The sequence below is a fragment of the Oceanobacillus sp. CFH 90083 genome (assembly GCF_009389585.1).
Classification (GTDB): domain Bacteria; phylum Bacillota; class Bacilli; order Bacillales; family Amphibacillaceae; genus Oceanobacillus.
Genome location: NZ_VIYG01000004.1, coordinates 230,687 through 395,437, shown reverse-complemented (window position 1 = coordinate 395,437; position 164,751 = coordinate 230,687). Strand labels below are relative to the sequence as shown.

Here is a 164,751-nt window from a genome sequence, read left to right as displayed (position 1 = left end):
TTCCTCCTTATTTGTTATTAACTACATCTTATCCCGTAATCATGACAGTACCATTGGAGCAAGATTAGAATTTCATGAGAAATAAATAGGAAAATAAAAAATCCGGATTTATCCGGATTTTCCAAACATATTATTTATTAATCATCTCTGTCAATTTCAATCATAACTACCTTTCCCGTATATGCATCAATCTCAATCGAAGCTTCATCTTCTCCATTAACAATTTCAATTTCATAGATATAAACACCGTCGTCCGAATCTAATTCCAAATCAGTTACTTCCCCCGGAAATTCTTTCAGAGCAATTTCCCTGACTTCTTCATGTGTTAGCATAGCATCATTTTCTGCCGTTTGATTATCTGATTTATCTTCTGCATTTTCTTCGGCAGGTTCTGGATCATCGGCTTCTGGATTTTCCTCTGCAGGATTTTCTTCCTTTTTCACTTCTTCTTGCTTTTCTTTATCTTCCTCTTGATTATTTGCTGTTTTCTCTATAGCTGTTAAATCAATCACCTGTCCCGTATCCCCGTTTAGCTTTAAGGAATACACACCTTGATCCTGTGTGACTTTCATCTGATACACCGGCTCACCGTTTTCAATACTCAGCTCCGGCTCCGAGTGCTGACCAGGATATTGAACATCGACAAGATCGATAATTTGCTCCGGTTTAAGTTCTGGGTTTGAAGTTGTAGCATTTGTTTGATATACCGTTAAACCAACGATACATAGAATTACCAGCGCACCAATCACCCAGATTATTTGCTTACGCACGTTATATCACCCCTTTTCCCTATAGTATAAGCGATATTTTTTATGAAAGCATGACAATTAGATTAGAAATTGATGAGAATGGGCTGTATTCCTTTATTTGAAAAGCTTTTAGAATGTCTTCATTGTACTTATTTATTACTAATGTTTTTTTGTATTTGCCAAATAAATGTTGATCCTTGACCAACTTCACTTTCCACAGTAATTTCTCCACCATGTGCTTCAATAATTTCTTTAGCAATAGCCAGCCCCAGACCAGTTCCACCTGTTTCCCGATTTCTCGCCCGGTCAACACGATAGAAACGGTCGAAAATCTTCTCCTGATCTTCAGAGGCAATGCCTTCTCCAAAATCCTTAAATCGGATAAAGCTCTTCTTCACATCCGAATACATCGATACAAGAACATCTCCTTCACTATATTTCAAAGCATTTTCAATTAATATATATGGAATTTGCTTTAATTGATCGATATTTCCAAAGGTTTCATAATTGCCTTCCTCTATATCAAACTGGATTCTCCGCTCGGGATATGCTTTTTGGAAGGTCTGAATAACTTGCTCTACTACTTCCTGTATATTTACTCCCTGCTTCTTGTTCTCGCTCTTATGCTTTGCTAATAAAAGCAGCTGCTCTACAAGATTTTGCATTCGATCTGCTTCGGAATCAATTGCACCTACAGATTCATCCAGCAATTCCGGCCGCTTCTTTCCTTGGCGTTCAATAAGCTGGGCATAGCTTTTTATAATCTGAATCGGGGTTTTTAATTCATGGGATGCATTAGATACAAAGGCTTCCTGCTTCTCAAAGTTTTCTTTTAAGGAATCGATCATCTCATTAAATGTGATTTCCATCTCATAAATTTCATCCTTAGAACGTTTTTCTACATTACTTTTTTGCCAGTTCTCGCCTTTGAAACGACTTTCTACATCAATCTTCTGCCAATTTTTATTATGGATATTCCGCCGCATCGTATCCTTTAACTTTTGAATTGGGGTTAACAGGAAGCGGCTCAGGGCAATACTAGCTATAATCGTTGGAATCAATATCACCGCACTGGAGAAAAAAAGAACATAGGTTAAGGTTTCCATTGTTTCATCTAAATAGACCAATTCATTGGCTACTTGTACGGTGACAATGTCTCCGTTTTCCCAGATGACCGGTTTTTCGATAATAGCAAAATTGCTTCCTGTATCGTTGTCCTGAACAATACGACTCGTTTCGGATGCTGTATAGTTTTTTTCCAAGTTCTGATATTGTTGTGACTTTGTTTGTATAGGAATTATATCAGCACCAGTTTCATCAATAATCCGGATCATTCCATTTGCCGGTAAATAAGCGCTTAGTAGGTCACTACGTGCTTCTTCTGAGATGGAATTACTCCTGGCAAGCCCCTCAACAAGCGCATCTGCCTGCACACTAAGCTGATCAATTTCTCCACTTGATGCCGTCCGGTAAAATAGAAAATAAATCGCCGTATGCGAAATAACAATTACCAAAAACATAAAGACAGATGAAAATAAGATAATTTTTTTACGTAATGTCATTGGCTTCCTTCCTTAATCGAATAGCCTACGCCGCGTATCGTTTGAATATACGCTTTATCATATCCTTTATCCACCTTTTGGCGCAGGTAGCGAATATAGACATCCACCACATTTGTTTCACCAATATAGTCAAATCCCCAGACCTTTTCAATTAACTGGTCGCGCGTAAGTACTCTATTTTTATTTTCCAATAAACAGACTAACAAATCATATTCTCTTGGGGTTAAATCGATCATATTGCCGGAGCGGGTAACTTCATGTGCTGCGGTATCTATTTGTAAATCTCCGGCCTGTAATGTCTCATCACTGGACGACCCGCTCTGAACAGTTTTCCGTAAATTCGCACGGATACGGGCCAATAATTCTTCAATTTGAAATGGCTTGGTAATATAATCATTCGCTCCAAGATCAAGGCCATTCACCTTGTCATACACTTCATCACGGGCTGTCAGTAAAATAACCGGCGTCTCATTCCCCTGTCTCCGGACTCTTCTTAACACTTCTAAACCGCTTAATTCAGGTATCATAATATCTAATAGAACAAGTCCCCAATCCTCTGCTTCGATATATTCGAGAGCTTGTTTACCATTTGCTGCAACAGTTGTTTCGTAGCCTTCATAATCTAATTCCAATTGTAAAACACGGCTGATTTTTTGTTCATCTTCTACAATTAGTATTCGCTCTGCCATTGGCCGTGCTCCTTTCCCTGATAAGATATAAATAATAGTACAAAAAACTGCCTCCAACAGCTGCTTGAACAATTACATTTGTGAATACTTCTACTTCATCATAAAGCAGAACTGTATATTCGTTCAATACCTTTTGGAGACAGTTTATGTCAATACATGGACTAAAATCATGCCGGCAGCGGCTTAGCCCAAATGCTGTTTTAAGAAATCTGTGACAGAATCCGGTGTTTTGGTATATGCACTATGCTGATGTGCTATTTTCTCACCATTTTGAAATAGAAGTACACTTGGAATGCCCATCACTTCATATTTTTCAGCTAATCCGGATACTTCATCACTATTTATTTCATACCAATCATAATTCTCAAATTCCTCCATTACTTCACCGATAAACATGTCCATCCGTTTACAATCTGGACACCAGTCTGCAAAGAATTTGATAATAACAGGTTTTTCACTCTGGATAATTTCCTGAAACGCAGCTTCTGTATGAATTGCTTGCATCATAATCTCTCCAATCCGTTTTTATTTATATTCTAATCTTCCTAAGGCAAGTGCTGCAATCAATCCGCCTATAAATAAAAGAACAGATACAATGATACTTCCCGCACCTTCAGGTATACCAGGAAATACAACAGTCACTGCACCGATAACAAATCCAATAATAATAGCATACGTAATAGTGAAATAATTTCTTAAAAAGTATGCAATTATTTTACTCATAACAATAAATCCAAGGGCAATTCCCAATCCGGTCACAATAATAATAGAGAATTGAAAATGATTGATTGCTGCAATGATGGTTGGATAGACCCCCAGGAGTAACATCATCATCGATCCGCTAATACCAGGGATAATCATTACACTGCTGCCGATAAAACCAGCAACAAATAATAAAATATATGTGCTCGTATCAATATCCTGAATAACATGCCCTTCATTTGGGTTTAAAATTCCTAATGCACTCACAATAATAATACCAACGATTAGCAGTAGATAATGCTTTGTTTGAAACCTCGCCTTTCCTTCAGCCTTTTGATATAAATATGGAATAACCCCAATTACTAGCCCTAAAAAGAAAAATTGCGTCTGAACCGGAAAATTTTCAAATAGCCAGCCGATGACTTTAGCAAATGAAAAAATAGCTGTAATCATACCGACTCCTAAAGGTATTAAAAAGACGAGATGTTTCTTCCAATCCTTACTAAAAAAACCGCCAATAGCTGCAATTAGCTGCTCATAAATTCCCAGCAATACAGCGATGGTTCCTCCGCTTATACCAGGAACAACCTCAATCGATCCCATAATAAAACCACGATATAAATTTTTCCACTCCATTTATCTTTTTCTCCTTCATCTTTCATCACTACCAAATCATTTTATCAAAAGTGGCTGGAAAAATATACTTTAGAAAAGCTTTCTTATTGGATTCATTTACAAATGATTCAAACAGTATGTCAAAAATAAAGAAACATCGCTGTATCAAAAGGCTTTTATCATGACGGTAGCTGACATATCCTTTATAATATTGGTATAGAATAAAACATGAACAGAAATACTGCAAAATAATCATGCCGTATTAGGCATAGCATTGTGTTCAAATTTTTAGGGGGAAGGAAGATGAAACGGTACTTAACATTAATTTTATTTGTCTTAAGTATTCTTATTATTTATATTGGGGCTAAATTACAGCTTTATTGGAGTGGTGTGGTTGCATGGGGGCTTGCTTTAGTTTGCCTTATTTTTGCTGTATACTACTCAAAGTATATTCCAAACGAAAAAGCCTCGAAAAAAAAGAAAGGAATATAATCATCTCCCCGTTATCCCATACAAAAACGAGGAGATTTTTTCATGTGTTCGTTTATTTTCTGTACACCTTTGTCCTTATTACCTTCTGCACCTCTTTAACAGATTTAAACACTTCCTTTGTCCCCACATAATACTGGTAATTCACTAACAGTGTGTGTTCAATAAAAGGAATAGAAATTAATTTAATTTTGCCCAGTCTCCTCTCCATCTTTTATGACATACTTATCCTATCAATCGTAGCATTAGATAGATGGATTTTTTTTGAAAAGTGCGTCATAATAAGGTGTAGCAAGTTTGTGAAAGCAGAATTGGGGGTAAAGTCCGCATGATTAAAAATGAAAAAGAAAAATATATGATTCACTGTCAAAATGAATATGATTCTTTACATCAAGTAATCGTTTCTCCACCGGATTATATGAAAATTACAACTGTTATTAATGAAACACAAGCGTACTATGCAAAAGAAAATATTAACATTAAAAAAGCAAGGACCCAGCATGACTTTTTTGTAAAAACGCTAAAAAATCATGGCACAGAGGTAATTTTTCTCCCAACAAAGCCTAACTTAAACGAACAAGTTTTTACACGGGATATTGGTTTTACCATCCATGACCAATTATTTACAGCAACTATGGAGCAGGATATTCGCAAAGAAGAAACAAACCTCTTGAAAAATTGGCTGGATAACGAACAACTGGACTACACTTCTTTTTCCGATACAACTATAGAAGGTGGAGATATGATTATTGATAACAATCATATTTGGATTGGTTTAAGTCAACGTACAAAGCAAACAGCTATCGACTATCTTCGTGCACAATTTCCTTATCTTGAGATAACAGCGATTCCATTACGGGAAGATATTCTTCATTTGGATTGTGTATTTAATATCTTAGAAGATAAGCATGCATTAATTTACCCGGATGGAATGAGTAAAGCCGCCTATAAAAAGATACAAGAACATTATACATTGATAGAAGTAACCAAAGAAGAACAATTCAAGATGGCACCGAATGTATTATCTGTTGGCAACAGGAAAGTAATCAGCCTCCCGGAAAATAAACGCGTAAATGATATATTGAAGGAGCTTGATTATCATATTATAGAAGTCCCTTTCTCCGAGATCATTAAATCTGGAGGTTCCTTCAGATGCTGTACCCTTCCTCTTTATCGGAGAAAATCATAAAAAAGCTGCCTATCAATAAAAATGATTCTACGATTCTACAGCCCATTAATTTGTGACAAAAAAACTTTGAGAGCCAATTTCTTCCCCCTTTGTTCGCTCTCAAAGTTTTTGTAAACGTGATGATCCGCTTAAAATCAGGAACTTCCAGCTCATCTTTCCAGCCTAAAATCATGCCGATTACTTCAAACATCTTTTTTCTTTTCTCAAAAAGGAGTATAATAAGTTAATATGGGTAAAAAAACCCCCACTGAATAACAGCTAAATTAATATTTTTAGAGAATTCCTTTTTGACAGCTGAGAAAGTATAAACTTTCTTACTGCAATAAGTGCAACGAATTTATTAGACCGAGTAATCGCAGGTCTCAACGAATTTATTAGACCGAGTAATCACAGTCCCAGGTCTCAACGGTTTTATTAAACTGAATAATCGCAGGTCCAACGCTTTTGATGGGGCGAGTAATAGAAAAAGCTCTTTGGAGGACGAGTAATCACAGTCTCAGCCTCAACGAAGATGCCCGATCCTGCTCCTTTCAGGCTTGGCTTGCCAAGTTTTCTTTGTAAGAGTTTACATACAAGAATTTTAGATTAGGAAGGTTTGTGACAATGATGAGGAAAGATACAAATCAAACAGATGTCATTTTAATCGGCGGTGGAATCATGAGTGCCACGATTGGTTCCTTATTAAAAACACTGCAGCCTGAATGGCAGATTAATGTTTTTGAAAAGCTTGGTCAGACAGCCCAGGAAAGCTCTGATGCATGGAATAATGCCGGGACAGGTCATGCTGCTCTATGCGAACTGAACTATACACCGGAACAGCCGGATGGCTCACTCGATATTACGAAAGCAGTAAAAATAAATGAACAATTCCAATTATCAAAGCAATACTGGTCTTATCTTGTTGAAAAAGGTGTGCTAAATAATCCAGGTGATTTTATTCAAAACGTACCACATTTAAGCTTTGTCGAAGGTGAAAAAAATGTGGAATTTCTAAAAAAACGTGTCGAAGCTTTGATAGAAAATCCGTTGTTTGAAGGTATGGAAATAACAGATGATAAAGAAATACTGAAGCAATGGATTCCCCTGATGATGGACGGACGCAACCAAGAAGAACCAATCGCTGCTTCAAAAATTGATTCTGGAACAGATATTAACTTTGGCAGTCTGACACATAAGCTCTTTGATCAACTGGAAGAGAAAGGAACAAGGCTTTACTTTAAACATGAGGTTGAATCAATTACCCGTACAAAGGATAATTTGTGGAAGGTTAAAGTAAAAAATCTTTTCAATGGCAGGATTTCTTATCATAAAGCAAAATTTGTATTTATCGGTGCTGGCGGCGGCAGTCTTCCATTATTACAGAAAACAAATATTCCAGAATCCAAACATATTGGCGGTTTTCCGGTGAGCGGATTATTTATGGTTTGCAATAATCCTGAGGTTGCCGAAAAACATCACGCGAAGGTTTATGGTAAAGCAAAGGTCGGAGCTCCACCGATGTCGGTGCCGCATTTAGATACACGCTTTATCAATGGAAAGCGTTCCTTACTATTTGGTCCGTTTGCAGGCTTTTCACCGAAATTTTTAAAAACTGGTTCAAACTTAGATTTATTTGGATCTATCAAGCCAAATAATTTAACCACAATGCTGGCAGCCGGTGCGAAAGAAATGGCGCTGACAAAATATCTTATTCAGCAGGTACTGCTCTCTGATGAAAAAAGAATGGAGGAACTGCGCGAATTCATCCCTAATGCGAAAGATGGAGAATGGGATATTGTCGTTGCCGGACAGCGTGTACAAGTTATTAAAGACACAGATACAGGCGGAAAAGGAACGTTGCAATTCGGTACAGAGGTTATCACTGCGGAAGATGGTTCCATCGCTGCTTTACTTGGGGCATCCCCTGGAGCCTCTGTTTCAGTCGATGTCATGCTTGATGTCCTGCAGCGCTGCTTCCCGCATCATTTCAAGAAATGGGAGCCAAAAATCAAAGAAATGATTCCATCGTATGGCGTTTCGTTATCGGAGCATCCTGATTTATTTGCTGATTTAAATAAGAAAGTAAATAAAATACTGCAATTGGATACGGAACAGGAAGCATTATTAAGCTAATAAAAAAGACTTTGATTCTTATAAGAATCGAAGTCTTTTCTTTTAAACACTTTTTTGCGGTGTCCAGGATACTGCATTTAATAGAAAAGATGACAGTTCCTCTTTATATTTTTCTATCTCCTCCCGGGAGTGTTGAAATAGGATTAAGCCTCTTGCTGTAGATTCAATTAACAATATCACAAATTCACTATAATAACTACTGCTAATATCTGCCTGGATTTCTCCATTCTTTTTAGCAGCCTCCAGATAGTTTGCAACAAGATCATATAAAGGTCGATAAATCACTTTCCATTTATCCACCTCTCCGCTTCTGGTAATACCAGCATAAACAATGGAAGGGATCGTTACATCCTCCTGATTCACTTCAAAAATTCGATCGATTGCCAACCGCAAATTATAATCCAGCCCTGCCTTCACGTTTCCATGCTCTGCAAGATATTGTGTATAATTAGAAATGATTTTCTGTGCTAAATCTGGAAGGACATCCATTTTACTATTATAATATAGATAAAACGTACCTTGAGCAATCCCGGCTTCCTTTACAATCTGGGACACACGCGTATCTTCCAAGCCTTTTTCTTTAAAAACACGATAGGCACTTTCTAAAATAAGTTCTTTTTTATTTGCTATTTTAGCCATTTCTCTGCCACCTTTTGAAAAAAATCATAAATGACTGATTGTCATTCATTTATATTTATGATACCATACTTTTAGGAAAAGTTGAATGCAAAGAATTAAATTTGCTGCCAAAAACCTGTATAGATAATCTATTTTTGAAAAGCCATACTATAAAGGCAGAGACTACTTGTCCTGTCAAAACATTTTGCAGCAGCTTTTTAACACATATATTTATTATCTATCCAAGAAAAGAGGAGAATTTTGTTGAAAAATGCTTTTAAAATTACAAAACAAGATATGAAAAATATCATTCGTGTTCCTTCTATTCTTATTTTGATTATTGGATTAGCCATCCTCCCTTCTTTTTATGCCTGGTTTAATATAAAAGCATCATGGGATCCTTATTCCAATACACAAGGAATCAAAATTGGCGTAGTCAGCGATGATGTTGGGACAGAGATAGAAGGCCGTTCCATTAATATGGGAGACGAGCTCGTCGAAAACTTAAAGGAGAATGACTCATTAGGATGGCAATTTGATGATTCTATAGAAGAAGCAGACGAAAAGGTTTATAAGGGAGATTATTTTGCAACAATCCATATTCCCGAAACCTTCTCTGAAGATGTTGTCAGTATACTTCAAGATGAGCCCAGAAGTGCAATTGTCCAATATAAGGTGAATGAAAAAGTCAATGCGATTGCGCCTAAAATGACCAGTGCCGGAGCAACACAAATCACAGAAACCATTAATGATGAATTTGTGCAAACAACAACGAAAACATTATTGGAAGAATTTAATAATGCAGGAATAGAGCTTGAACAAAACCTGCCTACGCTGCAAAAAATAAGAGATGCTGTTTACAATCTTCATGACCATATTGATGATATTGATGAAGCAGGTGACCTGATCGTTCAATTAGACGAAGATGAAGAGAATATTCAAAGCTATGCCGATAAATTGGACAGCCTGCAGGAGTATGAGGAAAACATCAGAGAAGGCGGCGATCAGATTCTGACTGCCCAATCTCATCTTGATGATATCAATCGTCTCGGTAATGCTGTGGTTGAATTAAATCAAGCCATGCCGGATATCGAAAATGCTTTAACCCGAATCAGCTCTATTCAGCAATATTTCCCTGCCATTAATCAGGGACTGGAGGATGCTTATGCAGCAAGTATTACTGCCGGTGATACGCTCAAAAATGTACAAGCGCGTATTCCCGAGATTAATAATCAAATTCATGATTATCAGAATCAGGTGAATCATGCACAGGATACTTTAGATGAAGCCGAAGAAACAACCGATCAAGTTACCGAGCTGATCAATAGTCAAATCAGCGATGCAGAGAAAATTATCAACGGACTCCCTTCTTTTGACGTTGATACAGGAGATTCAATAACACCTGATTTTGTGAATAATGTCAAGGATTCTGTTGGTGATTCTCAAAATGCATTGGAAAACCTTTTAGAGGAGCTCCGCAATCCTGAACAGCTGGAAACAAACGCATCCTTAGAAAAATTAAGCGGCTCTGCTGATGAAACTAAAAAGCAAGGCAGTGAACTTTTTGCCGGGCTCGAGGATATGCTTACTAAAATAGAAGAAGAGAATGTTACAGAGGAAGACGCAGATGCTTTAAATGAAGCAATAGCAAATTACAAGTCCTCTTTCGGTATTGTCAAAGAAGATTTGGCAAATGCTGAATTTGTTCCAAACGCATCACAAAATGAAGCGAATAATGAGTCTGCTGAAGAAGATACACAGCAAAGTAATGAAGAAACGGAAGCTGATGGAGAAACACAGCAGCGCGATCAAGAAATCGACCATATCATGAATGAGCTTCATGAAGATACGGTTCAAGCCTTTGATGACATCTCAACCGTATTAGATGAAAATATAAACCTTGCGATAAGTAATATCCAATCATTACCAACATTAGTGGCAATGAAAGAAAATCCAGACACAAAAGAATATGCAGAAGAACAAATTAAAATTGTTCAAGAAAGTATCGAAGGTCTTCAATCTTCTGTGACAAGCACGCAGAACTCACTTACTTTATTAGAAGCTCCTGAAAATAAAGAGGAATTGGAAAAAATCAAAGCTGTCCTTGAAGGAGACAATTCTAATCTGAGTGATGTCATTGATTTTCTGGAAAATGGTGATTTTGACCTTAGTCAGCTGGAAGATATCAAGGGTCAGGCTGTAAACAATCTGGAGACATTGCAATCCTTTAATAAAGATACACTGGAGCCATTTGTGAACAACGCTTTCACTACATTAGAAAACAAATTGCATGATGCAGACTCTAAATTAGATGCTGCATTAGATTACACTGCTTTAGCATCTGATTATTTATCGGAAGCAGCAACCGTTGTGAATGATTCACAGTATTATTTAAACCTTTTAAATGAGAATCTGCCATACTACGAAGAACAGTTCAGCGATGTCTCTGATACTGTCAATCAACACTTCCCTGAGTTTAAAAATGGTGTTGATATGGCAAGCTCCTTTTTCCAAAATGATATGCCGCATTTAGAAGATGAAGTAAATAATCTAGCTGGCTTTGTTACCAATGATATGGAGGGTTTAATTGAGCAATATAAGAATTTAAATTCTCTTGTTCAGGATAATTTACCGGAAGCACAGAAAGCTATTGCTGAGATGGCTGATTTTATCCGTGATGATTGGCCAGGATACAAGAAAGATATTCAAAATGCTTATGACCGGATTAAACAAATGGAAGACGATCAGATCATTGAAGAATTAATTGCTGCATTACAAAATGACCTGAGTGACGAAACAGAATATTTTTCCCGCCCCGTACAGCTGGATGAGGAAAAATTATTTCCCATTCCAAACTATGGATCAGCAAACACACCATTTTATACAGTGCTTGCACTTTGGGTCGGCGCATTATTGCTTTGTAATTTAATTACTACCGAACTAAAGGATAAAAATAGAGAAGAATTCAGTTTACGCGATATTTACCTGGGCCGGATGACGCTGTTTTTAATCGTTGCTGTTCTGCAGGCAGTCATTGTTTCCCTTGGTAATATCTTCATACTGCATGCTTATATGGCACACCCTGTTTACTTTACGCTCTTTAGTGTCCTGATTGCATTAGCGTTTATGATTATTGTGTATACGCTGGTTTCCTTATTTGGAAACGTCGGAAAAGCCGTTGCGATCATCTTTATGATCTTACAATTATCAGGCGGTGGAGGAATGTTCCCAATTCAAGTAGCACCTGCATTCTTCCAGGCAATTCATCCATTCCTGCCTTTTACGTATGCCATTGATATTCTGAGAGAAGCATCAGGAGGAATTGTTTGGTCTGTTGTGTTTAGCCGATTCGCCGTGCTCGCTGTTTTTCCGGCAATATTCATTTTATTAGGATATACATTCCGGCCATGGATTGCACCTCGTGTTCATAAAGCATATTTAAAAACGAAGAAAAGTAATATGGTTGATTAGTATGTCATCTGCCATATTGTAAAGAGTGCTGTTAACTACACTGATATACTGCTTTTACAAAATCAACTAACAGTCCGGCTAAATTAATGGCCGGACTGTTTTCTTTAGGTTATCGGATTTCTTTCTAACTAAAAGAGGATGTTCAAAAAAAGAATAGGCAGCCGCTAATATTTTCTGTAAAATGGTTCTTATCTATTCTTTTTAGGGTAATATGCTCTCAAGCAAAAAATGACAGCGGAGGTTTACAATGAAGTATTTCATCATGATTCTGCAAATCAGTATACTATTTCTTTTTAATTTTATCGGACAACTCATTCAAGACTACTTTTCCTTAAGTATTCCCGGCAGCCTCATTGGCATGCTGCTGCTTTTTAGTATGCTGATGTTAAAAATAATCCCACTAGAATCTATTCAAGGGGGCATTGATATTCTCTTAAGGGATATTCCTTTTTTCTTTATCCCTGTTTCCGTTGGTGTTATCCAATACTTAAGCTTTTTCTATGGAAAAGGGGCTTTCACAATTTTACTAGTTATCGTGAGTACATTTTTAGTTATCAGTATTAGCGGTATTGTAACGAATTTTATTTTAAAAAAAGAGGAGAAATCATATGAATAATGTTATTACCGGCATTATTGCTGTTGCAGCAACCTTTCTTCTCTACCGGGGATCCAAGAGAATATACATGTATAAGCCAAGTTCATTCACCTTACCTATTTTCTTATCTACATCCAGTATTGTTATCCTGATGCTATTAACAGGGATTTCTTATGAAACATATATGATTGGCGGCAGGTGGCTTGACTTTTTTCTTGGTCCAATTGTTGTTTCTCTTGCTGTCCCATTATACAGAGAGATTAAATTGATTAAGAAATACGCCGGAGCAATAACTATCGGGATATTTGCCGGCTCGCTGACAGGTGTTATTACAGGAATAGCGGGCGCTAAGCTATTCGGATTTGAAAGATGGGTATCCGAAACCATCGCATCCAAATCGGTCACAGCACCGATTGCTATCCGTATCACAGAAACAGCAGGCGGAAATATATCACTTACTGCTGTATTTGTAACGATTGCAGGAATCAGTGGAGCCATGTTTGGACCCGTCATTTTAAAAATGTGCCGCATCCATCATCCTGTTGCTAAGGGGCTCAGCATCGGAACTGCTTCCCATGCTATCGGAACAGCAAAAGTGCTGGAAAACAGCCAAATGGAAGGTGCTGTCAGTGCTTTATCCATGACGGTCAGTGCTGTCATTGTTTCTTTTCTTGCTCCGATTTTCTTATCGATTATGTAATACATTTGCTCTATATTTGAATTATTCGGTTTATTTATTCTCCTATGTTAAAATGTAAAAAACGTCATCTATTCTGAGAGGAGCGATATTTGATGCACTTCTTAGCGTTTCTTATTTTTAGTGGAATAGGCATTGTTCTGATGGTTATTTTATCAATATCCGGTTTATTACGTTATTTTAAGTCGTGAGTTTAGTAGGAAAGTAAAACGGATCAGGTTGAAATAATATAAATAAAAGCTGAGCAGATTTCAATTATAAAATCTGCTCAGCTTTTTATTTATTTCTTTTTCGCTGCTTTTTCGCGTTCATTTTTATTTAAGATTTTTTTACGAAGACGGATAGATTCTGGTGTAACTTCACAATATTCATCATCACTTAAATATTGCAATGCTTCTTCCAGAGACATGTTTCTTGTCTTGCGAATGGTTGATGTCTGATCTTTCGTTGCTGAACGCACGTTAGTCAAGTGTTTTTCCTTTGTAATATTAACAGTTAAGTCATTTTCACGGTTATGCTCTCCAACGATCATTCCAGCATAAACCTGTGTACCCGGAGTAACAAAGATAACACCGCGATCTTCTAAATTCATAATACCATACGTGGAAGCTTTTCCGTTTTCGAGTGCGACAAGCACACCTTCACGACGTCCGCCAACCTGTCCTTGGATAACTGGTTCATACGCTTCAAAAGTATGGTTAATGATTCCATAGCCGCGTGTTTGCGACATAAATTCCGTTGTATATCCCAACAGCCCACGGGAAGGCACTTTAAACTCAATACGAACTTGCCCATTTCCCTGGTTGACCATATCAAGCATTTCACCTTTACGTTCTCCTAAGGACTCCATCACAGCCCCTGTGTACTCTTCTGGAACATCTACTTGTACACGTTCCATCGGCTCACATTTTACACCATCGATTTCTTTGATGATTACTTCCGGTTTTGATAACTGAAGCTCATAGCCTTCACGGCGCATATTTTCAATAAGAATAGATAAGTGTAATTCTCCACGCCCGGAAACAGTCCAGGCATCTGGTGAGCTTGTTGGCTCTACCCGAAGACTTACATCGGTTTCTAATTCTTTTAATAAACGCTCCTCGATACGGCGGGAAGTAATATATTTTCCTTCCTTCCCTGCAAACGGACTATTATTTACAACAAACGTCATCTGTAACGTTGGTTCATCAATACGTAACCAGGGAAGTGGATCTGGGTGATCAGCCGGACATACAGTTTCACCGACATTCAAGTCCTCCATACCAGCTAAAGCTACAATATCTCCGGAAACAGCTTCCTGAATTTCAACCCGTTTTAATCCGATAAAACCAAATAGCTTGGAAACTCGGAAGGATTTTTGTGACCCGTCCTCTTTTAATACGACTACCTGCTGCCCCACTTTAATGGATCCGCGGACAACACGTCCTACCCCGATTCGGCCAACATAATCATTATAATCCAGTAAAGTTACTTGAAATTGTAACGGCTCTTCTTTTGTATCGGCTGGTGCAGGAATATGCTCCAGAATCGTATTGAAGACCGGGTCCATTGTTTCCTGCTGATCGTCCGGTTCTAAGCCGGATGTTCCATTTAATGCAGATGCATAAACAACCGGAAATTCTAACTGGTTATCGTCAGCCCCTAATTCAATGAACAGATCCAGTACTTCATCAACCACCTCTGCTGGTCTGGCATTAGGGCGATCCACTTTATTTAACACCACCATTGGTGTCAACTTCTGTTCTAAAGCTTTTTTTAATACGAACCTTGTTTGTGGCATCGTGCCTTCATAGGCGTCAACAACTAAGGCAACACCATCCACCATTTTCATAATACGCTCAACCTCACCGCCAAAGTCAGCGTGACCCGGTGTATCAAGAATATTAATTGTCGAATCTCCATATTTTACAGCTGTATTTTTAGCCAGGATCGTAATCCCGCGTTCACGTTCTATATCTCCAGAGTCCATCGCACGTTCATCTACGTGCTCATTGTCCCGAAAAGTCCCAGAATATTTTAATAGCTGATCCACTAATGTTGTTTTACCGTGGTCAACGTGTGCAATAATTGCGATATTACGAATATCATTTCTTAATTGCATAAATTGTACGCTCCTCTAACATGTCAAATGTAAAACCAATTTATTATATCATATAATGAAGAAATTTGTAAAATTGTTTTTCTTTACGAATTTTTAGCACACATCGATTACAAAAGATGGAAAAGAACTGACGAAAGTCCTTAATGCTTCTCACAAAAAGACCTCTTTCCCGCCTGACCAGGCACAGAAAGAAGTCTACTCATCTTCTTTACAGCTTTAATTTTTTATTCCCTTTTAGCTTATTCGTAACAGGAAGGCATATCGTAAACTTCGCTCCTCCCAGCTTCTTCGATTGGCCGGCGTAAATTTTTCCATTAGACTGTTCAATAATCGCACGGGCAATAGCCAGTCCTAATCCTGTTTCTCCATCCTTTCCTTTGATAAACCGATGGAATATCTTATCCATATCCTCTTCGGAAATCCCTTTTCCATCATCCTCAATATCAAAAAAGATATAATTTTTTTTCTTATACACATGGATAGCTATCTCTTCACGGGCATATCTGATAGCATTAAACACCACATTGGAAACAGCTCTGAGCAGCTTTTCTTCATCAGCATAAACCCTAATTGAACCGTCCACTCTCTGATGAAGCTCCAGATTATTTTCATTGACGATCGGCAATGCTTTACTCACCAATCCATCCACAAAAGCCTGTACATCAATTTCTGTTTCTTCATATACATCCGGCTGAGAGTCTAATTTGGCCAGTAAAATCATTTCATTGATAATTTTCTTTAGCCGGTTCACTTCTGTTACCATGACATCTAAGCCTTTTTCTGTATTCTTTTCATCAAAAATACCATCACGAATGCCTTCCGCATAGCCCTGAATAGTCATTAGCGGCGTCTTTAACTCATGACTCGCATTTTGAAAGAAGGTTTGCTGCGACTTCATATATTGCTCCAATGTCTGTGACATATCATAGACACTCTGCTCCACTTCTTTTATCTCTCCGCTGGCCCGTATACGCTTCATTTGATCAAACTGCCGGTTTTCGATCTTTTTCAATTCCTTCTTCAACAAGGATAATGGCGTCACTAATTTATTTGTCATATAATAGCTTAAAATCACTGCCGCCAAAGCTCCAATTAAAAATACCCATGCTAAGCGGAAGAAGAAATTTTGCTGTACAGCTCGTAAATCATTGATAGGTGTTAATAAAATCAGCTCCATCCCCGATTGCTCTGGAGAAAATATAATTCTTTGTGTTACAAAACGGTCATTTCCATGCTGCCATAGTGTTTCTTCATTATCCGCAAAATTATTTTCCTCAAAAAATTCATTTACAACAGCAATAGACATGGTTGAAAATAAAACAGTATCTAAATTCCTGTCATATAAAAAAAGCTGTAAATCCTGCTGCTGCAGGAAATCATCAATATTCCGATATTCACTTGCATCATCATAGCGTTCCGAAAGAAAACTAATGAGTAGTTCCCCCGTCTCTGCCAGCTGACGCTGTTCATCCTGTATGAGCACATCTAAAACCAGCGAGTAAATAACCAGACCCGCAGTTGTCATAATAACAAGCAGCAGTGCTGTAAATGCAGCATTTAGTTGTGATTGTAATTTCATTATTATGCTTCCTCATCTTTTCTCAAGCGATAGCCAAATCCCCATACCGTCTCAAGCGGAATATGCTCCATCTTTTTGCGAATGCGTTTCATTAAATCATCTACCGCACGATCACTGCCAAAATAGTCATCGCCCCACACCTTGATCAGCAATTCCTCTCGGGAAAAAGCACGGTTAGGATTCTCAGCCAGAAGAAGCAGCATATCATATTCTTTTGCAGTTGTTTCATATTCTATCCCTTCAAAGAATACTCTGCGTTCATTTTTATAAACAAGGAGCTGATCTACCTTTACCCTGTCATCTGCTTCTTTATTATCCAGTGCCTTGGGCTGTGCCCGCTTGAACAGCCTTTTGATACGGGCAATCAGTTCTCTCGGGCTGAATGGCTTTGTCAAATAATCGTCACTGCCAAGCTCTAACCCCAGAATTTTATCAATTTCCTCATCCTTTGCGGAAATAATAATGATGGGAACATCACTTTCATTACGAATTTTTCTGCAAAATTCATAACCATCCATCCCCGGGAGCATAATATCTAATACCCACATATCAGGCGGGTTATTTTCCCATAATGTCCAGCCGTCCTCTGCATTATCCAGAACGGTTATCTGATATCCTTCTTTTTTCAAATAGGCAACGACAATATCTTGTATGTTTTTATCATCTTCTACTAAACCAATATGATATGACATATGTTCTTCACCTCTCTCATACTGTATAAAATGATAGCTATTAAAGCAATCTATGGATGTCACACGAGGAAGCTTAACCAGCGGCTCTAACAACGTTTACCGCTATGAAGAGTATTTAAATTATCATTTTCATAATAAGCGTGTATTCCGGCAAACGGTAAGAGCTTTGTAAGCAACCTCTATTATAATCTTTCATTACTTTCTATTCTTACATGAATACCCCATTTCTGACAAACGGGATTCGAGATTACACAGTTTTTACACAATTATACCAAAGGATTACCCCTGCTCATCACTATAATAAAATTAAATCAAATAACTTGGAGGTGCTTTACAATGCGTAACAATGATTATGAAAATGAAAGTAATGAAAGTATATCAGATGACCTTGAAAAGAAAAATGAGCCTTTAGCTGATGAAGCATCGACAATTGATGAGAATAGATCAGAGCAAGATAGAACACCAGATGAACAACAAACAACATATGTTACTTCATCCGCAGCAAAGTCGCAGCAACCAAAAAAATCAAGAAGATGGTTCAGCGGATTTTTTAGCGGAGCTCTGGGAGGAATTATTTCTTCCGTACTTGTTATCCTGCTCTTAGGAAATCAATTGCTTCCAGCTTCTGACGGTATCTTAAGTTCATCAGAAGGAGAAAATGCAGCTCCTAGTTCTTCATCAGAATCTATTATCCCTACACTGGCTACTGATGATGCGGATGTTTCTGCTGATATTTCGGAGGTGTCTCAAGCTGTTGTCGGTGTTATCAATATGCAGCAGCAAAACTTATGGGAAGGCAGCCAGGAAGCCGGAACTGGATCAGGAATTATTTATAAGAAAGAAGACGGAAAAGCTTATGTTATCACGAATAACCATGTAGTAGAAGGAGCAGAACAGGTTCAAGTAGCTCTGGATGATGAGCACCATGTAGATGCAACCGTTCTGGGGACAGATGCTTTAACGGATTTAGCTGTGCTTGAAATTGATGGCGAGCATGTCGACACTGTAGCTAATTTAGGCTCCAGTGAAGATATTCAAGTAGGTGAAACGGTATTAGCAATTGGTAATCCGCTTGGAATGGACTTCAATAACAGTGTAACAAGAGGAATTATAAGTGGATTAAATCGTTCTGTGGAAGTAGATACAAATGGAGACGGCATCCCGGACTGGGTAACAGAAGTTCTGCAAACAGATGCAGCCATTAACCCCGGTAACAGCGGCGGAGCATTAGTGAACGCAGACGGTGATGTGATTGGAATTAACTCCATGAAAATCTCCCAAAGCCAAGTAGAAGGTATCGGCTTTGCCATTCCAATTGACGAGGCACTGCCAGTTGTTGAGAAATTGGAAACAGACGGTGAAGTTTCCCGTCCATTAATCGGTATTTCGACAGCACCATTAAGCCAGGTTCCGCCAGAATATCAGCAAGAAATTCAGCTTCCTGATGATATAGAAGGCGGTATGGTGATTGCCAATGTACAGCCAGGTTCTCCGGCAGACAATGCGAACCTGCAGCAATTTGATGTAATCACCAAAATAAATGGGAATCCTGTCACATCCATTATCGAGCTGCGAAAAGAGCTTTTTGACCAGGCTCAAGCCGGAGAGCATGTAGAAATCGAATTCGCACGTAATGGAGAACTACATTCCATTACACTGAAAATGGATGAATTGAAAGCAAATCAACTGGAGGAAAATCAATAAATGTATTACCTCACCCTATGCCAATAAATAATTCTGATAAGCGGCTTGCTGTAACTTCAGCAAGCCGCTTTTTCACATTAGAAAGAATAAAATTTAAAATACCAAATAGAAGGACACCCGCATCCCCTGTACCTAAGCAAATACAGGTTTTTCTTATACAGAAACAGACAATACATCACATGATGAATGATAAGACAATCAGTCAGCCCCTACCGATCACCCTAAAAATCGTATATAATGAACTACTAAGGCAGGATTTATATTATTGAATTATAATTTGGAAAGGAAGTGATTTTTTGATTTGCCCATCATGTAATCAAGAAACGGAGGAAGGAAAGTTTTGTACCAAATGTGGTTCACCGCTACGTCAGCAGGATGAACCGACGAATACATCGAAAGAAAATACATCAGAGACACATAACGAAGCATTTCAACAGGAAGGTGCATCAACAGCTGAAAAAAATTCAGAATCATCACAGGCGTTTAATGCAACTCTGGAGAAAGTGAAAACAGGATCCAATCAATATTGGAATTATTTTCTTACTCGGATTAAAAATCCTAATGCTGCTTTCAAAGACAATGAACAGCACTTGACAAATGCTATTGTTACAGCCATCATTCTGGCACTTGCTGCTACTTTATTTTTCTACGGACTTCTTAATACCTTATTTAATGATGCTGCCGGAATCTTCGGCGGAGATGAATCACTAAGCGATTATGTCCCGTTTTTCTCCACCATTCTAAAAGGAACACTTATATTTATTATCCTTTTCTTTGCTGGATTAATTGCGAACTTTATTACATTTAAACTTGTTAAACACCCTATTTCCTTTACACAGCAGTTCACTCGTTACACAGGTACGCTTGTGCCCTTTGCCGGTCTGTTCATAGCCCTGGCTCTTCTGGCATTTCTGGGGATTGTTAAAATTAATATAGCAAGTATGGGGGCATGGATAATGCAAATGGAATCAGGAGGGGTTGGAGATTTCCCATGGGGCTTATCCTTTGTTACACTGCTGTTTATCATTGTTATGTATGTTAATCCTGTCATTCATATGCTTTATACACTTATTCAAGAAAAAACGAAGCAGAGTTTTTACTTTACGATTATATCATTAGTCATTACCTTTGCTGTCATCGCCATTGTGAATAACCTGTTTATTATGGATATACTAATGAGCATATTGGAATCCATAGGCTGATACTTATTTTTCATATAAAATCTGGACGATGAACACTCCTGAACAGCATGGAGCCATCGTCCAGATTTTATTTTACAGTTAAATTACTGCTCTTCTTTATCCAATTCATCTTCATATGCTTCATGATTAGGTGTTACACCTGTATATTTCCCTTCCATATCTGCTGCTAAAAAATCTTCCACCTCTACCTCATCAGCGCTTTTTCCTCCATCCTCCGGCACTCCTGTACCGTCATGATAGTCGGGAGTATAGCTGGACGTTCCATATTGTTGTACATCCTCCCAGCTGTTTTCCCCGCCATCGTCCCTGCCTTTAAAGACCTCTTTGGGAGGTGTGTCTCCATGATAAGCCGGTTTCTTTGCATGCTTCACACAGCAATCAGCAGTTGGCAAAGCTTCTAAGCGTTCTGGATCAATATTTTCTCCGCATACCTTGCAAATACCATAAGTTCCCTCTTCCATCGCATGCAGAGAATTATTTATCTCTTCCAGCTCTGATTCCGCAAGCCGTTGTAAGGCACTGTCCTTCTCTCTTTCAAAGAGCTCTGTTCCTGTATCAGCTGGATGATTATCATAATTCGATAATTCACCGAGTACCTCCTGACTAAATTCATATCTTGCCTCTGTTTCCCGATTTATTTTTTCAATTAATTCCTCCTGCCTTGCAAGAATGCGCTTCTTCAGCTCACTTTTATTGATTGTCATTGTTCTCCTCCCCCTTTATATATTCATAAGCAAAATACTGTTTTATTGTGAAATCATTTTATACTATATGTATCCTGCATGATTCCATGCAAGGCAATCGTTGCCAGGTTAAATGAAAATGATTTTACGGCAGTTCCGGCACCTTGTTCGAAAAATAGTTGCGTTTCATAAATTTTCGTGACAAACTCAATGTAAAGCATCTATATAAGGGAGATGGATACAATGATAACAGCATCAACGACTACCATCGGCTTTATTGGTTTAGGCGTTATGGGGAAAAGCATGGTAAAAAATCTGATGGAAGCAGGCTACAGCTTAAATGTCTACACAAGAACAAAATCAAAAGCAGAAGAGTTATTAGACTTGGGAGCAGACTGGCATGATAGTCCGGCTGATTTAGCAAAAGTAAGTGATGTCATTATTACAATGGTTGGTTATCCGGAAGATGTTCAAAAAGTATATTTTGGAGATGGCGGTATTTTAAAAAATGCGCAAAAAGGCACCTATGTGGTTGATATGACTACATCCAAGCCCAGCTTAGCAATTGATATTTATGAAGAAGCAAAAAAACAAGGCTTAATCGCTTTGGATGCACCTGTTTCTGGTGGAGATATCGGTGCAAAGAATGGAACACTGGCAATTATGGCTGGCGGAGACAAGGAAGCATATCATGAAATGATGCCGATCTTTCATGTTTTAGGAGAAAGAATTGCCTTGCTTGGACCAGCTGCAGCGGGGCAGCATACGAAAATGGCAAATCAAATTGCTATCGCAACTAATATGATTGGCGTTTGCGAATCCATTATCTATGCAAGGAAAGCAGGCTTAGATGCAGAAGAAGTACTTGCAACTATTTCCACTGGAGCGGCTGCCAGCTTTTCCCTATCCAATTTAGGTAAAAGAATGCTCGAAAAAGACTATGAGCCAGGCTTTTATGTAAAACATTTTATCAAGGATATGGAAATAGCGTTAGAATCTGCTCATCATATAGGAATGCCGGCACCCGGGCTGGAATTAGCGTTAAATCTTTATAAAAAATTGGCGGACATGGGTGAAGCGGACAGTGGAACACAAGCATTGATTAAATTACTCGCATATGAGGCAGAGTTGACGCTTTAAAAGAATGTTCAATATTAATTAAGTATCATTCGATCATGTTCAACAGTTAAAAACCCCCGGATCTCTTATCCGGGGGTTTTTAAACTAGTTTATCTAGCCTATTATATCATTCGTATTCGAATTAAAGACGAACAACGTTTGCAGCTTGTGGGCCACGGTTGCCTTCTACGATTTCGAATTCAACATCTTGACCTTCTTCAAGTGTTTTGAATCCCTCAGCTTGAATTGCAGAGAAGTGTACAAATACGTCATCTCCGTCTTCACGCTCGATGAAACCAAAACCTTTTTCTGCATTAAACCATTTTACTTTACCAGTCATTATCATGACCTCCTTATACAAGAGATATGCAAAGTCATTGAAACCTAAATACTTTTACACCGTCTTGAAAAAGAGATCGTAAAGTATTCTTGTAACTCCAATTACCTTTTGCATGTATTATTTTAAACCCTTTCATAAAAAATTGCAAGCTAATATCAAAGAGTATTATCAAACAAAATTCGACGTTTTTCAACGGGAGAAGCGTTTTCAAAGGGGGGATATCTCCCCCCTTCTACAGAATCCATATTTTTTTATAATTACTAATAACAGGAATTACGAATACACATGCTGCAGTAAATGGAACATATCACAGGTTTTTGGATATTTTTTCAATTTGTATAAGCATGAATGAAACTCCCTTTAGATTATTTTTAAAGGGAGTTCAATAAATTAATGGAAATTTAAGGATGAAGAAATGGCAAAAGTTATTATAGGATATCCAGGCTGACTACAATTGCCAATAATAACTGAATCAACAGCTGAATATTTATCGCAATATCTGTATCTGTTGTTGTTACACTGACATTTTTTGATTTCTCAACAATCGTTTTCTGACGGTTGCTTTGTTTGGTTTTCATAACCTGCTCTAAATCCTGGAAAACAGCCTTTGCTTGATTCGAATCAGCCAATGTAATACTGAGCACAACAGCAATAGCTACTTCAATACCTACCTGCAGGCTGACTGCTGCTTGTGTATCTGTGGTTGTTACGTTAATTCCTTCAGAGTCTTTAATAATAATCCATTCTTCAGACGATTGCTTTGTTATACTCTTTTGTTTGGCATCCTGCTCTACTTCTGCTCGATCTTTTTGGTCGTCACAGTAATCTAATGCTCTCCACTCTTTTTTGTGCATCATGAGGTTTACACTCCTTTCTATATCATTCATTGGATTACAGAATATCAATCATGATTACCAGAGCAACAAGTAATTGTAAAAGCAGCTGAATATTTATCGCAATATCTGTGTCCGTTGTTGTAACCTTTGCATCTTTCGTATTGTAGATAAATATTTTCTGTTTATTTACTTGACTGGAAATGATTGTTTGCATTAATTCCTGTTCTACCTCTTCCCCATCCGCAGAGTCACCAATAGACAGACGAATAACAATTGCAATAGCTAATTGCAATGCCGCTTGCAATGATGCACCAATCTGGGTATCTGTAGAAGTTACTGTGATGTTACATGATTCTTTAACCCAAATAACTTCTGCAGATTCTTGCTCCATATATGAAAATTCATCCCCTTCCTGGACAACACTTGTATCACCAAAGAAATTGGAATTAAAACCATTTTCATAATAAGCTGGTGCTGATTGGTAATTATTTGTTTCATAACCGGATTCCTGAGAATCACACGCACAATCGTCTCCATATAAATCCTCATGGAAGCGATTCGTTCCTTCTGCTTTACTTCTGTAGACAGACATCAATTAACACTCCTTTCTTCAAGTTCTAAAATAATTTATGGTATTGATAACTATACTTCCTGTACACCTGCACAAAGAACACAGAAAATAGCAAAATAACCTAGTCTATTTTTTAGTGCATGTATAATAAAATAGCTTTACCGCAGCCTTATATTCTGTCACAAAAAATGTGAAGATATAGTGGGTTTTCTTCACATTTTCTATCGGATACTATTCTGATTTGGATTCATTTCTTTTCTGCTGAAATTCCTCCACCTGCTCTTTTAAATCGGCAACCATTTCTTTCAGCATCTCTCTCTGCTTTTCAGAAAGGTTATCCTTCACCTCTTCTGGTTTAACACCATTTTTACGGAAAATACTATCTACCATTACCTCGATTACTTTATTAGGCATCATTGGTTTTTTAGATGATTCACTCATCATTTCAACCTCCTTCCTTCATAGATACTTTATCTTATGGAAAAAAAGTTTATATTGACTATGCTCACGTCTAAGACATTCCAAATAAAGTGAAACTTTACTCAGAGGAGGTTTTTCGACGCACAAATGTTTTCGATGGGGCGAGTAATCGCAGCCCCAGCCCCAGTCCCAGGACGCCGCGTACTTAGTCTGCTTCCTCTCCCACTTAGAATTTCAGGTTCCCTCCATTCTTAAAGCAGGAGTCTTACGGCCAGTGACACTGCAATATTTGTGGACAAAATATGAGCATATGGTTAAAAACAAGTATCCGAAACAGCTGGAACAACATAAGAAAACGTGGTATAATAACCAATTGCAAGACGAAAAATGAATAAACACAGCCAAACTCATTTGTATCTTGCAAATATAAATGAACAGGTGGTAAACCAAATGGAAACAAAACAAGATTATCAAGTTTTGCTTTATTACAATTACGTGCATATTGAGGACCCGGAAGCTTTTGCCAAGGATCACCTTAAATATTGCAAAGAGCTTGGACTAAAAGGACGTATTTTAGTAGCTGAAGAAGGTATTAATGGGACTGTTTCAGGTACGGTAGAACAGACAAATGCCTACATGGAGCATATGCATGCCGATCCCCGCTTTGAAGATATGGTATTCAAGGTAGACGCTCATGATAAACATGCTTTCAAAAAAATGCATGTACGCCCAAGAAATGAATTAGTTACACTGCGTTTAGAAGATGACATAAACCCATTAGAAACAACTGGCAAGTATTTAGAGCCAAAAGAATTTTATAAAGCATTACAGGACGAAGATACTATTGTGTTGGATGCCCGCAATGATTATGAATATGATTTAGGACATTTCCGCGGAGCAATCCGTCCAGATATTAAGACATTCCGTGAACTACCAGATTGGGTTCAGGAAAACAAAGAAATGCTTGAAGATAAAAAAATTGTAACGTATTGCACAGGCGGTATCCGCTGTGAAAAATTCAGCGGCTGGTTAAAAGAAGAAGGTTTTGAAGATGTGAGTCAATTACATGGCGGTATTGTTTCTTACGGAAAGGATCCCGAAGTTCAAGGCGAATTATGGGATGGACAATTATACGTATTTGACGAACGTATCAGCGTTCCTGTTAACCGCAAAGAACATGTTATTATCGGAAAAGATTACTTTGACGGAAAGCCTTGTGAGCGTTATGTAAACTGTGCAAATCCGGAATGTAACAGACAAATACTTGCTTCTGAAGAGAATGAACATAAATATTTACGCGGGTGCAGCCATGAATGCCGTGTTACACCACGCAGCCTTTATGTAAAAGAACATGATTTATCTACAGAAGAAGTGAAAGCGCGTTTGGCAGCTATTGGTGAAACACTTCCAGAAACAACCACGGTTTAAATAAATAGAAATAAGAAACAGGCTGGAGCTCCAGCCTGTTTCTTATTTCTGATAGATAACCATCCATTCATCTCCTGATTTTTTCATCCCTGTACCAATATAACCGACCTCCATAAGCTTTGCTTGACCATCAATATCGTTTATATTCATTTCCTTCTGCTCTTGAGCCTGGACATCGCTTAATTCTAAATCATTACAATAAACGTAACGCAGCTTCCCACCATACTTTTCTTTCACCTTATAAATGTGCATTCCCAGTGCAAATTTATCCTTCATACTCGGAATATTCCCTGGAGCTACCGTAGCTAAAATATAACGAAACCTTGACACATCTAATTTCTCCATAATAAATTTGCCCATTTTCATTTGCAAATGATTCCCACGGTAATCCGGATGCACATTGGAAATCTCTGAATAGATTATTTCCGGATAATTTTCTTCTGTTAAACCAATATCCCTTCCTAACCCTTCTTCATCAGCGGCCGGATTTAGAAAAGCCCGAAAAGCAATCAGTTTCTCCTCGTGGAAAATACCGACCATCAGCGGCTCTCCTTCTAATATGGTACGAAATTCATTTTCAGCTAAGGTCGCTAGTCTTTTTTTATCCTCCAATGCTTTGTAAACAATCGTTTGCAATTCTAAAATATCGGGTAAATCAGTAGTAGTGAGATAGCGTAAATAAGCATTTTTCTCACTTGTTTTTATTGGAATATCTTTCATTATTTCAGTCACAAATAAACGTCCTTTCCTGCTATAATACAATTGGAATCATTTACATCTTATCATTTTTTGAGGTGGGGTAGTATGACAAATATCTATGATTTTTCAGTAAAAGAAATGAATGGTGAAGAGAAATCGCTGTCTGATTACAAAGAGAAGGTGTTGCTCATCGTAAACACTGCAAGCAAATGTGGCTTCACTCCTCAGTTTGAAGGCTTGCAAAAATTATATGAAAAGTATGAAGAGCAGGATTTTGAAATACTCGGTTTTCCATGCAATCAATTTGGCCATCAAGATCCGGGAGCAGACGAAGAAATTAAACAATTTTGTCAACAGAACTATGGTGTCACGTTTCAAATGTTTTCCAAAATTGATGTAAAAGGGAAAAATGCACATCCCTTATTTGATTTTTTAACGCGTGAACAAAAGGGGATACTAGGTGAACAAATTAAATGGAATTTTACGAAGTTCCTGATTGATAAGGACGGACAAGTGGTGAAACGATTTGGCCCGCAAAAGAATCCGGATATGATCGAACAGGATATCAAAGCACTTCTAAATAAATAAGAAACAAAAGCGCAAGAGATGCAGAAAACCTGACTTAGCTGAAGCCATGTTTATATCATCCCTGCGCTTTTGTTTTTAGAGTACTTTTTCTAAAAAGCTTTGTGCCCGTTCGGTACTCGGATTGGTGAAAAATGTATTTGGCTCTGTTTCTTCCAGCAGCACACCGTCATCCAAAAAGAGTATCTTATCTGCAACTTCCTTTGCAAAATTCATTTCATGTGTAACAATAACCATCGTCATGCCTGTCTCTGCCAGACCTTTCATAACGTCGAGAACCTCTTTGACCATTTCCGGATCCAGTGCAGAAGTCGGTTCATCAAAAAGCATAATTTCCGGCTCCATTGCCAGTGCTCTGGCAATGGCAACACGCTGCTTCTGACCGCCTGACAGACGATTGGGATATGCTGTTTCTTTATCTGTCATCCCCACTCTTGCCAGCAAGTTTTTGCCAATCTGCTCCGCTTCTTTTTTCGACATGCCTTTTACCTTCTGTGGTGCATACATCACATTTTCAAGAGCAGTCATATGGGGGAACAGATGAAAATGCTGAAACACCATTCCGATGCTCTTTCGTATTTCCATTTTGTTAACCCGTGGAGAAGTAATTTCCTCATCATTAATATATATCTGTCCGGAGGTTGGTTCCTCCAATAGATTAAGACAGCGCAGAAAGGTTGATTTGCCAGATCCGGAAGGCCCGATAATTGTAACAACCTCACCTTTTTCAACTGTTGTGCTAATTCCCTTTAACACTTCATTTTTACCGAATACTTTTGTGATATGATCTGCTTTAATCACTCTGTCTCATCCTCCGTTCAACATACCGTCCGGCCAAGGTCAGTATGGTAACCATAACCCAATAAATTACTCCTGCAAAAAAGAGCGGTTCAAAGTTTCTATAAATATCCGCACCAGCAATTTGTGCCCGGCGCATTAAATCCAGATAACCAATCGTAGATACTAATGCTGATTCCTTTGTTAACGTAATAAATTCATTCATTAGTGCCGGAAGAATATTTTTAAAAGCCTGTGGCAAAATAATATTTAACATCATAGCGCGATAAGGAACACCTAACGCTTTGGCAGCCTCCGTCTGTCCTTTGTCCACTGCCATAATACCGGCACGGATAATTTCAGATACATACGCAGCTGAATTTAATCCAAATGCTAAAACAGCAGATAAAAATGCAGATATATCATAACCTGTCAACTGCGGAACAGCTAAGTATATAATCATTAATTGTAAAATAAGCGGTGTACCGCGGAAGATCGATGTATACACATCAGCAAATACCTTCAGCGGCCAAAAGCCGGTTATTTTGAAAATTGCTAAAATAGTCCCCAATATAAACCCTGCCAAAATGGATACACTAACAAATTTTAATGTTGCACCTATTCCTTCCAGTATAAAAGGAATATAAGGCACGATTTGGGAAAAATCCAAATTCATGCCCTGTCACCTCATTTCTTTATCCTGTATTTTATTGAACAGATCCTGGTATCCATTCTTCTTTTAAACTGTCTAACGTACCATCTTCTTCAAATTTTTCTAAAACAGCGTTCACATCATCCACTAAGTCACTGCCTTTAGGGAATGCAATTGCCATACCAGAATCCAGAGTATTTGGATCTTCAAAGCCTGAGAATCCTTGGGAATCTATAAAGCCTTGGGCAACTTCTTTAGAAAAATACACAACGTCGATACGATTCGCATTCAGTTCTTGCGCTAAAATACCGGCATCATCTACTTTTTTCACTTCGATATCATACTCCTCCGCTAAAGCATCTGCTCCTTTTTCTTGAATAGAGCCGAGCTGTACACCAAGCGTTTTACCTTCAAGGTCTTCTAAAGATTCCATTGGCTTGTCTTTGGTAACAAACATTTGTCCTGAATCATTATAAACCCTCGAAAAGTCTACATTCTTTTTACGATCCTCACTTGCATTCATCCCTGATATTACCATGTCCACACGATCCGCCTGTAAGGAACCGATAAGACCTTCAAATTTCATATCTTCAATTTCTAATTGCATATCTAATTCTTCCGCAATAAGTTTAGCTAATTCAATATCAAATCCTTCAAATTCCCCTTGAGGATTTCGTGATTCATATGGAGGGAAATCAGCAGATGTTCCCATTTTTAATACGTCTTTATCTTTGCTTGCTGTTTCGGAATCATTATCATCTGATCCGCAAGCTGCTAATAATGCAGTAAATAATAATGTACCTAAAAGTAAAATTAGCTTTTTATTCATTAGACTGTTACCTCTTCTTTGTTTTTATTGAATTCTTCTTTCATTGCTTGGACTGCTTCTTCATTTGTCAATAAATCATAGCCTGTTTTTGCTAAAGAGAGTGCCCCTTCATATAAGGCCAAATGCCCATCATCTGTAATGGTCTGGTCAGCAAATTCTTTCGTATGCGCAATTAACCCTTCTTTATTTAATCCGATATACGGATGGATAGCCGGCACAACCTGGCTCACATTTCCCATATCAATCGATCCGTAAGATTCTTTTGCTCCAAGCACAGGCAATCTGCTGGTCTCCTTTAGATTCGCTGTAAATAAATCAGATAAAACGCTATTCGTTATCATATTGTCATAGCTTAATTCATAATTTGATATGTTTAATGCTGCTCCTGTCATTAATGCTGCTCCTTCAGCAATATGCTTTACCTTCTCGACTACCTCATTCAGATAAGGACGATTATTTGCCCGGACATAGAACTGGGCCACTGCTTTATCAGGAACTACATTTGCAGCATGGCCTCCCTCTGGAATAACGCCGTGAATACGGACATCTGATTTTACATGCTGTCTTAATGCGTTAATACCATTAAATAATTGGAGTACACCGTCTAATGCATTAATTCCTTTTTCCGGAGCTGCTGCAGCATGGGCTGTTTTTCCATGATACTCAAACTGGATCGCATCCATAGCCAACGATTCACCGCTTACCTGTGATGTATCACTTGGGTGTAAAATCATCGCAGCATCAATACCATCAAACACTCCCTGCTCGCTCATCGGAACTTTAGCTCCGTTTGTTTCTTCTGCCGGGGTGCCAAATACATGAACAGTTCCACCAATTTCATCGATGACTTTACTTAATACAACCCCCGCTCCAACACTCATCGTGCCAATTAAATTATGTCCGCAGCCGTGTCCTACACCTGGGAGTGCATCATATTCAGCCAAATATGCAATCTGAGGACCAGGCTTTCCACTTGAGTAGGTTGCTTTAAAAGCTGTATCACGATCAACAATACCTTTTTCTACTTCAAATTGATGTGCTGTTAAATAATCTGTTAACAGCTTCATAGATTCATATTCCTGATCTCCAAGCTCTGGATTTTCAAAAATAGTATCGCTTAAATTTGTTAAATCACTCATTACTTTATCTAATTCATTTTTTAAATTTGCTTTCATAATTTATTCCCTCACCGAATGTATATTTATTAATTAACATGTATATTTATACCACGTTTATGCATGCTTAGGCAATAGGCAAAATAAAAATTATGTTTTCAGATAATTAATCAGATATATATCGAAGCTTTATACCCTCAGCTATTCATCAGCTTTCGCTTTAAATACATAAAATCAGACTGAGCTTAAAACCCAGTCTGATTACTTTTTCAGTTATTAATATGCTCTGGCCCAGTAAACTAATTCTTTTGCTTCTTTACCGCAGCATACACATTTATCGGATACACTTTCCGGTTCAAATGGGATACAACGGGACGTTGCAGTTGTTTCTTCTTTAATCTTTTCTTCACAAGCAACATCTCCACACCACATTGCTTTGACAAATCCGCCTTTTTCGATTTCTGTTTTGAATTGATCCATGTCCTTCGCCGTATGTGTCATCTCTATCCGATGCTCCAAGGCACGCTTATAAAGATTTGCCTGTACTTCATCCAGCAATGCAGCAAGACGCTCTTCCACATCTGTTAAAGCAACGAATTCCTTTTCACCAGTATCACGGCGGACAAGAACAACCTGTTCTTTCTCAATATCCTTTGGTCCCATTTCGATACGAACTGGAATACCTTTCATTTCGTATTCATTAAATTTCCAGCCCGGCATTTTATCACTGCCGTCAATATCTACACGGGCAATTTTCGCTAACTGATCACGTAAAGCATATGCCTTATCCAGCACACCTTCTTTGTGCTGCGCAATCGGCACAATCATTGCCTGTGTTGGAGCAATTTTTGGCGGAACAACTAATCCGCGGTTATCCCCATGTACCATGATTAAAGCTCCCATAATACGCGTCGATAAGCCCCAGGAAGTTTGATGAACAAATTGACTTTTTCCATTTTCGTCCAGATACGTAATATCAAATGCTTCGGCAAAACCGGAACCAAAATGATGAGATGTACCAGACTGCAATGCTTTTCCATCATGCATCAATGCTTCAATAGTTAACGTGAATTTTGCACCTGCAAATTTTTCCTTATCTGTTTTCGTTCCCTTCAAAACAGGAATAGCTAAATAATCTTCAACAAGTTTTGCATAAATTTCAAGCATACGGTTTGTTTCCTCTGTTGCTTCTTCATCTGTTGCATGCGCTGTATGTCCTTCCTGCCAATGGAATTCGGAGGAACGCAGGAATGGACGGGTTGTTTTTTCCCAGCGAACCACATTGGACCATTGATTATACAGCTTTGGCAGATCACGATAAGAGTGAATATTATTTGAATAATAATCACAGAAAAGCACCTCAGAAGTTGGACGTACCGCAATACGTTCTGTTAATTCTTCGTCACCGCCATGGGTTACCCAGGCAACCTCAGGAGCAAAGCCTTCTACATGATCTTTTTCCTTTTGTAATAAGCTTTCTGGAATAAACAGTGGAAAGGCAACATTGGTATGGCCTGTTTCCTTAAACATATGATCTAATTCATTCTTAATATTTTCCCAAATTGCATAGCCATAAGGCTTGATAATCATTGTTCCACGTACTTGACCGTAGTCAACAAGCTCAGCCTGCTTCACAACGTCTGTATACCACTGTGCGAAATCGTCCTCCATCGCTGTAATTTTCTCTACAAATTGTTTATTTTTCTTACCCAATTGTAAGCACCTCTTTCTTCAATATGTTCTGCTATTATTTAAAAATCCATGTAAACACAAAAAATCCTCCATCCAAAAAGGGACCGAGGCTTAGGTGGTACCACCCTTGTTTATATATAAGCAGTCATTCCACAATTTCACAAATGATCTTCAGCAAATATATACACTTCATTGGATAACGGCCTAAAACCGCGCCAATTTCAGAGCTGTATCTCCTTATATGGCGAACTCGGGAGGCAGGTTCCCCTGTATGTCTAAGAAAAAGTCTCAGCCCTCTTTTTCTCTCTGTATTAGACAATCACAACGTACTATTCTCCGTCAACATTTCAACTATGCTTTTAATATATAGTTCTCACTGGCGAAAGTCAAGAAGCAGGCGATTTTTTCATATATATTGCCTGCTTAAAACCAGATTGCGATAAAAAACCAGACAATCATCACCAGCTGCAGAACAACTTTTGCAACAGAGCCGCCTAAAAATCCTAAAAAAGAGCCGACAGACGCCCGGAATGCTTCTTTAGCTGTCCTCCGCTGCATCATTTCGATAGCGAGAACCGTTAAAAATGGCACATAGATAATTCCAAATGGCGGAGTAATAAATGAACCGACAATAACAGCTATCGCTGCTCCTCTTTCTCCGGCTTTACTTCCCCCAAATTTTTTCACAAAATAACTGTTGGCGATAATATCCGCTACAATTAGAATGACTGTGATCACAATCATGCCTGTCCAGAACCACCAGGTCAGCGAATCATTATTGATAAAGAAATTGTAGACTAAAAATCCTCCCCATATAGCGATAACAGATGGAATCATCGGAAAGATAATTCCCAGAAAACTTGCGATAAATAATAAGATAATGATGATCCATAATAAAATATCCAATCCTGGCACACACCTCCATAAAAAGCTTTTTCTTTAAGCGTTCTCTTTACGCACTCTTTTTAAACATACTGGACAGTCTCGTCTCTTCCTTCGCTATAATTCTGCGATAATTTTCCAAATGTTTATAGATACACAGCAATGTTAAAAATACCACCACCAGCGCAGGTCCATTTCCAAAGAAATAATACGTTGTGATAAGAAAAGAAACATACATAAACAGGACACCGATAACGAGATAATCCGTTGCAAAAGTAAAGAACAATAAAATAGCAATCCCGATGAAAGCAACCCGCCAGTCAATCGCAATTAATGCGCCGACTAAGGATGCTGTTCCTTTCCCGCCGCTGAACTTCATGGTAACCGGATAGTTATGCCCAATAATGACAAATAAAGCAGTCAAATAAATATATAAAGACGCGTTCCCGGCTGCGATTCCTGCTTCTCTCAAGACAAATAAAACGAGCAATATAGCAAGTGTTGCTTTAAAAATATCAATGAGAGCAACCACAATACCATATCTCCAGCCTAATAGAATTGTTGTGTTCGATGCCCCGGCATTCTTTACACCTTCATTCTTAATATCCCGCTTCTTTATTTTACCAACAATTTGCGACCCATGAATACAGCCAAAGATGTAACCTATTAAACAGCTAATGAGGTAATACATTGTTTTTCCTCCATTTCTGTCAGGTTTCCTATATTATATGTCTACTTCCATGAAGAAATCAATTTCATACTTGCTTATCCATCCAGTAAGCGGGTATTCTTTTTGTTGTTCAACGCTTCACCAGATTCATATTCATGTTATCCTAAAGCTACAGATACTTTTCAAAGGAGTCTGAAATAACGAATGAAAGCTTTAAAGCATTTTACGCTTTCCTGGATTGTTATTATTCTTTTTATAGGCTTGTTATTTTGGTTTTACCAGCTGACAAATTCCCCTTATGAAAGAGTGGTTGAGGGAGAAACGATCACGGAGCTTCATCCCGACGTCCAGGAAGCTGTAGAAACATTAATTGATCGTGCTGATGATATAGATATAGAGGTTGTTATTACTGATGGTCTGCGTTCGGAGGAGGAGCAGGATGCACTGTATGCCAGAGGCAGAGAAGATGGCGGAAATATTGTTACCCATGCCAGAGCAGGGGAAAGCTACCATAATTATGGACTGGCTGTCGATTATGCCATTCGGAATCAGGAAGGAGAAATAATCTGGGATATTCACTATGATGGCAATAATAATGGTGAATCCGACTGGTTTGAGGTTGCAGAAATCGCAAAGGATTTAGGCTTTGAATGGGGTGGAGATTTTAATCGCTTTCCGGATTACCCTCATTTGCAAATGACATTCGGTTTAAGTATTTCTGAGCTTCAAAGAGGCTATCGTCCTTCTGTTGAACATGAATAAAACCTTATATTTCCAGAAATAGATACAAAAAAAGAAATCCAAGCACAAGCTTTATCGCTACTTGCATTTCTTTTTATTTTTCGGAATGAGCTATACTCGCATCCTTCCAAATCAGGTTTCCTCTTCCTCCCTGTTTCTGCCTCTGACCGACCTTAGTCATTATCCGAAAAAAGTATGCCAATATGCTATGCCCTTATTTATTCTGATTACTTCCATTCACTGCTATATTAAACCATCCTATTTTCTTCATTACTTTACTGATTTATTTTCTTCTCGCTCATTATCCGCTTTTTCCCCTTCACCAGGAAGCGGGTCAATTTTATGCTTATAGCCATATCCCTTTGACAGCGTGACTAAAGATAAAATAATAACCATTGCAACCACAATGACAGATACAACAATTACCGCAATATAAGCTCCCATGATCTATCTCCACCTTTTTTTCATCTTATCTTCTATCCTATTAGACTCTGCATCCCTTTTCAATTAATTTCTATTTACCGTAAATAAAGTGAAACCTCATTCAGCGGGAATCTTATAAAATAACACTTCTTCGTTATATGGAGGATAAACAACTATAGTAGGGTATATATTGGTATATCTAAGCTATTTACCCATAACCCCATAAAACAGGAAATAAATCGCGTTTTTCATAAAATATGCAGTTTGAGAATCCTTTCTTTTCTCTGTAACATATTTGTTAACTTATGTTGATTTCATGTAACGTTCTTTTTCTAAGAAGTTAGCAATGATAATCAATATTTTTATTTTAGGGGGCATATTCAGTTGAAGAAAAAATTCATACTTACTGGTCTGGCTGCATTTGTATTGCTGCTGGCAGCTTGTGGCGGATCAGATAATAGCTTAGAAAGTATTCAAGATGCGGGCACAGTTTCAGTAGGTTTTGCTAATGAATCACCCTATGCTTATGAAGAAGATGGAGAGCTGAAAGGCGCGGCAGTTGATATCGCTACGGCTGTGTTTGCCGAGCTTGGAGTTGATAATGTAGAAGGGCAATTATCTGATTTTAGTGAACTGATTCCAGGTGTTCAGGCAGGACAATTCGATGTAATAACCGCCGGTATGGCAATCAATCCAGAACGCTGTGAAAATGCACTTTTCGGTGAGCCGGAAATGGTATATGGAGAAGGCTTAGTTGTCGAAGCGGGTAACCCATTATCCATTGAAAGCTATACAGATATTGCAGATAACCCTGATATAACCGTCGTTGTGATGGAAGGTGCGACAGAAATTGAGTTTCTAAAATCTGAAGGCGTAGCTGATGAGCAAATTATTACGGCTCCAGATATCCCTGCAACCTTCTCAGCCATTCAAGCAGGACGTGCTGACGCCACAACCGGCACAGAAATGACTGTACGCATGGCTTTTGATTCAGCAAATACAGATTCCTTAGAGCTTGTCGAAAGCTTTGAACAGCCAGATGTAGAAGGTGTACCAAGCTATGGCGCAGCTGCTTTCAGTCTTGAAAATGAAGAGCTTCGCGATGCCTATAACGAAAAATTAGAAGAATTAAAAGAGGACGGTACGGTTGCTGAATTACTGGAACAAAACGGATTCCATCCGGAAACGAACTTTGTTGAAGCTGGTTCCATGACAACGGAGCAAGTATGCCAAGGTGAATTTTAACTACGAAAGTTGATGAAATAGTTATATTTTAAGACTCCATAGGGCGGTTCCTTCAACTAAGGAGCGCCCTATCTTTTTTTCAAAATAAATAGAACCTTACACATTTCAATAATAAAGGAGGTCGTTACTATTAATGCTATATTAGAGATTACCCCGCAATTATGGCGTGGTATTCAAATAACAGTATCTATTCTAATTGCGTCTGCCTTGTTTGCATATATCATGTCATTTATAGCAGGGCTATGCAGGCTGTCCAGGAACGTTTTATTACGAAAAATAACCGGATTTTATGTAGAAGTCTTTCGGGGAACATCCTTAATTGTTCAGCTATTCTGGCTGTACTACGCTATACCGATGCTATTTGGAATCAACCTGGGGTCCAACTGGTGGATCGGTGTTATTGCGATTGGATTAAACTATGGTGCATATCTTTCTGAAGTTGTCCGCAGTTCTATCTTATCTGTATCACAAGGACAATATGAAGCTGCCACTGCTTTAAATATGTCTTCTTTTCAAAGGATGCGTCTGATTATTTTTCCACAGGCAGTACGAATGATGCTCCCTGAATTCGGTAACTATACAATTCAAATTTTAAAAGGAACATCGCTCGTCTCGCTCATCGGTTTAACAGATATTCTATATTATGGCGACATCATGCGAAGTACCAGCTTGTCTTTATCACCGGTGATTTATTTAATGGTGCTTGTATTCTATTTCATTTTAGCACTTCCATTCATTTTCCTTACAAGGAAGGCTGAAAAAATGGCAAAGAAAGGAGCAGCTGACTGATGAATTTGAATTATTGGAGCTGGGATACATTTTTCGATGCATTACCAGTGGTTTTACAAGGACTTGGAATGACGATCGGTCTGACGATATCCAGCTACCTGTTTGCGTTAATTGCCGGTTTCTTGTGGACTTTTTTACGCCGTATCCCTAATCGTTTTATGCATTTTATTGTTACTTGGACAATGGAATTTATCCGCTCTACTCCTCCGCTTGTTCAGTTATTTTTCATTTTTTACGCCTTGCCGGTAATACCTTATATCGGTATATCCCTCCATCCATTCGCTTGTGCTGTATTGGGACTTGGTATACACTTTAGTACGTATATTGGTGAAATTTACCGGTCAGGAATTGAAAATGTAGATAAAGGACAGTGGGAAGCCTCTAAGGCATTGAATATTTCCACATGGGATAAATGGCGCAAGATTATTCTGCCGCAAGCTATTCCGCCAACGATTCCGATGCTGGGAAACTATTTTATTATTATGTTTAAGGAAGTTCCGCTGGCATCTACTATCGGAGTAGCAGGTATTATGCTGATGGCTCGTTCCTATGGTGCAGAAAACTGGTCTTACCTTGAGCCATTAACGATTGTAGGTATCATCTTCCTGTTATTAAGCTATCCTTCTGCGATACTGATAAAAAAATTAGAGAACCGCTTCAATAAAAGGTTCGATAAAAACCAAATTTTAAAAGACAAAGGAGCAATGCAATAATGGCTGATCCAATTGTAACTTATAAAAATGTTCATAAATCCTTTGGCGATGTGGAAGTGCTGAAGGGCATTGACTTAGATATCTATCCGGCTGAAAAAGTAGCTGTCATCGGACCAAGCGGTTCCGGAAAGACAACCATTATCCGCATGCTGATGACATTGGAACAGCCGACAGCTGGTGATATTATCGTTGATGGCCGTAATTTATGGAAAATGGAGAAGCATGGAGATATGATCCATGCTAATGAAAATCATTTGCGCTCCATTCGCGGCGATATCGGGATGGTATTTCAACATTTTAATCTATTTCCGCATATGACCATTTTAGAAAACTGCATGACAGCACCGATCCATGTGAAAAAGGAAGAAAAAAGTGATGTCAAAAAAAGAGCTATCGAAATGCTTGAACGCGTGGGTCTAAGTGATAAGCTGGACAATTATCCAAGTCAGCTTTCAGGCGGACAGAAGCAGCGTGTCGCTATGGCTCGTGCACTTGTGATGCGTCCCAAAATTATGCTATTTGATGAAGTCACCTCTGCACTTGACCCTGAGCTTGTCGGAGAAGTGCTTAATGTCATCCGTGATATTGCGGAAAATGATGATATGGCGATGATCCTTGTCACACATGAAATGGACTTTGCCTTGGATATTGCGGATAAAGTGCTCTTTTTAGATGAAGGAGTTATCGCAGAGCAAGGAACAGCAAGTGAGGTTATCGAGCACTCGGAAAACCCGCGTGTTCAATCGTTTCTGCAGCGGTTTAGAGGGTAAGTAAAATATATCCAATTTGATTAAAAGACCAGCCAGATGATTCCCCTGGCTGGTCTTTCTAATTCAGATATATCACACACTGACCAGCTTCTATTCTTTTTAAGAAGCTTTTAGTAGTTCTGTTTGATGCTTTGCCTCATATTTACGTGCCCAGCGGACAAGCAAATAAGCAAACGGTGTATCAATCACTGCAACGATAAACTTCCAAATATATTGTGATATAATCATTCCCAGTAACACAGGTGTCGGGACAATGCTCCAAAAAGCGATGGTAATAAATAATACCGTATCGATCAGCTGACTGGTCATCGTTGACAGGCTATTACGCAGCCACAATTTTTTCCGGCCATGACGATGCTTTAAACCATGAAATATCGTGACACCTAAGTTTTGGCTGACGAAATAGGAAACCAGACTGGCCAGAATGACACGGAAGCTCCCGTTAAAAATCTCTTCAAAAGCTGCCTGCGATTGAAAATCAGCTGCCGGTGGGAGCAGAATCGAGATATAAATAAATATCATGGCGATAATCTGCGTGAAAAACCCGGCTTGAATCGTTCTTCTGGCTGCCTTCTTTCCATAAACCTCGCCAATAACATCCATCATCAAATATGTAATTACATAAACAATCGCTGCAGCCGGCAATACAAAGCTTCCCATTTGAAATAACTTAACTGACAAAACATTCGACAATAATAACAGGCCGACAAAGACGGCATTTAAATAAATATACATTCCCCTGTTCCCTTCTTCCCAAAGGTTCAAGGATCTTACATTTCCCTCTAGCGATTATCTATTTTTTCAGGATACATATCATGCTGCATTAACCGGTCCTCTGCCATTTTTTCAAATTTGGTTCCCGGTTTTCCATAATTACAATATGGATCGATGGAAATCCCTCCACGCGGCGTAAATTTCCCTCTCACTTCAATATAACGCGGATCCATCCGTTCAATTAAATCGTTCATAATAATATTGACACAGTCCTCATGGAAATCACCATGGTTACGGAAGCTGAATAAATATAATTTTAACGACTTGCTTTCAACCATTTTAATATCTGGAATGTAGCTGATAATGATCGTTCCAAAATCAGGCTGGTTTGTCATGGGACACAGTGTTGTAAATTCCGGGCAATTTAATTTCACAAAGTAATCCCGATTCGGATGCTGATTATCAAATACCTCTAAAACCTCAGGTGTATAATCAAACGCATATTTGGTTTCTTTATTCCCCAGTAATTCAATTCCTTGCAGATCCTTTTCACTTCTTCCCGCCATGCTGCTCACCTCCTTTTGTGCAGATGAAGATAACAGTAAATCAACAGTTTTGCTGTTATCTGATTGTTTCTGCTTCCTAAAACAAAAAAGCCGTGCTCCTAAGGGAACACAGCATGATAATTGCAAGCTATCCTTAGTTTTTTATAGAGGGTTGATGCTAAGAACCTCTGCCTATTGGTTAAAATAACACTTCATATTATAAGAATGAATAATATGAATGTCAATTGTTTCTTTTTTAGAAGATATTCAAAAAGCTCCGGGCATTACCTCTCACACCCGGAACCTGTTCCATTATACTATCCTTCAACATCCTCACCAATAATCCGCACTTCACGCTCTAACTGCACATCAAATTTCTCCTTCACTGTCGCCTGGACAAATTGAATTAATGAAATATATTCCGATGCTGTTGCATTATTCTTATTGACAATAAAACCGGCATGTTTTGTAGAAACTTCCGCCCCGCCAATTTGCTTTCCTTGAAGATGACTGTCCTGAATCAGCTTACCGGCAAAAAAACCAGGCGGACGCTTGAATACACTGCCGCAGGATGGATATTCCAATGGCTGCTTGGATTCTCTTTTATATGTAAGATCATCCATCACTTCTTTAATTTCTTCCTTGCTTCCGGCTTTCAAAGCAAAGGTTGCTTCCAAAACAATATAGCCGTTGTCCGGGATATTACTTGTACGATAGCTGAGATCCAGCTGATCCGCTGTTAATGTCAGCAGCTCCCCCTCTTTCGTTGCAACTACTGTACTTTCCAGCGCATCTTTAATCTCTCCGCCATATGCCCCAGCATTCATATAGAGGGCTCCGCCGACAGAACCCGGAATTCCACAGGCAAATTCTAATCCGGTGAGCTCTTCTGCTAAAGCAAAACGGGAGGCATCAATAATTCTTGCCCCGCTTTGGGAGATGATCTTATCCCCTTCTCTCCAAATCGATGACAGCTGCTGCAAATTCATCACAATCCCGCGAATGCCGCCATCCTTCACAATTAAATTAGAACCATTCCCAAGCATTGTAAATGGAACATTTTCCTGATTGGCAAAGCGGATAATTGCCTGTACTTCTTCATAAGACGATGGTGTGATATAAAAATCCGCCGCCCCGCCTAATTTTGTATACGTATGTTCTCTTACCGGCTCATTGACCAATACATTATCTTTATCTGTATGCTGAATTAATTTATCATAGAGATGATGGTATTTATTCATGCTATCATTCCTTTAATTTGTCAAAAATAATTTATATATTTGACTTTAATATTATTTTTCCCCTGCCTATGTAAAAACAGACATTCCAACTACACCAGCTGTACATTTCCGCATGACTGGAGCAGGTTATTTTACTGAATCAATCCTATACTATTGTAGTTGAATCTGTTTAATCTTGCCACAAAAAGCTATAAATCAATTTATCAATCTGCATACTTTCATGCATTGCGCTGTGTGTCAGCTGCGGATCATCAATAACTGTCTCTGTAAAATTTGATTCTGGTATCAACTGCCTAAGTGCCTTCACACTTTCCGGCACAGCAATTGAATCACCTGTGCTGGCTATACTGTACACACGAACATCTGCCGGGAACATATTCTCCCGCAGCATATTTAAGGCATGTGAATCGGGTTTTAAATCTTCCGCAGCTGCATCCTGATGAATTTCAAAATAGTCTTCATTATAAATACCATCAAACGGACTGCCGATTGCAACAAGCTTACTTACGGCCGGATAACCATTCAGCGTATATTCCATCGTATATTTCACTGCCAAAATACCACCCATGGAATGTCCTACCATATTAACTTCTTCAACACGATAGTTTTCCTTTAAATGAAGAAGTACATTTGCAATCCATTCTGTACTCTCCTCAAAGCTTGCACGATTATTTTCCAGAACAATCTGGACAAATGTCGGAGCATATCTTGCCTTATTTAAATTGTAATCAACGATGGTACCATCCTTTTTCACATAATAAACAAAGCCTTTATTTCCCCATTGATACGTATTTTCAAAGCGGTCAAGCATATATCCAAATGAATTTTCTGTTCCTTTATAACCATGTATAAAAATAGTCGGTGCGCCAGTATATTCTTCCGCCTGTGTTTGATCCTGCTGATAGAAATAAAAACCTGAAGCAATACCGCTCACAATTACAATACTTAAAATAATACCTGTCAGCTTCTTTTTCATGTGTATGAATTCCCTCAATTTCTTTTGTAGATCTATGTTGCATCATTCTCAAAAATACATAGCTATTATAACATCCTTCCTGTATTACGACACTTTTTCATATAAAAAATAACCATATTGATATCCAAACCTCCATATTCTGGAACAAACTTCTTCCATTGCTTTGTTTTTCATTCTTTTTTAACGCCTGCCCATTTTCAACCATCAGCATTTATTTATTTCTATCCTGTTCCTTCCATTATTCAATTCCCTATTTATTTATTGCTAGTTATGCATATTGAAATACATATTATTCATAACAATATAATGTAGATCAATTTTTCAAGAGGAGGAAATAATGACTGAAAACAATCAAAATCCTCAAAAAGGAAGACGCATCCCTGTTCAAAAAACCGAGACAGAAGCAGGAAACAAGCACTCTGATCGTCAACATAAGCAACCGGATAATCCTGAATCATTATATTCACAAACAGTTGGCAGAAATGGTCCAATACTGGAGCAAGATAACATTTTGCATGAATCACTGGAAACGCTCGTTCACGGGAAGATTGTGGAACGTCCTTTACATGTGAAAGGATTTGGTGCTTTCGGCTATTTTGAAACGCTGCATAGCATGAGTGAATACACAAAACTTCCCTTTCTTCAGCAGGCTGGTACAACAGTTCCCGTTGCGGTCCGTTTTTCGCTCGGTGCAAGTAATAAAGGCACTCCGGACACATTGCGAAACGTACGTGGATTTTCAACGAAATTCTATACAGACAACGGAATCTTTGACCTTATTTGCAATCATATCCCCATCTTTTCATTACGCGATCCAAGGCGTTTTGCAGAAAGTGTGGAAGCAATGGCGCCCTCACCGAAGAACAACTTAATGGATCCAGATCGGCTTTGGAAATTTGTCGCCAGCACTCCAGAGTCCACCCATTTTTTCGTCCGGCTTTTTTCTGACCATGGCACGATTAAAAGCTTGCGGCGTATCCCAGGTCACAGCGTCAGTACGTACGTGTGGCGAAATGCAGAAGGAAAACGTCATTACATTAAATACCTCTGGATTCCATTCGATGGAGTGGAATATATTACAAACCAAGAAGCAGAGAGACTTGCAGCGATCAATCCCGATTATGCCGGTGAAGATCTCTTCCAAACGATTGCAAGCGGAAAAACAGTAGAGTACGGGTTGTACGTGCAAATCATGGATCCGGGAGAGGCAGAACAGCTTCCATTCAATCCGCTTGATGACACAAAAGTATGGGATGAAGAAATGTTTCCTTTCCATCCAGTCGGGAAGATGGTGCTCAATCGCAATCCTGAAAATTATATGGAGCAAGTGGAGAAGATTGCATTCTCACCTTCAAACTTATTAGATGGAGCGGAATTGTCCTTTGATAAGATATTACAGGGACGGGCGAATATCTATTGGGATTCTCAGCGTTACCGTATCGGTCCACAATTCCGTAAAGTACCGGTAAATGATCAAAAGTACTGGCAGCCGGACGATTTGCAGACAAGTGGAGAAGGCGTTTATGTAGAAGGGAAACTCACGCGTTCGGATATAATAAAGCAAGATGATTTTTCACAGGCAGGAGATTTCTATCGATCGTTATCGCAAACGGGAAAATCTCATCTGGTCTCCAACCTTGTCACCGCACTGACCGGAATAAGACGGGACTTACAGGTCAAGGTGATCGAGTATTTTTCTTTAGCTTCCCGTGAACTCGGCGAACGTGTTTCGGATGGCTTACGAGAGTAAATGGAACAAAAGCGCCCTTACAGGCTAAAAACGCGATATTGTGTCGCAACGCCTGTAGCCCCGCAATCGCTAAATCCTCTTTATCGCAGGGCACTCACGTGTTAGCTCCTAAAGTTTGGCGCTCGGAGCTGGGCAGCTTTATCTCTAGCCCGGGAATAAATTTACGAAAAAAGTTATACTTTCTTATTCCATAATAAAAGACTATAAATCTTATAAAAACAGTGTTTATAAGGTTTATAGTCTTTCTTTAATCATTTACATGGATAGACTGTAATATATTCGCCGCCTTCCCCCGCAGTGGAAGATTCATCCTGACAGGCGGGCAGGATTGCAAATAAAAGCTTCAAAGATTACGTATTATAAAATCCTTTCTTCATTGAATGATTAGTGCAGGAGCAAATCATTTACAATCTGCTCTTCACTCCACTCCACAGGGTAGTAAGTTGGCCAATGGTCAACTTCTTCCAAAAGTTCGTCTCTGTCATCTCCCCAATAGAGGTGGAAATGTGACGAAGCCTGTGGTGCGATGATATGGTCACTGAACTGGATATTCTGAGGAGCTTCATCATCTCCTTCTTCCAATTTGAATATGAATCGGACACCACGGTTGCCTGCTTCATACTCAAGAATTTCATAGCCGTCATATACATATGTTCCTGAGTATGTTTCATCACCGTCATGGAATGTAAACTCACCATCTTCTGTTATTTCGATGTTATTTACACTCGTTGCATAACCTGTGTCATAATACTCTTTGTAATCTTCAAATGACATGTCATCACTTTCTTCAGCCCTATGTTCATATACTTCGTCAAGGGCACCTTCTTCAAAGTAAGGGTAGACGGACTTCCACTCTCCAGCCCAGTCTGAAATGTCCCTGTCTTCAACATCTTCATCATCGAAATATCCCTCATAAACATCGCCATCATGGTCATCGATAGTAATTTCTATAACAGGAGATTTTGCAACAGGTTCATGATCATCATTATAAAGAACCGCCACAACTTCCTGCCCATCTACATTCGCATCACCAATATAAGAATCCTCATATTGGTCTTCCGCCACAGTCCATTCCTCTTCAGAGGAGTCGCGTATGTACCAATGCCAGTGATCCAAATCTTCTTCCGATACCGCTTCTAATTTAAAAACATCGCCTGTATGATAATGATCGGATAATCCTTCAATTTGGATATTTTCCGGTGCATCCTCAAAGGAAGCTTCCTCATCACCATGATCATGATGCCCTTCCTCTTCATGATTCGCTTCGACATCCTCTTGGCTGTCCGTTTCTTCCTCCTGACTATCTGTATCATCAGCCCCGGATTGACAACCTGCTATAAATAGAAAACTGATTAAACCTAAAATAATTCCTAATTTCCCAAAATTTTTCATGTCGATACTCCTCCCTTAATACGTAATTATTACGTTTCGTAATGATTACGATTTAAATTATACATAGATGCCCAATGATGGTCAAGAGATTTTTTAACATTTTAGAAATACTGTCCTATTTGATTATTACATGCTAATTCAGATTCATTTTTTTAAATATTTTATTCAAGCTATTGATGATGACGTAACGTAATGTGATTTAATAATAAGCAGGAGGTGTTATGGTGGAAAAGGAAAACAAATTTTCAATCGGGGAAATCTCCAAACTTACTGGCGTCACCGTACGGACATTACAATATTATGATAATATTCATTTGGTTCCTTTAAAAAAAAATAAAGAAAATGGAAGAAGATATTATACAGAAACAGATTTAACACGCCTGCAGCAGGTCTTATTCTACAAATCCTTAGGTTTAAAAATTAAAGATATCAGCAAGCTGCTGGAAGAAACCACAACTGCCAGGCAGCTTATTACTGTATTAGAAAAGCAGCGGGAGATATTCTACTATAAGCTGCATGATATCAAAAGCAATATTGCTATGATTGAAGCGAGTTTATCAGGGATTGAAGAAAGTAAAGCACTTCCTCTGGGAAATCTCGTGCAATTAATTATCTCTTTAAACAAGGATACAATCTATCAATATAAAGACGTTGCATTTGATAAAAAGTCAGAAAATACCTTTACAGAGCATTATCAGAATTGGGAGGAAGTTTTGGATATATATTGGGACTGGAAAGCGCTGATATTAGAGGCTGTTGCTCACATACTACACGATGTTCATCCCGAAAGTGAGCGAGGGCAGGGTTTTGCCAAAAGATGGATAGAAATGGTTGTAAGTATTTCAGAAGGAAGTCAGGATTTATTTACAGCCCATAAGAATTCCTACAAAAACCGGGAGAAATGGCCAGAGGAAGATCGTCGGCTGATGGAGTTTACAGATTCTTTTATTGATAAAGCTGTAGATAACTATTTATCTTCGGATAATTCTGAAGTTTGGAGGGACAAAAATGATTGAAATGAGAAATTTAACAAAAACCTTTAAGGATAAAATATCGGTAAATCAATTATCACTGGTTATTCAACCAGGTGTTGTGACGGGTTTTTTAGGTCCAAACGGTGCCGGAAAGTCAACAACAATGAAAATGATTTTGGGGTTAATGAACCCGAGCGAGGGCAGTGTAACGATTGATGGACAGAGCTACAAAGCTCTGAAGCAGCCCATCTCCAAAATAGGGGCCTTAATTAATGGAAATGCTGTAAATCCGAAATTAACGGCGAAACAGCATTTAGAAATAATTGCCGCTGCAAGCGGTATTTCCGAAAAGCAAACAGAAACAATGCTAATGGAAACTGGATTGGAAAAGGTAAAAGACAAGCCAATTGGTACATTCTCCTTAGGAATGAAACAGCGCTTAGGGATTGCAACTGCTCTTCTGGGAGATCCGGAAACAGTTATCTTGGATGAACCTTTTAACGGATTGGATGTAGACGGTATTCATTGGTTACGCGAGTTAACAAGGAAGCTGGCGCAGGACGGAAAAGCTGTGTTGGTCTCCAGCCATCTTATGAGTGAAATGCAAATGATAGCTGATCGAATGATTATCCTTGCTCAAGGAAAATTAATTGCTGATATGACCATCGATGAACTATCACAGAACAGTCTGGGCTCCTTTATAAAAGTAAGATGTGAAGATAATAAAGAATTACAATTATTATTAACAGCAAAAGGCGCAGAGGTGAAGCAGGGAAAAAATGAAGAACTCCATGTTTATCAATTAGATATGGAACAAATTGGGTTGGCAGCAAAGACAGGACAGTTAGCTTTATTTGAATTAACGAAAATTCAGCCTTCCTTAGAAGAATTATTTGTAGAATTAACAGAAGGAAAAATAGATTATGTATCAACTGACAACCTTCTAGCGAAAGGCAGGGAATCAAGATGAAGAATATCATTCAAGCTGAACTAAAAAAAATATTCTTTCTTCGTTTTTCAAGAGTATATTTGCTGTTAACAATTGGAATCAGTTTATTGGCCGGATTTATCTTTTCCATAACTACGAATGTTACCCAAGGAAGAGCCATTACAGATTTATCCGTCATGGAGATAGTTTCAGCAAATATGCTGGGAATTGATTTAGCTAGTATTCTGCTGATTACTTTTACAGCATTGTCCATATCCAGAGAATTTACTGCTGAAACGATTTATACCTCTTTGGCTGCCGTTCCAGATCGAAAAAAGTTTTTTATAGGAAAATATGTAACCTTTTTTCTCCTTTCCATTGCAGTGAGTATCCTGATTGTAGCTCTTATTTATCTAAGCAGTCAAATCATTCTAATGATGAATAATATGGCTGCTGCAAGTCTAGCGGATGCAGATATCAGACAATTTGTTTTAGGCGTCGTACTGATGCCGGTATTTTATTGCCTGCTCACCGTTGCAGCGACTATTTTTTTCAAAAATAGCGGGGGAGGCATTGCTTTTTCGATCATTGTTATGGTGATGCCGGCACTTATCAATATGTTCTCAGATACGGTTCAAAAAGTCTTGCTTCCTGTTATGCCTCAGTCAGCAATACACAGCTTATCCGGTTCAGCTGCCGAAGGATCCTTTGAAGCATTGGGAACGTTCACCAGTATCGGTCTCTTGCTGCTCTGGCTGGTGGTTACATCGATCATTTCCACCTTAACATTCCAAAAACGAGATTTTTAATCAAACCAGCCAATTATAAAGTGAAACTTCATTCAGTGGGAGCATTACAGCCAGTTACACTGCAATAAAATAATAGAAAAAGAAAATCTAAAGCTATAAAAGATAACCGTTACAATCAGCTTTAGATTTTCTTATTTTCCCTATTTATTTCACAACCAGTACTTTACAGTGCGCCTGATGAACAACCTGACTGCTGACGCTTCCCAGGAAGAATCTGCCTACTCCTCCCAGCCCCCGGCTGCCCAGAACAATCAATTCTATTTCATTTTCTTTCGCATAATCAATTAATTGTGAGGCTGGATTACGGAAGGTGTAATCCAGCAGAATATCTGTTTTACACTTAATCCCTCCCTCTTCTAACTCCTTACGAATGCTTTCGATGGCAGGACGGGCCTCTTTGGCCAAATCGTTCATAAAACTGCGTGCAAGAGTAGCATTTACAGTGGGTCCGCCATTAGAAATAACTGTTACAATATGCACTACAGCGTCCTCTGCAAGTTTAATCTGTTCTTTCGCTTCTTCTACTGCTTTTCTGCTAAGGTCGGATCGGTCATAAGCTACTAAAACATTGAAACTCATTACTATTCCTCCCTAATTCATATTTTTTTCCTGATTTTATCGTAACATATCTGCCTCCCATTTACAGATTCATGAAAGTGTTGAAAATGGGTATTATTTAATTGGATGATAGTTAATCTCTTCCCCATTCATACTGCATATATAAGAAAAGCCGCATTCTGTCAATATATCTTTTGCTTCCTTAAAGTGAGCAGCAATTTCACCCGGACGGTGTGCGTCAGAGCCCAGTGTGATCATTTCTCCGCCAAGATCACGATATAAGCGCAATATATTTTTACTTGGGAGCGGAGCATTCATTCCGTATTTATAGCCGGATGTGTTTAATTCAATTCCTTTTCCTTCTGAGATGACTAATTTTAATATTTCTTCCATGATATCTGCTGGTATATGCTCCAGTCCTCCAGATGCATATCTGCTGACTAAATCAAAGTGACCCAGAATATGATAGTTTTTAAAGTTCTTTAAGCATGCATAGTACTCTTCAAAATAAATCCGGTACGCTTCATCTATTGTTCTATCTTCAAAAAATTCACCGGAATGCAAATCCTGTTTATTTGTAGCGTGCATGGAGCAAATAATAAATTCCGGCTTTAATCGATCAATAAAATCTGATGTCTCCTTAAGTACATGCGGTTGTACACCAACTTCAATCCCCTTGCGTATTTGAATTTTATCTTGATATTTCTCCCGTAAACCTTCTAACTTTTTTTGATAAGCTTCCGGGTCAAAGCTGAAATCCCACTCCTCATCCGGATAGTCCACATCTAAATGCTCGGTAAAAGCGATTTCTTTAAGTCCTTTTTTAATCGCTTCTTGAATCATATCCTCCATCGGTGCATCACAATCTGCAGAAAAGCTTGAGTGCATATGAAAATCATACATAAAAGTTGAGCTCCTTTCATTGACTTTTTTTCTGAACATGAATATAATACTAAATAACTTTAATTAGATAAAGCATTAAATTAATAAAGCGTTAAAAAAGAAGGGGAATTTTATGAGAAATAAACAACTGCTTCACTCCATGTTCTACCCGAAACAATTCGCTAAAAAACGTCATGTTATCCATAAATTAACCAATCGATTCACAAAATTCGGTTATCAGCAGGTGGAAACACCTGTTTTTGAAGATTATGATTTATATAATGATGTCCAGGGAACAGTCAATACAGCTGACATGTTAAAGCTGATTGACCCATCTGGAAAAGTGCTCGTCCTGCGTCCTGATGCAACTATCCCAATTGCCAGACACTATACGAACCTGCAGGAAAATGTGGTATCCGGCCGTCTTTCTTATGTACTGGATATTTTCCGTTCCACTTTAGAAGAACGTTCCCGCACGCAGGCAGGTGTAGAGCTATTCGGAGAGCGTACGCCTGAAGCAGATGCTGAACTGATTGCATTAGCAGTTACAAGCTTAAAGGAATTAGCCATTCCATCTTTTAAAATAGAAATTGGTCATGCGACTTTTTATAAAGAATTATTACGTGAAGCCAACCTTAATGTCATGCAGCAAAAACAGCTGGATCAGTATATTCAATCCAAAAATATTTCTGAAATTGTTCCTTTTTTAAAAGACTTAAGCTTGGATGCTTTCTTAATTGAAAAGCTCCGGAAAATTCCTATGCTATATGGAGATGCAAGCTTTGTAATCGAGGAAGCAGAGAATATTATCACAACCGACCGTATGCGTGAGGAGCTGGACTATTTATCTAAAGTGTATCAGCTTCTCAAAGACTACCAGGTTGATTCCTATATTTCAATCAACCTCGGGCTGATTAACCATATGAACTACTATTCCGGAATCATATTCCAGGGCTTTGCTGAAGGACTGGGCCAGCCAATTATGATGGGAGGACGCTATGATTATTTAAGCCGGTCCTTTAACCGCGAAATGCCTGCAATCGGCTTTGCCTTTGAAGTTGATTTGTTAGTTAATCTGCTTTCCGGAGATTTTTCAGAAAATGCAGCTATTGAGCTTCGTTATGAAACTTCTGAACGTCAGCGTGCATTTCAGCTTGCTGAAGCATTGAGAACGGCAAATCATACTGTCATAGTCAGAACAGCTAAAGGAGATGAGGAGTCCTCTGACTCACCGAGGATACTCGTAAAATCCGAAAAATTAGTATATAGTAAACAAAAACAGCTTGAAGAATTTAAGACCGATCAGGAACTGCTAGATTGGTATTCGAGAAAGGACGTTGAATGATGCAACCGGTAACCATTGCTTTAGCAAAAGGGCGTCCTGCTAAGCAATCTATTGATTTATTAGAAAAAGCAGGAATCCATTTTGAAGATTTTCATGAAAAAACACGCAAGCTCGTTTTTTATAATAAAGATAAGACATTGCGATTAATATTTTTAAAAGGGATGGATGTCCCAATTTATGTAGAAAAAGGGGCTGCCGATATCGGTATTGTCGGCAGAGATAATATTGTAGAAACAGAAGCTGATGTTTACGAAATTCTGGATTTGGGAATCGGGAAATGCAAATTCTCTGTAGCAGGCAAAAAAGGCTCCACGCTTCCTGATGATCAATCTTTAACTATCGCCACCAAGTACCCGAATATCGCCAAGGGGTTCTTTGAAAAACGAAATCAGACAATAGAGACTGTCCATCTCAATGGTTCTGTAGAGCTGGCACCATTAATTGGCCTGGCAGACTATATCGTGGACATTGTCGAGACAGGAAATACCCTGCGTGAAAATGGATTGGAAATTTTAGCAGATATTGAAACGATCAGTACAAAATTTATTGTTAATAAAGCCAGCTTTGTGACACGCTCAAAAGATATTCAAGATGTACTAAAAAAATTGGAACAGGTGGTGGGATAAAAAAATGCAAATGATTCGTTACGAAGCATTTAAACGGAACTTGGCGAATGCAGAAAAAGCAACGCAGCTGATGCAGCAGGATATAGATGAACAGGTTTTAGAAATTATCCGGGCAGTACAGAAGCGTGGAGATGCAGCAGCACTTGCATATACAGAAAAATTTGATAAGGCTGATATTACTTCCTTATCTGTTTCAGAGGAAGAATGGGAAAATGCTTTTGAAAAGGTAAAAACCGAACAGCCAGTGCTTTTTGAGGCACTAACAGCTGCTGCTGAAAATATTCGCCAGTATCAGCAAAAAACTAAAGAAGAAGGATTTCAATTCAGCCCGCAGCCAGGCATTCGTCTGGGACAGAAAATTACGCCATTGGATCGTGTCGGTGTCTATGTACCAGGTGGAAAAGCAAGCTACCCTTCTACAGTATTAATGGATGTTATTCCAGCTGTCGTTGCCGGCGTTGAACAGGTGGTGATTACGACCCCGCCTCAACCCGACGGAAGCCTTAACCCGGTTGTTCTTACAGCAGCAAAAATTGCCGGCGCCAACCATGTTTATAAAATCGGCGGAGCTCAAGCTGTTGCTGCTTTAGCCTATGGAACAGAGAGCCTTCCGAAAGTAGATAAAATTGTCGGACCGGGGAATGCCTTCGTTGCTCGTGCTAAAAAATGGGTATTTGGCGATGTAGCTATTGATATGATTGCAGGCCCAAGCGAAATTTGTGCTTTCGCTGATAATACCGTCCCTCCTTCTTATGTTGCCGCTGATTTATTATCACAGGCCGAACATGCGGAGGATGCCACCTCGATTTGCGTGACCACAGATGCTGACTATGCGGAAAAAGTTCAGAAAGAGGTTGAGCGGCAAATTCCGTTACTGGAGCGTGCGGCTATTATCCGTGAGTCAATTCAGGCAAATGGAAAAATTATTATCTGCGATGACGAGGAACAAGCGATAGAGCTTATTAATTCCATTGCTCCCGAGCATCTGCAATTAATGGGAGAAGGAGCTGCGGAGCAGGTTGAGAAAATCAAGCATGCTGGCGCTATCTTTATCGGTCCTTATTCCAGTGAGCCATTAGGAGATTATTTTGCAGGCCCGAATCATACTTTACCGACAAACGGGACAGCTCGCTTCTCTTCCCCTCTTGGCGTATATGATTTCATGAAAAAATCAAGTACCATTCATTATTCAAAAGAGCAGCTGCTCGATTCTGCAGACACCATTATTACAATTGCAGAAGCAGAAGGCCTTACAGCACACGCTAATGCAATTCGAATTCGAAAGGAGAACAACCATGCGTCAAGCTAAAAAAGAACGGCAAACCACAGAAACAAATATATCTCTTGCTCTTAACTTAGATGGGGAAGGAAAATCTGAATTGAAAACAGGAGTCGGTTTTTTAGATCATATGCTGACTCTTTTTACTAAACACGGCGGACTGGATTTACAGGTAGAATGCGATGGAGATTTAGAAGTAGATCAGCATCATACCGTAGAAGATATCGGAATTGTACTTGGCCAGGCATTTAACGAGGCTTTAGGAACAAAGGAAAGCATTAAACGCTTTGCCACAGCCACAACACCAATGGATGAGTCTCTTTCTTCTATTTCGATTGATATCAGCGGCCGTTCCTTTTTAGTTTACCGTGTAGACGGCCTGAAGGATAAAGTAGGCAGCTTTGATACAGAGCTGGTTGAAGAATTTCTGATTGGTTTTACCAGTCATGCAAAGGTAACGCTTCATGTCGAAGTTTTATATGGATCAAATACACACCATATGATCGAATCGATTTTCAAAGGATTTGGCCGGGCTATTCGTGAAGCCGTATCTATTGACCCGACAATAAAAGGTATTCCTTCTACCAAAGGAAGTCTCTAATATTTGTAACAACGCTTATCTATCTTTTTTAAAGGAGCTATGGATATGATTGCCATTATTGATTACGGTGCAGGGAATATTAAAAGCCTGCAGTTTGCATTAGATAAATTAGGGAAAACCTCCAAGCTGACAATGGACCCGGAAGAAATTAATCAGGCAGATGCCATTATTCTTCCCGGCGTCGGCGCCTTCAAGGACGCGATGGAGGCACTGGAACGCGATCAGCTGGATACCGTTTTGAAAGAAGAAGCCGCCAATGGCAAGCCTATTTTAGGAATTTGTCTTGGTATGCAGCTTTTCTATGAATTTAGTGAGGAAAACGGCGGCTGCAAAGGGCTTGGCCTCCTATCAGGCTCTGTGAAACGCATTTCCGACAAAGTAAAAGTTCCGCATATGGGCTGGAATATCATCCAGTCCGATCAGCCTGGCACCTTGTTAAATAATCTTGGCGAAGAACCGTATGTCTATTTTGTCCACTCTTACGCAGTGGATGATTTAGAGCAGAATACACTTGTAGCAAGCGCAGATTATGGCGGACGTGTACCGGCGATTGTGCAGGATAAAAATATAACAGGCATGCAATTTCATCCGGAAAAAAGCGGCGATGTCGGAATTGCATTATTGAAAAATTATGAGGAGTCGATTTCATGATCATTTTTCCAGCAATTGATGTGAAGGATGGAAACTGTGTACGTTTAAAACAAGGAGATTATAATCAGCAGACTACCTATAACAACTCTCCAGTGGAAACTGCAAAAAAATGGCAGGAAGCGGGCGGTACCTTCCTTCATATGGTCGATTTAGACGGGGCCAAAACCGGTGAACCGAAAAATAAAGAAGTTATCCTAAAAACAATCGGAGCGCTCTCGATCCCTGTAGAAGTCGGTGGCGGTATCCGTTCTTTAGACACCATTAAGGAGTATGTAGAAGGCGGAGCTGCACGAGTTATTCTTGGTACCTCTGCTATCACTGATTGGGATATGCTTACAGAAGCAATCAGGCTATATGGCGATAAAATGGCTGTATCTCTCGATGCGCGTAATGGCTATGTAGCAACTGACGGCTGGACAAAAAATAGTGATACAAAAGCAACTGACCTTGCTAAAAAATTAGAGGCAGCCGGTTTAAAAACCATTGTATATACAGATATTTTAAAGGATGGTATGCTGCGTGGGCCAAATCTTGAAGAATTGAAGGCCATGCAGGAAGCTACCAGTATGAATATTATTGCTTCCGGCGGTGTTTCCCGTAAAGAAGATGTTGCCAATCTTCAGGCACTCAACCTTTATGGAGCTATCATCGGAAAAGCACTGTATGATGGAACCATCCGGCTGGAGGATGTTGTAAAGGAGGATAATCATGCTCGCTAAACGAATTATCCCCTGCCTCGATGTGGACAAGGGCCGTGTTGTAAAGGGAAAGAAATTTCAAGATATCAAAGACGTTGCTAATCCGGTCGAATTAGCTGCACGCTATAATCGGGAAGGAGCAGATGAGCTTGTTTTTTATGATATCACAGCCTCCAATGAAGAACGAAATATCTTCCTGGATGTTGTGGAGCAGGTTGCACGTGAAATCGCGATACCTTTTATGGTCGGCGGCGGTATCCGCACCATAGAAGATATTCACAGTGTTCTTCATGCAGGCGCTGATAAAGTATCGGTGAACAGTGCTGCTGTGCAGCGTCCGGAATTGATTAAAGAATCCTCCGATAAGTTCGGCAGCCAATGCATCGTCCTTTCGATTGATGCCAAAAGAACGGAAGACGGCGACTTTCATGTATTTATTAATGGCGGCAGAAAGGATACCGGCATGGATGCAATCGAATGGGCAAAACGAGGAGAGGCGCTCGGGGCGGGCGAGCTTGTTGTTAATGCCATGGATGCTGACGGTGAAAAAAATGGCTACCAAATCGAATTGACGAAGAAAATTGCAGATGCAGTAAATATTCCTGTCATCGCCAGTGGCGGTGCGGGTAAACTTGAACATTTTTCAGAAGTTTTGGCGGAAGGAATTGATGCAGCACTTGCCGCATCCGTCTTTCATTACGAGGAGATTCCCATTCCGGAATTAAAAGAATATTTAGCCTCACAAGGGATACCAATGAGGAGGAGAGCATAATGGAGATTTCAATAAAATACGATGAAAATGGACTGGTTCCGGCTATTGTTCAAGATTACGCAACAGGAAAAGTATTAACTTTAGCTTATATGAATGATATTGCTTTAGTAAAAACATTAGAAACTGGTGAAACCTGGTTTTATTCCCGCAGTCGTCAGAAGCTCTGGAATAAAGGAGAAACCTCGGGGAATAAACAGCTGGTTAAAAAAATAATGGTTGATTGTGATCAGGATGCCTTAGTAGTACAGGTGCAGCCGCTTGGACCCGCCTGCCATAAAGGCACAACCACTTGCTTTGAAATAACCTTATCCGAAACAGAAAAGCCGCTGTTCTCCATCGTCAACGAGCTTACCGGTAAGATTAAAGATCGGAAAGAAAACCCGCAGGAGGGCGCGTATACAACTTATCTGTTTAATAAAGGGTTAGATAAGATTCTCAAAAAAATCGGGGAAGAATCGACTGAGGTAGTTATCGGAGCAAAAAATAATGATAAAGAAGAATTAACAAATGAATTAGCTGATTTATTGTATCACTCCCTTGTTTTAATGGAGGAGCAAGGAGTAACTACCAAAGACATTAAACAGATACTAAATGAACGTCATATTGAAAAAGAAGGTCAGCACCGTGAGTAAGTTCTGGAACCCGTTAATCAAACAGCTGGAACCTTATGTGCCCGGAGAACAATTAGATGATCCTGCTATTATTAAATTAAATACCAACGAAAATCCCTTTCCCCCATCACCAAAAGTTTTGGCAGCAATTGAGGAGGAGGCAAAGACAAAATTACAGCTCTACCCTTCTCCTACTGTGGACGAACTTAGAGAGGAAATTGGCAGGTTCTATGGCTTGAAAAAGGAGCAGGTTTTTGTCGGCAATGGCTCAGATGAGGTACTTGCACTTAGCTTTATGACTTTTTTTGAACCTGGAAAAGCCATTAAATACCCAGATATCACTTACAGCTTTTATCCTGTATATGCAAAGCTCTATCAATTGGATGTGGAGGAAGTAGCCTTGGAGGACGATTTTACGATCTCTCCCGAATCTCTCTTCCACTCACAAGGCGGTGTTATTTTTCCAAATCCGAATGCGCCGACCAGCCTGTATCTGGAGCTCACAGCTATTGAGCAAATCCTAAAAAATAACCCGGATCAAGTGGTGATCGTTGATGAAGCTTATGTGGATTTTGCAAATGCCTCAGCTGTCTCACTAATAGACAGCTATCCAAATTTGCTTGTTGTGCAAACTCTGTCTAAATCCCGGTCTCTTGCCGGCCTGCGAGTAGGTATGGCAATGGGACATCCGGAATTAATTGACGGATTAACCCGGGTGAAGGATTCTTTTAATTCCTATACAATAGATCGATTAGCCATCGCCGGAGCTGTCGAGGCATTTCGGGATACAGCTTATTTTGAGAAAACACGGCAGGAAATTATTGCAACGAGAGAATACTTTCAGAAAGAATTAGAGAAAAGAGACTTCCATGTCCTCCCTTCTCAAGCTAATTTTGTTCTTGCATCTCCGGCAGGTATAGGTATTGAAGCAGAAAAGTTATTTTCCGAACTGAAACAGCTAGGTTTTCTGATACGTTATTTCAACAAGCCAAAGCTAGACAATTATTTACGAATTTCAATTGGTACAAAAGAGCAAATGACAAAACTATTACATGCCATCGATAAAATAACAGAGAAATGATACACTTGTTTTTCAAAAATAGAATAAATTCGGCAGAAGCCATTAGAAATGCTACTTCTAATGGCTTTTTTATTATAGCTAAACTAAAATTTTTTTAAAGGTGTATACATACATGTGATAAGAGAGATCGTTTTAAATCGATGCCCCCGATGTGTCAGGTTTCTTGACACAATTCTATGTTTCTATTATTATTTAAGGGTTAAGATGTAATAACTTTTATTACACATGAAGAAAAAAGTATTTCGAATTTTTAAAATACGAAATACAAAAAGGAGAATGAGAATGAGTACAAATATTTACGGTAATACCCCGCCATTATTAGGCGCAAAAAATCTAACAAATAAAAAAGAATATAATACAGATGTATTAATCTATGGTATTCCATGGGAAGGTGCCTGCACATGGGGAGATTATACAGGCTGCGAGCTTGGGCCAAAACAAATACGCCTGTCTTCTGCCAGATATAGTACGTATCTGCCGGAATTAGACCATATCAATGTAGAAGATCATTTAAGTTTAGGGGATGTCGGCGATGTCAGCATCGTACCTCATGATGTTCCAGAAACAATGAATCGGATTGAAGAGTTTGCAGAAAATCTGTGGAAAAGTGGCAAATTCCTTGTAGGGCTTGGCGGGGATCATGGCGTTACTTACCCGATTGTGAAAGGTTTAACCAATACTGGTAAGAAAGTCGGCATTATTCACCTTGATTCACACTATGATAATATGCCGCATCATGACGGAGATAAGTTTGCAAGAAGCACACCTTTTATGCGCTTATATGAAACAGAAGGTGTACGTAATGAAAGCTTAATTCACACAGGGATTAAAGGTCCCCGCAATAAACCGGAAACAGGCAGGTACGCAAAAGATGCCGGTGCTGTAACAATCACGATTAATGATATTCGTGAACAGAGTGATTTAAAGAAATATGCGAATGAAATCTATGAAATGGCATCAAAAGATGTCGATGTTGTCTATTTGACTATTTGCAGTGATGTACTTGATTTTGCGTTCAATCCAGGCGGACCAGTTGATGGAAATGGATTGACTTCCTATGAGCTTCTTACCATGATCTATGAATTTGCTAAACGCGGTCTGTGTGGAATGGATTTTGTAGAAGTTTATCCGCAGCAGGATTTCAATCAAAATTCAGCACACTTTGTATCGACAGCAGTACTGTATGTATTGGCCGGTCATATTCATGGTGGTCATGCCAAGTAAGTAATAAGGGGGCTTTCCCCTTCATTACTTGCAGTAAACAAAGGAGGAATTTTACTTGGCTCAATCAAAAGTTGTTGAGAAGCTCAAAATTATCGGACCAGGCGCTATTATTACCGCATCCTTTATCGGACCAGGCACGGTAACTACTGCTACCCGGGCAGGTGCCGGATTTGGTTTCGCGTTATTATGGGCAGTTATCTTTGCTATCGTAGCCACAATTATCCTGCAGGAAATGGTAGCTAGAATCGGTATCGTAACAAAGCAAGGATTAGGGGAAAATATTAGAGAATTATTCCAAAATCAAATTCTGAAATTTGCAACAGTGTGGATTGTTTTAATCGCTGTCTGTGTAGGGTGTGCTGCATACATAAGTGGAGATTTGATCGGAACTTCCCTGGGTGTTTCTTATTTAACAGGAATTCCTGAAAATTATGTGGCGCCAGTTGTCGGAACAATTATTTTAATTCTTGGTATCGCCGGCGGCTATAAATTTATGGAAAAACTGATGATTGTCTTTATCGTTATTATGAGCCTTACCTTTATTACAACCATGTTCGTCGCTACTTCCGATGTTCTCGCTGTATTAAAAGGAGCTTTTATTCCAGGCATCCCACAAGGCTCCATATTAGTCGTTATTGCTTTGATCGGTACAACGGTTGTTCCTTATAACTTCTTCATCCATGCATCAACTGTCGGAGAAAAATGGAACAGTGTTAATGATTTAAAAGCAGTCAGATGGGATACGATTATTTCCATTAGTGTCGGCGGTATTATCACTGCGGCAATTTTAATTACAGCTGGTGCGTTAATCCACGGCACAGAAGTGACAAGTATTGTTGAACTCGCTGCCCCGCTGCAGCCATTAATGGGAGATTTAGCTCCAATATTTATTAGTGTCGGTCTATTTGCTGCCGGATTTTCATCTGCTATCGCTTCGCCAATGGGAGCAGCTGTTACGGTCAGCAGTTTTATGAGATGGGAAGGCGGCTTCTCTAATAAAAAATACAAAATTGTCTTTGCCTTGGTTATTATTTTCGGTATCATCACTTCAGGGCTTGGATTTGAGCCGTTGGAAGTACTGCTTATCGCGCAAGCACTAAACGGATTAATTCTGCCGCTTATTGCAATAATCATTATGGTTGTTGTGAATAAGAAGAATACAATGGGTAAATATGTAAATGCACTTTGGCTAAATATAATCGGCTGGCTTGTTACGGCTGTTGTGTCATTCCTTGGTATTTACAGCTTAGTCGATGCAATAAATACATTTTTATAAAAAAAGGAAGGAAACGCTTCTTAACAGCAAAGAAGCATTTCCTTCCTTTTTTCTTATAAAATTTCATTTTCTTCTTTTGGAAGTTTTTCACTTTGATCTAAATACAAGGAAAAACTCTTGAATGAAACTCAGCAAAACTTCGCTTTCTTTCTAAGTTACAAGAAAAAACCGTTTACTTAAGGTACAATCAAAGTAATTCTTCCACCTCTGCAGATTTCCTTAGTTCATCTATTTTATCTGCATAAGCTTCCTGCTGTTTATTTTGTTCAACCATCTGCTCAAGCTGGTCTCTGATCTCGTCCAGATCCTGCATTTCCTGACCTTCCATTTGTGCAGATAATTCATCATACATATCTTGTACTTCTTCTTCTGTCACTTCTATATCAAACGCTTTTTCCATATAATGCATCGTTGCTAAATTATATCTGAGCTGCTGCGCAAATTGCTCTTCACTTAAATTTAATTGTTCAAGTGACGTTTGAAATTGTTCTTCTCCGCCTTGTTCTTTAAGTGCATCCATTTCTTCTTGCACCTCTTCATCTGTCACTTCGACACCTTGGTCATTTGCTTCCTGCATAACAAGCTCTTGTTCCACAAGAAAACTGATTGTTTCATCCTGCAATGCTTCTAAATCTGTTACATCCTGACCTGCTTGATGCATCATTGACTTAACTAATGAATAAGCCGTATTATAGTCATTACCTTGTAATTCCTCTCCATTTACAACGACAACAGACGTATCACTGTCTACAAATTCATCCTCAGAAAATTCAACCGGCTCCGGTTCCTGCGGTTGTTGTGCAGCCTCTTCTTGTCCATTATCATCATTTCCACACGCTGCTAATAGCATGGTTAGTATCATCAATATCGTTAATGACAGTTTCTTCATGAAAGCATCCCTCACTTTAAAAATTTGTCATGTTCCATTCAATCATACATGCTTCCATTGTTTCAAGTTTTCGAGCATTAATTTTTTTAATCTCTATCATAGTATGACTTTTATCCAGTTTCCTTATTCTTTAGGAACACGATATAGGGGATAAAGTGAAAACCTCATTTTGGAAAGTTAATTAACCTTTTGGGTAACGAAGAAAAAACAAGAGATTAATTTCTTTGTTGTCAGGCCTTTTAACCGATAAACATTTCAACTTTTTTCCTTTATCATCTAATCGCTCCTATAAAATATTTTTATACCTATATCTGTTTATCCATTTGAAGATACATGATATGGTCAGCTGATTAGTTGCATTTTTCATTTTAGAGATGAATCAGTACTAATTTGCCTTTAGAAACGTTAAAGCAATTAAAATAAAGCTAAGAAAAACTCCCGGCTAAAAATATAACCGGGAGTTTTTCTTAGCTTATTCTAAGCTTGCATCAATTTCATTAATCATCTCTTGAACAGATGTTAATCCGCCGCCGGACAGATACCATACATCCGGGTTCAAGTAGAAGATACGATCATTTTTATATGCTTCTGTATTTGCAGTTAAATCATTTTCTACTAAATCGGAAGTGTTTGTTTCACCATCTGTAGCAACCGCTGCACCACGGTCAATCACATAAAGCGTATCTGGATTTTCTTCCATCACATATTCAAATGATACATTCATTCCATGTGTAGAAGCCTCGATATCTTCATCAGCAGCAGACACACCGAACACATCATGAATAATTCCGAAACGGGAATTTTGTCCATATGCACTGATTTTATCATCATTTGCTAGGATGATTAGTGCATCTCCGGCATTCCCTGCTTTATCATTTAATGCTGCAATATTATCTTCAATGGTTTGCAGCTCTTCGCTGACCTGGTCATCAACATCAAAAATCTGTCCAACTTTATGCATGTTTTCCTCAAAGGAATCCATATATCTTGTTGTATCTACACCTAAATGAACAGTTGGTCCAAGCTTTTGTAATTCCTCATAGCTGTCTGCTTGGCGGCCTGAAATAATGATTAAGTCGGGATCGATTTCAGCGATTTTTTCAAAATCAGGCTCTTTTAATCCGCCAATATTTTCATATTCATCACTTTCATATTTCTCCAAATAAGCAGGAATATTTCCTGATTTTGCTACTCCTTCTACAGGAATATCTAATTTATCCAATGTATCTAAAATACCGAAGTCAAATACAATTACTTTTTCCGGATTCACAGGAACTTCTGTTTCTCCTAATTCATGCTCTATTGTTACTGTTTGCTCTTCTTGAGCATCACCGTCAGAACCATTGTCTCCTTCTGCATTATTAGATTCATCTGATGATCCACATGCTGCCATTATAAGCAGGAAAACTGCCAGCATTAAAAATAATAATGATTTTTTCATGTTATTTATCTCCTTATTGTATCAACCTTTTTATATCGTCATATTAAAAATGTAATATGACCTTTTAAATATTTTATAAGCAAAGTTGTTTACCTGTTTTCTTATTTACGTTAGAATAGAATACGAGCTTGGTTCCTTTAGTATCTATTGATATTAAAGGGCCTTTTTTATTGTTTCTTTATTAAGTTAGAAATAAACGCATATTTTTCTTTCATCTATTTCTTTAATATCAATATCCATATCATAGATATCCTTTAACACACATTGGTCAATCACGTCACAAGTTCTTCCTTGTTTAACAATTTTGCCATCCTTTAATGCGACAATGTGATCGGAATAACAGGAAGCAAAGTTAATATCATGGATAACAAGAAGAATCGTCTTTCCCATTTCATTGACAAGATTGCGCAATGTCTTCATAATTTGCACAGAGTGACGCATGTCTAAGTTATTCAATGGTTCATCCAACAGGATGTATTCTGTATCCTGTGCAATAACCATCGCAATATGCGCACGCTGACGTTGTCCCCCACTCAGTTCATCCAAGTACTTATCCTGTATGTCGCGGAGTTCCATATAATCAATGGCTTCATCAATTTTCTCTTCATCCACCTTTGTTAATCTTCCTTGTGAATAAGGGAATCTGCCAAATGATACAAGCTCACGAATCGTTAATTTTAAATTAACAGCATTCGTTTGCTTCAAAATCGATATTTTCTTAGCCATTTCATTATTCTTCGTCTGCATAATATCCTTGCCATCGATGGTAATCGCTCCATCGTCCTTGGAAATAAGACGGCTGATCATCGATACAAGCGTACTTTTCCCGGCACCATTGGGACCAATAAAAGAGGTTATTGTTCCTTTTTCAATGTCTAACGACACATCCTCTATAACCTTTCTTTGATTATAGGCTTTGAAAACATTCTTGAGTTTTACCATTTTCGATTCTCCTTTAACAACAGGTATATAAAGTATAATCCGCCAATAAAATTAATGATAACACTAATCGTTGTACTGAAGGTAAACAGACGCTCAACGAGAAACTGCCCGCCGACAAGAGCAATCATACTGACAAGCACTGCTCCCAATATAATATAAAAATGACGATAGGTCTTCATTAATTCATACGAAACATTCACCACGAGTAGTCCTAAAAATGTAATCGGACCAATTAAAGCAGTTGCTACTGAGATAAGAATAACAACGATAATAAGCAGTCTTTTCACAACGTAATGATAAGGAACACCTAAATTGATTGCCTCTTCTCTGCCAAGGGATAAGACATCTAAGTATTTGTAAAAACGCATAAAGTAGATAAATGTTATGGCTATAATCCCTATGGAGATATAAAGCAAATCAGTATTCACATTGTTAATACTTGCAAACATTCGATCCTGAACCATCATAAATTCATTGGGATCAATTAAAACCTGCATAAAATCTGTAAAGCTTCCAAAGAAGGTACCTAAAATCATTCCGATTAACAATAGAAAATAAATATTATTCTTTTCACCTTTAAACAAAAATTGATAAAGAAATAATGAAAAGAGAATCATACCGGCAATTGAAATCAGATAATTTACAGAGCCACCTAAGAGCACCATCATATTCGAACCAAAGAAGAAGATAATAATGGTTTGAATTAGCATATATAAAGAATCTAAACCTAAAACACTTGGTGTCAAAATACGGTTATTGGTAGTCGTCATAAAAATGGTTGTTGCAAATGCAATAGCTCCCCCGGTTAAACAAATGGCAAGTAAATTCAGTAAGCGTCTAGGTAATACATAACCAATATTTCCAGTTAAACCGTAAAACACATACAATGCCATCAAAATAACTGCAATAACAGCGAGTATCCATGTTTTCATTTTATAACCCATATTTTCTCCTCCTTAACAGAAGGAAAATAAACACAGCACTTCCAATAACTCCCACTGTCAGGCTGATTGGAATTTCATATGGGTAAATGACAATCCTTCCAATAATGTCACAGAACAGAACGAATACAGCTCCGAGTAAAGCAGTATGCAGCAATGTCCTTTTTAAATGGTCACCCTGATAGATGGCAACAATATTAGGGATAATCAATCCTAAAAAAGGAATCACACCCACCGTTAAGACAACAGAAGCCGTAACAAGTGCACTGATAACTAACCCGATATTCACCACTTGTCTGTAATTCAGTCCAAGATTCTTTGCGAAATCCTCGCCCATACCGGCTATCGTAAACTTATTCGCAAAAATATAAGCGAGAATCAGGATTGGAATACTAACCAGCATTAATTCGTAAGTCCCACTCATAATCATGGAAAAATCGCCTTGCATCCAGGATGACATATTTTGTACTAAATCATTCTGGTATGCGATAAAGGTCGAAATAGAGCTGATAATATTCCCAAACATAAGACCAATCAATGGAATGAAGATGGCATCTTTAAATTTAACCTTTTCCAAAATCTTCATAAATATGAGCGTTCCTAGTAAAGCGAATACAAATGATATTGTCATTTGCAGAAGCGGACTTGCTGCAGTAAATAACATTAATGACACAAGAATCCCGAGTCTGGCGGCATCCATTGTCCCCGCTGTTGTTGGGGACACAAAACGGTTTCTGCTCAGCTGCTGCATAATCAGACCGACAATACTCATGCTTGCTCCAGCTACTAAAATACTAATCAGCCGGGGAAGACGACTTGTTAGCAAAACCTGCTGCTGCGTCTCTGAAAGGTTAAAAATATGTTTTGGTGACAAATCGGTTACTCCTAAAAAAACAGAAGTAAACGAAAAGAGAATTAATAATGTAACCAAGTGCCAAATCTTCATAACATGCAAAGCCTTTCCCGACAGAAGTTCATCAAACTTCTTTATCCTGTATTTCATTCAAACTGAACCCAGATAATAATTATTATCAAATTCTAATCGTTCTAAATAAGAATGATATTCATTATCAATTAGATGACAATACCTAGTATACCAAAATTTCAGCCAGCGTCAATGAAAGATTCATATAAATGTCGTGATAATCAAAAAAACTGCCAATAATGACAGTTTTTTTGATTATTCCGTTCAATTTTTTGTCAAAATTATCGCACTGCAACGGTTTTAGGGGTACTTACTTTTCATAAAACCGGAGCACCTGAAGCGTATTCCAGCTTTATTTATGCTCACATCCGTCACCTGTACAATAGGATGTTTGATTCTCATTTGGATTCAATGATTGCAAAACAGGCTTTTGCTGCTCTTCCTGCCACACCTTTTCAAGCACTTGCGTAAATGTTTGCTCCGGCTGCGCACCAGACACAGCATATTTCTCATTAAATACAAAGAATGGTACACCCTGGACACCCAGTTGTTTTGCTAAGTCAATATCCTCATTGACTTTATTGCGAAATTTACAGCCATCCAATACCTGTTCTGTATCTTTACGATCCAAGCCGATTTCTTCCGCTAACCGTATCAGTGTATTTTTATCACTTATAAGTTCAGAATCTGTAAAATAAGCCTGAAAGAAACGCTCAGTCAGTTCAAGCCCTTTGTCATTCTCTGCCGCTAACTTCGCAATTCGATGCGCATCAAATGTATTACTGTATTTCATCGTATCAAAATGGTAGGTTAAACCAACTTCTGTTGCCTGATCCGCTACCTGTTTATTCATAGCATATACCTGTTCTAAAGAAATACCTTTCAACTCAGAAAATGTCTCGGCATAGTTTTTTTCCGGGATATACGAAGCAGTTGGATCAAGCTGATAGCTTCTATACTGAACTGCTACTTGATCTCGTTGAGGAAATTTCTGCAAAGCATGTTCAAACCGGCGTTTTCCAATATAGCAAAATGGACATACAAAATCAGACCAAATTTCAACTTTCATATATGTTCACCTCAATTTCCTCACTTATTTTAGCACAAGGAAACCCGGGAACAAAGTAATCTGCACTCATTTTCAATTAGTAATTTCTTGTATCTTCTACCGTTCCATCTGCCCGATAAATCGTTAAGGAAGTCCCTTTGTTTTTTGCAATTTCTGCAGCTCTTTCCACAGCCCCATTTTTCGTATCATAAACTTCACTGGCCTGACTGGAACCTGAAGATGCTACAGCCCAGCCTTCATCATGCTTATAGACTTCTTCTCCCTCTTCCAGCCGCTCCGGATTATTTGTTTTCTCTTTCCCTTCCTTAGAGCGCTGTGTTGGTTTTCCGCCTTTTTCATAGCTGTGAATCTCTTCTTCATCCGCATTTTGATACCATTCCTTAGCCTGCTCAATAGCTATCGGAATAGCCCGTCCTTCCTTATAACCATCATCAAGCATAGAATTGGCAATATCTATTGCTTTTTTGCGGACAGGCTTGTCCAGATTTTTCATAGATTCGGGATAATCATTTAATGTCCAAACCATAAGGATACCTCCTTTTACTTGGAGTTTTCCCTTTTCAAAATACGTAAAACATCTTTATTCATGAAAAAACGCAGGATTTCTCCCACGTCTCTTTATGCATCTAAAAGCGATCTTCCATTAATGGATACACGCTTCGTATTTTTCAGTTCCTGCAAATTGACAGCTCCAATACCAAACATGGTCATCTTCAGCTCTAATTCTAATTGTTCCATTGTTTGAACAACAGCTTCTTCAGATTCTGTCGCTGCTTGAAGCAAATGTCTCGCATAACCAATTATATCGGCACCGATTGTAATTGCTTTGGCCGCATCCACCCCTGTTTTCATACCGCCGCTTGCGACAAGCGGTGCTTCAGGAAGCCGGCTGCGTACAGATACAAGACAATCCTTGGTTGGATTTCCCCAGTTATTAAACGCTTCTGCAGCTGCCTTCTTTAACGAATCCTTTGAGCGCAGCTTTTCCACCTGGCTCCAGGATGTCCCGCCGGCTCCAGCCACATCAATATAGGAAATCCCTGCATCATAAAGCCTTTTTGCAGCTTCTCCATCGATACCAAATCCTACTTCTTTGACACCGACTGGTGCTTCCACCTGCTTACAAACCTGCTCTATCTTTGGTAATAAATCCTTAAAATTCAAATCTCCACCGTCTTGTACAGCTTCTTGAAGAGAATTTAAATGGAGAACAATAGAATCAGCCTCTGTTTTATCAATAATCTGCTGACATTCTTCTGCACCGTACCCATAATTTAATTGAACAGCTCCAATATTTACAATCAATGGCACTGTTGGAGCCTGTTGACGGATAAGAAATGACTCTTTATGCTGGTCACTTTCTAAAAATGCTCTTGTTGAACCAATTGCTAATGCCCAGCCTTTTTGCTCTGCCGCCAAAGCTAAATTTTGGTTAATTGTTGTCGCCAGCTCTGAACCGCCTGTCATGGAACTGACAAGAAACGGTGCCTGTAAAGCTTTGTTTAAAAATGACGTTTCCAATGAAATATCAGCAAAGTCGATCTCCGGCAAAGCATTATGAAGAAAATGAATTCCTTCCAGCCCGGTTGATTTATTAACACCCTCTACCTCTCCCTCAAGGCAAAGACGGATATGTTCTGTTTTACGTTGGTTAATTCCTTTTTCCATGAATGTCCCTCGCTTATCTCAATTTATCACAATATTTTTTCAGCAGAGTGTGTAACGGCAATTTCAACTCTTCATCCTCTCCTGGAAAAATAAATAGATATGCGTGTTTATTTTTAACTTTCCTCAGCTACCTTTACATTCTAGTGTACTTGTTTCCTGCAATAAATGAAAGGCAAATGAACTTGTTTGAAAAGACACATGTGTATTTACCTCTCATTATGAAAAAAATCAGATTATACCTGCATTTTCTGTTATAATAATACTACTTATTTATGTTTTGGGAGGAAATAATGAAAAAAGAAGACGCAAAAGCTTTTGCTACAAAAGCACATCAAGGACAGGTACGTAAAAACTGCAATGAGCCTTACATCACGCATCCTATTCGTGTTGCAGAGCGTTTAGAAAAAGAAGGCTGTTCAGATGATTTAATTAGTGCCGGCTATTTACATGACGTTGTAGAAGATACAAATGTCAGTATTGGGGACATTGAACAGCGATTCGGGAAAGAGGTTGCGGATCTTGTCGCTTCACATACAGAGGATAAGTCAAAGTCATGGCGGGAAAGAAAAAAGGCAACTGTAGATCATTTGAGAGATGCTCCCAAAGAAGTGAAATATCTGATTATTGCTGATAAATTAGATAATCTTCTGGAACTGGAGAAAGAGCATAAAGAACTTGGGGATGATATCTGGAAGAACTTCAATGCCGGCTATGACCAGCAAAAATGGTATAACCAGGCTATTGCTGAACAAATGTATGCCAATTTAACAGCAGCTGAAATTCCGCCATACTTTAGAGAGTTTGAGCAAGCGGTAAAACGTTTTTTTAAATAAAAGAAATTGCATAACCTGACTGTTTAACGCATTTCAAATAATTTTAATTAAGGAATTCATTAATTCTATTGAGAAAAGGAAACTTTTGCTTTTCTTCCACCAGAGATATAGAAACATAGACAGCAAGTCGCCTGCCAGTTTTTCAGCTTAAACAGATTTGTTGTTCTTCTCTTTTTATGAAATGCAGGTTACGGAGATAATTCGGCATGAACAGCTTTGCAGAATGATAAGTTTTTTCCAATTAGAATTGGTGTTTATGTCAGTTATATATACATATCAACGTTTAATGAAAGGTGTACTTATGGATATAAATAATTTTACTTTAAATAAAAATGGCGGTCCTATTTATAAGCAAGTCTATTCGTGGCTAAAAGACTTGATAGAAAATGGAAAGTTAGGCCCTGGGGAACAACTTCCTCCTGAAACCCTGTTAAGCAGTGATTTAAACGTTAGCAGACATACTATCCGGAAAGTGATGGACATTCTGACAAATGAAGGTTATCTGTATAGACAGCCGGGAAAAGGAACTTTTGTAAACTATAGAAAATCAAATTATAAATTGACCTATTTGAATAGTTTCTCTGAGCAAATGAAGGAGTTAAACAAAGTTCCCTCTGCAAAGGTGCTGGAAATAGAGAATAATTTAAAACCAAGTCAGTCACTTAAAGAAAAATTAAATTTATCTCAATTTGAACGGCTAACAAGGATTTATCGTCTCCGGTTCGCTGATGGGAAGCCTATGTCATTGGAAGAAGTATATTTAAGCAGCAATTTAGCTCCAGGTCTAACGGAGATGGATCTCGATAATAATTCTTTATATACAATATTGGAAAATGACTATAAGTTAACGATAAAACATGCTGATATGAAATTGGGAGCAGTTGCAGCCAGCAATGATCAGGCGGAGCATTTACAAGTAAAGCCAAATTCTCCTTTAGTTTTTATGGAAAGCTTAGCCTATTTGACAAACCAAAAACCGGCATTTATCACTTTTGCCAGATATCCATTTGATCGATATATTTTTACATTAAGTCTCCCCCGTGACAATGGTCATCTATAAAACAAAATTTCCTTCTCTATTTGGAGGCGGAAGCTTACCGGCGTTTCTCTGTGATAAATCTTGTTTAAATACTCCTAAAAAACTATTTCGTTGTTAACTAACGAAATAGTTTTTTATTTATAATATCTGTTGACAAATAAAAAAGGACTGTGTATATTAAAAACATAAATGTACGCACATTTAAAGTACGTATATTAAAAAGGGAGCGATTACATGTTTATTGGAGATATGAATAAAAAAAGAAAAAACGCAATGGCCAGAGTTTGGCAGGCAATTGAAGAGCATGGTGGACAAACCATATTAAGTACTGGTATAACGGGTGATGATGCAAGGCTTGCAAAAGCAGCTGTAGACGGCGGGGCAAAATTACTTGAACCGAATCATCCTGCACTGGCATTAGCACGCGGGTACAAAGGCGTTACTTCCATGCATGATGCCGAAAATTTACGACATGAAATTGATATCGCTGACATAGCTAAAGCAACACAAGGTGTGCGCAATGTGGTAGGTTCCGAACCTTTTATTACGGTTGGTGTTCCTGGAGGCTTTACAGAGCTAGTTCCTGTAGAATTAAGTGATAATGAAATTAAATTGCTGGCAACTCATGGTGCTGATGGCATGCATACGCATAAATCCAATTTCACAGATCTTGAGGAAATTGTCGAATTAGCACATAAATATGGTTTAACTGTAGATGCTTATATCGGTCATCCTGATGACCTGCATACATTTGGAATTCCTGCTGAAACGCCGGAAGAGGTAGCTGAGGTTGCAAAACGAATGGAAAGTATAGGCGTAGACATGATTGGTCTTATGACAGGAATGAGCTATGAAGGGGTAGCAGCTGGTGAAATTCCTCAAATAATTAAAGAAAGACTGCACGCACTTGTCTCCTCTGTTCAAGTTCCAACGCTGGCAGAAGGTGGAATAAACCTTGAAAACTCAAAAGCATTTAAAAATACTGGCGTCCAAATTTTAGTTGTAGGAACATCGATTGATAACGTTGTACAAGATGCAGCAAAAAATGTCATCAAGCAATTCTTAGAAGTGTAGGCTTCTGCTCAGAACTTTTATAATCGTATTGGTTTTACCTTCATCTACTGCTCAGGCAATAACCCTTTGCACACGGCCTGAGCAATAGATAAAAAATAAAAGAACATTTTTTATAATCAGGAGGAATTCCCTTGAAAAATATCGCTATTTTAGGAAGCAGTGGAGGTAATTTATTTAATTTAGGCGGAAAGGATCCTTTTAAGCTTTTAGAAGAGATTTTTAATCAATGTAAAAGTACTGACATCAATGTAAGCGCTGTACAATTCATTGGTGCAGAAGTTTCCATGGATAATGCAAAAGCTTCATCAAAAGCTTCTTTATTTGTATTAAACGATCAAAAGGTAGAGATCGTGTACAAAGGCACATTGAAGGAAACGAATGAAGCAGCATTACAAGAAGATGACAAGATTGCCAATGAAATTAAAAATGGTCATATAGATGGTTTAATCATCATGAGCATTGATCCTAAAAACACAAATAAACTTGCTATTCAAGCCGCAGTCGAGAAGAAAATTCCGATTGTAGGAACCGGCGGAACTGCTATGGCAACAGTCAGCTCAGACGGAGGCAATGTCATTTCAACCTCCGGGACCACTGGAACTACAAATAGAACAAGGGCGATTTCTTTTGTTTCTTCTTTAGCGAAACATTGGAAAATGAACTTCCGTCCGGCTTTCACAAGCTCGGCTGGAAACACTGTTGAACGTTCCAGCTCCAATCCCTTCAAAAGAATCAATATTAAAGGGATTATGACTTCCTCTTTACCTGCATTTATTTCACTGGCTTTAATTCTAGCTCTTAGCCAGATCCCAATATTTGAAGGTCTTGGAGATGTTTTCGATATTATCATTGGTGCTCTTCCCGTTGTTCTTGCAGTAGTTGCTGCTAAACAAGTTTCCGATTTAGATGAAGTTTCCATCGTTGCCGGGGTAATTGCCGGGGTTCTATCTGTCGAGGGCGGAATTATCGGCGGGATTATTGCCGGGATTATGGCTGGATTATTAGTAGAGTTTCTGTTTATAAAATTTATCCAGCTCAAATTTCCGATGACTACTGTTAATATTTTTGCAGCCGGATTATCAGGAATTATATCCGGGCTTATTGTCTACTATCTATTGGGACCAATCGCTCTCAGTGCAGGAGAATTTATTAAATTTGCCATCGAACAAGCTATTAATTTCAATTCCGTTCTTGCCGGCATGCTGGCTGGTTTACTTATATGGCCGGCAATTCTGGGCGGGGTTTACCATGCTGCTATTTTACCGATTGTTTTATTTGAAATGGAAAGAGCCGGTGTCAGCTTCCTGGGCGCTATTGATATGGTAGCTCTTGTTATGGTTGCAGCAGGAATAAACCTAGCAAATATTTTATTTCCAAAACAGAAAGATGCTATTCCTGTAGCTACATCCGGATTCTTAATTAATTTAGGCTTTGGAACTTTTGTAGAATCAGCTTATCCTTTTATGTTTTCAAACAAGATTATCTTTGGAGGAGCCATTTTTTCAGCCGGGTTAGGTGGCGCTTTAGTAGGCTTCTTTAATGTCAGAGGTACTGCATATGTACCAACATTTGTAGCTCCGTTTGCTTCTACCAATTTAATGGGGCTTATAATAGCAATGGTTGTTACTCTGACAAGTGCGTTTATTATTACAGTCATTGCGAATAAATTATTATTTAAAAAATAAAATGAATTTTCATTATACAAAAGTGCTGAAGGAACTACAGTTGTACCTTGCGACTTATATATCCTGTTCAGACATTTATCATTAAAAAATACCTTCCTGATAGCTTTTACAGCATATCAGGAAGGTATTTTCTTCATAACCGGTAAATTAACGATTATTCATTTCATTTGGATGTGATCCACTTCTGATATTTCGATCTAATGAACCAATAACATTCATCTCTTCTTCACTTAATTCAAAATCAAACACATCCAAATTCTCTTCAATCCGAGAAGGTGTGACGGATTTTGGAATAACAATCATATCCGATTGCAGATGCCAGCGAAGAATAACCTGTGCAATGGTTTTGCCTTTCTTCTTAGCCAACTGCTGTAATTCTTCATTTTGTAATACATCTTTCCCATTCATCAGCGGGCTGTATGCTTCTACATGAATACCTTTTTCTTTACAAAATGCCCGTAATTCTTTTTGCTGCAGGTAAGGATGGCATTCTACCTGGTTCACAGCCGGTACTATTTCACATTCATTTAATAAACGTTCTAAATGCTCGATTTCAAAGTTGCATACACCAATTGCTTTCGCTTTTCCGTCTTTGTAGATCTTTTCTAACGCTTTATACGTATCAATATATTGATCGTATGCCGGTGTAGGCCAATGAACTAGGTATAAATCTACATAATCTGTTCCTAATCTTTCCAGGCTTGCATCAAATGCTTTTAAGGTTTCTTCATACCCATGATCAGCATTCCATACTTTTGTTGTGAGAAAGATTTCTTCGCGTGGAACACCACTATTTGTAATAGCTTGTCCAACACCTTCTTCATTCCCATAAACTTTTGCTGTATCCAGTGAACGATAACCGGACTTTAACGCATGCTCTACAGCGGGGATGGCTTCCTTATTTTCTACCTTCCAGACACCAAAACCAAGCTGCGGCATTTCCAGCCCATTATTAAGCGTAACGTAGTTCATATTCTTAAGTCTCCTCCTGCAAGTTATTTTATTTCTGTTTCGTCAGATCAGATGCATGCTTTTCAATTAATTCATTTTGATTTTACAATAATAGACAGGTAAAGCAAAGAAAAGTGCTTCTTATGCTTAAAGCACGTGTACTTCCCTGAAAAATGCGAGCTGTAAAATTATTTTCACGAATCACTGCACTTTATTTTTTATTTCCGCTTAAAAAACAGTTTGTCGTATGATCATTTACCATGCCTGTTGCCTGCATAAACGAGTAACAGATCACCGGGCCGACAAAGGAAAATCCTCTCTTCTTTAAATCTTTGCTTATTTGTTTGGATAAATCTGTCTGAGCAGGGACATCTTCATGCTTTTCCCACCGATTCACAATAGGCGTTCTGTCAACAAACCCCCAAATATATTGATCAAATGATCCAAATTCCTTCTGAACCTGTTCAAACGCGATCGCATTTTTAATCACTGATTCGATTTTCCGCCTGTTTCGGATGATTCCTTCATCCTGCATCAATGCTTCTACTTTTTCTTCTGAATAACCAGCAATAATCGCTGGCTCAAAGTTATCAAAAGCCCGGCGGTAATTTTCCCGGCGCTTTAAAATCGTAACCCAGCTTAATCCAGCCTGTGCACCTTCCAAGATCAGCATCTCAAATAAATAGCGATCATCATCAAAGACAGGATGCCCCCACTCTTTATCATGGTAAGCAATATAAACAGGGTCTTCACTCACCCAGGCACAGCGCTCTTTATTCATCCTCTTCACCAACAGCTACCTCATTCTTTTCATAAGAAATCCAGTCGCTGAAGCTGCCTGGATACAGCTTTACATTTTTAAAGCCGGCATTGTCCAATGCAAGGATATTCGGACAGGCTGAAACACCTGAGCCGCAGGAAACAATAATTTCCGCATCCTGATCTAATTCAGAGAAATGCTCTCTTAGCTGCTCTGCGTTTTTCCAAGTACCATCTTCTTTTAAAACGCCCTTCCAAAAATAATTTACTGCTCCCGGTATATGACCCGCTCGAGCATACATTGGTTCCTCATCCCCTAAATACCTTGCACGTGCCCTTGCATCAATAATCGTTGTTTCTGGAGAGCCGATTTTTTCCTTGACCTCTTCCATGGAAACATAGCGATTTTCCTTTTTATTGCTTCGAAAGATTGTTGGCTGAAGATTCGGAACTGCTGTTGTCAGTTCGCCTCCTTCCGCGATCCAACGATCTAAGCCGCCATCTAAAATATATACTTTTTCATGTCCCAAATAGTCTAGCAGCCACCAGAAACGCGGTGCGAACATATCATTTCCCTGATCATATACAACAACCGCAGTATCATTGGAGATACCCAATTTCCCAAGTTTATTTGCAAACAAATCCCAGTCAGGTAAAGGGTGATTTCCGCCATGCTTACCCGCTTTTCCAGATAAATCTCTATTTAAATCCATATAAACAGAACCAGGTAAATGGCCTTGTAAATAAGCCTTTCGCCCAGCATCAGCATCCATTAAATTAAATCGTACATCGACAATAACAATATTACCTTGTGTTAAACGTTTCTTTAATCTTTCTACGCTAATGATGTTTTTCAAAATCTAACCCTCCCATTTGCTATTTTCTCTAATCATATCATTCCCTGTTTATTTTAACAGAAAAAATTCCCCTAAAGAATATATATGAATAATAGGAACAAAGAAAGGGTAAAGCAGCCTGTTACTTAAACTAGCCCCTAAAAGATTCTAATACGGATTTTATTTTGATTGTGGTAAAATATACAAGGAAACGTGAAATTTAGAATTGCAGTAATTTTCACCTCCATACCATTTTTAACAAAATAAAATCTACTTAGAAGGAGTTTTATTAATGAAGGAACAACTAATCAAACGCCTGGAAACTTACGCAAAAATAGATACTCAATCGGATATGATGTCTGAAACAACGCCTTCTACTCCAGGACAATGGGATTTAATTAAGCTATTGGAAAACGAACTGAAGGAAATTGGACTGGAAGAAGTATCTTATGATGAAAATGGTTATTTAATGGCTACCCTGCCAGCTAACACAGATAAGGAGATTCCAGCGATTGGTTTCCTTGCCCATGTGGATACAGCTACGGACTTCACTGGAAAAGGTGTATCACCAAAGGTCATCAATTATGAAGGCGGAGATATTGTATTGAATGAATCTTTACAAGTCATTCTTTCTCCGGAAAACTTTCCGGAGCTTTCCCATTATAAAGGACATCAATTAATGGTTACAGATGGAACAACGCTGCTTGGTGCTGATGATAAAGCTGGCATCGCTGAAATTATGACAGCAGTTGAATACTTAAAGAATCACCCTGAAATCAAGCATGGGAAAATTCGTGTTGCGTTTACACCAGATGAAGAGATTGGGCGCGGTCCGCATAAATTTGACGTAGAACGCTTTGGCTGTGACTATGCATATACCGTAGATGGCGGTCCATTAGGTGAGCTGCAATATGAAAGCTTTAACGCGGCAGCTGCCAGAGTTACCTTTTATGGAAACAGCGTTCATCCGGGAACAGCAAAAAATAAAATGGTAAACGCCGGAAAAATAGCTGGACAATTCATTTGCAAATTTCCTGATGCAGAGTCTCCAGAGCATACAGAAGGATACGAAGGCTTTTATCATCTTATCTCTGTCGAAGGTGATGTTGAAAAAACAACTGTATACTATATCATCCGTGATCATGACCGGGAAAAATTTGAAACCCGTAAAAATACACTTAAACAATATGTTGAAGAAATACAGAGCAGATATGGAGAAAAAGCTGTTCAATTAGAAATGGATGACCAATACTATAATATGCGTGAAAAAATCGAACCGGTCAAACATATTGTAGATATTGCGGAACAGGCTATTAAAAACCTTGATATTGAGCCGATTATCCAGCCTGTTCGCGGAGGTACAGACGGTTCACAAATTTCGTTTATGGGATTGCCGACGCCGAACCTGTTTACAGGCGGGGAAAACTTCCATGGTAAATTTGAATATATTTCTATCGATAATATGGAAAAAGCGGCAAAGGTAATTGTAGAAATCAGCCGGTTATTTGCTGAAAGAACAAAGTAAGGCTCCTTTTTTTATTTGTCTAAGGCATGCTGCATCTGTGCTCCCAAAATGTTTTGGGCAGGCTAGTAATGATAGCCTCCTCTAAAAGGTTCTGCCTTTCCCAGATTAGATTATACCTTTGAAACGATCATATTCATTTTAAGAAAATGCTTTCCCAATAAAATAGGGAGAGCATTTTTTATAGTTCAAATAAATCATTATTTCTCCAGCAGGCATTTCTTTTTATCACTTCTCCCTTTCTCCATTTTTTTCATACTTATATTCTGAGATAACACTCCTTTTAGTCAGATTTATTTCCCTGCTATGACTTCCTTGAAATTTATCCTTCACTTTCCTTTCTTTTTCACTTCCATACGTCATATAATAAATATGACTACACCATATGCCCTTGCTGGGTAAGCATGTATTGTCTGCATCAGCACAATTTGAAGAATACAAGTGCCAGTTTACCGACCTGCTCTTTTACACTTTAAGTATAAGGAATTTAAGAACTAAAGGGCGACGGACATGATGTCCTAGTATTGCTGGTCATACGACGTGTCTATACTTAGTCGATGAAAGACCAGCGGTTTTCATGGAGCGAGTAATCGCAGCCCCGGTCCCAGTCCCAACGAAGGCGACCAATCCTGTGCTTTCAAGCTTGGCTTGCCAAGTTTTCTTTATTTTTTTGATATTATTGTTGCAAAAACTGAAACTAAATTATATCTTAATTTAGTAACTGATTGCGCAGAGCCAAATAAAGTTATTTCTTTCAAATAGCTCATTACCAGAAAAAATCTATCCTAATAATTATATGGAATCAATATTTTAAAGCAAGGAGATATCATAATATGCAAGGAATTAGCTGGATTATCCTTTCTGTGATTTGTTTCATACTGATTGGCTGCGAGCCGCAAGAAGTCTTTCAATCACAAGAAGATGCTCCGCCATCTGAACAGACAGTACCCGAAGATCGAGATATGGAGAGGGACAAGGAAGCCAAAGGGCAAGAAATTGAAGGCAACGAAATAGAAGAAACGGCAATAGAACCACCCGATGCTCTATTGCAGAAATTTGATACAGATAATGCTGTATCCCAATTAAAGAACGCACTAAATACAATCGGTTATGATTTAGAACTGACGGATAATTTTGATGAAGAACTAACCTGGGCTATAACAGATTTTCAATTACAATCGGAGGACTTGGTCGTTTCGGGTGTGTATAATAAATCAACTAGAGAAGAATTGCTGCTTTATATGGAGAATGATGACATGATTGAGCCTGGTGAAGGGTTAGCTTTACCTCCTAAAGAACCCGAAAAAACAGAAACAGGAATAGAAATCAGCAGCAATCCATACGACGAATTAGCGCTGATAAACAAAAGCTTTGCACTCCCGGATGATTATATTCCTGAAGATTTAATCGTACCAGATGTGCCTTTCCCTTTCACCGAGGATTTACCTCAAAAGTACATGCGTGAAAATGCGGCACATGCCTTAGAAGAATTATTTGCAGCTGCCGAGGAAGCTGAATTAGAAATGTTTGCCCAATCTGGTTATCGCTCCTATGACCGGCAAGTAGATATATTTACCGCCAATGCGGCACAGCATGGAGAGGATCATGCCAATACCTACAGTGCCCGTCCTGGAGAAAGCGAGCATCAAACCGGACTGGCTATGGATATAACCAGTGCAGAAGTAAATTTAACATTGGTAACAGAGTTTGGGGAAACAGAGGAAGGAAAATGGCTTGCAGAGAATGCTCCAAAATATGGATTTATTATCCGTTTTCCAGAAGGTAAAGAAGATATAACCGGATATCAATATGAGCCTTGGCATGTTCGTTATGTCGGTGAAAAAACAGCTAAATATATAACGGAACAAAATATTACTTTAGAAGAATACTATGAAGAGCAATTTGAATAAGCATCCCAAGCAAGCACATTAAAATGAATATTTGAACAGTGCTCCTGTTTAAGCATACCGTGAAAAAAATCTAACCAACAGCCTGGTACCGAATTCGGTACCAGGCTGTTTTCATTTCTCTTGCTCTCTTCTTAAACAGCTAAGATAATCATTACATACAGTAGTTATCTATTAAGTTTCCCAGAAGTTTATTTTTGACTCGAACAGAACTTACAAAATCAATTCGAGAATGTTGTCGCTGAAGCTGCTGATTGATCCGCCTTCACACAATCAATTGCGACAACAAGTGCAATAAGACTGGTTTCTATCTCTTCTTTCAATGCCTGGACCTTATAGCTGTCTCCCCATGTGAACCACTCCTTGCTTACCTTCCCTGCCAGCTCCCCCTGCTGATATACCTGAAAATTCATATCCCACCAGTTTCCATGTACTTCAATACTGGTAGCATCAATGGTATAACGTGCTTTAAAGAAAGAGGGCTTCTTCTTGATTGTCAGTGCCTCCTGACCATGCACCGTCACAAAAAACTTCGGTAAAAAGCTGATTGGTTTTTTCGTGATCAGTGCCACCTCTTCCCCCTGTATATTCTTAATAGAGAAAGTTTTTGGTATACGCATAAAACTCCCTTCCACATAGTAAGCGTCTTTTTCTTGTTGATCTTTTACTGTAAATTTTTCACTTAAACTGAATACCTTTTGCTTTATATATAAATGCTTCATCCTTTTCCTCCTCATCATACGCAGACGCGCATATATTATGTAATACTAAAATCTTCTCTATAAGGTTTCACTCTTATACGGATTTATCCTATATAATAAGACCGAATTGTATTTAACAGTTTATTAAGCTTTCTAAATAATTTATCCAGTTTATTTTAAAACCCCCTCTTTCTTCCAAGTTCTCCCCTGAATATTACAGCTTGTTCGTGCATAAAAAATTTACTTACTGAACAAATTAGAGGTAATCACAACAACGAGGTGTCCTATGTTATGTCCTACCGTAAATTTCTAAAAAAGATGAATCGTAAAGAACAAAGTCAAGATTTAGAAAAAGATGACCCCAAAAGCATCGACACTTCGCTCACTGAAAATTTGAATATTATTAAAGAAAAAACAGGAAACAGTCCAGATATCATTATCCGCATTATATCATTTGGTCATGACCCTAAAGTGCGTACCGCTATCATCTATGCGGACGGGCTTGTGGACAACCCAACCATTAATGAATATTTAGTGGAATCGATGGAGAATAACGTTCAAGAAAAACTTCATGGAAAAGATCCATTCACGATTCTTTCGGAAAAAGTGGTTGCACTTGGGAGTGTAAAAACCGCCAAAGACTGGGATTCATTATTCCAATCTTTATTGTCAGGTGACACTGTGATTCTGATGGATGGAAAAAACGAGGCCTTGATTGGCAGTACCAAGGGTGGAGAAAGACGTTCTATTGAGCAGCCGGACTCGGAAGTATCCATTCGCGGATCTAAAGAAGGATTTACGGAATCCATCGCCACCAATATTTCGCTCGTGCGCCGAATCATTAATAATCCAAATTTATGGGTGGAGCCAATGAATTTGGGAAAACAAACAAAAACAGATGTTTCGATCATGTATATAAACGGCATAGCCGATAACGACACGGTTGAGGAAGTTCGCCACCGTTTGAGACGGGTAAATCTCGATAGCATTCTTGATTCAGGTTATATTGAACAAGTGATTGAAGATGAGAGCATAGGCTTATTTCCAACAATTATCCATACAGAAAGACCTGATGCTGCAGCTGGTAACCTTCTTGAAGGAAGAATTGCAATTTTTGTCAATGGGTCGCCAAATGCATTAATTGTTCCGGCAGTAATGATTCAATTTTTCCAAACTCCTGAAGATTACTATATGCGATTTCCGATTAGTACATTCATTCGGCAGCTGCGGGTTCTCATGTACTTGATTTCTCTCATTGGTCCTGCTCTTTACGTCGCGATTACCACCTATCATCAGGAAATGATTCCAACTGGCCTGCTGATCATTATCGCCTCACAGACAGATTCTGTCCCTTTCCCGGCGATTGTTGAAGCTTTAATTATGGAAGTGACCTTTGAAATTCTGCGTGAAGCTGGTCTGAGGATGCCAAACAAGATCAGTTCGACCATATCCATTGTCGGGGCACTTGTCATTGGACAGGGAGCAATCCAGGCTGGTATTGTCTCGCCGGCAATGGTCATCGTCGTTTCAGTTACAGCTATTGCCAGTCTGGCAACGCCTTCTTATGATATAGCCATCTCTGCCCGATTGATTCGTTTTGCTTTTATGTTAAGTGCTGCCATCGCCGGCTTTTATGGCATCATTCTCGGATTGATTATGCTGACTGTCCATCTTGTCAGCTTGCGTTCATTTGGAGTTCCATATATATCACCACTCGCACCATTTGAACCAGGCAACATCAAGGATACGATTCTTCGCGCACCATTGTGGGCACTCAATGAAAGACCGAAATTTTTAAGCGCTAAAAACAGGGTGCGTCAAGGAAAGAACCAAAGACCGCAAGTTCCAATGTCACAGGGGATGGTACGAGCAGATACGAAAGAAGGAGATAAGAATGAATTTTAAATGGATAATTTCCTGCTTTATGATAATCTGCCTCACGCTGCTTTCTGGGTGCTGGAGCAGTAAAGAATTAACAGATTTAGGAATCATCTCTGCTTATGCATTGGATAAAAACGAAGACGGCGAATATGTAGGCACATTTCAAATCATTAATCCAATGAATGTCCCCGGCTCACTTCAGGGTGGGGCATCTGGCCAAAGGCCTGCCGTAACCACCTTTACCGAGACAGGAGTCAATCCAACTGAATTGTCTAATCGTGCCTCAAGAAAAATTTCAAGAGATCTCTATTATTCGCATACCAGCCTTCTGGTCATTAGCGAGGAGCTTGCCAGAGACGAAGGTCTGTCAGCAATTTTGGATTCGATGGAACGCGCTCTTGAGTTCCGGGCAACAGCGAAAGTAGTGATTACACGAGGAATAAAGGCAGGGGATTTTATCAAAGTATTAACGGGAATCGACCAAATCCCTGCTGAAAATGTACTCAAAACATTAGATTCTACCGAAAAACTGTACGGAGAAAATATAAACACCAATCTTCAAGAATTCATTCAATCTCTTACTTCCACCGGGAAAGAACCCTTGGTCAGCGGATTTTCATTACTTGGCGATATGGAGAAGGGGAAAACAATGGAGCAGCTGCATTCAACGGATTTTGATGCCATTCTTGAAGCAAATGGCCTAGCTGTTTTTAAAGAAGGAAAGCTGGTAAATTGGCTCGACGGGGAAAAGGCAAGAGGAACAATGTGGGGATTGAATCGCATTCATGAAACACCTGTGAGTATTGACTGGGAAAATCATAAAAAAGCTATCGCCTATCGTGTGATACGCCAAAAAACAGATGTATCGGCACAAATGAAAGACGGCAAACCGGCAATTTCAATTACCATCCGGGCAGAAGGTGATCTTCGTACCGTTGCAGTACCTGTCGATGTGACTGACCCACATGTACTGCTTGCAATCGAGAAGGCATTAGGACAAGAAATTAAGAAAGAGGTCGAGGCAGCAGTTCAAGAGGCCAAAGAAAATAAAACCGACGTGTTTGGGTTTGGAGAAAAGCTGCATCAATCCGAACCCGATGTGTGGAAGAAGCTTGAACAAGAGTGGCAGGATGTGTCCTTTCCTGAATTGGATGTCGATATAACGGTCGAGGCCTTTATTCGCCGTACCGGTGTAAGAAACAATCCGTATCTTTTTGACCTTGAAAAGAAAAGTGACTAGAAAGGGAGGGTTCACTCTTGGAAAAAGCAAAAATTAGCGCAAGCCAATTGTTTATTCTTATGATCTTATTCCAGCTGAGCAATTCCCTATTGATCCCTCTTGCAATCAATGCCGGCCGTGACAGCTGGCTGGCGATTATTATTGCAATGATCGTAAGCATCTTCTTATTTTCTGTCTATCAGGCACTTTACCAGTATTATCCTGCTCTTCTGCCGACGGATTATATGGAAAAACTTATCGGGAAGGTTTTCGGGCGAACCCTGGCATTCCTCTACATCCTTTTCTTTTTGTTTTCTGCCGCACGGGTACTGCGGGAATTCGGAGTAATGCTGCTATCCCTCGCCTTTCCGGAAACCCCTTTATTCGTTATGAGTGCCTTGTTAATTCTTGTGGTTGTTTATACCGTATATAAAGGAATTGAAGTCGTTGCCAGGACAGGAGAGCTTCTTTTTGTAGTCATGGGTCTGCTTGGGCTATTTTTGCTTCTGCTTATTGCTATCTCAGGCTTGATTGATATCTCGAATCTAAAACCATTTCTGGAAGAACCATCTAAGGTAATAAAAACGGCATTCACAGAAACATTGTATGTTCCCTTTGGCGAAATCATTGTATTTACGATGATTTTCCCATACTTGAATCAAGCAAGGAAACTGAAAAAAACGGCTATTTTCGCGATAGGGACAACAGGTGTTATCCTTGCTTTGACTATGGCTTTAAATATCAGTGTTCTTGGTCTAGCGCTCACGGAACGTGCTCTCTTTCCTTTGTTATCAACAATACAGTCCATCGAAGTCGGGGAGTTTTTGGAACGTGTGGACGTTATTTTTGTTCTTATTCTGGTGATCGGCGGATTCTTTAAGGTAAGTGTGTATGTATATGGAGCTGTGATCGGTACAGCAAGCCTGTTTAATATCAAAGAGCCTTCAAGGCTAGCCTATCCTCTGGGGATGGTGGTTCTATTATTATCAATGATTGTTGCGAACAATTATCCACAGCATCTTCAAGAAGGGTTAAAAGTGTTCCCGCTCTATGCACAGCTCCCCTTTCAAGTTATTATTCCTGTCCTCCTGCTGATTATCGCCTTTTTTAAAAATAAAAAAACATAATCAAATCAGAAAAGCAATGGTATCAATGAACAGCCAATTGTTTATACAACTAGTGGAGAGTGATAAAAATGAAGATCCTCGGTATTTCTCTATTCATGTTCATCCTTTTAGCAGGTATTTCCTTAGGGTTCGACCTTCTTCAAGGATTTAATTTATCTACAATTTTAAAAACATTTAACCCTTTATATGTTATGGAACTGCCTGAATTAACGGTACTGTGCCTGCTTATTTTGATCTTAATTTTGCGTCCTGTGTTTTCCTTTCTGCAGAAACGACAAGAAAAAAAGAGATAGACATCATTTCTTAGTCTGGAAAAACGTTGGGATCTTTTTTATCGTGAAAGAAATAATGATTCAGAAAGGATGGGATATTCGTGGAAAAAGCGAGAATTAGCGCAAGTCAGCTATTTGTCCTTATTGTCCTGTTTCAACTAAGCAATTCTTTTTTACTTTCTCTTGGAATCAATGGAAAGCAGGATGCCTGGCTGATTATTCTTATAGCAATGGCAATCAGTATGGTACTATTTTTCGTCTACTATGCACTTTATCAATATCACCCCGGTATTTTGCCAACGGAATACATAGAGGAGCTCATAGGCAAGCTTTTGGGAAGGACACTGGCCTTTTTATACATTCTCTATTTTATCACGATCGCTTCCAGAGTATTGCGAGATATTGGGGAGACGTTGGTAACATTTGCCTATCCAGAAACCCCTTTGTTTGTTATGAATGCTTTAATGATTTTTGTGGTTGTTTATACCGTCTATAAAGGGATAGAGAACATCGCAAGGACTGGAGAACTGCTTGTTGTAATAATGTTTCTGCTTATCCTATCCATATTTCTGCTCGTTGTTCTTACAGGGCTGATTGATACCTCGAATTTGCAACCAGTACTGGAGAACCCGTCCACTGTGATGAAAACTGTTTTTACAGAAACGTTGTATGTTCCTTTTGGAGAAATCATTATATTTACCATGATTTTCTCTTATTTAACCCAACCAAAGAAAGTGATAAAAGCAGGGGTACTTGCAATAAGCGTAACCGGTGTTATTCTTGCAATAACCATGGCCTTAAACATCAGCGTTCTCGGTGTAATGCTCACCTCCCGCTCATATTTTCCAATGCTAACGACGATACAGTCCATCGAAGTCGGAGAGTTTTTGGAACGTCTGGACGTGTTTTTTATCCTTGTCCTTGTAATCGGAGGGTTCTTTAAAGTAACTGTGTATACATACGGAGCCGTGATTGGCACCGCAAGCTTGTTTAAATTCAAAGAACCTTCCAAGCTGGCTTATCCTCTGGGAATTGTGATTTTAATATTATCAATGATAATCGCAAGCAGTTATGCGGAACATATACAAGAAGGATTGAAGGTATTTCCGCTCTATGTTCATATCCCCTTTCAAGTGATCATTCCTGTTTCTCTCCTTCTTATTGCTTTTGTCAAGAATAGAAAGAAATGACCGAATGAAGAAACCCGAGAACGCATCCATCAAAATATAATTGCAAAATTTTCATAAATTCGTTACAATTTAATTGATAATACTTATCAATTATTGTATAGGAGTTTATTTTATGAGTCGAACAGAGCTTGCAAGATTAATTCGGGAACGTCGTGCAGTAAAAACAGGATACAACGATAAAAAAGTAACCAAAGAAACAGTGATGCAATTATTAGAGGAAGCCATCTGGGCTCCTACTCACGGGATGAGGCAGCCTTGGCGCTTTCTTTTTGTTGATAAGGATCAGCTTCCCGGCTTTGCTAAAAAAGTTGCATCTACATATCCTCAGGAAATACAGGAAAACCGGGAAAATTATTTAAATGAACCAAATGCAATCCTTGTTGTCATTATGGAGACTTCCGATATTCCCAAGCAATGGGATGAGAATTTTGGTGCTGTAGCATCTATGATTCAAAATTTTTGGCTGTTAGCCTGGGAAGAAAAGCTGGGTGTCGTCTGGAAAACAAATCCGCATATCTATGACGAAAAAGTAAAAGAAATCCTCGATGTGAAGGACAACGAAAAAATCGCCGGCTTTATTCACATGGGCTATTTTGATGAAGTCCCTAAAGAGCAGGAGCGCATTCCATTGGCGGATAAATTTGAGGTATTTGAAGGCTGATAAATTACTTTTGAATATCTACTAAAATCAGATATTTTAATTTTTTTCTGAAAATCTATTGACAACTGCCCGTCTCTTCGTATAGTATTAATTTCAATCAATTAAATGATATGGCGTTGATGAAGAGTAGTAATTACAGGCAAACTCTAAAGAGAGCTGATGGTTGCTGTGAATCAGTGAGTATTCTTGTAATGAATGGACTTCGGAGCTCCAAACCGAAACATAATCGGAGTAGGCTTTGGCGGAATTGTTTCCCGTTACGGAAACTTAGGAGATAGTAATCTTCTTTTAGAGTGAGCTGCACGTCAGCTAATAAAGGTGGTACCACGGTCCCTCGTCCTTTTATATATGGATGAGGGGCCTTTTTGTATTTATATGTTATAAAATAAGCGATGATGAAGAGTAGTAAATAATCTGCACTGTATAACAGAGAGCTGATAACTGGGTGGAATATCAGTATGCAGGGATTATTGAATGGACTTCAGAGTGTTTTTCTTAAATGGTGCATTTACACCTGAGTAGGAAAAAACGTATTTCCGACGTTATACGGATAGGGTACCTGCATTTCCTTGTACCTGATAAAGATAGAAAGACCATTCTTTCTAAACAGAGGTGGCACCGCGGCCCCATCGTCCTCTACAACACATCATTGTGTTTGTAGAGGATTTTTTTATTTCAAAAATTTAATCACAGAATCTTCAAATATCAAGGAGAGATAATCATGACAGCATCTGTAACACATCAGACTTATTCCATTGACGGATTAATCCCCATTCAGGTTTTTCAAAGTCTGCCACAAGTTAAAAAATATTTGCTGGAGAGCAGCTTCCCACATGAAGAAAAAGGACGTTATTCCTTTATTGGACTTCACCCCCATCAAGAAATTATCGGGCGTGGAAAAGAAACGATGCTTATCAGCTCCTCTCATGTAGAGCCGCTTGTGGTACATCAGCACGCATTACATTTCTTACAGGAAATTATGCCAAAGCTTGAAATATCCCTTCCTCTTCCTTTTTACGGTGGAGCAGTCGGTTATATTGGCTATGATACGATTCAAGTTTTTGAGGATACCGGTCCAGCACCATTCGATGATCGGAATATGCCTGACATTCATTTGATGCTTTTTGAGGATACAATTATTTTCGATCATGAAGAGAATAAACTCCACCTTGTCGCTATCGATCAGAATGACGGGACAGAGGAAAATCGGAAGCAGCGTATTGAAAAACTAAAACAATATGTAAAACAAGCAAGGAGCACTGCGCTTCCCACTCCGCAAAAATATGCATTTATACCAGAAATCGAGCAAAAGAAATTTGAAGAGAACGTCCAAATTGCCAAAGATTATTTGCAAAAGGGAGATATTTTTCAAGTTGTTTTATCCCAGCGGTTCTCAAGAGATGTCGAAGATGAAAGAGAGTTTGGACTTTCCTTCTACGAACAATTACGAAGACATAACGCCTCACCTTATATGTTCTATATCGACTTTCTGGACTATACCGTACTCGGTGCCTCACCGGAAAGCCTGATAGAAACAAATGGAAGCCGTGTTGTCACTAATCCGATTGCCGGAACAAGAAAACGGGGTAAAAACAAACTAGAGGATCAGGCACTTGCTGAAGAACTGTTAGCAGATGAAAAAGAACGGGCAGAGCACCGGATGCTTGTAGACTTAAGCAGAAATGATCTGGGCCGTGTCTGTGAGGTAGGCAGTATCGAGATTCCAGTTTATATGACGATTGAGCGTTATCAGCATGTGATGCATATTGTTTCAGAGGTAACAGGCAAATTACGTCCCGATTATTCAGGAATTGATGCACTTATCTCCTGTCTGCCAGCCGGAACAGTATCTGGAGCACCGAAAATTCGGGCGATGCAAATCATCAATGAGCTGGAAACCGTAAAGCGTGGTCCTTATGGCGGTGGAATCGGCTTTATCAACTTTGAGCATGATGTGCATATTGCACTTGCCATCCGCTCCATTGTTATTAAAAATTACAAAGCTTATTTTCAATCCGGAGCCGGTGTTGTCTATGATTCTGTCCCATTCAATGAATATATGGAAACTATTAACAAAGGAAGATCTTTTATGGAGGTGCCTGAACTTGATTCTATTAATTGATAATTATGATTCTTTCACATACAACCTGTATCAATATGTTTCCGAATGCGGTGTACACGTTGAAGTAATCCGCAATGATGAAGTTACTCTGGAAACCATTCAATCACTTGAGCCCGAGGCTATTATTATTTCACCTGGACCAGGTTCTCCAAAGGATGCCGGGAACTGTATTGACATTGTTCAGACCTTTTATAAACAGCTGCCCATACTGGGAATTTGCTTAGGACATCAGGTGATTATGGAGGCTTTGGGAGGCAGAGTTATTCAGGCTTCTACCATTAAGCACGGAAAAACATCGCTGATCCAGCATGATGAATCCGGGCTGTTCCAGGGGCTCAATAACCCGGTTGAAGTCATGCGTTATCACTCTCTGGCTGCAGAACAAATCTCAGTACCTTCTGAATTACGCATTACCGCAACAGCTGCCGATGATAATGAAATTATGGGAGTGGCGCATCAAACTTATCCTGTTTACGGACTGCAATTCCATCCTGAATCCATCGGCACACTGGATGGAAAACAAATTATCTCTCATTTTGTTGAGATGCTGACGATGCAAAAGGAGGAGGCAACACCATGAAACCGTATTTTAATCAATTACTTGAAGGAAATGATTTATCATTTGAAGAAACAAAAGCATTATTCCATGCCTGTTTTAAGGAAGAGGTTTCCGATGCAGAGCTTGCTGCCATTTTAGTTGCCTTAAAAATGAAACAGCCGACAGCAGAAGAGCTGGCTGGCTTAGCAGAAGTGATTCATACGAACTCCCCTTTTCAATTTGAGCTGGATATTCCGGCAATGGATAACTGCGGAACCGGCGGCGACAGATCGAACAGCTTTAATATCAGCACCTGTGCAGCCTTTGTCTTAGCTGGAGCGGGGGTTACTGTTGCCAAACATGGAAACCGCCGTATCTCCAGTCAGACGGGAAGTGCAGATGTATTGGAAGAACTGGGTGTCTCACTTAATTTAACAAAGCCGCAGCTCCAATATATGTTGCAGGAAAATCAAATTGCCTTTTTATTCGCCCAGCATGTTCACCCTACCCTGAAGCAGATTGCCGGTGTACGTCAAAAGCTTCGTACACCGACCATTTTCAATCTGGTCGGTCCATTAACCAATCCGGTTACTTTACATTCACAGCTGGTTGGCGTTTATTCCAACGAAGCATTGCCGATTGTCGCAAAAGCGTTACAAACACTCGGACGAAAGCGCGCTTTAGTTATTCATGGTGCAGGTGGAATGGATGAAGCCTCCCTGCAGGGTGAAAACAAATATATTTTACTGGAAAACAACGAATTAAAAGAAGGCAGCATTCATCCGGAGGAAGCTGGATTATCCGTCTATACCAATCAGGAGATTGAAGGCGGCGATGCCAACCGGAATGCAGAAATTTTGCAGTCTGTACTGAACGGAGAACCCGGTGCTTATCTGGATACAGTCCTGTTTAATGCAGGAATTGCTTTATTCGCTATCGGGCGTGTTAATTCCGTCCAAGATGGGGTGGAGGTTGCCAGAAACAGCATATTCTCAGGAAAAGCGCAGGCAAAATTAGATACATTGATCCAATATAGTCAGGAAACAAAACGGGAGGTGGTTTAAATGACTTTTTTAGAAAAAATAATTGATAAGAAAAAGCAGGAGGTTGCTGAACGGAAATTACAAACAGCCGGGAAACATACTCGAAAAAATCCGATTTATTCACTGCATGAAAACGTTCAGGCAGCTGATCATATATCTATTATTGCAGAAATCAAACGGGCCTCCCCTTCTAAAGGGCCAATTCAAATGCATGTGGACATACTGGACCAGGCAAAAAAATATGAACAATCCGGTGCAGCTGCGATTTCCGTTTTAACCGATGAAAGTTTTTTTCACGGTTCACTGGAGGATCTTAAGGTGGTCAGTGAAGCAGTCTCCGTTCCTGTCCTCTGCAAGGATTTTATTATTGATGAAATTCAAATTGATGATGCCAAAAATGCAGGAGCATCCATTATCCTGTTAATCCTTGCCGCACTGCCGCTTGAACGGTTTCAGCGTCTTTACAACTATGCGACAGAGCAGGGGCTGGAAGTACTCATAGAAGTGCATAACGCCGATGAATTAAAGGATGCACTGACTGTCAGCCCGAAAATCGTCGGGATTAATAATCGCAATTTAAAAACATTTGAAGTCGATTTACAGACAACGGTAGAGCTGGTTCAACAAATAGACGAAAATGGACTGACAATTATCAGCGAAAGCGGAATGCGTACAAAAGCAGATGCAGAGCTGGCAAGAGATGCAGGCGCTAATACCATTTTAGTCGGCGAAACATTGATGCGCTCGGAAAATGTGGAAAAAGACATGCAGGCATTGCAGGTACCTCTCTCCTCCGCGAAAGGGGCTTCCTGATATGCTTGTCAAAATCTGCGGAATTACATCTCCTGAAATTGCCGAAGCTGCTGTTCATGCCGGAGCGGATTTTTTAGGATTTGTTTTCGCTAAAAGTAAACGGGAAATTTCAGCAGATCAGGCTCGAAAAATTATTGAAGCATTGCCTGAACATGTAAAAAGTGTTGGTGTTTTTGTAAATAAAGGCGTGAAAGAGATAGAAGAAATCGTACAGGAAGCTGGACTTGATTTTATACAGCTGCACGGAGAGGAATCAGCCGAAACTGTCAGCAGCTTCACATCTCCTGTCATTAAATCGCTTCCCGGGACGGAGGGAGGTTTAAAAAAAGCAGCTGAATATAATGCTGCTTCTTACCTGTTAATGGATAGCCCTCCCCTCCCCCATGCACATGGAGGTAACGGGATTACCTTTAACTGGTCCATCCTAAAAGGAAATAATTTTTCCAACCGGCTAATTTTAGCAGGCGGATTGACAGCTGAAAATGTAGCAGAAGCCATTCAGCAGGTGAACCCGATTGGGGTAGATGTTTCCAGCGGTGTTGAAACAAACGGAGAAAAAGATCCGGATAAAATAAAAGCATTTATCCAGGCAGTTAGACAGCTTTAGAAAGGAATCGATCAAATGCAAACATATACATTTCCAGATGAATCAGGAAAATACGGGAAATTCGGAGGCAGATATGTACCTGAACTACTTATGCCAGCTGTTTTAGAGCTTGAAAAAGCTTATGAAGCAGCAAGAAAAGATCCTTCTTTTCAGGAGGAATTAAATAATTATCTGACAGAATACATTGGCAGAACGACTCCATTATATGAAGCAGAACAATTAAGCAAGCATTTAGGCGGTCCAAAAATTTATTTAAAACGGGAAGATTTGAATCATACCGGAGCTCATAAAATTAATAATACCATCGGCCAGGCGCTTTTGACTTTACGTATGGGCAAAAAGAAAGTTGTCGCTGAAACAGGAGCGGGACAGCATGGGGTAGCTACAGCAACCGTCTGCTCTCTGCTTGGGCTGGAGTGTATTGTTTTTATGGGGGATGAAGATATCAAAAGGCAGAAGCTCAATGTCTTCCGTATGGAGCTTTTAGGAGCAAAAGTTGTCGGTGTCTCTCAGGGCAGCGCAACATTAAAGGATGCCGTGAACGAAGCATTGCGCTATTGGGTGAATAATGTCCACGACACACACTATATCATCGGCTCTGTTGTCGGACCACATCCCTTCCCCCGCATTGTCCGGGATTTTCAATCTGTTATTGGTACGGAGACAAAACAGCAGAGTATTGAAAAACAAGGGAAACTGCCCGATGCAGTCGTTGCTTGCGTAGGCGGCGGAAGTAATGCGATGGGAATGTTTTATCCTTTTGTGGAAGATAAAGAAGTTGCTTTATATGGTGTCGAAGCAGCGGGTAAAGGTGTAAATACCAATGAGCATGCTGCCACGTTAACTGGTGGATCCCCCGGAATGCTGCATGGTACATTTACTTATTTACTTCAGGATGAAGCCGGACAGATTCAGGAAGCGGCTTCTATTTCTGCCGGATTAGACTATCCAGGCATTGGACCGGAGCACAGCCACCTGCACGATACCGGCCGGGTTACCTATCCTTCGATCACGGACGAAGAAGCATTGGAAGCTTTTCAGCTGCTTGCTAAATTAGAAGGAATTATCCCTGCTCTCGAGAGTGCACATGCAGTTGCCTATGCCTGCAAGCTGGCAAAAGAAATGTCTGCTGACCAGTCATTAGTTATCTGTCTGTCCGGACGCGGAGATAAGGATGTAGAACAGGTTAAAGCAAAGCTGGAGGAGGATTCCAATGGGAAAGCATAAATTAGAGAATACATTACATCAGATAAAAGCAACCGGAAAGCCTCTATTCATTCCTTATATGATGGCAGGTGACGGCGGAATTGATCAAATCAATGAACGTATTAACTTCCTGGAAGAATGCGGTGCATCGGCAATTGAACTGGGTATCCCTTTTTCAGATCCCGTAGCAGACGGTCCTGTGATCCAGGATGCCGGACTGCGTGCATTAAAAAACGGAACGACATTAAAGCTGGTTCTTGAAGAGGTACAGAAACAAAAAGAATCACGTAACATCCCAATTATTTTAATGACCTATATTAATCCAATTTGGAATTATGGCTACGAGCAATTTGCGAAGGATTGTGATGCTGCCGGTGTAGATGGCATTATTATCCCTGATATCCCGATGGAAGAGGAAGAAGAAATTGCAGCAGCGCTTTCTGACCAGTCCATTGCATTTATCCGCTTAGCTGCAATGACAAGTCCGGATGAACGTCTGAAGAAAATTGCCGGTATGTCAGAAGGCTTTCTATATGCCGTCTCTGTCAGCGGTACTACCGGAGAACGTGCACAGCACGAAGATAGCACGATTAACTATTTAGAGAAATTAACAAAGCTAAGTCCTGTCCCTGTCCTGGCCGGGTTCGGCATTTCTAATCCAGATCAGGCAAAATCCTTAGCCGCTTATTGTGACGGGGTTATTGTCGGCAGCAAGATTGTCCACTTGTTTGCAGAAGGAAATCAAACAGAAATTAGAGAATTAATTGGTGAGACAATTAAATAAATGTATGTTTGCATTGATATAAGTGACGAGACAACCATTTTTATATCGCATAAACTATATTAGAATCTGGACAATGTAGTCTTTGATTCAACCATCACAACAACCCATGCCTTGAGGAAGCTGTTTGCCACACGCAGCTTCCGTTTTTTTTTTGGCAGAACTCCGCTGTCACAAATCCTTCAAATTTTTTCAAACAAAACACTTGTCAAACAGAATGAAATACTATAGTATCTGTAAAGGCTAAGCAATTTTCATCAATCAATACTTTCAACCTAAATAAATTTCAGGATAAGATAGAATGCTTATGAACTAATCTGACCCTATACCGTAGACAGTTTATTTTACGCAGGAATCTCTGCGGGCGAACGGCTGTCTATTATGTGTGTGCGAAAAAATGAAAAATGACGCTGCGACATTCCGGAGAAGCAAGCAATCTCTTAGCAGATATGAAAAGTACACATCTTTTTCTCATGTCTCACATACATTAAGAAACTGACCGGTCATTTTCGAAAACAAACAGGAAGGTGAAATATATGTTAAAAAAACTTTTTGGACGTAAACGTAAAGCACAACAGGATATTTATATGCAAAATGAAGAGCATTTACTGCGTGAACGTTTAGCAGTAGAGTATGATACCATTCGTGCTGGTATTAGATAATTAAAAAAACCTTAGCTATTCCATACTAGACAAAATAGCTAAGGTTTTTAATTAAAATTAACAAATAACTTATTCAACTTACTCAAACTATTAAATTGGAATAATACACATTTAAAATTACTATCTAATAAGGGCCAATATAGATAAAGATCTTACTCTTGTTAATAGACACAGAACTAAAGTCACAAGAAAAACAAACGTTATTGAAAAACCAAACAATAAATCTGGTAAATAATAAACCACCGGAAAATCTGAATTCTTCCATACAATCATGATAAAAATAAAACTACTTAAAAGAATTCCAGAGAAGTAAGCCACAACTAATTCACAACACAACAAACCAACCATTTTTCCTTTCGTCAAGCCATTTGCTAAATAAATTGCCCACCTTTGCTTGCTAGCTAAAAATTTCCCAAAAACTATTAAATACATAGATATAGCAACTAATAGACTAGTTACCCAAAAATTGAATACCCCTAAGAAACCAACATATTTAGCTATTTTATTATCCTCTACTCGAAAAATATTTAAATCTTGAAATAGCACATCAGGTACTGTAGCAACAGTATCAAGAATCTCATTATGAATCTCTTCATGTTGTGTCTCCGTAAGATTATCTTTTAAAGTAATATCTACCGCAGTAAATCCCTGTGAAATACCATTTTCAACAGCTTGTTCTCCAATTAATACAAACGTTACTTCTTCAGTATTATCATTTGTATTATAAAACACGCCATCCAAACGATACAACCATTCTTCTTGTTCATATTGAGTATCATTTTGAGTCAACTTACTTAAAACAATGTCATCTAATGTTCTAAAATCCTCTTCATTTAAATTACTATTTGAAGGTAAAAGAATAATTAATCCGTTTTCCGTAAGATTTGTTTGCATATTCCCTAGTAATTGTTCATATTCTTCTGAATTTACCCATTGATAGCTAATATTATTCCAAGGTAGATAATTTGAATCAGAATATTTTCTTTGAGAATCAATTAATACTCTATTCGAGTCTTTTGGAAAGTTTAATTCTATTTCATTCAGTACACCTTGCGAAATTTTATCATCAGGTATCAAAGGAACTACATCTATCATAGCTGGTTCTCCAACAATAGATTCTATGCTAGGATTTGTTTTAAGCTGGTTAATCCTTTCGTAATCAAATGGAATTAGTTCCGTTAACAAAACTAATTGATTATTCTGATCAATAGATATATACCCTGAATGACTTATATAATAATCTTCTTGAATATCCCAGATTCCCATCGTTTCTTTTTCCAGATATAATGAATAGAACACTGAAGTGATACAAAATGTAATAATAATCGTTTGAGCAATGAAGGATTTTGTATTATTTTTCAGATAATCTAAAGTTTGCTTTATAAATGTTTTATTGTATACAACTTGTTGACTCGCTTCTATTCCTTTTAATAAGGTTAGTGGGGAATTCGTTAACAGTTTTTTAACTTGTTTTATAGTTGTATATACGTTTAAAACGAAGATTAGGATTAACCAAATAATAATACCTGCCACAAATTTCCAACTAATATGATATAATGAATAACCAAACGTATGACTAATAAAAATATTTGTAATCATATATATGAACGGAATAGATATGATTACACTAACTAAAAATAAGATAGTTAATTGAATTACTTCAATTTTCATAATATCCTTATTTGTAAAACCAATTGTTTTATAGATACCTAATTTCAGATTATAATTTGCTCGATAGTATGAGAATGCTAATATAATACAAATAACAGCCAGTATTAATACCATTATTTGAAACACCGTTGTAATAAGTGTTATCATTTCATAATCCATAAAACCATTATAATATAGCTTACTATTAAGGAAACCATTATCAAGATCTGAAAATACATCTGCACTTTTAGATTGGTTTTGATTAATTGAACCTTTTAATTGAATAGCGTAAAAATTATCAGATGTTCTTAGTTCATTTTTCTCAGATAGAATAATATTAGGAAAATCATTGATTCCTTTTTTCAATTCATTTGGAGCACTCCAGCGATAGGAATAATTCTCAACAATTCCAGATAGCTTTAGCTCATAATTTTTCCCTTGAACCTTAAAGGAACGTGTATCACCAATCTTCCATTGTGGATCAATCTGAGAAATATAAAATTCTTCGACTACTACCTCATTTTCATTGTTAGGTAGCTTTCCTTCTATAACATTCATTCTGCTCCATTCAAACATTTCCTCACTCATCCAACCTAAGGAAATTTTATCTTTTTGATCCTCAGATACAGCTAAGCCAAGAATACCATAAGTTGCATAGTCCATATTATCGGCAGGTTCATTATATAAAACCCCATCAAATTCCCCATATTCTTCGTAGGCTCGATTTTCTAAGTAGTTTTTTATTCCATCAGAAGAGAAATATAAAGAGAGTATAACTGTTATAGATATACACATATATATACATAACAGAATACTCCATTTTTTTTGTGCTATTAATAATTGAATTGAATTTTTAATCATAGCTATCCACCAAATCTATTTCTCCATCAGTCATAAAATATTTTGTATGAGTAGTCTTTATAAGGTTCTTTTGATGAGAAACAATCACTAAACTAGTGTGATACAACTTATTTAAATTCAGCAAAAAATCAATAACAATGTTGCTAGTTTGTTCATCTAAGTTACCAGTTGGTTCATCGGCAAATATAATAGATGGGTTATTAATTAATGCTCTAGCAATCGCCACTCTCTGTTGTTCTCCACCTGATAAATACATCGACTTACTATCTAATAGTCTTTCTATCTGTAGACCCTTAGCTATATTGTCCAAATTAAGCCTACTATTTTGTTCCTCATTAAATTGAGTGGGGAGAAGTATATTATCTCTGGACGTTAATTCAGGTAATAAATGGAATGACTGAAATACAAATCCAAATTCAACAGCTCTAATTTCAGATTGAACTTGATCAGATGCTTTATAGATATTTTTTCCATCCAAAAGAACTTCTCCGGCTGTAGGCTCCTCCATACCGCCCATGATACTTAGAAGTGTAGATTTTCCTGAACCACTTTTTCCTTCAATAACATGTATAGACCCTGGCTTGATAGTAAAATTTATATTATTCAATATGGTTCTATAGCTACTTTTTTTATTTATATTTATAAGCCTCAAGGTTTTCATAGCAATCTCCTAATTTATAAACTTTGATTTTTTCACTTTCAAAAATCGTTTAGCAACTAAATACCCCAAAATAATTCCTGTTGAGTTTAATATTATATCATCGACATCCACAGACCTAGTAGTAAACCCTATAACATGAAGAAAAAGTTGTCCACATTCAATTATGATAGGAATTATGAAAGACATAATCACCATTTGACCACAGGTATTTCTATTAAAATACAAATAAAGACCAATTGGGAAAGTGAGTACTATATTACCCAGAACATTAAATACAACATTTTTAATAGAGACGACTCCTAAATAAGCCTCATAGATATAACTAAATATCGAATAAAACGGAATCAAATTAACTTGTATATCTTCAAACAACACATGTGCTCGAAAAAACCAAACAATATAGATTAGAACAAGGCAATAAAATAAAAATGCTATATTTATAATTTCATTAACGACATAATCAAACCTTTTTTTTATAACTTTATAAACTACATAAAATAAAACAACTGGTAAAAAGACAAACAATAGAAACTCCATTTTTCTTTCTCCTATTCAAAACATATACGGAATAGAGAAGATTTCTCTATTCCGTATATCATTATATTTATTGATTAATTGTTCCTGAACCTTTAATTCTGTCTCCTGTTGACGAATACTTGTTAACATTGACACTATAAGAACCCTTTTTAACTTTCCCAAAACTTTTTGTAGCATTCTTATTATTAGCTGTAATCGGACCTACTGAATAAGACTTAAGGCCTTTCCTTATAAATACCGTAAAGGATGATTTATCACTCGATACTTTTTCACTAGGAGTATAGGTTTGTCCTTTGGCTTTTGTAGAAGTAGATTTTGCACCTAAAGAATAATCAGCAGAACCCGTTACACTATGTCTGATATTAAAAGTATATGATTTAGAATAGGCTAACGCACTGCTAAAAGTACCAAAAAACATCGAAACAATAAGTGCAAAAATAATTATTTTTTTATTTTTTTTCATATAGTACTTCCTCCATTTTAAAATTAGCGATCGCTTTATGTATTAATACAATGAAAATATTACCATGAAACTTTTATATTGTAAAAGTATTTTTTTGAAGATAATCCAAGTTTTTAAAAATATTAGATACTATAATTCTAGGATAATATTCTTAGAACGAAAATATTATACCACATTCCGCTTTATCCAAACTACCCCTATACTTAGATTTCACAAGTAATAAGGGGTAATTTTCTATGATTGAAAACCCTATTGTTACCGCAACAATTTCTGCATCACCTACTTCTGTATCTGCAACTCCCAATGCGAAGTTTTTTGAAGCTCTTTGCAGCTTACGATTTTTGAAGGCTGCTCAAAACTCTTGGAACTGCTTTTATAAAGGAGATATACTACCATACTCGTTGACTTTTCCAAGGTACAGAATTGTAAGTTAATCAGTAGTTATAACGATTTTTTCGAAAGATTTGATGAAATGACTACAATAACAACATTTAATTACAATTGAATCTAATGAGTAAATCAGTCTTTCTTATTTTGTAGAAAAGAAACCTTGTTTTAAATAGTGAACTAATGGAGAAGTTTTTTTACTATACTAAGCTATATCCCCAAGGAAAATTAACCTAGCGACATTCGCAAACCAAAGCAAAAAGACTGATATCGAAAGAAAAAGAGTAGATATTTTTCCTCAATCTATTAAAAATCAACTTGCCTAATTCAGGGCATTCACTTTATTGTAAAAAGAGAAATCCTGATGGATTTTCTTTCCTTTTATAGTAATAAAGTGTGGTAAAAGAAATTGTTAAAACATAAGAAGATAGGCAAATTGACAGAATTAGAAGAGAAGCTGGTGAAAAACAGATCGAACATCTGATGACTAAAAATCTAAAACAAGCAGGGTAAATCGAAGGCATAGCCACTGAAGTAAAGGATACTATTTCAGCTAAAAAATCTTAAAGAGCCATGCGCTCAAATAACGAAAGACTGGCCTATTGAAGAGGAAAAACATACCCTCCATCAGATAGCCAAGTCTGTTCGCTTTGTGCCAGCACATTCAAACACCTGGAAAGTAAGCAGCTTATAAAGAGCTGAAGTACATCTCAGCACTTGTCTTGCCTCTCTTTCTTATTAATTTCTTTGTTCTTATTGCAATTTCTCATATCTGTATTTTATTACCTATATCACATGATAACTCTATATCATAAAACCGTATGACTGCTTTTTCTTTATCTTTCCATACTTTCACCTTTTACACTAGTGTAATACTAAAGGAAAGGCTAAAAGATTATAACATCTTAAGACAACAGAGTTATATCTTATAATTATAAATCAAAAAATGAACATAATACTAACTTATCTAAGGAAGGATATAGAAGAAAGATACATCTGAGGAAACAGTGCATCAAATAAGGAAAGTTCATCAGCCAACCAAAGATAAGCAGAGTATATTTCTGAAGTAGTTCTATCCTCGATACACTCCCGGAACTTATTTAATCAAAATACTTTTTCACATTTTATTTTTACTTTGCCTTAAATTCTAGCTGATATAAATCAAAATATTGATAATGTTTCATAGAGTTCCCTGCTTTAACAATGCCCTGATAAACATTTTCTCCTGTTTTCAAATCAAAGACATTCACTGAAATATCAGTTACTGACCGTGAAGAAGATGTAGGAAACACAATGTAGAAGTAACCATTATGAACATTTGTTAAGGGATATACATCCTCTTTCCCTATTTCTAGGTCACCATTTAACACATTTTCATCAAAAATAACTTCCCGTTCTTTTAAGTTCCTATCAAACTTCATTAACGTGTAATTTGCTTCCTGAAGTATTCCTAAATAAACGTCTCCATCATAAATCCTAAGAAATTCCCCTTCATATAAGCTTTCTTCCGATAGATCAATTGATTTGAAACTATCCTTCTCTACATTGTATAGACGTAATTCATATTTAAGCGGAGAATCTTCTACCATACTGTCATTCTGATCTACTTTATATTCATCATAGGTATAAAGATAATTCACTTCTCCATCAATCAGACCACTATCTTGATAATGTAAAGAAGTATACACCCCTTCTTTTTGTTCAATATCCTTCTCTAGAAATTTTATATCTTCTACTGTTTGATTATTTAAATCAATGACAAGAATGGCATTTTCATCTGTAAAAATATCTGTCTTTTCATCGTATTGTCCTTCCATATATACTTGAACATATAATTTATTATTATTGATATTTATAGAGGTTACACCATACATCTGAAGATTTTTTTCGACAGATGCATCAAACCTGCTCACTTCTTTCGTTTCTTTATCAAGGATTTCTACATGTATGTTATTCTGTCCATCGATTCCCCAGTCTAAATTGTCTCCACTTACATAAATAAGGTCAGCTTCTGTTTCTATAAAGTTCTCACTCCATAGTTTTTTACCACGCATAAAGCTTTTATACTCTTTAATATATTTTTCCATTTGTAAATCTCCATTGTTCCCCCCATGATACATTCCTCTCGGTTGTTCAATCCTTTTCGATTCATTTAAAGATAAACGAAAAGGATTTAATACCATATTGTAGTACTGCGCACTGTAACTTTCTTGCCCATCCCCTATTATTAAAACATCCTTTACAATCTCTTCATCTCCAGATACTGTTTTCCAGTTAAAATCAATCTCTTCACTATCCATCAGGTAAAAACCAATAATGATAACGGAGATGAAAATTAATGCAATATATATAACTGAATAGCGTTTTATATGATTCATCTCTATCACACCCTTATCTTTCTATTTAATAAGTGATTGCTAAAGAATACAGATATTATGGAAAGAACAATGGCTATAGAGAATTGCATCCATAAAAGCTCATTCTTATAAAAATACCCTTGCATGATTCCCTGCAAAATATATGGAGAGAAGACGAGAATAAGTGCGCTAATTCCATAGAAAGCTGCTATAAATATGCCTTTAAAACGATAGCTGCGTTCAATTAGAGTCATCGTAAACAAGACGATAACAAAAGCTGTTCCAAAACCGTAATTAATCACAAAATCAATAAAATTCTCCGGTAACAGGAACTTTAAATAATAAAAACTTCTAATTAATCCTTGAGTGGTTAAATCTAACCGGTAATCTACCGGAATAATCAGCTTTAAGATAACCTGTAGTGCGGGTAAAATAGCCACTTGGAAAGCAATCAGACCGAATACAAAAATTAGAATAGTTACCCCTTTGGAGAAAAATAACTGAATTCGCTTCACCGGCAGCATCAGCAGACGGTAAATAAAGGTATTTTCCCCCAGCCAATCCCGATACCAAATAAATAAAATATATATAAATATTGTCACTGCTGCAATGACAATAGGCAATGTAAACATGAAGCCGGATAATACATTCCCTATAGAAATGAAACCATGATCTTGAAGGAATTGTTCTTTGGACAACCCGTGTTTAACGATACTTTCCGTTATTTCCGATTTCATCATAAAAGAATAAGATAAAACACCAACAGACTCTATCAAAAACACAATTGTAAGTAAACTAATATAGATTGGTAAAAACCGTCTAAATTCAAAATTGACTAGCTTCCCAAACAGCTTCATCCCTGATATACCTCCCTCATCACATCGATGACGGATTTCCCCTCATCTTCTCTTATCTGCTCCGTCATAAATTCCTTTTTCACAACACCGTCAGCTAATAAAACAGCCTTATCAATTAAATGCTCAATATCACTGATTTCATGTGTTGTGATAATCACACCGCGATCCTCTACCAGATGACTGGAAAACACATCGGCAATCTGTTCCCTGCTGAAAATATCGATTCCGGAGAAAGGTTCATCCATTAAAATATAATCTGCATCCATCGCCAGACCCATTAACAAATTCACTTTCGCTGTATTTCCTTTAGATAATTGTGAAATACGCTCATCTTCCTGCAGCTTAAAAAAATTTAATATTTCTTTTGCACGCTTCTCATTCCAATTCTGATAGAAATCTGCCATAAATTGAAATGCATCCTTAATCCGCATTTTAGGTAAAAGTGTCATAGCATCCGGAATATATGTTATTTTCTCCATCATTTTTGGGGATAATTTTTCCCCGTCAATAGTAATTTCTCCTTTTTGATAAGGAGTCAACCCCATTACAGCTTGAAGAATGGTCGTTTTCCCGGCACCATTAATTCCAATTAAACAAGTAATCTGGCCTTTTCCTGCTTCAAAAGTAACCCCATTTAAAATCTTTTTTCTTCCATATCGTTTTTCTACACCGGTCAATTTAATCATGATTCTTTTCATCCTCCTCGCCTAGTTCATTCAATTTCAATTGCACAAGCTCAAAAACTTGTTCTTTGGGAATTTGCAAAGAGGTAATACGATCTACAAATTGATCAATTGCTTCGGTAATTAAGCTTTCACGAATAGCCTCGATACGCTCTGTTTCCTTTGTAATGATGCTCGGTTTATTTCCATCCGTATAAATCAAGCCTTCCTCCTCCATTTCCTTATAAGCTCGCTGTACGGTATTCGGGTTAATTTTTAATTGCTGTGCTAATTCTCTGCGTGAAGGAATTTCTTGACCAGATTTCATTTCACCAATAGCAATCTGCTCTTTGAAATGCCTGATCACCTGGATATATACAGCTTCACGCTTATCAAATCGGATAGCCATCCAATTTCTCACCTCATTCTTCATCGGCATAAGTGTAACTGTATTAATATATTAGTACACCTTGTAAGTGTATTATATGTATAATACACAAGAAAGACAACTATTTTCTTTATGAAATTTAAAATTCTTTATTTGTTGGGGATTGTTATTTATTTTTATGAGTATAGAGTGAGGTTATTGCTATCTGCCAAAACCGTGAAGTGCCTTTATGAAGCCGCAAGAGAACTGCATTCATTTTAAACTCGGTCGGACAGTCTCTATTCCACAGCCAAATATGATAAAATGACAATCAGGAGATAATCAGGAAGGAAGAAAAGCAGATGAAATTAGTTACATGGAACGTCAATGGAATCAGAGCCTGCGTTCGTAAAGGGTTCTTAGATTTCTTTCATGAAATAGATGCAGATTTTTTCTCTATTCAGGAAACAAAGCTGCAGGAAGGACAAATTGAATTAGATTTGAAAGGTTACTATCAATACTGGAATTACGCAGAACGAAAGGGATACTCGGGAACGGCGATTTTTACCAAACACGAGCCGCTCCATGTTTCTTATGGCTTTAGGGATCGGGAAATAGAACCAGAGGGAAGAATTATTACATTGGAGTATCCGGCATTTTACATCGTTAATGTATACACACCAAACTCCAAACGGGACTTAACCCGGCTGGAGGAACGCTTAGAATGGGAGGATAAGATGTTTGCTTACTTGCAGGAGCTTGATACGAAAAAACCGGTTATTTACTGCGGAGATTTAAACGTAGCCCATCAGGAAATCGATTTAAAAAATGATAAAACGAACCATGGCAACTCTGGCTTTACGCAAGAGGAACGTGATAAAATGTCGCGAATTTTAGCTAATGGCTTCACGGATACATTACGTTTTTTCTATCCTGAACGTGATGACATTTTCACGTGGTGGTCCTACATGAAAACAATCCGTGAAAGAAATATCGGCTGGCGCATTGATTACTTTATTGTTTCCAGCCCATTGGAAAAATATCTGGCACACATGGAGGTTCACTCGGGTACACTTGGCAGTGACCATTGTCCAGTAAGTCTGGAAATAAGCTTATAAATCCGGTAAACTTCTTGTTCAATCAAAGAATGGAAAAACAGGAGCATCGAACGTGCCAAATAATTGCGGCATTAAAAAAAGCCCAATGATTAAACCTAATAAAAAAACAGTAATAATGCGTAATTTTTTTCGCATTTTTTATTCATACCCTTCTCTTATGACAGTTGAAAAGGAAGTGCTCCAGTGCACTCCTTTTCTTTTTTTGATCTAAAGAAGACACTTCTTCGCGTATATGAAAGAAATACATATACTTACTTCTTCTGTAAATAATCAACCATGCCAAGCGCACTTAATTGTAAATCTACATGAATCATCTGATAGACTTCATGCGCATCATCAATTCCTTGCTCCCGAAGCTCTGATTGGACATATACCAGCAAACGCTCGGCAATCTCATCATAGCCTTGTCCTTCTGCAACGGCAGCCTCTGCTTCTTTCACAAAAATATCTAACCATGACTCTGCCTGTTTTAGAGCTTCTTCCACTAAATCGGTTTCTCCAAAATGGCCGAAATAGATATAATCCAATTGCTTCTCACGGAACCTCTGTAAGGACTTTTTCATGGCCGCCGGATCAAAATGATTGGGAGAAGTAGATGGTAAAAAGAAATTCACTCCATGCGGAAATAACTGTTCATACTGAATTCCAGCCGTATCACCTGTAAACATGCCATTACTTACCGGATCATAGATGCCCAAATGATGTCTGGCATGCCCCGGAGTATCCCAAAACTCTAATATCCGTTCTTCCGCAATTTGCAAGGTATCTCCCTCTGTTTTCTCCACCATTCTTTCTTCAGCAGCCGGAACAATCGGATCATATAATTCTGAAAAGCGTTCTCCATAAATCGCCCGGGCTCCAGCTGCCAATTTGTTAGGTTCAGCCAGATGCCTCTTTCCTCTTGGATGAACGTATAAAGTGGCATGAGGACAGCATTCTAATAAGCGCCCCGCTCCACCGGCATGGTCTAAATGAACATGTGTCACAATAATATGTTTGACATCTGCAAACGAATATCCTAACGCTTCTAACCCTTTCTTGATATAAGGCACAGAAGGGCTTGGACCTGTTTCAACAATTGTAAGCTGATCCGCTTCAATGACATAAGCCCCTGTTCTTCCGCTTACACCAAAATCAAAACCATCGATTAGTGAAATATCATGATGGAGCTTCATTGGCTTTCTAGCATATACCTGCATAATAATCCCTCATTTCGGCAATATATTTCTAAAGGGGGTTCAAAGGGAGCAATTATTTTCCGTGGCGATGCTACTTACGTATTGAACAGTTTACAAGAACTTCTGTTAAAGCAGGCCACACCGTATTGAAGGAGCAAAAATCACCTCAACACGTGAGAAGCCTGCATATAAAACCAGGACGCTTTCACCAGCAGAAACCACCATCTACAAACCTTTTGAACACATACTTTTAACTTAGCGTTAATCTTATCTTAACATGTTTTATAATAAGCTTCGCATCATTTTGAATACTATTTATTAAATTACCTCGTATGCAGCAGTCTAAAAAATAGGAAATACGGATGATTTTCTTTGCTTGCCTCCATACAATAAGGTACATTAGATGGAGAATCGCTTTTTAAGATAATGTTCAAAAAACCCATTAGATACTCACAAGGAATGTATTCATTTTGAACATGTATTTAAAGAAGATGTAAAAAAGGATGAAATGGAATGGATCAAAAAAATGTAGATGATTACCTGCAGGAAGGGATGTATGGAACACGTCTGCCAAAGGATAGTGAGCGGAAGAAATATCTTGGAACACTGCGTGAACGCATTGCCTTTGTCTTAACAGTTGGAGAGGTTATGGCTAACAGGGGGCTCGATGAATTAGAACGGCAGTTGCAGCAGCATCCAAAGACAAAGCTCTTATTAAATGGAAATATTTCATACCGTTTTTTAAAAGAAGAAAAGGAGCTGGCTGATCGATTTTCCATCCCCCATACAACTGTAAGCAACCCGGAAAACGATACAGAGATTGGTTTGGTACTCACCTATTCCCATGCTGTAGAGATAGAGCATATCTACCTTAGAGATATTGAAGACGTACCCGTACAAAAGAAGAAAGCAGCAAAGACTGATGATACACCAAAAGGGCTCGTCGCCAAATTAAAAAAACTATTCCAATAATCTGCAGCTCCATGATAAAACGTATGGATAAGAGAAGTGAAAGCAAATAATTTACACAAGCTTTTTCTCTTGTACTCCATACGTTTTTTCATGTTATTTTATCACAGATAACCATCCGTAAAACTTCCACTGATTGAAGTTTCGTTGATGCATCACTTATCTTCAAAATCAATATTTTTCAATCTAAACGGTGTAATAATCAGTACAACTATCAATGCTAATCCCATATAGCCAATCAATGTATAAAATTTAGAAACCAGGTCTGTAAAGCCGACAAAGCTTAAAATAAACCCTGCTACTAACGTGATTGCTAAAATAATATTAAATTTCTTCGTTTCTACTTTTGCAAATCTGGCAACAAATGCAAAGAACATACTGATTGCTGTATTAAAAATCATTCCAAATAGCACAAGCGCCATCAAAATACCCAATACCGGCGAAATATTATTTACAATGCCCAACATCGGCATTTCCAAGCTCCCAACCTCTTCAATCTTAGCAAAAATCGCAAAATGACTAAGAAGAATTAACACACCCAGCCCGATTCCGCCTACTAATCCACCAATGGCAGCTGTTTTTCGATCCTTCTCTGCACTCCCCATAACAATAGACATTGCTGCACCAACCGATGTATTGAACGTAGCATAGTTTAATCCTGCGATAAACCAATTCGGAAAATTCGGCCCATGGCTTCTCGCCGCGTTATTTAGCTCGGAAAAAGAGCTATCCATTGTCCAAAAGCTATAAATAGAAATTAAAATAACAAATAAAATTAAAAATGGTGTGATACTGCTAATAACGGCAACAACTTTATCCACTTTCAGCATGCCAGTTAAGAGAACTAATACAGACATCAGAATGGCACCGACAACATGGGGCAGCCCAAATTGCTGATTAAGGTTTGCTCCTGCACCGGCAAGCATTACAACCCCTACACCAAATACGGTAAATACAAGCACACAATCCACGACAAAGCCAAAGTATTTACCGCTAATCTTATAAATGACTTCATTATAAGATGATGTCTGCGCTCTGCTTCCCAGCCAGACAAGCATCATACCAACATATGCAAAGAGCACCGTTGAAACAAAGGCAGCCAGAATACCAAGTGTTCCAAAACTTGTAAAATACTGCAGTACCTCTTGCCCTGAAGCAAATCCCGCGCCGACAATCACTCCGATGAACGCGCTTGCAATTACGAAAATTTTCATTATTTTTCTCATCTATTTCTTCCCCCTTGTTCCTTGCATTTCAAAACTATCAGGTGAAATCTTTTTATGTATATACTAAAATAAAGATAGTACCTGTATTCTGTATTTAAAAGACTACTTATGGAAAATGATAGTTATTTTAACAAGAAAAAGCAAGTATACAAATTATTGAATTTATTCAAAAGAATATAACAATATACTTCATATGAATATTTCTTATAAGGGAGTACATCTCATGGAGCCTTCTAATCCAAAAAATAATAAAATATTATCTTTGCAGCAGCCCTTTTCTAATTTAGATAGTCTCGCCGATACAATTAGCGAGGTATTAGCATGTCCCATCACCATTGAGGATGCCAATCATTATGTTTTAGCCTATAGCAAACATACAGAAAATATTGATCAAGCCCGAATAGGTACGATTATGAACCGGAAAGTCCCTGATAAAGTCATCAACGGATTATGGAAAAACGGAGCAATGCCTAAGCTGATTGATAACGATCAGCCTGTTATTATTCCTGAAATTAAGGAAATTGGGCTTGGGAATCGGATAGCTATTTCCATCTGGAAGAATAATGAAATATTAGGATTTATTTGGGCACATACTGGAAACAAGGAATATGCTGCAGATGATTTGGAAGCCCTGAAAAAGGCGGCTCAACAAGTGAAAAAGTTTATTTTACAAAAGCTGCCTGATAGAAAAAACACGGAACAAGCGTATAAGGATTTTTTCTGGCAATTGTTAACAGCAGATTTTGTCAACACAAGCATCATTCAATCCTATGAAAAACAATTCAATATCCAGCTGCAGGACGGTTTGGCTATCGTTGTCTTCCGATTTGAAGATGAAATCACGCCGCAAATTGAAAAGCATGCCTATTACCTTTCAGAAACAGTCATGCAGGTCAATACTATCTTCCGTTTATTTGATGATCAGGATTTCATTTTATTAGTGCGTTTATGGAAGGATGATGATACATCTGATAAGATTCATCAATTTATCAGCCAGTTTCAGGAAAAAATAAGCATACAGCTGCAGTTGACTTCCATGTATGGTGCAGCAAGCCAGATTTATAGCTCAGCAAAAGATATGACACGTGCTTATGAAGAAGCACTCCAGGGTCTTTCATTACAAAAACAATTTCCTAATCAACTCGACGCTTGTTTTCTTTATGAAGATTTAGGCATCTTTCAGTGGATAGATATGCTGAATAGACATCGTCAAAAGCGGCAGCATACAAATAAGTACATTTACAAGCTGCAGCAGTATGATCAACGTCAGCAAAGTAATTTATTGTATACTTTAGAAAAATTTTTGGAGAACGACTCAAATGTTCATCGAACAGCAAAGGCTCTGTTTATCCATCCGAACACAATGAATTACCGTTTAAAAAGAATTTACGAAATTAGCCATCTTGATTTGAAAAACCCGCATCAAAAAATAGCGGTTTATTTAGAATTATTAGCCGATAAACTGGGGAGACCGTAGCGTTTGTGTAAATACACAAACGCTACGGTCTCAATTCATTTATTTTCATAATGAAACTCCACAAAGAAAGCGTTATCATTATAAATATAAACGATAAGATAAACAAAGGGGCGAATGAACATGATTATTGGAGTTCCCAAAGAGATAAAGAACAATGAAAACCGTGTCGCGATGACACCGGCTGGAGTGATTAACCTGATTCAATCCGGACAGACCATTCTGATTGAATCAGAAGCAGGATTGGGAAGCGGCTTTACAGATGAAGAATACAAGCAGGCAGGAGCAGAAATTATTACAGAGGCAAAGGACGTCTGGGATCGTTCGGATATGATCATGAAGGTAAAAGAGCCTTTGGAATCAGAGTATCCGTACTTCCGAAAAGGGCTGGTACTGTTTACTTATCTTCATTTGGCTGCTGATGCAAGGTTAACAGCGGAATTGGTCGACAAGGAAGTGACAGCCATTGCCTATGAAACCATTGCGATAGGCAAAACGCTTCCACTTCTGACACCGATGAGCGAGGTAGCCGGACGAATGGCTACACAGCTTGGCGCACAGTATTTAGAGAAATCCAAAGGTGGAAAAGGTATTTTGCTTGGCGGAGTTCCCGGTGTAAAACGAGGAAAAGTAACCGTCATCGGCGGCGGTGTTGTTGGTACGAATGCAGCACGTGTAGCTATTGGTCTCGGAGCGGACGTTACAATGATTGATTTAAACCCGCAGCGTCTCCGTGAATTAGAAGAGATTTTCGGGTCCAGTATTCAAACATTAATGTCTAATCCATTTAATATTGAAGAAGCAGTCAGAGATTCTGACCTTGTGATTGGTTCCGTATTAATTCCAGGCAGAAAAGCGCCGAAGCTTGTCACAGAAGCAATGATTCAATCCATGCAGCCGGGCAGTGTTATTGTTGATGTGGCAATTGACCAGGGGGGTAACTTTGAAACAGTTGACCATCCGACCACTCATGAAGATCCTATCTATGTAAAGCATAATGTCCTTCACTATGCAGTTGCCAATATTCCTGGTGCTGTTCCGCGTACAGCAACAGTCGGACTGACGAATGTAACTGTACCATATGCAATGAATATTGCGAAACAAGGAGTAGAAAAAGCTATTCAAAACAATGCTCCTATCGCCAGCGGTGTGAATGTCATGAATGGCCATGTCACCAATGAAGCTGTTGCAAATGATTTAAATTATCAATATGTAGCTGTACAGGATGCTTTTTCATAAGTGTAAGATGATACCATCACTTCTAACTGTTGAGGTGATGGTATTTTTTGATTTCCATCATATACTGTATTTTAAGCATAAAAACCTTTCTAATCGTCATTTTGATACCAGTCTGTTACACTTATTTTATACAGAATGGAGGGATTATTTTGCGTTTACAGAATCAAAAGGTTATCGCACTTGTCGATCATGATTTTGAAGATTTGGAACTATGGTATCCTGTTCACCGTCTGCGTGAAGAAGGTGCTCAGGTAGATTTAGTCGGACAAGCTGCCAATCAGAAATATATTGGAAAATACGGTGTTCCTGCTGAATCAGACTATGCTTTTTCAGAAGTGAATCCAGAAGATTATGACGCCATTCTGGTTCCCGGAGGCTGGGCCCCAGATAAGCTTCGCCGTTTCCCTGAGGTTATCAGCCTTGTTCAGCATATGAATGAGCATAAAAAGCCAATCGGTCAAATATGTCATGCCGGCTGGGTATTAATCTCTGCCAATATTTTAGAAGGCAGAACAGTAACCAGCACACCGGGAATTAAAGATGATATGACCAATGCTGGTGCAAAATGGATAGATGAGCCTGTTGTTTCTGATAGTCATCTTGTATCAAGCAGAAGACCGCCAGATTTACCGGATTATCTACGTGAATTAATCAAAGTGATGGAAGAATACCGTCATTAAAGGGGTTATTAAATGAGAATTGTTTCTATAGAACCAACACCCAGCCCGCATTCGATGAAAATCAATGTAAATGAAACCTTACCCCCTGATGAAACATATAATTACAGTGACAAGGATGATTTAGCTCATGCACCGAAATATGTGCAGGAGCTTTTCACACTGGAAGGGGTTAAAAATATCTATCGGGTTGTCGATTTTATTGCTTTGGCCCGGAATCCGAAAACACCATGGGAAGAACTGCTACCGCAAGTCCGGAAAGTATTAGGGACAGAGGAGGCTTTCAATCAGGCAGATGAACTTTCTAATGCCGCTGAAGCACCTGCTGATACATTTGGAGAGGTTCATGTTTTTATCCAAACATTTTTAGGAATTCCCATGCAAGTAAAGCTGGAGGAAGGAGACAGAGAAGAGCGCTTCGGGCTGCCAGAACGGTTTTCCAATGCAGTAATGGAGGCTTCTCCTGCTTCTGAAAATGTTATTATGGACCGGAAATGGGAAGAACAGCATCCGCGCTATGGAAATCTGGAGGAAATCGGACATGATGTTGTGGAAGAGCTAAAAGCAAGCTTTGATCAGGAGCGGCTGGATACACTTGTAAAAATGGCTTTGCAAACAGATAAAAGTGCAGGCAGCGCAACGAACTACTATCAGCATGTCCCAATTGAAAAACTGGATAACCCTGATTGGCGTGAACGCTATGCTGCCCTGGACCGTTTAGACCCGACACTGGACGATCTTGCCCTTCTGGAAAAAGCTATCCACGATGAAAAAGCATCTATCCGCCGACTGGCAACAGCTTATTTGGGCATGCTGGAGGATAAAGCAGCACTGCCATTACTGTATGAAGCTTTAGCTGATAAAGCCGTCAATGTCCGTAGAACCGCAGGAGATTGTATCTCTGACTTAGGTTTCACAGAGGCTATCCCTGGCATGATTGAAACATTAAAGGATAAGAGCCGGATTGTCCGTTGGCGCGGGGCCATGTTTTTATATGAGGTTGGAGATGAATCTGCTATCCCTGCCCTTCAAGAAGCCGCTGCTGATGAGCCGGAATTCGAGGTTCGTATGCAGATAAAATTAGCTCTGGAACGTATTGAAGGCGGTGAACAGGCAAAAGGTTCTGTTTGGCATCAGATGACACAGGCTGCCAAATCCAAAACCGATCTCACCACAGACTAATATCAGCTAATTCAGGGCATCTGCTCCTGAATTAGCTTTTTTGACAGTCATTTAAAATAAAAAATAACATACTGCTCCCTGGATATCAGCTCAGAAACATATATTTTTCCATTCCAATTTCTTTACGGTCAGAAAGCGTTTTCTTATAATAATAGTATCGTAGTATTTGAAGGGGGATTACAGATGAGTGTACAAGAAGGCACTTTACTTTTTAAACCTGACAATGTACAAATGGAACAGTCAAACATCACTTCCTACCGTACTTGGTTACAGGAACATAAACAAATCCACACACAGGATTATCATACTTTATGGAAATGGTCTGTCGAGGATCTCAATACATTCTGGGAATCCATTTGGGAATATTTTAAAATCCAGTCGCACGATCCTTATCAGTCCGTTCGCTCAGGTAATCAGATAATCGGAACAAAATGGTTTCCTGAAGCAACGATCAATTATACAGAGCATGTATTCCGAAATAAGGCACTAAACAGCCCGGCTATTATTCATACATCGGAAACTCGAAAGCTGCAGGAGATTTCCTGGGAAAAACTTTATCAGGATACTGCTGCTCTTCAAAAAACACTGCAGAAGCAAGGGATTCAAAAAGGAGATCGTGTTGTCTGCTATGCGCCAAACATCTATGAAACTGTTGTTGCTTTCCTGGCAACGGCAAGCTTAGGAGCCATTTGGTCCAGCGCTTCCCCTGACTTTGGAACAAAAAGTGTCATGGAACGTTTTCAGCAAATAGAGCCAAAAGCAATGATTACTGTCGACGGCTATTCTTATAATGGGAAGAAGTTTAATAGATTAGACGTTGTTAAAGAGCTGCAAACTGCACTCCCTTCCTTAAAAGCAACAATAACTATTCCTTATCTAAATAACGAAGCCGATTTCAGTGCATGTGTCCACCCAATTTCCTGGAATGATGCAACAGCCCGTCAAGAAAAGCTGGAAATGACTTATACTCCCGTCGCCTTTAATGACCCGCTGTGGGTATTATACTCTTCTGGAACAACAGGAAAACCGAAGCCGATTGTCCACAGTCAGGGCGGAATCTTATTAGAACATGTAAAGGCTATCCATTTGCATATGGATTTAAGCGCAGGTTCACGCTTTTTCTGGTTTACAACAACCGGCTGGATGATGTGGAACTTCCTTGTCGGCGGGTTGTTGACAGGAGCCTCGATTATCCTTTATGATGGCAGCCCTGTATATCCTGACAAGCAGATTTTATGGCGGCTTGCCGAACAGACAAAAATGAATGTATTTGGCACCAGTGCCAGCTTTATAACTGCTTGTATGAATGAACATCTCAAGCCTAAAAGTAATTTTGATTTATCTCATTTGAAAAATATCAGCTCTACAGGCTCCCCGCTTTCTCCAGAAGGGTTTGAGTGGTGCTATACCCATGTAAAAGATAATATTTGGTTATCATCTGTAAGCGGCGGCACTGATGTATGTACAGCCTTTTTGCTTGGCACCCCTACGCTCCCGGTATATGCTGGTGAAATCCAATGTGCAGGACTTGGAGCGAAAGTAGAAAGCTTTGATAGAGATGGCAATGCTTTAATCAATGAAATTGGCGAGCTTGTCTTAACTGCCCCATTTCCAAGTATGCCGATTTATTTCTGGAATGATGAATCTGGGCTACGGATGTATCATAGTTATTTTGATACCTTTCCAGGAATTTGGTGCCATGGAGATTATATAAAATTAACGGCTAGAAATACCGCTATCATTTACGGTAGATCCGATGCTACCATTAACCGGGGCGGTATCCGCATTGGAACGAGTGAAATTTATCGTGCAGTGGATCATGTTGAAGAAATTGATGATAGCTTAATGGTTGACTTGCCTAAAGGTAATGGTGATTCCATTACACCGTTATTTGTTGTGATGAAAGATGGAGAAGAATTGACCGAACACCTTAAACAGGAAATTAAGCAGCAGCTCCGTACCCACTGCTCGCCAAGACATGTACCGACACATATTTATGAAATAAAAGAGCTTCCTAAAACACTTAATGGCAAGAAAGTCGAAATTCCCGTTAAAAAAATTCTGATGGGACAGGATGCAGCGACTGTTATTAATAAAGGTTCCCTGATTAATCCGGGAAGCCTGGATTATTTTATTGACTTAGCTGAGAAAATATGAAAAGTGCTGATGGAGGAATCTTATCCTTCCATCAGCACTTTTTCACTTACATCAAGTTAATAAAACATATGTATTTATTTTACCCAACACAAACTACTGTGCCTTGCCCTGCCAAACGCAGCTGTTAAAAAATATTATTCCGTAAAATTCACTACTTCAACATCCGTTACTTCTCCAATTTGTGCCGGATGAGATTCCATTATTCCTCCCTTAAATGTCACCTTCACATACTCCCCATTATTCAAATCGTATTTGTTCTGAAAGAAAATCGGATATACCGGATCCTCCAATTGCTCGAAATAACGGATATACGCTTCATTTTCTGCATGGCTGCCCTCTGTTAAAACAAATTGTTGATTTAAATAGTCTTCTAAATAATTATTCATATAATACATATACGTTGATGCTTCATCAAAGCTTTCAAACGGCTCACGCATATCAATGTACCCATGAAAATAATACCCTAGTAATGTACTCTCTTCATCTTCAAATGTACTGGTGTTATTTTCGCCCTTATCATTCGACAGATTCTCAGAAGGACTGGAAAAAGTAAAGATACTAAATAAAAACAATAGCAACACTACTGTAATCAAAAGAATAACTTTTTTCAATATAATCACCTTTCCCCCTTATAATAATCACTTCAGTACGGCAGCAAAACTTCTTCTTCACCCTGGAAATGTTCCACCGCATCCTTTTTCCAATAATCCATAAAGCCTCCTATTGATTCTCCTGTCTGCTTCTATACTATTTTACGTTGATATCATTTCTTTTTTAGACAATAGACTCCCTGAAACATATGCTACCAAAGCCAGAAGCATAGATGTCACAACAGAATGCATGCCAAACGGCTGCGGATAAAATGTTTCAAAAATAATATAGCTGATGACACCTGTAAGCATCGAAGCAATCGCTCCATACCGGGTCCCTCGCTTCCAATAAAGTCCGAGAATAATCGGCCAGATAAAAGCGGCCTCCAAACCGCCCATCGAGAATAAATTCAGCCAAATAATTAAATCAGGCGGCTGCAGCGACATTACAACAACGACGATACCTATTAAGGCAGTTGCCCCCATACTCCACATACGAATTATCTTATCACTTGCATCGGGACGAACATAGTTTAGATAAACATCTTTTACAATCGCAGAGCTTACCATTAACAATAACGAATTGACCGTTGTCATAATTGCAGCCATCGGGGCAGCCAACACAATCCCTGCTGCCCACCCCGGTAAAACAGCCTGGGCTAACTCCGGCATGACGGTATCACCAATTTCGATACCAGGAAGTATTGTCCTGCCAAATACACCAATTAAATGCATATTTAACATAATAAAACCGACAACAAAAGTGCTGATAATAATACCGCGATGCAGCGCCTTTGCATTTTTATAGGACATCGCACGAACAGCAATCTGCGGCAGGGCAACAACACCAACACCGACTAATACCCAGAAGGAAGAGACATAAGCAGGTGTCAAACCTCCATCTGCACCAAATGGTGTAATAAGATTGGGATTCTCTGCAGCCAGATCATTCATAATTTGAGATACACCGCCCCCTGCACTAATGACTGCCACAAGTAAAATAAGCGTCCCCATAAACATAATAATACCCTGGATTCCGTCTGTAATAGCTACTGCCCGAAACCCGCCGACAACAACATATACTAAAACTGCAAGTGAAAAAATACATAATGCCGTAAAATACGATATGCCTGTCAATGATTGAATCAGGCGTGCTCCGCCAATCCACTGTGCCGACATCGCTGAGAATAAGAAAATCAAAATACTGGCTGCGGAAAGAATCACAACCCATTTCGATTGATATCTTTCCTTTAAAAAATCAACAATTGTAACTGCTTTATACTTTCTTGTGACAATAGCGAAACGTTTGCCAAGGACCATCAATACAAAATAACCTGTTGCAAGCTGCGTCATTGATAGCAGCACCCAGCCAAGCCCTTCATTATAGGCTGTTCCCGGGCCGCTTAGAAAACTGCTCGCACTTCCATAGGTTGTTACAAGTGTCATTGCCAAAATAAATCCGCCGAGACTTCTTCCTCCAAGAAAATATTCCTGTAGAAATGAATCAGAGCGGCTGACAAATTTTCCAGCCCAAATTCCAACTATAAAAACAATCACAATAAAGATAAATAGTGGTAAAACTGCTTCCCAATTCATGTCCCTTCTCCTTTGATATATCTAAAATGAAATATCCTTCTGCTATTCTTCCCCTTCTGCTTCTAAAGACATATCTTTAAAAAAGAATTTAACTACAAATACGGTCAAGCCCATCATCACAGCAAATCCAAGAATGCAGCTGAAGAAAAACCACGCGGGAAAACCGAATATGTAATGATAGGATTCTGGAGATTTGCTCCCCAATCCATAAGCAAATCCAAACCACCAGAAAAAATTAAACATTACAAGACCAATTCCGGCCAGAGCTTCCCTGTTAGCAGCCTTATAACGTTTGTCCTTCCAAACTTTTCTCTTCATATAAAAACCCCTGACTATCCAGAAAAGATTATTTTCTTTCTTACTATAGTCAACTTCCTGGTCTCTGTAAACCAATTGACTTGAAATGAGAGCGGTATATCAAAATACTTACCAAACAGTATTCATTGTTATATTGCAGTCTCCCTCTTTACCGTTATAATAAAGAGAGATCAGAAAAACTTTATATCCTCTCCATGTACTGGATTATCTTGAAAATAGAATTGTCAGAGTGTGTCACTTATCGATCAAAATCACTTTGAAAATCGTTGAAAGAATTGAATCCAGACTTTTACAGCAGGGGGGAATCTGACAGCAATACTCTTCGTAAGATTCTGATCCAAATCGCACTTTAGGGCAGGATCAGAAAGAGTCAGCTCTGGAGCATTCGTCATGAACCAGCGCCTGTCGATTGTATAGTATTTATCAGATAGAAGGGGATACCCGCTCCCTGTTTAGAAGAAACAAATCTCTGCGGCTTTCCCTATAAGCGCAGGAAGCAAAGCTGATTGTAAAAAACATAGGAAGGGGTATTAGAATGAATTTTGATATGAAAGAAGCTATGGAAATATTAGAACGCTCCCCGAAAACATTAACAGCTCTTTTATCCGGATTATCTTGCGGGTGGCTTGAATGCAATGAAGGGGAAGGAACCTGGAATGCCGCTGAAGTGATAGAGCATCTTATTGAAGCCGAAAAACATAATTGGATACCTCGACTAAAAACGATTCTTCAAGAGGGAGAGAATAAACCATTCCCTCCATTTGACCGCTATGCCCACTTAAATAAAACCGAGCAAAGACCGATAGAACAAAAGCTGCATGAATTCAATGCGATACGGGCAGAAAATATAATTAAACTGAAAGAATTTGTTCAGCCTGAAACACACCTTAAATTAACCGGAAATCACCCGGAATTTGGCACCGTAGCGTTGAGTGAATTACTTTCCACATGGGTAGTACATGATTTAACACATATTTCCCAAATCGTCCGGGTAATGGCTGAAAGATACCGTTCAGATGTCGGCCCCTGGCAAGCATATTTAGGCATACTGAAGAAATAGCTGTTCCGGGAGCACCCCCTAAAATTCCAACGCTTCCAAATATTAAGAAATGACAAGCATCCTCACCCCAAAGCCGCCAAGACTTTTTCGTCTGGAAAATATTCCTGCAGAAACGAGTCGGAGCGGCTTGAATCATTTACCTTTTCAAATTACACGCCTATAAACACAGATACAGTAAATAATCTTTGCTTCTATGCTTTAGAGCATTGCCTCCGCCAGCAGGCGATAGGATTTTTTCTTCGCTTCGAAATCAAAAATATTATTGATGACCATAAATTCGTCGACCTGATATTTCTCCTGTAATTCTAACAGCTGCTTTTTCACTGTTTCCGGCGTTCCAATAATACATCGGCTTCTATTCCTCTCTATCATCTGCTTATCCTCTTGACTTTGTTTATTTCTGCGAACATCCTTTGAAGATGTTACTTTTGTTCCCAGTCCTTTACTGACATTCAGTAACCATTTATCCTGCGTGAGCGCATGCTCCTCCGCTTCCGCTTCCGTCTCTGCACAGACTATGAAAATACAGACGATAGACTCCGGCTCTTCCATCGTAACAGATGGTGAAAAGTTATCCCGATACGTTTGAAGTGCTTTCACACCATTTTCCGGATAGATAAAATGCCCAAACACAAAGCCTGTCCCCAGTTTCGCTGCATGTTTTGCACTGCGATCTGATAAACCCAGCAGCCAAAGCGGCGGCACCTGTGCAATACGTGGACTGGCTTTTACTAAACGAAAATCATGCCCCCGCGGCAATGAATTATGCAAAAATCCTTGCAAATCAGCAGCCTGTCTGGGAAATTCAGCTGAATTCCTGCTTGGATTATCTAACAGCGCAGCCCTTGTCTGCGGAGAACCTCCCGGGGAATTTCCAACACCAATATCGATTCGATCTGGAAAAAATGCCGCTAATGTTTTGGCAATCTCTGCAACTTTATAAGCGCTGTACTGCGGCAGCAAAATACCACCGGAACCGACACGAATACGACTTGTTACAGAGGCAATTCTTGTCATCACTATTTCCGGAGCAGAAATGGCAAGTCCATTTGTATTATGGTGCTCTGCAACTCAAAAACGGTGATAACCAAGCTCTTCTGTCCATTTTGCCAGCTCTAACGTATGCTGTAATGCAATTTCCGGTGTTTCCCCCATAGAAATCGGGGATTGATCCAATACACTTAATCTCATAGAAAACACATTCCTTTTCCAGCCTAAACAGCTTCTTAACACCATTAAAAAGCATAAATGTCCTGCACTCAACATTTATGCTTTTTAAACGATATTCCACTGCTATTCCTTTTTTCCTGTATAAGTATCGACAGCAGAACACCAGCTAATGCCAGTACTGCCATAATAATAAATGCATATGTTGTGCCCCAATAAGTTCCCACCTGCTCGGGCGCATCCATTGCAGAAGTGGTTACACTGATTACTGTCGTCAGGACAACCACTCCAAAAGCCATCCCTAATTGACGAACCGTATTAACAATCGCCGAATTATGCGCCATTTCTTTTTCATCTAATACATCAACACTTACAGAAACCAAAGGCATCAAAGTCAGACCAAATCCGGTCATAAAGAAACAGAAATAAACCATAATTAAGAACGGCGAACTATCTATATGCAGACTTATCATAAGTAATAAGGAAAGTAATGTAAAAGAAAAACCGATAATAGCTAAAATTCTGCCGCCAAACCGATCATATAAATTTCCCGATACAATAGATACAATGCAAAGAAGGATTGTGCCAGGAACTAATAAAAAGCCAGATAGAAAGGCACTTGTTTCCATGACATTCTGGGCAAACATCGGTAATATCGTTTCAGCAGACAGCAGGAGCATCATATTGATAAAAATAAGCACCACGGTCAACAAAAAAGTACGATTTTGCAATAAACGGACATTCAATACCGGAATCGCAATCGTTAACTGCCGCCGGATAAAGAAGTATAGCAAAACAGCACTGATTAAAAAGGGGACAATAACCAGTCCGATATCGAACCCGGCGATACTAATATTGCTGAGGCTGAAAATAAAGAAAGAAAAAGCACCTGCCGAAAGAAGCACTGAAGGAATATCCAGCCGTGCTTCCTGCTTCTTCAATACATCCTTCATATAAACAACGGCCAGCATTAAAATCAGCAAAACTAGCGGCAGCATAAACCAATGGAGGATGCGCCAATGGAAAACATCAATAATCATTCCAGTCAAGGACGGTGCACTGGCTGGTGCTACATTGACAACAGCACCGAGCAGACCGAGAGCAAAACCTCTTCTTTCTTTAGGAAATACCGTAATTAAAATCGTTTGGATTACAGGTAATATCACACCCGTTCCCACCGCTTGAATTGCTCTGGCAAAAATTAATTGGATAAAGCTTTGCGAAATTGCTCCTGCAATCAGACCTGCCGTCATACAAAGAAGCGAAAAAATTAACAGCGCCTTTGTCGAGAAACGATTTGATAAATAGCCGGTTAATGGGATAAATACGATGGTTGTTAATAAATAAATCGTTGTCAGCCATTGAACCTCGGTAGCATTAATCTGAAACTCTCTCATAATGGCCGGATAAGACGTGATTAATAGAAACTGGCAAAAAGTTAATAAAAACGCAGTAGCCAGCGTAACAATAATAACACCTTTGTTTTCTAGTTTCTTTTGCATTTCTCCTCCTCATTTCTTTTGACATGCTATGTCGATATGTACGTGTTCAAAGTGATCGTCCTCTAAATGCTTAAAACTGCTTCACCATCAAATAATGTGGAATACCATCTTCTAAAAATTCATCCGAAGCCGTTTCATATCCTAATTTTTTATAAAATCCTTCCGCATGTGTCTGCCCATGCAGTTTTGCATGAGTCAACCCTTTTGCTAAAACGATTTCCTCTAAGGACTTTACAACAACCTTTCCCAGTCCATATTTACGGTAAGGCTTTAAAATGCAGATCCGCTCTAATTTTCCTACCCCGTCTACGGATCTCACTCTGCCTGTTCCCACCGGCTTATTCTCGTAATATACTAAAATATGATCACAGGGAGCTTCCAGCGAGTCAAATTCATCAAACTCTTCTTCCTCCGTTACCTCTTGCTCCTTCACAAAAATTTCTTTTCTAATTTCAAAAACTTTCTGTAAATCTTGTTCTTCTGTTACTAATTTAAATGTCATGATTCATCTCCTCTCCAAGGTTCATTCGTGAAATAATACGAAAATATAATAGCTCTTATTATAAAGGAATCCATTATTGTTGTAAATGCAACAAATAAGGGAAGTTATTGTTATACGTTTAAAGACTGTGAAAAAGCCTCTTAGTCTAGTTTTGACTAAGAGACTTCTCCAATTCATCATAGACTTGGATTACTGTCTGCATCAATTAAAAATGTACATGGCAGAGCTTCATTTTAATCTTCCTCTGTTACTTTATTGAATATAGCTTCCGGAATCATTTCAAAGCCTTCAATCACGGTATTCTCCTCCACTTCAATCATCAAACAGAGCTTGCCATCCAATGTCGTCTGGCGAACATAACGCAAATCCTGCGGACACACTTTAATATCAGCAACTTTTGTTTTGATTTTAATTGATTTCGATGTATATTTCGGCACAACACTGGTTGCCTTCAGCTCATATTTTTCATCATCAATAACCTTCTTAAAGGCTGACTCTACTTTTTCAGGATCAATATCCTGAACCCCGCTGCTTGTTAACACCTTTTCTACATCGCGATAATCCAATTTAGGCACATCCGGCTCTTCATTTTCTTCAACAACACGCTGAATCTCATCATACACATTCGCCAGTGTTGTCGTATTCATCTGATCTCCGGCCACATCCTTGACAATCTCTTCAAACACAATCTTATCATCCTCTGCTGTCATCGCTTCCTCCGCATTCAGCACTTCCTCAATCAAATGATAATCCAGCTCATATGGTTTTGAAGCGGAATAAAGCACGTGGTTCACATCCGCAGCTCCGCCTGTAAAAGCAGGGAACAAGAAACCGCCAATCGGAGCTTTTAAATTAATAACAGGGTCCACTACAAAATGATATTTAAATTCTTTTTCCACATAATCAAAGAGCAGCTCTTTTTTCGGATCCATTGTTTTGTTGATGCTGCATAAAATAAAAGGACTCGAATAAACTCTGTCCCTGCCGCTTTCTTCTGTCTCTTCATTAGTCCGCTTCACAGGCTTTGCATATTCGCCATGAATAAAGGTAACAACAATATCCATCTCGTACTGTTTATCCTTCAACATTTTCGCCACCAGCTCCAGCATCTGCTCCCTCCATTCCGCTGTATCATTTGAGAGCATTGCTTTATGAAGAATAAGCTGACTGCTATCTTCCACATCGTGTTGAAATTTAAGCTCAAACAGCTTCTGATCCAGCTGACCTGTCAGCACCTTTTTAAAATTCGCCATGAACAAGTCCTTTTGCTCGTCCTCCAGCAGTTCAAACGGTGTACTTTCATAATGATAGACTTCACTCGATTCCTTCATAATATATACATTAAAAATATCCTGTATTTTTAGTAAATCGTTATTTACTTTAAATTGTTTTTTAATATCTGCAATATCTTTTTTATTCAAAATGGATTCTCCTCTAGATTCATATCTTGTTGTCATCAGTTTAATTAAGATGAATAAGCTCAGCTTCAAGCATTTGTAATATCCTATCAGACAGAAATAGTACCTTTGCACAAGAGCATCCGAATATTCAGCTATGCAACCCACCAGCCAAAAAACAAACGATTTTTTATCTCAAAAAATCGTGAAATGCTCCACGGGATAAAGCTTTCGTTTGTCCTCAGCATTCTAATTTTTAAGCTGCATCCATACATTCTATCATTAGAAAACCTGGTTGTCACCAAGCCCGCAGGTGGTAGCCTTAGTTAAGACCTGGGACTGGGGCTGGGGCTGCGATTACTCGCCCCACCGAAGAGCTTTTGCGATTACTCGCCCTACCGAACTGGATTATTCTATGAAAAAAAACAAATCTGCACCTTTTTTCTGCAGCTATTCATACAGCTTAAGTATTTCTTATTTAATGCTACTATTTCTCTTAAACAGAAACTATTTTAAAATATAGTAGATGAGAATTCCTAAAAATATGTTAAACTTATTACGAATGATATCGTTAACCTAACGAGGACGGAATGATTATCTGAAAAAGGAACCGCATAAACCAGGACGAATTATTTTGCACTTTATCAAAAAATTCATCACAGTCTTTATCAGCTGTAAAAATCCCATTTCAAGAACAGATAGTTATGATAAGTAATTTCAATGAATACATATTCCAAAGTAAAGGAACACAGCGGCAAGACTAAATATTGAAAACCTGGATCCCATAGCAGCCAGCCATTGACAGGTTTCATCCGATCTGGAAATAAAAAACAAATAATGCAAGGAGATATTAAAAATGTGGAAAAAGTGGTCAAGAATTATTTTACCTGAACTTCAACTATTAGATTTCAAGAAAAATACAAAGCCATTAACTTCGCTTCAACAGCAGACGGCACGTTACGAAACAACAAATCTTGAGGACCCGGCAGTAAATGTCGCTTCAAAATCGATAGGACAGGATATTCCTCCTCAAACAGCTCCTGTGTCAGAAAAGCCCAAAGTGCAAAAACAGTCTGTGCAAACAAATCCAGCTCGTAAAGGGGCTTCTAAAGATGACACAGATCATTTATTTAACCTTGCACAAAGCTCTGCCAAGCAAAAGGTCTACGGACAAGAAACATACATTGAAGAGCTTATTTTATGGTTTAAAAAGCAATACATGCTGGGAAATAGAATGGATAGCAAAACACAGGCGATTGCAGTAACAGGACCACAGGGAACAGGAAAAACAGAGGGCGTCATGACTGTAACAAAAGAACTTCACCACTATAAGCTATTAAAGCATCATCAGGTTATCACGCTCGATGTGAGCATTTATAGTGAACGAGATATTCAGACAAATTTTGTCCGTGACTTTTCCAGTGCCTTCTCACATGAAGGAGCGACGATTATTATAAAAGGTCTTGAAAAAGCTCCGCAGCAAATAGTGTCCAATCTGGAAAAACTCCTTACAGATGGGTATTTTCGTACAGAAGCAGGTGTGATTATTGATGCAGCACATCACTTACTTATTTTCATAGCAGAGAAGGAACGGAATTTATCACCTGTCATTATTGATCAGACCAATGTCCTTTCAACACAGCCTTTATCCTTAGCACATCTAGAGCAAATTGCACAAAAGATGTTTGATTCTGCCTTACAGCAAATAGAGGAGATAACAGGAAAGCAAGTGACTGTCCAACCAAACGCTGTCCCATTTCTCGCTGAACTTTCGTTAAAAGGAGAAGGATATGGACGTGTATTAAAAAAATGGATTACGGTGCAGCTTGTTGATCAGTTCGCAGCACTAAGAGCAAGAAACCAGCTTCGTGACATGGAGAAAATTGAACACAGAGAGAATGCACTTTATTTAACCGGGCATGACACTCCTTTATTTGTACCGGAAGATACCAATACTCAGTCCGTTGAGCAGGCATTTCAAGAGCTGGATAGCTTAATCGGATTAACTGAGGTAAAAACCTTTGTCCATGAGCTGGCAAATACGGTTGAATTACAAATGAAACGAAAGGAAAGTGGTTTAAATACGACACCTTTAACGTTACATATGATTTTTTCCGGAAACCCCGGAACTGGAAAAACAACCGTAGCACGATTAATTTCTCACGTTTTAAAAGGAATGGATGTCCTATCGAAAGGACACCTTGTGGAAGTAGCCCGTCAGGATTTAGTAGGTGAATACGTCGGACAGACAGGACCGAAAACAATGGAAAAAATTCAAGAAGCATTAGGCGGTGTGCTCTTTATTGACGAGGCTTATGCCCTTTCCAGAAATCAGCATGATACATTTGGACTGGAAGCCATTGATACCCTTGTGAAGGGCATGGAGGATTACCGTGAAGATCTTGTTGTGATTCTTGCCGGCTACACACAGGAAATGCAGGGCTTCTTAAAAACCAATCCCGGTCTTCCTTCCCGTTTTCCATTCCAGGTTGAATTTGCCGATTATCAGCCTGAACAGCTGTTTACAATGCTAAAACTCATTGCACAAAAACGCGATTACAAAGTAGATGCTGATGCAAAGGCCTCTCTTATTGAGCTTTTTGAAAGACGGCAAATCCCGGGACGTAATGACAGCGGAAACGGTCGATTAGTACGTAATGTTCTGGAAGAAGCGATCCGAAAGCAGGCAGTTCGTGTAAATGAAGAAAGTAATCCGGATTATCAATTGCTTACAGTTGAGGATTTTGGAGTGACAGAAACAGAAGCATTTGACTTGGAAAAAGAGCTATCTTCTTATATTGGCCTGGATTCTGTGAAGGATATTATTCGTACACTTGAAAAGCAGCTATTAGCGAATAAACGGAGAAAAGATGCCGGATTAGAAGTACGAACTGATCAAGTTCTGAATATGGTCTTCTCGGGAAATCCCGGAACTGGAAAAACGACGATTGCCCGAACACTAGCGAAAATGATGAAAGAACTTGGTGTTTTAAAGCAAGGTCATCTCGTAGAAGTAGGCCGCAGTGAACTGATTTCAGGCTATGCCGGACAAACCGCGGATAAAACCAAAGATGTGGTTGAATCTGCATTAGGCGGTGTGCTCTTTATTGATGAAGCCTATGCGCTGGTGGATGAAAATGGCGGATTTGGAGAAGAAGCTATCAATGAACTCGTCCGCTTAATGGAAATCCATAAAGATAATTTGATTGTTATTTTAGCAGGATATAAAGAGGATATGAATAAGCTTCTGGATACGAATGCCGGACTATATTCGCGCTTCCCGCTTCATATTGAATTTCCGGACTATACGCCGGCTGAGCTCGTTCAAATGCTACATTTAACAACAAAGCAGCGTGGTTTCTTACTATCCAATGAGGTTGACACTGTGCTTGAAGCAGCATTTAGAAAGAAACAAGCAGCAGACAGAGAAGCAACTGGAAATGGACGTATGGTACGAAACGAATTAGAAGCGGCTATTCGCAAACAGTCTGTTCGTATCGCAAATATTGAACCGGAAAGTAATAATGAGTTAATTCAGCTGCTGCCGATTGATTTTGATATTGATCCAACCGTTGAAAAAGAGGAAAAGGCACAGGAACAATTGCATGAAATTATCGGTCTCCAATCGGTTAAGGATTTTATGGAAAATCTATTTGCACAGGTTGCTATGAACGAGAGAAGAAAAGCAATGGGACTTCCGGAGAACAGCGGTCAAAGTCTGCACATGTCCTTTATCGGAAATCCGGGAACCGGAAAAACGACTATCGCACGTATTATTGCAAAACGTTTGTATGAACTGGGTGTCATACCGGCTGATCGTTTGGTGGAAACAGATAGAAGCGACTTAGTCGCCGGTTATGTCGGACAAACGGCAATGAAAACAAAAGAAATCATCGACAAAGCTAGAGGCGGTGTGTTATTCATCGACGAAGCGTACAGCTTAGCCGGGGATCAATTCGGCCAAGAAGCGATTGATACAATTGTGAAAGCAATGGAAGATAACAAGGATGATCTGGTCGTAATTGTCGCTGGTTATGAAAAAGAAATGGAGGATTTCTGGAACTCTAATTCAGGATTGAAATCCAGATTCCCCCACCATATTCTGTTCCCGAACTATAAAGCAGAAGAAATGCTGCAAATCGCAAAAATCATGCTGCATCAAAAAGGGTACAAAATTGCAGATGAAGCTGATGCAGCTGTATTGGAGCAGTGCAAACTGGAAGCGGCTGACCCTACCAGCGGAAACGGCCGCTACGTTCGCAATTTAATCGAAGCATCTATTCGCAAGCATGCGCTTCGATTAGCTCATGATGAAGATACTTCCATGGAAGAACTGATTACGATTAAAGCAGAAGATGTAGCAAAAAGGGAGGAAACAGCATGAAGAAATTTGGAAAAACTGCATTTTATATTTTCTTTGCCCTTATAGGATTTTCCATCATTGTTGGCCCTCTGATGGCACTCAGGGATATCAGGGATATCTTACAATATGAAACACCTGTCGGCTCGCTTTACCCGATGATGATATGTCTGGGAGGATTCGTAATGTATCTCTCCCTTCGTCTGGAAGGATTCAGATGGATTTATCAAAAGTGGCCAATTTTATGGCCTGTCCTGCAAATGGGATTTTTTATGCTGATCGGTATAGGATTAGCTGCCACATTTTTAAACAGCTGGGCTGAGAATAATTTCCCATCAAAAGGGATTGCGATCACATTAGGTGTGATTAGCTTTATTGCGGCCAGGGTCTTGATGTCCTACTGGTTTCATCGTTTCCCTGCTTCCCCGGCTGTTGTTACCAGGAGGGAATTATAATGAGTAATCGGCCACATTTGCATCGTCAAGACGACAAGGATAGAAAAAACATACAAACAGAGCCGACACCAGAAGCAATTCATAACGGACGGCCTGCCAGAGAAAACAAATCGCCAAAAGGATTGAAAGACCAGCCTCAAACATCTGAGAAAAACGAACTGGCAGAACTGACAAATGAAGCCAAGTTCACGAGGAAATTATTAGGTATCATTTCTATCATATTTCTTATTGGAAGTACTGCCTTTAACCCAATGGTGTCACAGGATGCTGCCGCTGAAGATATTGCAAATCAATCATCAACTGAAATCGAATCTGGATTTGTATTAAATGATACAAGTGATTTAGCCATAGAAGCACAGGATTTTGCAGTCGGCGACTTTGATGGCGGTACTGCACGAATGTTAATTTGGGATTTCACTGGTGATTCAGAAGATCAGATTCAAATTATGGTTGATGGCGAAATTATCAGAGAAAGCCATACACTTACATCGAATGTGGCAGCCTACAGTGTACCTGTGCCAAGCGTTGTCACAATTGTCGGTATCGATCAAGCAAATTATGCAGTTAAATTTCCAGAAAGAAAAAATGTTTTATTTAATACCGTAGCTCCAGGCGGGGCTAATGCATATACACTGACCCCGCTGGTACCGTAGTTTATTGCAAGTTCTTCCTTTAGATGTATAAGCGGAGATCATACATTCTCCAAGATAAAACCGTACCAGTTAAGTACAGCTGGTATGGTTTTATCTATAAATAAAGAGCGAATTTTATTTCATTTATTACATTTTATTATTCTCCATAAGCAGATCCCTCTTTAATTTTTTTCTAAAATTGGCTTGCGCGCTTCATTCAGCTCCACATAAGAACTCACAGCAGTCATTCGTTGCTGATAAAAATAATTTTTATCGTTCGTATAAATCAATAAAGCTAAACTATAGATTTGTGCTTAAAAAACGGTTGAAGCAATTAATCTACATCTATTTTTAAGCAGTGAAATCATTTTAACAAAAATCTTGATGCAACCCTGAGAAAAGTATATAATGTTATTGTTCAATTTATTTTTTACTTATCTTTCATTTAATAATGAGGATATCGATCAGCTGGAGAATACTTCAATGGTGTGCAAATGTTGAAGAACTCTAACCCTCATGCTCTATTAAAATATTTCGGGGCCTTAGTATAATGGGATTACGCTTGACTGGCAGTCAAATAATACGGGTTCGATTCCCGTAGGCTCCATATCCTAATAATAAAACACTCTTGCTTATTCCTACAGAATGAGCAGAGTGTTTTTTAACAAACAAATCTTTTTGGTAAACAAAAGTAATTTGGTTTAAGTGCTATTAGCAAGATACCGTATTATACTTCCATACATAATACTGAAATATTTTCCCAGCCATAAGCTACATCTTCTACTACTCTTCCTCCAAACTCACTTTTCCTGCGCAGATATTCCTTCCCTCCCAAACGTTCATAAAAACCAAGCCCGGAATTATTTTGTTCCATTACCCATACCAGCATCGAATCAATGCTGTTTTCTTTAAAATGTTTAGCAGCTGCCGAAACCAATTGCCTTCCTGTTCCTAGTCCTCTACATTCCGGAAACAGATAAAGCGCGTATAATTCTCCAGTAAATTTGTCGTTATCCATGTGTTGTCCTGCTGCAAAGCCTATGATTTTTCCTTGATCATTAACTGCAATATAAATAAAGGGAGCATTTTCACTATTTAAAAATTGAAGCCATTTTCGCTCTGCTTCCTCATATGTCAATTTTTCCAAATAATTGTCTGGTACTAAACCATGGTAAGTAGTTTTCCAACCATCAACATAGATTCTGGCTATGGATTCTATATCTTCTTTACTTGCTTTTCTAATCTGCAATTTATTCACCCTTTATTTTATATAAGATTAATACATCATCTTGAACATTGAATTAATCTGCCCATTCGTTTAAGAACAATTATTTACAAAATTATAAATATCATTTCATTTATTTACATTTAGTTTAAACTGAGCTACTTTTTTATGTAAATCCATTTAATAAATCATTTTTATAAGTAAAAGACAGCCTGCGTTGAACCTGATTTTTACCAAACCTCACTACAACGTCCACTATTTTATAATACAACTGCTTCATTCATATAATTTTTTCCTATCTAAAAGGATAACTTTTTGATATTTTCTTTATATTTATGTTCTGTGATAAAATAAAGCGACGTTGGAATTAAATGTAATGCTATTTAATAAAAGCACGTCATTCAACTATTATACATACAGAAGAGGTTTTACATGTTTACTTTTATTATATTAAACGTCATTTTACCAATCTTGATATTGATTCTACTCGGTGCCATCTTACAAAGAAGGTTTCAATTTAATCTGAAGCAACTCTCCACACTTATTACTTATTGCTTGATGCCCGCGGCTGTATTTATGAATTTATATAATATAAGTATAGAAATCGATTTGCTGCTCGAGATAATATACTATACCCTTCTTTTTAGTTTGAGTCTGATGCTTGTGGGTCATGTTATTTCCAAACGATTAAAACTGGAAAAGGGAGAAAGTGCAGCGCTGAAAAATAGTATTTCTTTAATGAATTCCGGTAATTATGGACTGCCGGTAAGTCAATTAGTTTTCAGTCACAATCCTGTAGGCGTTTCTGTGCAGATTTTCATTTTGATTTTTCAAAACCTGTTGACTTATTCATACGGGGTATATAATTTACTATCAGCAACGAGAACAATCAAAGGTATTATTCAATCCTTTCTAAAACTGCCCGTATTTCATGCGCTTATATTAGGTATATTATTTCAATATTTTTCCATTCAAGTACCTCATCCTATCTTGATACCGCTTGACCAGCTTTCGAATGGTTTTGTTGCCATCGCACTCATTTTACTTGGGGCACAATTATCGAACATTAAGCTCCAGTTTTTTCACCGGGTCATCGCATGGTCTTTAATTGGAAGGCTGCTGATCGGACCATTATTAGCGCTTGCCATCATATACCTGCTAGGCATCGATGGTATTGTGGCACAATCATTATTTATTGCAAGTTCTTTTCCTACTTCCAGAAATACATCAACGATCGCTATGGAGTATCAAATAGAGCCGGAACTGCATGCACAAATTGTTTTATTTTCCACGTTGTTTAGTATCGCCACCGTATCTGCTGTTATTTATTTGTCATATATTTTGTTTTGAGCTAGTTATATTTAGGATAAGATATCGCCTCGGGATTTGTGCTGCTCAAAACATAAACACCTGATTCAGTAAGCTTCATTCTGGCAAATAATTTCATCAAGTCTTATTTAGTGCCAAAATCCTTGACAGTATAGGTTCTTGGCACTGTTTATTTTCTTTAAATTTCAATAAATAAATCCATTAATGAATTTTTGCTGGACATATCCATTTATTTTTTTCATTTCATTATAACGCTTTCAATTATCTGGATAAAGCCCTGAAAGTTTGTTATAGTGTGACGATCAATTTTTAGTATTCCTTAATCAATCCCAAAGCATCTGTTTACAATAAAAACTTAGATTCTGCTCCTGTTTCTACTTTCCCCCATCTACTATAATGTTTTATAGTTTTTATATTTAAATGTTAATCAGCTATTTCCTCTGTTTGACAATTACATCCGATCGATAATTTAACAGGTTAGAATAGTTCCTGATAGCCTAACCATTCATCTATATTCATATCGCCTTGAACAGATAATAAACGATACAGGTAACGGTAAGGCTTTCTAACTCCTGTTAAATCAGGTAATTCCAGAACTTTTTCGTATCCTGTTTTAAACTCCATAGCAGATTTTTCATCTAAAACATACTCTAAGCCAATAAAGTCCAACTCTCTTGGAGCAATAACATATGCTTCAGTATCCACAAGCCCGGATATTACTTTGCCATCAGATAGGAATTGCGTAGGATCCATATCAACTAGCACAAATGTTGAATATTCAGGAATAGGGGCCTTATCTAAAAGATCTTTCACTTCCGCAAGCTTTTTGCTTATTTCTTTTTCTTCATTATAAAATTTGAAAACTATTTCTGCCATTGTATGTTTCAAATGTTGATGAAAAACTTCTAATCTAACCTTATAAGTTCCAGAGGGATTACCAACGTATTTTTTTCTATTCATATGAATGTTTGCCAACCCTTCGCCTAAACTTTGTAATACAGTAGATGGTTTACCTTCAAATGATTTAACCATTTCACCTGTTAATTTTTCTACAACTACAAATTCTCTTGAAAAACAGTTCCCTTTATTTAACACTCTTGGAATCGGGATTGAAGTAATATTATTTAACGTATTATTAACGTTTTCCAGTTCAAAGACTCGTCTAGGATCAATACCAAAGAGCTTTTTGCATCCCCACCAAAAATCATTATTCGGCTCTTCAGTCATTCGGGAAGAACGAACGACCACTTCCTGATTTTCAGTTTTAACCAACCACACATCGCTAGCGTGGTCCTCATAACCTGGACTTAATTCTTGAACCTCTTTAATTGGTTCGTTAAATAAAAATGCTAAATTCATAAAACAGTCCTGCTTTCTCAGTAGTTTTTTCATATCATTTTTTCAGCACCTGATCCGTTTCTTGAATAATACTTTTTTCACACGAACATCTACATCTTTTTATTAAAAAAACTCCTTTGACTTTATCTTTTCGCTCTACTTTTCCACTCCCTGAAATACATAAAAAGCTCCCTTTCCCAATAAACCTCTAACTCCCTTTTTATGATAAGGCAGCCATTTTTCTGCTTCCTCCATACTTAACCAAGCTGCATCCGCAATTGTTTCCGTATCCTGTATCGAAACCTCTCCACCAGCAACCTTCGCCTTAAACGTAAAAAAGATCGTATGGTGACCAAACTTTTCCACAAACGCTTCATTCACAGCAAGAATATCTTCTACCTCAATCGTTAGACCTGTTTCCTCTTTCGCCTCACGGATAACCGCTTCCTGTAAAGTTTCTCCCGCTTCCACTGCCCCGCCAGGCATCGACCAGTTATCATGCTTTATATTCTGCACCATTAAAATCTTTTCTTCTGTCTCATCTAAAATCAATGCATAGACAACATTTACTCTTTCCACCCTCATTATCCTCCTCTATTCCATCACTTTTTCTAACAGCGAAGCCGCATAACTATCCATTCTCTCTATCATTATTTCGACAGTTATATCCGTTTTCCCAAAAACCTCCCATCCAGGATAAACATCCGGCTGCCCTTCTAAAACGTCCATTAAGGAAACAATATCCCAATAAACATTATAGGAAAAGCCGTGTTTAGCTTTTTCCTGATAGGCAGACAAAAAAGCATCTGCCGCTTCTACACCATAAAGCATAGCAAGATTCCAGCGGCAGTGCCCCACATCAATACCAGCATGACCTAGGCAGCCATTCGCCCAATCAACCACACCACTTACCTCCCCATCTTTCCATAGTACATTAGCTGGATGAAAATCCCGATGAATAAATCTCGGTGTATAGCTTGGCTCCGGCTGCAATGCAACCTCCTTTAAAGCCGCCCACACTTCCTGCTTTCCTGTCCAGGCTGGAATGTCAATTTCATCCGCTTTTTGATAACGTTCATGCTTCCAAGGAATTTTATCTATGGAATTATCATGAATCCGGGCTAATGTTCCGGCAAGCTTCTTTGACCATTCAGCTTGGTTTGCCGGTAAGATATTTACTTTACCTTCCAATTTCCGCATTAAAAGAAGCGGTTTTCCGATAATTTCTCCATGAGGATCAGCAGCAATATATTGTGGTGTGTCAACAGATAATGATGCCGCTGCCTTGAGACTGTCTGCTTCTTGCTCAATATCCTTTGCTGAAAAGCTGCTCTTATCATATTGACGTAATACCAGCTCGATTTTTTCATCCGCTGATAATTGCAGAACAATTGCATACATCGCGGCCGTGGTACTTCCCTTCAATGGATAAATATGGTGAATAGCTGTCCCATTTGGAAAGTGAGAAACAATCCACTGCTTTTGTTTTTCAGGAATAGAAACCATACAATCTCCCCTTTGCTATTTAAAAATCCTCGTTTCACCCAAAAGAGCAAACGAGGATTTTTATTCGTCATGATACATTTTTCCTTCTTCACCTTTACCGGCTATTCTGGAAAGATATGAAATTTGATAAAAATAAGTAGTGATGAATGATGAATGTACATACAGCTAAAAAACAACACACTCCAAAAAGTGCCATTACCCCGAAAGTATCTATCTGGATGGGCAATGGATTCACTGCGTACTGTCAGAGTTGTTACAAGTATCGCCGCACAACCATTGCCGCTGCTATCTTATGTATTTCTGTATTGTAATTATTTTACGTATCAAAAAAATAGATTATGCTTCTTGTTTTAAAGTATAGTGTTTTCTTTTCCGAATAGCGATAACAAAGGATTATAGCTTCACTATTTCTCTTTGAAGCCCATCCTTTTGCCATCTCCACAGCAATATCATATACCATATACATATTGTATATGCATATCCCTTATGGTTTGGTGACCGAAGCGTATCAATTATTTTTATTTCCGTTAACCCTCTCGCCAACCACTTTTTCCGCTTGTTTAACCGCTTCTTCCAAATTATCATTTATAATCGTCGTATCGAAAAATTTCTCAAGGGATTTTTCATATTCAATTCTTTCTAATCTTTTTTCTATATCTTCTTTGGAATCCCCTCTTTTAATCATTCGGTCGATAACATCCTCATCATTAGAAGGTTTAACAAATACCAAGTACACATTTTCTCCAAATAGTTCTTTAAATCGAATGGCCCCGTTTACATCGATATCCTTAATAACCTTCCGTCCTTGTTTCATACTCTCTTCATATTTATCCTTAATGGTCCCATACCAGTTCCCGTGAATATTTTCTGCTTCAATAAATTTCCCATTTATTCTTGCTTCATTAAACTGATCTAAATCAAAGAAATAATAAGGATTTCCGGGACTTTCTCCTTCCCTCATTTTTCTCGTTGTAACGGAAGGGATATATTCTAAATCCTGAAATTTAGTTAATATCTCATTGATGATAGAGTTTTTTCCTGCACCTGCATATCCGGAAAAAACAATAATTTCTCCATTCATTACTAACACTCCTCTAAGTTAATATAAGAACATGATACACGAAATTGCACATATTTACACACTATTATTTCATATTATCGTTCCCTCTTCTTTCTTGCTTATGAAAGAAGTCTAACCGAATATTTTTGCTTTATCAATACTATTATCAAATATTTTTTCCTTTATTCTGTTGTAATATTGTCACGATCTCATCTAAAAAACCCCGTTTTGCTAAAAAAGCAAACGGGGATTTGTATGAATCATGATACATTATTTTCCTTATCTACCTTTGCCTGCTCGGCAGGAGATGGATCAAATTTGATAAAGAAATAAGCGATGAATGTGCATAAAGATAATACAGCAACAACTCCAAAGGCCACATTTACGCCAAAAATATCCGGGCGGGCAATCGATTCATTTCCTTCTGTCATGGTTGCAACAGATGTCATAATGGTCACCAGAATTGCCGTTCCAACCGAAGCTGCTACCATCCGCATCGTTCCGTCTAAGGCAGCTCCATGCGGAATTAAATCCTTTGGTAACTGGTTCAATGCAGCAGTCTGTATTGGCATCATAATCATCGCCAAGCCCAGCATCCGCACAGCATACAACACAATGACAAAGGTAAAGGTGGTGTTCACGCTAAGAAACATAAATGGAACAGTTGCCAAAGTGATAATAATTAATCCCGGCAGCACAATCCATTTCCCACCGATTCTATCAAACAGTCTGCCGATAAACGGACCCATTAAACCTGTAATTAAAGCACCCGGAAGCATGGAGAGCCCGGCTTCAAATGCAGTAAAGTCCCGCATATTCTGCATATACAAAGGAATCAATGTCTCTGTTCCAATCAGTCCCATAAACGTAATCGAACCAATAAATACACTAAACGGGAAAATAGCATACTTAAACACTCTAAATTCAAGCATCGGGTGATGCAGTCTAAGCTGACGTAAAATAAATAGAATCAGAGAAAGAATACCGATCGCTAAAGTAACCAGTGTGATCGGTGCTCCCCAGCCAAAATTTCCTGCATTGGTAACACCGTAAAGAATTCCTCCAAATCCAAATGAAGATAGAATAACGGAAAGAACATCAAACTTGGTTTTCTTCACCTCTGTTACATTACGTAAAGCAAAGAATGCGATAATGATATCAATAATAGCAATTGGCAAAATAATATAAAACAGCACACGCCATGAATAATGTTCAGTCACCCAGCCTGAGATAACCGGACCAATTGCCGGTGCAAAGGAAATCACCAGACCAATCAATCCCATGACAGATCCTCTTCTATTAATCGGAAAAATTAATAGGAACACGGTTGTCATTAATGGCAGCATCACTCCTGCGCCAATAGATTGAATCACCCTCGCCATAATCAAAAACTCAAAATTCGGCGCCAACCCGCCAATTAATGTTCCAACAGCAAATACACTCATGGCTGTTAAGAAAAGCTGCCTCGTCGTAAAGCGTTCAATTAGAAAGGCACTGACAGGGATCATAATTCCATTCACCAGCATAAATACCGTTGTCAGCCATTGCGCACTGTTCGGCGTTACACCCATTTCATTGATAATTGGCGGTATCGCTGTAATCATTAACGTCTGATTTAAGATAGAAATAAAAGACCCAGCCAGCAGCAAAGCAACAACGGTCGGTCTATGTATTTGATTCATGTATCTATATCTCCTTACAAATAAATTTTAATTTGATTTCCGAAATAATCAAATGGCTTATTATAGATTAAAGGAAAAGCTGAAAAGATGCCAGCTTTTTTTACTCTTATCCGAATCGGAGGAGTGAAATATCATTTTCCTGCATGTTACAATATGCATATGAATACCTATTGCGAGGAGTGTGATGATTATGGCAACTTGTCAGCACTGTCATAATAAATGGACGTGGAAACAAACGATGAAAACAACAACCACCTTAAACACTGCATATACCTGCCCTTATTGCGGGAAGAAGCAATACGCCACGAAAAAATCAAGAACGCAATTTTATTTCCTGACACTGATTCCATTAATAGCTCTTCTTCTAAACCTTTTTCATAATATACCAGTATGGTTCATTTTCAGCTGGCTTATCCTGGGAGGAGCTGTTGTTCTTAGTCTTTTTCCTGCCGTTTTAAAATTGACAAATAAGGAAGAATTTTTCTTTTGATCATTCTGATACGCTTTTCATGGGGCGAATAATCTCAGTCCCAACGGGTGTCAATACGAAGACATCGTGTCTATTTTACTTTATTCCTTAAATTCTTTATACGTAAAAGTACAAAAAATAATCCACTCTTGAGTTTGGCGTTCAAGATGGATTATTTCTGCTAATACGCTGCCCCCTTAAAGGGTGCCTTGCTATTGTTCTGCTATTCGTGTTACCGCACGAGCGGTGTTTTTTTTATAGCTATTTCTATAACGATTATTCCTTATTTTTAAAAGTTCTTTCATTCGAAAAACGAACAGCCTAAACCTCACCTCCAGGCTGTTCTAACATTTCTTTAGTTTCCCCAAACTTCCTCAGCAACTTCTCTTACTAAACGCAGCTTATCCCATTGCTGCTCTTCCGTAAGAATATTTCCTTCTTCCGTTGAGGCAAACCCGCATTGCGGGCTAACACATAAGCGCTCTATCGGCACATATTTTGACGCTTCTTCAATACGCTTCTTGATTTGCTCCTTATCCTCCAGCTCTGGCAGCTTCGATGAAAATAATCCTAGCACAACAAGCTTATCATCACTTACATTGACCAGCGATTCAAAACCGCCTGCACGTTCTGTATCAAATTCTAAATAATATGCTTTTACCTTTTCTCTTCCAAATAAATGTTTAGCAATCGCATCATAAGCGCCAGATGAGAACCATTTAGAATGATAGTTTCCCCGACATACATGCGTAGTGATAATTAAATCCTCTGGTTGATTTTCAATAACTTTATTGTTTAAGTTCACATATAATGAGCCAATTTCTTCTATATTGGAATCATCATCACTACTGGTCCAGTGGTTTTTACCAACAAGTCTTCCCCATGTGCAATCATCCAGCTGCAAATTCCGGCAGCCTGCAGCATATAAATCCTCAATTACCGTTCGATAAGCTGCTGCAATATCCTCTACTAAATCGTTCAAATTGGGATAAATATGCTTGGTTGCTTCCACATTTTCAGGGCGCTGTGATTCTGATAAAAATTGTGCTGGTGCAGGGATCGTTTGTCTTGCAGCCACTTCTTCGTCCGCAAATTGCTGCACAAATTGGAAATGCTCAACAAATGGATGATTTTCGCCGCTGATTTTACCTGTTAAACGGGCTGTTTCTGCACGTGTTTCCTCTCCTTTAAACTGATAGCCTTTATCAAGCTCTTGTTTTTTAACACCTTGCAGTCCCCACATAAAATCAAGATGCCACCAGGAACGGCGAAATTCTCCATCCGTAATTGCTTTTAGTCCAACCTCTTTCTGCTTTTGGATTAAATCCTTAATCGTTTCATCTTCTACAGCTTTTAAATCCTGTTCAGAAATTTCTCCTTTTGCAAAAGCTGCACGGGCTTCCTTCAATTTTTCCGGTCTCAGGAAGCTTCCTACATTATCAAATCGAAATGGTGTTTCTGCACGTACGCCTTCTTTGCTTGCTACTGTCATCCCTAATCTCTCCTTCGTTTTATTAGTTGAGATTAGTCTATCACAGTAAATTCATTATCAGATAACACCTAAAATCTATCGTTTGTTATAGTTTTTTTCTATGACTACATACTGGGAAAGGCGACAAATGAACAGTAGCTACACCTTAATCAAGTACGATGGTAGAATATATTATTGAACTAAAGTATCCGTTAATTGAACAATCATCTTCACTTCTATTACAAATAATGTCCGAACTGCGAGCAAATAAACACAATTAACATTCCGTAATTTCTTAGTGTATGGTTTGTAGTATGATATACTTTTCCTTAGTGAAACAAGGAGGTGCCAGTCCAATGGTAAAAAGGTAATAAGAGAAAATCTTAACTTATTTTAATAACTTTAGAATAAACATGTAGATTTTCTCTTTCATAGAATGAATATATAAGAAAAGAGGAAAAAACATGTTAAATAAATTAAGTGATACTATTTATTATTTATCTAATCAAGATGATATAGAACGACCAACATTAGGACTGGTATGTGGTGACCAATACAGTCTAATAATAGATGCTGGTAATTCTACTCAACATGCTAAAGACTTTTTAACAGAAATTGAGAAGCTGAACGTACCTCCAGTTAAATATGTGGTTATTACCCATGGACATTGGGATCACTTTTTGGGAATGAATGAATTTGATGCAGCTGTTATCGTTAATAGCCGAACAAATGAAATAATAAAAGAATGGCAAAATTATTCCTTTGACGATAGTTCACTCCATAAGTATGTGCATACGAATCAGTTGGGTGATATATTTATGAAGATTATACAAACCGATATGCCAAACAGGAATAGTTTTCAGTTGAAATCCCCAGATATAATCTTTGAAAATTCATTAACTATTGATTTAGGGAATAAAGTTTGTGTAATTGAAAGTATAAAAAGTACGCATACAGATGACTCTACAGTCATTTATATTCCTGATGAAAAAGTTATTTTCTTAGGTGATTCTGTATATGGCAAAACTACAAATTCTTTATTTCATTACAAGCAATCATTGCTATTGCCTATGATTAAAGACATTCAAAAATATGATGCAGAAATGTTCCTGCTTGGTCATGAATCTATCTGTGATTTAAATGAAATGGATATATATTGGGAAGAGTTAACAACAGCAAGTCAAGTTGTAAAGTCCACCTCTTTAGAAAATGCGAAAGCATCCTTTAAGGCAGAAAATAACAGGGATCCTAATGATAATGAATTATTTTTCATAAAAGCATTTGTTAATGATCATATTATTCAGTCTCAATAATTCTATATAACACATCAATCATCTATGAACCGTAGCCACCTCATTAAAAATTGAAATGAGGTGGCTTTTCATTATTCGATAATAATGAGCGTTTCTTAGTAAAAATACTTCGTTTTGTTGTTCAATCGCGATATTAAAAATTCACCTTCTTTTATTCAACTAAACTCTGGCTCCGTTACTTTACCGCAGTACTTTCATTTAATCACAAAAAATAATCCAACCTTGAGCTTAGCAACCAAGGCGGATTATTTCTGCTAATACGCTGACCTCTTAAAGAAAGTCTTACTATTGGCTTACCATTCGTGTAACAGCATGGGTGGTATTTCTTTATTATCTTTACATCTATAACTTGTTATACCTTATTTCTTTGATTTTTAAAAGTTCTTTTAAAGTAATAAAACATACAAGCAAGACTGAAACCTTCCAGTCTGCCCTATACATTTTTATTTACCTCAAACTTCCTCAGCAGCTTCTTTTACTAAACCTAATATGCTTTTACCTGTAACAAATATCACAATAAACTTTGCCGCTCTTCCTCAATACTTGTCTGTAAATACGCAATATAAGTTTCCGCCATGGGACTAAGTTCAATATCCTTATGAACAATATAGCCAACATGAATTATTTCATCGACTTTCAAAGGTACCGCAATAATATTGTCGCCATTCAGCTTTTGACTGATAACTCCTGTAGATATCGTATAGCCATTGAGTCCAATCAGCAGATTAAACATCGTTGCCCGATCACGGACATGAATATTTTTTGGGCGAGTCAGTGTGCTTAGAATCTCTTCTGAAAAATAAAATGAATTATAGTCTCCCTGTTCGTACAGCAGATAAGGATAGGGCTCTAAATCTTCCAGAGTAACATACTCTTTCTTCACCAATGGATTATCCCCACTGATAAACACATGAGGCGCTGCTTCAAATAAAGGGTGAAAGGCCAGGTTTCCTTCTCTTAAAAATTTCCGGATAACCTTTTCATTGAAATCATTGATATACATAATCCCGATTTCACTGTTTAAATTTTTAACATCCTCAATAATTTCATATGTTCTTGTTTCCCGAAATGTAAAATCATATTCATCCCGGTCATAGTCTTTTAACAGGCGGACAAAGGCACTGACTGCAAAAGCATAATGCTGTGCTGATACGGCAAAATGATGCTGTGGCGCTGCGTTGTTGGAATAGCGGTTTTCCAATAATTCTGCCTGTTCCAAGACCTGCCTTGCATAGCCTAAAAACTCCGAGCCCTCTTTTGTCACATGAATCCCTTTATTCGTTCGCGAAAATATTTTAATGCCAATTTCTTTTTCCAATTCCTTTAAAGCATTGGACAAGCTTGGCTGACTGATAAACAAAGCTTGGGCTGCTTTAGAAATCGAACGGCTTCTTGCTACTTCTATAACATATTTTAACTGTTGTAAGGTCATTTTCTTTTCCTCCTGTTATCCGTACCCCTATCATAACAAAATTGATACGCATACCTTTCTCCATTTGGAAACGGAAGATGAATAATACCTTTAAAAGTAAATCCGGCAGATAAAATAATTTTTTGCATTGCCCTGTTTTTAGGATGTGTATCAATTCGAATTTCTGGCGCTCCTTCTTCCTTGCATATAAACAGCAAAAGCTTTAGAAAGATTTTCCCGTAACCTTTCCCGTTTACATCTGGATTAACTGCAAACTTATGAATGGTAAAATAATTTTCTTGCGATGAGTCCCAATCTCCATAATTAATCGTAGAATACGCTTCTTCTGCTTCATTCGTAACAATTGCTGTACCAATAATCTTTTCGTTTATGGTAAAAAGATAATTATTCCCTTTCTCAATTTCCAGTTTTATCTCATCCTCTTTCGGGGAATCCTCATCAGACCATTGCGGTGATCCAGATTCAGCCAGTTTATTCTTCGCTTTATTGATAATCTGCATAACAGCTTGAAAATCATCAAGGTTTCCATTTCTAATTTCAATATTCATGACAGCACCTGCTTTTACTATATTTTTAAGTCTTATATTAGTTAGTATAATTCTAAACTTTGAATAATCAAAAATCATAAGCTGAAGTTGTACACCTTTTTCATTATTCGTCATTGTATTTCACTTCGTATCTCTGTTACTATTTCTCTATCCAAAAGGAGATGCCCTCACAGCAAACCGGGCAATTAATAGAAAAAGAAACAATGACAAGCCCATTAACAGGAAAAGTAAAACCTTTAAGTGAAGTAGACGATCCAGCTTTCTCCTCTGAAGCAATGGGTAAAGGGGCTGCGATCGAGCCGACAGCCGGGGAAGTTATCTCTCCGGCAAATGGGGAAATTTCTGCTATTTCCAACACATCATGCTATCGGAATTACATCTGAAAATCAGACTGAAATCTTGATTCACGTCGGTTTGGACACAGTGCAGTTAGAAGGAAAACACTTTGAAGCACTTGTGAAGCAAGGAGATATTGTAAAACAGGGAAACCCGCTAATCCGTTTTGATATTGATAAAACAAAAAACCGGCTTTGATGTAACCACACAAGTTATTATCACCAATACAGATAAGTTCGAGGACTGATAAAAAAGAAATAACAGCAAAGGGAAAATTTCATTCTGACTATTACGTAAATGATGTAAATTGGAAAATCTAAAAATCCCCGCTATCTTATAAGGTAGCGGGGTTTTTAAATGAAACGTCAGATACAGGGAGGAATATTTCCTGACCAATATCTATTTCCAAAAAATTCAATTATTCCTGCTTATCATCCTCTATCATTGCAAGAACAAAAATTTTATAATCATTCTCTATTCTTTTTATATGAATACTTTCATAACATCAAGTCAATTAAATTGAAATGAGGCAATAATGAGTCATTTAAAGAACCGTTACCGCTCTTTAAATGACTCAACTAATCAATACTCTTAATCCATCATCCGCTTCTTAAATGTAACAGAAGCCAATACTAACATTGCTGCAACCCAGGCTCCAATAATTGCAAAGGGCTTCCAAAGCTCATCAAAACCGGCACCTGCATCACCCAACTTCGCAATTTCTTCCAGCTGGATTCCCGGCGTATACTCTAATACTTGTAAGAAGCTGAACTGATCGACAAGTCCAATAAACATATTGGCCATACCAAATATAAACATTACAGGGAGAATATAGACAGATGCCTCCATAACACTTCTTGTAATCAAGCCCATCCAGGTCCCTAAAGCGATAAAGAAAATCAGAGATAAAACGATTCCTGCAATTAACCAGCCGCTTCCTGCAAATGAAAAACCCATGATAAGCATACTGACAGCAGTTACAATAACTGTAATCACAATGGTAACAGCACTTTTTCCAGCTAAAATTTCTGTTAATGTTGCTGGAGAAAGCATCAGACCACGCAACGTATTTTTCTCCTTTTCTTCTGCTATTATCGCACATTGCAGAAAGGTTCCAACCAAAGCAAGGGATAAAGTAATTACAAACAAGTACATCGCTAATGGTACTTCCCCTACCCGACTATATATGACAGCAAAAACAATCGGCATCAGCGCTGTTGATGAAACATACATATTTCGATATAAATCCTTCAAATCCTTTTGAAAAATTGCCATAAATCTTTTTACAGAAAATGTCATACCAATTCCCTCCCAGTCACTTCAACAAAGATATCTCCTAATGTCGGCTCTTTTGTATAAATTCGCTCCACCATTTCCCGGGAAATATATTGTTGAATTTCCTCTGCACTAGACGCTTTTAATGGAAGCTCTAATTCTCTTCCATCCTTCAATTCTATACCAATAATTTCTTCCCGATATTGCTTTTTCAGCTGTTTGGGTTCATCTAAAAGCTGGACAACCCCTTTATTTAAAAAGGCTACCTGACTGCACAGATGATCTGCCTCCTCCATATCATGTGTTGTCAGAAAAATAGTCGTTCCCTGTCGATTCAACTCTTTTAAGCCATTATGAATATGTTTGGAGTTGGCAGGGTCTAATGCAGATGTCGGCTCATCCAAAAATAATAATTCCGGATTATGCAATAGTGTCCTCGCCAATAATACACGCTGTGTCATTCCTTTAGAGAGCTTGGATACCTGTGTTTTTTTCTCTGAACCCAAATTAACTGCCTCCAGTGCCTCATCAATTCGCTGCAAAGAGACATCATATAAATCTGTGTAAAGCTTTAAGTTATCATAAATGGTTAGTCTTGCGTATAAACCGCTATTATCTGTCACGACTCCAAAGCGTTTTCGATATTCAGGTGTGTTTAGCTTTGAAACTGGAACACCAAATACATTTGCTGTACCTGCACTCTGTCTCATTTGTCCCGTTAAAATTTTTATTGTTGTTGTTTTTCCTGAACCGCTTGGCCCCAGAAAACCAAATGTCTCTCCTTTTTTAACCTGGAAGGAAACATCGTGTAATGCCTGTTTATCACCAAAAATCTTCTCTAAAGATTTCACTTCTATCATATTCTCCACTCCAAAAACCTCCTGCATCAGTTATTTGCCTGTGATTACAGAATAGCTTTATTTAAGTAATAGTGCAGTATATTTGGGGTGAATGGAGTATATTTTAAGTTGAATCATGCTTATTCTACTCCTAATAACTCTTTCAGCTCGTTCAGCTTTGATTTCGATAATGGAACTTCGGAGCTTTTTTTGTCAATAAGAGATAAGCTGTAGCTGTTTCTGGTCCAAGTAATAACCTCTCTTATTTTTTGAAGATTCACAATATATGAGCGGTGACAGCGAAAGAAGCCTTGATTTGATAATCGCTGCTCCAGCTCTTTTAAGGTAAGGCCTGTTGGAAAGCCTTCTCCACGCGTATACAGATAAGATTGACCATCCTGACTTTCAATATAATCAATCTCCTGAGGATCAAATAAAATGATTTTATCCTCTATTTTGGCAGAGATTTTATTCAACTGAAACGACTTTTGTACCTGCATCACTTCTTCTGCTTCCAACGCATCTGTTTCTTTAGATGCCGAATGCTCTTCTTCCTCCATTTTAATTTCAATGGACTGCATCCCTTGTTCATCTAAACGATAGACAGTATCAGCAATCGTTATCGCATGTTCTGTACTTGTTGTTAAAATTAATACAGCCTTTTGTTGCGTCTGCAGCATTTCGACAAACTGATGTAGCACATGCTTTGTTTCCAGATCCACATTTACCTCAGGCTCTTCAAAGATAATAACCTCTGATTCTTGCATTAATATTCTCCCAAACTGGACACGACGCTTTTCAGAGCGATGAAGCTGATGCATCTTCCATCTTGCTTTTTCCTCCAGTTGAATTCGCTGCAGAACTTCCTTTACAGAGGCCTTACTTTGAAAGAGGGAACCGATAAATTTCAGATATTCCTGCACTTGCAGCCGTTCATAAATACCTTCTTCATACCAGCAAATCCCTAACGAAGAAAAGTATTGCTGTTTATTCTTATCCAGTGTTTTATTCTGTATCTGAATACACCCATTGCGTACACTTTCTTTCCCAATAAGCATTCGCAATAAAACTTCACGAATATTAACAGTGGATTGAATTGCTTTTATTTCCCCGGGACTTACTTCGATATCTATTTTAGGAAATACCGTTTGATCTCCATGACGATATTCAATTTCTTTCATTTTTAACATACTTCATACTCCTCTATTCTATAACCACTTTGATTACACTTTATAATTAATACTGGACAAGCTTATATAATAATTATTTTTCATGACAAATAGCCGAATCTTTGATACAGTAGATGCAAAGATAATAATGAAAAGCAACTACTAGGGGAGCCCAAAATTGCGGGCTGAGAGGGAAGCATGCTTACTTTCCGACTCTTATAAACCTGATCTGGCTAATACCAGCGTAGGGAAGTAGTCAATCAATATATGATTACTTTCAGTATACCAAAAATCAGGTCTCTCGATAGAACCTGATTTTTTTATTTATACAAGGTCGTTTACTTTTCATTTCCAAAAAGAAAAGCGCGCAAAGCGCCCTTACAGGTTTAGAACGCTACGTCGTGTCGCAACGCCTGCACTAGCACGTCGTGTGCGTCGAAAAACGTAGAGATTGTGCCCTCGTTCTTTGGGGTTGTTCGACTTTAANAAAATCAGGTCTCTCGATAGAACCTGATTTTTTTATTTATACAAGGTCGTTTACTTTTCATTTCCAAAAAGAAAAGCGCGCAAAGCGCCCTTACAGGTTTAGAACGCTACGTCGTGTCGCAACGCCTGCACTAGCACGTCGTGTGCGTCGAAAAACGTAGAGATTGTGCCCTCGTTCTTTGGGGTTGTTCGACTTTAATCGAACTTCCTTTACCTTATGAGATAAAGGAAACATGCCTCTTTAGGTTTATGCCGACATTAGGCTTCAGCCTGCTTTTAGTCGGCCTTCCTTTTTACTTTAAACCGATGTTGACTTTCACCCTCAGGGCATAAGTGCAGCGGTTTTGGTAGGGCGAGTAATCGCATAAGCTCTTTGGTGGGGCGAGTAATCGCAGTCCCAGTCCCAACTTTAGCTCTGTCTGCGCCTGGCGGCTTGCCAATTGCTAAGTCTTCTTTATTGCAGGGCGTGGCGTGAAAGCTCTAAAGTTTGGCGCTTGGAGCTATACAAAGAAAAGGAGATGATTGGATTGAAGCACCGTACTCGTCTATTAACGATGATGGCTGTACTTATAGCTATCGGCACAATCGGCTCTCATTTGCTCTGGTTTCCTGCCGGAGTGGCAAGAGCCTACCCTGTCCAGCATGCCATTAACGTGATTGCTGCCATTATGCTTGGGCCAGGACCTGCTGTGGCTGTCGCATTAATGATCAGCCTGCTCAGGAATCTGTTAGGACTGGGAACATTGGTTGCTTTTCCAGGAGCAATGATTGGAGCTTTTGTCGCCGGGGTATTGTATAAGAAAACACAAAAATATTCGATGGCAGCAGCTGGTGAAGTAATCGGTACCGGGATTATTGGTTCCCTGTTTGCGGTTCCAATTGCAAACTTACTGATGGGAAGCTCTGTCGGAGCACTCGCATTTATCCCGCCATTTATTGTAAGCAGTGTCTCGGGTGCATTGATTGGCTGGCTTTTAGTAAGCCGTATCCCGGCACAACAGTTTTCTTTAAACAAATAATTTAGTTGATGCTATCCAAGGAGGATGTTTATGATGAGTCAGGTTCGTTGTACATTAACCATCGCTGGTACTGATCCAAGCGGAGGCGCTGGGATTCAAGCAGATTTAAAAACATTTCAGGAGTTACAAACCTATGGTATGTCCGTTATTACTTCCGTTGTGGCTCAAAATACAACAGGGGTCCGTTCTGTAGAGCATATGCCGCTTTCTATACTGAAGGATCAACTGGAAGCAGTTATAGAGGATATGCCCATTCATGCAGTGAAAACAGGAATGATTGCCAGCAAGCCAATGATGGAATTGATAGCTGCAAAATTAAAACAGCTGGATGCTCCATATGTGATGGATCCTGTGATGATTGCTACCAGCGGCGATGCTTTAATTAATGAAGAGGCCCGCAGCTTTTTAAGACAGTGCCTCCTTCCCTTAACAACTGTCGTTACGCCAAATATTCCAGAGGCTGAATTTCTGACTGGTCTGCCCATTACGTCTACAGATGATATGAAGGGCGCTGCAGAATACCTTGTTCATGAATATGGTGTCGATGCTGCCTTAGTAAAAGGAGGGCATCTTAAAGGTCAAGCAATCGATTTTCTTTATGATGGCAGGCGCATGCATAGCTATTCTGCCGAGCGTATTGATACGGAGAATACGCATGGAACCGGCTGTACGTATGCTGCAGCAATTGCAGCTTACTTAAGCAAAGACTACCCGCTTCCGGAAGCAGTAAAACATGCAAAAGCTTTCGTGACTGCAGCCATTTCTAATTCATTTGCACTTGGAGCCGGACACGGGCCAACCAATCACTGGGCTATCCGTGAAAACGCAGGAAGGAAGATTACCCATGAATCCTGATATTATTCAGCAAGTCAGAAATAACACACCGCTTATTCATCATTTAACCAATCAGGTCGTCATGAATTTTAGCGCGAATGGGCTGCTGGCTTTTGGCGGCAGTCCTGTTATGGCAAAAGAAACACGTGAAGCAGCAGATATGGCTAAAATTGCGGATGCTATTGTCTTGAATATTGGAACGATTTTAGAAGGAGAGATCGAAGCGATGATTGCGGCAGGGAAAGCCGCAAATGAAAAAGGTATTCCTGTTGTTCTCGATCCTGTTGGCATGGCTGCGACTCCTTTTCGGAAAATGGTTGTAGAAAAGATTCTAAACGAAGTACGTCCAACAATTATAAAAGGAAATGCCGGTGAAATTGCTTCCTTCGTTGATGCTGATATTCAAACGCGCGGAGTAGACTCTGTCGGTAAAGGAAATCTAGATGAAATTGCTGAAAAAGCTGGTAAAAAGCTTAACTCAGCAATTGTGATAACTGGAAAAACAGATGTTATCTATGCTGAAAATAAATTAATTTATAATCAGACGGGGCATCCGCTGCTCGCAAGCATTACAGGCTCTGGATGCTTATTAGGTTCTGTTGTCGCAGCATGCCTGACTACCTCCTACTCTGTCCCAGAGCAGCTCAGTTCGGCATTGAGCTTTTATGGACTCGCGGCAGAACGCGCGGCAGAACAGCCTCATGTACACGGACCGGGAACCTTTTTGCCAAGCTTTATAGATGCTTTATCCTTTACACCGAAGCAATTAAATGGAGGAAAAAGAGATGAAATTTAATCGGGAGCTATTAAGAAAATACTTTATTATGGGCAGCCAAAATTGCCATAGAGATCCCAATATCGTTTTAGAAGAAGCTCTCACTGCTGGTATTACAGCTTTTCAGTTTCGGGAAAAAGGAACTGGATCTTTAACTGGTAAAGAAAAGCTTCAACTTGGTAAAGAGCTTAGAGCGCGCTGTAGAAAACACCATGTTCCATTTTTTATCAATGATCATATTGAGCTTGCCGAGGTATTAGATGCAGACGGGATACACGTCGGACAGGATGATATGCCTGTAAAAGAAGTTCGCGCTAAGTTCCCGGATAAAATAATTGGTTTATCCATATCAACACAGCAGGAGCTTGACCAAAGTCCGCTTGATTTAGTGGATTATATTGGTGTTGGTCCAATTTTTGCAACTGCTACCAAAGAAGATGCAAAACAGGCTGTCGGATTAGAATGGATTCATACCATCCGTGCACAATTTCCAGATATACCTATGGTGGCAATCGGCGGCATCCAGACAGAAAATGCGCATTCTGTTGTCGAAGCGGGTGCAGATGGTGTCTCCTTTATTACAGCGATTACAGAAGCACAAAATATTAAAGAGGCTGTAGAAAAGCTGTAACCTGTGAAAAAAAAACTGCCGGGGTGAACTAGTTATTCAGCCCATTCTGTTTGGAATGAAGCGCAAATAGTGTATATGCCTCATATGCTATTAGGGAGCATTAGCCTAATAGAGGATGTTCAAAAAGACCAACAAAAATAACACGGCGAATTTCTGCGTTGGCTTGCTTTCCACTACTCACGTATTAAAAGGCATACGCTCCGTGGTTCCAAGCTGCGCCGCCTTGAACTTCTTGATTCTTTTTATCGGACTTTTTGAACTTGTACTAAATAGAGGAGGAGAATTATGAATTATTTTCAACCACCACATATAAATGAGGACGAAAATAGACAAAACAACCTGCCGGGAGAGATGTTAAACCATTATTTTCAGCCAGCCCCACAATATGATTATTCCAATGGATTCTTTGCCGGCGGTCCGGATGGTGAAACTGGCGGTCCAGGCGGGTATTATCAGGAACAGCAGCCTGTCAGCAATATACCGCCTCAATACGGACAGCCAAATTCCCCGGATTCTGAACGAATCGGCGGATTTTTCCCCGGACCACCAGGAGGAAACTTTCCCGGCTCACCAGCCCCTTCCTTTCCAAATTTCCCGGGAGGTGACATGGGAGGGTTTCCTCAGCAGCCTGGAACAGGAATGGGAGGAATGAATAATCAGCCTCCTACCAGTCCTCCACCTAACTTTGTACCAGAAAAATCAGCTGTGCAAACATTTGCTGTTGATCCTGGCGGGATTCGCCATTGCCGATTCCGTTTCACCTATATTTGGCCGCATCGCAGCAGAGGATTTTGGGCTTTCCCAACGTTTGTAGGCAGAAATTCGATTGCCGGCTTCCGCTGGAATGGATTCCGTTGGGTTTACTTTGGAATGGATCTAAATAGCATTGAATCTTTTCAGTGTATGTAAAACCTTCTGATCAACCTGTATACGAATCAAAAATGGACAGCAGAAAGGCATCGCCTCCGCTGTCCATTTTTGATATCTCTATTTATATTTCTTATCTTCTTTTTTACGCATTTCCCGTTGCCAGATAAGCCCTTGCTCCAGTGCCATTTTCTTGGCAATTTTCGGCGCATTCCAGAGTGGCGGCAGTATTAATAAGGAAACCGGCACTGCTGAAATAACGATGGAATTCTGAATCGATGTAATACTGTCTTCCCCAATAGAAAGAATAGCTGCTGTAAATGCTCCAAAAAGGACAGCCCAGACAACACGTAACCAGCGCGTTGGATTATCATGTCCTGTTAACGTTGCAGCTACGGTATAAGACATGGTATCTGCTGTTGTTGCAACAAAGATAATGGAAACAAGCAAGAAAGCTGCGCCCATAATTGTTCCCATGGGAAGCTGATCTGTAATTGCCATAACGGCTGCCGGCATTCCGCCTTCTGCTAAAGCATTAGAAACGGAGCCATGGTTCTGCGTTTCAAAGAATATACCTGTACCGCCGACAATAGAGAACCAGAAGTTTGTCACAAGTGGAGCTACAATAGAAACTGCAATGACAAGCTCACGAATCGTTCTCCCTCTGGAAATACGACTGATAAATACAATCAGCATTGGTGCATATCCAATAAACCAGGCCCAGAAGAAAATCGTCCATCCTGCCAGCCATTCTCCATCTCCACGGTAGAACATCATTTCAAACATATTTTGCAAATGAACCCCTGTACCACCGACAAATCCATCAATAATAAAAGCAGTTGGTCCAATTATGAGTACAATAATAGCTAGAAGAATTGTAAATTGAACATTCCAGTTACTCAAATGGTAGATTCCTCTGTCTACCCCAGTTGCTGCTGAAACTGCAGCTACAGTCACCAGGACAATAACAACGACAATGCTAAGAGTCAATGTTTCTGGCACACCAAACAAATGGTTCAATCCATAAGAAATTTGTAAGCCTAAAAATCCCAGCGGTCCCAAAGTCCCTGCTGCTGTTGCAATAATGGAAAAGGCATCGGCTAATGTCCCAATGATGCTTTTTTCAAATATCTTATCTCCAAAGATGGGATATAACAGCCCGCGCGGCTTTAAAGGATATCCTTTTTGGTAATGAACATACATCATAACGACAACTGCCAGTGTTCCAAGGATAGCCCATGCAAGAAATCCCCAATGCATAAACGCCTGGGCAAATGCACCTTCTATATTATTAAATTCTCCACCGCCAAATAAAGGCGGTGTGCCCATATAATGATACATCGGCTCAGCAGCAGCCCAGAAAACTCCGCCACTAGCGAGTAGCGTAACTAATATCATACATACCCAGCCAAAATAGCTATATTTCGGCTTATCCTGTTTTCCTAATTTTACTCTTCCATACTTTGATATGGCTAATCCTAAGCCGATAGCGAAATTAAGGAATAAGAGTATTTGCCAATAAGCCCCAAACCAATCAGCAGAATAATTAAATATCGTATTTACTGCACTATCCACCATATCACTATTAATCAGTGATAGAATGATAAACAGAACTAAAAAACCTCCACTGATATAAAAGACTGGCCAATCTAAACCTTTTCCTTTTCTTGACTTCACGCTTTACCCCCTGTTTTGTGTAAGCGTCTATAATAACCTTATCGTGATATTATAAACCTGAGATGAAAACATTAATTCCAGCTAAATTCTTGACAAGCTTTCATCCTCTCACTTGTTTTGTTAACACACATCTTCTTATTATAGTTTCCTGCTTCTTACAATACAACTTGCAACTTGATGACTTATTCAACGAATTACTTTGAATATAGAAGTATTTCCCTTACTACACATTCTTAAACCCTTCTCATTCCCAAAAATAAAAAAATCTCGCTAATAACGCGAGATTTTCTTTGAAGATCTTTCATTTATTTTTTCAAGCTTTAAGTACATGTTCAAAAAGACCGATAAAAAGGATCAAGTCGGCTAAGATCTCAGGCATCCTTGTTGCAACGCCAACACCGGCAAGTCCCAAACGAAAAAACAAGCTGACACGCTTTCACAGAATGCGATGACTTTATGTTGCCGTGCGATGTGGGCGTTCTTAAGCAGAAATTCCTTTTCTTACCGTAGGCTTTTTGAACATCCTCATTAAGAATTAATAATCTGATCGACAGTTTCTTCCACTTCAGCTCTGGACATCTTTTCTTTACCGCTTTTCAGGGCATTTAATGTTTTATGTGCCAGCGCTAATGGAATTCGGCAAAAAAGCAAAATATTTTTCGTAGAGATTTGTGTCATATACTGATCAGCTTTTTGTAAATTTGCTTCTGCATAAGCAAACATTTCTTTTTTAGACCAGTCATCCGGGAAGAAGCCGACACCTCTTTCCGCATCTTCATCCACATTCCGTAATATATTCACAGCCTGTAATCCACGCCCGTAGCCAATGGCTAAATCACGATCTGTTTCGGTTCCATCGTACCAATTCCAAATATCAGACAGCATCACCCCGACAAGACCCGCTACATAATATGTATACTCGTCCAAATCTTCTTTTGTCTGCACGTTCCAATCTTTCTCTACCCATTTCGCCATTCCTTCTGCCATTTCCCTTGTGGAATCTTTTACTTTCTGCTCGATGTCATCCGGGCAAAATTCGATCCAGTCTGCCAAACGTAACGTTACCTCTGGAAGCTCCTTTTCATATGGAGCTACTAACTGCTCATAAGCTCCGCGATTAAACACCGCCTCTTTTAGTAAACGGCTTGTCTCCATTAATAAATGCTGTTTTACTTCCGCATCTATTTCCTCATGATCTTCTATTTCATCAACAGCGCGCATGCAGAGGTAAGCTGAACCAACTGTTTTCCGCAAGGTTTTGTTCAACAGTTTAATGGGGATATAAAATGTTCTGCTCGTCTGTTTTAAAACCTTCATTGCATCTTTTTCTAATGTTGCTTTACTCACCCAAAACTCCTCCTTATTTCATGCGTTATTATAAGTATAACAAACAAGTTTCTTTTTTTCCTTTAAAAGTGTGGCATTCTCATTAATTTTCACATAAAATTCTTGTGCTATCTATTCTTTTTAGGCTAATATGATAGATAGTGTTTTTATAACACAGACGCTCAAGCATTTATTCATTTTACTTTCAGAAAATAATAAAACGCTAATAGCGTAATAAATATAGATAAGGCGTGTTGTTTATGAATAAAAGTGTATATTTACTTATGACCATTTCATTTGTTGTCGGAATGGTCGAATTAATTATTGGCGGTATCCTCGATTTGGTCGCGGATGACCTCAATGTGTCGTTAGGAAAGGCAGGCTTATTGATTACGATTTTCTCACTTGTTTTTGCTGTTGCCTCACCTATTTTACTTTATTTAACTGCTTCTGTGGAGCGAAAAAAGCTTACCATTATTTCTTTATTTATCTTTTTACTCGGAAATATTCTTGCTGTGTTTAGTTTCAGCTATACTATGATTTTTATTAGCAGAATTATCTCCGCCGCAAGTGCTTCCCTATTAATTGTACTGTGTATTATGATGGCATCCTCGATTGTTGCACCGGCCTACCGTGGACGGGCTATCGGTATCGTAAGTATGGGAGTAAGCGGATCACTGGTATTCGGAATTCCATTCGGTTTAATCCTTGGTGAATCATTCGGCTGGCGTGCACCGTTTGTACTTATCTCTTTCTTAACGATTGTTTCTATTATATTTGTTCATTTCTTTATGCATCGTATTCCTTCTGCTGAAAAACCCTTGCCTATCTTGACACAGCTCAAATTGATCCGGAATCCAAAGGTTCTTTTTATATTGCTGACGACTTTCTTTGTGTTGGCGGGACATACCACGTTATATGGATACTTAAATCCATTTGTAAAGGATTTTATGGAATTAGACGGCATTTGGCTAAGCGCGATTTATCTCATATTTGGTATTTCGGCTGTCAGCGGTGGTGGAACAGGGGGAACCTTATCCGATTTATTTGGACCAAAACGAACAATACTCAGCGCGATTATTTTATTTGTGGTCACGATTGTAGTGGTACCTGTGTCATCGTTCCACGTTGTATTATTTCTTGTTGTTCTGATTCTGTGGGGAATGCTGAGCTGGGCTGTCTCCCCGCCGGTTCAAAGCTATTTAATTGAGACGTCTCCACAAAACTCCAGCATCTTAGTCAGTTTAAATAACTCTGCTTTGCATTTAGGGATTGCTGTTGGCTCCTTTGTCGGCAGTATTGTTATTGAACAGACCAGTGTAGATAAGAATGCTTATGTCGGAGGAGCAATTGTCTTTCTGGGATTAATCACAGCACTCATTGCGTTAAAGGGTTATAAACGGCCGAAAGTTACCGCAGATGAAGCTATAAACTGATGCAATTGCTATAAAAATTATAAAACTGCATGAACTGGCTAATATTCATGCAGTTTTGCATTTATTGACATATTGAACATTGGTTCATATATACGACGTTTTATCTTTTTCTTCACGTGAGATTTTCTCCTTCTTAATCACCGCTCTCCTATAAAATATAATCGGAACTACTCCCAAAATAAAACCGACCAACGCAAAAATTTCCGTCCTGCCGATACTGTAGCCGATACTTCCTCCTAAGCATAGAAAAATAAGAAACAACGCTCCGAGATGATAGATTCGCACAGCTTCCATCCCCTTTTTATCTATTATATGAAGGAAAAACCGAAACGTACGTGGCTGCTGTATCCATCCCACTAAATCTTTTCAAATAAAGAAAGATTTTTTCATTCCTTTATTATCACACAAAGGAAAACGGTTACAAACACAAACGGTTATCTATTCTAAAAATTCGCTATTGCCTTACTTCCCTTTTCATGTTTAAATAAATTCAATATACAATAGGAAGCGTAGAGGTGGTTAGATGGAAGAGAAGGTTTCAGTTGGATTATTAGGTCTTGGTGTCGTTGGTTCAGGCGTTATTCATCTGATTGAAGATCATCAGGAAAAATTAGCGCACCAATTAGGCTGTAAAGTCGAAGTGGCTAAAGCACTCGTGCGTAATATGGACAAAGCAAGAGATATTGACGTGAATCAAGAAATTTTAACAACCGACCCCGATGATGTTCTGGAAAATCCAGAAATTGATCTTGTCATTGAAGTAATGGGTGGAATCGATCACACAAAAGAACATATTTTAAAAGCTTTTTCTAATAAAAAGCATGTTGTTTCAGCTAATAAAGACTTAGTCGCTGTCTGTGGTCCTGAGTTACAAGAGGCTGCGGTAAGAAATAATTGTGATTTTTACTATGAAGCAAGTGTCGCCGGCGGTATTCCAATACTTCGTGGAATTAATGACGGATTGTCCTCTGATCATATTCAAAAAATCATGGGAATTGTTAATGGAACAACCAACTATATTTTAACAAAAATGGACGAAGAAGGTATGAGCTATGAGGGTGCTCTGGCAGAAGCACAGCGTCTGGGCTTTGCAGAAGCAGATCCAACCTCCGATGTAGAAGGCTTAGATGCAGCCCGTAAAATGGCAATCCTTGGACGTTTAGCATTCTCTACTCCTGTCGATTTACAGGATGTTGATGTAGAAGGCATCCATGGGATTGCGTTAAAAGATCTTCGTTATGCTGCGCAGCTGGGGTATACGATGAAGCTTATCGGATTTGCCAACTTTTTCGATCATGAATTAGAAGTGAGTGTTGAACCTACATTACTGGCAAAAAATCATCCGCTGGCAAGCGTTAAAAATGAATATAATGCAGTTTATGTTTATGGAGAAGCAGTTGGTGAAACTATGTTCTACGGTCCGGGTGCAGGCAGCTTGCCAACAGCAACAGCCATTTTATCCGATGTTGTTGCAGCTATTAAAGCAATGCGGCTTGGTGTATCAGGAAAACAGCTAAATGACATGCAATTTCCAAAAACACTGCGTCCCAAGGACAAACAGCATGGACAATACTATGTCCGCTTGTGTGTAGAAGACAAAACAGGAGTGTTTTCAGAAATTTCATCGATTTTTCATTCACAGGACATTAGCTTCCAACGTATTTTACAGACACCTGTGGACGAAAAAGATTCTGCAGAAATCGTGTTAATCACACATGACACACCTTACTCCCAGTTTGAACAGGTACTGAATCAATTAGAAGCATTTGATGCTGTGAATGAGATCAAAAGCTATTATAGAGTAGAAGGAGATGCGTAAGATGGCTTGGAAAGGGCTAATTGAAGAATATCGTGACTTACTTCCTGTCACGGATGAAACACCGGCTTTATCGTTATTAGAAGGGAATACACCACTTTTTCATTTCCCGAATCTATCTAAAGAATTAGGGATTGAACTATACGGAAAGTTTGAAGGCTTAAACCCGACCGGGTCCTTTAAAGATCGCGGCATGGTGATGGCTGTAGCTAAAGCAATAGAAGAAGGATCAAGCTCTGTTATTTGTGCCTCTACAGGAAATACCTCTGCCGCTGCAGCAGCATATGCTGCCCGTGCAGGGATTCGTGCTATTATTGTTATTCCAAAAGGAAAGGTTGCTCTTGGAAAGCTTGCCCAGGCAGTCATGTACGGGGCTGAAATTGTTGAGATTGAAGGCAATTTTGATCAGGCATTGCAGCTTGTTCGCAAAATTAGCGAGAAATCACCTATTACACTTGTAAACTCCGTGAATCCATATCGTTTGGAAGGACAAAAAACAGCAGCATTTGAAGTGTGTGATCAGCTTGGAGAAGCTCCTGATATCATAGCAATTCCTGTCGGTAATGCCGGAAATATCAGTGCCTACTGGAAAGGCTTTAAAGAGTACAGCGAATCAAAAGGAACAGCACTACCAAAAATGTTTGGTTTTGAAGCGGAAGGCGCAGCAGCAATTGTCAAAAATGAAGTTGTTGAAGAGCCGGAAACAGTAGCAACAGCGATTCGAATCGGAAATCCTGCCAGCTGGGATTTAGCAGTTAAAGCAAGGGATGAATCCGGCGGAATGATTGGTTCTGTCACAGATGATGAAATCATTTCTGCCTTTAAACTGCTTCCTCGCAAGGAAGGTGTTTTTGCAGAGCCAGGCTCGGCAGCTTCTATCGCCGGTGTTATACAGCAGGTGAAAGCAGGTAAAATCCCTCAGGGCAGCAAGGTTGTTGCCGTGTTAACCGGTAACGGATTAAAAGATCCGCAAACTGCCATTGACCAATTAACGATTGATCCTGTCACACTGCCAAATGATGAAGTTGCCATCCTTGAATATTTAGAGAAGATGATTACATCATGATGCCGTTTCGCATTTCTGTACCTGCAAGCAGTGCTAATCTTGGCCCTGGATTTGATTCCATGGGTCTTGCATTAGGTTTGTATATTCATTTAGATGTAGAGAGTGCAGACCAGCATGCTTTTTTTGCACACGGTTCTGCGGAATCAGAAGAAAATCATTTTATCTGGAATATCACGGAGCAGGTAGCAGAACGTTATGGGGTAAGCTTACCCCCTTGTAAAGTGCAGGAAACCAGTGAAATTCCATTAGCCAGAGGGTTAGGCAGCAGCGCTTCCGCCATAGTCGCAGGAATTGAGCTTGCTAATCAGCTTGGAAATTTACAGTTAACAGATGAACAGAAATTGGCATTTGGAACAGAAATCGAAGGACATCCTGATAATATTGCCCCTGCTTTATTTGGAGGGTTAACGATTTCTACAATGCTTGAGAATGATATTCCTTCTGTCCAGTTAACTGATATCGAACTGGATTTAATTGCATATATCCCGGAAGTAGAGCTGAAAACAGAGGTTTCCAGGAATTGTCTTCCAGATACATATGAGCGCAGTTACGCTGCAAGAGCGAGTGCGATGAGCAATCTGGTCGTTGCCGCACTGTACTCCAAAGACTATGCATTGTTTGGAAAAATGCTTGAGAATGATTTATTTCACGAGCCTTTTCGGAAAGCACTCATTTCCAATTTTGACCTTATCCGAGAAAAAGCAAAAGAACTTGGAGCATTTGGGACAGCTTTAAGCGGTGCCGGCCCTACAATGCTTTCTTTTGTGCCAAAAGGACAAGGAGAAAAAGTGAAGAAAGAGATGACAAAACACCTGCAAGGCTATCATATAAAGCTGTTAGAAATTGATACAAAAGGAGTTTCTGTTTCATCAGGTAACCTGTAAGTGCCAAAAAATGTGCAAGAGCAGTGATAGCTCTTGCACATTTTTTACACTTTAAGAAATGATAAAGAATCTAAGAAAAAGTATACGTGTAACGCTTTTCTTGGGATGAGTAATCGCAAATGTTTTCGATGGGACGAGTAATCGCAGTCCCAGTCCTAGTCCCACCGAAGAACCCAACTAAGGCAATTCTGTGCCTTTCAGGCTTGGCTTGCCAAGTTTTCTTTAAATGATTTCATTATAAATTTGCCCATTATTATTCTTAATATCAATGATTTTTAGGCGCTTATCATTTTTAACGAAGATGGTTTTATAATATTTTTCTCCGTCGATTTCATAAAACATCACACGTGTTCCCTGATTATCTGTTTCAACAACGATGTCATATTCACCTTCTGCAATCTGCTCTGCAATAACTTCCTGCTCTTCATATTCATAAGACGTATCTGTATCCTGATTTGCAGAAGTGCCTTCCTTATTATTTTGTTCTTCAGCAGATTCTTCTTCCGATGCTTCAGAAGCTTCACTGGATTCATCTGATTCACTTTCTTCAGCTGTATTTTGACCACTGTCAGCATGGTCATCCACTTCTGGCTCTGTATTAGCTTGACAGGCACTAACAATAAATAAAATTAATAGGATTCCTAGCATTTGTAGTAATTTTTTCATTGATAACTCTCCCCTTTCCCTTTATTAAGATTCCTTTTTAAGCAGCCTTTTATCCTTAGCATGATTTCGGCTGTCCTTTATGATAGCGCAAGCTTTACAACAGCTTTCATTAAACATTATCTCCACAAAACTGTTTAGATTTGTACATCGCTAAAATAACCTGTAACAAGTGATTCTACCTTAGAAGGAATTGAAATTCAAATCATTTAATCTCCATAATGGCACTACGAAAAAGATCACCCTCTCCGAAAGAAGATAATCTTTTTCCATGATTATTATTTTAAACATGCGGAAACCAATTTAGCGATGCTGCAAATAATTGATAACATCAATGTATACAGATACAGCTGTCCGAATAGCAGCCTCATCGATATCAAATTGCGGATGATGGTGTCCGACAGGTAAGGGGCTTGGAAAAATCATATACGTGGCAATACCGCCACTTTTTTGAACATGGTCCATCATATAGGATGCATCTTCTGAAGCCTGTAAGGGCAGCATATCAAAGACTTTTGTCACATCAGGATTATTTTTACATGCATCCTTGACAATGGCAACCCATTCTGCATCACATACGGAACCTAATCCTTGCCCCATAAATGAAATACTTGCCTTAACGTTGTACATTGCAGCAGATGCCTGAATGATTCTTTCAGCCTCTTGATACATATATTGATTTAACGCTGTTGTCTCTCCACGTGTCTCTGCCATCATCACAGCTTTGTCTGCAATCACGTTGCGTCCGCTGCCGCCAGATAAATGACCTACATTTATTCTTGTCGTCCCGTCCCGATGCCTGGGAATAGCCTGTAACTGAAGAAGAGCTGTTGCTGCTGCATTCAAGGCATTTCTTCCTTCATTTGGTTCTACTCCGGCATGTGCAGATTTCCCTTTGAAGGTTACATCAAATTTAGTACTTGCTAATATTTGCTCAGCAGTTGCCGCTACACTGCCTGCTTGCAAAGCGTGGATACCTAAATGTCCACTCATAAAATAATCCACATTATCCAGCCAGCCCTTTTGCACAATACTATTGGCTCCTCTTAATCCTTCTTCTGCCGGCTGAAAGATCATCGTAAATTTTCCCGTCAATTCATCCTTATGCTTATCTAAATATTTTGCTACGGCCAGTCCAATACTAATATGTCCATCATGACCACATGCATGCATTTCCTTTGGATGCTGTGACTGAAACCCTTTATCAGCCGGGACATGACCTGCTTCATCAGACTCGATAATAGGCAGCCCGTCAATATCATATCGCATGGCAATATGCGGACCTTTTCTGCCTGTGTCTAAGACAGCAATCACCCCTGTATGACCGCCATCAAGCTTTTCTGCAAAAGCTTCCGGGACGCCATATGCTATCGCTCTTGCTTTACTTGCTTCTATTTCTTCCACTTTAGGAACACCAAAGCGCTCATCACTATCCATTATTTCTTTCCCTATGTATAAATGAAAGGATAAATTTTGCAGCATTTGATAAATTTCAAAGGTTGTAATAAACTCTGTAAATCCCACTTCCGGAAATGTGTGGAATTTCCTGCGTGTCTGAACAGCAAAATGTTTCAATTCTTTAAGCATTACTTCTCCTCCTTCAGTATGTGAAATGTATCAATAAATGAAGAGTCAAGCTAATATAATCATTCCCAGGCAGATGTATACGCTCATCCTTATCATAGTCAATAGGGATTCCCTTTTTATTATAATCTATCAAAAAATATGGAGCAGCCACTAAAGGTTAGCAGCTGCTCTCATCTTAAGAATAAATTATTATAGGACTTGTTCAAAAAGATCGATAAACTGCACGCTTTGGACGGGATGAGTAATCTTAGTCTCAGTCCCAGCAGAGCCGTATACAGGTAGGCAGGCTGCTTCAGTACTGTACCCATTACACGACGTCACGCACTTATCCTTTATCCCTGACACAATGGTTTAAAAGCTTCCTACTGCGTGAAGTTTCACTTTATTGTTCTATATAAACATCCTTTAGCAGCAAGTATTTTGTCGGAAGCATTTCCAAATTCTTCACGGATGTATTAACAGCCATTAAATAGTCTTTATGCATAATATAAAGCATCGGTGCTTCCTCAACCAGCAATTCTTGTGCATCTTCATAAATATTAAACCGTTCTTCCTCATCAAGCTCCTGAAGTCCTGCAACTAATAATTCATCAAGCTCCTCATTTTCTATAAAGAAGCGGTTTCCGGCAGAACCATGATTATCTGAATGGAACAGCGGTCTCAGGCCCGCATCTGCATCTCCTGTGCCTGTGGACCAGCCCATAAGAAACATCTCATGCTCACCATTGTTGATTTTTTCCTGATAAGAACCCCATTCAAACATTTCAATGCTCACTTCAATCCCGATTTCTTTTAACTGTGCTTGAATGTTGGTAGCAATATCTGTACGCTCCCGAGTTTCATTTGTCCAAAGCGTTGTTGAAAACCCGTCCGGATATCCTGCCTCTGCCAGCAGTTCTTTGGCAGCATCAACATCATACTCCAGCCCTGTCAAGTCTTCGGCAGAACCAACGACATCTGGTGCCAGTGGTCCAACAGCTTCCTGTGCATAGCCATTTGTAACACCTTCAATAATTTGTCCTTTATCTACTGCCATCGAGATTGCCTGACGAACTCTTTTATCACTAAATGGCTCCTTGTTCATATTAAACCCCAAAAAGTCTAAAGAAACACTGCTTTGCTGGTATACTTCTAAATCTTCTTCCTGCTCAATTTGATCAATATCTGAAGAGCTGAGCGGATTGGAAACATGTGATTCCCCGGCATGTAATTCAGCAATTCTTGTCAGATCCTCCGGGACAACTTTAAAGGTCACTGTATCCAGGTTGGCTTCTCCATCCCAATAATCTTCATTTTTCATTAATCGGATGTATTGGCCGGTCTGCCATTCATCAAATTTAAAATAGCCTGTTCCAATTGGATTTGCGTTGATGACAGACCCTGGATTCTCTCCATTCTCCATTGCTGCATAATCTTCTTCAATTTGCTTCGGTGAGATCATCGCCCCGATAGAATGTGCCAAATGTGCCGGCAATCCAAGGATTGGATATTCCGTTTTAATGTGTACTGTATACTCATCTACCGGTTCTACCTCTTCAATCATTTCAATTAAATATGAAGCAGGAGCTCCGACCTCCGGGTCTAAGGAACGCTCCAGATTAACCTTCACTGCTTCTGCATTGAAAGGCTCACCATCATGAAAGGACACACCTTCCTGAAGTTTAAATTCCCAGGTGGTATCATCAATTGTTTCCCATTCTGTTGCCAGACTTGGCAGTAAATTCATCTCTTGATCATACTTAACTAATTTTTCAAAAATATTATATTGTACATCAAATGAAGGTACATCGTTTGCTCCGGCAGGGTCTAGGGAAACAGCATCAGAAACCGTAGCAATCACCAGATCTCCACCTGTCTGCACTTCATCGCCAGACGCACCTTCTCCTGCTCCATCCGGTTCACTGGCACAGGCAGCCAATACCAGCATACTTAACGTAATCATAATCAAAAAACTCCAGAAATCGCTCTTTTTGTTCATATACTCATCCTCATCATGAAAAAATAAATAGAATATCTTTACTAACGCTGTTCTAAAAAGCAGAATCGCTGCTAATAAATAGCAGCATTCTGTTTTCTTCTATCTATATTTTATTGCTCTAAATAGACATCCTTTAACAGCATCATTTTTGTAGGCAGCATTTCTAGGTTTTGAACCTCTGTCCTTTGAGCAAGGAGATAGTCTTTATGCATAATATAAATCATCGGTGCTTCATCAATTAACAATTCCTGCGCTTCTTTATAAATGTCCAGCCTCTTCTCCTCATCAACTTCTTGACGCCCTGCATCCAACAATGCATCTAATTCATCATTCTGAATAAACGTCCGGTTGCCGGGAGGTCCTAAATTATCGGAATGGTATAATGGAGCCAATCCAAGGTCGGCATCTGCTGTACTGTTCGACCAGCCCAAAATAAACATATCATGCTCGCCATTTCCAATCTGCTCAAGGTATGCTCCCCACTCCATCATTTCAATATTAATATCAATACCAATTTCTTTTAACTGTGCTTGTGCATTTGTAGCAATATCTGCACGTTCACGCGTCTCATTCGTCCAAAGCGTTGTTGAAAACCCGTCCGGATATCCTGCTTCTGCCAGAAGTTCTTTGGCAGCCTCTATATCATATTCCAATCCTTCCAAGCTTTCATCATAGCCAAATACGCCTGGAGAAAGCGGTCCTTCAGCCTCCAATGCATAGCCATTTACAACACCATCAAGAATTTGGCCTTTATCTAATGCCATAGATATTGCTTGACGGACACGTTTATCATTAAACGGCTCTTTTTGTGTATTAAATCCAATATAGTCTAAGGACACACTGCTTTGCTGATACATTTCCAGATCTTCAGATTGTTCGACCTGCCCAATATCTGAAGAGCTGAGCGGATTAGAAATATGCGAATCTCCTGTCTGCAGCTCTGCCAATCTTGTTAAATCTTCAGGAACCACTTTAAACGTTACAGAATCAAGTTTTGCTGATCCATCCCAATAATCTTCATTTTTGACAAGGCGAATATATTGGCCTGATGCCCACTCATCAAATGTAAAATAACCTGTTCCGATTGGATGTGCATTAATGACAGATCCAGGACTTTCTCCTTCTTCCATTGCTGCATAGTCTTCTTCAATCTGCTTTGGTGAAATCATTGCTCCCATAGGATGACCTAAATTAGCCACAAGCCCCGGAAATGGATACTCTGTTTTAATTTGAACGGTATAGTCATCTATCACTTCAACTGCTTCAATCATTTCAACCATATTTGCCGTCGGATATCCTACATCAGGGTCCATCATTCTCTCCACATTTACTTTTACCGCCTCTGCATTGAAAGGCTCACCATCATGAAAAGTTACACCCTCCTGCAATTTGAACTCCCAAGTCGTATCATCAACCTGCTCCCACTCTGTTGCCAGACTGGGAATTAAATTCATGTCTTCATCATGCTTTACCAGTTTTTCAAAAATATTATATTGCACATCAAACGAAGGTACATCATTTACAGCGCCCGGGTCTAAAGAAACTGCATCGGAAACTGTAGCAATTACTAAATCTCCGCCTTCCTGAACTTGATCCTCATTTCCTGAACCTTCCTCTGTCTCATTTGGTTCACTTGCACAACCGGCTAACACTAAAATTGACATGATGATGCTCATAAAAAATACGAAGTGAAATTTTTTCATGCTGTCTCCTCCTGTCATCATAAAACACTATTCTGCAAGCGTTTTTATCACTTGCAAAATGAACATTTTAACAACATTTCTTGATGTATTATTTTAAATAATGATTCATAAACGCAACAATTTTCGTATTCATCAGAATGTGATTTTCCAGTTTCTCTGTCTGATGCCCCTCATCATCAAATATAACCAGCTCCACATCCTTATTTTGTTTTTCTAAATCACTTGTCAGCTGCTCTGCCTCAGATACTGGGACACGGGTATCATTCCTTCCATGGAAAATAAGAAGCGGCACTTCTATCTTGTCTGTATGGTTTAATGGTGCAATTTCCTCAAAGAAGTCTACATCTTTTTCCAATGAGCCATACTCTTGCTCGCGCAGTCTCCTTCTCCATGGCCCTGTATTTTCCAGGAATGTACGGAAATGACTGATTCCAACAATATCAACGGCTGCTGCCCATAATGCTGGATAGTGTGTAATTGCTGCCAGCACCATAAACCCTCCATAGCTTCTACCCATAATGCCTATACGATCCTTATCTGCCTGATGCTCTTCTGTCAAATCTTTAACAAGGTAATTCAAATCAGCGACAGAATCCATCCGCTTACAAACATCGTCTAATTGAACATATTCTCTGCCATAGCCCATACTTCCTCTGACATTTGGTGCAGCTACTGCATAGCCCTGGGAAGCCAGAAATTGAATAACTGGATTGTATTCATTCCGTATTTGACTTTCTGGACCGCCATGAACATAAATCATTACCGGCTGATTCGCTTCCCGCTTACCATATAGGAAATAAGGGATCTCTAATCCATCAAAGGATGTAAATTGGTGGAGCTCCGGTTTCAGCCATTGTTTTGCTATATCTGAATCTGGAGTAATATGCGTTAACCGATCTGATTGATCTGCAGCAATGTCAACCTTCCAAATGTCACCCGGAATCACAGCACTTGTGACTCCAACCAGTAATTTCTCTTCACTTAACCAGTTGATCGATTGATAAACACCTGATGGAACACTTTCTATGGTTTCTATAAATCTATCACTCAGATTATATACAGCTAATTGCGAGCTTCCTCCTTTATTTAGAGAGTAAGCAAGCTTTGTTTCATCTGGAGATAACTTTATTTCTTCTATATCCCATTGATCCTCTTTAAGAAGATACTGGATTTTCTCTGGAGCATCCAGCGAAAAGGAAGCAATTGCTAATGTATTTCTTCCTTCATCCGTTACAAGATAGCCAGTTTTTCCATCCTGCCCAAGCTGTACAGAATGATACCGTGCAGGAATATCCGTATTGCCAATTGAAGTTGTCTCCCCTGACTCTATATCTAGAATATGTAACTGATTATCAATATTTGAGACTTTCAAACTAATCACGATACCGCTTCCATCTCTGGTCCAGCATAATGCTGTACAGTTCGTATTTGTTTCATATACCGTTTGTACCTCTCCTGTTTCTATATCACACACTAAGATATCAAAATAGCCAGGATGTCTGCGATTACTCGCAAAGACAATCCTTTTTTCGTCAGGCGACCAGCCTCCAAATTCATGAAAATGATCTTTGGAAACAACTAAATCGTCGATGGTTTGCCCTTTATCTCTTGTCATATAAAACTGCTGTTTTTCATTTCCCTCAAAGTCAGAAGCTATAATCGACTTCTGTCCAGTTGGAGAATGGTATACTTCCAGAACACGGTCCGGCATCTTTGTAAAGGCTTCTAAATCTCCATGCTGATTCACTGTCCAGGCTTGAGGCCGTCCTGTGCGGTTAGCAAGAAAAGTAAACATATCCGAATCACCAATTTTTTGGGGATTGTATGCTCCCTTAGCAGTCAAATATTCCAGTAAAGCTTTCTCGCCGTTCTCTTGCATGTAATCCCTCCAATGTTGAATATTTATACGTTTTACTATACGATAAAGAAAACTAGGCACGTCAAGGCTGTAAGTTGTAGATTGATTGTCTTTGCCGGGACTGAAATGGGACTGGGACTGCGATTACTCGTTCCATCGAAGAGCTTTATGATTACTTTTCCCGTCAAAGCTGCTGTCCTTAAACTTTATTCCTTAAAATTTTTATATTTTCTTAAAGTGTAAAGTAAAACTATTATAAGTCTACTTAAATTTGTCTATTATCTGAATTTAATTAATAAACTTATAATAAACTGATTATAGATTAAAAAAATTCATAAATCAATAAGATTTTTGTCGGAGGAGAGTGTGTATGTTTGTAATTAGTAACGCGACGATATGGAATGGTAAGGAAGAAATATTAGAGAATTCTCACCTTTTTGTCCGTGATGGAAAGATTGAAAAAATTACAAAGGAGCTGGATGCATCGCAGCATTACCGCGTTATTGACGGAGAGGATTATATTATTACTCCCGGGCTGATTGATGTGCACACGCACTTAGGAGTGTCTGA

General features: G+C 38.7%; 153 protein-coding genes, 1 tRNA gene, 2 pseudogenes, 2 riboswitches and 3 other annotated features (1 of these 161 running past the window's edge). Of the genes and pseudogenes, 77 read left to right on the top strand and 79 right to left on the bottom strand.

All coding sequences use genetic code 11. The annotated features are described in order from the left end of the window. Window positions 1-137: 137 nt before the first annotated feature. The 5 genes from FLK20_RS08700 to FLK20_RS08680 form a co-directional block, all read right to left on the bottom strand. Window positions 138-770 (bottom strand): PepSY domain-containing protein, encoded by a 633-nt coding sequence (locus tag FLK20_RS08700; RefSeq protein ID WP_152656166.1) that lies wholly within the window; start codon window positions 768-770, stop codon window positions 138-140. A gap of 128 nt (window positions 771-898) precedes the next feature. After that, window positions 899-2,311: a HAMP domain-containing sensor histidine kinase gene (locus tag FLK20_RS08695; protein WP_152656165.1), complete on the bottom strand. Its 1,413-nt coding sequence runs from the start codon at window positions 2,309-2,311 to the stop codon at window positions 899-901. Further along, window positions 2,308-3,000: a response regulator transcription factor gene (locus tag FLK20_RS08690; protein ID WP_152656164.1), complete on the bottom strand. Its 693-nt coding sequence runs from the start codon at window positions 2,998-3,000 to the stop codon at window positions 2,308-2,310. The genes FLK20_RS08695 and FLK20_RS08690 overlap by 4 nt, the downstream gene beginning before the upstream one ends. Before the next feature lie 183 nt (window positions 3,001-3,183). Further along, a complete protein-coding gene (locus FLK20_RS08685) occupies window positions 3,184-3,504 on the bottom strand; it encodes a thioredoxin family protein (RefSeq protein WP_152656163.1) in 321 nt (106 codons plus the stop codon). Window positions 3,505-3,525: 21 nt separating this feature from the next. Continuing rightward, window positions 3,526-4,338 (bottom strand): DUF368 domain-containing protein, encoded by an 813-nt coding sequence (locus FLK20_RS08680; protein ID WP_152656162.1) that lies wholly within the window; start codon window positions 4,336-4,338, stop codon window positions 3,526-3,528. A 282-nt stretch (window positions 4,339-4,620) separates the two neighbouring features. Between FLK20_RS08680 and FLK20_RS08675 the strand changes: the two genes are divergently transcribed. The 3 genes from FLK20_RS08675 to mqo all read left to right on the top strand — a co-directional run bounded on the left by FLK20_RS08675 (window position 4,621) and on the right by mqo (window position 8,107). Then, window positions 4,621-4,809, top strand: a complete 189-nt coding sequence (locus FLK20_RS08675) for a hypothetical protein (RefSeq protein ID WP_152656161.1) — start codon at window positions 4,621-4,623, stop codon at window positions 4,807-4,809. Window positions 4,810-5,134: 325 nt separating this feature from the next. Continuing rightward, window positions 5,135-5,995: a dimethylarginine dimethylaminohydrolase family protein gene (locus FLK20_RS08670; RefSeq protein WP_227994927.1), complete on the top strand. Its 861-nt coding sequence runs from the start codon at window positions 5,135-5,137 to the stop codon at window positions 5,993-5,995. A gap of 606 nt (window positions 5,996-6,601) precedes the next feature. After that, window positions 6,602-8,107: a malate dehydrogenase (quinone) gene (gene mqo, locus FLK20_RS08665; protein WP_152656191.1), complete on the top strand. Its 1,506-nt coding sequence runs from the start codon at window positions 6,602-6,604 to the stop codon at window positions 8,105-8,107. A gap of 42 nt (window positions 8,108-8,149) precedes the next feature. Here mqo and FLK20_RS08660 read toward each other — a convergent pair whose 3' ends face one another. Beyond that, complete coding sequence (locus FLK20_RS08660) at window positions 8,150-8,746, bottom strand: TetR/AcrR family transcriptional regulator (protein ID WP_152656160.1); 597 nt, start codon at window positions 8,744-8,746, stop codon at window positions 8,150-8,152. 243 nt (window positions 8,747-8,989) lie between these two features. Here FLK20_RS08660 and FLK20_RS08655 point away from each other — a divergent pair, with 243 nt between their 5' ends. From FLK20_RS08655 to FLK20_RS08645, 3 genes are all read left to right on the top strand, one after another. After that, the gene (locus tag FLK20_RS08655) at window positions 8,990-12,196 is read left to right on the top strand and encodes a YhgE/Pip domain-containing protein (protein WP_152656159.1); all 3,207 of its coding nucleotides are present in this window, start codon (window positions 8,990-8,992) and stop codon (window positions 12,194-12,196) included. 247 nt (window positions 12,197-12,443) lie between these two features. Beyond that, window positions 12,444-12,812 carry a CidA/LrgA family protein gene (locus tag FLK20_RS08650; protein ID WP_152656158.1) on the top strand — a complete coding sequence of 123 codons (369 nt, stop codon included), beginning with the start codon at window positions 12,444-12,446 and terminating at the stop codon, window positions 12,810-12,812. Next, window positions 12,805-13,491: an LrgB family protein gene (locus tag FLK20_RS08645; RefSeq protein ID WP_152656157.1), complete on the top strand. Its 687-nt coding sequence runs from the start codon at window positions 12,805-12,807 to the stop codon at window positions 13,489-13,491. Before FLK20_RS08650 ends, FLK20_RS08645 begins: the two co-directional genes overlap by 8 nt. A 277-nt stretch (window positions 13,492-13,768) precedes the next feature. Here FLK20_RS08645 and typA read toward each other — a convergent pair whose 3' ends face one another. From typA to FLK20_RS08630, 3 genes are all read right to left on the bottom strand, one after another. Further along, window positions 13,769-15,589 carry a translational GTPase TypA gene (typA, locus tag FLK20_RS08640; RefSeq protein ID WP_152656156.1) on the bottom strand — a complete coding sequence of 607 codons (1,821 nt, stop codon included), beginning with the start codon at window positions 15,587-15,589 and terminating at the stop codon, window positions 13,769-13,771. 208 nt (window positions 15,590-15,797) lie between these two features. Next, complete coding sequence (locus tag FLK20_RS08635) at window positions 15,798-17,168, bottom strand: sensor histidine kinase (RefSeq protein ID WP_152656155.1); 1,371 nt, start codon at window positions 17,166-17,168, stop codon at window positions 15,798-15,800. 2 nt (window positions 17,169-17,170) lie between these two features. Next, window positions 17,171-17,860: a response regulator transcription factor gene (locus tag FLK20_RS08630; RefSeq protein ID WP_152656154.1), complete on the bottom strand. Its 690-nt coding sequence runs from the start codon at window positions 17,858-17,860 to the stop codon at window positions 17,171-17,173. Window positions 17,861-18,196: 336 nt separating this feature from the next. Between FLK20_RS08630 and FLK20_RS08625 the strand changes: the two genes are divergently transcribed. Both FLK20_RS08625 and FLK20_RS08620 read left to right on the top strand, forming a co-directional pair. Continuing rightward, on the top strand, window positions 18,197-19,564 hold the full coding sequence (locus tag FLK20_RS08625) for a S1C family serine protease (protein ID WP_152656153.1): 1,368 nt from the start codon (window positions 18,197-18,199) through the stop codon (window positions 19,562-19,564). 296 nt (window positions 19,565-19,860) lie between these two features. Beyond that, window positions 19,861-20,766 (top strand): zinc ribbon domain-containing protein, encoded by a 906-nt coding sequence (locus FLK20_RS08620; protein ID WP_152656152.1) that lies wholly within the window; start codon window positions 19,861-19,863, stop codon window positions 20,764-20,766. 83 nt (window positions 20,767-20,849) lie between these two features. On the opposite strand, the gene FLK20_RS08615 is transcribed toward FLK20_RS08620, so the two are convergent. Beyond that, a complete protein-coding gene (locus FLK20_RS08615) occupies window positions 20,850-21,470 on the bottom strand; it encodes a TraR/DksA C4-type zinc finger protein (protein WP_152656151.1) in 621 nt (206 codons plus the stop codon). Between the two features lie 222 nt (window positions 21,471-21,692). Here FLK20_RS08615 and FLK20_RS08610 point away from each other — a divergent pair, with 222 nt between their 5' ends. After that, window positions 21,693-22,589, top strand: coding sequence for an NAD(P)-dependent oxidoreductase (locus FLK20_RS08610; RefSeq protein ID WP_152656150.1), 897 nt, complete (start codon window positions 21,693-21,695; stop codon window positions 22,587-22,589). A gap of 121 nt (window positions 22,590-22,710) precedes the next feature. Here the strand turns inward: FLK20_RS08610 and FLK20_RS08605 are convergent, their stop codons facing one another. From FLK20_RS08605 to FLK20_RS08590, 4 genes are all read right to left on the bottom strand, one after another. Beyond that, complete coding sequence (locus FLK20_RS08605; RefSeq protein WP_198048619.1) at window positions 22,711-22,911, bottom strand: cold shock domain-containing protein; 201 nt, start codon at window positions 22,909-22,911, stop codon at window positions 22,711-22,713. A gap of 425 nt (window positions 22,912-23,336) precedes the next feature. Further along, on the bottom strand, window positions 23,337-23,765 hold the full coding sequence (locus FLK20_RS08600) for a spore coat protein (protein WP_152656149.1): 429 nt from the start codon (window positions 23,763-23,765) through the stop codon (window positions 23,337-23,339). Window positions 23,766-23,799: 34 nt separating this feature from the next. After that, complete coding sequence (locus FLK20_RS08595; RefSeq protein ID WP_152656148.1) at window positions 23,800-24,336, bottom strand: spore coat protein; 537 nt, start codon at window positions 24,334-24,336, stop codon at window positions 23,800-23,802. Window positions 24,337-24,546: 210 nt separating this feature from the next. After that, a complete protein-coding gene (locus tag FLK20_RS08590) occupies window positions 24,547-24,756 on the bottom strand; it encodes a spore coat protein (protein ID WP_152656147.1) in 210 nt (69 codons plus the stop codon). 429 nt (window positions 24,757-25,185) lie between these two features. On the opposite strand from FLK20_RS08590, the gene trhO reads away from it, so the two are divergent. Continuing rightward, window positions 25,186-26,163, top strand: coding sequence for an oxygen-dependent tRNA uridine(34) hydroxylase TrhO (gene trhO / locus FLK20_RS08585; RefSeq protein WP_152656146.1), 978 nt, complete (start codon window positions 25,186-25,188; stop codon window positions 26,161-26,163). A gap of 42 nt (window positions 26,164-26,205) precedes the next feature. On the opposite strand, the gene FLK20_RS08580 is transcribed toward trhO, so the two are convergent. Beyond that, the gene (locus FLK20_RS08580; protein WP_227994925.1) at window positions 26,206-26,895 is read right to left on the bottom strand and encodes a hypothetical protein; all 690 of its coding nucleotides are present in this window, start codon (window positions 26,893-26,895) and stop codon (window positions 26,206-26,208) included. A gap of 72 nt (window positions 26,896-26,967) precedes the next feature. On the opposite strand from FLK20_RS08580, the gene FLK20_RS08575 reads away from it, so the two are divergent. Next, window positions 26,968-27,450 carry a glutathione peroxidase gene (locus FLK20_RS08575; RefSeq protein WP_152656145.1) on the top strand — a complete coding sequence of 161 codons (483 nt, stop codon included), beginning with the start codon at window positions 26,968-26,970 and terminating at the stop codon, window positions 27,448-27,450. 75 nt (window positions 27,451-27,525) lie between these two features. Here FLK20_RS08575 and FLK20_RS08570 read toward each other — a convergent pair whose 3' ends face one another. From FLK20_RS08570 to FLK20_RS08540, 7 genes are all read right to left on the bottom strand, one after another. After that, window positions 27,526-28,248, bottom strand: a complete 723-nt coding sequence (locus FLK20_RS08570) for an amino acid ABC transporter ATP-binding protein (RefSeq protein ID WP_152656144.1) — start codon at window positions 28,246-28,248, stop codon at window positions 27,526-27,528. Then, window positions 28,241-28,900: an amino acid ABC transporter permease gene (locus FLK20_RS08565; protein WP_152656143.1), complete on the bottom strand. Its 660-nt coding sequence runs from the start codon at window positions 28,898-28,900 to the stop codon at window positions 28,241-28,243. The genes FLK20_RS08570 and FLK20_RS08565 overlap by 8 nt, the downstream gene beginning before the upstream one ends. A gap of 31 nt (window positions 28,901-28,931) precedes the next feature. Next, window positions 28,932-29,705 carry a substrate-binding periplasmic protein gene (locus tag FLK20_RS08560; protein WP_152656142.1) on the bottom strand — a complete coding sequence of 258 codons (774 nt, stop codon included), beginning with the start codon at window positions 29,703-29,705 and terminating at the stop codon, window positions 28,932-28,934. Beyond that, entirely contained in the window at window positions 29,705-30,880 is a 1,176-nt protein-coding gene (locus FLK20_RS08555; RefSeq protein WP_152656141.1) for a M20 family metallopeptidase, read from the bottom strand. Before FLK20_RS08555 ends, FLK20_RS08560 begins: the two co-directional genes overlap by 1 nt. A gap of 216 nt (window positions 30,881-31,096) precedes the next feature. After that, window positions 31,097-32,533 carry a proline--tRNA ligase gene (proS, locus tag FLK20_RS08550; protein ID WP_152656140.1) on the bottom strand — a complete coding sequence of 479 codons (1,437 nt, stop codon included), beginning with the start codon at window positions 32,531-32,533 and terminating at the stop codon, window positions 31,097-31,099. A gap of 75 nt (window positions 32,534-32,608) precedes the next feature. Continuing rightward, window positions 32,609-32,864 (bottom strand) — a binding site (T-box leader). A 71-nt stretch (window positions 32,865-32,935) separates the two neighbouring features. Further along, window positions 32,936-33,418 (bottom strand): DUF456 domain-containing protein, encoded by a 483-nt coding sequence (locus tag FLK20_RS08545; RefSeq protein WP_227994924.1) that lies wholly within the window; start codon window positions 33,416-33,418, stop codon window positions 32,936-32,938. Window positions 33,419-33,464: 46 nt separating this feature from the next. Beyond that, window positions 33,465-34,085 carry a glycerol-3-phosphate acyltransferase gene (locus FLK20_RS08540; protein WP_152656139.1) on the bottom strand — a complete coding sequence of 207 codons (621 nt, stop codon included), beginning with the start codon at window positions 34,083-34,085 and terminating at the stop codon, window positions 33,465-33,467. Between the two features lie 183 nt (window positions 34,086-34,268). Between FLK20_RS08540 and FLK20_RS08535 the strand changes: the two genes are divergently transcribed. Then, window positions 34,269-34,826, top strand: a complete 558-nt coding sequence (locus FLK20_RS08535; protein ID WP_152656138.1) for a M15 family metallopeptidase — start codon at window positions 34,269-34,271, stop codon at window positions 34,824-34,826. A gap of 249 nt (window positions 34,827-35,075) precedes the next feature. Here FLK20_RS08535 and ytzI read toward each other — a convergent pair whose 3' ends face one another. Then, window positions 35,076-35,249: a YtzI protein gene (gene ytzI / locus FLK20_RS08530; protein WP_152656137.1), complete on the bottom strand. Its 174-nt coding sequence runs from the start codon at window positions 35,247-35,249 to the stop codon at window positions 35,076-35,078. Window positions 35,250-35,612: 363 nt separating this feature from the next. On the opposite strand from ytzI, the gene ehuB reads away from it, so the two are divergent. The 4 genes from ehuB to ehuA all read left to right on the top strand — a co-directional run bounded on the left by ehuB (window position 35,613) and on the right by ehuA (window position 38,745). Continuing rightward, window positions 35,613-36,473, top strand: a complete 861-nt coding sequence (gene ehuB / locus FLK20_RS08525; protein ID WP_152656136.1) for an ectoine/hydroxyectoine ABC transporter substrate-binding protein EhuB — start codon at window positions 35,613-35,615, stop codon at window positions 36,471-36,473. Between the two features lie 129 nt (window positions 36,474-36,602). Beyond that, a complete protein-coding gene (locus FLK20_RS08520) occupies window positions 36,603-37,262 on the top strand; it encodes an amino acid ABC transporter permease (protein ID WP_152656135.1) in 660 nt (219 codons plus the stop codon). After that, entirely contained in the window at window positions 37,262-37,975 is a 714-nt protein-coding gene (gene ehuD, locus FLK20_RS08515; RefSeq protein WP_152656134.1) for an ectoine/hydroxyectoine ABC transporter permease subunit EhuD, read from the top strand. Before FLK20_RS08520 ends, ehuD begins: the two co-directional genes overlap by 1 nt. Further along, window positions 37,975-38,745: an ectoine/hydroxyectoine ABC transporter ATP-binding protein EhuA gene (gene ehuA / locus FLK20_RS08510; RefSeq protein WP_152656133.1), complete on the top strand. Its 771-nt coding sequence runs from the start codon at window positions 37,975-37,977 to the stop codon at window positions 38,743-38,745. The genes ehuD and ehuA overlap by 1 nt, the downstream gene beginning before the upstream one ends. Before the next feature lie 99 nt (window positions 38,746-38,844). On the opposite strand, the gene FLK20_RS08505 is transcribed toward ehuA, so the two are convergent. From FLK20_RS08505 to FLK20_RS08490, 4 genes are all read right to left on the bottom strand, one after another. Further along, a complete protein-coding gene (locus FLK20_RS08505; protein ID WP_152656132.1) occupies window positions 38,845-39,480 on the bottom strand; it encodes a queuosine precursor transporter in 636 nt (211 codons plus the stop codon). A gap of 47 nt (window positions 39,481-39,527) precedes the next feature. Then, entirely contained in the window at window positions 39,528-40,025 is a 498-nt protein-coding gene (gene queF / locus FLK20_RS08500; RefSeq protein ID WP_152656131.1) for a preQ(1) synthase, read from the bottom strand. Between the two features lie 127 nt (window positions 40,026-40,152). After that, a riboswitch (PreQ1 riboswitch) is annotated at window positions 40,153-40,199 on the bottom strand. 122 nt (window positions 40,200-40,321) lie between these two features. Then, window positions 40,322-41,245, bottom strand: a complete 924-nt coding sequence (gene murB, locus FLK20_RS08495) for a UDP-N-acetylmuramate dehydrogenase (protein WP_152656130.1) — start codon at window positions 41,243-41,245, stop codon at window positions 40,322-40,324. Window positions 41,246-41,414: 169 nt separating this feature from the next. Next, complete coding sequence (locus tag FLK20_RS08490; protein WP_152656129.1) at window positions 41,415-42,221, bottom strand: alpha/beta fold hydrolase; 807 nt, start codon at window positions 42,219-42,221, stop codon at window positions 41,415-41,417. A 337-nt stretch (window positions 42,222-42,558) separates the two neighbouring features. Between FLK20_RS08490 and FLK20_RS08485 the strand changes: the two genes are divergently transcribed. Further along, window positions 42,559-43,971, top strand: coding sequence for a catalase (locus tag FLK20_RS08485; protein WP_152656128.1), 1,413 nt, complete (start codon window positions 42,559-42,561; stop codon window positions 43,969-43,971). 384 nt (window positions 43,972-44,355) lie between these two features. On the opposite strand, the gene FLK20_RS08480 is transcribed toward FLK20_RS08485, so the two are convergent. Beyond that, window positions 44,356-45,363, bottom strand: coding sequence for a ZinT family metal-binding protein (locus tag FLK20_RS08480; RefSeq protein WP_152656127.1), 1,008 nt, complete (start codon window positions 45,361-45,363; stop codon window positions 44,356-44,358). A gap of 224 nt (window positions 45,364-45,587) precedes the next feature. On the opposite strand from FLK20_RS08480, the gene FLK20_RS08475 reads away from it, so the two are divergent. From FLK20_RS08475 to FLK20_RS08465, 3 genes are read left to right on the top strand one after another with little or no spacing between them, the layout of a single operon-like run. Beyond that, window positions 45,588-46,379 carry a MerR family transcriptional regulator gene (locus tag FLK20_RS08475; protein ID WP_194165579.1) on the top strand — a complete coding sequence of 264 codons (792 nt, stop codon included), beginning with the start codon at window positions 45,588-45,590 and terminating at the stop codon, window positions 46,377-46,379. Then, a complete protein-coding gene (locus FLK20_RS08470) occupies window positions 46,372-47,307 on the top strand; it encodes an ABC transporter ATP-binding protein (protein ID WP_152656125.1) in 936 nt (311 codons plus the stop codon). The genes FLK20_RS08475 and FLK20_RS08470 overlap by 8 nt, the downstream gene beginning before the upstream one ends. Beyond that, window positions 47,304-48,074, top strand: a complete 771-nt coding sequence (locus FLK20_RS08465; RefSeq protein ID WP_152656124.1) for an ABC transporter permease subunit — start codon at window positions 47,304-47,306, stop codon at window positions 48,072-48,074. Before FLK20_RS08470 ends, FLK20_RS08465 begins: the two co-directional genes overlap by 4 nt. A 144-nt stretch (window positions 48,075-48,218) precedes the next feature. Here the strand turns inward: FLK20_RS08465 and FLK20_RS08460 are convergent, their stop codons facing one another. Together FLK20_RS08460 and FLK20_RS08455 are read right to left on the bottom strand one after the other, a co-directional pair. After that, window positions 48,219-48,653: a universal stress protein gene (locus FLK20_RS08460; RefSeq protein ID WP_152656123.1), complete on the bottom strand. Its 435-nt coding sequence runs from the start codon at window positions 48,651-48,653 to the stop codon at window positions 48,219-48,221. A 93-nt stretch (window positions 48,654-48,746) separates the two neighbouring features. Continuing rightward, window positions 48,747-49,535: a histidinol-phosphatase HisJ family protein gene (locus tag FLK20_RS08455; RefSeq protein ID WP_152656122.1), complete on the bottom strand. Its 789-nt coding sequence runs from the start codon at window positions 49,533-49,535 to the stop codon at window positions 48,747-48,749. Window positions 49,536-49,647: 112 nt separating this feature from the next. Between FLK20_RS08455 and hisZ the strand changes: the two genes are divergently transcribed. The 11 genes from hisZ (at window position 49,648) to FLK20_RS08400 (ending at window position 59,678) form a co-directional block, all read left to right on the top strand. Beyond that, on the top strand, window positions 49,648-50,859 hold the full coding sequence (gene hisZ, locus FLK20_RS08450; protein WP_152656121.1) for an ATP phosphoribosyltransferase regulatory subunit: 1,212 nt from the start codon (window positions 49,648-49,650) through the stop codon (window positions 50,857-50,859). Further along, window positions 50,856-51,485, top strand: coding sequence for an ATP phosphoribosyltransferase (hisG, locus tag FLK20_RS08445; RefSeq protein WP_370453176.1), 630 nt, complete (start codon window positions 50,856-50,858; stop codon window positions 51,483-51,485). The genes hisZ and hisG overlap by 4 nt, the downstream gene beginning before the upstream one ends. Window positions 51,486-51,489: 4 nt before the next feature. Beyond that, window positions 51,490-52,794 (top strand): histidinol dehydrogenase, encoded by a 1,305-nt coding sequence (gene hisD, locus FLK20_RS08440; protein WP_152656120.1) that lies wholly within the window; start codon window positions 51,490-51,492, stop codon window positions 52,792-52,794. Further along, complete coding sequence (hisB, locus tag FLK20_RS08435; protein WP_152656119.1) at window positions 52,781-53,365, top strand: imidazoleglycerol-phosphate dehydratase HisB; 585 nt, start codon at window positions 52,781-52,783, stop codon at window positions 53,363-53,365. Before hisD ends, hisB begins: the two co-directional genes overlap by 14 nt. 45 nt (window positions 53,366-53,410) lie before the next feature. Next, the gene (gene hisH / locus FLK20_RS08430) at window positions 53,411-54,016 is read left to right on the top strand and encodes an imidazole glycerol phosphate synthase subunit HisH (RefSeq protein ID WP_152656118.1); all 606 of its coding nucleotides are present in this window, start codon (window positions 53,411-53,413) and stop codon (window positions 54,014-54,016) included. After that, entirely contained in the window at window positions 54,013-54,735 is a 723-nt protein-coding gene (hisA, locus tag FLK20_RS08425) for a 1-(5-phosphoribosyl)-5-[(5-phosphoribosylamino)methylideneamino]imidazole-4-carboxamide isomerase (RefSeq protein WP_152656117.1), read from the top strand. The genes hisH and hisA overlap by 4 nt, the downstream gene beginning before the upstream one ends. Then, a complete protein-coding gene (gene hisF, locus FLK20_RS08420) occupies window positions 54,725-55,486 on the top strand; it encodes an imidazole glycerol phosphate synthase subunit HisF (protein ID WP_152656116.1) in 762 nt (253 codons plus the stop codon). The genes hisA and hisF overlap by 11 nt, the downstream gene beginning before the upstream one ends. Further along, entirely contained in the window at window positions 55,486-56,118 is a 633-nt protein-coding gene (hisIE, locus tag FLK20_RS08415) for a bifunctional phosphoribosyl-AMP cyclohydrolase/phosphoribosyl-ATP diphosphatase HisIE (RefSeq protein WP_255473820.1), read from the top strand. The genes hisF and hisIE overlap by 1 nt, the downstream gene beginning before the upstream one ends. Then, window positions 56,111-57,178, top strand: coding sequence for a histidinol-phosphate transaminase (gene hisC / locus FLK20_RS08410; protein WP_152656114.1), 1,068 nt, complete (start codon window positions 56,111-56,113; stop codon window positions 57,176-57,178). Before hisIE ends, hisC begins: the two co-directional genes overlap by 8 nt. 282 nt (window positions 57,179-57,460) lie before the next feature. Then, window positions 57,461-58,402 (top strand): agmatinase family protein, encoded by a 942-nt coding sequence (locus FLK20_RS08405; RefSeq protein WP_152656113.1) that lies wholly within the window; start codon window positions 57,461-57,463, stop codon window positions 58,400-58,402. A 55-nt stretch (window positions 58,403-58,457) separates the two neighbouring features. Continuing rightward, entirely contained in the window at window positions 58,458-59,678 is a 1,221-nt protein-coding gene (locus tag FLK20_RS08400) for an Nramp family divalent metal transporter (protein WP_152656112.1), read from the top strand. Window positions 59,679-59,865: 187 nt separating this feature from the next. Here FLK20_RS08400 and FLK20_RS08395 read toward each other — a convergent pair whose 3' ends face one another. The 8 genes from FLK20_RS08395 to fni all read right to left on the bottom strand — a co-directional run bounded on the left by FLK20_RS08395 (window position 59,866) and on the right by fni (window position 67,553). After that, a complete protein-coding gene (locus tag FLK20_RS08395; protein WP_152656111.1) occupies window positions 59,866-60,567 on the bottom strand; it encodes a SurA N-terminal domain-containing protein in 702 nt (233 codons plus the stop codon). A 472-nt stretch (window positions 60,568-61,039) separates the two neighbouring features. Beyond that, window positions 61,040-62,008 (bottom strand): siderophore ABC transporter substrate-binding protein, encoded by a 969-nt coding sequence (locus FLK20_RS08390; RefSeq protein ID WP_152656110.1) that lies wholly within the window; start codon window positions 62,006-62,008, stop codon window positions 61,040-61,042. 186 nt (window positions 62,009-62,194) lie between these two features. Then, window positions 62,195-62,950 (bottom strand): iron ABC transporter ATP-binding protein, encoded by a 756-nt coding sequence (locus tag FLK20_RS08385; protein WP_152656109.1) that lies wholly within the window; start codon window positions 62,948-62,950, stop codon window positions 62,195-62,197. After that, on the bottom strand, window positions 62,944-63,894 hold the full coding sequence (locus tag FLK20_RS08380; RefSeq protein WP_152656108.1) for an iron chelate uptake ABC transporter family permease subunit: 951 nt from the start codon (window positions 63,892-63,894) through the stop codon (window positions 62,944-62,946). Before FLK20_RS08380 ends, FLK20_RS08385 begins: the two co-directional genes overlap by 7 nt. Beyond that, window positions 63,884-64,837, bottom strand: coding sequence for an ABC transporter permease (locus FLK20_RS08375; protein ID WP_152656107.1), 954 nt, complete (start codon window positions 64,835-64,837; stop codon window positions 63,884-63,886). Before FLK20_RS08375 ends, FLK20_RS08380 begins: the two co-directional genes overlap by 11 nt. A 331-nt stretch (window positions 64,838-65,168) precedes the next feature. Then, entirely contained in the window at window positions 65,169-65,885 is a 717-nt protein-coding gene (locus FLK20_RS08370; RefSeq protein ID WP_152656106.1) for a DsbA family oxidoreductase, read from the bottom strand. A gap of 76 nt (window positions 65,886-65,961) precedes the next feature. Further along, on the bottom strand, window positions 65,962-66,411 hold the full coding sequence (locus FLK20_RS08365; protein ID WP_152656105.1) for a DUF2188 domain-containing protein: 450 nt from the start codon (window positions 66,409-66,411) through the stop codon (window positions 65,962-65,964). A 92-nt stretch (window positions 66,412-66,503) separates the two neighbouring features. Beyond that, window positions 66,504-67,553, bottom strand: a complete 1,050-nt coding sequence (gene fni / locus FLK20_RS08360; protein ID WP_152656104.1) for a type 2 isopentenyl-diphosphate Delta-isomerase — start codon at window positions 67,551-67,553, stop codon at window positions 66,504-66,506. A 290-nt stretch (window positions 67,554-67,843) separates the two neighbouring features. On the opposite strand from fni, the gene FLK20_RS08355 reads away from it, so the two are divergent. From FLK20_RS08355 to FLK20_RS08340, 4 genes are all read left to right on the top strand, one after another. Further along, window positions 67,844-68,386 (top strand): HD domain-containing protein, encoded by a 543-nt coding sequence (locus FLK20_RS08355; RefSeq protein ID WP_152656103.1) that lies wholly within the window; start codon window positions 67,844-67,846, stop codon window positions 68,384-68,386. A gap of 301 nt (window positions 68,387-68,687) precedes the next feature. Beyond that, entirely contained in the window at window positions 68,688-69,446 is a 759-nt protein-coding gene (locus tag FLK20_RS08350; protein ID WP_194165578.1) for a GntR family transcriptional regulator, read from the top strand. A 213-nt stretch (window positions 69,447-69,659) separates the two neighbouring features. Further along, a complete protein-coding gene (locus tag FLK20_RS08345; RefSeq protein ID WP_152656101.1) occupies window positions 69,660-70,499 on the top strand; it encodes a beta/alpha barrel domain-containing protein in 840 nt (279 codons plus the stop codon). A 131-nt stretch (window positions 70,500-70,630) separates the two neighbouring features. Further along, the gene (locus tag FLK20_RS08340) at window positions 70,631-72,184 is read left to right on the top strand and encodes a PTS sugar transporter (RefSeq protein WP_152656100.1); all 1,554 of its coding nucleotides are present in this window, start codon (window positions 70,631-70,633) and stop codon (window positions 72,182-72,184) included. A gap of 147 nt (window positions 72,185-72,331) precedes the next feature. Here FLK20_RS08340 and FLK20_RS08335 read toward each other — a convergent pair whose 3' ends face one another. The 3 genes from FLK20_RS08335 to FLK20_RS08325 all read right to left on the bottom strand — a co-directional run bounded on the left by FLK20_RS08335 (window position 72,332) and on the right by FLK20_RS08325 (window position 74,751). Beyond that, window positions 72,332-73,156, bottom strand: a complete 825-nt coding sequence (locus tag FLK20_RS08335; RefSeq protein ID WP_152656099.1) for an aldo/keto reductase — start codon at window positions 73,154-73,156, stop codon at window positions 72,332-72,334. Window positions 73,157-73,346: 190 nt separating this feature from the next. Further along, window positions 73,347-73,916: a DNA-3-methyladenine glycosylase I gene (locus tag FLK20_RS08330; protein ID WP_152656187.1), complete on the bottom strand. Its 570-nt coding sequence runs from the start codon at window positions 73,914-73,916 to the stop codon at window positions 73,347-73,349. Continuing rightward, the gene (locus tag FLK20_RS08325) at window positions 73,909-74,751 is read right to left on the bottom strand and encodes a sulfurtransferase (RefSeq protein WP_152656098.1); all 843 of its coding nucleotides are present in this window, start codon (window positions 74,749-74,751) and stop codon (window positions 73,909-73,911) included. Before FLK20_RS08325 ends, FLK20_RS08330 begins: the two co-directional genes overlap by 8 nt. 271 nt (window positions 74,752-75,022) lie before the next feature. On the opposite strand from FLK20_RS08325, the gene pepT reads away from it, so the two are divergent. Next, on the top strand, window positions 75,023-76,255 hold the full coding sequence (pepT, locus tag FLK20_RS08320) for a peptidase T (RefSeq protein ID WP_152656097.1): 1,233 nt from the start codon (window positions 75,023-75,025) through the stop codon (window positions 76,253-76,255). An 830-nt stretch (window positions 76,256-77,085) separates the two neighbouring features. Next, window positions 77,086-78,162, top strand: a complete 1,077-nt coding sequence (locus tag FLK20_RS08315; RefSeq protein ID WP_152656096.1) for a D-alanyl-D-alanine carboxypeptidase family protein — start codon at window positions 77,086-77,088, stop codon at window positions 78,160-78,162. Between the two features lie 218 nt (window positions 78,163-78,380). Here FLK20_RS08315 and FLK20_RS08310 read toward each other — a convergent pair whose 3' ends face one another. Then, on the bottom strand, window positions 78,381-78,881 hold the full coding sequence (locus tag FLK20_RS08310; RefSeq protein WP_152656095.1) for an LURP-one-related/scramblase family protein: 501 nt from the start codon (window positions 78,879-78,881) through the stop codon (window positions 78,381-78,383). 270 nt (window positions 78,882-79,151) lie between these two features. Between FLK20_RS08310 and FLK20_RS08305 the strand changes: the two genes are divergently transcribed. From FLK20_RS08305 to FLK20_RS22110, 14 genes are all read left to right on the top strand, one after another. Beyond that, window positions 79,152-80,765: a spore germination protein gene (locus FLK20_RS08305; protein ID WP_152656094.1), complete on the top strand. Its 1,614-nt coding sequence runs from the start codon at window positions 79,152-79,154 to the stop codon at window positions 80,763-80,765. Further along, window positions 80,755-81,981, top strand: a complete 1,227-nt coding sequence (locus FLK20_RS08300; protein ID WP_152656093.1) for a Ger(x)C family spore germination protein — start codon at window positions 80,755-80,757, stop codon at window positions 81,979-81,981. Before FLK20_RS08305 ends, FLK20_RS08300 begins: the two co-directional genes overlap by 11 nt. 17 nt (window positions 81,982-81,998) lie before the next feature. Continuing rightward, window positions 81,999-83,087, top strand: coding sequence for a GerAB/ArcD/ProY family transporter (locus FLK20_RS08295; protein ID WP_152656092.1), 1,089 nt, complete (start codon window positions 81,999-82,001; stop codon window positions 83,085-83,087). 68 nt (window positions 83,088-83,155) lie between these two features. Next, on the top strand, window positions 83,156-83,380 hold the full coding sequence (locus FLK20_RS22380; RefSeq protein ID WP_483310477.1) for a YczF family membrane protein: 225 nt from the start codon (window positions 83,156-83,158) through the stop codon (window positions 83,378-83,380). Window positions 83,381-83,460: 80 nt separating this feature from the next. After that, window positions 83,461-84,549, top strand: coding sequence for a GerAB/ArcD/ProY family transporter (locus tag FLK20_RS08290; protein ID WP_152656091.1), 1,089 nt, complete (start codon window positions 83,461-83,463; stop codon window positions 84,547-84,549). Between the two features lie 112 nt (window positions 84,550-84,661). Continuing rightward, window positions 84,662-85,210 carry a nitroreductase family protein gene (locus tag FLK20_RS08285; protein WP_152656090.1) on the top strand — a complete coding sequence of 183 codons (549 nt, stop codon included), beginning with the start codon at window positions 84,662-84,664 and terminating at the stop codon, window positions 85,208-85,210. 107 nt (window positions 85,211-85,317) lie between these two features. Continuing rightward, window positions 85,318-85,555, top strand: a binding site (T-box leader). 38 nt (window positions 85,556-85,593) lie between these two features. Beyond that, window positions 85,594-85,850: a binding site (T-box leader), on the top strand. 81 nt (window positions 85,851-85,931) lie between these two features. Next, on the top strand, window positions 85,932-87,332 hold the full coding sequence (gene trpE, locus FLK20_RS08280) for an anthranilate synthase component I (RefSeq protein ID WP_152656089.1): 1,401 nt from the start codon (window positions 85,932-85,934) through the stop codon (window positions 87,330-87,332). After that, on the top strand, window positions 87,316-87,912 hold the full coding sequence (locus FLK20_RS08275) for an anthranilate synthase component II (protein WP_152656088.1): 597 nt from the start codon (window positions 87,316-87,318) through the stop codon (window positions 87,910-87,912). Before trpE ends, FLK20_RS08275 begins: the two co-directional genes overlap by 17 nt. Next, the gene (gene trpD, locus FLK20_RS08270) at window positions 87,909-88,934 is read left to right on the top strand and encodes an anthranilate phosphoribosyltransferase (RefSeq protein WP_152656087.1); all 1,026 of its coding nucleotides are present in this window, start codon (window positions 87,909-87,911) and stop codon (window positions 88,932-88,934) included. The genes FLK20_RS08275 and trpD overlap by 4 nt, the downstream gene beginning before the upstream one ends. Beyond that, entirely contained in the window at window positions 88,935-89,726 is a 792-nt protein-coding gene (trpC, locus tag FLK20_RS21595; protein WP_194165577.1) for an indole-3-glycerol phosphate synthase TrpC, read from the top strand. 1 nt (window position 89,727) lies between these two features. Beyond that, window positions 89,728-90,333, top strand: a complete 606-nt coding sequence (locus FLK20_RS21590; RefSeq protein ID WP_194165576.1) for a phosphoribosylanthranilate isomerase — start codon at window positions 89,728-89,730, stop codon at window positions 90,331-90,333. A 15-nt stretch (window positions 90,334-90,348) separates the two neighbouring features. After that, entirely contained in the window at window positions 90,349-91,560 is a 1,212-nt protein-coding gene (trpB, locus tag FLK20_RS08260) for a tryptophan synthase subunit beta (RefSeq protein ID WP_152656086.1), read from the top strand. After that, window positions 91,547-92,323, top strand: a complete 777-nt coding sequence (gene trpA, locus FLK20_RS08255; RefSeq protein WP_152656085.1) for a tryptophan synthase subunit alpha — start codon at window positions 91,547-91,549, stop codon at window positions 92,321-92,323. Before trpB ends, trpA begins: the two co-directional genes overlap by 14 nt. Window positions 92,324-92,856: 533 nt before the next feature. Further along, the gene (locus FLK20_RS22110) at window positions 92,857-92,982 is read left to right on the top strand and encodes a hypothetical protein (protein ID WP_255473818.1); all 126 of its coding nucleotides are present in this window, start codon (window positions 92,857-92,859) and stop codon (window positions 92,980-92,982) included. Between the two features lie 120 nt (window positions 92,983-93,102). Here the strand turns inward: FLK20_RS22110 and FLK20_RS08250 are convergent, their stop codons facing one another. The 8 genes from FLK20_RS08250 to FLK20_RS08215 all read right to left on the bottom strand — a co-directional run bounded on the left by FLK20_RS08250 (window position 93,103) and on the right by FLK20_RS08215 (window position 101,826). Further along, a complete protein-coding gene (locus tag FLK20_RS08250) occupies window positions 93,103-95,493 on the bottom strand; it encodes an FtsX-like permease family protein (protein ID WP_152656084.1) in 2,391 nt (796 codons plus the stop codon). Then, the gene (locus tag FLK20_RS08245) at window positions 95,486-96,154 is read right to left on the bottom strand and encodes an ABC transporter ATP-binding protein (RefSeq protein WP_152656083.1); all 669 of its coding nucleotides are present in this window, start codon (window positions 96,152-96,154) and stop codon (window positions 95,486-95,488) included. Before FLK20_RS08245 ends, FLK20_RS08250 begins: the two co-directional genes overlap by 8 nt. Before the next feature lie 9 nt (window positions 96,155-96,163). Further along, window positions 96,164-96,691: a VanZ family protein gene (locus FLK20_RS08240; RefSeq protein ID WP_152656082.1), complete on the bottom strand. Its 528-nt coding sequence runs from the start codon at window positions 96,689-96,691 to the stop codon at window positions 96,164-96,166. Window positions 96,692-96,758: 67 nt separating this feature from the next. Further along, window positions 96,759-97,154: a hypothetical protein gene (locus FLK20_RS08235; protein WP_152656081.1), complete on the bottom strand. Its 396-nt coding sequence runs from the start codon at window positions 97,152-97,154 to the stop codon at window positions 96,759-96,761. Between the two features lie 1,517 nt (window positions 97,155-98,671). Continuing rightward, window positions 98,672-99,919, bottom strand: a complete 1,248-nt coding sequence (locus tag FLK20_RS08230) for a hypothetical protein (protein ID WP_152656080.1) — start codon at window positions 99,917-99,919, stop codon at window positions 98,672-98,674. A 5-nt stretch (window positions 99,920-99,924) separates the two neighbouring features. Further along, a complete protein-coding gene (locus FLK20_RS08225; RefSeq protein WP_152656079.1) occupies window positions 99,925-100,755 on the bottom strand; it encodes a hypothetical protein in 831 nt (276 codons plus the stop codon). Continuing rightward, window positions 100,752-101,441, bottom strand: coding sequence for an ATP-binding cassette domain-containing protein (locus FLK20_RS08220; protein ID WP_152656078.1), 690 nt, complete (start codon window positions 101,439-101,441; stop codon window positions 100,752-100,754). Before FLK20_RS08220 ends, FLK20_RS08225 begins: the two co-directional genes overlap by 4 nt. Further along, on the bottom strand, window positions 101,434-101,826 hold the full coding sequence (locus FLK20_RS08215; protein WP_152656077.1) for a GntR family transcriptional regulator: 393 nt from the start codon (window positions 101,824-101,826) through the stop codon (window positions 101,434-101,436). The genes FLK20_RS08220 and FLK20_RS08215 overlap by 8 nt, the downstream gene beginning before the upstream one ends. A gap of 320 nt (window positions 101,827-102,146) precedes the next feature. On the opposite strand from FLK20_RS08215, the gene FLK20_RS08210 reads away from it, so the two are divergent. Then, window positions 102,147-102,902, top strand: a complete 756-nt coding sequence (locus tag FLK20_RS08210; RefSeq protein ID WP_152656076.1) for an exodeoxyribonuclease III — start codon at window positions 102,147-102,149, stop codon at window positions 102,900-102,902. Between the two features lie 251 nt (window positions 102,903-103,153). Here the strand turns inward: FLK20_RS08210 and FLK20_RS08205 are convergent, their stop codons facing one another. Further along, window positions 103,154-104,101, bottom strand: a complete 948-nt coding sequence (locus tag FLK20_RS08205) for an MBL fold metallo-hydrolase (protein WP_152656075.1) — start codon at window positions 104,099-104,101, stop codon at window positions 103,154-103,156. 492 nt (window positions 104,102-104,593) lie between these two features. On the opposite strand from FLK20_RS08205, the gene FLK20_RS08200 reads away from it, so the two are divergent. Beyond that, window positions 104,594-105,052, top strand: a complete 459-nt coding sequence (locus FLK20_RS08200) for a YueI family protein (RefSeq protein WP_152656074.1) — start codon at window positions 104,594-104,596, stop codon at window positions 105,050-105,052. 152 nt (window positions 105,053-105,204) lie between these two features. Here the strand turns inward: FLK20_RS08200 and FLK20_RS08195 are convergent, their stop codons facing one another. Next, entirely contained in the window at window positions 105,205-106,266 is a 1,062-nt protein-coding gene (locus FLK20_RS08195; protein ID WP_152656186.1) for a YkvI family membrane protein, read from the bottom strand. Between the two features lie 232 nt (window positions 106,267-106,498). On the opposite strand from FLK20_RS08195, the gene FLK20_RS08190 reads away from it, so the two are divergent. From FLK20_RS08190 to FLK20_RS08170, 5 genes are all read left to right on the top strand, one after another. Continuing rightward, window positions 106,499-107,752, top strand: coding sequence for a PucR family transcriptional regulator (locus tag FLK20_RS08190; protein WP_152656073.1), 1,254 nt, complete (start codon window positions 106,499-106,501; stop codon window positions 107,750-107,752). A 120-nt stretch (window positions 107,753-107,872) separates the two neighbouring features. Further along, window positions 107,873-108,988, top strand: coding sequence for an alanine dehydrogenase (gene ald / locus FLK20_RS08185; protein ID WP_152656072.1), 1,116 nt, complete (start codon window positions 107,873-107,875; stop codon window positions 108,986-108,988). A 149-nt stretch (window positions 108,989-109,137) separates the two neighbouring features. After that, window positions 109,138-109,668 (top strand): type 1 glutamine amidotransferase domain-containing protein, encoded by a 531-nt coding sequence (locus FLK20_RS08180; protein WP_152656071.1) that lies wholly within the window; start codon window positions 109,138-109,140, stop codon window positions 109,666-109,668. Window positions 109,669-109,680: 12 nt separating this feature from the next. Next, window positions 109,681-110,847: a conserved virulence factor C family protein gene (locus FLK20_RS08175; RefSeq protein ID WP_152656070.1), complete on the top strand. Its 1,167-nt coding sequence runs from the start codon at window positions 109,681-109,683 to the stop codon at window positions 110,845-110,847. Between the two features lie 183 nt (window positions 110,848-111,030). Then, window positions 111,031-113,004 carry an acetoacetate--CoA ligase gene (locus tag FLK20_RS08170; RefSeq protein WP_152656069.1) on the top strand — a complete coding sequence of 658 codons (1,974 nt, stop codon included), beginning with the start codon at window positions 111,031-111,033 and terminating at the stop codon, window positions 113,002-113,004. Window positions 113,005-113,138: 134 nt separating this feature from the next. Here FLK20_RS08170 and FLK20_RS08165 read toward each other — a convergent pair whose 3' ends face one another. The 3 genes from FLK20_RS08165 to FLK20_RS08155 all read right to left on the bottom strand — a co-directional run bounded on the left by FLK20_RS08165 (window position 113,139) and on the right by FLK20_RS08155 (window position 115,508). Then, window positions 113,139-113,615: a DUF3221 domain-containing protein gene (locus FLK20_RS08165; RefSeq protein WP_152656068.1), complete on the bottom strand. Its 477-nt coding sequence runs from the start codon at window positions 113,613-113,615 to the stop codon at window positions 113,139-113,141. Window positions 113,616-113,756: 141 nt separating this feature from the next. Then, on the bottom strand, window positions 113,757-115,190 hold the full coding sequence (gene panF / locus FLK20_RS08160; protein ID WP_152656067.1) for a sodium/pantothenate symporter: 1,434 nt from the start codon (window positions 115,188-115,190) through the stop codon (window positions 113,757-113,759). Between the two features lie 42 nt (window positions 115,191-115,232). Further along, the gene (locus tag FLK20_RS08155; protein WP_152656066.1) at window positions 115,233-115,508 is read right to left on the bottom strand and encodes a YhdT family protein; all 276 of its coding nucleotides are present in this window, start codon (window positions 115,506-115,508) and stop codon (window positions 115,233-115,235) included. Between the two features lie 535 nt (window positions 115,509-116,043). On the opposite strand from FLK20_RS08155, the gene FLK20_RS08150 reads away from it, so the two are divergent. Further along, a complete protein-coding gene (locus tag FLK20_RS08150; RefSeq protein WP_152656065.1) occupies window positions 116,044-116,568 on the top strand; it encodes a DinB family protein in 525 nt (174 codons plus the stop codon). Window positions 116,569-116,766: 198 nt separating this feature from the next. Here FLK20_RS08150 and FLK20_RS08145 read toward each other — a convergent pair. From FLK20_RS08145 to FLK20_RS08130, 4 genes and pseudogenes are all read right to left on the bottom strand, one after another. Next, window positions 116,767-117,759 (bottom strand): annotated as a pseudogene (locus tag FLK20_RS08145) (LLM class flavin-dependent oxidoreductase). A 68-nt stretch (window positions 117,760-117,827) separates the two neighbouring features. Next, complete coding sequence (locus FLK20_RS08140; protein ID WP_152656064.1) at window positions 117,828-119,237, bottom strand: MFS transporter; 1,410 nt, start codon at window positions 119,235-119,237, stop codon at window positions 117,828-117,830. Between the two features lie 70 nt (window positions 119,238-119,307). Further along, complete coding sequence (locus tag FLK20_RS08135; RefSeq protein WP_152656063.1) at window positions 119,308-119,739, bottom strand: GNAT family N-acetyltransferase; 432 nt, start codon at window positions 119,737-119,739, stop codon at window positions 119,308-119,310. 233 nt (window positions 119,740-119,972) lie between these two features. After that, complete coding sequence (locus FLK20_RS08130) at window positions 119,973-121,160, bottom strand: DUF4317 domain-containing protein (RefSeq protein ID WP_152656062.1); 1,188 nt, start codon at window positions 121,158-121,160, stop codon at window positions 119,973-119,975. Between the two features lie 832 nt (window positions 121,161-121,992). Here FLK20_RS08130 and FLK20_RS08125 point away from each other — a divergent pair. From FLK20_RS08125 to FLK20_RS08110, 4 genes are all read left to right on the top strand, one after another. Beyond that, complete coding sequence (locus FLK20_RS08125) at window positions 121,993-125,520, top strand: AAA family ATPase (RefSeq protein WP_152656061.1); 3,528 nt, start codon at window positions 121,993-121,995, stop codon at window positions 125,518-125,520. Continuing rightward, window positions 125,517-125,951 carry a hypothetical protein gene (locus tag FLK20_RS08120; RefSeq protein ID WP_152656060.1) on the top strand — a complete coding sequence of 145 codons (435 nt, stop codon included), beginning with the start codon at window positions 125,517-125,519 and terminating at the stop codon, window positions 125,949-125,951. Before FLK20_RS08125 ends, FLK20_RS08120 begins: the two co-directional genes overlap by 4 nt. After that, window positions 125,951-126,604, top strand: coding sequence for a hypothetical protein (locus FLK20_RS08115; RefSeq protein ID WP_152656059.1), 654 nt, complete (start codon window positions 125,951-125,953; stop codon window positions 126,602-126,604). Before FLK20_RS08120 ends, FLK20_RS08115 begins: the two co-directional genes overlap by 1 nt. A 515-nt stretch (window positions 126,605-127,119) precedes the next feature. After that, window positions 127,120-127,190: transfer RNA gene (locus FLK20_RS08110), tRNA-Ala, on the top strand. Between the two features lie 120 nt (window positions 127,191-127,310). On the opposite strand, the gene FLK20_RS08105 is transcribed toward FLK20_RS08110, so the two are convergent. Further along, the gene (locus tag FLK20_RS08105) at window positions 127,311-127,841 is read right to left on the bottom strand and encodes a GNAT family N-acetyltransferase (protein WP_227994920.1); all 531 of its coding nucleotides are present in this window, start codon (window positions 127,839-127,841) and stop codon (window positions 127,311-127,313) included. Between the two features lie 399 nt (window positions 127,842-128,240). Between FLK20_RS08105 and FLK20_RS08100 the strand changes: the two genes are divergently transcribed. Then, window positions 128,241-129,158, top strand: coding sequence for an AEC family transporter (locus tag FLK20_RS08100; RefSeq protein WP_152656057.1), 918 nt, complete (start codon window positions 128,241-128,243; stop codon window positions 129,156-129,158). A 456-nt stretch (window positions 129,159-129,614) separates the two neighbouring features. On the opposite strand, the gene FLK20_RS08095 is transcribed toward FLK20_RS08100, so the two are convergent. The 5 genes from FLK20_RS08095 to FLK20_RS08075 all read right to left on the bottom strand — a co-directional run bounded on the left by FLK20_RS08095 (window position 129,615) and on the right by FLK20_RS08075 (window position 134,723). Further along, window positions 129,615-130,496: an aminoglycoside phosphotransferase family protein gene (locus FLK20_RS08095; RefSeq protein ID WP_152656056.1), complete on the bottom strand. Its 882-nt coding sequence runs from the start codon at window positions 130,494-130,496 to the stop codon at window positions 129,615-129,617. A gap of 135 nt (window positions 130,497-130,631) precedes the next feature. Continuing rightward, entirely contained in the window at window positions 130,632-131,054 is a 423-nt protein-coding gene (locus tag FLK20_RS08090; protein ID WP_152656055.1) for an NUDIX hydrolase, read from the bottom strand. Window positions 131,055-131,069: 15 nt separating this feature from the next. Next, the gene (locus FLK20_RS08085) at window positions 131,070-131,981 is read right to left on the bottom strand and encodes a phosphotransferase family protein (RefSeq protein ID WP_152656054.1); all 912 of its coding nucleotides are present in this window, start codon (window positions 131,979-131,981) and stop codon (window positions 131,070-131,072) included. Between the two features lie 508 nt (window positions 131,982-132,489). Continuing rightward, entirely contained in the window at window positions 132,490-133,062 is a 573-nt protein-coding gene (locus tag FLK20_RS08080; RefSeq protein ID WP_152656053.1) for a guanylate kinase, read from the bottom strand. Window positions 133,063-133,301: 239 nt separating this feature from the next. Further along, a complete protein-coding gene (locus FLK20_RS08075; RefSeq protein WP_152656052.1) occupies window positions 133,302-134,723 on the bottom strand; it encodes an MDR family MFS transporter in 1,422 nt (473 codons plus the stop codon). A gap of 190 nt (window positions 134,724-134,913) precedes the next feature. Here FLK20_RS08075 and FLK20_RS08070 point away from each other — a divergent pair, with 190 nt between their 5' ends. Next, entirely contained in the window at window positions 134,914-135,213 is a 300-nt protein-coding gene (locus tag FLK20_RS08070; protein ID WP_194165575.1) for a TIGR04104 family putative zinc finger protein, read from the top strand. 334 nt (window positions 135,214-135,547) lie between these two features. On the opposite strand, the gene FLK20_RS08065 is transcribed toward FLK20_RS08070, so the two are convergent. Beyond that, window positions 135,548-136,684, bottom strand: a complete 1,137-nt coding sequence (locus FLK20_RS08065) for a 5-methyltetrahydropteroyltriglutamate--homocysteine S-methyltransferase (RefSeq protein ID WP_152656050.1) — start codon at window positions 136,682-136,684, stop codon at window positions 135,548-135,550. Window positions 136,685-137,127: 443 nt separating this feature from the next. Here FLK20_RS08065 and FLK20_RS08060 point away from each other — a divergent pair, with 443 nt between their 5' ends. Next, window positions 137,128-137,976: an MBL fold metallo-hydrolase gene (locus FLK20_RS08060; protein WP_152656049.1), complete on the top strand. Its 849-nt coding sequence runs from the start codon at window positions 137,128-137,130 to the stop codon at window positions 137,974-137,976. A 511-nt stretch (window positions 137,977-138,487) separates the two neighbouring features. Here the strand turns inward: FLK20_RS08060 and FLK20_RS08055 are convergent. Then, entirely contained in the window at window positions 138,488-139,408 is a 921-nt protein-coding gene (locus FLK20_RS08055; RefSeq protein ID WP_152656048.1) for a LysR family transcriptional regulator, read from the bottom strand. Next, the gene (locus tag FLK20_RS08050; RefSeq protein ID WP_194165574.1) at window positions 139,405-139,956 is read right to left on the bottom strand and encodes a GNAT family N-acetyltransferase; all 552 of its coding nucleotides are present in this window, start codon (window positions 139,954-139,956) and stop codon (window positions 139,405-139,407) included. Before FLK20_RS08050 ends, FLK20_RS08055 begins: the two co-directional genes overlap by 4 nt. Window positions 139,957-140,117: 161 nt before the next feature. On the opposite strand from FLK20_RS08050, the pseudogene FLK20_RS22240 reads away from it, so the two are divergent. Continuing rightward, window positions 140,118-140,490, top strand: a pseudogene (locus FLK20_RS22240) (PTS sugar transporter subunit IIA). Window positions 140,491-140,883: 393 nt separating this feature from the next. Here the strand turns inward: FLK20_RS22240 and FLK20_RS08040 are convergent. The 3 genes from FLK20_RS08040 to FLK20_RS08030 form a co-directional block, all read right to left on the bottom strand. After that, the gene (locus tag FLK20_RS08040) at window positions 140,884-141,591 is read right to left on the bottom strand and encodes an ABC transporter permease (protein WP_152656046.1); all 708 of its coding nucleotides are present in this window, start codon (window positions 141,589-141,591) and stop codon (window positions 140,884-140,886) included. After that, window positions 141,588-142,436 carry an ABC transporter ATP-binding protein gene (locus tag FLK20_RS08035; protein ID WP_152656045.1) on the bottom strand — a complete coding sequence of 283 codons (849 nt, stop codon included), beginning with the start codon at window positions 142,434-142,436 and terminating at the stop codon, window positions 141,588-141,590. Before FLK20_RS08035 ends, FLK20_RS08040 begins: the two co-directional genes overlap by 4 nt. A 110-nt stretch (window positions 142,437-142,546) precedes the next feature. Continuing rightward, complete coding sequence (locus FLK20_RS08030) at window positions 142,547-143,596, bottom strand: response regulator transcription factor (RefSeq protein WP_152656044.1); 1,050 nt, start codon at window positions 143,594-143,596, stop codon at window positions 142,547-142,549. Window positions 143,597-143,729: 133 nt separating this feature from the next. Next, a riboswitch (TPP riboswitch) is annotated at window positions 143,730-143,843 on the top strand. 772 nt (window positions 143,844-144,615) lie between these two features. Between FLK20_RS08030 and thiW the strand changes: the two genes are divergently transcribed. The 5 genes from thiW to FLK20_RS08005 all read left to right on the top strand — a co-directional run bounded on the left by thiW (window position 144,616) and on the right by FLK20_RS08005 (window position 148,229). Then, a complete protein-coding gene (thiW, locus tag FLK20_RS08025; protein ID WP_255473822.1) occupies window positions 144,616-145,080 on the top strand; it encodes an energy coupling factor transporter S component ThiW in 465 nt (154 codons plus the stop codon). A gap of 33 nt (window positions 145,081-145,113) precedes the next feature. Continuing rightward, a complete protein-coding gene (gene thiD / locus FLK20_RS08020; protein WP_152656043.1) occupies window positions 145,114-145,935 on the top strand; it encodes a bifunctional hydroxymethylpyrimidine kinase/phosphomethylpyrimidine kinase in 822 nt (273 codons plus the stop codon). After that, window positions 145,925-146,710, top strand: coding sequence for a hydroxyethylthiazole kinase (gene thiM, locus FLK20_RS08015; RefSeq protein ID WP_152656042.1), 786 nt, complete (start codon window positions 145,925-145,927; stop codon window positions 146,708-146,710). The genes thiD and thiM overlap by 11 nt, the downstream gene beginning before the upstream one ends. Next, window positions 146,700-147,320 (top strand): thiamine phosphate synthase, encoded by a 621-nt coding sequence (gene thiE / locus FLK20_RS08010; RefSeq protein WP_152656041.1) that lies wholly within the window; start codon window positions 146,700-146,702, stop codon window positions 147,318-147,320. Before thiM ends, thiE begins: the two co-directional genes overlap by 11 nt. A gap of 285 nt (window positions 147,321-147,605) precedes the next feature. Next, the gene (locus tag FLK20_RS08005) at window positions 147,606-148,229 is read left to right on the top strand and encodes a hypothetical protein (protein ID WP_152656040.1); all 624 of its coding nucleotides are present in this window, start codon (window positions 147,606-147,608) and stop codon (window positions 148,227-148,229) included. A 78-nt stretch (window positions 148,230-148,307) separates the two neighbouring features. On the opposite strand, the gene FLK20_RS08000 is transcribed toward FLK20_RS08005, so the two are convergent. After that, window positions 148,308-149,864, bottom strand: coding sequence for a BCCT family transporter (locus FLK20_RS08000; protein WP_152656039.1), 1,557 nt, complete (start codon window positions 149,862-149,864; stop codon window positions 148,308-148,310). 528 nt (window positions 149,865-150,392) lie between these two features. After that, window positions 150,393-151,211, bottom strand: coding sequence for a squalene/phytoene synthase family protein (locus FLK20_RS07995; RefSeq protein ID WP_152656038.1), 819 nt, complete (start codon window positions 151,209-151,211; stop codon window positions 150,393-150,395). A gap of 239 nt (window positions 151,212-151,450) precedes the next feature. On the opposite strand from FLK20_RS07995, the gene FLK20_RS07990 reads away from it, so the two are divergent. Next, window positions 151,451-152,626 carry an MFS transporter gene (locus tag FLK20_RS07990; protein WP_152656037.1) on the top strand — a complete coding sequence of 392 codons (1,176 nt, stop codon included), beginning with the start codon at window positions 151,451-151,453 and terminating at the stop codon, window positions 152,624-152,626. An 84-nt stretch (window positions 152,627-152,710) separates the two neighbouring features. Here FLK20_RS07990 and FLK20_RS07985 read toward each other — a convergent pair whose 3' ends face one another. Then, complete coding sequence (locus FLK20_RS07985) at window positions 152,711-152,911, bottom strand: hypothetical protein (RefSeq protein ID WP_152656036.1); 201 nt, start codon at window positions 152,909-152,911, stop codon at window positions 152,711-152,713. 238 nt (window positions 152,912-153,149) lie between these two features. Here FLK20_RS07985 and FLK20_RS07980 point away from each other — a divergent pair, with 238 nt between their 5' ends. Genes FLK20_RS07980 through thrB form a run of 3 tightly spaced genes read left to right on the top strand, consistent with a single transcriptional unit; the run spans window position 153,150 to window position 156,392 of the window. After that, a complete protein-coding gene (locus FLK20_RS07980; RefSeq protein WP_152656035.1) occupies window positions 153,150-154,445 on the top strand; it encodes a homoserine dehydrogenase in 1,296 nt (431 codons plus the stop codon). 1 nt (window position 154,446) lies between these two features. Further along, window positions 154,447-155,508, top strand: coding sequence for a threonine synthase (gene thrC, locus FLK20_RS07975; protein ID WP_152656034.1), 1,062 nt, complete (start codon window positions 154,447-154,449; stop codon window positions 155,506-155,508). After that, the gene (thrB, locus tag FLK20_RS07970) at window positions 155,505-156,392 is read left to right on the top strand and encodes a homoserine kinase (protein WP_152656033.1); all 888 of its coding nucleotides are present in this window, start codon (window positions 155,505-155,507) and stop codon (window positions 156,390-156,392) included. The genes thrC and thrB overlap by 4 nt, the downstream gene beginning before the upstream one ends. 222 nt (window positions 156,393-156,614) lie before the next feature. Here thrB and FLK20_RS07965 read toward each other — a convergent pair whose 3' ends face one another. The 5 genes from FLK20_RS07965 to FLK20_RS07945 all read right to left on the bottom strand — a co-directional run bounded on the left by FLK20_RS07965 (window position 156,615) and on the right by FLK20_RS07945 (window position 164,202). Continuing rightward, entirely contained in the window at window positions 156,615-157,058 is a 444-nt protein-coding gene (locus FLK20_RS07965; protein WP_152656032.1) for a hypothetical protein, read from the bottom strand. Window positions 157,059-157,358: 300 nt separating this feature from the next. After that, window positions 157,359-158,642 (bottom strand): amidohydrolase, encoded by a 1,284-nt coding sequence (locus FLK20_RS07960; RefSeq protein WP_152656031.1) that lies wholly within the window; start codon window positions 158,640-158,642, stop codon window positions 157,359-157,361. A 382-nt stretch (window positions 158,643-159,024) separates the two neighbouring features. Next, window positions 159,025-160,620, bottom strand: a complete 1,596-nt coding sequence (locus tag FLK20_RS07955) for a glutathione ABC transporter substrate-binding protein (RefSeq protein ID WP_152656030.1) — start codon at window positions 160,618-160,620, stop codon at window positions 159,025-159,027. A gap of 110 nt (window positions 160,621-160,730) precedes the next feature. Continuing rightward, window positions 160,731-162,323, bottom strand: a complete 1,593-nt coding sequence (locus tag FLK20_RS07950) for a glutathione ABC transporter substrate-binding protein (RefSeq protein ID WP_152656029.1) — start codon at window positions 162,321-162,323, stop codon at window positions 160,731-160,733. Between the two features lie 88 nt (window positions 162,324-162,411). Further along, window positions 162,412-164,202 (bottom strand): S9 family peptidase, encoded by a 1,791-nt coding sequence (locus FLK20_RS07945; RefSeq protein ID WP_194165573.1) that lies wholly within the window; start codon window positions 164,200-164,202, stop codon window positions 162,412-162,414. A 349-nt stretch (window positions 164,203-164,551) separates the two neighbouring features. On the opposite strand from FLK20_RS07945, the gene FLK20_RS07940 reads away from it, so the two are divergent. Beyond that, window positions 164,552-164,751, top strand: the 5' portion of a protein-coding gene (locus FLK20_RS07940) for an amidohydrolase (protein WP_152656028.1). Its footprint extends 928 nt past the window's final position; only the first 200 of its 1,128 coding nucleotides appear in the window; the start codon lies at window positions 164,552-164,554; its stop codon lies beyond the right edge, outside the window.

What these genes read in the sequence shown, in the direction of transcription:
- FLK20_RS08590 (WP_152656147.1), bottom strand. Translation starts at nt 24,756, where the DNA reads ATGAGTGAATCATCTAAAAAACCAATGATGCCTAATAAAGTAATCGAG.
- murB (WP_152656130.1), bottom strand. Translation starts at nt 41,245, where the DNA reads ATGAATAAATACCATCATCTCTATGATAAATTAATTCAGCATACAGAT.
- trpE (WP_152656089.1), top strand. Translation starts at nt 85,932, where the DNA reads ATGACAGCATCTGTAACACATCAGACTTATTCCATTGACGGATTAATC.
- FLK20_RS08535 (WP_152656138.1), top strand. Translation starts at nt 34,269, where the DNA reads ATGAAAGCTTTAAAGCATTTTACGCTTTCCTGGATTGTTATTATTCTT.
- FLK20_RS08470 (WP_152656125.1), top strand. Translation starts at nt 46,372, where the DNA reads ATGATTGAAATGAGAAATTTAACAAAAACCTTTAAGGATAAAATATCG.
- FLK20_RS08395 (WP_152656111.1), bottom strand. Translation starts at nt 60,567, where the DNA reads ATGAAGAAACTGTCATTAACGATATTGATGATACTAACCATGCTATTA.
- FLK20_RS08005 (WP_152656040.1), top strand. Translation starts at nt 147,606, where the DNA reads ATGAATTATTTTCAACCACCACATATAAATGAGGACGAAAATAGACAA.
- FLK20_RS08355 (WP_152656103.1), top strand. Translation starts at nt 67,844, where the DNA reads ATGAAAAAAGAAGACGCAAAAGCTTTTGCTACAAAAGCACATCAAGGA.
- FLK20_RS08335 (WP_152656099.1), bottom strand. Translation starts at nt 73,156, where the DNA reads ATGAACTACGTTACGCTTAATAATGGGCTGGAAATGCCGCAGCTTGGT.
- FLK20_RS08555 (WP_152656141.1), bottom strand. Translation starts at nt 30,880, where the DNA reads ATGAAAGCAAATTTAAAAAATGAATTAGATAAAGTAATGAGTGATTTA.
- queF (WP_152656131.1), bottom strand. Translation starts at nt 40,025, where the DNA reads ATGGCGGGAAGAAGTGAAAAGGATCTGCAAGGAATTGAATTACTGGGG.
- FLK20_RS08215 (WP_152656077.1), bottom strand. Translation starts at nt 101,826, where the DNA reads ATGGCTATCCGATTTGATAAGCGTGAAGCTGTATATATCCAGGTGATC.
- FLK20_RS08560 (WP_152656142.1), bottom strand. Translation starts at nt 29,705, where the DNA reads ATGAATAAAAAGCTAATTTTACTTTTAGGTACATTATTATTTACTGCA.
- FLK20_RS08565 (WP_152656143.1), bottom strand. Translation starts at nt 28,900, where the DNA reads ATGAATTTGGATTTTTCCCAAATCGTGCCTTATATTCCTTTTATACTG.
- FLK20_RS08200 (WP_152656074.1), top strand. Translation starts at nt 104,594, where the DNA reads ATGGATCAAAAAAATGTAGATGATTACCTGCAGGAAGGGATGTATGGA.
- panF (WP_152656067.1), bottom strand. Translation starts at nt 115,190, where the DNA reads ATGAATTGGGAAGCAGTTTTACCACTATTTATCTTTATTGTGATTGTT.
- FLK20_RS08210 (WP_152656076.1), top strand. Translation starts at nt 102,147, where the DNA reads ATGAAATTAGTTACATGGAACGTCAATGGAATCAGAGCCTGCGTTCGT.
- FLK20_RS08170 (WP_152656069.1), top strand. Translation starts at nt 111,031, where the DNA reads ATGAGTGTACAAGAAGGCACTTTACTTTTTAAACCTGACAATGTACAA.
- trpB (WP_152656086.1), top strand. Translation starts at nt 90,349, where the DNA reads ATGCAAACATATACATTTCCAGATGAATCAGGAAAATACGGGAAATTC.
- FLK20_RS08100 (WP_152656057.1), top strand. Translation starts at nt 128,241, where the DNA reads ATGTTTACTTTTATTATATTAAACGTCATTTTACCAATCTTGATATTG.
- FLK20_RS08065 (WP_152656050.1), bottom strand. Translation starts at nt 136,684, where the DNA reads ATGACAGTAGCAAGCAAAGAAGGCGTACGTGCAGAAACACCATTTCGA.
- FLK20_RS08070 (WP_194165575.1), top strand. Translation starts at nt 134,914, where the DNA reads ATGGCAACTTGTCAGCACTGTCATAATAAATGGACGTGGAAACAAACG.
- FLK20_RS08685 (WP_152656163.1), bottom strand. Translation starts at nt 3,504, where the DNA reads ATGCAAGCAATTCATACAGAAGCTGCGTTTCAGGAAATTATCCAGAGT.
- FLK20_RS08085 (WP_152656054.1), bottom strand. Translation starts at nt 131,981, where the DNA reads ATGGTTTCTATTCCTGAAAAACAAAAGCAGTGGATTGTTTCTCACTTT.
- fni (WP_152656104.1), bottom strand. Translation starts at nt 67,553, where the DNA reads ATGGAAAAAGGAATTAACCAACGTAAAACAGAACATATCCGTCTTTGC.
- FLK20_RS08480 (WP_152656127.1), bottom strand. Translation starts at nt 45,363, where the DNA reads ATGAAAAATTTTGGGAAATTAGGAATTATTTTAGGTTTAATCAGTTTT.
- trpC (WP_194165577.1), top strand. Translation starts at nt 88,935, where the DNA reads ATGACTTTTTTAGAAAAAATAATTGATAAGAAAAAGCAGGAGGTTGCT.
- FLK20_RS22380 (WP_483310477.1), top strand. Translation starts at nt 83,156, where the DNA reads ATGAAGATCCTCGGTATTTCTCTATTCATGTTCATCCTTTTAGCAGGT.
- hisZ (WP_152656121.1), top strand. Translation starts at nt 49,648, where the DNA reads ATGAGAAATAAACAACTGCTTCACTCCATGTTCTACCCGAAACAATTC.
- thiD (WP_152656043.1), top strand. Translation starts at nt 145,114, where the DNA reads ATGAGTCAGGTTCGTTGTACATTAACCATCGCTGGTACTGATCCAAGC.
- FLK20_RS08625 (WP_152656153.1), top strand. Translation starts at nt 18,197, where the DNA reads ATGCGTAACAATGATTATGAAAATGAAAGTAATGAAAGTATATCAGAT.
- FLK20_RS08135 (WP_152656063.1), bottom strand. Translation starts at nt 119,739, where the DNA reads ATGACATTTAAATTAGTAACAGAAGAACAAGATTTACAGAAAGTTTTT.
- FLK20_RS08595 (WP_152656148.1), bottom strand. Translation starts at nt 24,336, where the DNA reads ATGTCTGTCTACAGAAGTAAAGCAGAAGGAACGAATCGCTTCCATGAG.
- FLK20_RS21590 (WP_194165576.1), top strand. Translation starts at nt 89,728, where the DNA reads ATGCTTGTCAAAATCTGCGGAATTACATCTCCTGAAATTGCCGAAGCT.
- FLK20_RS08380 (WP_152656108.1), bottom strand. Translation starts at nt 63,894, where the DNA reads ATGGGTTATAAAATGAAAACATGGATACTCGCTGTTATTGCAGTTATT.
- FLK20_RS08350 (WP_194165578.1), top strand. Translation starts at nt 68,688, where the DNA reads ATGGATATAAATAATTTTACTTTAAATAAAAATGGCGGTCCTATTTAT.
- FLK20_RS08390 (WP_152656110.1), bottom strand. Translation starts at nt 62,008, where the DNA reads ATGAAAAAATCATTATTATTTTTAATGCTGGCAGTTTTCCTGCTTATA.
- FLK20_RS07955 (WP_152656030.1), bottom strand. Translation starts at nt 160,620, where the DNA reads ATGAACAAAAAGAGCGATTTCTGGAGTTTTTTGATTATGATTACGTTA.
- FLK20_RS08245 (WP_152656083.1), bottom strand. Translation starts at nt 96,154, where the DNA reads ATGAAAACCTTGAGGCTTATAAATATAAATAAAAAAAGTAGCTATAGA.
- FLK20_RS08465 (WP_152656124.1), top strand. Translation starts at nt 47,304, where the DNA reads ATGAAGAATATCATTCAAGCTGAACTAAAAAAAATATTCTTTCTTCGT.
- FLK20_RS08250 (WP_152656084.1), bottom strand. Translation starts at nt 95,493, where the DNA reads ATGATTAAAAATTCAATTCAATTATTAATAGCACAAAAAAAATGGAGT.
- FLK20_RS08405 (WP_152656113.1), top strand. Translation starts at nt 57,461, where the DNA reads ATGAGTACAAATATTTACGGTAATACCCCGCCATTATTAGGCGCAAAA.
- FLK20_RS08695 (WP_152656165.1), bottom strand. Translation starts at nt 2,311, where the DNA reads ATGACATTACGTAAAAAAATTATCTTATTTTCATCTGTCTTTATGTTT.
- FLK20_RS08315 (WP_152656096.1), top strand. Translation starts at nt 77,086, where the DNA reads ATGCAAGGAATTAGCTGGATTATCCTTTCTGTGATTTGTTTCATACTG.
- FLK20_RS08175 (WP_152656070.1), top strand. Translation starts at nt 109,681, where the DNA reads ATGAGAATTGTTTCTATAGAACCAACACCCAGCCCGCATTCGATGAAA.
- FLK20_RS08310 (WP_152656095.1), bottom strand. Translation starts at nt 78,881, where the DNA reads ATGAAGCATTTATATATAAAGCAAAAGGTATTCAGTTTAAGTGAAAAA.
- FLK20_RS08190 (WP_152656073.1), top strand. Translation starts at nt 106,499, where the DNA reads ATGGAGCCTTCTAATCCAAAAAATAATAAAATATTATCTTTGCAGCAG.
- hisG (WP_370453176.1), top strand. Translation starts at nt 50,856, where the DNA reads ATGATGCAACCGGTAACCATTGCTTTAGCAAAAGGGCGTCCTGCTAAG.
- FLK20_RS08455 (WP_152656122.1), bottom strand. Translation starts at nt 49,535, where the DNA reads ATGTATGATTTTCATATGCACTCAAGCTTTTCTGCAGATTGTGATGCA.
- FLK20_RS08220 (WP_152656078.1), bottom strand. Translation starts at nt 101,441, where the DNA reads ATGATTAAATTGACCGGTGTAGAAAAACGATATGGAAGAAAAAAGATT.
- FLK20_RS08305 (WP_152656094.1), top strand. Translation starts at nt 79,152, where the DNA reads ATGTCCTACCGTAAATTTCTAAAAAAGATGAATCGTAAAGAACAAAGT.
- FLK20_RS08375 (WP_152656107.1), bottom strand. Translation starts at nt 64,837, where the DNA reads ATGAAGATTTGGCACTTGGTTACATTATTAATTCTCTTTTCGTTTACT.
- hisB (WP_152656119.1), top strand. Translation starts at nt 52,781, where the DNA reads ATGCGTCAAGCTAAAAAAGAACGGCAAACCACAGAAACAAATATATCT.
- FLK20_RS08235 (WP_152656081.1), bottom strand. Translation starts at nt 97,154, where the DNA reads ATGAAAAAAAATAAAAAAATAATTATTTTTGCACTTATTGTTTCGATG.
- FLK20_RS08040 (WP_152656046.1), bottom strand. Translation starts at nt 141,591, where the DNA reads ATGACATTTTCTGTAAAAAGATTTATGGCAATTTTTCAAAAGGATTTG.
- FLK20_RS08645 (WP_152656157.1), top strand. Translation starts at nt 12,805, where the DNA reads ATGAATAATGTTATTACCGGCATTATTGCTGTTGCAGCAACCTTTCTT.
- FLK20_RS08540 (WP_152656139.1), bottom strand. Translation starts at nt 34,085, where the DNA reads ATGTATTACCTCATTAGCTGTTTAATAGGTTACATCTTTGGCTGTATT.
- FLK20_RS08635 (WP_152656155.1), bottom strand. Translation starts at nt 17,168, where the DNA reads ATGAAATTACAATCACAACTAAATGCTGCATTTACAGCACTGCTGCTT.
- FLK20_RS08030 (WP_152656044.1), bottom strand. Translation starts at nt 143,596, where the DNA reads ATGTTAAAAATGAAAGAAATTGAATATCGTCATGGAGATCAAACGGTA.
- FLK20_RS08690 (WP_152656164.1), bottom strand. Translation starts at nt 3,000, where the DNA reads ATGGCAGAGCGAATACTAATTGTAGAAGATGAACAAAAAATCAGCCGT.
- FLK20_RS08150 (WP_152656065.1), top strand. Translation starts at nt 116,044, where the DNA reads ATGAATTTTGATATGAAAGAAGCTATGGAAATATTAGAACGCTCCCCG.
- FLK20_RS08080 (WP_152656053.1), bottom strand. Translation starts at nt 133,062, where the DNA reads ATGAATGGAGAAATTATTGTTTTTTCCGGATATGCAGGTGCAGGAAAA.
- FLK20_RS08120 (WP_152656060.1), top strand. Translation starts at nt 125,517, where the DNA reads ATGAAGAAATTTGGAAAAACTGCATTTTATATTTTCTTTGCCCTTATA.
- FLK20_RS08330 (WP_152656187.1), bottom strand. Translation starts at nt 73,916, where the DNA reads ATGAATAAAGAGCGCTGTGCCTGGGTGAGTGAAGACCCTGTTTATATT.
- FLK20_RS08575 (WP_152656145.1), top strand. Translation starts at nt 26,968, where the DNA reads ATGACAAATATCTATGATTTTTCAGTAAAAGAAATGAATGGTGAAGAG.
- FLK20_RS08115 (WP_152656059.1), top strand. Translation starts at nt 125,951, where the DNA reads ATGAGTAATCGGCCACATTTGCATCGTCAAGACGACAAGGATAGAAAA.
- FLK20_RS08365 (WP_152656105.1), bottom strand. Translation starts at nt 66,411, where the DNA reads ATGGTTTGGACATTAAATGATTATCCCGAATCTATGAAAAATCTGGAC.
- FLK20_RS08075 (WP_152656052.1), bottom strand. Translation starts at nt 134,723, where the DNA reads ATGAATCAAATACATAGACCGACCGTTGTTGCTTTGCTGCTGGCTGGG.
- typA (WP_152656156.1), bottom strand. Translation starts at nt 15,589, where the DNA reads ATGCAATTAAGAAATGATATTCGTAATATCGCAATTATTGCACACGTT.
- hisD (WP_152656120.1), top strand. Translation starts at nt 51,490, where the DNA reads ATGCAAATGATTCGTTACGAAGCATTTAAACGGAACTTGGCGAATGCA.
- FLK20_RS08600 (WP_152656149.1), bottom strand. Translation starts at nt 23,765, where the DNA reads ATGATGCACAAAAAAGAGTGGAGAGCATTAGATTACTGTGACGACCAA.
- thiW (WP_255473822.1), top strand. Translation starts at nt 144,616, where the DNA reads ATGATGGCTGTACTTATAGCTATCGGCACAATCGGCTCTCATTTGCTC.
- FLK20_RS08615 (WP_152656151.1), bottom strand. Translation starts at nt 21,470, where the DNA reads ATGACAATCAATAAAAGTGAGCTGAAGAAGCGCATTCTTGCAAGGCAG.
- trpD (WP_152656087.1), top strand. Translation starts at nt 87,909, where the DNA reads ATGAAACCGTATTTTAATCAATTACTTGAAGGAAATGATTTATCATTT.
- ald (WP_152656072.1), top strand. Translation starts at nt 107,873, where the DNA reads ATGATTATTGGAGTTCCCAAAGAGATAAAGAACAATGAAAACCGTGTC.
- FLK20_RS08505 (WP_152656132.1), bottom strand. Translation starts at nt 39,480, where the DNA reads ATGTATATTTATTTAAATGCCGTCTTTGTCGGCCTGTTATTATTGTCG.
- FLK20_RS08225 (WP_152656079.1), bottom strand. Translation starts at nt 100,755, where the DNA reads ATGAAGCTGTTTGGGAAGCTAGTCAATTTTGAATTTAGACGGTTTTTA.
- FLK20_RS07950 (WP_152656029.1), bottom strand. Translation starts at nt 162,323, where the DNA reads ATGAAAAAATTTCACTTCGTATTTTTTATGAGCATCATCATGTCAATT.
- hisA (WP_152656117.1), top strand. Translation starts at nt 54,013, where the DNA reads ATGATCATTTTTCCAGCAATTGATGTGAAGGATGGAAACTGTGTACGT.
- FLK20_RS08670 (WP_227994927.1), top strand. Translation starts at nt 5,135, where the DNA reads ATGATTAAAAATGAAAAAGAAAAATATATGATTCACTGTCAAAATGAA.
- FLK20_RS08230 (WP_152656080.1), bottom strand. Translation starts at nt 99,919, where the DNA reads ATGAATCATATAAAACGCTATTCAGTTATATATATTGCATTAATTTTC.
- FLK20_RS08155 (WP_152656066.1), bottom strand. Translation starts at nt 115,508, where the DNA reads ATGAAGAGAAAAGTTTGGAAGGACAAACGTTATAAGGCTGCTAACAGG.
- FLK20_RS08240 (WP_152656082.1), bottom strand. Translation starts at nt 96,691, where the DNA reads ATGGAGTTTCTATTGTTTGTCTTTTTACCAGTTGTTTTATTTTATGTA.
- pepT (WP_152656097.1), top strand. Translation starts at nt 75,023, where the DNA reads ATGAAGGAACAACTAATCAAACGCCTGGAAACTTACGCAAAAATAGAT.
- hisH (WP_152656118.1), top strand. Translation starts at nt 53,411, where the DNA reads ATGATTGCCATTATTGATTACGGTGCAGGGAATATTAAAAGCCTGCAG.
- FLK20_RS08385 (WP_152656109.1), bottom strand. Translation starts at nt 62,950, where the DNA reads ATGGTAAAACTCAAGAATGTTTTCAAAGCCTATAATCAAAGAAAGGTT.
- ytzI (WP_152656137.1), bottom strand. Translation starts at nt 35,249, where the DNA reads ATGGGAGCTTATATTGCGGTAATTGTTGTATCTGTCATTGTGGTTGCA.
- FLK20_RS22110 (WP_255473818.1), top strand. Translation starts at nt 92,857, where the DNA reads ATGTTAAAAAAACTTTTTGGACGTAAACGTAAAGCACAACAGGATATT.
- FLK20_RS07960 (WP_152656031.1), bottom strand. Translation starts at nt 158,642, where the DNA reads ATGCTTAAAGAATTGAAACATTTTGCTGTTCAGACACGCAGGAAATTC.
- thrC (WP_152656034.1), top strand. Translation starts at nt 154,447, where the DNA reads ATGGCTTGGAAAGGGCTAATTGAAGAATATCGTGACTTACTTCCTGTC.
- FLK20_RS07945 (WP_194165573.1), bottom strand. Translation starts at nt 164,202, where the DNA reads ATGCAAGAGAACGGCGAGAAAGCTTTACTGGAATATTTGACTGCTAAG.
- FLK20_RS08060 (WP_152656049.1), top strand. Translation starts at nt 137,128, where the DNA reads ATGTTAAATAAATTAAGTGATACTATTTATTATTTATCTAATCAAGAT.
- thiM (WP_152656042.1), top strand. Translation starts at nt 145,925, where the DNA reads ATGAATCCTGATATTATTCAGCAAGTCAGAAATAACACACCGCTTATT.
- FLK20_RS08055 (WP_152656048.1), bottom strand. Translation starts at nt 139,408, where the DNA reads ATGACCTTACAACAGTTAAAATATGTTATAGAAGTAGCAAGAAGCCGT.
- FLK20_RS08650 (WP_152656158.1), top strand. Translation starts at nt 12,444, where the DNA reads ATGAAGTATTTCATCATGATTCTGCAAATCAGTATACTATTTCTTTTT.
- FLK20_RS08050 (WP_194165574.1), bottom strand. Translation starts at nt 139,956, where the DNA reads ATGAATATTGAAATTAGAAATGGAAACCTTGATGATTTTCAAGCTGTT.
- FLK20_RS08675 (WP_152656161.1), top strand. Translation starts at nt 4,621, where the DNA reads ATGAAACGGTACTTAACATTAATTTTATTTGTCTTAAGTATTCTTATT.
- hisF (WP_152656116.1), top strand. Translation starts at nt 54,725, where the DNA reads ATGCTCGCTAAACGAATTATCCCCTGCCTCGATGTGGACAAGGGCCGT.
- ehuD (WP_152656134.1), top strand. Translation starts at nt 37,262, where the DNA reads ATGAATTTGAATTATTGGAGCTGGGATACATTTTTCGATGCATTACCA.
- FLK20_RS08300 (WP_152656093.1), top strand. Translation starts at nt 80,755, where the DNA reads ATGAATTTTAAATGGATAATTTCCTGCTTTATGATAATCTGCCTCACG.
- hisIE (WP_255473820.1), top strand. Translation starts at nt 55,486, where the DNA reads ATGGAGATTTCAATAAAATACGATGAAAATGGACTGGTTCCGGCTATT.
- FLK20_RS08125 (WP_152656061.1), top strand. Translation starts at nt 121,993, where the DNA reads ATGTGGAAAAAGTGGTCAAGAATTATTTTACCTGAACTTCAACTATTA.
- FLK20_RS07980 (WP_152656035.1), top strand. Translation starts at nt 153,150, where the DNA reads ATGGAAGAGAAGGTTTCAGTTGGATTATTAGGTCTTGGTGTCGTTGGT.
- FLK20_RS08485 (WP_152656128.1), top strand. Translation starts at nt 42,559, where the DNA reads ATGACTGAAAACAATCAAAATCCTCAAAAAGGAAGACGCATCCCTGTT.
- FLK20_RS08630 (WP_152656154.1), bottom strand. Translation starts at nt 17,860, where the DNA reads ATGTCATATCATATTGGTTTAGTAGAAGATGATAAAAACATACAAGAT.
- FLK20_RS08660 (WP_152656160.1), bottom strand. Translation starts at nt 8,746, where the DNA reads ATGGCTAAAATAGCAAATAAAAAAGAACTTATTTTAGAAAGTGCCTAT.
- FLK20_RS07965 (WP_152656032.1), bottom strand. Translation starts at nt 157,058, where the DNA reads ATGAAAAAATTACTACAAATGCTAGGAATCCTATTAATTTTATTTATT.
- FLK20_RS08680 (WP_152656162.1), bottom strand. Translation starts at nt 4,338, where the DNA reads ATGGAGTGGAAAAATTTATATCGTGGTTTTATTATGGGATCGATTGAG.
- FLK20_RS08140 (WP_152656064.1), bottom strand. Translation starts at nt 119,237, where the DNA reads ATGCAAAAGAAACTAGAAAACAAAGGTGTTATTATTGTTACGCTGGCT.
- thiE (WP_152656041.1), top strand. Translation starts at nt 146,700, where the DNA reads ATGAAATTTAATCGGGAGCTATTAAGAAAATACTTTATTATGGGCAGC.
- FLK20_RS08285 (WP_152656090.1), top strand. Translation starts at nt 84,662, where the DNA reads ATGAGTCGAACAGAGCTTGCAAGATTAATTCGGGAACGTCGTGCAGTA.
- FLK20_RS08095 (WP_152656056.1), bottom strand. Translation starts at nt 130,496, where the DNA reads ATGAATTTAGCATTTTTATTTAACGAACCAATTAAAGAGGTTCAAGAA.
- FLK20_RS07990 (WP_152656037.1), top strand. Translation starts at nt 151,451, where the DNA reads ATGAATAAAAGTGTATATTTACTTATGACCATTTCATTTGTTGTCGGA.
- FLK20_RS08490 (WP_152656129.1), bottom strand. Translation starts at nt 42,221, where the DNA reads ATGAAAAAGAAGCTGACAGGTATTATTTTAAGTATTGTAATTGTGAGC.
- FLK20_RS08345 (WP_152656101.1), top strand. Translation starts at nt 69,660, where the DNA reads ATGTTTATTGGAGATATGAATAAAAAAAGAAAAAACGCAATGGCCAGA.
- trhO (WP_152656146.1), top strand. Translation starts at nt 25,186, where the DNA reads ATGGAAACAAAACAAGATTATCAAGTTTTGCTTTATTACAATTACGTG.
- FLK20_RS08205 (WP_152656075.1), bottom strand. Translation starts at nt 104,101, where the DNA reads ATGCAGGTATATGCTAGAAAGCCAATGAAGCTCCATCATGATATTTCA.
- thrB (WP_152656033.1), top strand. Translation starts at nt 155,505, where the DNA reads ATGATGCCGTTTCGCATTTCTGTACCTGCAAGCAGTGCTAATCTTGGC.
- FLK20_RS08460 (WP_152656123.1), bottom strand. Translation starts at nt 48,653, where the DNA reads ATGAGTTTCAATGTTTTAGTAGCTTATGACCGATCCGACCTTAGCAGA.
- ehuA (WP_152656133.1), top strand. Translation starts at nt 37,975, where the DNA reads ATGGCTGATCCAATTGTAACTTATAAAAATGTTCATAAATCCTTTGGC.
- mqo (WP_152656191.1), top strand. Translation starts at nt 6,602, where the DNA reads ATGAGGAAAGATACAAATCAAACAGATGTCATTTTAATCGGCGGTGGA.
- FLK20_RS08610 (WP_152656150.1), top strand. Translation starts at nt 21,693, where the DNA reads ATGATAACAGCATCAACGACTACCATCGGCTTTATTGGTTTAGGCGTT.
- FLK20_RS08370 (WP_152656106.1), bottom strand. Translation starts at nt 65,885, where the DNA reads ATGAAAGTTGAAATTTGGTCTGATTTTGTATGTCCATTTTGCTATATT.
- trpA (WP_152656085.1), top strand. Translation starts at nt 91,547, where the DNA reads ATGGGAAAGCATAAATTAGAGAATACATTACATCAGATAAAAGCAACC.